A 225,261-nucleotide genomic window follows, 5' to 3' on the forward strand; every position below is an offset into this window, starting at 1 on the left:
TGACGACCATAGCGAGTGGGAACCACCTGATCCCTTGCCGAACTCAGAAGTGAAACCGCTCAGCGCCGATGGTAGTGTGGGGTCTCCCCATGCGAGAGTAGGTCATCGTCAGGCATTTATTCAGAAGAACCCCGATTATCGAGAGATGGTCGGGGTTTTTCGTATGCATGGGCTCTTGATACGTTCAGCCGCTCTTTATTTGTGGGGCCGCGCCGATAACCCCCTCGGCGCGGTCCGGCCTGGCCCTTTTCAAGGGTGGGCTCATGGCGTTCGCCACCCCTTGCAGCTTCGCTGCAGCCCTTGCAAAGAGCTCCAGGGTGGCTCACCCCCATGCGACTCCCCTGTAGGGAACAGGGGAGAACCGCCGCAGGCGGGCCCTGAGGAACGAAGGGCGAGTCTCAGGGATGAGGCGAGTAGAGACATTGATATCTAAGCGTCATCGTCAGGCATTTATTCAGAAGAACCCCGATTATCGAGAGATGGTCGGGGTTTCTTAATTTAAAAAGCCGCATGCATGGGCTCTTGATACGTTCAGCCGCTCTTTATTTGTGGGGCCGCGCCGATAACCCCCTCGGCGCGGTCCAGCCTGGCTCTTCTCAGGAGCGGGCTCGTGGCGTTCGCCACCCCTTGCAGCTTCGCTGCAGCCCTTGCAAAGAGCTCCAGGGTGGCTCACCCCCATGCGACTCCCCTGTAGGGAACAGGGGAGAACCGCCGCAGGCGGGCCCTGAGGAACGAAGGGCGAGTCTCAGGGAGGAGGCGAGTAGAGACATTGATATCTAAGCGTCATCGTCAGGCATTTATTCAGAAGAACCCCGATTATCGAGAGATGACCGGGCTTCTTTATTAACAGGCAGACCGCGCTATAGGAGAGAACGTTCTGGCGGCAGCTGGCCTCGCTCGAAGGCGTTCAGGCTTTCCATGGTCGTGGAAGCAATCTCGGCAAGGGCTTCCTGGGTGAAAAAACCTTGGTGCCCGGTAACGACGACATTCGGGAAGCTGATCAGCCGGGCAAAGATATCGTCCAGTGGTATATCGTCGCTATGATCCTCAAAGAACATACCTGCCTCTTGCTCGTAGACGTCGAGCCCCAGGTAACCAAGCTTGCGCGTCTTCAAGGCATCGATACAGGCACGGCTATCGATCAGGGCACCGCGACTGGTGTTGATCAACATGACGCCATCCTTCATGGCGGTGAACGCCGCCGCATCGATCAGGTGATGTGTCTCTGGCAACAAGGGGCAATGCAGGGAGACGATATCGCTCTCCTTCAGTAGTCGCTCCAGTGCCACCCGTTCGATGCCTGCGGGTACTGGATGTGCATCTGTCACCAACACACGGCAGCCGAAGCCTCTCAGGATGCGATCCAGTGCCTGTCCGATCTGGCCGTAGCCGACGATGCCGACTGTCTTGCCCGACAGGTTGAAGCCGAGCAGGCCATTGAGGTCGAAGTTATCTTCCCTGACTCGATTGTAGGCCTTGTGAATCTTTCGGCTTAGCGAAAGCATCAGTGCCACACAGTGCTCTGCTACCGCTTCAGGACTGTAGGCGGGGACGCGACACACCTGAATATTGAGACGTTTCGCTGCCTCGAGGTCGATGTTGTTGAAGCCTGCACAGCGCAACGCCACAAGCCGAACGCCAACCACGGCGAGACGCTCCAGCACCGTGCGGCTCAGATCATCATTGACGAACACGCAAACAGCGTCGAGTCCCTGGCAGAGGGTGACCGTGCGAGCGCTGAGGCGCTGTTCGAAATGAACGAGCTCGACGGATGATGAAGGTGAGTCAGGAAAGAACGGTCGCTCATAAGGCTGTGAACTGAAGAAACCTACCTTGATCATGCAGCGTCTACTCCCAGCGTTGGGTCATGAGTGTCGGTCAGGCGGTGGTCTCATAAAGCTCTATCGGTGTGCCGTCTGGGTCGCTCAGAAAGGTGAAGCGTGCGCCTGTAAACTCGTCGACTCTTACCGGTTCGGGAGTGGCCCCCCGTTCTTTCAGGATCTCAACGCAGGTATCCAGGTCATCCGTCGCAAAGGCTATGTGCCTCAGGCCACAGGCTTCAGGGTAACTTGGACGGGCCGGGGGAGAGGGAAAGGAGAAAAGCTCGAGTTGAATGTTGCCAGGCAACAGAAGATCCAGCTTGTAGCTATCGCGGTCACTGCGATATGCCTCATTCAAGACGTGTGCGTCGAGTACCTCGATATAGAAACGCTTGGCACATTCATAGTGGGCAGTGATCAGTGCCACATGGTGAAGACGACTCAAGGGTAGACGAGCGGTCATGGACAACCTCGGAACGGTGGGCGCCGTGACGGCGCCCTGTTCAACTCAGCGGCACAGAATTTCCAGCACTTCGACCAGGGAGTCCATCTCATCGTCGGTGCCGATGGAAATGCGCAGGTAATGGCGAAGGGCTTCGGTATTGAAGTGACGCACCAGCACGCCGCGCTCACGCAGGCCCAGAAAGAGCTGCGCTGCATCGTGCTCCGGGTGTGTGGCGAGGACAAAGTTGGTCTGTGAAGGCAGCACCTCGAAACCAAGCTGCGCCAGGCGCTGACGGGTGCGTTCCCGCGTGGTGATGACGGCTTGCCGAGTGGCTTCGAAATAGTCGGTATCTTCCAGTGCGGCGATCCCGACCGCGCTTGCCAGCGCGTCGACCGGATAGGAATTGAAAGAGTCCTTCACGCGAATCAGGCCTTCGATCAGTTCCGGGGAACCGACGGCGTAGCCAAGCCTCAGTCCCGCTAGGCTGCGCGACTTGGAGAAGGTGCCTGTTACCAGCAAGTTGGGGTAGCGCTCCACGAGGGGCACCGCACTTTCTCCACCAAAGTCGACGTAGGCCTCGTCCACCAGCACGACCCGGTCCGTCACCTTTTCGAGCAAGGCGGCAATGGCCTCACGTCCGTGGCCATGTCCGGTGGGAGCGTTGGGGTTGGCGAAAATGACGCCACCGCTATCGCTGGCCAGCGCGTCCAGGTCAACGCTCCAGTCATCGTTCAGGGGAAAGGTGCAGCTATCGATGCCGTACATGCGGCAATAGACAGGATAAAAACTGTAGGAAATGTCCGGCATGGCCAGTGGCCGCTCTTGCCGGAAAAACGCCTGGAAGGCCAGCGCCAGTACTTCATCTGAACCATTGCCGGCGAACACGTGGTCGGCCGTGGTACCGAGCGCATGGGCCAGGGAGTTCCGCAAGGCACTCGACGTAGGATCCGGGTAGCGCCTCAAGTGGTCTGGCGAAAACTCACGCAGCGCACGCTCCACCCCAGGTGCGGGAGGATAGGGGTTCTCGTTGGTGTTGAGCTTGATCAGCTTCTCGCGGGGCTGCTCACCCGGTACGTAGGGGGTTAGCTCCCTGACGCTTGGACTCCACAACTTGCTCATGGTCTCTCGCTTGGCAGAGGTAGAAGGCGTGTTTACCACTTTGGTCATGGTGACCGCTGCCACCGCCCTGCGCAAGTCGCCGGCATGATACGCTGCGCCTGCTGAGCCATTCGCCGCCTAAGGGATTCCATGACTGCCCAGATCCTTGCCACTTTGCTGCCGGTCTTTTTGATATCTGGCGCCGGGACCCTCTATGGGCGCCTGCGTTCCCCCGATATTCGGAGCCTCAACACCCTTAACATGGAGCTTTTCGTTCCCATGCTGGTGTTTGTGGTGCTGGCGGATCGAAAGGCGCCGCTGGAAGAGTATGCGTGGCTGGCTCTGGCGGGCGCCATCATTGTGTTGGGGTCTGGCTTGCTGGTCTGGCCGATCGTCAAGTGGCTGAAACTCGACGCCAAGACGGTCGTGCCCCCGATGATGTTCAACAACTCGGGCAACATGGGCATACCTTTGCTCATTTTGGCATTTGGCGAGGAGGCGCTGCCGGCCGCGGTGGTGTTGTTTATCGTCGAGATGGTGCTGCATTTTTCACTGGGGCTGAAGATGCTCAGCCCGCATACGCCGCTCTGGCGTCTGATGAGAATGCCCATCGTGCTGGCCAGCCTGGCCGGGCTTGCGGTCAACCTGTCTGGCCTGGCGCTGCCAAGCTGGTTGCTGGAAGCCATGCACATGCTGGGCGGCGTCTGTATTCCGCTGCTGCTGTTCGCCTTGGGTGTGCGTATGCTGGATATCGACTTTGGAGACTGGAAAATCGGGCTGTTGGGCGCGCTGCTGTGCCCACTGTCAGGACTTTTGCTGGCATGGCCATTGATCGCACTGTTCGAGCTGGAAGGACTCAAGGCAGCGTCACTGTGGGTCTTTGCAGCACTACCGCCGGCGGTGCTCAATTATCTGGTGGCCGAGCAGTACCGCCAGCAGCCACATACCGTGGCGTCGCTGGTGCTGATCGGCAATCTGGGTAGCCTGATCGTCATGCCGATCGTACTGGGACTGATCTTTGCCCATGTGATGCCCCCAGTGTCCTAAGTGCAGGACAACACAGGGCTGTGCGCAGGGAAGCAGGGAGGTTATGCTGTCGTCAGGCTGCCGATTCGTCGGTTCCATGCTCAATGGTTAGGAGGACTTATATGCAACTCAGGACTTTGCTGGCGGGATCCGCCATGCTCGCCCTTTTGGCCGGCTGTGCGAGTGGCCCCAGCGATGACACTGCCGGTGGTGAAGCCATCCAGGCAACGTCTGCGACCTATCAGGGTACCCTGCCGTGCCGCAACTGCGACGGCATCGCCCTGACTGTCACCATGGACGGTGAAGAGCAAGGTGCTCCGGCACAGCGCACCTTCGATCTGACCGCTGCCTACCAGAACCACCCCCAGAATCCGCCGAACGAGAACTACTCCGGCAACTGGGATGTGTTGACCGGTACCGCAGACAACCCGGAAGCCACCGTTTACGAGCTGGTGCCTAACGGAGAAGGTCAGACCTACTACTTCATGCGTGTCAATCCGCAGACGCTGGAGCTGATCGATCCGCAGCGTCGTCGTTTCCAGAACAATGACATGCTGCAGCTGACTCGCCAGCAGTAAGCGCGACGGCCAGTGACAAAAGGGCAGCCTTCGGCTGCCCTTTTGCGTGGTACGGTGCGGTTAAGCCAGCGCTGTCGCTTGAGAGTCGCCCTTGCGCTGATCACCTAGGCGGCGTCGCAAGCATCGGTCGGTCCCCTCGGCTCCCTATTACGACCTGTTTGGCAGGCCGTTGACCGTTGACCGTTGACGGCGAGCCCGCCAGAGAATGAGAGAGAACGTTTATGGCCAAGGCCAAGAGCGCCTTTGTATGCACTGAATGCGGTGCCGAGTATCGCAAGTGGCAGGGCCAATGTTCCGCGTGTCAGGAGTGGAACACCCTGAGCGAGGTGCGCTTGTCGTCACCGGCCCGCAGCGGAACAAGCGCTGGTACAAGTGGCCGAGGCGGATATAGCGGTAGCCTGTCGACGGAGGTGATCGATCTTGCCAACGTCGACCTGTCCGAAGTGCCAAGGCTGTCGTCCACCTTTGCCGAATTTGACCGGGTGCTGGGTGGCGGTCTGGTGCCCGGATCGGCCGTGCTGCTGGGCGGACACCCGGGGGCCGGCAAGTCGACGCTGCTACTGCAGACCGCCTGCAAGTTGGCCCAGCAGCGCAGCGTGCTGTATGTGACCGGCGAGGAATCGCTATCTCAGGTCGCCATGCGCGCCCACCGGCTGCAGCTGCCAACCCAAGGGCTCAAGATGCTGGCGGAGACCAGTATCGAGACCATTCTGGCGGTGGCAGAGCGTGAGCGTCCCGAGGTGCTGGTGATCGACTCTATCCAGACCATGCACCTTGAGGACATTTCGTCTGCGCCTGGTGGCGTTGCCCAGGTACGTGAGTCCGCGGCGGCGCTGACGCGTTTTGCCAAGCAGTCGAACACGGTGCTGCTGCTGGTGGGGCACGTCACCAAGGATGGCACCCTGGCGGGCCCGAAGGTGCTTGAGCACATGATCGATGCCTCATTGTTGCTCGAAGGTGGCGCCGACTCGCGCTTTCGTACCTTGCGCGGGCAGAAGAACCGCTTTGGCGCGGTCAACGAGCTGGGCGTCTTTGCGATGCTGGAACATGGCATGAAAGAGGTGAAGAACCCCAGCGCCATCTTTCTGTCGCGTCAGCAGGAGCAGGCGGCGGGCAGTCTGGTCATGGTGGTATGGGAGGGTACCCGGCCCATCCTGGTGGAAGTACAGGCCTTGCTGGACGAGTCGGCACTGGGCAACCCGCGCCGCGTTGCGGTCGGGCTCGACGCCAACCGCCTGTCGATGTTGCTGGCGGTGCTGCACCGTCACGGCGGCCTGTTCACCGGGGATCAGGACGTGTTTCTCAATGTGGTCGGAGGCGTCAAGGTGCTGGAAACCAGCGCCGACCTGGCCGTCCTGCTGGCGGTGGTGTCCAGCCTGCAAGGTCGCGCGCTACCGCGGGAGCTGGTGGTGTTCGGCGAGGTGGGGCTGTCTGGGGAGATTCGTCCGGTGCCAAGTGGCCAGGAACGCATTGTCGAAGCCGCCAAGCATGGTTTTACCCGCGCCATCGTGCCGCGAGGAAACGCGCCCAAGACCTCTCCCCAGGGCATGGAAGTGGTGCCCGTGGACAAGCTATCCGACGCGCTGGAAGTGCTGTAGCCCGGCGGCTTGCACGAAAGATCGCTCGAATGCATCGCACCGAGGCGCCGCACCAGCACGTTCCCGCAGCGCCGCAAGGCAGGCCCTGAACCCGTGGCAGGCTTCCTCGTGGCGCAGATGACATGTCAGGGGCCAGCCACACGCCGGGCCGCGTTGTGCGGTTCGGCTGGTGTAGAATGGGCCTATCACTGCCAAGGAGGTTTACATGAGCGCCATCCGCTTGACCCAATACAGTCACGGTGCAGGCTGTGGCTGCAAGATCGCCCCTGACGTGCTCGATGGCATCCTGGCCAAGGCAGGCCCGGGGGCGAGTCACTCGCAGATGATCGTGGGCAATCAGGGGCGTGAGGATGCCGCTGTCTTCGACCTGGGGGATGGGCGTGGCATGATCAGTACCACCGACTTCTTCATGCCGATTGTCGATGACCCCTTCGATTTCGGGCGTATCGCCGCCACCAATGCCATCAGTGACGTCTACGCCATGGGCGGCGACCCGGTGATGGCGCTGGGCATCCTGGGCTGGCCGCTGGACAAGCTTGGGCCGGATATTGCCGGTGATGTCGTGGCAGGTGCTCAAGCCGTGTGTCGGGAGCTGGGCCTGGCCCTTGCCGGAGGGCATTCCATTGATGCGCCTGAGCCCATCTTTGGCCTCTCCGTCAACGGGTTGGTAGATCTCAAGCACCTCAAGCTCAACAAGGGAGCCAAGCCGGGGGACCTGCTGTTTCTGACCAAGCCGCTGGGGGTTGGCATGCTGACCACCGCCGAGAAACAGGGCCTGTTGCAAAGCGGTCATCATGGCCTGGCGCGCGAGACCATGCTGGTCAGCAACAAGATTGGGGCGTCGCTGGCGCGTATCGAGGGCGTCAATGCGATGACGGATGTCACCGGCTTCGGCTTGGCAGGCCATCTCTCTGAGGTATGCGCGGCCAGTGGCGTAGCGGCTCGCATTGATTTCCGGCGGCTGCCTCGTCTGGCCGAGGCCGAAGCTTATCGCCGCCAAGGGGCCGTGCCCGGCGGCACCCGCCGCAACCGCGAAGCCCTGGGCGCCAGCTTGCCCGCGATGGACGAGGCACACTGGCAATGGTTGTGCGATCCGCAGACCTCCGGTGGCCTGTTGATCTCCGTACACCCCTCCTGGGAAGACGACGTGGAGCGCGTGGGTCGCGAGTTCGGCATCGAACTGGCCCCCTTCGGTGAGGTGGTCGAGGCCCGTGGCGACGCCTTGATCGAGGTGCGCGGATGACACTGCCGCTGGTACCGGCAGATCTCGGACTGCTGGTCGAGGGAAGAACCTTGATCGACGTGCGGGCGCCGGTCGAGTTTGCCCAGGGTAGCCTGCCTGGCGCGGTCAACCTGCCGTTGATGAATAACGACGAGCGCCACCGGGTCGGAATTGCCTACAAGGAATCTGGCCAGGATGTGGCCATCGCGTTGGGTGAGCGCCTGGTGTCCGGCGAGGTCAAGCAAGCCCGCGTCGATGCCTGGCGGAACCAGCTGGCGTCCACGCCGGACGCCATCATCTATTGCTTTCGCGGTGGGCTTCGCTCCCAGATCGCGCAGCGCTGGCTGATGGAGTCAGGGATTGAGCGCCCGCGCATTGAAGGCGGTTGGAAGGCCATGCGCCAGGGACTGTGCGCGCGTATCGACGAGGCTGCCCGTCAACCGATGCTGGTCGTGGGCGGGCTGACCGGGTGTGCCAAGACCGCCCTCGTCCAGGCGCTGGACAATGGGCTGGACCTGGAAGGGTGTGCCCGCCACAAGGGCTCTGCGTTTGGCCGGCATCCCTTGATCGCACCCAGCCAGATCGACTTCGAACATGACATGGGGCGGCGCCTTCTCTCGTTGCACGGCCCTATGGTGCTGGAAGATGAGTCGCGCCACATCGGTGCCGCCAACATACCCTTGGCGTTCTGGCGAGGCATGGAAGTGGCGCCGCGGATCCGGGTGGAGATGCCCCTGGACTGGCGGCTGAATCAGATCCACAAGGACTATATCGACGACCTGTGGACGGTTTACCGCCAGCAGTTCGGCGAAGTGCTGGGCTGGAAACTGATGCGCAAGCAGCTGTCTTCGGCCCTCGGGCGGCTCAAGAAACGCCTGGGAAGCGCCCGCCTGGCCAGGCTCGAGCGCTTGCAGGCGCTGGCGTTTCGCGAGCACCAAGCCGGCAATCGCCAGGCCCATGAGGCCTGGCTGGCGCCCCTGCTGACCGAGTACTACGATCCGATGTACCGCTACCAGCTTGAAAAGCACGGGGAGCGAGAGTTCCTGCACGTTGGCGATTGGGACAGTTGCCTCGACTTCGCCCGCCACTGGAGCCAGCAGCGGGCAGCGGCAAGCTGAAGGTGCTTCAACCGGCCGGCGCGCTGCGCAACCACTGGCTGAGCAGGCGATCCAGCAGCGGTGCCAGTGTATCGAGCCGCTGGGTGGCGTCCACGATATCCTGGCCTGAGGGTGACGCGGGAGGTGGCTCAGCCCCTTCCGGCGGTGGAATCTGGGACAGCAGCGCCTGCAGGCTCTCGCTATGGTGATGCAGATGGCAGGCGAGTCCTACGACGCGGCCCGAGTCCCAGGAAAATCCCAGCACGGGGCTCGACGCCGTGCCGCCTAGGGGCAAGGCATCGTCGGGTAGGCCAAAGACTTGGCGGTGCCATAGCAGAGCGGAAAAATCGTCGGGTAGGTCGAAGGGGCTGTCATCGGCGAGGTGAACGACGTGCCAGCCGATCTCGGCACGGGTGCCCCGGCCCACCGGTGCGCCCAGTGCCGCAGCGATACGCCGGGCCCCGCTACCCAGGCCAAGCAAGGGTTTCTGGCCGTCCAGCGCCTGGTCGATCAGCTTGCGTTCAGCCTTGAGCCATGGCGCAGAGGTCCGCTCCTCCAGGTCATCGAGAATGATCAGGGCATCGCAATCGCCGGGGCGTGGGACCAGTTCACCGTCGTAGAGATGGAAGATGGTGAAGCTGTGTCCCATGCTGGTCAGCCAGTCGCCGATGCGTGCGGGGCCCAGGTGTGGATGGTGCTGCAGCAGATGAAGGTGCATGGGGCCTCGCTCCAGTGCCGGGCCGAATCCTTCGGCCCTCGATGAAAATGCAACCAGAACCAAAGGTTACATGAATCCGAACGTTCGAGAACAGATCCTCACGATCATCAGTGAGATTCCCCCTGGTCGGGTGACCAGTTACGGTCGGATTGCTGCCATGACCGATGGCGCGACCGCCCGCATGGTGGCGAGGGCGCTGCGCGACCTGCCTTCCGGGCATGGCTTGCCCTGGTTCAGGGTCGTCACCGCGTCGCGTAAGCTGGCAGACCATGGGGGTGCAGACGAGCAACGCAATCGATTAATGGACGAAGGGGTGGCGTTTGATGCCCGCGGACGCATTGCCCAGGATCGGTTCTGGCCATAGCCTGGAGCCGCAAGCCCCAGCAGTGAGCCCCAGCGATAAACCAGCGTCAACATTCCCAGGCCATGACGTCGAGACGCGACGTCAGCCGTCGAACTCTCGAGATTGAGGCCATACAGGAGCCGTCATGGCGAAACCAGGATTTCACCAGCGCTTGCAAGCGCTGTCCCTCCGACAGCAGCAGGGCTTCATGGCCGCGCTGACCGAGCGCATGTTGCCCAACTATGCGCTCTATGCCGATACCAGTGGCCACGGAGATATTTCCGGCATGCGCGTGATTCTGGACCTGGTCTGGGAGCAGCTGACCGTCAAGGACGCGCGGATCGACTTCGACCGTCAGGCCGAAAAGCTGGCGGAGCTTGAACCGCCGGCGGATGACGACAGCTTTGGTGCGCGGCGTGCACTGGATGCCGTGGTGGCACTGTCGGCGATACTCGACACCATGCGGGGTGACGCTCCGGACGCCGTGCTTGAGGTGAGCCGGGTGTCGCGCGCCGCGGTGCGTGGGTTTATCGAGCTGACGGAAGGCGAAGATGATGCCGAGCGCTTGGCGCAGGTGGTCAAGACGCACCCGCTGATGGAAGACGAAAACGATTTTCAGGATGCAGCGTTGGAGGAGGCCGAAGCAGAGCCCTCCAAGAAACAGATGAAAGTATTGAAGAAGCTGGGCCGCAATGGCGGTGTCAGCAATCTCGGGCTGACGCTGGACTGAGCCTGTCGGCGGTCCAGGCAGACCGCCTCTTGCATGTCGCCCCCGCCAGGGACTACCTGACGGGGGCGACATGCTTAGGGCACCTTGTAGCACTTATCTTGCCGTGCCCCTTAGAGGCTATCTCGCGGGCCGGCTGTTCAGGCAGGCCACGCCAGGCCTGTACCGGGCGAGGATGCACCTAGAGGCGCATGGTGATGCCTCTGTCGGCCATGTAGCGCTTTGCCTCAGGGATAGTGTACTCGGCAAAGTGGAAGATACTGGCGGCGAGCACAGCGTCGGCATGACCTTCGCTGACGCCCTCGACCAGGTGATCCAGATTGCCGACGCCGCCGGAAGCGATGACTGGCACGGCCACGGCGTCGCTGATCGCGCGGGTCACGCCCAGGTCGAAGCCAGCCTTGGTGCCATCCCGGTCCATGCTGGTAAGCAGCAGTTCACCGGCGCCGTACTCCACCATCTTCTTTGCCCACTCGACCGCATCCAGACCTGTCGGCCGGCGACCGCCGTGGGTGAAGATCTCCCAACGGGCGGGTTCGCCGTCGGCGCTGACCCGCTTGGCATCGATGGCCACGACGATGCACTGGCTGCCGAAGCGCTCTGCGGCTTCCCTCACGAAGTCGGGATTGGTCACCGCCGCAGTATTGATCGAGACCTTGTCGGCACCGGCGTTGAGCATGGTGCGGATATCGTCACAGGTGCGAATGCCACCACCCACGGTAAGTGGGATAAAGACTTCGCCAGCGATGCGCTCGACCATGTCGACGGTGGTATCGCGATCCTCGTGGCTGGCGGTGATGTCGAGGAAGGTGATCTCGTCGGCGCCCTGCTGGTTGTAGCGCTGGGCCACTTCCACCGGGTCGCCGGCGTCACGAATGCCGACAAAGTTGACGCCCTTGACCACGCGTCCGGCATCAACGTCGAGACACGGAATGATGCGCTTGGAAAGTGCCATGGAGCCTCCTCAGACCTGGGTCAGTTCGTCGCACAGGCGCTGGCCTTCAGCCACATCCAGACTGCCTTCGTAGATGGCGCGGCCGGTAATGGCACCAAGGATACCTGGCTCGCCTGCCGCGATCAGGGCACGCAGGTCATCCAGGTTGGTGACACCGCCCGAGGCGATGACCGGGATACCACCATCTCGCGCCAGGGCGGCGGTGGCTTCCACGTTGACGCCATTCATCATGCCGTCGCGCGCAATATCGGTGTACACAATGCTGGAGACGCCGTCGTCGGCAAAGCGCTTGGCCAGGTCCACGGCCAGCACTTCCGATACCTCAGCCCAGCCATCGGTCGCCACGCGTCCATCATGGGCGTCGAGGCCGACGATGATGTGGCCAGGGAAGGCGCGGCACATCTGCGTGACGAAGTCCGGTTCCTTGACCGCCTTGGTGCCGATGATGACCTGGGAAACGCCGGCGGTCAGATAATGCTCGATGGTCTCCGCACTGCGGATACCCCCACCGATCTGGATAGGCAGGTCGGGATAGCGCCGCGCAATGGCGGTGACGGCTTCGCCGTTGACCGGATGTCCCTCGAAGGCGCCATTGAGATCGACCAGATGCAGACGGCGCGCGCCAGCCTCGACCCAACGGGCGGCCATGGCGACCGGATCGTCACCGTAGGTGGTGGCCTCATCCATACGGCCTTGCTTGAGACGGACGCACTGCCCATCCTTGAGATCGATGGCGGGAATTACCAGCATGTTGTGTCCTCGGGGGGGTGCCTAGAGTGTGCCTAGAGTGTGCCTGTAGAGCTGCGTGAGACGATAATCAGGGGAACGCGTGCCGCCATGCCACCGCAAACGCTGTGGGCGGGGTGGCTGGGCGGTGTCGAATCGCGACCCGGTCAGGGCGTCCATTGCACAAAGTTCTCGAGCAGCCTCAGGCCGTCACGAGCGCTCTTTTCGGGATGGAATTGCACCGCAAAGGTAGCGTCACGGCCGACGGCCACGTGCGCGCTGACGTTGCCGTACTCCGTAGTACCGAATACCTGCTCGTCCTGCTCTGCGGCGACATAGTAGCTATGCACGAAGTAAAAGTGTGCGCCGGGCTCGATACCGTTCCACAGCGGGTGAGCGTTAGGCTGCTGGACCAGGTTCCATCCCATGTGCGGCACCTTGAGGCGAGCCCCTTGAGTGTCCTGCATGTCCAGCGGGAACTTGCGGACCTGACCGGACAGAAAGCCCAGGCAGTCGATGCCACCATTCTCGTCGCTGTGGTCCATCAGCATCTGCTGGCCCACACAGATACCCAGCAGAGGCTTCGACTGGCTAGCCAACAGCTCCCGTACCAGTCCGCTCAGCTCGGTCCGTTCAAGCTCTCCCATGCAGTCGCGGATGGCGCCTTGGCCTGGCAGTACGACGCGAGTCGCCCCCTGGATCGAGCGGGCATCGCGGGTCACCAGCACATTTTCGTGGGTGACGTGTTCCAGTGCCTTGGCGACAGAATGGAGATTGCCCATCCCGTAGTCGATGACGGCAATGGTCATGAAGCGCTCCTTGATGGTTGGCCCCGAGGCGCCTCCGTCGGAGATCACCTCAGATGTTGTGATTCTGGCGGAGTTGGCCGCAGGCGACCGAGTTACAGGCTACCCTTGGTAGAAGGCATCTTGCCCGCCATGCGAGGGTCTTCGGCAGCGGCCATGCGCAGCGCTCTACCAAACGCCTTGAAGATGGTCTCGGCCTGGTGATGGGCATTGAAGCCTTTCAGGTTGTCGATGTGCAGGGTGACCTGGGCATGGTTGACGAAGCCCTGGAAGAATTCCCAGAACAGCTGGGTGTCGAAGCGACCAATGGTGGCGCGGGTGAAGTCGACATTCATGAACAGGCCTGAGCGGCCGGAGAAGTCGATGACCACGCGAGACAGGGCTTCATCCAGAGGCACATAAGCGTGGCCGTAACGGTAGATACCGCGCTTGTCGCCGATGGCCTTGGCGAATGCCTGTCCCAGTGTGATGCCAAGATCCTCGACGGTATGGTGGTCGTCGATGTGCAGGTCACCGGTGACGTCGATGTCCAGGTCGACCATGCCGTGGCGAGCCACCTGGTCGAGCATGTGATCGAGGAAGGGAACGCCGCTTTCACCCTTGAGGTTGCCTTCGCCATCCAGGTTGAGGGTGACGCTGATCTGGGTTTCCTTGGTGTCACGGCTGACCGTGGCAATACGCTCGGACATGTCGTCTCCTGCGCTCGCGCGCATGTCGAATATGAGGCCTTGATTCAGGGCGGGCCGCTCGCGGTGCGAGGCGCACAAGGCTGCCATTATAGTGAATCCGCGCCCCCATCCGCTACAATGCCACCATTCCAGTGGCGGCTTGCGCCGCCCTCCGGCCAAGGGAGACAGCTTATGCCGGTGACTCTCTATCGCGTCGACCGGGATGTCTGGGACGCCGATGAACAGGTGAGGATCGACCTGACTCGAATTTATGCCGATGCGCCAGAAGACCGCATCCAGCTACCCCCGGGGACTTACGTTACCGGTCAGCTTGAGCGAGGCTTCTTCTGGACGGCTCGTTTCAACGAGCGGCTGCTGGGGGCAGTGGCCGTCAGCCAAGGCGATGACCGCTGGCATATGCGTGACCTGTGTGTGCGCAAGACGACGCGTCGGCGTGGCGTGGGCTCGCGATTGCTGGCTTTGATCAGCGCAGCCGCCAACCAAGAAGGCATGAAGCTCAGCGTGGCGGCGTCCCAATTGACGCTGGCCGACCAGATGCTGCTCAAGCGCCTGGGGTATCAACTGACGCGTAGCGGTGATGATTTTCAACTCGACCTGCCCACGGGAGAAAGCGGCACATGAAACGTCTTGTAAGAACCCTTCTGGCGGTCGTCGGCGTCCTTGCGCTGGTGACGGTGGGAGCGGTGGTTTACGTCACCACCTTCTTCAATCCGGAAGACATGAAGCCGCGGCTGGTGGCGGTGGTGCAGGAGCATACCGGGCTGGATCTGTCGCTCGAAGGCCCGCTGGAGTGGTCCTTCTATCCACGTATCGGCGTCAGTGTGGCTCAGGCCGAGGCGCGCCTGGCCGACCAGCCTGATGATGCGCCGGCCTTCGCCGCGTTTTCTCGGGCATCGGTCAGCCTGGCGTTTACCCCTTTGCTGCGTGGCGAAATCGCCATAGATGGTCTGACGCTGGATGGCCTGACGCTGAACCTTGAACGTGATGCCGAAGGCACGGGCAACTGGGAAGCATTGCTTGAGCGCCTGGAAGACAAGGGACAGGACGCCGAAAAGGCGCTCGCCCCGGCCAGCGCGGGTCCCAATCCCAGCGACGATGGAGGGTTGTCCGTTGCCCTTAACATCGCCAGTGTCGAAGTCACCAATGGTCAGCTGTCCCTGGTGGATCAGCTGGCGCAGCGTGAATGGCAGGCCGACAAGCTCACCATCAATGGCAGCAACGTCAATCCTGATACTGCCTTCCCCCTCAGTTCGACCTTCCAGCTGCGCGTCTACGACCTGGTTGACGGCCAGCACAATGAAGAGGGTGACGCCATCGCCAGTCTGCAGAGTGACGTCTCGCTCGACGCTGACGTCAACCTGGGACTGGCCGACAGTCGCCATGTGCTGACCGATCTTACCCTGGAGACCAGCACGCTGGTGGAAGGAGCAGCGGAACCCCAGGAAGCCACCCTGAGCAGTGAGGAGCTGGTGCTCAACCTGAGCGAACAGCGCGTTCACATGGCACCTAGCCAGCTCGATGCCAGCCTGCTGACTCCCTCCTTGGGGGAAAAACGTGTCGCGCTGGCGCTGGCCTTTCAGCTCGAATCTGATCTCGCTGCAGGGACGGCGCAAGTCAGGGACATTGCCCTGACCGGGCCTGACAGTCTATCGATCAAGGGCAATCTCAACGTGACTGGCCTGAATGACGCTCCGCGCTATGACGGTCAGGTCCGTCTCGCGCCGCTGTCGCTGCATCCCTGGCTGGCCCGGATGGGCGCCATGCCGCGCATGACCAGTGACGAGGCGCTCACCGAAGTCGCCTTGACCAGCCCGGTGGAAGGCACTCTGGAAGGTCTATCCCTTAGCGGACTGACGCTGGTGCTGGATGACAACACCTACTCAGGCAGTCTGTCAGCCGACTTCGACGGGGCACGCCTTGAGGCCGATCTGGATGGCGATCGACTGAACGCCGACAACTACCTGCCCCCACCGCAGCAGGACACGGCGGCTAGTGGTCTGCCGGGCATCAGCGCAGCGCTGGCGCAGGAGGAAGCGCCTGCCATTGTGCCCGCCAGCTTCCTGGCGCAGTTGGACGAGCGCATTTCCCTGTCGTTGGGTCAGCTTGTGCTTGGTGGACAGCAATATCAGGACGTTAGCCTGGAAATGGAAGGGGAAGGCGGCGTTCATCGGCTCACCGAGTTTGCGGCAGGCTTTCATGAAGGCCGCCTGAAGGCGACCGGGTCGCTGGATGCCAGCGGCGACACCCTTGCCTGGCAGCTGGCGCCGGTCATCGAGAGCGTGCGTCTGGAATCGTTGTTGACCTCGCTCGGCCAGCAGCCGGCGCCGGTCAGTGGCTCCCTGGTCGCCAGCGGTGAGCTGACCACCCGGGGGAATGCGCGCCATGAGCTGACCCGCCACCTCAACGGCACGCTGGATACGCGGATCAACGACGGCAGCATTCCACGCGCCAATGTGTCGCGTCAGCTGTGTACCGCAGTGGCCCGTCTCGAGGGTGAGCAGACCACCCGTGAATGGAGTGAAAACACCCGCTTCGACAACATCAGCGCGCGCTTTGTCATTCGTGATGGCGTCGCCCACAACGATGACCTGCTGATTACCCTGCCGGGCATCGAAGTCGCGGGTGGCGGACGCCTGGACCTCGGCGCGCAAACCTTTGACGCCGACGGCGCGGCACGTTTCGTAGATACCGCTGACGCCGCCTGCAGCGTGAATCGGCGTCTCGAGAAGGTGCCCTTTCCGGTGCACTGTGAAGGCTCACTGGAAGGCGACAGCAGCCAATGGTGCCGCTTTGACATGGCGGCATTCCAGAGCAACCTGGGCAACCTGGTCGCTGACGAAGCCAAGGCTCGCCTGAATGAAGAAGTCGAGGATCGGGTGGGCAAGGAGCTCGAGCGACTCGATGAGCGCATCGGTGAAAAAGCTGGCCAGGAACTTCGTGACGCAGTCCGTGGTCTATTTAATTGAGCATCAAGCAAGCCAGTCTCTGCGCCGACCACCGTGTCGGCGCTTTTTTTCGTGTGTATCCTGGTTTGTGATCACTAACTATCTGGTTTTATGAAATATTATACAGAAGCCCCCGGGCGCCCCGATGATCGACAGCAGCATCAGGAGGCCGCGGTGGCGCAACCAGTGCTGACCGGAACGGCCTTTGCTGAACGCCTGCTGGCATGGTTTGACCGGCATGGACGGCATGATCTGCCATGGCAGAAGAATCGCACGGCATATTCCGTGTGGGTCTCGGAAATCATGCTGCAGCAGACCCAGGTGGCCACTGTTATTCCCTATTTCGAGCGCTTCATGCAGCGGTTTCCTGATGTGCAGTCGTTGGCAGAGGCCTCTCAGGATGAGGTGCTCCACCTGTGGACCGGGCTTGGATATTACGCACGAGGCCGGAATCTGCATAAAGCTGCCAGAGAGGTGGTGGAGCAGCATGGCGGAGAGTTTCCGGTCGACAGTGTCGACGCCATGGCAGCACTGCCCGGCATAGGACGATCGACGGCTGGCGCGGTCATCGCTCAGAGCACCGGACGGCGTGCGGTCATTCTGGACGGTAACGTCAAACGCGTGCTGACCCGCCTGCATGCGTTGGAAGGTTGGCCTGGTCGACCTGCCGTGGAGCGACAGCTGTGGACGCTGGCCGACCACTACACACCAACCGAGCGGGTGGTGGACTTTACCCAGGGCATGATGGACCTGGGCGCGACGCTGTGTCGTCGCGGCCAGCCTGAGTGTGAGCGCTGCCCTTTCAACGATGTCTGTGTGGCGCGAGCGCGCAACGAGCAAAAGCGTTTCCCCGAGTCCAAGCCGAAGAAGCGTGTTCCGCTGCGTCAGACCCGAATGCTGGTATTGCGTGACCGGCGTGGTCGTATTCTGTTGGAGCAGCGACCTTCCCAGGGGCTGTGGGGCGGGCTGTGGAGCTTGCCGCAGTTCGACAGCGATGACGAGATCGATACATGGCTCGCCCTGCAGATGGGGCATGCACAAAGGCAGGCGCCGTGGCAGAGCTTTGTACATGTGTTTAGCCACTTCCGGCTCGAGATCACGCCTGTACCAGCGCAAGTAGAGGCGGCGGATCAGGTCGCCGAGGGGCGCATGTGGTACGACCCGGAGGCGCCGGAGTCAGTTGGACTGGCGGCGCCGGTGAAAAAGCTGCTGGAAACGCTGGCGCCCTTTACTCTGCGCCCACCAGGGCCGGAGAGGGCTTAAGCGAGGCCGGCCTGGGCTGCTATGCTCGGGCCAGCTAGCGACCGCTACATCTATTTGGCGCTTCAGCAGACGCTGCATCCACAGGAGAGAGTCATGAGCCAGACCGTATTCTGCCGCAAGTATCAGAAAGAACTCGACGCCCTGCCGTTTCCGCCCTTGCCGGGCAAGAAGGGCCAGGAGATCCAGGCCAGCATTTCGCGTCAGGCCTGGGAGGAGTGGCAGGCGCTGCAGACCCGCCTGATCAACGAGAAGCACCTCAACATGATGGAGCCCAGCAGCCGCGAGTACCTGATGGAGCAGATGGAACGCTTCTTCGACAATCAGGAAACCGACCGCGCAGAGGGCTACGTCCCGCGTGATATCTAGGCTTCAGCCTGCTTCGGTCGTGGTCGCCATCATTTTGAAAGAAAAGGGGTTGACGGAAAACGGAGGAATTGGTTTAATACGTCGCGTTGGCAAGGGGCCAGATAGCTCAGTTGGTAGAGCAGGGGATTGAAAATCCCCGTGTCGGCGGTTCGATTCCGTCTCTGGCCACCAACTCTGCTGGGGTATCGCCAAGTGGTAAGGCACCGGTTTTTGGTATCGGCATGCGCAGGTTCGAATCCTGCTACCCCAGCCACGCCAACCCCGTTTCGGGTGAAGCGCTTAAAGGCGAATCATCAGAGCAGCAAGCGACCGTTAGGTCGACCCGAGCCGGCATAGCTCAGTTGGTAGAGCAACTGACTTGTAATCAGTAGGTCCCGGGTTCGACTCCTGGTGCCGGCACCATCTAAAAGATGGTTGGAAATCAAAAGCTTGTTGCAACATCAAAACCGCCCCTCGAGGCGGTTTTTTTGTGTCTCAAAGAAATCCGACCCTCTATCTCCGGTTAACCTTGAGCGCGTTGTCGTGTAGCTCCCACAACGTGGCGACTGCTGCGGGTAGCGCGATTGGTAAGTGCACTGGGAGGCCGCTTATCGACCCTGCATACCCGTCGCTGACGCCACCGGCATGCAGGGTGCTGTGACCCGTCCACTGCGCACATTCAGTCCCGTGTCAGTGGGTGGTGGGGGCGTCAGCGGGTGGCGACCACGATTCTTCCTTTGATCTGGCCGTCGGTGAGCCGTTCTGCCGCGTCAATCGCCTGTGACAGGGGGATTTCGGTGGCGATCTGCTCGAGGCTGTCATTGGACAGCAGTTCGGCGAGACGCTGCCAGGCGGCCATGCGTATCTCCTTGGGCTGCATCACGCTGTCGATGCCGGCCAGGGTGACGCCGCGCAGAATGAAGGGCATGACCGTACCGGGCAGGTCCATGCCCTGGGCCAGGCCGCAGCAGGTGACGGTGCCGCCATAGCGGGTGGAGGCCACAACATTGCTCAGGGTGTGGCTGCCAACGCTATCGATGGCGCCCGCCCAGCGTTCCTTCTGCAAGGGCTTGCCTGGTTGCACGAGCTCCTGGCGATCGATAATCGTACGGGCCCCGAGGGACTTGAGGTATTCCGCCTCATTGATCTTGCCGGTGGCGGCGACCACCTGGTAGCCCAGCTTGGCCAGCAGAGACACCGCAAAACTGCCGACGCCACCGCTGGCGCCCGTCACCAGGACCTCGCCCTGGTCGGGGGTGACGCCATGACGCTCCAACGCCATGACCGACAACATGGCGGTGTAACCCGCGGTGCCGATCGCCATCGCACTCTTGGTCGAGAAGGCCGTGGGAAGTGGAATCAGCCAGTCACCGTTCAGACGAGCCTTCTCCGCCAGCCCGCCCCAGTGAGTTTCGCCGACTCCCCAGCCGTTCAGCACTACCTGGTCCCCCACCGCAAACTCCCCATGGGACGATGATGTCACCGTGCCGGCCAGGTCGATCCCCGGCACCATGGGAAAGCTGCGCACGACCGGGCCCTTGCCGGTAATGGCCAGGCCGTCCTTGTAGTTCAGCGTGCTGTAGTCCACCGCGACGGTAACATCGCCTTCAGGCAGGTCCTGTTCGTGGATGGATTCGATGGCAACCTGCTGGTGGTCGTCTTCCTTGCGGATCACGATGGCCTTGAACATGGCTGTCTCCTTTTTAGACTGACTGTCTATGAAGTGTCGCGGGAAGGTCCCGCAGGATGCATGGCAGCGGCTTCAGGATGCCGCTCATGAGCGTCAGGGTGCTGGCGAAGTGGGCTGCAGCCCGGCGAGGAAGTGTGACGTGAAGACGTCGATGGGGCGTGGGCCGCGCTCGAGTCTTGCGCGCATGATGGCACCCTCCCACCCAATCCAGAAAGCTTCGGCGAGCAGCATGCAGTTGCTGTCGCCGGCGATATCACCGCGTTGGCGGGCCTCCTCCAGGCACGCGGCAAGGCGCTGCTGCCAGTCTGCCAGGGTCTCGATCAGCCTCTCGCGATAGTGGCTGGGCAGCCCGGCCGCCTCCTGGCCGAGGTTGCCGACCAGGCAGCCGCGACGATACCCATGGCGCGCCATGCCGGCCTTGGCGTCCTCGGCAAAGGCCAGCAGTCGGGTAAGGGGGGGCTGGGAAGCATCCTCCAGGTGGCGCTCGAGCTTGCCCGCAAAGTAGCTGGCATAGCGCTCCATGACCGCCTGGCCGAAGGCTTCCTTGCTGGCGAAGTAGTGGTAGAAGGACCCCTTCGGCACGCCGGCGCGCTTGAGTATTCCCTCCAGGCCAGCACCCAGGTAGCCATGTTCCGTCAGCGTCTCGAGGCCGCTGGCGATCAGGGCGGCCCGGGCATCGCCTTCCTGGGTGCCGATGCGGTAGTCGGTCTTGGGGGGACGCCCTCGGCGCTTGGTGTTTGCGTGAGTCATGGAGAGATTTTAGACCAGGCGTCTATAAAATCAATTGCCACCAAGGTCGAGACCTCCCTGACGGCATGTCTGACGTCGGCAGGCGATGCAGGTCGACAGCGTTGGATACGGGGGGCAGCAGGACGCCTAGAGACGTGATGCGTGGGGGATAGCGCAACATACGAATGGCCAGCGCCCGGAGGGGACGCTGGCCATGGGGATATCGCCTATGTCAGGCGTTGGTTCAGGCCTGGGCTGACAGACTCTCCACGGGGGCACGAGACTCGCTGGATTTACGCATCAAGCTGATGACCACGAAGATGGCCGAGTTGATGACCAACCCACAGAATCCCGGATGCCAGCCGAATGGCGCGTCCACGCCAAATTGCAGCAGCAGGGTGATCACTGCGCCGACACTGAGCCCGATAAAGGCCGCTGTCTGGGACGCACGCCGCCAGAAAAGAGCCCCCAGCAGCATCGGCAGTAGCTGCACAATGATGCCGTAGGCGCCAAGCAGCAGGCTCACCAGTGAGCCAGGATTGGCCAGCGCCAGGAGATAGGCCAGCAGTGAGATCACGATGACGCCATAGCGGGTCATCGACAGCGCCTGTTGCTCGGGCAGGGCGCGCATGCGTGGTGCGAACTGGACGACGTCTCTGACTAGAATGGTGGCGGAGGTATGAGCCAGGTTGGCCGCCGTGGACATGGCGGCGGCCAGCGCGCCGGACAGCGCCAGTCCGATGACCCAGGCCGGCAGGTCAGCCAGCTCCACGACGATGGTCAACAGCACCTGGTCTGGGGATTCCAGCGGCGTATCCGCCAGCAGCACGATACCGGCAAAGCCAATGATCAGCAGCGGCACCAGCAGATAGCTGTAAAGCGGATACAGCACGAACACCCGCTTGAGCGTCCTGACGTCCCGCGCGCTGTAAAACTTCATGAAGATGTGTGGCCACATCACGCAGCCCAGCGCGCTGACCAGTACAGCGGTCGAGAAGGCACCCCAGCCCATTCCGGTAGCGCCCGGCATGGTCAGATACTCCGGTGCCTGATCCTTGATCTGTTGGAACATCTCGCCGACGCCGCCGAAGAACTGCTCGGCTGTCGTCAGTCCGAGGGCCCAGGCGATGACGACCATCATCAAGCCTTGCATCAGGTTGGTCCAGCCGATGCCCTGAAGGCCGCTGGCGTAGACATAGGCGGCCACCACCCCGCATGCCAGCAGGCTGCCGAGCCAGAAGGGGATGGTGCCCGAGGTCGCGGCCTCGAACAGCAGGCCAGCACCGGCGATTTGAATCGTCAGATAGGGAATCATCGCCAGCACACTGACCACACCAATGACCAGTCCCAGCAGGTTTTTCGGCGTGGGGTAGCAGGCAGACAGGAACTCGGCCTGAGTCAGGAACCCGTGGCGCCGACCCAGTCGAGAGATATGCGGTGCAATCAGCCACCAGACAATGACCGCCAGGGTCAGGTAGGCGATGATATAGAACGCCGGAGCGCCCTTGCTGTAGGCCCAGCCGGGAGCGCCGAGAAAGGCAAAGGCAGAGAAGATCTCTGCGCCGAGGATGAAGAACAGCACCAGTAGGCCCATATGTCGCCCGCCCGCCACATATCCTTCCAGCGATGAGGTCTGACCGCGACGGGCGCGCAGGCCGACCAGCAGGACCACCACCAGGTAGCCCACCGTCATCGCGGTGATCAGCATCGAATCACTCATGATCCACCTCCTTCTCGGCGTCCTTGCGATAGGCGATCACCAGGCCGACGAAGAGTGCGAAGACCCAGGCGACGTACCAGAACATGAAGAAGGGCATGCCAAGGATGATGGGGTCGATGCGATTGGCGATAAGAGCCCCTGGCCAGACCATGGCCAGGGTGCAAAGCACGAAGTAGAGCAGCAGGCCTTTCGACGGCATGCCAGTGGAGTGTTTCATGAGAGACCTCTTGTTGTGGATTGTGGTCGTGGACGCTGTTGCCAGCTGATATCCCTGCGGGCGTCAGCTGTGATCGGCCAGCTGTGACCGGCCAGCGGCGATCGGGTCAGGAGGCCTTGGTCAGTCCTTCTAGCGCGATGGCGACCAGCAGTTGGCTGCCGGTAGGAATGATGGCGTCGTTGAAGTCGTAGCGAGCGTTGTGCAACGGCGGAGTGTCCGGCGTGTCGGCGCTGCCCAGGAAGAAGTAGGCACCAGGGCACTGCTCCAGCATGAAGGCGAAATCCTCACCCCCCAGGCTTGGGGCTACCTCTTGCTCCAGCGCCGATTCACCGAGCACCTCGCGGGCCGTATCGATGACATGCTGAGTGGCCTCGGGGTGATTGATGGTGGCGGGGAAAATGCGCTGATGGTCGACCTCGATCTGGCCCCCGTAGGTGGCTGCGACACCGTCGCAGGTACGGGCGATGGCGTCGGCAATGCGGTCCTGTGTGGCCAGGTCGAGGGTGCGGACGGTGCCGCTCAGGCGAACCTCATCGGGAATGATGGCGAAGCCATCGAGTTCTCCGCCCTTGATCCCGCACAGGCTAAGGGCGGCAGGCGACAGCGGGTCGGCATCTCGCGATACCACACTGTGCAATGCCTGAATGAGGGCTCCGGCCATGCGCACCGGGTCGATGGAGAGATGAGGGTTCACGCCACCATGGCCGCCCTTGCCACGGACGCAAATGTCGAGGCGGTCGGTCGCAGCCATGATCGGGCCGGGGCGGATCGCGACTTGGCCCCTGGGCAGGGCGGGCCAGTTGTGCAGGCCGTAGATAGCGTCCATGGGGTAGCGCTCGAACAGGCCGTCCTTGACCATTTCGCGTCCGCCACCCAGGCCCTCTTCTGCCGGCTGAAAGACCAGGTAGACGATGCCGGAAAAGTCGCGGTGGCGAGCCAGGTAACGCGCGGCACCAATCAGCATGGTGGTATGACCATCATGCCCACAGGCGTGCATGATGCCGGGTACTTCGGAGGCATGAGCGTGGTCGCTGGCCTCCTGGATCGGCAGCGCATCCATGTCCGCACGCAGCCCGATGCGACGCCCGTTGTCCGCCGCCAGGCCCTTGATGGTGGCGACCACACCCGTACCGCCCAGACCCTTTTCGTAGGGAATATCCAGGCGTTCAAGCTCTTCACAGACCCGCGCCGAGGTGGCGTGCTCCTTGAACCCGAGTTCGGGGTGGCGGTGAAAATGATGGCGTAGTTCCGTCAGGCTTTGCAGTTGATCGTCGAAGAACGAGGTGTCGATAGTCAGGGTCATGGGATGCCGAAGATGTGTGAATGATGTTCACCATCATGGTCGGCGGCTTTTTATAGATAAAATATTATTATTTTTCTATTACCATGCTTTTATTGTATGGATGTCGGGTGTCTGGCATGCCCCTGGGGGCGTCGGCGCCGGTGGCTGGACCACGAGGAGGCGAGCATGGACTTCAAGCAATTGCGCTATTTCCTGGCGGTGGTCGAGGAGGGCTCGATCTCCCGCGCTGCCCGGGAGATTCCGCTGGCCCAGCCCGCCCTGACGCGGCAACTCAGGCTGCTGGAGGAGTCGGTAGGGGCAACGTTGCTGGAGCGTTCGCGTCACGGTGTCAGCCTCACGGCAGCCGGCAGTGCATTTCACCGAGAGGCGAGGCGGCTACTACGGGAGTTCGAGACGGCCAAGCACGATGCGCGGCGTATCGCCGATGGCCAGCTTGGTCAGCTGCGCTTGGGCGTGACGGTCATGCACCTGTGGGTGCCGCAGATTGTCAGGCTGCTCAATCAGTTTCGTCAAAGCTACCCAGATGTCAGCCTGAAGGTGCAGTCACTGCTGTCTGCCCCACAGGTGGAGGCGCTTCGGCATCATCAGCTGGATGCAGGCATGCTGTTCTTCCCCCCACAGGACGATGATCAGCTCGACAGCCACTGCCTGTATGAAGATCGACTGGTGCTGGTCGTGAGCAAAGGTTCCCGGCTGGCGCGGCACCCGCCGAAGACACTGGCTGAACTGACCGGCGAGGATTTCATCTGGTTCGAGCGAAGCGCGACGCCGGTCTACCACGACAAACTCATCCATGCGTTTCAGCGGCGCGGCTTTACCCCGCATGTGGTTCAGGAAGGGACCGACAATGCGACCATGCTATGCCTGGTGGCGGCGGGTATGGGCTGTACCATCATGCCGGAGATGACCATGACGGGGGCGCCGGAGGGCGTCGTCAGCATCGCGCTGGATGACCTCGACATGGTCTTGCCATTGATGCTGGTGTGGCGGCGAGACGCCAGCCTGCCGGCGGTGCGTCGGCTGATCGACGTTGCCGAATCCCTGGCACTGAGTCGTTGATTACCGCTCAGCTCCTTCCTCTGCCGGCGGGAACGTTGGCGCATAACAGCAGGCCTGGGATCTGCAGCAGACGGCGTCCGCGTCACGGGGACGCCGTCCTATCCCGCTGGGTCGCTGCCCGGTGAGCGTCAGAGCACCATCGCCGCGATCCAGGCAAAGACCAGCATACCGAGGTTGCAGTGCAGGAAGGTGGGGATGACGCTGTCCCGAATATGGTCGTGCTGGCCGTCGGCGTTCAAGCCGGCCGTGGCCCCAAGGGTAATGGTCGACGCAGGCGAGCCGGCATCGCCGAGGGCGGCAGAAGCGCCCAGCAGGGCAATGGCCGCTAGCGGGTCAAAGCCCAGCGTCAGCGCCAGCGGCAGATAGATCGGGGCCAGAATGGGCACGCTGGCAAAGGAATCGCCAAAGCCGATGGTAATGAACAGACCGACGATCAGCATGACCGCTGCGCCCACCGCCATGTTGCCGCCAATCAACGCTGCCGAGGCGCTGACCAGGGCGTCGATTTCCCCCGTCGCGGTCAGTACGCCGGCGAAGCCTGAGGCGATGGTGATGATGACGGCGATCTGAGCCATCATTCGCAGCCCATCGGTGAACACGTCGTCCTGCTCCTGCCAGCGGAAGATGCCGCCAAGGGTCAGAATCAGGAAGCCCACCATGGCTCCGATCAGCAGTGAATCAAAGCTAAGCTGAAAGACCAGCGCCACGGCCAGCGCCGCCAGCGTGATAATGAGCTGAAGGGGCTTCAGCCGCGAGGGGGCGGTCGGCCGGGTGATCGCGACGGAGGCGTCAGGAGTGGCGTAGTCCCGCGGCCTGCGGTAGCTGATAAAGACTGCCACCAGCAGCCCTGCGACCAGTCCCAGCACGGGTAAGGCCATGGCCTTGGGCGCCATGTCGGCAGTCGCTGTCAGGCCGTGTGCAGCGCCCACGCTGTTGACGTTGGCCAGCAGGATCTCGTTGAGGAAAATGGCGCCAAATCCGGTGGGTAGCAGCAGGTAGCTGGCGCTGATAGAGCACGCCAGAATGCAGGCTACGGCGCGGCGGTCGACCTTGAGACGGTCCAGCACACCAAGCAGCGGTGGGATCAAGATCGGGATAAAGGCGATATGCACCGGCACCAGATTCTGGGACATCAGCGAGGCCACGATGAATAGCCCGAACAGCGTCCATTTGACGCTGCGCCGAGTGCCTTCCTCGTGACTGCCAAGTCGCGATGAAATGGCATCGGCCAGCAGCTCCAGCAGGCCACTGCGGGACAGCGCAACGGCGAAGGCGCCGATCATCACATAGGTCAGACCCACCTGAGCGCCTACCAGCAGATTGTCGTTGAACGCGCCGATGGCGTCGGTCATCGGCATCCCAGCATGCAGTGCGCCGAGCATGGCCGCACTGATCAAGGCAATGGCCACGGGAATCCTCAGCAGGCAAAGGATGATCATGCTGAGAATGGTCAGCACTACCGCGTTGATGTGATAGCCGGCTGCCAGGCTGATGCCGTACAGCGCGGCGCACACCACGAGGATAGGAAGCGCCTGGGCGCGGCTGTCTTGACGGCGCGCTGAGGCCGCCGGAATTGCATTGTCGGGCATGGTGTCTCCGGCTCAATCTGAGCCATGTGTCCAGGTGGTTACGGGGCGGCCAGTGAGGGGTGTGACGCGGGTTTGACGCTGCTCACCTCTCAGTGTGCTGGCAGCGGCAAACGTCACTGGCGCCAAGATCATACCTCAAGACACCGCTCGCCAGGCGTCTAACCCTGCAAGCCTCCTGTCATATCAGGTGCTATTTCAGGTGCTTGCCAGACCGGTGATTCACCATGCCAATAAAAAGCGCCGCCCTGATGGGGCGGCGCAACATCGCCAGGACGCGGTGGCGTGTCAGTGTCTCAGGCCATGGCCGCCGCTGGGCTGGGCATGGGCTGAGGGGGAGGTGGTGTCGTCGCCATGAGCGCCCGCTCCAGGTCCATGGCCTTGCACTTGTAGGCGGTACAGTTGGCGCAGTGCACGCTGTCACCGTCGTCGCGACCAACAGGAATAGTGAAGCGGCTGTGACCGCAGATGCTGCAGTTGAGGTCTAGAGCAACGGTAATCATACGCTGCACTCCTGTGCGACAGCACTGCGGTGTTGGCCATGTTGCTCTCTGCGGATGGCCATCATCAGGCTGCGAGACTTGTTGAGAAATCGCAGATAGTCCGGTGTCTGACGCTGCTCCCAATCGGCAACGGTGGCGTGGAATTCGTCACACTCGACGCAGCGGAGTTCATCCCAGTCATTGTGCTGCGAAGCGGATGCCGGAATAAGGGTGGCCTGGTCATGGCCGCACAGTGTGCATGTGATGGGGTAGTACATCTGGCGCCCTCCTTGGCGCGTCATCTTTCATCGCTCCTTGCGAGGTTACGCTGCAAGCGGTGGCTCGCTGCCTTGCTGGCCTACCCCTTGCAGCGTCATGTAAAAGGTTGTCATGTATTTCTATTTTGTGCAAGTTGTGTATAGCTTGTGCGGGGTGCGCTTGCGCTGTGGCGTCGCCGACGTTTCTTTCGACGCAGCATGATGACGCCTCTTTGTGACGTTTTGATGGATAGGGTGAGGGGAAAGCGTCGGGTAGAAAAATACTTGTACGATATATTTATCTGGTCTAGTTTTTGTACATGATGTTGTTACATACCGCCTCGGTGTTCTGAGTGGTGCAGATGGCCTTGGTTCACAGGGCTCTGGTTCACAGGGCTCTGGTTTACGGGGACTTGGTTTACTGGCCCTTGGTTTAAGGAGCCAGGTTTCAGGAGCTCCGGTTTAAGGGGCCGGGTTTATGGAACGCAGGTTGAGAAGCCCTGGTGGGTGGGGCTCCGGTGCCACGAGCCGACAGGTCCACCGAAGGCATGATGTCAGGAGGAAGGAGCATGAAGGCAAAGGGACTTTTGGCCGCCGGGTTGCTGTTCAGCGCCTCGGCAGTGTGCACCAGCGCAGCTGCGGCTGAGGGCGACACGCTGTGGCAGGTGATTCAGGACGATGAGCGCCTGACGACCTTTGCTACTGCGGTGGAGGCGTCCGACCTGGACGAGCGCATGAGCGAGGAAGGGGAGATGACGGTCTTCGCGGCGACCCAGGAAGCCTTCGACGCGCTGCCCGAAGGCCGTCTCGACGATTGGCTGAGCGACGACAAGACTCAGCATCGGCGTCTGGTCGAGGTGGTTTCCTATCATCTTGTGGATGGCGCGTGGCAGCCGGGCGACAGTGATGTTGTCACCACCCTGCAGGGCACCGAAATGTCGGTCGAGGAGCAGGATGGTGATTGGCAAGTAGGCAACGCGACGCTGGTAGAGCGTGACATTCAGGCAAGCAATGGCGTCATCCACATCATTGACGCCGTGCTGATTCCGGAGTGAGTTCTGGACTGACTAATAGGTTTCGATCGAATCCTGTCCCGTCTTGCCGCCCTTCAGGGCGGCTTTTTTTGTCATGAACAGGCGTAGGGGAACACTGCATGAATTCCGCCGCTTCGCTGCGTTACGCGCTGCTCAATTTCCTCACCTATACCGCATAGGCTCCGGGGGCAGCGCTGCGTGGGCCTTGCGCCGCTAGGCTGATGACTTCCGCGCTTCCTTAGCGAGGGCTGTCTGTGCGCCAGTAACGGCGTGTCAGGCGTACCAGCAGGGCCAGAGTCAGGGCCGCATAGACGGCGGCCATGACATCATCCGCGACAATGCCCAGGCCGCCGCCGATGCCTTCGATCTCCCGCACGGGGGATAGCTTGGAAATATCGAACAGACGAAACAGCAGGTATCCGAGCGGCAGCATGATCCGTCGGCGGTGGCGCGAGAAGGCCAGAACTACCAGCGGCAGGGCTACCCACTCATCCAGCACGATCTGGGAGAGATCGCCGCCTCCCAGCCACTGCGAGGCAAAGTGGCAGATGGGAACGGCGGTCAGGATCAGCAGCAGCGCGATCGCAAGCCGTCGTGCCGGCGGCAGCCGCAGCAAGTACCAGGCCACGGGAATGCCGATCAAGGTTCCGACGGTTCCGGGGGCCCAGGGCGAGTGGCCTAGCCCGAAGCCTGTGGCGATCCAGATCAGCAGGTCCTGCATGACACCTCTCCAGCAGTGCGCCCCAGGGAATCGTCAGGCGCCAAGACGCCGATAGTGGCGATTGGCGAGCAGGAACGCAATGCGAACATCCCCGTGTGGTGTAACGCTCAGGCTCCAAGTGCTAGCGGCTCGGGCCGTGCCGTTTCAGCTGGCCAGCGGCTCGTCCATGCTGTCGCTGTTGTCTCCATGACCCTCGGCGCTGGCGTCTGGGTCGCTGGCGATGGGCAGGACATCGACTTCGACCTCAAGCTGTTGCCGGCCGCCACCGGTCACGACGCCCTTGATCGGCGCTACGTCGTCATAGTCTCGGCCCCAACCCAGCAGCAAGTGACGCTCGCCAACGCGCACGCCGTTGGTGGGGTCGAGGTCCAGCCAGCCCCACCCTGGTATCAGCACCGCGAACCAGGCATGTGAGGCGTCTGCCCCTAGCAAGCGAGGCTGCCCAGGAGGCGGACTGGTCTCCAGGTAGCCGCTGACGTAACGAGCGGCCAGGCCGATAGAGCGCAAGGCGGCGATCGCAAGATGGGCAAAATCCTGGCAGACCCCGCGACGCTCTACCAATACCTGCGACGGCGTGGTTTCCAGGTTGCTGAACTGACTGTCGTAGTAGAACTCGTCATAGATACGGCGATTAAGGGCATCCACACACTCCACCAGGTCGCCGCCAGGGGGAAAGCAGGCCTCCACCCACGCCGCCAGCAGTGGACGACGCTCGATATAGGCCGAGTTTTCGAGAAATGGCTGAGCTTCCCAGTAGCTCGTGGTGCCAGGTGTTGCCAACAGGTCGCGGCAGGTTTCCCAGGACATGGCATTGGCAGGGGGCTGGGGCCGTGGGGAGGTGGTGATCCGCGCTTCCAGGGTTACTTCCAGCACCTGGTGCGGCGTGTCGATGGCAAACAGGTTGATACGGTTGCCAAAGGCATCGCAGCGTTGCTGGTGCAGCGGAGTCATGGGCGATGTGGACAGGCGCGCGAAGGCCACCTGTTGCCAGCCCAGCACGCGAGGGGACAGACAGGCTTCGTTCTCGCTGAGCGTCACGATCTCGCTATAGCGATAGCGGGTGGTATGGCGCAGGTAATAGTTCATCTTGCAGTGCCCGAGCGAGGGCCTGATACCCGCATGACGCAGCGCCGGCTGGCAGGCACGTCATGGTCAAGGATGGACCGTCCTGCGGTCCCGGCATACGAGGACATGATGAGTGCGATGTGGCTCCTGATGACGAAGGGATACAGCACCTGTGGCGCTGTGATCAAGATGTACCCCAGGCTGGGCATCGGCTCAAGTCCGCCGTATGCCCGTTGAGCTGCACTGTAACCTTATACCCTCTGGACCTCATCCCTCAGGACCCCTGGCAAATATCCGCAGGTGGGTCCATGAGCTTGGCTCGCTTTCCTGACCAAGCTCTCCAGACCAAACTCTCGTGGCCAAACCATCCACACCCCTTTGGCGGCGACAAAGCATCCACATCCTGTTGAGGTTGGGGAGGCCGGTTTCAGCCCGTCGTGACGCACTGTCCTGGTGCGCGCGTCGGCAGAACTGCCCCGAGGACGAGCCAGCAGCCTGCCAGGGGCGTGACGCATTCACCGCCATGTGCCCGTTGCGGTGCCGATTGTCCCGGCGGCTAACTTACCTGTGTCCGATACGGCAGATTTTCTGTGTTCTGGTACAGACCTTGCTATACAGCAGGTAGGGGACCCCGATATGTCGATGGGATGTACGCCAGTCTGGTGCATCACGATCCGGTGCAGGATGCCTCGGTGGACGAAGGCATAGCAGGGTAGACCGCTGTTGATAACAAGAGGGTGTGCCGATGAGCCATGTGGATTGGCAGCAGTACAACTGCGCTGGGTTCTACGATGAACTGGTGGCCATGCCCGGGATGCCGCGGGACGCGGCCAAGATGCTGTGCGACGTGCTGGAGGGATTTGCGCCGGATGAGCTGGCTGAGCGCAAGACGGCGGCAGAGATTGCCATCAGAACCATGGGCATCACCTTCACGGTGTATTCGGAAGGCAGCATGATCGATCGGGCCTGGCCCTTCGATATCGTACCCAGGATCATTCCCGCCGATGAATGGCGGCGTACCGAAGCCGGCCTGAAGCAGCGCGTCGAGGCGCTCAACCTGTTTATCGACGACCTCTACCACGACCAGAAGGTCATCAAGGATGGGGTCTTGCCCGCCGATGTGCTGGCGCAGTCGGTCAACTTTCGTCCCCAGTGTGTCGGTATCGACCCGCCCCACGGCGTCTGGGCACACATTTGTGGGTCCGACCTGGTGCGCGGTGGGGACGGCACGATCTACGTGCTGGAAGATAACCTGCGAATCCCCTCCGGCGTCTCGTACATGCTCGAGAACCGCAACGTGACCAAGCGCGTGCTGCCGGAGCTGTTTGCCTCGGGCAAGATCCTGCCCGTGGACGATTATGTGCCCCAGCTTTACGACATGCTGGCCGGCATGTCGCCTCGTCCCTGGGACGACCCGCAAGTGGTGGTGCTGACGCCGGGGATCTACAACTCGGCCTACTACGAGCATGCCTATCTGGCGCAGCAGATGGGGGTGCAGGTGGTCCAGGGCTCTGACCTTGTCGTCGATGATGACGATGTGGTCTACATGCGCACGGTACAGGGGCTGACCCGGGTGGACGTCATCTATCGGCGTATCGATGATGCCTTCCTCGACCCGGAGGCCTTCCGTGCCGACTCCGTATTGGGGGTGCCGGGACTGATGCGGGCCTGGCGCAGCGGCAAGGTGGCACTGGCCAATGCCCCCGGGGCCGGGGTGGCCGATGACAAGGTCGTCTATGCCTTCGTGCCGCAGCTGATCAAGTACTACCTGGACCAGGATGCCTTGCTGCCGAACGTACCGAGCTACCTCTGCATGCTTGAGGAGGATCGGCGCTACGTGCTGGAGCACCTGCATGAACTGGTGGTAAAGCCGGCCAACGAGTCAGGCGGCTACGGCATGCTGATGGGCCCTCAGGCCTCCCAGGCGGAACGCGACGCCTTCGCCAAGTTGATCCAGCAGGACCCGCGCAACTACATGGCCCAGCCCATGCTCAACCTGTCGACCACGCCGACCCTGTTCGACGGTCGGCCTGAGCCTCGCCACGTCGATCTTCGGCCCTTCATCCTGTCTGGCCAGGATGGTGCCTATGTCACCACCGGCGGCTTGACCCGTGTTGCGCTGGTAAAGGGGTCGCTGGTGGTCAACTCGTCCCAGGGCGGGGGCAGCAAGGACACCTGGATCGTCGAGACGGGGGAGGACTGAGACCATGCTGATGCTTTCAAGAGTCGCCGAGAACCTGTACTGGATGGCCCGCTATATCGAACGGGCCGAGGACACCGCGCGCCTGATCAACGTCTCCAGCCACCTGATGCTCGACATGCCCTATCGACAGCCGCTGGGATGGGCGGCGATGGTCGATATCACCGGAGGCGGGGAGCTTTTTGCCACCCTTTACGATGAGCCCAATGACCGCAACGTCATCCAGTTTCTGTGTGCTGACCGGCGCTACTCCGGGTCGATTCTGTCCGCCCTGGCTCAGGCCCGGGAAAACCTGAGGACTACCCGGGACGTGGTGCCCCGGGAAGTCTGGGAAGAGATCAACCAGCTCTACATGAATGCCAGCGCCCAGGCTGATGCCGGGTTGGGACCTGGCCGTCGCGAGGTCTTTCTCAAACTGGTGATTCGTGGCTGCCAGACGCTGATTGGCCTGATCGAAGGGACCCTGAGCTACGGCGGTCCACGGACCTTCATGATGTTGGGGCGCCAGCTGGAGCGTGCCGACATGATCACCCGCATCATTGATGTGCGTTCGGCCAACCTGCTGCAGCGAGACAGTGATGAGATTCGGCCCTTCGAGCACCTGCAGTGGATGAGTGTGCTGAAGTCACTGACCGCCTACCAGATGTATCGCCAGCACGTGCGTTGTCGAGTAAGAGCCACTGACGTACTGCGTTTTCTGGTGCAGGACGGCAAGTTTCCACGCTCGGTGTCGCGCAGTCTGAAGGACAGCATGCGTGCGCTGCGCTCGCTGCCGCGGCATGACAGGGCATTGGCCACCGCGACGCTGGTTCACGCCGATGTGGCCGAGGCCGACGTGCTGGCGCTGGTTCGTTCTCCCGAGGCGCTGCACGAGTTCATCGACACCCTGCAGCAGGGCGTTGCAGAGCTGCATGCCGCCATTGCCCGCACGTACTTTCCGACGCTGGATGACCTGGAGGAAGTGGCGCTGGCGACGGTGGCCAACGAGGAATAGCGGGACGTCGCGAACGGTAGCTACGCCATGCGCCGACTCGCTGTCGGCGCTATGGCGGTCGCTCGCTACCGGCTCTGATCGATATGTTCCCCATCAGCAATGTTGGTCTTCATGGCCTTACAATGGCCATTTCATGTGGTGCTGATCGATGACGAAGACGTGCCGATGCCGACCTCCAAGATGGTCGTGAGGATGGCGATGGGGCTCCGGCCCCTCCCAGCCCTCATGCTCATGCTGATGGTGCTCATCATGGTAATGCAGATGGGTATGCGCCACCGGGTCGTGGTCATGCTCGAGGATCTGCGGGTCCCGTGCCGACCAGGCTCGGGTCGCGAGCGTCGTCGATAGCAGCGCGATTACCCCCAGTAAGGCGAAGGTCTCGGTCAGCCCCACCTTGGCCCCGACCCAGCCGGCCAGCGGATAGGCCACGAGCCAGCAGCCATGTGATAGCGAGAACTGTGCGGCGAATAGCGCCGGACGGTCCTCTGGATGGCACGACTGCTTGAGCAGGCGCCCAGTGGGGGTCATTACCAAAGAGGCGCCGGCGCCCAGTAGGAACCATAGCGCCACAAGGCCGACGAAGTCGGGAGCGAGCAGACCGAGGAACAGGCTCACCGTCATCATTACAGCGCCCGTGAGCATGATCGGCCGCTCCCTCATGCGTTCTAGCACCTTTGGCAGCAGCAGAGCCGCCAGAATTGAACCACCTCCCACCGCCGCGAAGGCCATAGCCACCGCTTGCTCGCCCAGGCCCAGAGAGGAGCGGACGTAGACCACTGTATTGACGACCTGCATGGCTCCAGCGGCCGATACCACCATATTCAGGGCCAGCACCCCGCGCAGCCGAGGCGTCTTTAGATAAAGCCGCATACCATGGGAGACCTTGCGCCAAACGCTCGGCGTCTCTTCCTCCACCACCTGGGGCGACGGCAGTACTACCGAGATGACTAGGCCGGCCGAGACCAGGAAGGCCAGACCGTTGAGCAAGAACAACACATCGAAGCCCATGACCATCAGCAGCGCTGCGGCTGCCATGGGGCTGAGCAGGTTCTCTAGGTCGTAGGAGAGTCGCGACAGTGATAGCGCTTGGGTGTATTCCCCCTCGTCTTCGAGGAGATCTGGGATCGTTGCCTGGAAGACCGGAGTAAAGCCCGCGGAGGCGCCATTGAGCAGGAAAATCAGTACGTAGATCTGCCAGATCTCGGTGACGAAGGGCAGCGTACAGACCACTGAGGCTCTCAATAGGTCCAGGCATACTAGCAAGGCACGGCGCGGTAGACGCGAAGCATAGGCCCCAACTAGGGGCGCAATGCCCACGTAAGCCACCATCTTGATCGCTAGCGCTGTACCCAGCACGGTCCCAGCCTGCCCCGCGGCCAGTTCATAGGCCAACAGCGCCAAGGCCACCGTCGTCAGTCCGGTACCGGCAAGGGCGGTAATCTGGGCCAGGAACAGGTGACGGTAACGGCGGTGACTCAGCACCTTGATCATGCAGTTCTCCTGGTGATGAGAGAGACGTTACAGATAGCGCACAATCGTCTTGAAGTCGTCGACTCGGGCCCGCTCCCCCGGTGCCTGGGGGGCAATCGCTTCATCCAAACAGTGGTCAATATGATCCTGAATGAGGGTCCGCTTAGCCTGTTGGATCGCCTTCTCCACGGCATGTAGCTGCTGGGCCACTTCCAGGCAAGAGCGCTCTTCCTCGATCATGCGGGTCACGCTCTCCAAGTGCCCGCCCGCTCGCTTCAGGCGTTTGATGATGTCGGGATGTGACTGGTGGGTATGCGATGTCATGATCCGTTCCTCGTTGGTATTTATATCCCCCTGGGGGGGATGTTAGACTCCTGAACGCTGTCGTGACAATGTCCCATGAAGACAAGGTCACATGGTGCATCATCTCGGCTTTCGCCTTGGAGCTAGTCTGCCTCTATGTTCAACCGCCTGTGCCAACACCTCGGTCATCTGTTCCTGTTGCTGCTGATCGCGCAGGGGCTGGTTATGTCCGGCATCGGCGAAACTCGCGCACACGGACCGGTCGACGCAGTGGCCGTCGAGCACAACCTCCAGGAAGAACTCCAGATAATGCATGGGCATGCGCACCGCCACGTGCATGCGTCGACCGACCGACAGCCGCTGTCCCATGACGGTGGAAGCCACTTCCATGAGACGGCGGATAGGATCATGGACAGGATTGTCATGGCACTCCTGCCCCCCAGCACCATCCGGCAGCAACAGCGGGATGGCAGCCCGCTTCGTCGAGCCTTCAGGCTCGAGCGCCCTCCACGGCCGGTCATGGCGGCATGACCTTGGTCGCCTGTCAGGCGACCTTAATTCGATACCTAAACCGTGGAGAGTTTCATGTTCCCCTCATTGATGAGGGGCGAGTGCGGTGTGCCTGATAAGGCCCGACACTACGCCCTGACCCTGTTCGCCCTGCTGGTATTGCTCCTAGGAGCCAGCGGCGATGCCCTCGCCCATGCCGTCGCGGAAGGCGACAAGGGCTATATCCAAGAGATCTACGGCATCCACCTGATGTCGTTCATCTACCTCGGCGCCAAGCACATGGTGACGGGGTATGACCACATTCTGTTTCTGCTAGGGGTGATCTTTTTCCTCTACCGGATGCAGCACATCGCCATCTACGTCAGCCTATTCGCGCTGGGGCATTCCACGACGATGCTCCTCGGGGTGTATTTCAACATCGGCCTCAACAGCTATCTGATCGATGCCATCATCGGGCTCTCCGTCGTCTACAAGACGTTGGACAATCTCGGCGCCTACCAGCGCTGGTTCGGTTTCCAGCCCAACACTAAGGCGGCGACGCTGGTCTTCGGCTTCTTCCACGGCTTCGGCCTTTCGACCAAGATCATCGAGTACGAAATCTCGCCGAACGGCCTAGTCCCCAACCTGCTGGCGTTCAACGTCGGCGTGGAAATCGGCCAGCTGCTGGCCCTTGGGGCCATCCTTATCGTGATGGGGTTCTGGCGACGCACCCCGGGCTTCCTGAGCCATGCCTACACCGCCAATGTCGCCATGATGTGCGCCGGTTTTGTACTGATCGGCTATCAGCTCACCGGCCTGTTCGCCACCTGATTTCAAGGAGTTCGAGATGTACAACACCGATATGCCTAACCGCGCCGAACTGCCCTCTACCGGAAAGTTGATTCGCTCAACCCTGTTGGCCGCCGTGGTCGCCACCGTGCTACTGGTCACCGTCGTGCTGCCTGCGGAGTACGCCATCGACCCGACCGGCACGGGACGCCTACTGGGGCTGACCGACATGGGGGAAATCAAGCAGCAGCTGGCCGAGGAGGCCGAACTGGACCGGATAAATGCCACGGCGGCACCTCAACCAGAGGCCCCGGCCGCAGCCATGCCGAAGCAGGAGGCCCAGGAGGCCGTCGCCGAGACTGCGCCTGCCGCAGCTGAGGCGCAAGCCCCGGCACCCGAGCCGGCCGTTACTTGGCGCGATGAGGTGCAGTTCACCCTGACACCGGGCGAAGGGACGGAATACAAACTGACCATGGAGAAAGGTGCCGTAGCCCGCTTTGTCTGGGAATCCGAGGGTGGCCCGATCAACTTCGATACTCATGGCGACGGTAGCGGCAATGCCATCAGCTATGAGAAAGGGCGCGGTGTGGCAAAGGATGAGGGGAGTCTAGAAGCCGCCTTCACGGGTAACCATGGCTGGTTTTTTCGCAACCGCAATGACAATGAAGTGACCATCGAGCTTCGCCTGGACGGAGATTACGGTGAGTTAAAGCGGATGCTCTGATAGTTGGGTTCTTCCTTCGCCATCCTGACCCTCTCTGAATGAGGGTCAGGAATCGAGCCACTTATCCTCTTTCTGCTTAACGCAGACTGTCATCGGCTATACTAGTGCAAGGGCTAGACAGCTCGTCCAAAGGGTTCTGCGTCTGCATGGCGGGCAGACAGCACCATCTCGTGGACGTAGCGCAGCTTGGCGGCAATGGTTGGTGTAATCACTTCCGGGACCAGGTCGAGCAGCCCCATCTCGCGGTTCATTTCATTGAAGCCCAGGCTCAAGCGACCAAAGGTGTAGAGCATGGCGTCCAGGTCCTCGTCAAAGCCGGTGGGGGTGATGCCGAAGTGTCCGGCGGTATCGAGGATCGCCACCATGTCGAGGTAGAAGCCGAAGGTCTCGGCGAAATCCTCCCAGGGGTGCATGGTGGCGTAGGCGGACAGATGGTGCTCTCGCCAGTCTGCAGGTGGGCCCTGCTGGTAGTGGCGCTCGAGGGCGTCGCTGTAGCTGGGGTGGCGATGGTCACCAAAGACGGCGATGCAGGCGTCTTCGTCTCTCCCCTTGATCAACAGCTCCCAATAGTAGTGACCGATCTCGTGTCGGAAATGCCCGATCAGCGTCCGATGAGCCTCATTGAAGTCGGTGCGCAGGCGTTCGCGTTCGACATCATCGGCCTCCTTGACGTTGATGGTGATGTGACCGCCGGCGTGCCCGGTAAACACCGGCATGCCTTCTTCGCTGCTGTGCCATCCTCCTTCCACCGGTACTTCGTCCGCCAGGAACGAAAAGGATAATGGCGGGTCTGCCTTGTCTGGGCTGACCTCATGGGGAAGCCCCAGCAGATCAAGGGTATAGAACAGGCGTCGCTTGGCACTCTCGAGCTTGGCCCAGCGCTCGCGATGGCCTTCGATGGACAGGTCCGGAATGGCCCGGTTGTGGCGGCAGCAGTCACACAGGGTTATCCCCTGATCGGCCTCCTGGGCTGTGAGCATGCGATTGCAAACCCCTTCCACCGCATAGTTATGACACTTGACCAGCAGGGTGCCACAGCCGTCGTCGACACAGCGGTAGCGCCCGTCAGCTTGCCGTTCCATGGCGACCAGGGCATTGCATCCCGGACACCAGCCCACCTCCGTCGCGCAGACCAGGCATTGGGTGTTATCGAAGAACAGCCGATTGTCGCAGCGGTGACAGGGGTAGTGGCGCATTGAGGCGTCCTCGATCAACGGCAATACATCAGTTGCCGCTAGTATAGCCAGCCTAGTGGTCAGCGCTGTGTTGAGTGTGCTCAACGGATGGGCAGACCTGCCCCGCTGCGCCAGGCTGGCTCGCTCACCGGCATCAGCCGAAGCGTTGAGACGGCCCTTGGCATAAATGCGCCAGGAAGTTTGCCTGGTCCTCGGCGAGGCGGGGTTGCCAGGGGGCCTCGTAGATCGCGAAGTGGCCGGTGTCGTAGGTCTTGAGGGTGACCCGGTCCTTGAGGATGTCGGCCAGTCGGTAGCCGGGGGCAATCGGCGTCACGCTATCGCGGAGGCAAAGTTGCAGCAGCAGCGGACAGGACAGCCGGTGGGCGACCTTGACGGGCCGATAGAGTCCCAGCGCCAGCAGCGCACGCGGGGCAATGCGGTTGTCGAAGTCGTCACCGGCGAAGCGCTGAATGCCTTCCAGCGCATCGGGTGCGGTGAGTGCGGCCAGCGTGCCCGACTCACCTGCCAGCGGGATATAGTGTGGGGACCGCCCGAGGCTGCCGCGTATCAAGTCGGCAAGGCCCGCGCCGGTCATGCGCAGGAAGGTCCCTAACCCTTCGTCCTTCAGCTTCACCAGTGATGAGGCCTGGCCGTCCAGCATGGGATTCATGGCAATGACGGCGGCGATATCCCGACGCCGTGCCGCCAGCTGGAGGACATGGGCGGAGGAAAAGGACGTCCCCCATAGCACCAGCGGACGGAGCGATTCGAGGCTGCGGGCGTGATCGATGGCAGCCAGGTAATCCTGCTGCTGGCGGCAAATGCCGAGCAGCTGGCGCGGCTCCCCAGCGGAGCGTCCGAAATGGCGATAGTCGAAGGCGAGCACGCTGTGGCCCGCCTGCTGGAGTGCCTTGGCGTAGGGCATCAAGCCGCCCTCGACGGTGCCGCCAAGGCCATGGGCCATGATCACCAGGGCACCGCTGTCCGGCGTCGCTGACGCCGACGGTAGCCACCAGCCGTGGCAACGGGTGCCTTGACTAGGAAATTCCACCTGGCGAATGGGCTCTGGGTGTCTGTTGCTATCGCTCATGGCGTGGCCTTGTCTCTCACCGCGTGGCCCGGTATCCCGGGGTGGTGGGGAGCGAGCTCCAGGGTCATGTAGACGCTGTTCGGGTCCACCACATAGTCGGCGAAGGGCGCGCAGATGACGAAACCATGCTGTGCATAGAAGCGCCGGGCCGGGGCAAACCCTGGCTGGGAGCCCGTCTCAAGGCTCAAGCGTCGGTAGCCGCGCTGACGAGCTGCCGCTATCAGGTGTTCGAGCATCCGCGTGGCGATGCCACGTCTCAGTTGATCCGCAGCAGTGCGCATTGACTTGATCTCGCCATGATCGTGGCCAATCGCCTTCAGCGCCACGCAGCCGACAAGTCGATCCTGCTCCCACAGCCCCCACAGGGTGACGTCATTGCCCTTCAATTCGTCCAGGCTAAGTGCGTGCCGGCTCTCCGGAGGAGAGTCTGGCGCCAGCCGCTTGAGGTCTCGCCGGTGGGCGCGAATCATGGCCACCATATCGGGGTGAGTCAGATCATCTTGCTTGAACTGAAACATAAGGATCCTCGAGAACGCTGGCGCCTGGCTGGGCCAGTCACAGGGGCATGGACCGCAGTCTACAGGGCTGGCCATTGTCCGGCGAGACGGACACCTCTGTTGGTGCGACTGGGCAATCGAGTCAGGCGTGTCAGGGCATCGTGGCAGGAGACGTCCACTGGCGCGACGACCACTTTTTGTCAAAACCGTGGCGTAACAACGCTGTGTTAGGGGGTAGTGTCCCCGGAAAATGGCGTGGGTCAACGGAGTATATATATGCGTTATGTAATCTTATGTCGCGATGAATTAAGGCCTGCTTAAGGTTGGCGGCCCATGCTGTCTCTCCTGTACTTGCTGATGGAGAGGCCAAGATGGCGCCCGTTACCTTGTCGGTACTGATCCCCGCCCACAATGAGTCGGCCAATCTGCACGGTCTGCTCGATGAAATTGCACATGCCCTGGCGGGCCATGACCACGAAGTGATTGTGGTGGATGATGGTTCAGATGATGACAGTTGGTCGGTACTGGTCAGCCGGGCCAATCGACAGCCAACGTTGCGACCGCTGCATCATCGTAGCAGTGCGGGTCAGAGCACGGCGCTGTGGCAAGCAGCCCGACATGCGCGGGGGCAGTGGTTGGCCACGCTGGATGGCGATGGGCAGAACGACCCCGCAGATATTCCAGCGTTACTTCAGGTGGCCATCGCCGAACGTGCCGACCTTGTCGGCGGCCATCGAGTAAGCCGCCAGGATAGCTCCCTGAAGCGGTTTTCCTCAAAGGTGGCCAATGCGGTTCGTGCTCGTCTGCTGGGTGACGGCTATCCCGATAGCGGCTGTGGCATCAAGGTCATCCGTCGAGCAGCATTCGCCTCCTTGCCCTACTTCGATCATATGCACCGCTTCCTTCCTGCCTTGATCACCAGCCAGGGCGGTCGCTGCCTGGCTCGGCCGGTCCATCACCGGCCCCGTGGTCAGGGAGCTTCCCACTACGGTCTCGGCAATCGGCTATGGGTAGGCATCGTCGATATGCTCGGGGTCATGTGGCTTCAGCGACGCAGTCGCCTGCCGGTGGACTGCCGCTGCGTGGACAATGCCCTGGACCTGCCTCGGGTCAGCGATAGTACAGCGCTTCCACCTCACTTCATCGCGACTCAAGCGACCAATGACCAGTCAGTACCTGCGGTGTCGACGCTGGAGCAGGTGTGATGACCTGGAACACATGGTTGCTTGTCGGATTTTTGGGTCAGGCGTTGTTCTCCGCTCGGTTTATCGTGCAGTGGATCGCCAGCGAGAAGGCGCGGCGCAGTGTCGTGCCAGTGGCTTTCTGGTTCTTAAGCCTGGGGGGCGGTGCCACGTTGCTGGCTTATGCGATCCATCGTCGCGACCCGGTGTTCATCATGGGGCAGGGTGCGGGCCTGTTCATCTATCTGCGCAATCTAATGCTGATGCGCAAGGCGTCCCAGCGTGACCGTAACGTTCGCCAGGCGGCGTAGACGCCGAGCGGGCCCTGGTGGAGTGTCTGTGCTCTGCTCGAGGCCAGCGTGCCTGTTCAGAACCCTGTTGAGGAAAGCAGCATGTTCGTAGTGGGATTACCCCGACGCCCCGGCTGGGGCTGGTGGCTGGGCCTTGTCGTCTTTGCCGTGGTGCTGTTGGCCCTGGGCCTTGGTTGGCGGGATCCGTGGCCCGCCGATGAACCACGTTTTGCGCTTAACGCGGTGGAAATGCTGGTCACCGGTGAGTTCTGGATTCCTCATCGGGGCGGAGAGCTGTATGCCGACAAACCCCCGATCTTCATGTGGGCCAGTGCCTTCTTCATCTGGCTGACCGGATCCATGCGTATCGGCTTCATGCTGCCCTCGCTGTTGGCGGGGCTCGGCACCCTGGGCCTGATCGTGGATCTGTGTCGTCGCCTGCATGGCCCCCGGGTGGGTCTGCTGGCGGGTATCGCGACGCTGGCCACGTTGCAGTTCGTGCTGCAAGCCAAGACCGCTCAGATCGACATGCTGCTGACATTTTTCACCACGCTTGGTACCTACGGCGTGTTGCGTCACGCATTGCTCGGACCCGCCCGGGGCTGGTGGCGGGCAGGCTTCGTCGCCATGGGGGCCGGCATCCTGACCAAAGGCGTGGGCTTTCTGCCGCTGGCGCTGTTGCCCGTCTGGGGCGTGATCAGTTGGCGCGGTCGTCACCAGGGACAGGCCAGGGTCACGCCACTGCGCCTGCGCGACCTGGTGGAAGGCCTGGCGTGCCTGCTGGCGGTGGTGCTGGCCTGGGGGCTGCCGATGATCCTTATCACGTCGTTGTCTGATGATCCGGCGCTGGCGGCCTACCGCGACAACATCCTGTTCAAGCAGACCGGCGAGCGCTATGCCGATGCCTGGGCCCACCTGCGGCCCTGCTACTACTACATCGTGCAGGTGCTGCCCTGGGCCTGGATGCCATTGGTGCTGACCTTGCCCTGGGCGCTGCCGAACTGGTGGCGCCGGGTGAAGCGCGGCGATGCCAAGGTACTGCTGCCACTGACCGCCGTCATCCTGATCGTGGTGTTCTTCTCGCTTTCACCGGGCAAGCGAGGCGTCTATATGCTGCCGACGCTGCCGTTGATGGTCATGGCATTGGCCCCGTTGCTGCCGGCCCTGGTCCGGCGAAAGGGACCTAATCGAGCCGGCTTCGGTGGCCTGGTGTTTTTCGCCCTCTTGCTGGCGACGGCGGGCGTCCTGGGATTGGTGGGCTTCGCTCCCCTGGAACGCCTGGCCCATCGCTACGGTGTGACACCGTGGTGGGAGTGGCTGGCGCTGGGCGCTATCGCTCTTGCTCTGGCGCTGGCCCTGAAGCCACGCCGTGGAATGACGGCCATCACGCTGTTCTTCTTCTGCCTGTGGGGGTGGTGGAGCACCTTTGGCTATGCCTGGATGGATCCGGAGCGCTCTCCCCGTGACATGATGGCTCGCGTCTCTCAGGAGGTGGGGCCCAACGGTGAAGTCGCGCTGTTGAACTTTGATGAAGAAATCCTGCTGCATGCGCGGTCTCGCAGCGTGCATTTCGGTGACATGACGCCGCTGGAGAAAGAAGTGCCGACAGCCATGGCCTGGTTGGCCGAGGCCCCCGAACAACGCTGGATGCTGGTGGTGGACAAGGATCTGGAGGCGCTGAGCTGTGGGGATCTTGGCCAGGCCGTCGAACTGGGCCACCAGAATCGTCATGACTGGCTGCTGTTGCCGGGGGCTGCCTTTGCTGGCTGCCCAGCGGATCGCTTCGCTGCTCCCATCTACCTGGCGCCGACCTCGGTGCCTGCCAATGGCGCCGGCAGATATTTCGGTGACGCCAGCCGCTAGGCAAGCACTGTGCGGGTGGCTGAACGGTCGAGCTGCACCGGACGCACAAGACTTAAACCAACCTTGTGCAAAAGTTGCATTTAGAGGGTTGCATGCCGAGCGATGGGTGGGTAGCTTGTGGCAGGGGGCAGACGGCCCCCTGCAAGCGGCGCAGACCCGATGAGGTGGGCTTCTCATTGTCATGCCTCGCTGGCTGCGTCGCTGGTACGAGTTCGAATCTGAAAGCTGATCAATACCAATGGAGGGTGATCGGATGGAAGTGCAGACGTCGTCCAATCCGCAAACAGTTAACCGTCGTGGCGGCATGGCGCATCGCGCGCGTCAGAGCCAACATGACGGACAGCGTCACGCTCGCCGTGGCGCCCATCTCAAGCAGCAGCAGACACAGAGCGCCAACCAGGCCTCTTATCAGACGCTCGACCGGAGTGGTGAAGGCTATCCGACCCGGCTCCCTCAGCCGATGCAGAGCCTCTGGGTGGACCGTCGCGGTCCTGTGATCAAGGGAAGCGCCGAGCAAGGGCCTCTGAGCCAGCAGCAGTTGGATGAGTTCGAGAACAAGGGATTTCTGTTCGAGCCGAATTTCATTTCCGGTGATGAGCTCGCCTTGCTGCGCGAGGAATTGAAGGTGCTGCTCGAAAACGATGCGTTCCGTGGCAAGGATTACAGCGTCGTGGAGCCGAGCGGCAAGGAAATCCGCTCGCTGTTTGCCGTGCATTACCTGTCCGAGGTGTTTGCGCGGCTGGCCAATAATGAGCGCCTGGTCGGCCGGGCTCGTCAGATTCTGGGTGGCGAGACCTATGTGCACCAGTCGCGGATCAACTACAAGCCAGGGTTTGAAGGCAAGGGCTTCAACTGGCACTCGGACTTCGAGACCTGGCACGCCGAGGACGGCATGCCCGAGATGAATGCGGTCAGCGCCTCGATCGTGTTGACCGACAATCACGAGTTCAATGGGCCCTTGATGCTGATTCCCGGCTCGCATCGTGTGTTTGTTCCGTGCATCGGCGAGACGCCGGACAACAATCACGAGACATCGTTGAAGAAGCAGGAGGTGGGTGTCCCCAGCCAGGAGGCGTTGCGGCAGCTGATCGAGCGCAACGGCATCGAAGCACCCAAGGGCTGCGCCGGCGGCCTGTTGCTGTTCGATTGCAATACCCTGCACGGCTCCAACGCCAATATGTCGCCGGATCCCCGCAGCAACGCGTTCTTCGTCTACAACCGAGTGGACAATCGCTGCGGCGAGCCCTTTGCCGCCAAAGGCCGTCGTCCTGACTTCCTGGCCCACGAGCCGGAGGGTCGATTCGAGCCCTGAGGTTCTGCCGCCTCAGCCACCTTGGCATCCTTGAGTGGGACGGGTGACAGTGGTCGCGGGAGTAGCAAAAGCTGGGATAGACTCGAGAGGCGCGCCAATGGCGCGCCTTTTTTGCGAGTGTCGCGGCAGGTTGCCGCCTGCTCGTGACCTCTCTACTGATCTCAGGAGCCTGTCATGTCTCTCGTCCCGAGCTTTGTCGATGGCGACACCTTTTCACAGCCGCTTGGCAAGGTGGTTTGCGTCGGTCGTAACTACGCAGAACACGCCAGGGAGCTCGATAATCCTGTGCCCGACGCCCCGATATTGTTCATCAAGCCGGCGACCAGTGTCGTACCGCTTGAGGATGACGTGAAGGGGCCGTTCGAGCGCAGCGATGTGCACTTCGAGACGGAGCTGGCGCTGCTGATTGGCGAGACGCTGCGTGACGCCACCCCGGAGCAGGCAGAAGCTGCGGTGGTGGGCGTGGGTCTGGCGTTGGACCTGACGCTGCGTGACGTGCAGTCCGCACTGAAGAAAAAGGGGCATCCATGGGAGATCGCCAAGGGCTTTGACGGCGCTTGCCCGCTGTCACGCTTTATTCCGGTCGAGGCGCCGATGGATTGGTCTGCCATCGAATTCAGCCTGGACATGAACGGCGAACGTCGCCAGCACGGCATGGCGAGCCAGATGCTGTTCCCGATTCCCGCGCTATTGGCCGAAATGAGCCAGCACTTTACCCTGGCCCCCGGTGACGTGGTGCTGACCGGCACCCCCGCTGGCGTCGGCAAGCTGGAAAAGGGGGCCTCTCTGGCCTTTGAACTGTCTCTGCCCAACGGCCAGAGCCACCAGCTCCAGACCAAGGTGGTGGGCTAGGCGGCACAGGCTCGCCCAAGGCTGATAAGAGCTAAGTAGCGCTGATCAGCGCGAGCTCAGACCGGCGACGCCCAGCCCTGCAGACCCGACGGTGGGCCTTGTCCGCAGGTAGCGGGTTCAATCCAGCGGGGGTGGTATCAGGACCAGGTTGCCGACGTGGTGTTTTTCGAGGAAGCTCTTCTGGGCCTCGACGATGTCCTGCAAAGGAAAGATACCGGCCAGCAGCGGACGAATCTCGCCGCGCTCGATGTAGCCGATCAGGTTGGGGAAGACGGGCTCATCCCAGGCGGTGGAACCGATCAAGCGGATATCCTTGAGATACAACTTGCGCATGTCGAGTTCCACCACTGGCCCGGCGATGGCCCCGGAAGACACATAGCGTCCACCTCGATCAAGCACCTCCAGAACGCCGCCAAAGCCTTGGCCCGCCACATTGTCCACCGCTACGTCGATGGCGGATTCTCCCAGCGCCGATACCAGGTCATCATGACGATCAAGCAGGCGATCGGCCCCCAAGGCCTGGATCGCCGGATGCTTGGCCTGGCTGGCCACCGCAGTGACGTGGGCGCCACGACGCTTGGCCAACTGCACGACCGCTGAGCCAACGCCTCCGGAGGCACCGGTCACCAGCAGCCTGTCGCCTGTCGTGACCCCTGCACGATGCAGCATGTTTTCGGCGGTGCCATAGGCACAGGGGATGGTGGCAAGCTCTGCATCGCGCCAATCGCAGTCGACGGCAAACACCTCACTGGCGGGCACCTTGACGAACTGTGCAAACGCGCCATCGAAGTCCGATGCCATCCACACCGAATCCCAGTGCTCGAAGCCCTTAGTGCGCATGCAGGCTCGCACCAGCACGCGCCTGCCGATCAGCGCGGTGGCGTCGACGTCTTCTCCCAGGGCGACCACCTCGCCGCAGCAATCGGTACCCTGAATCAATGGGAAGGGCGTTGCTCCATTCCAGCCGCCGTCGTCACTGTTGCCTGCATCGTCGCCCTGGGCGCTGTCCGAGGACGCCTGGGTATCGCTCGTGACGCTGGACGAATACCAACCCAGGCGGGTATTGATCTCGGTATTGTTGATGCCGGCGGCCAGGACCCGCAGCAGCACCTCTCCAGGCCCCGGCTCCGGGGTGGCCACGCGCTGGTAGCTCAGCTTGTCGTAGCCGCCATTGCCCAGGGTGACGACGGCCAGCATGGTCGGCGGTGGAGTGAAGGAAGAGGAAGGGGAGCTGGAATCGGTAGGGCGTGAGGTATCGATGACGGCATCCTCCTGGTGGCTTGTGGCACGGCGCATACGACCTATCTCGCCATGGCTGACGGCTGGGTGCAAGTGCTACGCAAGGTAGCGCGCCCGCAGACACGAGGAGTGTCGGCGGGCGCGGCAACAGGCGGTGGGCGCGGGGCTTGTCTGGTCTGGACTGGCTGGCACCCAGTGGCAAGGGAAGGCTTACTCCAGATAGGTGTAGCCGTCGAGCCCCTCCGACAGGTCATCCAGGAAGTGACGCTGCTCGCGTGGATCCAGATTACTGCGGGTGAGCTGCACGCGCAGGCGTTCGCGCAGCACGTCAGCGTTGAAGTTGACGTAGCCCAGCACGTCGGACACCCGGTCACCCCACTGCAGGTTGGTCAAGCGCCAGCCGCCGTCGCGATCCAGTGAGGCATCCACCGCATCGGTATCACCGAACAGGTTATGCAGATCGCCCAGAATTTCCTGGTAGGCGCCCACCATGAAGAAGCCGAGCAAGCGCTCATCCCCCTCATGCCACTCGGGCAAGGGCAGGGTGGTCTCTACCCCCTGGCCATCCACGTAACTGTCGATACGTCCGTCACTGTCACAGGTGATGTCCTGAATGACGCCGCGACGGCTGGGTTCGCGGTCCAGTCCGCACAGCGGCAGCACCGGGAAGATCTGCTTGATGCCCCAGACATCGGGCATCGACTGAAACAGCGAGAAGTTGACGAACAGCTTGTCCGCGAGCTTCTCGGCGAGTTCATCAAGGATCTCGCGATGGGCGCGATTGCGGGGGTCCAGCTGTGAGCGAAGGGCGGCACAGGCGGCAAAGTAGACGCCCTCGCCTTCGGCCCGTGCTGCCAGGTCGGCGGCTCCCAGCACGAAACGATCATGCAGATCGCCCATGTCCTGAATCAGGTCGTGCCAGGCTTCCATCAGGCCGCGCGGCTCGGGCTCACGCTGCAGAAAGTCCAGCGTACGCCAGAGCGCTTCCACTTCGGGGTCGTCGCTCCGGCGCTCGCTGGGCGGCTGGGTATCCACGCTCTCTTCGCCGATCACGTTGGTGATCAGGACGGCGTGGTGCGCGGTCAGCGCTCGGCCCGACTCGCTGATCAGGTGCGGCTGAGGCAGGTCCTCTGCGCTACATACCTGATTGAAGGCATAGACCACGTTGCGGGCGTACTCGAGCATGGAGTAGTTGATCGAGCAGAAATTGCGCGAGTGGGTGCCTTCGTAGTCGACACCCAGTCCGCCGCCCACGTCCACCGTGTCTACCGGGGCACCCAGCTGGTGCAGGTACTGATAGAAACGGGCACATTCACGCAGGCCGCGCTGAATATCACCGATATTGGCGATCTGGGACCCCAGGTGGAAGTGCACCAGCTGCAGGCTGTCGAGGCGGCCTGCCTCGCTCAGGCGCTCGACCACCGCCAGGATCTGGCCAGCGGTCAGGCCGAACTTGGACTTCTCTCCGCCGGTATCCTGCCACTTGCCACGTCCCACGGATGACAGCCGAGCACGCAGCCCGATGCGTGGCGTCACGCCCAGGCGTTCTGCCTCTTCCAGAATCATCGGTAGCTCGGACAACTTTTCCACAACCAGGTAGACCCGGTGGCCGAGCTTCTCGCCCATCAACGCCAGACGAATGTACTCGCGGTCCTTGTAGCCATTGCACACGATCAGCGACGGGCCATCCCCTGACAGGGCCAGCACCGCCAAGAGCTCTGGCTTGCTGCCTGCTTCCAGACCCACGCGATCGCGCCCGCGCTCGTTGGTGGCGAGAATTTCCTCGACCACGCGACGCTGCTGATTGACCTTGATCGGGTAGACCGCGGTGTAGCCGCTGGTGAAGTTTTCCTCTGCCATGGCCTGGTCAAAGGCCGCGCACAGCTGCTCGACCCGGTCATGCAGAATATCGGTAAAGCGGATCAGCACCGGCAGGCGCAGACCGGCCTTGCGTACCTGCTCGACCAGGCCGATCAGGGGCAGGCTGGGGCCCGGCTCGACCTCGCCGAGGGGCCGCACCAGCGCTTGTCCGGCCTCATCCACGTCGAAGTAGCCACTGCCCCACTGGTCGATGTTCCAGGTACGGCGGGCGCGTTGCACGGCTGCATCAGGTTGCGGCTTCTGGCTCACAAGCGAACCTCGGTGTCGGGCAGGGGAAGAGCGCCATGCTCCAGGCGCGAGCGCAGGATGCGCCGGAACTGCTCTGGGTCATGGGGCGTCAGGTCATGGGCCGGCGGGTCCACGTACACCACCAGCAGGCGCGACAGCCAATAGCGCAACGCCGTCAGGCGCAGCATCAGCGGCCATAGCGCGCGCTCCTGGGCGGTCAAGGGGCGCTCGGCGAGGTAGGCCTCCAGCAGCGCATCGTGGCGCTGCTGGTCGAGATGGCCATCGCCATCGGTGGCCCAGTCATTGATGACAATGGCCAGGTCGAACAGCAGGTCACCGGTGCAACCATTGTAGAAGTCGATGATGCCGCCCAGCTGCTCGCCGTCGAACAGCGTGTTATCGCGGAACAGGTCACCGTGCAGCGCGCCCTGGGGCAAAGGCTGCTCGAGGGTTTCCAGGGCCGCCTGGTAGGCATCCACTTCATCTTGCATCAGCGCCTGGTCTGCGGGTGACAGGTAGACCAGCACCTTGTGATGCATGGCGCTCAGCCAGTGAATGTCACGAGGGTTGGGGCGGTGTCCGCTGAAATGACGCGAGACGCGGTGCATTTCGCCCAGGGCCTGTCCCAGCGCCCGGCATTGAGCGGTATTGGGGGCCTTGGGGTGGCTGCCCGGCAGGCGCGGGAAAAGCAGCGCAGGGCGACCCGCCAACTCGTGCAATGCGACGCCGTCGCGGTCGTGAATAGGGCCAGCGACGGGGATGCGATGCTCGTCGAGGAAGTCCAGCAGCTCGACGAAGAATGGCAGTTCTTCGTGTTCACCCTGCTCGAACAGAGTTAGCACCAGTTCTCGCCTGTCGGTGGTGACAAAGAAGGTGCTGTTTTCGGTGCCTGCGGGCACCCCTTGCAGCCTTGTCAGTTCGCCGACGTCAAAACGGCTGAGAAAGCCTGAGACCTGTGAGTCTTCAAGCGGAGTGAATACGGCCATGGATCGTCTCGCCCGGGGTTGCCAAGGCGCCTATTGTAGCGACTTGGCAACGAGTTGCACGTGATCGAGAAACGTAATCTCAGCGGAATGACAGTGCCCCTTGGGGCAAGTGCCCGGCAGCGGGCCTGGTGCGCGCAGGGCGCGGACAGCAAACGTGCAAGGTGAGCACAACGGGCGGGCAGCGAAGGCGGAGCGACGACGCTCGTCGATTCGCCCCGGCCAGGCTATTGGACCCTGCTTGGCTATTGGACCCAGCCTGGCACGTCGACGCTATCGCTGGTCTGGCGCTGGAAGTTGCCGTCGCCATTGCGGTCCACCAGGAAGTAGGTGCTGCCACCCTTGGGCTCCACCTTGATGGCATACAGCTTGCCGTTGACTCGGTACTCGCTCAGGGTCTGGCCGGCTTCCTGGCGTACGCTGACATCCGGTTGCACCTGCGCCACAGCGGGTGCCGCTGTCGCCAGTAGCGTCAGGGCCAGCAGGCTAGCGCTGGTGAGGCGTTGAATCATCATGGTAAGCCTCCTGATGACAGTTCATCGTCAAACGGTTTGGTAGAACGGTGTTCGATAAGACCATGATACGTGTCGCAGGGTTCCCCGGCAAAGGCGTTGTGGTCGCGCCGCAGCGGGCAGACGCTGGTGCCAGGGTAGAGCGACGCTCTGGGCTTCACTCGGCGAAAAGCGACCGGCAAAAGACGCACGGGATGCGTATCATGTGTGGCAACGTAGACATTCTTTCTTACAGGGACGCCGATCCATGGCCTCTAGCCCCATCGTTCTCGTCGACGGTTCCTCCTATCTTTACCGTGCCTTTCACGCCCTGCCGCCGCTGACCACCTCCGAAGGTCAGCCTACCGGTGCCATCAAGGGCGTGATCAACATGCTCAAGCGCCTGATCAAGGACTATCCGGACAGTCCCATGGCGGTGGTCTTCGATGCGCCCGGCAAGACCTTTCGTGATGAGCTGTACGATCAGTACAAGGCGCAGCGGCCGCCGATGCCGGATGACCTGCGCGCTCAGGTCGAGCCGCTGCACGACTGCGTCAGGGCGCTGGGCTTGCCGCTGCTGTGCATCAAGGGGGTCGAGGCAGATGATGTCATTGGCACCCTGGCGCGGATGGCGACGGACGCCGGCCGCGACGCCGTGATCTCTACCGGCGACAAGGACATGGCGCAGCTGGTCAATGGCCATATCACGCTGGTCAATACCATGAAGGACGAAACCCTGGATGTGACCGGGGTGAAAGACAAGTTTGGCCTGCCGCCGGAGTTGATCATCGACTACCTGGCATTGATGGGCGACAAGGTCGACAACATCCCCGGTGTGCCGGGGGTTGGCGAAAAGACCGCTATCGGCCTGCTGCAGGGCATGGAAGGCGGGCTGGATGTGATCTATGGCGACCTCGACAAGGTCAAGACCCTGTCATTTCGTGGCGCCAAGACGTTGCCCAAGAAGCTCGAGGAACATCGCGATCAGGCCTACCTGTCGTACACGCTGGCCACGATCAAGACCGACTGCGAGCTTGAGCTCGGCCTCGATGACCTGGCCATCGCTGCGCCGGACCGTGAGGCGCTGAAGACGCTTTACCAGCGCCTGGAGTTCAAGAACTGGCTGGCGGAGTTGCTGGCCGGTCAGGACGAGGGCGTTGACGACGTGGCGGGTGGCACGGCCACCCCGGCGGGGAGCGATGACGCCGAGGGTGGCCAGATCGCCGCGGGGGACACGCGGGAGGATCACGTGATTCTCGAGCAGGCCGAGCTGGACGCCTGGCTCCAGCGGCTGGCCGACGCCGAGGCCTTCTGTTTCGATCTGGAAACCACCAGCCTCAACTATATGGAGGCCGAGATCGTCGGTATTGGCCTTGCCCTGGCCCCGGGCGAGGCCGCCTACATCCCGCTGGCCCATGACTACCTGGATGCCCCTGCCCAGCTCGATCGCAAGCAGGTGTTGGCGTCGCTTGCTCCGATACTGGCCGATGAGCGCATCGTCAAGATTGGCCAGAACCTGAAATACGACATCTCGGTACTGGCACGCTACGAGATGGCGGTCGCCGGGCCTCTGATCGATACCATGCTCGAGTCCTACGTGCTGGACTCCACCGCCACCCGGCATGACATGGACTCCCTGGCGCTGAAGTACCTGGGCGAGGGCACGGTCAAGTTCGAGGATATTGCCGGCAAGGGTGCCAAGCAGCTGACGTTCAATCAGATTGCCCTGGAACAGGCGGCTCCCTACGCCTGCGAGGACGTCGATATCACCCTGCGCCTTCACCACGAATTGCGCCCCCGCCTCGAGCAGACGGGGCGATTGGCCGAGGTGCTCGACAGGCTTGAACGGCCGCTGGTTCGGGTGCTGTCGCGGATGGAGCGCAACGGGGTAGCGTTGAACGTCGAACTGCTGCACAGCCAGAGCCAGGAGCTGGCCGAGCGCATCCGTGAGCTCGAGGCCAGGGCGTTCGAGCTGGCCGGACGAGAGTTCAACCTGGGTTCGCCCAAGCAGCTGGGACAGATCCTGTTCGAAGAGCAGGGCATTCCCGTGATCAAGAAGACCCCCAAGGGCGCGCCGTCCACCGCCGAGGCGGTGCTTGAGGAGCTTGCACTGGATTATCCTCTGCCCAAGCTGATCATGGAGCATCGTGGCCTTTCGAAGCTGCGCTCCACCTATACCGACAAGCTGCCCAGGCTGGTCAACCCGTCCACCGGTCGTCTGCACACTAGCTATCACCAGGCGGTGACGGCCACCGGTCGTCTGTCGTCGTCAGATCCCAATCTGCAGAATATCCCGATTCGTACCGACGAAGGACGCCGCATCCGTCAGGCCTTTGTGGCACGGCCTGGCTATCGCATCGTGGCGGCGGACTATTCTCAGATCGAGCTGCGCATCATGGCGCACCTGTCCGGCGACAAGGGCCTGCTGTCGGCCTTTGCCGATGACAAGGACATTCACGCCGCCACTGCGGCTGAGGTGTTCGGTGTCGGCCTGGACAAGGTGTCCAGTGATCAGCGCCGCAGTGCCAAGGCGATCAACTTCGGGCTGATCTACGGCATGAGCGCCTGGGGGCTGGGTCGCCAGCTGCACATCGAGCAGAGCCAGGCCAAGACCTACATCGATCGCTACTTCGATCGCTATCCCGGGGTGGCCCGCTATATGGAGCGTATCCGTGCTCAGGCGGCCGAGGATGGCTATGTCGAGACAGTGGCCGGGCGCAGGCTCTATCTGCCGGAAATTCACTCTCAGAACCGCGCTCGTCGCCAGGGTGCCGAGCGCACCGCCATCAACGCGCCCATGCAGGGGACGGCGGCAGACATCATCAAGCAGGCCATGATCGATATGGACGATTGGCTGACCGACCAGGCGGGCAGCAATGGCTTCGATGCCTGGATGGTGATGCAGGTCCACGATGAGCTGGTGTTCGAGGTCAAGGAAGACCAGGTGGACGCCTTCATGGCCGAGGTCAAGACGCGCATGCAGAATGCTGCCAGCCTCGATGTGCCCCTGATTGTCGAAGCCGAGAGCGGTGCCAACTGGGACGAGGCCCACTGATAGCGCCAGCCATGGTCTATGCTGTTGTCCCAATGGAGGTGCTGGCAAGGCACCGTACGCGGCCGACAAGGAGAGCAACAGCATGGCGACGCCCTGGCAACGACCCAAGATACTGGCCTTCGATATCTTCGGCACCGTGGTGGATTGGCACGGCAGTATCGTGCGCGAGGTCGAGGCCCTGGGCCTGCTTGACGGTCCCGGCTGTGCGCTGACGCCAGCTGACTTTGCCCGAGCCTGGCGGGCGGGCTACAAGCCTGCGATGGCTCGGGTGATGTCAGGCGAGCTGGGCTGGACGCGCATCGACGACTTGCACCGGATGATTCTGGACGAGCTGCTCGATCAGTATCACTTGGCGCTGGACGAGCCGGGGCGGAGGCAGCTCAACCTTGCCTGGCACCGGTTGGCGCCTTGGCCCGACAGCGTCGAGGGGCTTACGCGACTCAAGCAACGCCATGTGATCTGCACCCTGTCCAACGGCAATCTGGGGCTGCTGGCCGATATGGCCAAGCTAGGAGGACTGCCCTGGGACCTGATTCTGTCAGCAGAGGTCTTCCGCGCTTACAAGCCCCATCCGGACACCTACCTAGGCGTCGCCGAGGTGTTCGAGGTGGACCCATCGGAGGTCATGCTGGTGGCCGCCCACCAGGATGATCTCGACGCCGCTCGCGGCTGTGGACTCAAGACCGCTTACATCGAGCGCCCCCACGAGTTTGGCGCCGACGCCCCCAAGTCGGTGGAGGGATCCTCCGCCAACGACCTTCACGCCAGCTCGCTGACGGACCTGGCCCGCGCACTGCAGTGCTAGTGGGCCAGTCGCTGGAGGCTAAGGATAATGACCATCGAACCTGGTGATGCCTGGGGGCTGGCTTTGCCCGCCAGGTAGTCCGCCTCGACAAGTGGTCATTCACCACTGCCGAGATCGTGTTGCGGGTGCTATGGTGTCGGTCATGGAATGCCAACTTGGTCGTGGATGCCACGGCCCCATTGCCGGAGACAAGGATATGACACGGGTAAAGATGGGATGGGCAGCGCTTGCCATGGTGACGCTGGCAGGCTGTGCGTCGACCTCGCAGCCACAGACCGCCGCGGAAATGTTTGACTGTAGTGCGCTTAATCAGGCGGTGGCGAGTGCCGAAGGAGGCTTTGCTGGCATCAAGGGGCGTTTCGAAGACAACCGTCTGACCCGCACCTGGGAAACCGACGTTCAGGCGTTTCATGAGTCCTGCCTGATCACCTCATCCCAGCGTCCCGATCATTATTCCTGTTTCGGCCGCATGGACAGCGATGATCCGCGCGGGGCGCTCACGGTCGGTGGAGAGGCGCTGGGGCAATGTCTCGGTGCGGACTGGTCCTCGACCCGTGAGGAAGGCAGCGACCGCTTGATCTTCTCCAAGGCAGGCACCGACACCACCGTGTCACTGGAAACCTTCCTGAATGATCGCGGGCGCCGCATGGCCAGCCTGGATGTCTGGCAGCATCCGGATGATCTGCGACTGGAGTCTACCGGCCGCTAAGCGCCATCTCGACGTTGCGGACGAACACGCCGCGATCCAAGACGCTGCGAAGGAAAAAGCCCCGAGCCATCGACTGGCTCGGGGCTTTTTTTGCGTCAGGCTTGCAACTTGGCAGTCGCTGGCCTCAGCGACGGATCAACGCCAGCCAACGCGGTCGAAGATCTTGATCGCTTCCGGGTTGTTTTCACCCAGCACGCTGACGTTGACGTCGTCCTTCTTGAACTCGCCCCAGGAAGACAGCACCTCATCGAGGGCGACGCCTTCCACCACCGGGAACTCGTGATTGCCCACCGCAAACAGCTCCTGGGCCTTGTCGGATGCCAGGAACTCAAGGAAGGCCACCGCGTTATCGTGGTTCGGCGCACCCTTGACCAGGCCAGCGCCGCCGACGTTGACGTGGGCACCACGGTCATCCTGATTGGGGAACAGGATCTGGACGCTCTCGGCAGCTTCGCGCTCGTCGTCGTTGTCGGACGTCAGCAGGCGCACGTAGTAGTAGTGGTTGGCGACGGCCACATCGCACTCACCGCTGGCCACGCCCTTGATCTGGTCACGATCACCGCCTTCCGGGTCCCGCGCCATGTTATCGACGACGCCCTGGGCCCACTCCTCAGCCCCTTCCTCGCCGTGGTGCTCGATCATCGATGCCAGCAGTGACTGGTTGTAGATGTTGTTGGACGAGCGAATGCAGATCTTGCCCTTGAGGCTCGGGTCGGCAAGCTTCTCGTAGGTGTCGACCTGTTCAGGATCGATAGTCTCCGGGTTGTAGAAGATCGCACGCACACGCTGGCTGAAGCCGAACCAGTCACCTTCAGGGTGGCGCATGCTGGCGGGCAGGCGATCATTGAGCACCTCGGAGTCCACCGCCGCGAAGATGCCTTCTTCCTCGGCACGCCACAGACGGCCAGCGTCCACGGTCATCATGATGTCTGCCGGGCTGGCTTCGCCTTCGCGCTTGATGCGCTGAATCAACTGATCGGAATCGCCCTGCAGCACATTGACCTCGATGCCGGTCTCCTCGGTAAAGGCATCGTACATGGCCTGGTCTGAGTCATAGTGACGAGCGGAGTACACGTTGACGCTGCCGTCGGCGTAGGCAAGGCCGGAAGCGCTTGCCAGGGCAATGGCGGCGGCGAGGCGAGTGGCGTTTGACATCGGAGACCTCTTGTAGTGGGGAATGATAATACGTGTCATTCTGCGATGATATTGAACGGCTTGTTACCGGCGGCGTCAATCATTGTGCCTCCACGGAGCGATGGCGGTGGCTTCACTCGGCATAGTCGGCACGGCTCATTCGAGGTAAGCCCGCTACCATAGGGGCAGTTACCTCAATAGGGGCAGTAACCTCGACGAGGATTGCGCCTGCCAGGGGTGTGACAGGCGGTGCGGGGCACGCACCGGCGCTTGCCAGCGTCTGGTGAAGGGAACTGGCCGGTCTGCTGAGGGGGAGCTGGCCGGCGTCTGGTAATGGAAAAAGGGGGAAGGCGTGTTGGAAGGATTCGCGTTACCATGGCCTGCCCAGCGGCGCTGGTGGGCGTCCCGAGGCCGCAGGGCCTGACACCCGCCACTCTTGTTTTCGGCTCTTCAGGTGCGATGACCGTCATGCCCCCACACTCTGCCTCCGCTGCTGCCGAGCAGCTAGCACTCGAACAGACACCGTTGATGACCATGCACAAGGTCCAGCATCGCTACGCTGATGCGCTGGCGGTGCGTGATGTGTCCTTTTCGATAGCGCCAGGGGAAGTGGTGTGCCTGCTCGGGCCCTCCGGCTGTGGCAAGACGACCTTGCTGCGCATTGTGGCGGGGCTTGAGGCGCTGCAAAGCGGGGAGCTGGTGTTCGATGGGGAGCGCCTTGCGGCCCCCGGGCTGGCCCATGTCCCCCCCGAAAAGCGCAGCGTCGGCCTGGCATTTCAGGAGTCGGCGCTGTTTCCTCACCTTAGCGTGCTCGACAACGTCAGTTTCGGGCTTAAGGGACTGCCGTCAGCCAAGCGCCGACAGCGGGCGCTGGAACTGCTTGCCCAGCTTGGCATGGACGGTTATGCCGAGGCATTTCCTCATACCCTGTCGGGAGGTCAGCAGCAGCGCGTGGCCCTGGCCCGAGCCCTGGCGCCTTCGCCCAAGTTGATGTTGCTTGATGAGCCCTTTTCCAGCCTCGACGCACGACTGCGGGACCGGATTCGGGACGATACCCTGCACGTGCTGAAGCAGCTGGGCGCTGGCACCCTGCTGGTGACCCATGACCCGGAAGAGGCCATGTTCATGGCCGATCGTATCGTCTTGATGCGAGAAGGCAGGGTGGTGCAGGCAGGCACCCCGGAAGAGCTCTACTGTGCGCCCGCGACGCCCTTCGTGGTGACCTTCTTTGGGGACGTCAATCGTCTCGAAGGGACGGTGCAGCGGGGCTATGTGCGCACGGCCGTGGGACCGGTGGCAAGTGACCTGGCCGAGGGTTCGCGTGCGCAGGTGCTGGTGCGACCGGAAGCGCTGCGGGTGGTGGAGATCGACAGTCCCAAGGCGCACGAACATCACAGCCACGTGCTGATGGCACGCCTACTGGGACGCAGCAGCCTGTTGCACCTCTGCGTGCATGGCAGTGATGGCCAGGAAGCCCACATGCACGCCCGCGTACCCGGCGTCTTTCTTCCCCGCGAAGGCCAGGCCGTTCAGGTCAGTCTCGATCCGGCCCAGGCCTTTGTCTATCCGGCCGACATGGTGTGATATCCGCTGATATCAGCTGACATGAGCTGGCCCGGCTGACGCTCAGTCTGATCAGGCGCCTCTGTGGCCAGGGCGCGAGCGGCGCATGGCCAGACTCAGCAGAACCACCGGAATGATTCCCACCGCCACGATCGCCAGCGAGGACGTGGACGCCTCGGCGAGCCGCTCGTCGGCGGCCAGGTTGTGGGCCCTGACCGCCAGGGTGTCGAAGTTGAACGGACGCAAAATGATCGTGGCCGGCAATTCCTTCATGACATCCACAAAGACCAGGATGCCGGCGGCCAGCAGACTGCCTCGCATGATCGGCGTGTGCACCTTGCGCAGCGTGCCGGTAGCGGTCTCCCCCAGGGTGCGTGCAGCGGCATCCATCGACGGTGTGACCTTGCCCAGGCTGGCTTCCACCGCGTTGAAGGACACCGCCAGGAAGCGCACTACGTAGGCGTAGATAAGGATGAAGGCGGTGCCGCTGAGAATGAGCCCGATCACCTCCCCGGTGGCGGCCTTGTAGAGCTGATTGACATGGTCGTCGACCCAGGCAAAGGGAATCAGGATGCCGACGGCCACGACGGACCCCGGGATGGCGTAGCCAAGGGAGGCAATTCGCGTTGCCGTGCGGGTCACCGCGCTGGCTTCCAGTCTGGCGCCGTAGCTCAGGATGACCGCCAGACCCACCGCCACCAGCGAGGCGCTGATGGCCAGCAGCAGGCTGTTGCCGGCGTACTCCAGAAAGGCGCCTCCCAGCACGCTGTCGCCAGCCTTCAGGGCCATGCTGCCCAGCAACAGGCAGGGCAGCACGAAGCCCACGGTCACCGGCACGGCGCAAGCCAGTGTCGCCCCCCAGGCACGGGCACCGCTAAGTCGATACTCCGGCAGCTGCTGATAGCGGTGCGAGGTGTGATGAAAGCGGCGCTTGCCCCGTGACCAGCGCTCGAGCAGCACGAACAGGATGACGAAGGCCAGCAGGCAGGCGGCCAGCTGGGCGGCGGCGACCTGCTCGCCCAGGCCGAACCAGGTGCGGTAGATGCCCGTGGTGAAGGTATCGACCCCGAAGTACTGCACGGCGCCAAACTCATTGAGGGTCTCCATCAGCGCCAGCGATACCCCGCCCACCAGAGCCGGACGCGCCAACGGCATCGCTACCTGGGTGAACATCTGCCAGGGCGTGCGACCCAGCGTTCGTCCCACATCCAGCATGCACACCGACTGCTCCAGAAAGGCGGCTCGCGCCAGCATGTAGACGTAGGGGTAGAGCACCAGGGTGATCAGGGTGGCCGCCCCAGGCAGGGAGCGAATGTCGGGGAACCAGTAGTCACCGCGCGACCACTCGAAGGTCTCCCGCAGCAGGCTCTGCAGTGGGCCTGCGTACTGCAGAAAGTCCGTATAGGCATAGGCGATGACATAGGTAGGCACCGCCAGTGGCAGCAGCATGGCCCACTCGAACAGGCGCTTGCCCGGGAAGCGGCACATGACCACCAGCCAGGCGCAGCCGGTACCGATCGCCAGCGTGCCAAGGCCGACGCTCAGGACCAGCAGCAGGGTGTTGACCAGGTAGCGACTCAGCACAGTGTCGGCAAGGTGGCGCCAGATATCGCCAGCAGGCACAAGAATGTGGCCAAGAATGACCAGCACCGGCAAGGCGACCACGGCGGCAACACCCAGAGTGAGCCAGCCCCAGCGAGATAGCCGTCGTGATGGAGCGTTGGCCATTGAGGAAGAACTGCTGGACAAGGGGATACTCCTGGTCGGACACCGCAGGTCGGGCGGGACGCAAGATGATACCAGCCCGTCGCGGATGCTGCAGTCAGTGGAAAGGGGCAGGGGCGCGGTATCGCTCAGGTATTCCTGCCAGGCAGCCACAGGATGGCTTTGAAAGTGAATGAGTATTCATTTATTTTAAAAGGCATCTGACAGGAGGCTTTTGCATCGTGCGACCCCGTGATGACAGCAAGCGAGTGGGACTGCTCGAAGCCACTCTGGTCGAAGTGACAGAGCACGGCTTTCAGGTCGCCTCGGTCGCGCGTATTGCGCGTCGCGCCAAGGTCTCGCCGGCGACGGTCTACATCCACTTCACCGACAAGACTGCGCTGCTCGAAGCGACCTTTGTGCACGTGTGTGATCGCTTGATCGATACCGCGCTGGAAGCCTTCGATGACGAAGTCGACTTGCGTGCAGGGCTCAAGGCGATCTGGCGGGCGTTGTTCGGCTTGGCGCTGGAGCAGCCGCGGCTGTTTCGCTTTCACGATGCCTTTAGTCACTCGGTATGGATGACCGAGGCACTGCGTGAGCGCAACGACCGCCGACTGTCGCCGCTGCTTGACGTGGTGGACCAGGGCCAGCGCAGCGGTGTGCTCAAGCCCGCCGGTCGCGCCCTGGTGCACTGCTTTCTGTTTTTGCCGATCTATCAGCTGGTGCACGGCCAGCAGTGCCACCCCTTCGACCCCAGTGACGCCAATATCGAGCTGGCCTTTGCCATGGCCTGGGATGCGATAGCCGCCAGTCCGGAGGCGGCTACGCAAGGCTGTCGTTGAATACGTCCTGTTGGCGCAACAGCCTGAACCAAGAGCCTGGCGCAAGACATTGAAGCAAAACTGAAGACTGACCCCCTGTAGCCCCTGACCCAAGACCCTTGGATGCATTGGAGCCCCCATGATCCCTTTCCGCCAGCGCCTGATTCTTCGTCGACGAAGCCTTGTTGCCACGCTGCTTGCCGTCATTGTGATAGCCGGCTGTGAGGCCGACCAGCCGCCACTGACGCAGCAACAGGTGCATCCGGTGAAGCTGGTAGCGCTGGATGCCAAGCGCCAAGGCATGCTGATGCGCTATCCCGGTCAGGTTCAGGCGTCTGAGCGTTCGGAGCTCTCCTTTCGCGTTGGCGGAGAGCTGCGCGAGCTTGCCGTACAGCCAGGCGATGAGGTCGAAGCCGGCGACTTGATCGCTCGGCTGGATGACCGCGACGCCGAGAGTCAACTGGCCAGCGCTCGCTCCAGTTACAGCCTGGCGGAGGCGACCTACGAGCGCATGCGTATCTCGCTGGAGCGCGGCGCCATCAGCCGCTCACGCTTCGACGAGGCCAGGGCCGAATACCTCTCGGCCCAGGCCCAGCTCAAGCAAGCACAGGACCAGGTCAGCTACACCGAGCTGACGGCGCCGTTCAGCGGTGTGATTGCCTCGGTGCCTGTCGATAACTACCAAGTGGTCACCGCCCAGCAGACCATCGCCGAGCTGCAGCAGCCAGGTTCCATCGATGTCACCTTTCAGCTGCCGGAACAGCAGGTGCGCCGGATCAACGACGAGCGTGCTCAGGCGGTGCAGGACGGTGATGAGGCCGTGGTGTGGGTCACCTTCGCCGAAAATCAGCAGCAGCGGTACCCGGCCCGCTACAAGGAGCACGACAGCAGCGTGAGCCAGGGCTCACTGAGCTATGAGGTGACCCTGACCCTGCCTGAGCCGGATGACATCACCGTGCTGTCAGGCATGAGTGCGACCGTGCTGCTCGACATGAGTGCGCTCACCGGTGACAGCCGAGACCCCTGGCGCGTGCCGGTGGCCGCGGTGACCACTCGCGAGTCAGCCCCTGAGCAGCCAGTGGTATGGCGCTTTGTGCCGGATGATCCCGCCGCCGCTGAAGGCCCCGGCAAGGTCGAGGCCGTGCCGGTGACGCCGGGGCCGATTACCACCCGCGGGATGTTGATCGAAGGCGAGCTTGAGGCCGGTGATCGGCTGGTGGCTGCCGGTGCAGAGCGGATGCAGGAAGGGCGACAGGTGCGCCCGTGGATCAAGGAAGAGGGGCTCTGATCAATGGTCGATTTTTTCCTGCGCCAGAAGGTGATCAGCTGGATGATCACCCTGCTGCTGGCCATCGGCGGCGTCGTCTCCTTCTTCGGCCTGGGCCAGCTCGAGTTCCCCGAATTCACCATTCGTAACGCCATCATTTCGACCCAGTACCCTGGCGCGACGCCTGAGCAGGTCGAAGAAGAAGTCACGCTGCGTCTGGAGAAGGCCATCCAGCAGATGCCTGACCTCAAGCGTGTCAGCTCGGTCAATGCCGACGGGCTGTCGCAGATCACCGTGGAGCTGGAGAACACGGTGCGCGAGAACGAGCTGGATCAGTACTGGGACCTGCTGCGCCGCAAGATCAATGATGCCCAGGTTCAGCTGCCTCCTGGAGCGGGCACGTCGATCGTCAATGATGACTTCGGTGACGTTTTCGGCTTGCTGCTGACCTTGACGGGGCCGGACTACGGTCAGCAGGACCTGGAAGATCATGCCGACCTGCTGCAACGCGAACTGCGCCTGGTCGAGGGGGTCAAGAAGGTGGCCATCGCCGGCACGGTGCAGGAGCAGGTGGTAGTGTCTCTCGATCGTGACCGCATGAAGGCGCTGGGAATTTCGCCGCAACAGCTCAGCGACCTGCTCAATGCGCAGAACGTGGTCGGCGATTCCGGTCACATCAAGCTGGATGGCCTGTCCCTGTCGCTGCAGCCGACCGGCGAGTTCGACAGCGTCGAAGCGCTTGAGCAGCTGGTGGTAGGGCGGCCGGGTAACGGCCTGATTCGGCTGGGGGATATCGCCGAGGTGTCGCGTGAGCTCAGCGACACGCCCCAGTTGTTGTATCACGCGGGCGGCCAGCCGGCGCTGTCCATCGGGATTTCCTTCGCCTCCGGGGTCAATGTGGTGGAGGTCGGCGAGCGGGTAGAGGCCCGACTCGCTGAGCTGTCCCAGCGCATGCCGCTAGGGATGGAGCTGGAGACCGTGTATCACCAGCCCCACGTCGTGGAAGACGCGGTCAACGGGTTTTTGATCAACCTGGCGGAAGCCGTTGGCATCGTCATCCTGGTACTGCTGCTGTTCATGGGCGTGCGCAGCGGACTGCTGATGGGCTTGATTCTGCTGCTGACCATTCTCGGCACCTTCATCATGATGTCGATCCATGGGATTCAGCTGCAGAAGATATCGCTGGGCGCCTTGATCATCGCCCTGGGCATGCTGGTGGACAACGCTATCGTTGTCACCGAAGGCATGCTGATCGGCATGGCCAGAGGCAAGACCAAGCGCCAGGCGGCGCTCGAAGTGGTTGGACAGAACCGGCTGCCCTTGCTGGGGGCCACGGTGATCGCCATCACCGCCTTTGCTCCGATAGGGCTGTCTCCTGATGCCACCGGTGAGTTCGTCGGGTCGCTGTTCTGGGTGCTGTGCTATTCGCTGTTTCTCAGTTGGATCACCGCCCTGACCCTGACACCGTTCTTCTTTGATCTGTTCTTCAAGGATCGCGTCGCGGGCGATGACCAGAGTGACGACGTGGACCCCTACCGCGGGCTTTTGTTTCGGGTCTTCCGGCGCATGCTTGTCCTGGGTATACGGTTTCGCTACCTGACGCTGTTGCTGGCGGTCGCCCTGCTGGCCGGCGCTCTGTCGGTATCCGGTCAGGTCAAGAACGCCTTTTTCCCGGATGCCACCACCCCGCTGTTCTTTGCCGACGTGTGGCTGCCGGAAGGGACCGATATTCTCGATACCGAGCGCACCGTCGAGCGGCTGGAGCAGAAGGTCCTCGAGATGGAGGGCGTGACCCAGGTGACCAGTGTGATCGGTGGCGGCGCCCAGCGCTTTACCCTGACCTATGCCCCGGAAGACCGCTACGCGAGCTTTGGCCAGTTGATCGTCGAGACTCGTGATCGCGACAGCCGAGAGGCGCGCATGCGCGACGTGATCGAGACGCTGCGACAAGACTTCCCGCGGGTTCAGTACAAGGTGCAGGCGCTGCAGGTAGGCCCATCGGCCAAGGCCAGCATCGAGGCGCGTATCTACGGTGATGACCCCGAGACCCTGCGTGAACTGGGGGCTCAGGTGCGCGGCATCTTTCAGGATGAACCCATGGCGGACAGCATTCGCCTGTCATGGAGCAACCGCGAGAGCGTCATTGTCCCCGAGTTCCTGGATGAGCAGGCACGCCGGGTGGGGGTGACCCGCGATGGTCTGCAGCAGGCCTTCCGTCTCAACAACGATGGCGAGCAGGTCGGCGTCTATCGGGAAGGCAGTGAGCTGATCCCGATCGTGATGCGCTCCCAGGAGGGGCAGCGTCACGACATCGATAACCTGGGCGCCATCAACGTCTGGAGTGAAGAGCAAGGGCGCTACCTGAGTGCGGGCAACGTGCTGGGTGAGCTGCGTACCGAGCTGCGGGACCCCTTGATCAAGCGCCGCGACAGGCGGCGGATGTTGGCCGTCTACGCAGAGCCCATGCCGCTCTCCGGTGAGACCGCTGCCAGCGTGCTGGGACGGCTGCGGCCCCAGGTGGAGGCCATCGAGCTGCCGCCAGGCTACGCCATCGAGTGGGGCGGTGAGTACGAGACCGCCAGCGAAGCTCAGCAGGCGCTGCTGTCGTCGCTGCCGATGGGCTTGCTTGGCATGTTCATCATCACGGTGCTGCTGTTCGGGCGCCTACGACAGTCGCTGGCCATCTGGTCCATCGTGCCATTGATGATGATCGGCATCATTGGGGGCCTGGCCCTGTTGGGAGCACCCTTCACCTTCATGGCGCTGCTCGGCACCCTGAGCCTGATCGGCATGGTGCTGAAAAATGCCATCGTCCTCATGGAAGAGATCAACGTCCAGCGCAAGATCCAGGACGATGCCCATGATGCGGTGGTCCAGGCCGCTGTCAGTCGTGTACGCCCGGTCACCATGGCGGCGATCACTACCATGTTGGGCATGTTGCCCCTGTTCACCGATGCGTTCTTTGCCTCCATGGCCGTGGTGATCGTGTTCGGCCTGGGGGTGGCGACGCTGCTGACGCTGGTGATGGTGCCGGTGGTGTACTGCACGCTGATGCGCATTCGCGCGAGCTGAGAGTGGGCCGTGATAGCTCCCGGCGACGTCAGCCGCCGGGGGCATAGAGTTCGCGATTCGGTGTGACGGCAGAGGCGTCCTGCGTGCTCTGTGCCTGCGGGTCAGCGGACGCCAAGTGCTGCTCCAGCCACCCCGTCAGCAGAGGCCACAAGGTCTCCCGGTGGCGTCGGCGGAAGCCGTCCAGGTGTCCCAGTGCGCCACTGCCCAGCGTCTCAGGAGTGAGCTGCAGACGCGTCACCGGGGCCTGGGTGAAATAGGACGCCAGCAGGTCAATGCTGTCGCGGCTGGCGTAGGGGTCGTCATCGAAACCGACCACCAGCAGCGGTATGGTCAGCCTGGCGAAACGGGCCTCCGCGGCAAGCTCAGGATCATCGAAGAAATAGCGCGGCAGACTGATCCAGTGGCTGCACTGGCGGGCAACGCCGCAGGGGACGTCTTCACTGACCCCCAAGCGCCGACAGGGGACATAGCCGGCGACGCGGGACAGCAAAGGAAACAGGATCTTAAGCAGCACATAGGCCCGCAGGCGAAGCCACGGTGACGTGATGAAGCGCAGGCAACTGGCGTTGCAGGCGATCAGCACCGCGGCGCTCAGCAGTCGACTGGCCTCGCCCAAGCCAATGGCATGCCCGCCAAAGCTGTGTCCCACCGCCAGCATCGGGAGCGTCGGCCAGCGCTGGTGCGCCCAGCGCGTCACGCTGTCGGCGTCCAGTTCTGCCCAATCCTGCATGCTCACCTGTAGCTGGTCGAGGTGTTCCGGTCGCGACCGGCCTATCCCGCGGTAGTCATAGCAGATCACTGTCAGCCCTCGTTCACACAGGGCATTGGCAAACCCCTGATAGAGACGCTGGGAGACAGCGGAGGCGGGATGGATGATCACCACTCCTCGCGGGTCCTGGTCGGGTTCGAAGAGGCTGGCGCCGAGCGGATAGGCGTCGGCGGCAGGTAGGGTAAAGCGAGAGACATTGGCCATCGGTTGGGCCCTGCACGGTAGGTGGATCGAGAGGTCGGGATCTCTCGATAAGTAATACGGCGCAGGAACTAGGTCGAGGCTTTACCAAAACGGTAGCGCGGGAGGGTGAAAAGCCGAAGAGTATGCTCTCTCGGTACTGGAAATCTCGTCGCTGCAAAGTAAAAAAGCCCCCGCCGAAGCGGAGGCTCACTCGTACCGTCGCGGTGATCTTGCGTGTACTTATCCGAGCAGCTTGGAGGGCAGGCCGGTGACCAGCCAGGGGAAGTACGACATCAGCACGCAGGCCAGCAGGATCAGCGCGCAGAAGGGAATGACCGCCTTGTACAGATCCAGCGTCTCGACCTCGGGCGGGGCCACGCCCTTGAGGTAGAACAGCGCGTAGCCGAAGGGCGGGGTCAGGAAGGAGGTCTGCAGCACCACGGCGACCATGACCACGAACCACAGCATGTCGACACCCATGGTCTCCACGATGGGGAGCATGATCGGGAAGCTCAACAGTACGATGCCGGTCCAGTCGAGGAACATCCCCAGGACGAATACCAGCAGGAACATCAGGATCAGCGCACCCGTGGTGCCGCCCGGCATGGCCAGAACCAGCTCGCTGATCACATCCATGCCCCCGCCAATCGAGAACACTCCGGTGAAGGCGGTGGCGCCGACCAGCACGAACATCACCATGGTCGTCGTCTTGCCGGCCTCGATGAAGGTGGTATAGCAGGTCGACAGCTTGCGGTCGCCGAAGATCAAGAACAGGCAGAACGCCAGCGTCACGCCAATGGCAGAGGCTTCCGTGGCCGTGGCAATACCGGTGAACAGGGCTCCCAGCACGCCAAGGATCAGGCTCATGGGCGGCAGCACATACTTGCACAAGCGTACGATCAGCTCGCCGGTACTGGTTTCGGCGCGTTCCTCGACACCTACCGGGGGACCGAAGTCAGGTTTGATCAGGCAGACGATGAGCACATACAGCGCATACATGCCCCCCAGCAGCAGGCCAGGCACCAGGGCGCCGGCAAACAGTGCGCCGACCGACACGGGAGAGTAGCTGGCCATCAGGATCAGCATGATGCTCGGCGGGATCAGAATGCCGAGACAGCCGCTTGCCATGATCACCCCGGCGGACAGCCCCTTGTGGTAGCCGTACTTGAGCATCGGCGCGAGAGCGATCAGTCCCATGACGGCGATGGAGGCACCGACGATGCCGGTAGTGGCCGCCAGCAGTACCGAGACGATGACCACCGTCAGCGCCAGGCCGCCGCGCACACGTCCGAGCAACAGTCGCATGCTCTCGAACATCTTCTCGGTGACGCCGGAGTCGTTGAGAAAGCGTGCCATCAGAATAAACAGCGGGATCGCCACCAGAACATAGTTGTCCATGGCGCGCCCGTAGATGTTGTTGATGATGATGCCCAGCACCTGTGGGCCGGGGCCCAACCAGGCACCCAGCACCGCCATGCCACCCAGCACGAAGGCCAGCGGGTGGCCCATGAAGAGCCCCAGCATCAGTCCGGAGAACATGAAGATGGTAAGAAGTTCGGCACTCATCGGGCCTCCTCCCTGTCGTGGGTAGTCAGCTCCGTGATAGCGCGGATGACGATGGCGACGGCCTGCAGCAGGATCAGGACACCGGCGATGACCAACACGGCCTTCACCGGGTACACCGGAATGGAGACGATGCCGTAGGTGGATTCAGCGCGGCTCCATGAGCGTTCGAAGAAGCGCCAGCTATAAGTGATGAACATGATGATGAAGGGGGTAAAGAACAGCAGGTAACCCAGCAGGTCGATCAGCGCCCGGCCACGGCGGGACAACAGCTGCTTGACGATATCCACCTCCACGTGGGCGTGATGACGCAGCCCATAGGCGGCCATCAGCATGAAGTGGGTACCGAACAGCATGGTGGTGATGTCGAAGGCCCAGTCACTGGGGCGTCCGAAAAAGAAGCGCATCGCGATGTCGTAGACCACCACGAGGGTGATGATCGCGATCAGCGGAGCGATCAAACGGCCGAACCACTCGTTCAAGCAGTCAATGGCCTTGGCAATGGCGTTCATGGTGGAAGTCTCGTCGATATCCAACGATGACCGGCGGCCTGATCAAGGCCGCCGGCCGGTGAAGGCAAGCGTGTTGCCTAGTTCATGCAGGCTTCGATGTCGTCGAGCGACGGGATGTTGTCGGTGACGCGGCTCATGTTGAAGGGCACTGAGACGTCACGCCACTGGGCGTAGTCCTGCAGGTAGCTGATCATCGACTGATAGACCTTGGCATGCATCGGGTCCTCGCAGGCACCCTGCACGATCACCTCGTTGGTGATGTCCTGGATCTTGGCCAGATCCTCTTCGGACAGCTGGTTGATGGTGGTGCCATCCTCGATGAACTTGGCGGTGCCTTCTGTCGACTGCTTCTCGGACCAGGCCAGTGACCAGGCCATGGTGGCTTCAGAGGCGATCTTCAGCTTGGCCTGAGTTTCCTCGGACAGTGCGTCCCAGGCATCCTTGTTGATCATGACGCCGAACACACTGGCGGACTGGTGCCAGCCAGGGGTCATCCAGTAGTCAGCCACCTCTGAGAAGCCGGCCTTGTAGTCCACCCCAGGGGTGGAGAATTCGGCGCCATCCACCACGCCACGTTCGATGGCCTGATAGATTTCACCGCCAGCCAGAGTGACCTGAGAGCCGCCGAGTTGCTCGAGGACGCGGCCTTGGTCGCGACCGGACAGGCGCAGGCGCTTGCCTTCGATATCGGCGATGGACTCGATCGGCGTGCCACCACGGAAACCCGATTCATTGTTGGTGATACCGTAGGGCAGGTAGACCATGTTGTACTGGCCGTAGATCTCCTGGTAGAGCTCGAAGCCCCCCCATTGGGTAATCCAGTTCAGGTAGTCGACGCCGTTGAACAGGCTGGTGGTCGTTGCCAGCGGCGAAAATGCCGGGCTGCGACCGGCCCAGTAGCCAGGCCAGTCGCCGGCGGCCTGGATGCTGCCGGTTTCGGTGGCATCGAAGACTTCGGTGCCAGGCATCAGGGTGCCGCCGGCGTAGAACTCGATCTGGACTTCGTCACCGGCCAGCTGGTTGACCAGCTCAGCCCAATGCTTGTCGATGGCGATCAGGTCGAGGTTCTCTGGCCAGGTGGTGGTCATGGTCCACTTTTCCTGGGCCATCGCCGAGCTGGACATGGTGGCCAGGGCGATACCAGCCACCAGGCCGGTAAGCGTGAATGTGGTGGTGTGCTTCATGCAGGTGCTCCCCGTGGGTTGTTGTGATTCTGCAAAGGAGGCGGTCGCTGCCTCTCCAGGTTGGCGTTTGGCATCCATGGTGGCGGTGCCTGGGAGTAGTGGCCGAACAGCGGGGGGACCCTCGCTGTCGCCTCGGCTTCATCAAGCTAGCACGGTCCACAAGCGTTGTTCGATGCGACACATGTCGATGAATCACCACGCTTTTTTGGCATATGCACAGCTCTTGAAGCGATAAAAAGTATCGACAATTCAAGAAAATGAATAAGTTAGAAGCGGATCTATGCTGCACCGCCATAGATCGCACGAGCGTTTAATCGGTGCTTTCATTAGACCAAAGTTGATTTATCCTGGAGCCGCCATGCATAGCCTCGTCACCCATGCCGATCTCGAGCGCCTACGCGACTATCGTGCGCGTCTGGCCCAGCAGCGTCAGCGCGGGATGGTGTGGATGACGGGGTCGCCGGAACAGGTCCGTCGTCGAGCCCTGGAGTGTCTCGCACAAGGGGGCTGGGAGGCGCCGCTGTGGGCGGGCATGGACCTCGAGGTCGTGGCAGAACCCGCACGGGACGAGGTGGAGATGGTGGCGCTCGGCAAGGCCAGGATGCGCCTGGGGCATGAACACGATCTGCTGATCGTCGATGCCCTGTCACCCGCCTCGGGGCTCGACCCCGATGCGCTGGGCGCGCTGTCCGGCACCCTGGTCGCCGGCGGTCTGCTGTTGCTGCTGATGCCAGACGACGGCGGCCGTCAGCCTGATCGGGACTACCGCCGTATCGCCGCTCATCCCTGGGCGCCGGCGTCGCTGACCAGTCACTATCTTAGGCGCCTGCACCGCTTGCTGGGCGAGCTGGATGGCGTCATGCACTGGCATGGCGATGCCGGCCTGTCGCCAGCACGCTCTTTAGATGGGGCCCCGGCCCAGGCTTCAGACCTCGCTTCAGCTCGGGCTCCGGCGTCCTTATCGCCGACTCAATCCGAAACGGTGTCACCGTCCCCGGATGCTGACTGCCTCACCGTGGACCAGGCCGAGGCGGTGCGCCGGTTGTCTCGCCTCAAGCGCCGCCGTCCGCTGGTGATCACCGCAGACCGTGGTCGCGGCAAGTCCGCGGCGCTGGGCATCGCCTGCGCACGAATGCTGGAGCACGCCTCCGCCGATTCGCCGGTCGAGATCCTGCTGACCGCCCCCAGGGTGTCATCCGTGGAGGCGGTGTTCGCCCGTCTGGCGGCGCTGTTGCCGGAGGGCGTGCGTGACGGCAATGACTACTGCCTGGCTGCCGGGCGGCTGCGCTTCATGGCCCCAGATGGGCTTTGCGATGCCGTGACCACGGGCGAAGCCGGAGGCGCTGGCAGCGTCCTGCTGGTGGATGAGGCTGCGGCGATTCCGGCAGCGCTGCTGGGTCAGTGGCTGAAGGCATTTCCGCGTGTCGCCTTCGCTACCACCGTGCACGGCTATGAAGGCTCTGGTCGAGGCTTTGCGCTGCGCTTCAGACGTCAGCTTGACGCTATCACACCGCAGTGGCAGGCCATGGAGCTGACCGCGCCGATACGCTGGGCGGCCGGTGATCCCCTGGAAGCGGCGATATCGGCTCTGCTGTGTCTGGACGCGGAGATGCCCGACGTACCGGTGGCTGCTGGCGACCTGGCGTCCAAGGTCGCGGCGCTGCCGTCGTCAGTCCTCGATCGGGCGGACCTGGCGCAAGATGAGGATGCCCTGCGCGGGATGTTCGGGCTGCTGGTGCAGGCCCATTATCGCACTACCCCCAGTGACCTGCGGGCGCTGCTGGATGGTCCTGACACCCGCCTGTGGGTGCTGGGCCCGCCGGCCCATCCGGTGGCGGTCTGCGTGACCATCGATGAAGGCCGCTTTGACGACGACCTGGCAGAGCAGGTGCTGCTGGGGCAGCGGCGTCCACGGGGACACCTGATGGCCCAGTCCCTGGCCGCACACGCCGGCGAGCGAGGTGCCTTGACCGGGTCGTTGCGCCGGGTGTCCAGAATTGCCGTGCATCCTGACTGGCGACGTTGCGGATGCGGGGCGCGCCTGCTCGATGATGTCGCCGATCAAGCGTCGCTAGATGGCTGCATGCTGCTTGGGACCAGCTTCGGTGCAGATCCCGAGTTGCTGAGCTTCTGGTACAGCCGGGACTATCGTCCGGTGCGCCTCGGCCTGACCCGGGAAGCGGCCACCGGCGAGCACGCGGTCATGCTGGCCCGGAGCCTGACAGATGACGGGCAGCGGATCCTTGAGCGCCTGACCCAGCGCTTCCAGCGACAGCTCCCAGGGCTTCTGGCGTTCGAGCTGCCGCTGCTGCCGCCGCAGGTGGTGATGGCGTTATTGGCCCATTCCACGCTGGCGCCGCCGGATGATCATGACCTGGGAGAGCTGACGGATCTGGCGCGGGGCCTGCGTGAACCCGCCTTGTCGCGACCGGCGATCCAGGCCCTGGTCGTTGCCCTGGCCCGGCTGTCTCACCAGGCCATCACCTGTGGCGATCAGGGGGGGAATGGCGATCAGGGGGGGAATGGCGACCTGGCGTGGCTCGCGGCCTGGGCGTTTCAAGGCCGCTCGGAAAGTTCCCTGGCCGCGGCGCTTTCGCTCAGCGGCAAGGCACAGGTCAAACAATGGCTTCGGGACGCAGTGGGACATGGCCTGGACGTGATCGGTCACCTTTCCAAGCCGGCGGAGCAGGGGTAGAGTGCCTGCATCTGCAAAACCTGGGCATCACCTGCATGAACCAACATCTCGACACCCTCGCGCCTGCCATTGTCTGGCGCCACTTCCGTACCTTGTGCAACACACCGCGCCCGTCGGGCCATGAAGCCGCCCTGGTGGCCGCTATCGAGGCCTGGGCCGAGCAGCAAGGGGTCGCTCACGACCGTGATGCCTACGGCAACCTGCGCCTGTCCAAGGCCGCAAGCCCAGGCCACGAACAGGCCCCCGGCGTCATTCTCCAGGGCCATCTCGACATGGTGGCCCAGGCCAATGCCGACATGCCCCACGACTTCACTCGTGACCCCATCGTGACCCGGGTCGAAGAGGGCTGGCTCAAGGCCGATCGCACTACCCTGGGCGCCGATAATGGACTGGGCGTTGCCGCTGCGCTGGCCATTCTCGAGGAGCCGGAGCTGGTCCACGGACCCCTTGAGGCCATCTTTACCCTGGAAGAAGAGACCTCCATGGGGGGCGCTCTCAACCTGGCCAAGGACTGGCTGACCGGCAGCATACTGCTCAATCTGGATTCCGAGGAGCCCGGTCAGGTCTACATTGGCTGTGCCGGCGGTGCTGATGTGGTGGTCGAGGCCCAGCTACCGATGGAGTCGACCAGCGAGGACGAGCAGGCGCTGACGCTCAGCCTCAAAGGCCTGCGGGGTGGGCATTCCGGGATCGACATCGACAAGGGGCTGGGCAACGCCAACCGGCTGCTGGTGCGGGTGCTGCGCGCCCTTGATGGCGGAGAAGTGCGCCTGGTGGAATACCAGGGCGGCACCCTGCGCAATGCCATCCCGCGGGAGGCACAGGCGGTGATCATGGTGCCCCGGGACGAGGTCGAGCACGTGCGCGGTCGTGTCACCCAGCTGGAGGAGGAGCTGCGTCAGGAGCTGAGCGGCGTGGATGAGGGCCTGCGCCTGACCCTGGAGCCCTGCCCAGAGCCTCGTCAGGAGGCGCTGACCTGTCACGCCAGCCGGCTGCTGGTGGCGGCCTTGCATGCTGCCCCCTGCGGCGTCGAGCGCATGAGCGTCGATGTTCCGGGCGTGGTCGAGACCTCCAACAATCTTGGCGTGATCCGCCTGGAAGAAGGCCGCTTTCACCTGTGTGCGTTGGTGCGCTCGCTGCGTGACAGTGCCACCGCCGACCTGGCCGAACGGTTCAGCGCCCTGTTTGAGCTGATCGGGGCTCGGACCCGCATTGAGAACGGCTATCCTGGCTGGACGCCACAGCCTGACAGCAGCGTGCTCGAGCGCTTCTGCACGCTGCATCGGCAGCAGTTGGGTGTGGCGCCGGAGATCAAGGTCATCCACGCCGGGCTCGAGTGCGGTATTCTCGGTGGCAAGTATCCACACCTGGAGATGATTTCCTTCGGCCCGCTGATTCGTGGTGCTCACTCCCCCGATGAGCGTGTCGAGATCTCCACGGTGGAAGCATTCTATGACCTGCTGAAGGCCGTGATCAGTGACCTGGCAAGGACCCCTGACTGAGATGAAAGAGGCGTTGCTTACGACCCCGATGACGCCGGCCTTTGCCGGCGTCTCGCTGTTGGCCCTGGTGGCGCTGTGGCTGGTCTGGCGTGGTCGCCAGCATCGCCGCCGCCAGGATCAAGCGCTGGAGCAGCTGACACAGCGTCTGGAAGAGCGTCAGCAGGCCTCTCGTCAGCTGGAGCAGGAGCTGGCGATCAGCGATGCCCAGCTGGATGCCAGTCGAGAGCAACTGGAGACCCTGCGGCGCGAACGGGACAGCCTGCGTGAGCATATGGCCGAGGTGCGCGAGCACAATGCCCGGCTGGAAACCGAACGCGAGCAGATGACAGCACGCCACCGTGAGCAGATGGCGCTGGTGGAGCAGGCGCGGGACAACCTCAAGCAGGAGTTCCACCAGCTGGCCGGCCAGGTCTTCGAGGAGCGCCAGCAAGCGTATCAGGCGCAGAGTCGAGAAGGCATGGAGTCATTGCTCAAGCCTTTCCGTGAGCAGGTCGATCAGTTCCGGCGACGGGTCGAGGAACTGACGGGACAGCACAGTCGTGAGGCGGTGTCGCTGAAGTCCCAGATCGAGCAACTGGCCAGCTTGAACGCGCGACTGGGAGAAGAAGCCGCTGGCCTGGCCCGGGCGCTCAAGGGTGATCAGAAGGCCCAGGGTGGCTGGGGCGAGCTGATGCTCGAAACGGTGCTGGAACGCAGCGGCTTGAGGCGCGACATCGAGTACCGGCGAGAGGTCTCGATGAATGGTGAACAGGGGCGCCAGAGGCCCGACGCCATCATCTATCTCCCCGAGGATCGCCACCTGATCATCGATGCCAAGGTCTCGCTGACCGCCTGGACGAGGGTGGTCAATGCTGACGATGAGGCAGAGCGAGAAGCGGCCATGAGTGCTCACCTGACCTCCCTGCGTAGCCACATACGTGGGCTCGCCGCCAAGGATTACCCGGCGTTGCCGGGGCTGCATTCACCGGATTTCGTGTTTCTGTTCGTGCCGGTGGAACCGGCCTTCGCCGCGGCGTTTGAGCGGGACCCCTCGCTGTTTCAGGAAGCCTTCGATCGCCAGGTGGTGGTGGTCACGCCGACCACCTTGCTGGCCAGTCTCCGCACCGTGGCGGGACTGTGGAGCATGGAGCGCCAGAATGAGAACGCGCGCATCATCGTGTCCCGGGCGGAGCGTCTGCTGGGCAAGTTCTCTGGCTTCGTCGAGAGTCTCGACGATGTGGGCAAGCACCTGGAACGGGCCAGTAGCAGCCATCAGCAAGCGATGAACCGGCTGTCTCGCGGGCAGGGGAGCCTGGTGGCCCAGGCCGTGGAGCTCGAGCGTCTTGGCGCGCGCATGAAAAAGCCGCTGCCTCAGGAGTTGAAGCGTGCGGCGGAGGCTTCCAGCACGCTGACCGGCACTGATGAGGCCGGCAGCCATGAAGGCCACGGCAGGTCGTCCTGACGGCTGCCCCGGAATCCGCCTTGAACGTCGCCCGGGAACCCGCTCCGACGTCAGAGGACTCGCGCAGGCAGCGCGGTGGTGACGGTCGGGTGGTTGGAAGCAAAACGCCCCGCGCGCCAGTGGCTGGCGCGCGGGGCGAGATCATTCAGGCCGGTGTGGCGGTGTGGTCAGCCCAGGTAGGCGCCCAGCATCCACACGGTCTTCTCCTGCTCACGGATGTAGTCCCCGACCTGAGAGGCGGTGCCCTCATCGTCGGCATCCGAGGCCACCGACAGGATTTCGCGCTGTAGTTCGATCAGCTGCTGATATCCTTGGAGCACGCCGCGCACGCAGGCCTCACCGTCGTGCACGTCCTTGTCTTCGCCGATCCGCGACAGGGTGGTGTAGTCACTGTAAGCGTGGACGGGCTTGTGCCCCAGCGTAAGGATGCGTTCTGCGACCTCATCTACCTTGACCAGCAGGTCGGTGTAGAACTCCTCGAATTTTTCGTGCAGCTCAAAGAAGTTGGGGCCCTTCACGTTCCAGTGATAGCCACGCACGTTCATGTAGAAGATCTGGTAGTTGGCCAGCAGTTCGTTGAGCTTGTTAGCCAGGTCGCTGGCGCTGCCTTGGTGCAGGCCGATGGCGTTGGTGTCGCTCATGCAATACCTCCTTGATCGCTGTGGTCCTGTATATCCCGACAGGATATCGATACCGGTGGGCGGGAGTGAAACCAATTACCTCCATCGCCGCGATAGGGCCCATTGATGACCGCTCCTAATGACATAGTGATGAACCCATGCATTTTCAAGGGGCGTGTCCAAGGCGGCGTGTTCCACCAGCCCCAGCAAGAGCGCTTGTCGACAGACCTTAGCGGGCTGACGTAGCGAGCATGGCACGCAGCAGATTTTCCGTGCGATCGGACAGCAGTTCGGCACAGCGAGCCAAGGCTTCATCGAGGTCCATGGGCCCATCTGCCAGTGCAAAGGCGGCGCTGACGCCCTCGTCCAGGGCGGCCTGCCAGCCGGGTGCCATGCGTCCTGCCAGCACGATGACCGGTACGCCTCTGGCCCGTGCCGCACGGGAAATACCTATCGGCGTCTTGCCCGACAGGCTCTGGCCATCGAGCTGGCCCTCGCCGGTGATCACCAGGTCGGCATTGGCCAGCCGCTGCTCCATCCCGGCCTGCTCCATGATCATCTCGATACCCGGGCGCAGCTGCCCCCCGAGGAAGGCCTTTACCGCGAAGCCCATGCCACCAGCGGCGCCGGTGCCTGGCGCATCTCTCCAATCCTGGCCCAGCTGCTCCGCGGCCTTGTCGGCCCAGCGTGATAGCGCGGCATCCAGGCGCTCGACGTCCTCCGGGGAGGCGCCCTTCTGAGGGCCAAAGATGGCACTGGCGCCACGCTCGCCCAGCAGCGGATTGTCCACATCCACGGCAGCCTCGACCACGACCGAGTCGAGGCGCCGGTCTAACCCGGAAAGGTCGACCCTGGACAAGTGCTCGAGGCCGGCGCCAGTGGGGGAAATCGGCTGATCATCGGCATCCAGCAGCCGTGCCCCCAGCGCTGCCAGCATGCCGGCTCCGCCATCATTGGTGGCACTCCCGCCCAGAGTGATCAGCATGCGCTGGGCGCCGGCGTCGAGGGCCGCCAGGACCAGCTCCCCGACGCCGTGGGTGGTGCTGTGAAGCGCCGTGCGCTCTTCGGGGCCCAATGGCTGCAGTCCGCTGGCCTCTGCCAGTTCGATATAGGCCGTCTGGCTGGCGGCATGCCATCCCCAGGCAGCCTCGCCTGGTCTGCCCAGAGCATCCTGCACGGTGGCGGTACGGCGCTCGGCGCCGGTGGCGCTGAGCAGGGCCTCAAGGCTGCCTTCTCCCCCGTCTGCCATCGGACATTCATCCACGGTCAGGGTGGGGTCGGCGCGGCGCGCGCCCTCGGCGATGGCGCGGGCAGCATCGGTGGCGCTCAGCGCATCCTTGTAGCTGTCGGGGCAGATCAACACATTCATGGGTGGCCTCTCCGGTTCGAAGAAATGAGCGGGTGACATGAGCTGGTGACATGAACTGGTGATAGGGGGGACGACATGGACAGCCCCCTGGCCGGAATGTCCTGCTGGACCAGCGTTTGCCCCTGACTCGGGACAGCGTAGACTCTCGGAAGTATTTCACGTCATCGGCAGGAGGTCCTGATGCAAGTGTCCAAAAAATGGCGTCCTTCAAGCCGCCCCGATTGGGCGAAATGCTCAGGCGTGGCGGCGTTGTGTCTGTTGCCGTGGCTCAGCGCCTGTCAGACCACGCCTCAGCAGATGCCAGTGGCGGAGCCAGCCCCGTCGCAAGCCTGCCAGTGGCCCGTCGTCGACGGGGCAGTGAGTCTTGCGGATGTGGTGGCCGTGCTCGAAGGCCGTGACTTTCTTGTGCGCGATACCGATACCGCGCTGGGGGTGGTCAGTGCCGAGAAGACCGAGCGCACGACCTACCATAATGCCGATGCGGTCAGGCCACGCCTTGGTGGCTTCGTGCTGGGGGGTAGCGGTGGGCATGTCGGCGCCGGAGTTGGCGTAGGGTTCGGTTCCTGGGGCTGGGGCGGCAGCGATGATGCCACCCGAGTGGAGCGCGTGTCCGTGGCACTGACCGACCAGCAGGTTCAGCTGACGCGGGACATTCGTCTGTTTGACTGGACCGGCCAGCTACGGGAGTCGCGTACCGCCAGCGATGCCTCGTTCTGCACCTCGATTCGCCAGCAGCTGGCATCCCAGGCGGGCGTCTCGGGAGGCATCGAATGAGCCGTTGCTGGGGAGTGCTCGTGCTGCTGTTGCTCAGCGGCTGTGCCGGCCCATCGGTCACTACGGAAGCGCCGCGGCAGATGCAGGTGGCCGTGAGCGCAGAGCAGACCCTGGACGAGGCGCTCGCCCTGTTGATGGAGCAAGGCTACGTCATCACCCAGGCAGATGGTGCACTTGGACGCATCGATGCCTCCTTGGCGCGGCCGCCTGGCTATCGTCTCGAGGTGCGGGTCGAGGACGTTGGAGACACCCAGGCCAGTGTCAGCCTGCAGGGATTTCGTGGCGGCCGCACGCTGCCCGCTGACGTCGTAGAACCGCTGTTTGTTCAACTACAGGGAAGACTTGCCCGTTGATGTACGCACTACAACCCGTCCTGGCCGCGGCTGTCTCGCCCAGGCGCCGTGCCACCTGTGGCGATCGCCATTCGCTGTCGCCACGCGTTCGCCGCTTGATGACGATGGCCAGTCTCGTGCTTGTCCTGGTGGGGCCCTGGGCAAGCCAGGTAGCGCTGTCACACCCCCATAGCTGGGTCGATCTGTCGGTCCAGCTCGAGACCGATAGCGAAGGCCGGGTGGCGGCATTACGCCAGATCTGGCGTCTTGATCCGTTCTACAGTCTGGTGCTGCTGGAAGAGATCGATGCCGACGAGGAAGGGCGTGATGCGGCCCTCGACCGCCTGGGAGGGGACATGCTGACCAGTCTGGCTCCCCGGGACTTTTTCACCGAAGCCGAGATCGACGGCGAAAAAGTGGTTTTTCAGGGCGTCAGCGATGCCACCGTGATGGAGCGCGATGAGCGTATCGTGCTGCACTTTCGCCTGCCCCTGGCCGAACCCAGGGAACTTGCCGGCAGCACCCTCGAGTACCGGGTATATGACCCCTCCTACTACGTGGAGGTGGTCCACGAGGCCGATGCGGATGGTCCGTTGGACCAAGCGCTGACAGCGCCCGACGGCTGTCAGGCATCGGTCATCATTGCCGAACCCGATCCGGACAAGGTGATGGCGGCCGCCCAGCTGGATGTCGACGACAGCGCGCCGGAAGGGTTAGGACGCTTCTTTGCCGAGACGGGGCGTGTGTCGTGCTGAAGCTTCAACAACCTTGGGTTCAGGTGTCTCTCGCGGTGGGCGCCGTCGCGGGCGTCCTGCTGTTGCTGGCGGTGACCGGCGCGCTGGATACGCTCGGCCACTGGGTGCTCGCCATGCAGGCCGACCTGCATCGTCGCTTGACTCAGGCGGTCACACTGATCGACCAGACGCCGTCCGCTGCCGCCTGGGCCACCTTGATAGGCCTGAGCCTGTTTTACGGCGTTTTCCACGCGGCAGGACCAGGGCATGGCAAGGCCGTGATCAGCGCCTACCTGGTCTCCCAGGGAGGCGCCTGGCGTCGCGCCCTGGCTCTGTCGGTGGGAGCCGCGCTGATGCAGGGAGCGGTCGCCATCCTGCTGATACTGGCGCTGGTGCAGGGGCTGGGCTGGCTGACCCGCGAGGCACTGGGCAGTGTGGTGTGGGTCGAGCGGTTGAGCTTCGCCCTGGTCGCACTGCTGGGGCTGTGGCTGAGCGGACGCGCGCTGAGGCGGCTGGTGTCGCTGTCGCGCCCAGCGCAGCAGTCTGCTGGGTCTGAGCACCATGGGGCACACCAGCACGAGCCGCACCATCATGAGCCGCACCATCACGAGGCGCACCACCACGAACATCCGTCCCACGGGCATCATGCTCATGGTTCGCACCATGATCATCACGAGTGTTGTGGCGGTCATCACCATGTATCGCCGGATGGCAGTGGTCGCGAGGCCTGGCTGGCCGTGCTGGCGATCGGTGCCAGGCCATGTTCGGGGGCCGTGCTGTTGATGGGCGTGACCAGCCTGCTGGGCCAGCCATGGATGGGGGTGGCAGCGGTGCTGGCAATGTCGCTGGGTACCGCCATGACGGTCTCCACCCTGGGCATCGCCAGCGTGCTGGCGCGGGACTGGGTGTCCGCTCGCGTGGCGCGGACATCCGCCACGCGAAGTCGTGCCGTGGCACGCCTGGCCGCCATGGTAGCACTGACCGGTGGCGTGCTGATCATCGGACTGGGCGTTCTGCTGATGCTGCAGGTTGGCGCATCGGATCCTGGCTTGCCACTGATGGCGCCAGGTAGTCGCAGTAGTGGCCTCGGCGTGTGACAGCCCTTCAGGCGCGCAAGGACAGCCCGCCGGCCAGCGCCAGCACACGGTCCTTGGTGGCGGCCAAGCTGTCCTTGTCGTAGGCGATGGCCTGGCTGTGGCCCCACACCGGCCCTGGCCAGGCCGTGTCGCCTTCTCGCCGCACGATCACATGCACGTGCAGCTGCGCCACCATGTTGCCGAGGCTGGCAATATTGAGCTTGTCACCCCCTGCGTGGGTCTTCAGCGCCTGGCCCAGGCGAGTGGCTTCTCGCCACAGCTGCTGCTGGTCGGCTTCCGACAGGTCGAACACCTCGGTGACGTTGGCCCGCCTGGGAATCAGTACCAGCCAGGGGTAGCGGGCATCATCCATCAGGCGCAGCTGACACAACGGCAGTTCGGTGACGGGATAGGTGTCGGCGACAAGGCGTGGGTCGATGACGAAATCGCTCATGGCGGGCTCCTGAATGGCGTTTCAGGCAGGGTACATCAGGCGGCCACGACAGGGGCATCTATTCGACGAAGTTCCTGTTCGACGTCGCCCCTGCTCGATACACCCCCAGTTCGATACACCCCCTATTCGAGACAAGCGAGAGAGGAAAGACGATGACCCTGGTCGAGGGAGCGGCCCTGCTGACGGCAGGTATCGTGGCAGGTTTTATCAATGTGCTGGCGGCGGGCGGTTCGATGCTGACGCTACCGCTGTTGATGTTTCTCGGGCTTCCCCCTCAGGTGGCCAACGGCACCAATCGGGTGTCGATCACGCTGCAGAGCGTGTCAGCGGTGGCCAACTTCTTTCGTGCAGGAGCCCGTCATATCGGGCTCAGCCTGCGCCTGTCGGTGCCTGCTGTACTGGGCTCGATGCTGGGCGTGTGGCTGGCGCTTCAGGTCAGCGATGCGTTGTTCGAGACGATCCTGATGGTGGTGATGGTCGCCGCGGCAGTGATCATGCTGCTGCCACAACCGAAGATCGACACTCGGCCCCTGACGGTGGAACGGCTGACCCCTGGCATCTATCTGGCGATGTTCGTGATCGGTATCTACGGCGGCTTCCTGCAGGTCGGGGTCGGGATTCTGTTCATGATCGTGCTGTATCGCATGCTCAAGATCGATCTTGGCCAGGTCAATGCCTTCAAGGTGCTGATCATCCTTGTCTACACCCTGCCTGCCCTGGGCATCTTTCTGTGGCATGACCAGGTGCGCTGGAGCTACGGCCTGGTGCTGGCCGCCGGCAGCATGACCGGTGCCTGGCTGGCGGTGAAGGTCAACATGAGTTCCCGGGGCGCCATGGTGGTCAAATGGCTGACGGTGGCGGTGATTGCCGTGATCATTTTGCGCCTGGCCCTCTACTGAGTGCTGTGCAGACCCTCGAAAAGCGCGACACAAAGCCTAGCGAATGAACGTCATCGTGCTAGATTATCTGAGGATGATGTATTTTGCTTACCCACCTGGCTGCAAGGAGAAGGGACAATGAAAAGGACTCTGGCATTGATTCTGGTATCGATGTTTACCCTGGCGCTGTTGAGTGGCTGCAACACGGTGCGGGGTGTCGGCCAGGACATCGAGAAGGGTGGTGAAGCCATCCAGAACAGCACCGCCTGATCGCTGGCCACAAACCTGCACTCCGCCTGGCTTTCTCAAAGGCCTTGGCAGCAAGGTCCTGGCAGTAAGGCCTTGGCAGCAAGGCCCGGGCAGAGAGCCACGGCAACGCAGGGATGCTGATCCAGCGACAGGAATAGGAATACGCAAGGTAAAAGAAACAGAAACACAAACGGCGGTGATGTCACTCAGGTGCATCACCGCTTTTTTGTGGACAGGGCAGGCGCCTAGCCAGTGATGAAAAAATAAGGAACATGAGGCAAGTCAGGAGGGGATGCCAAGCATGGCGCAAGGCATCTGCTATGCTGGCCCCTTGTCATGTGCAGGGCCGCCTGGCGCCAGCGTTCAGGCAGCAAGTGACCCCTTGCCATGGGCCAGACGAAAGGACATTCAGGCACTGGAGGCCGATGATGAAAGCACTTCTTCCGTTATTCATGGTTGCTGCGCTGGCAGGGTGCAGCGCGTCGTCGGGCGGGACCGGTGAGCCCGCTCCGTTGCCACCCAAGCGGGCTCCCTTGGCCGAAGCCTGTGACGCGGCGGCTGTTCAGAACTGGGTGGGGCAGCATTACCAGGAGGCTCAGGACGAACGCCTGAAAGCCGAAAGTGGTGCCAAGACCCTGCGCGTGCTGAGACCGGGCGGAGTGGCGACCATGGACCTGCGCCTGGACCGCTTGAACGTGCGCCTGGATGACGCCGATACGATTGTCGAGCTGGGCTGTGGTTGATCCCACGTGCTGGCCGGCATTGTGATGGTGCGGGCCAGCAACCAGGAACCGTAACAGGAACCAGCAGCGTAACCGCAGGCTGCGACAGGCCGCCTAGCGGCTGGCCTGTCGGGTCATCCGTCGGATACGGCTTCGGGTGTCTCAGCGTTGGCCCAGCTCCTGCTGGGTGCGCTGCTCCTCTTCTTCTGCCTGCTTGCGCAGCTTCTTGCGCAGGGTGGCTTTTTCATAGCGCAGCTTGCGTATCGGCGTGTCCAGCGTCAGCGGCGGCACCGTGGCGGGGCGTCCGTCCGAGTCCACCGCGACCATGGTCAGGTAGCAGCTGTTGGTATGGCGAATGATCTTCTGGCGAATGTCTTCCGCCACCACCTTGATGCCAATTTCCATTGACGAGCGGCCGACGTGATTGACGCTGGCCAGGAAGGTCACTAGCTCACCCACATGGATGGGCTGCTTGAAGCGCACCTGGTCGACCGACAGGGTGACCACATAGTGACCTGAGTAGCGACTGGCGCAGGCATAGGCCACCTCATCGAGTTTCTTGAGGATGGCGCCACCGTGCACCTTGCCACTGAAATTGGCCATGTCGGGTGTCATCAGCACGGTCATGGTCAGTTCGTGCTGACCCGGGAGGCTCTGTTCTAGCATGGATGGCTCCTCAAGCATGCAGTTCGGTCTGTGATGCACATAGCATAACGCCTTGCCTCCGCGAGCGGAGACAAGGCGCACGTTGAAACTCAGTTGTTGCCGGCACTGTACAGCGAGGCGGTGACCGCTCGGTCAGCCTTTGCCGTCATGTCGCCCGGCTCGGGCGGCTCATAGCCAGGTCAGACACACCGAGATGATGATGCCGGTGATAAACAGCTGAACCAGGCAGAAGCCCATGATGTCCTTGGCCTTCAGTCCTGCAATTCCCAGCACCGGCAGCGCCCAGAAAGGCTGCAGCAGGTTGGTCCAGGCATCGCCCCAGGCGACCGCCATGGCAGCACGCGGGATGTCCACGCCAAGCGCCTGAGCGGCAGGAATGACGACAGGTGCCTGGACGGCCCACTGGCCTCCGCCCGAAGGCACGAACATGTTGACGATGCCGGCGCTGATGAAGGTCCAGAACGGCAGGGTGGTCTCGGTAGCGAAGGACACCATGGCCTGCGACATGGTCTCGGCGAGTCCTGACTGCACCATGATGGCCATGATGCCGGCGTAGAAGGGGAACTGGATGACGATGCCAGCCCCGCCCTTGATCCCCTCGTTCAGGCTGTTCAGCAGGCTCTGAGGGGTGCGATGCAGCACGATGGCCAGAAACAGGAACATGAAGTTGACCACGTTCAGGTTCAGGCCACCGCCACCGACGAAGTAGCTGATCAGGTAGATCAGACCTGGCATACCCACCAGCAGCGCCAGCGTCATGCTGTTTTCCAGGCGCTCGGCCGGGCGGCTGATGCGTACGCGGCGGTCTTCTTCCTCACCCAGCAGGGCCGGATCGACGTACACGCTTTCCTTTTCCCCCGGCAGCATCATGCGGTTGACCAGCGGCACCGCGATGAACAGAGCCAGCACAATCAGCAGATTGAAATAGGAAAAGATGGTTTCGCCGGTGCCGATCACGCCGATCTGCTCTGCCCAGGGGTTCCCTTCCGTGGCAATCGTCAGGGGGACCGAGCCGGCCAGGCCGCCATGCCAGACCACGAAGCCGGAGTAGGCACTGGCGACCAGCAGGCGATAGTCGACGCGCACGACGCGGGCCAGCTCCTTGGCGAACAGCGCGCCCACCACCAGGCCGAAGCCCCAATTGATCCAACTGGCGGCCAGCGACACCAGGGTGACCAGCAGGATGGCGGCACCCGCGTTATTGGCGATGCGGGCCAGACTTGCCAGCAGGCGCTTGACCGGTGGCGAGCTGGCCAGCATGAAGCCGGTGACCAGTACCAGCAGCATCTGCATGGAGAAGGACAGCAGGTTCCAGAAACCGTCGCCCCAGTACGTCAGCACCGCCATGGGCGACTGACGCTCCACCGCGATGGCCGCTGCCGCAGCGATGATGGTCAGGAGCAGGACGAAGACATAGGGATCTGGTAGATAGCGCTCCACCAGTTTCACGGCGGGTCGTGACAGAGCTCTCAACATGGCGTATTTCGCTTCTTCTGGTTGTGAAAATGGCCTTCCCGGCCACCTGGCGTCAACGGTGCCGCAGTCCGCCGCCGGGCGTCAAAGTCACCTTTCAAGCGATGACGTTTGGGCATACACCGGCATCTGTGCTGACAGCAGGGGCATCGACCGGGAGAAGGCCTTAACCCGTGCTGCTCCAGCGCGTGCTGCGATAGCGAAGATAGTAGGCCACAAGGACCCCGGAACGCACTGCGGTAAAAGTCGTAAAGGCTAACCAAAGTCCATGATTTCCCATGCCTTGGGTCAGCCACCACAGGGGCAGATAGGCGGCCAGTGCAATAAAGATCGAGTTGCGCATTTCGGCAATGGCGGTGGCGCCGATGAAGACCCCATCGAGCAGGTAGCTCCATACCGCCACCAAGGGCATCAGGATCACCCAGGGCATGAAATCCGCGGCGCTGGCGCGTACCTCGGGAAGCCCGGTCAGCAGGGCGATCAAGGCGTTACCGCCGAGGGCAAAGGCGAGGCTTGCCAGGGCGGCGGTCGCCAGCGAACACAGGGCAGCCGCTCGCACCGACAGGGCGAAGTCATCGAAGCGCCGGCGGCCAATGGCATGGCCGGTCAGCGCTTCTGCGGCATTGGCGAATCCGTCCAGGCCATAGGAGGTGAGCATGATGAACTGCAGCAGCACCGCATTCGCCGCCAATACCGTGTCCCCCTGGGCGGCCCCCTGGGCGGTGAAGAATGCCTGGGCAAACAGCAGCCCCAGCGTGCGCACGAACAGGTTGGCATTGACCGAGAACAGCTCGCGATAGGCGCCCACGGTAAACAGCCGGGCCCGCTCGAAGTGGCCGCCCAAGCGGCCGAGGCGGTGCCGGCACCACCACAGCCCCAGCGCCACCGTGCAGTAGTCCGCGATCACCGTAGCCCAGGCGACGCCGTCACTGGTCATGTCCAGGCCCACCACGAACAGCAGGTCGAGGACGATGTTGACGCCGTTATTGGTCAGCAGTAGTGCCAGCGTCACACGACTGTTCTGCTGCCCCAGGAACCAGCCAAGGATGGCGTAGTTGGCCAGTACCGCAGGGGCCGACAGCAGCCTGATCTCGGCGTAGCTGGCGGCCAGTTCACTGGCTTGCGGGCTGCCATCGAGCAGCCATAGCCCCAGCGCAATCAGCGGGCGCCCCAGCAGGATCAACAGCACGCCGATGGCGCCGGCCAGCAGCAGTGACTGGCCGAGCAGATGACGGACCTGGTCATCTCGACTGCGCCCCATGGCCTGGGAAGTGAGGCCGGTGGTGCCCATGCGCAGAAAGCCGAAACCCCAGTAGAGAAAGCCGAACAGCGTGGCCCCCAGGGTCACACCGGCGAGGTAGCGTGAGTCAGGCAGGTGGCCGACCACGGCAGTATCCACGAGCCCCAGCAGGGGCACGGTGATATTGGACAGGATGATCGGCCAGGCCAGCGCAGCGATGCGCGGCAGTCGACCAAGGGTGTCGGCTAGGCCGCAGGGGGAAGAGGGTGGAAGACTGGCCACGGTTGCACGTCTGCTCGGCTGATGAAGATTCGGGTGAGGAGCGCAGTGTCCCGGCGCCGACCTCACGGGTCAAGCGGGACGCCTTGGCGGTCATGACGCAGTGGCGTCATCCGGATCGTCATGGTGCGATGGATGGCCACGGAATGGCCGTTGGTCCGTTGGTTGCGTCTTTTATAACGGCACAGCGTGTGCAATGTCAGACATATTGAATGCTGGTTCATTGATATCCGAATGAAATGTTTAGTATCAGTTACTACCAAAAAATTACATTCCGTTGCCATCTCTAAGGTGACAGAAATACCTCTACTGGCTACTAATAAGATAATCCCCTGAATTAATAAAAAAGGACTAGCAAGAAGGAGAAAGAAGGAGCAAGCAGGAGCAAGAAGCAGCCAGTAGACATCACGGGTGAGAAGGAACAGCCCCATGAAGGCTGGCGATCTTGGTGACCGTGTGACGAACAATGACGAATCGGTAATTAAGATATAGCGTATATAAAAATATCGATTTTACGCAGGAGTATCCACAATGAAAAAGTTTCCTCTCTTTTTCGCAAAACCCCTTTGCCCCAAGGCCGTCAAGGTCGCTGCCAGGCACCCCCAGCACCGCCGTCAGCGCGGGGCAAGTGCGATTGAGTATGCAATTATTCTCGCCGTCATAACCGTAGTGATCATCGGTGTACTGCAAACAGATTCTTTCACAGAAGGACTTTCTGGGTTGGCTGCCGATATCGGAAACCTTTTCCCTGGTGACGACAGTAGTGGTTAAGAACTAGCCTGATGTTGAGGTCGTGCAATGTCCCAATTTACGTTGAGGTTGGTTGCGGGCTTGTTGGTGTTCATCGCGCTAGTTATGGCCTTTTTAGGTTGGTCATTGAGCCGCCAGGCACTCCCCCCTGAAAGTGCACAAGTGGTTGCGCCGGAGGCGCCCGAACCCCTGGGCTATCCGGTGCTGGTGGCCGCTCGGGAGCTGAGTGCGGGGGAGCGCCCCTCTGACCTGCCCGATGCGTTGCGGCTGGCCTATTTTCCTACCCCGCTGGATGGCAGCTTTGCTGAGCTGGCCCAGGTGCCGGATGCGCGCCTGGCGCGGCCCCTCGGTGAGGGCGATGTACTGAGGCCGGGTGGATTCGTTGGCGGTGGTGCCCTGGCCGATGTGGTGCCCCCAGGCTTTCGTGCCGTCGGGGTGGGTATCGACGCGGTCATCGGCGGCGGTGGTTTCGTGGCGCCGGGGGACCGGGTCGACGTGTTGTTCTTTGCCGAGACGGATGACGGCAACGGTCAGCGCCATCGGCTGGCACGGCGGTTGTTTTCCGATGTCAGCGTGCTGGGGGTAGGCGAGCGCCTGATAGGTGGCGACCGCCAGGAAGACAGTGGTTCTGAGCGCACGGCCGTGCTGGCCATGCCGGAAACCCAGACCGCGCGGCTGCTGCTGGCCGAGGCGACGGGGCGGCTGCGACTGGCAGTGGTGGGCAACCAGGAAGCGGCTCTGGGCGAATCCTTCGATGACGGTCTGCGCTTCGCGCTGGGGCAGAGCGTCCTGCCGGTATCGCTGGGCCAGAGCCTGAGCCAGCCCGGCAATAGCGTCAGCTTCGATGAGCTTACCGGTATCGAGCGAGAACCGCCCAGACCGGCGGCGCAGGCGTCACGCGCCCAGGGATACCAGGTGGTGCAACACGTCGGAGCCAGCAGTCGAGTGGTCTCACTGCCGTGATCGCGGGCAGCCAGCGGTAGGAAAGCTGGAAACGGGCGGTCAACAGACTGACATCATAATGAGAGGTTCGGCAGCGGTGGTGGCAGTCGCCATGGCTAGCGGAACCCGCGCAGGGAACAGGACCAAGCATGCAGTTAGATGGCGAGATCGCCCGACCGAGGTCGGTGTGCTGGAGAGTGTGTGCCCGCGGGACATGGCGCGGGCTGGCGCCAGGCAAACGCCTGGCGGCCGCGCTGCTGCTGGCAGTGGCGTTGATCCCCGCTGTGGGGCTGGCGCAGTCACCCGAGTCACGGCTGAGCCTGGCCGTCGGTGATCAGCAGTGGCTGGGCCAGCCAGGACGTATCACCCGCACCGCGGTGGGGCGGGGGGACATCATTGACGCCCAGGTGCTGGACCCGCGGTCGCTGCTGGTGACCGCCGTCGGCCCCGGAAGCACCAGCCTCAAGGTATGGATCGACGGTGCCAGCCAACCCCGGGAAACGTTAATACAGGTGCGCCCTGCCGGTGGCGAGGGGCTCGAGTCGGAGTACTCACTGGCCCCCGGCACCTCGCGTCCTGACGTGCGTGGCGTGACGCGCTCCCTCGAACGCCATGATCAGGCGATCTCTCGCTTTGCCAGCGATCCCATCGATGGGACCACCCAGGCCGGGCCGGTGCAGGTCCAGACCGACATTCGCGTGGTAGAGGTCAACCGCAGCCGCATGGCCTCCGCGGGCTTCTTCATCGGGCGCAACCAGGCAGGCTCGACCCGCTTTGCCCTGGGCCGCAGCGATGAGACGCTCGACTTCCTGGCGGGCGGTGCGGTGGCCCCCAATGCGGGTGACGGTGGCTTCTCGATCATTCAGGTCAATACCAGTGGCGTGCTCTCGGCACTCAGCGCCCTGAGCGCCAATGGTTTCGCCTATACCCTGGCAGAGCCCAGCCTGGTCAGCCTGTCTGGCCAGAGCGCCAGCTTTCTTGCCGGTGGCGAATTTCCCTTTCCCGTGCAAAGCGGTGACGACCAGATCAGCGTCGACTTCAAGGAGTTCGGTATCCGTCTGCAGTTGACGCCGACGGTGCTGGACGAGCGTCGCATCATGCTCAAGGTGGCGCCCGAAGTGTCGGAGCTGGACTTCTCCCGCGGGGTGCAGACAGCCGGTATCGCGGTGCCGGCGCTGAATGTGCGCCGCACCGATACCACGGTGCAGCTGGGCAACGGCGAGAGCTTCATCATCAGTGGTCTGGTCAGCCGCAACATCATTCAAAGCGTCGACAAGATCCCTGGGCTTGGTGATATCCCGGTCATCGGCGCGTTCTTCCGCTCGACACGCCTGGATCGTGACGAGAAGGAACTGGTCATGATCGTGACGCCGCACCTCGTCAGGCCGCTGGCCGCCGGGGTGGATCTGGGGCCGATGCCTGGCGCCGCGTTCGAGAGCTATGACCCGAACTTCCTGGAACTGATGTTCGATCCACAGGATGCGCAAGCCATAGAGCGCGTGTCCGAGGTGGGCTTCAGTCGCTGATCGATGGTTGCGGGTGGGGTGAGAGGAGAGCGCCATGCCATTTCGTCAAAAGCGTGCCGAGGTCAGTCAGCGGAAGGCAGCGCCGGGGGCTGAGCCTGCCTTGATCAGCGAGCTTCACCAGCTGGTGGTCGAGCGCCTGGAGGATGACGTCAGGGGCATCGCCGATGAGCCCATGCAGCTGCGTCAGCAGGTGCGCGAGCTGGTGACAGAGGCGCTTAGCCTGCGGGGCTACGCCACGCCGACCGACAGTGTCGACGCTGTGGTCGAGGATGTCTGTCGCGAGCTCAATGGCTTCGGGCCCCTGGAGCCATTGCTGGCCGATGACACCATCTCCGACATCCTGATCAATGGTCATCGCCAGGTCTACGTCGAACGCCGTGGCCGGCTGGAGCCGTGTCAGCTCGCCTTCCTCGATGATGATCACATTCTCAGGGTCGTGCGACGCATGCTGGCGCCCCTCGGCAAGCGTCTGGATGAATCCAGTCCCATGGTGGATGCCCGCCTGGTCGATGGCTCCCGGGTCAACGCCATCATTGCGCCGCTGTCGCTGAACGGGCCCAGCGTCTCGATCCGCAAGTTTCGGCGGGAGGCGCTGACCGGGCAGGAGCTGGTGGCCATGGGCAGCGTGCCGGCCAACCTCATGACCTTTTTGCGCCGAGCGGTGGAAGAGCGCTGCAATCTGCTGGTCAGCGGTGGCACCGGAGCCGGCAAGACGACGCTGCTGAACGTGCTGAGCGCAGCGATTCCACCTCAGCAGAGGGTGGTCACCATCGAGGACAGTGCCGAGCTGCAGCTGGCCAGCCACCACGTGGTGCGGCTGGAAACCCGAGCGCCCAACATCGAAGGAGAAGGCGAGGTCGGCGCCAGTGCACTGGTCAAGAATGCCCTGCGCATGCGCCCCGACAGGATCCTGCTGGGGGAAAGTCGGGGCGACGAAGTGCTGGACATGCTGCAGGCGATGAACACGGGACATCAGGGCTCGATGAGTACCGTTCACGCCAATTCGGCCGCCGATGCCGTGGTACGGCTGGAGATGATGGTGCGCATGTCGCGCTTTCAGGGGACCGATGCGCTGGTGCGTCAAATCATCACCACTGCGCTCGACCTGATCGTACATGTCGCTCGCGACAGCAGCGGCCAGCGTCGCGTAGCAGAGGTGCTGCGTGTGGTCGGGTTACGCCAGGGCGAGGTGGTCCTGGAGCCGCTCTACCGAGAGGGGCAACCGGTGACTGACCACCTCACGGCCCGGCCTGAAGACCAGGCGTCTGCGGTCTGCTGGCCGCGGCTGCTGGCGGCGCTGGTGGATGGCGCTGAGGAGGCGCAGCCATGAATGTCTGGGTGGTCTTTTCGCTGGTGGCGGCATGCCTTGCCACGGCTGCATGGCTGCTGATGAAGAGTGCGCGTGCCCACACCGAGCGCGCGGCTGGCGGTCAGCGCACCGCGCGACGCCGCTCGCTGGTTACCCATGACTCGCTGATGGAATGGCTGGTCGAGCGCCTGACGGCGGCAGGGTTGCCCGCCTCGCCGCTGAGTGTCGCTGTGGCCGGTGGCAGTCTGCTGGTGCTGGCGATGTTGCTGCTGTCACGCCTGGGGGCCGTCTGGGGCCCGGCGACCGTGGTGCTGGTGGTGGTGCTGGCCAATGCGCTGATTCGTGTGCGTGCCGCGCGCACCCGGCGCCGTGCACGCCGCCAGCTGGCGCCATTTCTCAGTCAGGTCAGCCGTGGCCTGGTGGCCGGTCAAGGGCTGGAAGCCGCCTTCGTGCACGCGACACGGCGGGTACGTCCTCCACTGTCGGATGCGCTGTCTCGCGTGATGTTGAGGCGTCAGCTCGGTCAGGAACTGGACGAAGGGTTGGCCCGTGAGGGGCAGATACTGCGGCTCGACGAGTTGGGGCTGCTGGCTACCGCCATGCGCATCAACCAACGCCATGGCGGCAGCCTGTCCGACATGCTCGATGCCTTTGCCGCCGCCTTGCACCAGCGCGAGCAAAGCGGTCGTGAGTTGGCGGCCATGACCGGAGAAACCCGCATCAGTGCTCTGGTACTGGGGCTGTCCCCTCTGCTGTTGACGCTGTTTATCCAGCTGACGCAGCCGGCGTTTCTGCTGCCCATGCTGGAGAGCAGCGGAGGTCGCCAGGCCCTGGCGCTGGCCGTGGTCCTGCAGCTGAGCGGGGGATGGTTGCTGTGGCGCATGCTCAAGTCGGTATGACCCCCTCGCTGCAACGAACGTCTGCCGGCGCTGCAGCGCGGGTAGGCCAGACAAGGAGAACAGGCGGCTGATGTGGAATCTTTGGTGGAGCGGGTCCGTCGTGGCCTTGGCCCTGGCAGCAGCAGCCTTGCTGATCAGTACGCGGCTGCCCGTGGGCGAGGAAGGACAGCGCCGGCGGGAGGAGTCGCGGCTACTGCGGGAAGGGCGCGGTCTATGGCGCAGTCGCGCCAGCCGCCCTGGTCTGGCGGGACGGCTGTCCTTGCGTCTTCGGCAGTCCGGGCATGTGGGGGCCAAGGCTCAGCTGGCGGTGCTGCTGGCGTGGGCCGTGGTCATGGTCGGCGCCGCCATGCTGGGCGGGCTGCTGGCGATCATGGGCGGCAGGCCTGTGGCGGGTATCGTGGTCATGTCTGCCCTGTGGGGGGGCTTCGCAGCGGGACTGGGGTGGCTCGCGCTGGAGCGCAAGCGTCGTCGTCGAACGCTGCGGCTCGATGAAGATATCGAACTGGTGCTGCAGGTGACGCGGATGCTGTGGGACACCGGCATGACCCTGGAAAGCCTGCTGCATCGACTGATTCAACAGCTGGGTGCGACGACCCCGGACATGGTGCTGGAACTGCGGATCGCCGCCAACCGCATCGACAGCGGCCAGGATCGCGAGAAGGTGCTGGAAGAGCTGGCCGCGGTGCAGGCCAGCGAAGGCGTCGAGCAGTTCTTCCTGATGTTTGCCCAGATGGCCAGAACGGGAGGCCGCGCCAGGGATAGCCTGACCACCCTGGTGGAACGCCTTGGGGCCCAGCGCCGCACACGCCTGCAACAGCGTGTCAGTCAGCTGTCCGGAACCATGTCGCTGGTGATGATGCTGTGTCTGTTCCCCGCCCTGTTGATCGTCATGGCCGGCCCCGCCTTGGTCAACCTGAGTGGACTGATGGGATCCCTGGGAGGGCCGTGATGCCGAGTCCTTTGCTTCACTACCGGTGGGAGACGCCGATGACATCGAGAGATCGCCACGCCACCCTCGCCGCTTCCGGCCAACCACCAGCTGGCATGCCACGGCACCCCAGAATGGGGGGCGCGTGGTGCGTCCTGGCCGCGCTGCTGGGAGTCTCGCTGCTGAGTGGATGTACCAGCGCGTCTTCACAGCCCATGCCCATGACGGCGTTCGCGCCGGCCGTCGAGGTGGTGGGCGACGCCCAGCAGCAGAGCAGCGGGCCCTGTGGACGCCGCTATGCTGCCGATATCGGTGTCGAGCTGTCGTTGATCGAGCGCATGCTGGACGACGGCAAGCCGCGCTCCGCCGCCGCTCACCTGGAGGCAGGTGCCTATGGGCTGCCCCTTGCCTGGCGTCTTGAAGGCGATGCACGACGCGCCATCGGCGATGTCGAGGGCAGTAACCGCGCCTACGAGGCCCTGCTGGGCACCTGCCTGGTGGCAGATGGCTATCGCGGGCTGGCACGCAATGCCTTTCGCGCTGGCCGTCACGACCAGGCCATGACCCTGATGCGGCAGGCCCGGGAGTCCCGGCCGATTGATCCACGCATCCGCAATGATCTCGGCTACCTGCTGTTGCTGGCAGGCGAATCGCAGCAGGCGGCGGAGGAATTTCGCACCGCGCTGGAGCTCGACCCCAGCCACCAGCAGGCGGCCGCCAACCTGGTGCTGGCCCTGCGGCTGAGCGGGCAAGCCGCTCAGGCCGAACGCACCGCACGACGCCTGGGCGTCGACGCCCGACTGCTGGCGGCGCCGCCGCGTACGATCTCCCCGGCGGCATCTCCCGCTGAGAGGACGGAATCATGATGAGCCGACGCAGGATGCGCTCCTGCAAGGAGCGATGGACCGTGATGTGCAAGGACATTGTCACCCAGCCCAAGACCCTCATTGTGGCGGCGATGGTCTGTCTGCTGCTGAGCCTGGCGCTGATGCTATGGCCGGATCGCGCGGAAGCGCAGCAGAGCGCTACCAGCCATCCCGGCATCGTGCGACTTCCCGCCAGTCGCGACCCCTTCGGCGAACGTACCCGAGCAATGCTGGCCGCACAGCGTGAGGGACGCGTGGCATCGCCCTCCGTCCAGGTGCTGTCGGGCAAGGTCCAGAGCCAGATCTATCAGCGCTATGTGGACAGCTTCGGCCACCCGATTCCAGAGCGCTATATCGAGACCGGCTTTGGCGAGGATTGAGGCTGACACACCGCGACGGCGACCGATGACATCGGCTGGCAGGCTGCAGCGACAGCGAGGCGCCATCGGCGTGATGACCGCCTTCCTGCTGGTCTGGCTGGTCGCCCTGGTGACCCTGGCCCTGGATGCCGGGCGCCTGTATCTGGAGCAGCGTCGACTGCAGCAGGCGGCGGACCTGGCGGCAGTATCCGCGGCGGCAAGTTGCCAGGCGCTGTTTCAGGGGGATGCCTGTGGCCATGCCAGCCTGCGCCTGTGGGCCATCGATGCCGTGCAGGAAAATGGCATCGATGTGGACGCGGGGGACGCCACCCTGACCCTGACCCAGGGCGCGGTTGACGACGGTGGCAGGTTCCTCACGGAGTCAGGGCTCGCCAACAGCGTCGAGGTCAGACTTCAGCGTGAGGTGCCCAGCAGCCTGCTGGCCAACCTGGGTGAGCTGATCGGCGGCGAGGTGGACGACAACACCCGGCTGACCGCTACCGGGGTGGCAAGGCGCGCCTCGATGGTAACGCTGAGCGCCGGGACCAGCCTGCTTGAGGTCGATACCAGCGAATCGGCAGTCCTGGCGCTGCTGCTCGATCGGCTGATCGGTGCTCGGCTCGACCTGACGGTGCTGGGGGCGTATGACGGCGTTGGGCTCGAGCTCAGCCTGGGTGAACTGCTGGGGGTCGAGTCGCTGGACGTGGACCTTGAAGAGCAACTCGCCCAATCGCTGGATCTCGAGGCACTGGGCCAGCGTATCCGTGAGGCACTGGACTCGGTAAGCGCCAATCCGGTGCGTCCGGGGGCGCCTGGCGAGCGCTTCACCCTGGCCGAGCTGCTGGCGATCGACCCACAGGGAGAGGTCGCGGTGCGCGATATTCTCACCGCTCGAGTGCCGGTTCGCGAGCTGCTGGAAGGCGCGCTGTTGCTCGACGCCAGCAAGCAGGGCGGAGTCCGTCTCGGGCTGGCAGACCTTTCCTCGATCGCCGTCGGGCTGGGGTTGGCCGACCTGTCGCTGGCACTCGAGGTCATCTCTCCTCCGACCATCGCCGTGGGAGCTCCGGGCCCCGCTGGTGCAAGTCTGGTCAGCGACTGTTCATCGTCCTGCTATCGCAGCGTCGCCCGCAATGCTCAGCTCGAGCTGTCGTTGGAGCTTGGGCTTGGCGTGGCCGGACTGCTGAATGTGGAGGTGAGCACCCGGGTGACCGGGGCTGAAGGGCGCGCGGCGGTCGACGCCATGGCGGCGCTGGATGACGGGCTCGAGCTTAGCGTCGTGGCCCAGCGTTCGCTGGTGCAGATCGAGCAGGAGGTCAGGTTGCTGGGGCTTTTCTCCAATGACGAAGAGGCCACCGCGGGCAGCGCCCAAGGCGCCAAGGAGCAGCGACGACTGGTCTGGCCAGGCCAGTCCCGGGCGGTCTTTGATGGCCAAGGTGGGGCCCAGGTGACCCAGGTGCTGGATGGACTGGTCACGAGTGTGGTCAACCAGCTGGGCTTGCTTGGTGGGCTGGTCTCCACTCTTGGTGTGCCCTCCCTGCTGTCGGCGACGCTGTCTGACGTCAACGCGACCTTGCTGGAGCCGGCGCTCGAGGGCTTGGGCATCGGCGTCAACACCTTGGATGTACGGGTGCTGGCGGTGGATGCAGGGGGCGTTGAGTCGCTGACGGGCTGCGCCACCAGCTGGGCGGGCTGTCAGGACGGCGAGTCGCCCTGATACGACAACCGAATGACTCGGTGGAGGAGCGATGAACAGACACCGCAGGGGAGTGCAGGGCCAGCGAGGGGCGGTGGCTATCGAGTTCGCCGTCGTGCTGCCGATTTTCCTGCTGCTGCTGTACGCCTTGATCAGCTACTCGGTGGCCATGATGCAGCAGCACCAGTTGACCCAGGTGGCCAGCGAAGCGGCGAGGTCTGCCGCGGTGGTCGCCAGTGCCCCGTGGCTCGCCGAGGAAGACGTCGAGTCTGACGCCGCGCAGCGGGTACTCGACAGTATCAGCGCCATGGGCTGGAGCGCCGAGCAGACTCCAGGATGCGCCGATGGTGCCAGAGTGCGGCTTGAGGGCGACAGCCTGATCGTGTGCCTTGAGCGCCGGCCCGCGATCACGCCGCTCACCCTGCTGGGGATCAGCGTGCCTGACCTACCGGAGGCCCTGAGTGGGCGTGCAGTGGTCAAGCTGTAAACGCCAGGAGCCGCCCTGGGGCGGCTCCTTCTAGCATGCACGGTCAGCATGAACTGTCAGCATAGACATGCTGGCCTCAGCACGTCAGCGTCAGCATGGGCGGCAATGGCCGGAGGTGATCAGGCCGCCGTGATGATGTGGTACTTCTCCATCAACGTCTCGTGGCTTTCGACACGCTCGGGGTCCAGCGGTATGCAGTCCACCGGACACACCTGCTGACATTGAGGCTCGTCGTAGTGACCGACGCACTCCGTGCACAGGTTGGGGTCGATGACGTAGATCTCCTCGCCGGGAGAAATGGCGCCATTGGGGCATTCCGGTTCGCAGACGTCGCAGTTGATGCACTCGTCGGTGATCATCAGTGACATTGAGGGTCCTCACGCAGAGTCGCGGCCCTGGGGCCGGGGCTTCCGGTCAGGCACGTCGCACAGCGACGGGGGTTGGCCTGGCGGGCAGCCCGGGGAAACGGCATTGCCGGTCCCGGTGTTCGGGATCAACGGGATTGGTCCTGCAGCGCAAGAGGCATCCGCAGCGTCAAATCCCAGTGTGATGGTCAGGTATTGTAATGGCTACGCAGGGTTTGTGCGACCTTGGGGTGCACGTGCTTGCTGATGTCTCCACCGAGGCGAGAAATCTCTCGCACCAGGGTGGAAGAGATGTAGGAATTCTCGACCTCTGGCGTCAGAAAGACGGTTTCCAGATCAGGCATCTGCGCGCGATTCATGTTGGCGAGCTGAAGCTCGTACTCGAAGTCGGATACCGCCCGCAACCCTCGCAGCAGTACCCGCGCATTCTGGGCTTGCATGAAGTCGGTCATCAGCCCGCTGAAGCCGACAACCTCGACGTTGCCCAGGGGGGCGACCACGTCTCGGGTCAACTCGAGTCGGGTATCCAGGTCCAGCGCGGGCCCTTTGCCGGGGCTCGCCGCGATGGCGACCACGACTTTCTCGAACAGGCGTGACGCCCGTTCGATCAGGTCGTAGTGACCGTTGGTGATCGGATCGAAGGTGCCGGGATAGACGGCCGTCGTCATCACCTTTGCTCCTGTCTCTCGTCGTCGTTGTCGGCAAGCTGGCCAAAGGGGTTGTCCACCGCCAGCGATACCGGCTGGGCGTAGCCCGGGATATGGATGCTGTCGTGCTGCACCTCGAGCTCCGGTCCTTCGAGCACGCCTTCACCGAAACGATAGCGCACGGCGAAGTGCCCCGCATCCGCCTGCTGATGATAGGCACGGGCCTGGGCCCGTGTGGCCTCGCGGCGCTCACGCCAGGCATCCATCGCCTGGGCCCCGTGGCGCTGGGTCAGCAGCCGCTCGGTGGCATTCGGCGAAATCAGCACGCCGGTGGCATTGTTGCCGCCAAAGCCTTTGGCATTGATCAGGCTGGCATCTGCGACGAAGGATTGGGTCTCACGGAAGAACCGAAGGCGCTCGGCGTGGACATCGTCTGCGACCTTGTCCAGGGTGCAGATCCCCGGCAGCAGGCCATGGGCGAAGCTGCCCAGGGCGCTGGTGAGCTGATCACCGGCGGCGCTGCCCTGGGAATGTCCCAGGAAGGCCTTGATGGCCACCACTGGCCACTCGGTGATGCCGTTGGCCTTGGCCACCGCGTCAAAGACGTGGGACTCGGTGGTGCGGTTCTTCGGTGTCGAGGTACCGTGGGCATGCAGGAAGGAGCGCTCGCGCAGGCTCTTTTCTCCAAGCATGTCGCGGATCAAGGCGCAGGCCTTGCCCAGGGTTACGTAGTTGCCGATACCGGGCGCCGAGATCGAGCGCTTCCAGCCGTCGGCGTTGACGAAGACCTCCGGTGCAGCAGCCAGGATATCCGCGCCTGTTTCCAACGCCAGGGTGTCGTCCATCAGCATCACGAATTGGCTGGACTCGCCCATGGTAAAGCCGCAGTTGCGGGCGAAGGGGCGGCTGGCACGCTGGTAGTCGGCGTCGGTCAGCAGCTCCAGGGCGTCCAGGGCCTTCAGGCTATCATCGTCGGCAAGGGCCCCCATGGTGCGGAAGCCCTCGATGATCTCGGGAGTGATGGGCGCATCGGCGGTGCCCACCATGACGATTCTGCGACGGCCGCTGCGGATGTCGTCGATCCCCAGGCGCAGGTTGTACAGAAAGCTGGCGCAGGCCCCCAGCGCCGCGCCCGTGGCGCCGACGCTGCCCAGTACATAGGCGTTGAGGAAGTCGGCAGGCATCTGCCCGTAGCCCAGCGGCATCTGCTTTGAGGTGGCGCGTTTGCCGGACACAAAGCTCTTGAGCAGACCGCCCCAGCCTTCGTCATCCAGCTGGCCGATCGAGTTGCCGGCGTAGACGGCGATCGCATCCGGGTCGAGCCGGTCGCGCAGCGTGTCCCAGTCGAGGCCGCTGTCGCCCAGGCAATCGCTGGCAGCGAACACCGCCATGGAAAGACCGCGGGGGTGGTGCACGCTGCGATACAGCTGGCTGGGATCAAAGCCGCTGGGTAGCTGGCCGGCGGCGCGCACCTGAGCAGGGCGTGTCTCGGGCAGCATGACGTCCATCTGCCCCGCTGGCACGGTAACTTCCAGGTGATGCCGGTCGACCTCACGCACCTGCCAGGTAGGCGGCAGGTCGTCGGGTAGCTGGCGTCGACGCAGGCGGAAGGTGATCGGCGATTCCAGTGCCAGGTTGGCGCGACGATTGGCCGGCAGGCCTTCGTCGTTGAAACGCGGATCTTCGATGCGACGAATCAGGGTATGGCTAAGTACCTGGTCACGGGTTTCGAGCGCCAGTTGGGCGGCATCGAGCTCCTGGCCCTGGGCATTGTGCCAGTGCTGGTCAGCATCGCAGTGGGCCAGGCGCATCATGGCGGCCAGACCGAGCAGGGTGGAGGTCTGCTCGTCGTCGGAAAGGGCGTCGAGCACGGTGCGACGGAAGGCCTGATGGCCCGAGGTACGGCCGGCCGGGTTGACGCCGCCCATGCCCACGATCACCGGTAAGTGTGACAAGCCGGAGTCCTCGTATTGAAGCGGGTGAAAGGCTCGCTCTGGGAGCGCAGAAAACGGCGCTGATGAAGACCCGGGCAGATCAGCACGTCAGTGCTGCCCTTGGTCGAGGTGACGCCAACAGGCCAGAAGCGGGAATCCGTGGATTCGGCGGTCTGGCTTCAGTGCTGCTGGTGTTTATGCCTCGATGCCAAGGTGGCGAGGAGTCGTGCCTCGCGCGATGCTGCCCGTGTCCCAAGCAAAACGCCGTTCGATATTGCCACGGGATAGGATTTCAGGCCAGCGATGTTAGCACCTGGTCGGTCCTTCGTCATGCGCGAGCAGGGCGACAGTGCTGCTGCGACAGCGTGCACCAGGTGTGTTGCAAAGTGTTGCACATGGTGAGAGTGGCGCCGTTGCCCTTGCGCTGGCGAGCATTGGGCTGAGGCGTCTGTACCTGCTCACTTACCGGGGCTTTGGTACACTGGCTGTGCTATTCACGGCAGCATGTCGCTGTTGCCGCTTTCCCCGCTCGAGACCGCATATGTCTGATGTTCCCCGTATCGTGACCTCCGCCCAGACCGGCCCTCACGAGGACCTGCTGCGCAGGGTCACTCGTGGCCTGTCCCATGTCTGGCGCAAGCCTTTGGCTCAGCACACCCGAGACGCCTTTGACGATGCCGAGGCCTGGCGTCGCTCCCAGGGTGAGCGAGGGCTTATTCTCGATGCCTGCTGTGGTGTCGGTCTGTCGACACGCAGGCTGGCCGAGCAGTTTCCCGAGCACAGCGTAATCGGCGTCGACCGCAGCGCCGACCGCCTGTCCAGGGACCATGGGCCGCTGCCGGACAATGCCTTGCTGGTGCGTGCTGACCTGGTGGATTTCTGGCGCCTGGCCCTGGCGACGGGCTGGCAGCCCGAGCGGCACTATCTGCTGTACCCCAATCCCTACCCGAAGTCGGTCCAGCTGAAGCATCGCTGGCACGGGCACCCGGTGTTCCCGGCCATTGTGGGGTTGGGCGGGAGGCTTGAGGTGCGCTCCAACTGGCGGGTCTACGTCGAGGAGTTTGCCGCCGCGGTGGCTCTGGCCACTGGAGTGTCGGCGCCGGTCGAGGCCCACGACCCCGGCGCAGCACCGATGACCCATTTCGAGCGCAAGTACCACGAGCACCACCAACCTCTGTGGCGCCTGGTCGCCACGCTCGATCATCGCCCCCAGCTGATGCCAACCCCCTAGCGGACGGGGTCAGCGGGCGCTGTCAGGCTATGGCTGACGGCGCGGAAGTTCTCGCCCAGGGTGGCGACCAGCCAGCGGGCGATAGGGCCCTTGGCGGCATCGCGGCGAATGACCGTTTCGACCTCGATGCTCGGGGGCTCGCCAAGGCCAGGTCCTGTCAGCGTCTGCAGCTTGTCGCGAAAAGGCGGATAGTCTGCCACGTGCTCCGGTACCAGCGACCAGCCGAGTCCGCGGGCCGTCAGCTCCGCCATGGAGTAGAAGCTATTGAGGCGCCAGTGCATGGGGCTCAGGCAAGGCTCGACGTGGGGTGGTGCCGTCGCCTCGCTATGGCGTGACGCCATCATCAGCTGTCGATAGCTGGCCAAGGCCGACGGCGTAACCGCTGCCTGCTGGGCCAGGGGGTGAGTGCTTCCTACCACCCAACGCTGCTTCAAATGGGCGATGCGACTGCCCTCGAGGGGGCCTGCCGCATGCACCTGACTGAGCAGAATGCCCAGGTGGGCGGTGCCCTGCTCAACCCATTCGGCGACGTCCCCCTGGGCGCCGTAAAGCAGGGTCAGCGACAGTGCGGGGTAATGCTCGGCAAGGGCCTCCAGCGTCGCGTCCACCGGGGGCATCTCGATCAAGGCTTCATGCATGGCCACCACCAGCTGGGCCTCTTCGCCCTGTGCCAGGGTCGCCGCACGGGCGTTGAGTCGCTCGCACTGAGCTTGTACGGCTCTGGCTTCCGGCAGTAGCGCATGGCCCGCTGCGGTCAGGGTGGGGGAGCGCGAACGGCGATCGAACAGCTCGCAGTCAAGGTCCAGCTCAAGATGGGAAATGCCGGTACTTACCGCCGATTGCGCACGCCCGAGGTGACGCGCGGCGGCCGAGAACGAGCCCTGTTCGGCGCAGGCGATGAACAGCTGAATCTGGTCCAGGGTCCAATGCATGGTGGAAGGCCTACCTATCTGTTTACCTGATAGTAGCTAGCTGGAATCCATCGGCCAAGTTCCTAGAATAGGCGGCATCGTCAAGCGACAACGCCCTCGGGCGGGAGTGAACGTGATGCGGTCCTTGAAGGAACGTCTGGTACATATGGTGTCATTTGAGCTGGGTGGGCTGGTGATCGTCACGCCGCTGGCCAGCATGCTCAGCGGTCACGGCCTCGCCGAAATGGGAGTGCTGGCGGCCGGGCTCGCCACCGCCGCCATGCTGTGGAATCTGGTGTGGAACTGGATGTTCGATCGCTGGGTCCCCAGTCGCCGGCGCACCTTGCAGCAGCGTCTGGCCCAGGCCTTTGGTTTCGAGCTTGGGCTTCTGGTCATGACGCTTCCTGCGGTGGCCTGGTGGATGAACATCGGTCTGGTGGAAGCGTTCTGGCTGGACGCCGGCTTTATGCTGTTCTTCCTGATCTATGCCATGGTTTTCAATTCGCTGTTCGACCGGATCGTTGAACGTCGTCTTCAGGGAGCAAGCGGATGAGTTATCTGTATCTGGCACTGGCCATCATCGCCGAGGTCATTGCCACCTCGGCGCTCAAGGCCTCCAATGAATTCACCCGGCTGTGGCCCAGTGTAGTGGTGGTGGTGGGTTACCTGGCGGCCTTCTACCTGCTGTCGCTGGTACTGCGCAGCGTACCGGTGGGGATCGCCTACGCCTTCTGGGCGGGTCTGGGCATTGTGCTGGTGACCCTGGTCGGCATCATCGTCTACGGCGAGAAGCCCGACCTGCCCGCCCTGGTGGGGCTCGCCATGATCATTGGCGGGGTCTGCGTGATCCAGCTGTTTTCTTCTACGGCGTCCCACTGACGGTTCTCGGCGTCCCTGTGACGGGGTCTCGGCGTCCCTGTGACGGATTCTCGGCGTCCCTAGGAGCGTGGCGGGTAGCAATAAGCGCTGCGGCGTGGTCATGTCATCGACCCGCAGTCGAATCCTGTCGCGCCAGGCGGTAGACTCGGCCCTCGTTGCGTCGAAACGGCGTGACGTCCGTCCACCCCAGGGAAGTCTTCATGTCGTCGCGCTCTTCATCCGCCATATCCGCCTTGATGACCACAGCGTTGCTGACGCTGGCTACCGTCGTGGTGCCTGCCGCCAGCGTGCAGGCGGCGGGCTTCTCGAATCTTGCCGAATTGACGAATCAGGGCTTCCAGGTCAGTGCCGAGGCACGCTTGCTCGAAATGGGCGCCGCGCCAGCAGAAACCCTGGGTAGCTTGGAACCGGGCCGCTTGTTGACGCCGGCATCGGTCACCAAGGTCTACACCGCCGCAGCGTCGTTGGATGCCTGGGGGCCACAGCATCGCTTTACCACCGATGTGGTCAGCACCGCTCGTCCGGATGCCGGCGGGACCGTGGCGGGCGACCTGGTGCTGGTGGGCGGCGGCGACCCCAGTTTGACCAGCGAAGACCTGTGGCGCCTGGGTCAGCGGCTGCACCAGGCGGGCGTACGGCGTGTCTCCGGCAGGCTGGTCGTCAGTCAGTGGCGCTTTGGTCCGGTGACCTGCCGTACCATCGACCGCTGCACCGCCCGTGAGCGTTCCGACAATGCCTACAGTGCGCTTTTGACCTCGGCCGGCGTCAACTACGGCAGCTGGTGCGTGCAGGTGGCCCCTGGCGCCGTGGGTGGCCCTGCGCGGATCACCGGCTGCAACAGCCAGGCGCCGCTGTTCGCGGTCAACAATCAGGTCACCACTCAGGGCGCCAATGCCGGTACCAGCCTGCAGGCCACCCGAGTCACTGGCAGCACCGGCGAGACCTTGACCGTCAGTGGACAGATTTCCTCCAACGCCTTGCCCCGTGAGGTCTACCGTGCCAGCGCTGATCCCGCGGCGCAGACGGCTGCCACCCTCCAGGCCATGCTGGCGAGCATGGGAATCACGGTGGAAGGGGGCGTGGCCACGACCAGCGAGCCGCCGCCGGCCTCCGCACGGCGCCTGGCAGCGGTGGATGGCAAGCCGCTGCAGGAAATTCTGCTGCGTATGCTCAACTACTCCAACAACTACATGGCCGACGTGCTGGCGCTGAATCTGGTCGATCAGCCGAGGGCGGAGCTCGACCAGGCCGGGACGGCACTGGAAACCTTTATTGCCCAGGTGCCAGGTCATGGCGCAGCGACCATGGAAAGCGGCAGTGGCCTGACCACGGGCAACAAGATATCCGCCATGGGGGGTAACGCCCTGCTGGAGTACATGTTCCAGCGAGCCGACCTGTTCCCGGTGTTCAATGCAGGACTGCAGGCGCCCACCAATGGCCCGATGCGCTTCATTCGACGGGGGTCGTCGACCTTCCAGAGCCACGTCACGGTGAAGACCGGCACGCTTAACCAGCCGGTGGCGGTGCGTGCCGTGACCGGTTACTTCCGTACCGCAAGCCATCGCTTCGGGGTGTTCACGGTGCTGGTCAACGGCACCTCCTCCACGCCCTATATCAGCTGGTCCAGGGTGCTTGACCTGGTATCTCTCGATCTGGATCGCATGATTGCCAACCACTGAGGGACGCAGGAACGCGTCCCGCTGCACGAGGAAGTCTCATGAAGCCCGGACACACCGGCTGGCGCCACCTGATTCACTCGACGCGTTACTCATTGAAGGGATTGCGAGCGGCCTTTCGTCATGAATCGGCCTTCCGCCAGGAGCTGGGGCTGTGCATGGTGCTGGTACCGCTGGCCTGGTGGATTGGCGATACCCCGGTGGAGTGGATTCTGCTGGTGGGCAGCTGCTTCATGGTGCTGATCGTGGAGCTGGTCAACAGCGCCATCGAAAGCGTGGTCGATCGCATCGGGCCCGAGCGCCATGTGCTGTCCGGGCGAGCCAAGGATATTGGTTCCGCCGCAGTGATGCTGGCGCTGTTCATGGCGGGATTGACCTGGGCGTTGCTGGCCGCCGAGAAGTTCTTGATGGGCTGACGGCCATCTTGCGCCAGCGGAGGGTGTCGGGACCGCCGCGCTTGTTTATGCTCAGGGTATGAACCGAGGCATACACCGCCGGCTGAAGCGCACGGCGACGATGACGAACAAGGAGAGCCGCCATGGAACAGAGCCCGGACTTTCTTCCCCGCGATGATATTCCGGCTGCCTTGCACGGTGCTCTGGACAAGGCATGGGGACGCCTGGCCGCGCGTATCGATCAGGCGGACAACATCGCCGAGATGAGCGGCAGCGAGCCCCCCGGTGAGCTGTATCAGGCGCTCGAAACCCATCGACGGGTCGAACTCGCCCGAGTGCTGGCGATCTCCGAGTTTGCCGCCGAGACGCTGGTGCGCTATCCCCAGTGGCTGGGCTGGTTGGACTCCAGCGGCGAGCTGGATCGTGCGCTGAGCCTTGCAGAGCTCCAGGAGCTGTTGGATGAGGTCCTGGCGTCGGCCGACGACGAGGCTGCCATGCAGGCGGCGATTCGGCGCTTTCGTGCCGCGCGCATGCTGGCGATCGTGTGGCGTGATATCAATCGCCCTGAGGGCATCGATGCCTGGGCCACTGGTGCCGCGGTGTCGCGCCTGGCCGAGGTCTGCCTGGAAGGGGCGCTTGGCTGGCTCGAGCGCTTTGTCGAGGCCCGCTGGGGACGCCCCGCGCCCCGCGGGGACGGCAGCGAGCAGCGCCTGGTGGTGCTCGGCATGGGCAAGCTGGGCGCCGGTGAGCTGAACCTGTCGTCGGACATCGACCTGATCTTCGCCTATCCCGAGAAGGGCGAGACCCAAGGCGGGCGCAAGGCGCTGGACCACGTCGAGTACTTCACCAAGCTCGGGCAGAAGCTCATCTCGGCCCTGGACCCGGTGACCGCCGACGGCTTCGTCTTTCGCGTCGATATGCGCCTGCGCCCGCTGGGGGACGGCGGGCCACTGGTCGGCAGCTTTGCCTCACTGGCGGGCTACTACCAGGATCAGGGCCGCGAGTGGGAGCGCTATGCCATGCTCAAGGCGCGCCCGGTGGCCGGCGATATCGACGCCGGCTACGAGCTGTTGTCGAGCATTCGCCCCTTCGTCTATCGCAAGTACCTGGACTTCGGTGCCATCGAGTCGCTGCGGGAGCTCAAGGCGATGATCAATCGCGAGGTCCGGCGCAAGGGCATGCAGGGCAACATCAAGCTGGGCCCCGGCGGCATCCGCGAGGTCGAGTTTATCGTTCAGGCCTTTCAGCTGATTCGCGGTGGGCGTGATACCGAGCTTCAGGTCACCTCATTGAAGACCGCCATGCAGCGTCTGCCGGAGCTCGGCCTGTTGCCCCAGGGCGTGGTCGACGAGCTGCTGCCGGATTACGCCTTCCTGCGTGATCTGGAGCACGCCATCCAGGCGCTGGAGGATCGCCAGACCCAGGCCCTGCCCGATGACGAGCTCGACCGCGAGCGTGTGGCGCTGGCCATGGACGCCAAGGACTGGCCGGCGCTGATGGCGCAGCTGGATGAGGTGCGCGCACGGGTCCGCCAGCACTTCGATGCGGTGATCAGCGATCCCGAAGACGAGGTCGAAGAGGACACGGAGGAGGGCGCCAACCTCGAAACCTGGCGCCAGCTGTGGCGCGGCGAGCCGGACGACGAGGAGGCCGAGGCCACGCTGACGCGGGCTGGCTTCGAAGACGCCACCACCGCGCTCAAGCGGATCAAGGGCCTGGCGGGGTCGCGTCAGGTTCAGACCATGCAGCGGGTGGGCTTTGAGCGCCTCGACGCGCTGATGCCGATGCTGCTGGACGCGCTGGCCGACAGCGAAGCACCCGATGCGTCACTCGAGCGAGTGCTGCCGCTGATCGAGGCAGTGCTCAGGCGCACCGCCTACCTGGCGCTGCTGCGGGAGAACCCGGACGCCCTGGGCCACCTGATGAAGCTGTGCGGCGCGAGTCCCTGGATCGCCGAGCAGATCGCCCGTTATCCGATCCTGTTGGATGAGCTGCTGACGCCTGACACCCTCTATACCCCGGCCGACAAGCAGCGTCTGGCCGATGAGCTGCGCCAGACCCTGGCGCGGATCCCCGAGGATGATGAAGAGGCCCAGCTGGAAGCCCTGCGGGTGTTCAAGCACGCCCAGGTGCTGCATGTGGCGGCCTCTGACATCGCCGGCACCCGTCACCTGATGAAGGTCAGCGATTATCTCACCTACATCGCCGAGGTGATTCTCGACGCGGTGCTGGTGATGGCCTGGAAGACCCTGACCCGCAAGCATGGCTTTCCGCTTGGCAAGGATGGCGAGCGGGTGGGCGAGACCCCGGCGTTTCTGGTCGTCGGCTACGGCAAGCTCGGCGGCATTGAGCTGGGCTATGGCTCGGACCTCGACCTGGTGTTTCTGCATGACTGCGCGTCCCAGGGCGAGACCGACGGCAAGCGCCCGATCGACAACACCGTCTTTTTCACCCGCCTGGGACAGCGCATCATCCACCTGCTGTCGGCGGTGACGCCAGCCGGGTCGCTCTACGAGGTCGATATGCGCCTGCGCCCATCGGGCAATGCCGGTCTGCTGGTCAGTCCCCTGAGCGCCTTTGCCGACTATCAGCGCGAGCAGGCCTGGACCTGGGAGCACCAGGCGCTGGTGCGCTCCCGGGTGGTGGCCGGCAGTGCCGAGCTGACCGAGGCCTTCGAGCAGGTACGCCGCGATATCCTCGGCAGCGAGCGGGAGCAAGACGCCCTGCGCGATGAAGTGGTCAAGATGCGCCACAAGATGCGTGACCACCTGGGGTCAAAGGGCAGTGACGACACCTTCGACCTCAAGCACGACCCCGGTGGCATGGTCGATATCGAGTTCCTGTGTCAGTACGCGGTGCTGGCACTGTCCCATCAGACGCCGGAGCTCATGCGCTTCAGCGACAACATGCGGATTCTCGAGACCCTGGAAGAGACCGGTCACCTGGCCCCCGACGAGGCCCAGGCCCTGCGTGATGCCTACCTGGCCGCGCGCAGCGCCAACCACCGTGCAGCGCTGACCCGGGAGACCGCCCGCGGCGATGTGGTCGAGTTCAAGGCCCATCGGCAGGTGGTCATCGACGCCTGGCGGCGCTGGCTGGAGCCAGAGGCCTAGGGCCTTTAGCGAGGCTCTCGGAGCGCTGATGCCAGGCCGGATCAGGCCACCTGGCGCTCCGGGAACTGCGCGGTAAACCAGCGCTTGAATCTCTCGAATGCCTCGTCGTTCTCGCACTCTTCCCGGTAGAGCAGGTAGTGGTGAGTGTCGTTCAGCACGATCTGCTCGTTGACCGGGCGCACCAACCGCCCCTGGCGCAGCAGATGCTCCACCAGATGGCCCCAGCCCAGCGCCACCCCCTGGTCGCTCAACACCATCTCGATCAACAGGTTGTAGTCATTGGCATTGAACACGTGGGGAGCGTCTGCCGGGCGCTGATCCAGCGACATGCCGTGCATCGACAGCCATACGCTCCAGTCCACGTGCTCGGCAACCTGGGAACGACCGTAGGGCGTCAGGTTCAGCAAAGTGCCGTCCCGCATGGTGTCCAGCGACGCCACCTCCGGATGGTCGCGTAGATAGCGCGGCGTGCAGATAGGGAAGATCTCATCGTGAAACAGCGCGACGCTCAGATAGCCCTCCCGCAACCGTGACATCTTGGTGATGAAGACATCTGGCTTCAGCCCCGGGTCCAGTGACAGGAAGTTCTGGGTAGTGACCAGGTTGAGGTCGATGTCCGGATTGGCACTGAAGAAGCTGGGCAGGCGGCTGGCCATCCATAGCGCCGAAAATGCCGGCGAACAGCACACCGTCAACTGTCGTCGCGCCGGGCGCGCCTGCTCACGCCGAATGCGATCTGCCGCCTGGGCAATGTTCAGAAACGACAGCTGTGCCGCGTCGAAGAAGATCGAGCCGGCCGGGGTTAATTCCACCGAGCGGCCAGTACGGGTGAACAGTGGTGTTCCAAGATGATCTTCGAGCTCGCGAATCTGGCGGCTGATGGCAGCCTGCGTCACACAGAGCGACTCGGCGGCTCGGGTAAAGTTCAAGTACTTGGCCGCTGCCACGAAGGATCTGACCGCGCGCAGGGAAGGCATCCTGATGAGCGTCTGGTCCGGGGCAGTGGGAATCGTCATGGGCACGGCTCGCTTTGGTGTTGAGGGGGCGGCGACCCCTCCAGCATATGCGATCTGCCGGCCGCTGACATGTCACGCAAGCGCCGTCCTGTTGCGCTTGCTCAACCATGACCTGAGGTCATGGCTTCTCGGCAGTAAAGGTTGATTCCGCCCCGCCAGCACCCTTCATAAGCTGATCCTTGGCAGCGAGCCATTCCCCGGCTCACTGTCGGCTCGTCTCCTGCTGGTGCTGGCCGAAGCGCCGTCGCGGGACACCGTAACCACACAACAACGAGGACCTGGCATGAATTTCGATGGTATCTGGGTGCCCATCGTCACCCCTTTCGATGACGCCAACCGTATCGATTATCCGGCGCTGACAGGGCTGGTCGACCTGCTGGTGGAGCAAGGGGTGCATGGCCTGATCGTGGGCGGCACCACCGGTGAATACTATGCGCTGGATCATGCCGAGCGGCTGGCCACTATCTCTGCCGTGGTCGACCATCTGGCCACCTTGGGGCAGCGTTCCATCCCGGTCATTGCCGGCATCAACAGCACGACCACCGACGAGAGCCTGGCGCTGGGCAAGGCTGCCAGGGACGCAGGCGTCGATGGCATCCTGGTGGCGGCACCCTTCTACAGTCACCCGACCCAGGATGAGTTGCGCGCCCACATCGAGCGCATCGATGACGCCGTCGACCTGCCGATCATGCTCTACAACTTTCCCGACCGCACCGGCGTGCCCATGAGCCTTGAGCTGCTCGATGCGCTGCGCGCGCGTCCCAATGTCCAGGCGATCAAGGAGAGCACCGGTTCCATCGAGCGCCTGCACGCGTTGGCCACCGAGCATGCCGACCATCTGCAGCTGTGCTGCGGCATGGACGATCAGGTGCTGGAGTTCTTTGTCTGGGGCGCGCGCAGCTGGGTCTGCGGTGCCGGCAATTTTCTGGCTCCCGAGCACGTGGCGCTGTATCGCAGCTGCGTGGAGGAGAAGAACTTCATCGCCGGTCGTGAACTGGCGACCCGGCTGCTGCCGATGCTCAATCTGCTGGAGCAGGGCGGCAAGTTCTGTCAGTCCATCAAGGCGGGGTGTGAGCTGGTCGGGCATCCGGTGGGCCCCACGCGGGCGCCGTTGCTCGCGCTTGCCGAGGACGAACGTCGTGAACTGGCGGCCATCATCGAGGTGCTGAGGCGCCACGATCGCTAGGGCTCAGCCACCAAGGTGACGACTTCAACGACTTGCCAATGACGACTTGCCAATGACGACTGTGATGTCTTTTGAGCGTGACCCATTGAGTCACGCAGGTGCCGTCGGGAGGCGGCAGCTGGGTCTGCCGAGCCCGCACTCCGATGGCCGCAATGCCTGGTACGAGATGCTGCCTTTACCCCCGGCAAGCACTGTCTTGATGGGACAGCAGTGTGCCGACTGGGTCGTGCTGGGCGCGGGGCTCGCTGGCCTGGCCGCCGCCCGGCGGCTGGCCGAGTTGCATCCGCAGTCTTCCATCGCCCTGGTCGAGGCCTCGCGGGTCGGCTTCGGGACGGCCGGCCGCAACTCTGGCTTCATGATCGACCTGCCCCATGACCTGAGGTCGCACAGCTATACCGGTGACTGCCAGGTGGATCGAGATCAGATTCGCCTGAATCGCGTCGCCATCGACTGGCTGCGCCAGATCGTCAGGAAGCATGACATCGCCTGCGATTGGCAGGAGCGAGGCAAGCTCCACGGTGCTGCCGAGCCACAGGGACTCGCGGATCTTGAGGATTTCGCCCGGGGGCTCGACGCCCTGGGCGAACCCTACACCGCCCTCGATGGTCGTGATATGGCTCGAATCACCGGCAGCCCCTTCTACTGCGGCGGTTTGCATGCGCCTGGTTGTGTGCTGGTGCAGCCCGCCGCGCTGGTACGCGGGCTAGGGGCGAGCCTGCCGGAGAACGTCAGGCTGTTCGAGGACAGTCCGATCCAGACCCTGGAGATCGGATCGCCCCATCGATTGATCACACGCCAGGGGGCGCTGACCACGCCACGCTTGATCCTGGCGACCAACGCCTACGCGTCCAGGCTGCCTGGGCTCGGGCTCAGTGGACGGATGCTGCCGATCTACACCTTCGCCAGCATGACGCGTCCACTGGACGCTGGCGAAGCCACCCGGCTAGGCGGTGATCCCTGCTGGGGGCTGGTCCCGGCGGACCCCATGGGTACCACCGTCAGGCGCCTGGGCAATGGCCGGATCTGCATTCGCAACTCTTTCCGCTATCGGCCCTCGCTCAAGGCCGATGCGGCGGTACTGAGGCGTGTCCGTGAGATCCACCAGCGATCGTTCCGGCGACGCTTCCCGATGCTCGATAACGTCGAGATGACCCATACCTGGGGAGGCGCACTGTGTCTGTCGCGCAATGGCGGCGCGCCTTTCGGCGAGCTGGCACCGGGACTCTACAGCGCGCTGTGTCAGAACGGTCTTGGCCTGACCAGGGGCACCCTGGCCGGCAAGTCCATCGCCGAGTTTGCCAGTGGCGTCGACAGCGACGTGCTGGCGCTCTTGTTGAAGCAGCCCAGGCCCTGTCGCAATCCGCCCGAGCCGTGGCTGGGTCTGGGCGTGCGCTCGACCTTGGCGTGGAAGGAGTGGCAGGCCGGCATCGAGCGCTGAGCCGAGCCAGCCTGCTGCCCATGATCGGGATACCAAGAGGATAATCACAATGACCGATAGTCTGGATCGCGGCGCCATTGAGGCCGCCATCGCTACCCTGAAGCTCCCGCACCAGGCCTTTATCGACGGCCGCTTTGTCGATGCCTTGAGTGGTGAAACCTTTACCACCCTCAACCCCGCCACCGGCGAGGCGCTGACCCAGGTGGCCGCCTGTGACGAGGCCGACGTGGACGCTGCCGTGACGGCAGCGCGGCGGGTCTTCGATGCCGGAGACTGGTCGCGGCGCCCACCGGCGGAGCGCAAGGCGGTGCTCTTGCGGTTTGCCGGCCTGATAGAAGACCACTGCCTGGAGCTTGCGCTGCTCGAGAGCCTGGAAGCAGGCAAGCCCATCGGCGAGTGCTACAACGTCGATATCCCCGACACCGCCAACACGCTGCGCTGGCACGCCGAGGCCATCGACAAGATCTACGATGCCCTGTCGCCGGCAGGGGAGGGTGTGGTATCGATGATCACGCGGGAGCCGATTGGCGTGGTGGGTGCGGTATTGCCCTGGAACTTTCCGGCCATGATGGCTGGCTGGAAGCTGGGTCCGGCGCTGGCCGCGGGTAACAGCGTCGTGCTCAAGCCGGCGGAGCTGACCTCGCTGAGTACGCTGCGCCTGGCAGAGCTGGGGCGTGAGGCGGGCCTGCCCGATGGCGTGCTCAATGTCGTGACGGGGCTTGGTCATGTGACCGGCAAGGCCATTGGCCTGCATCCGGATATCGACCTGGCCGCCTTTACCGGCTCCACCGAGATCGGACGCCGCTTCCTCGAGTATTCGGCGGCCAGCAATCTCAAGCGCGTCGTGCTCGAATGTGGCGGCAAGAACCCTCAGATCGTGATGGACGATGCCGGGGACCTGGCCTCGGTGGCGAGCAACGTGCTGGCCTCGGCGTTCTGGAACATGGGGGAAAACTGCTCGGCGGGCTCGCGGCTGATCGTTCAGCGTGGCGTCAAGGACGCCCTGCTAGAAGAGCTTACCACCCAGCTCGAGCGTGACTGGCGGCTCGGCGACCCCCTCGATCCTGAGGTGCAGTTGGGGGCGCTGATCGAGCGAGATCACCTGGACAAGGTGCTGTCTCACATCGAGGCGGGGCGCCGCGAGGGGCTCAAGCTGGTCACCGGAGGGGAGCGCCTCGGCGAGCGTGGCTACTTTGTCGCGCCCACCATCTTCGATGAGGTGCCGCCGACGTCGTCATTGGCGGTGGACGAGATCTTCGGGCCGGTATTGGCGATTATCGTGGTGGACAGTGAAGACGAGGCCGTGGCGGTGGCCAATGATACCTGCTACGGCCTGGCCGCCTCGCTGTATACCGAGAACCTGAGCCGAGCACACCGCATGGCGAGAGCGATCCGCGCAGGGACCGTCTCGGTCAACTGCTTCTCGGAAGGGGATATCACCACTCCCTTTGGTGGCTTCAAGCAGTCTGGCTTCGGCGGGCGTGACAAGTCGATCTATGCCCACGACCAGTACTGCGAAATGAAGACGACCTGGATCCAGCTTGCCGGACAGCAGTGATGCATCTTCGCGTCATCCTCTGGCGCTGAGGCTGATGCCGCTGGCGCTGAGATCGAGAGAGGGGCGAAGGCCATTGGCCCGTCCCTCTGGATGAGCCTCTCTCACCTCTCTCTCATCTTTCTCTCACCTCTCTCTCACCTCTCTTCCGTCTGTATCCCTACTGTCTTTCCGCCACGGCCCCGGTCCTGGCGGTTTTTTTTGGCTGGTGTGGTCGCTGGCGGCCGTGCTTCTCGCCGCGCACCGCTCGGCCCTCCGTGTATCGGTAGTGCAATCCTCTCCAGGCAGGTCTCTTGCACAAGCGCAGACCCTGCGACGGTGGCGGAGCAAGATATGGGGGGGATGTCCGCCGGGAGGCACGCAGGTCACGCTGAGAAGTGACCGCTGGGTCCTGGCCGATGTCGCCTGAAGAAGGTGAGTAAAGAAAGCGCTGGAGGGGGCGTCCAGAAAAACGCAGGCACCAGGCGATGAGGATATCGTCTGGCGCCTGCGTCAGGACTTGGCTGGTGTGTAGAGCTCGCCGATCAGTTGATGTAGCCCAGCAGGCGAGGCAGGAACAGCGACAGCGACGGCCAGTAGGTGGTGACCAGCATGACCGGCAGGGCGGCGGTGGCCATGAAGAACAGCGCTGGTCGCATCACCTGAGACATCCCGACCTCGCCGATTCGACAGCTCATGAACAATATCGGTGCCATGGGTGGGCTGTTGCAGCCAATGACCACGCTGGTGCCGACAATGGCAGCGAAGTGCACCGGATGGATGCCGATGCTTTCCATCACCGGCAGCAGCAGCGGGCTGAGAATCGCGACGACGCTGACGTCATCCATGATCATGCCCATCAGGATCAGGAAGACGTTGACCATCAGCAGGATCAGCAGCTTGTTCTCGAAGACTTCCAGCAACACCGTGGTCAGCTGCTGCGGCACTCTTTCATAGGTGAAGATACGACTGGCGACGAACGAGAAGACCAGGATGATCATGATGACGCCAGTGGTGGAGGCGGCCCTGATCAGGCAGCGCCCGAGCTCTTTCACATCCAGCTGACGATAGACGAAGAAGCCAACCGGAATCGCATACACCAGCGCCACTGCAGCGGCTTCTGTGGGCGTGAAGATGCCGCCATAGATGCCACCCAGGATGATCACCGGCAGCATCAGCGCGGGGAACGCCTGCCAGCCGGAACGACCGATCTCGGCAAAGCGCTGACCCCATTCGGTCCGCGTCGAGGTATAGCGAGGGTGCTTGTGGGTGCGCAGGGCATTGATGATGCACAGCAGGATCATCAGCAGGATGCCAGGACCGATGGTGGCCAGAAATACCGCAGCGACCGACTGGCGCGTCACCACCGCGTACAGAATCATGGTGATACTGGGGGGGATCAACAGCCCGAGCAACGACGAGATACCCACCAGGGCGGTGGAGTACTGGCGACGATAGCCGTGCTTCTCCATGGGACCGATCATGATGGTGCCGATGGAGGCCACGGCGGCAGAGGCGGTGCCGGAAATCGCTCCGAAGATGCCGCAGGAGACCACCATGGCCGAGCCCATGCCGCTGCGAGACTTGCCCACCACCGACTCGGCGAAGGTGATAAGGCGGGCGGCGATGCCGCCGGATTGCATCAGGTAGCCGGTCATGATGAATAGCGGCAAGGCCAGCAGAATGATCGAATTGATGGACCAGTAGCCGGTGGTCATGAGCGCCGAGATGTCGATGTCGTAGAGAAATGACAGGATCAAGGTCATGGCGGCGAAGGAAAAGACCACCGGAACGCCGATGATCATCAGTATGATGACGGCAATGATGGCAATGATGGCTCCCATGGCGAGCCCTCCTGTTGATAGGGTGTCTTATGGGTTGTTGTGAGACGGCTGTTCGGGACGGGGACTGACCGGTTGACGGAAGGCGTCAATATCCAGCACCAGGTCGCGGACCAGGTACACCAGCATCAGCAGACTGGCGACCACAAAGCTGGCCTGCGGCACGTAGAGCGGGATGCCGAAGACCGGGGTGATCTGTCCCCGCTCAATGGCCCACAGCACCAGGCTCATGCTCCAGGTGAAGAAGCAGGCACAGATCCCGAGTGAGATGGCGGTGCTCAAGATCTTCACGCCGCGCCGAAAACGCCGATTCTTGGCAAATGCCTTCACGAAGTCGGCGCTGAGGTGAGAACGCTCGTGGGAGGCCAGGACCGCGCCCAGCATGTAGAACCACATGGCCGCCATCAGTACCAGCTCTTCCAGGCCGAACAGAGGGGCATCGAAGAGCACTCGAAAGGCAATGCCGAGGGCCATGCTGACGGCGAGAAAGAGCCCAAGAATGATGACCAGTACGTTGAGGCAGGACACCACCATTCGGTCGACGGCGTGTGCGGGTCGGGAGGTGGCCGCGGAGGAAGTGTCTTGAGGTGGTGTGGTGCTGCTGCTGTTGTTCATGTCCAATCTCCTGTCGCTGGAGGCCGCGAGGGCATCACAAGCCGGGCTCTTGGGTGGCAAGCCCCTGCCGGTGGGCGGTCATGGCCGCCTCATCGGAGGTGCCGACCGGCGTCACACGAGACCTGACTTCCTGCATGACCTGCTCGCCGAGAATGTCCTCGGCCTCATCCCAGACGCTGTCTCTGACACGTTCGACCCAGTTGGCCAGCTCTTCATCGCTGGGCTGGATGTACTCCATGCCATCGGCCTGGGCCGCAGCAATCCACTTCTCATCCTCTGCCCTGGCGCTGGCAAACTGTTCTTCCACCACGGTATCGACGGCGCTGGAGATGATCTTGCGATCCTCGGCGTCCATCTCATCCCATTCCTGCTGATTGATCAGGAACGTATAGAAAGAAAAGTTGTGCCGGGTGTGGACGAAGTAGTCCAGAAGCTCGCCGAAGTAGACATAGTCCCAGTAGATGACGTTGCTGGAGTCGCCATCGACCACACCGGTCTGGATCGAGGTGTAGACCTCGGACCAGTCAATCGGCACCGCCTGGAAACCTAGCGCCTGTATGGTCTGCGGCAGCGGGAATATCGGCTGGGAGCGGACCTTGATCTTGCGTGCCTGCTCATAGGTGGTGGCATAGCTGCCGCGGGTGGCAACGCCGCCGAAACCCTCGGGGAAGGGGCCGAGATAGTGCAGACCCATGTCGGAAAAGATGGGATCGGCGACCTGGGTCAGCCAGCCATCACGGCCATAGGTGGAGAGCGCTTCTTCCCAGCTGGTGCTGAGGTAGGGCAGGTGCAGAACGCTGAGCCGCTCATCGTAGGAGGTGTGCGGCCAGGTCAGCATCATGTCGACATTGCCTCGCAGCAGCTGGTCAAACAGCTCCTGGGGCCCGCCAATCTCACCTTGGTAAAACTCGTTGACCCGGATTCTGCCGCCGCTGGCGTCTTCCACCAGTGCCGCCACCCGGTGTATGGCCTTGCCGTGGGGAGATTCTCGGTCACCTGATTCGGTGGCCAGGATGAGCCTGAAGGCCCTGTCACTGGCATCGGCACTATCAGATGCTGTCAGCAAGGGCACCGACAGGACCGCGGCCGCCATGACCATCGAAGATAGAGTTGGATTCATAGTGTGTTGCCATTTGTCCTTGTTATGACGTGCGTGATCGGCCCCTTGTGGGCGATGTATCACGCCGTGTCTTGCCCAGGCATGGGTGCTCGCGATGGTGCTCGAGATGATGCTCGCGATGAGCACAATGCCATGCATGACACGCTATGAAATGGCGGGGGAACGGGGAAATGACATTTACTGACCCTAAGCCCGCACTTTTCGTCATGGTTGACCGGTGGCGGACAATAACGTCTTTTGCATCAATGAGTTGCTGTGTATCTTGCGGTGACTTCCGAGCCGTGTAGCGGACGTCTTCGGGAATGAACGTGGTGCGAATGGGCGATTGGCGGTAGTGGGCGGGGCGAGAAAAAGCGAGCGCTCTACACAGCAAAGAGCGTTTGAAGGGCCTGGTCCAACCCGCGCAGATCGTCGATCAACGGGGTATCCGAGGGAAAGGGAGATGGCTCGTCCCTGGTTCCCACTCCGATAAAGGCGGTGGCATTGGAGCGAGCGGCGCGATAGTCATTGTAGGAGTCGCCGACCATCACGGTGGTGCTGGCTGACCAGCCGCGCCTGAGCAGCAGGCCAGCGAGGGCGGTGACCTTGTCCGGCGGTGCACCGATGACCTCGTCGAACTGGGCGGCCAGCCCTCGCCGCACAACCACGTCCTCGAGCTCGCGCTGTGGCGTGGCGGACAGCAGGACCAGCGGGCAGCGGCCCCGCCACTGGGTCAGGGCCTGCATGGCCCCGGCAATCATCGGCGCACTGTCCATCAAGGCCTGCATGCGCAGACGAAACTGCTCGCACAGCGCATCGATACGGGCCTGGCTGGGTGTGCGTCCCAGGATCTGTCCCTCGATGTGTCGGAACTTCACTTCCCGCGGCTGTCCGCCTCGTCGTCCCAGGTAGGCCGCCACCGCGGCGCGAACCGCCGCAGGATGGTCGTCGTAGAGTGCGGCAAAGGCCTCGCGCTTGAGGCGGGCCGAGTCGAGAATCACACCATCGCAGTCGAACACCAGGGCGGTCGGAATCATCCGGAAACTTCCTTGTGAATGGCGCTCGCGCGGCCTGCTGGCCGCGCGAGCGAACGCAGATCACCACTCACGGCTCAGGACTGACGCTTGAGCTTGCCGTGGACCCATGCCTTGGCCGGGGTCTGCCCCAGCAGCACCAGTGCGATGACCGTAGTCAGCACCAGCGACAGCGGGTTGGTCAAAAGCGCCAGCAGGAACTGACCGCCGCTGTCGCCCACCGAGGCCATGGCCTGACGATAGGTTTCATCCAGCAGCGGCCCGAGGATGACGCCGAGAATGATCGGGCCCATCTGGAAGTTGAAGACCTTGAGCCAGTACCCGAGGATGCCGAAGCCGAGCATCCAGTACACCTCGGTCATATTGCTGTTGATGGAGTAGGTGCCGACCACGCAGAGCACCAGAATCAGCGGGATCAGGATGGCCTTGGGAACCTCGACCACCTTGGAGAAGATCTTGATGCCGGTGAGGCCGAAGATCAGCAGGAAGATATTGGCCAGGGCCAGATTGCCCACGGTGAACCAGAAGATGTGCGGCGTTTCGATCATCAGCATGGGGCCGGGATTGAGGCCGTGGATCACCAGCGCGCCGATGATCACCGCGGTGACCGCGTCGCCGGGCATGCCCAGAGTCAGCATTGGCACGTAGGCCCCACCGACTGCCGCGTTGTTGGCGGTCTCCGGCGCCACCAGGCCCTCGTAGGCGCCTTCGCCGAAGGGTACCTTGGGGTTCTTGACGGTGCGCTTGGCATGGTCGTAGGCAAACAGCGAGGCGATGTCGCCACCGGTGCCGGGCAGCGCGCCGACCACCACTCCGATGATCGCTGTGCGCACCGAGAGCGGCAGAAACTTCAGCACCATGTTGAGGGGCGGAACGATCTTGTCGACCTTCTGCTTGATCGGCACCTTCTTCAGGTTGTGGAGCTGGTAGAACGCTTCGGCCACGCCGAACAGGCCGATCATCACCACCACGTAGTGAATGCCCCCCATCAGCTGCATGTTGCCCATGGTCAGGCGTGGCGTGGCGGTGACCATGTCCAGGCCGACCAGGCCGATGGCGGCGCCGAGTGCGACCGAGAAGATGCCCCGGGCCAGGGACTTGCCCGACAGCGTGCTGACCAAGAGCAGGCCCAGCACGGCGATCAGAAAGTAATCCCTGGGGGCGAACTGCAGTGCCATGTCGGCCAGGTAAGGGGCCGTGCCAGCCAGCACCAGGGTGCCGAGCAGGCCGCCGATAACCGACATGACGGTGCTCAGGCCGATGGCACGTCCTGCCTCGCCCTTCTGGGCCAGAGGATAGCCATCGAAGGCGGTGGTGACCGCCGAGGGAGCGCCGGGGATGTTCAGCAGAATGGCCGTGCGTGAGCCGCCGTAGACGCCGCCGACATAGATGCCGACCATCAGCGCCAGGGCATTGTTGATGTCCCAGGTAAAGGTGAAGGAGATCAGGATGGACACGGCCATGGTCACCGACAGGCCGGGAATGGCGCCGATGTAGATGCCACCCAGGGTGCCGAGCGCGGTCAGCAGCAGCAGGGACGGGTCAAACCAGGCCATGGTGAAGTAGGCGAAGGTATCGTTCATGTGTCCTCCGGACTCACGGCAGGTAGACGCGGAACACCAGGGTGAACAGCGCGTAGATGATGGCGATGGAAACGCCTGCGATGACCAGCGAGCTCACCACCTTGCCGCCGCGGTAATAGATGAACATCGCGGACAGAAACAGGAAGGTGCTGATATAGAAGTGGATACCGTCGATCGCTATCAGGTAGACGACCGAGATGACCGAGAAGACCACGATGTGAGGCTTGAAGTGCTCAGCGAGAAAGGCCTTGAACTCCTGGAGGCTGCTGGTCAGCTCAGGGGCGCGGCGCTTGCGTCGATGGCTGATCAGGATCACCACCGACGAGGCCAGCATGATCAGGCCCAGACCGACAGGGAAGGAGCCGGGTGAGTTCAGCGACGGAATGCCGTCGATCTGATAGGCCTCATAGAGAAAGGCCAGGCTGAAGATCAGCAGCAGCCAGTCGAAGCATTTTTCGCCGGGCTTGACGATCTCGACGGGGGATTCGTCAGCAGAAGGCTTGTCATTCATGGCAGGACTCCATCAGACCGCCGCTACGACAGCAGCGTAGGGTCTGGACACCTGTATGGCAGTCGCCGTGCACCGGTCAGCGTACGGCAACGCAAGCGAGTTGAGGCGCCGCAGGTGCGGCGCCCGATGTCACCGAAGCGCAGTGCGCCACTATTGGGTGGCGGCCTGACCACCGGGACGGGCGATGCCCAGCTCCTCAGGCGAGGTCTCGACGCTGCCTGCCTCGAACATTGACCAGGCGGTGACTGACTGCCAGTTGCTCAGGTACTGTTCGGCCTCGTCGCCGGTGAGGTTCAGAGGTTCGGCACCGAAGTTCGCCAGAAAGGTCTGGAAATCGTCATTGGCCACGGCCTGCTGGTAAGCGTCCTCGAGGATGGCCTTCACATCGTCCGGGGTTTCTTCGCGCACAAATACCCCCCAGAACGGTCCCCAGGGCAGGAAGCTGTCGATCTCGGGGAGGGCATTGGTGATCGGCGGTACGCCAGGCAGCGAATCGATTTCCTCGCTGGTCACGACGGCCAGTCCCTTCAGCTTGCCACTGCGAATCTGTTCGCCAGCGGCGGCCAGACTCAGGGGCATGAAGTCGATATGGTCGCCGAGCATGGCGGTGATGCCAGGGCCGTCGCCACCGAAGGTCACGGTGCGCACATCCAGCTCATCCACCGCATTGATCATGGCGTAGACCGTGCTGGGCAGGCCGCCGGCACCGGTACCGCCCATGCGCAGCTCACCCGGATGCTCCTTGGCATGGGTCATCAAGTCGGCGAAGGTATCGAAGGGGCTGTCGGCCGGCGCTGCAATCACCACCAGTCCCTGACCGATGATGTTGACGGTATGCATATCGGCGTAGCTGAAGTCGGCCAGACCCATCAGCGGATAAAGCTGCGGATTCTCGGCACCGTAGAGCAGGTTGTAGCCGTCCGGGCGCTGGGTCATGACGTAATTCATGCCAATGACTCCGGTACCGCCAGGACGATTGGTCAGCACCACGCTGGCGTCCAGCACTTCCTCTACATGGGGGGTCAGGCTGCGTGCCACGTTGTCGGTGGCGCCACCGGCTCCCCACTGGATGGTGCCGGTCAGGTTGCGCTCCGGGTAGTCCGCCTGGGCACCGCTGGTGGCGGCAAGGGTGCCAAGGGTGATGGCGAGTGTCAGGGTCTTCAGTGCAGGGGTAGGCATGGTGTCCTCCAGTCTTGTTTGTTGGCGGCGTGCTATCGCCCGAGCTATGACATTCGAGCGACGGCATTCCGCCTGGCCCTGTCGGCGCTTGCTGCTTCTGGTTGTCTTACTTGGGCCCAGGGTAAATGTGAGTCATGGTGCTCGATGATGCGCGGCGTTTCGTACCGTGATTTCATACTGTTCGTTCGCATCACGAACCAAAGTCCTTTATGCGAACACTAGGAGCAGTCTCGAAGAGAGTCAATGCACCTGGCGCGCATCTACGACCATGGTGGAAGGAGTGGAACGGTGGAATGGTGTCTGAAGCAAGGGGAGGCCGACCAAAGCATAAGACGCCAGTACGTCGCTGAGGTTGACCAAACGCTGGCAGAAACGGCTAGTGCGTCCCCAGGAGCAGGCGGCATGACGGAAATGGTGGGCCTCTCGACAGCGGCGGACGGGGCTGGGGCTTGAAAGGGGAAAGGGGGTTGCAACTTAGACCTTTGATGTAGTCGATAGGCTTGCCAAAGGGGAGTCGCCTTCGTGCATAATGCGAACACAAGATCGCTATGCGAACTTTTCGCGAGATTAAGGCGTTGCTCATCACCCTGGGTGTCAGAAGTGTCGGACGTCTGGATAGCCCGTCATTCGGGAAAGCCAGCGTCTCGAGCAGGTCGGTCTCACGGAGAAGTTCCTGGTGAACCCCGAGATTTGTCAACGCGCCGTCTTGGTCTAAGGGGGCGCCCCGGAGGACAGCATGCGTGCCATTGCCACGGTATGTCTCAGCGGTGACCTTCGCTCCAAGCTGGAAGCCATTGCCCGTGCCGGTTTCGCCGGCGTCGAGATTTTCGAGAACGATCTGATTTCCTTCGATGGCTCGCCGGCCGAGGTGCGCCAGCTATGCCAGCGCCTGGGGCTTACCATCGTGGCGTTCCAGCCATTCCGTGACTTTGAAGGCATGCCGGAGCCCGCGCGCTCGCGCAATCTGCAGCGGGCTGAACGCAAGTTTGATGTGATGGAGGAGCTGGGCACCGACTTCATGCTGGTGTGCTCCAACGTCTCGCCCCAGTCGCTGCCTGACCACGAGCGTATCGTCGCTGACCTGCGGGAGCTGGCGGATCGCGCCGAGGCAAGAGGATTACGCATCGGCTACGAGGCGCTGGCCTGGGGCCGCCACGTGTCCGACTATCGCGATGCCTGGGAGCTGGTGCGCCAGGCCGACCATCCGGCGCTGGGCATCGTGCTGGACAGCTTTCATATCCTGTCGCGGGGCCATGATCCCGCCGATATCGCCAATATTCCGCGGGACAAGATCTTCTTTGTGCAGGTGGCGGACGCACCCTTGCTGGACATGGATGTGCTGCAGTGGAGCCGGCATTTTCGCTGCTTTCCGGGCCAAGGACGTCTACCCCTGGCGGCCTTTATGCAGGCGCTGGCCAAGACCGGCTACGACGGGCCGCTGTCTCACGAGATCTTCTCGGATGCTTTCCGTGCCGCGCCCACCGATGTCACCGCCATGGATGGCATGCGCTCGCTGATCTACCTGGAGAACCTGGTGCCAGAGGGCCCCTGGGCGAGCGATATTCCTGCGTCCAGCGGCTATCAGGGGGTGCACTTCATCGAATTTACCCTGGACGAGGATAGCGCCGCGCCATTGGGCGAGTTCATCGGTGCCCTGGGGTTTCGCCACGTGGGTCGCCATCGCTCCAAGAATGTCGAGCTGTGGAAGCAAGGTGACATCCATCTGGTGCTGAATTTCGAGACGGACAGTTTTGCTCATACGTTCCGCCTGCTGCATGGCACCTCGGTCTGCGCTGTGGGTTTTCGTGTGGCGGACGTGGGGCAGGCGCTGGATCGGGCCAAGGCGTTCAAGGCGCCGCTGTATCGCGGCCAGGTCGGAGAAGGGGAGATGGAAATACCGGCCCTGCGCGGCGTCGAGGGTAGCCTGATCTATCTGGTGGATGAGCAGGCCGCGCTGGACCGTCAATGGCAGACGGACTTTGAGTTGTTCGATCAGGACAGCCGGGACGAGGCGGGGCTTGTGCGCATCGATCACCTCTCCTACGTCTTGCCAGCCCCGCAATTGCTGGGATGGCAGCTCTATTACCACACCGTGCTCGGGTTCGAGGCCGATACCGAGAACGAGATTGTCGACCCCCACGGCATGATGGTCTCTCAAGCCGTCAACAGCCCGGATGGCAGCATTCGTGTGCCACTGACGGTATCCCAGGCCCAGGGCACTCTGCCGGGGCGTTTTTTGAGCGAGTTTCGTGGCGGCGTGCAGCAGATCGCCTTCGCCAGTCACGACATTCTGGCAAGTGTCGATGAACTCAAGGCGCGGGGGCTGCCGCTGTTGCGCATTCCCCCCAACTACTACGACGACCTGGAAACCCGCTTCGACCTGGAGCCTGAGTTTGTCGAGGCGCTGCGTAGCCGCAATATCCTGTTCGATCGCAACGACGGCGGCGACTTCCTCCACGCCTATACCGACACCTTTGCCGGCCGCTTCTTCTTCGAGATTGTCGAGCGTCGCGATGACTACCAGCGCTACGGTGAGGCCAACGCCGGAGTGCGGTTGGCGGCGCAGTCTGCCCAGGCATAAGCCAGGGCGAATTGTCAGCAGCCCAGCTCAGCCCAAACCAGCTCATCGCGCTTGATGTGCTACCCACGTGTCACGTACCCGCTATCGGCTCTCCGCCCCTGAGGAGTGAATATCATGAAGTTAGGCCTTATCGGCAAGGGTATCGCCAACTCCAGTTCGCCGGACCTGCATGCCCGGCTGGGGTCGCTGGCCGGTATCGACTTAAGCTACGACCTGTTTGATGTTGATGCGCGGCCGATCACCTCCCTGGAGGACAAGGTAAGGGCGCTGATCGACGAAGGATATCGGGGCGTCAACGTGACCTACCCGTTCAAGGAACAGGCGTTGGCGCTGGCCGATGACGTAAGCGTTGGCGCTCGCCGCGTCGGGGCGACCAACACCCTGGTTTTCGAAGGCGGTCGTATCGTTGCCGACAACACCGACTTTTCGGGTTTCATGAGCGGCTATCGGGCGACCCTGGGGGAGCGCCCTCCTGGGCGGGTGCTGCTGGTCGGTACCGGAGGCGTCGGCAAGGCCGCGGCCTTTGCGGTGGCCGAGCTCGGCGCAACGGAAGTGTGGCTGGCTGATCTGGACGCCGCCCGTGCCGAGGCGTTGGCCGGCGAACTTCGCCATGCTGGCTTCACCGCGCAGGCGGTAGAAGCAGCGACGCTAGGCGAGCAGGCGCCGCAGTGTGATGGCTTGATCAACTGCACCCCCATCGGCCACGAGAAGAGTCCGGGCTGTCCGCTGGACCCTTCAGTGCTGCGCCCCCACCACTGGATCTTTGATGCCGTCTACGTGCCGGCAGTCACCGAGTTTGTCGCCGCTGCCAGGCAGGCCGGTGCCGGAGTGATGAGTGGCGTCAGCCTGTTCGTGTTCCAGGGCGTGGACGCCTTCAAGCGGTTCTGTGAGGATGAGCATCAGCGTGCTGCCGCCGATGAGCAAGCCGCATCCCTGTTCGCCCACTACCGGCGAGAACTGTTGAAGGAGAATCTCTAATGAGTGGCAAGGTGCTGGTTCTGCATGGTCCCAATCTCAACCTGTTGGGCACCCGTGAGCCCGATATCTATGGTCACGAAACCCTGGCGGACATCGACAATGGGCTGCGCGAGCATGCGCTGCTCGCGGGATGGGAGCTGAGTAGCCGGCAGAGCAATCATGAAGGCGAGCTGATCGACGCCATTCATGCCGCTCGCGTGGATGGCACGGTGGCCATCATCATCAATCCTGCCGCCTTCACCCACACCTCGGTGGCCATCCTGGATGCACTGAACGCCTTCGACGGCAGCGTGATCGAGGTCCACCTGTCCAACGTGCATAAGCGCGAGAGCTTCCGTCACCACTCCTACGTGTCGTTGCGGGCCGACGGCGTTATCGCGGGGCTCGGCAGCCAAGGCTATCACGCCGCCCTGGAGGCGCTGATCAAGAAGGGCTGATCAAGAAGGGCTGATCAAGAAGGGCTGACGTGTCTCCAGGTCATGGCGAATGACCACCCGTAAAAAACAGGAATGGCGTTCCAAAATTTCTGGCGTTTGACTATCCTCCTGGCGAATGGGCCTTTTACGCGGGTGTGCTGTCCCGTGGTCATGAAAGGCGTTGCAGATAACGTTGGCAGAGAGGAAACGGTGATGGCCGGTGTCATGGAACGCACCCTGGGAATACTGGAGTTGCTTGCCAAGGAGGCCGCAGGGCTTCCCCTGGCAGCCATAGCCGAACGCCTTGGTATGCCCAAGAGCGCAGCACACCGCCTGCTGCACGACCTCATGCGCTATGGCTATGTGCGTCAGGCCAGGGAGCAGGGTGACTATCTGCTGACCACTCGGCTGACCTCATTGGGCCTCGGCTTTCTCAGCGCGTCGGGTATTGTCGATGCCGCCCAGCCATTGCTCGATCGTCTGGCACACAGCAGTGGCGAACTGGTGCGTCTTTCGGTGGTGGATGGCAACAGCTTGACCTGGGTCGCCAAGGCCCAGGGCGCGCGGGGAGGCCTGCGCTATGACCCGGACATGGGCGCGGTGGCTCGGCTGTCCTGCAGCGCCTCGGGGCTTGCCTGGCTCAGCACGCTGAGTGATGAGCAGGCGCTGGGCCTGGTGGAGGAACAGGGCTTCGGTCAGCCAGAGGACTACGGTCCCAATGCCGTGACCACCGCCCAGGGCCTGCTCGAGGCCCTGGCACTGACCCGGCAGCAAGGCATCGCCACGGTCATGGAGACCTTTGCGCCCGGCATGCACGCCATGGCAGCCCCGATCCTGCGCAGTGGACGTTGTGCCAGCGGTGTCATCAGTATCGCGGGTCCCGGCTTCCGCTTGACCCAGGAGCACATGCACTCCCTCCGCGAGCCGCTGCTGGACGTGGCGGAGGAGCTGGCAGCGTCGACGGCGGCATCAGGCATCCTCCGCGGAGCGAGCTGCTGACGCTCAACGACGGCCGCGATAGCGACGCCATCATGAACCGGATAGCGTGCCACCCAGCGACTCGATAGCGACCCGAGCACCTCCCACAACAACACCCTGACACTCACAAGGATAATGATATGGAGAATGGCAAGGAGAACAGCATGCGACCTCTACGTATCGGTGTGATGGGGGCCGGCATCATCGGCCGTGAACACGTGGCGTTGGTACAGGCGTCGGCAGACGCTACCTTGGCGGCTATCGCCGATGTGACGGACGCTGGTCGTGCCTTCGCCGACGGATTGGGCGTGCCCTGCTTTACCGACTACCTCCAGATGCTCGATCAGGTCGAGCTCGATGCGGTGATTGTGGCGCTGCCCAATGCCCTGCACGTGGAGGCCGGCCTGGCCTGTATCGAGCGGGGGCTGCCGACGCTGATGGAGAAGCCGATTGCCGACTCTCTGGCGGGAGGGCTGCGGCTGGCCGACGCCAGCGAGGCGGCGGGGGTGCCCATGCTGGTGGGCCATCACCGTCGCCACAGTCCCGACATGGTCGAATCGTTACGGGCCATCCAGGCGGGAGAACTGGGTCAGCTGGTCACCGTCAGCGGGATGTGGCTGTGCCGCAAGGACGAGCCCTATTTCGATCAGGCATGGCGGCGGGAAGCGGGTGGCGGTCCCATCCTGATCAACCTGATTCATGAGATCGACTGCCTGCGTTTTCTGTGCGGTGAGATCGAGAGCGTGCAGGCGGTGACCGCCAACAAGGCGCGGGGCTTCGAGGTGGAAGACAGCTTTGCGCTCATCCTGTCATTTGCCAACGGCATGATTGGCTCCTTTGTCGGCAGTGACGCGGTGCCCTCACCCTATATCTGGGACGTCGCTTCTGGTCAGTCCCCCAACTTTCTGCATGAGCCGGGTGATTGCTACGTGATTGGCGGCACCCGCGGTAGCCTCAGCGTGCCGGGCATGGCGCTGTGGCGTCATGCCGGCCAAGGTCACTGGCGTGAGCCGCTGATGCGAGAGCGTCTGCAGCCTCCGCGCAGCCACTGCTATCCCGAGCAGCTGCGTCACTTCATCGCCGTGGTGAGAAAAGAGGCCGAGCCGCGTGTCAGCGCAAGGGAAGGGGCGATGACCCTGGCCGCGACTCTGGCGGTGGACAAGGCCGCTCGCCAGGGCGGCCGGGTGCTGGTCAGCGAGATGCTGACGTCGTGACGCCGCTGTCGTGACGTGGATCGCGACATGAATGGCGGCGCACTGGCTCAGCTACTTTTCCTCCGACTGGTGGCCAGGACGATGCCGCCAACGGTAATCAGGGCAGCGCCGATCCAGGTTTCGGGGCGGGGAACATCGCCAAAGAAGACGAAGCCGAACAGCGCCGCCCAGATGATCTGCAGATAGAGAAAGGGCGACACCAGCGAGGCGGGCGCGTAGCGCATGGCCAGGATCAGACTGAGCTGGCTGGCCGCCCCCATCAGTCCGACAAACACAAACAGCGGCAGGTGGACAGGATCCACCGGTGACCAGAAGCCGGGGACCACCAGCGAGCTGACCACCGCCCCGGCCAGGCCCGCGTAGAACAGCGATGTCAGCGGATGATCGGCTCGCCCGAAGCGCCGAGTCGTCAGCTGGTACAGGGCGAAGCACAGAGTCATGCCGAAGGGCAGCATGATGGCGGGGTTGGCTCTCCAGTCCAGCGGCCCCACGCAGATCACTACCCCGATGAAGCCGATGATGATGGCCAGCCACTGGGGACCGCTGACGCGTTCCTTGAGCAGCGGAATCGCCATCAGCGTGACCAGCAGCGGAGAGCTGAAGTTCACCACATAGACCTGCAGCAGCGGCAGGCTGCGAAAGGCCAGGTAGGCGAAGGTGCTGGCGCCCAGCAGCAACAGCCCCCGCAGGCACTGACCGCGCAGCGAGGTCGTCTTGAGCATGGCCATGCCTGGCCCACGTCCCAGCCACAGGAAGTAGCCCACCAGTACCAGCACATGGCCAACGTAGCGCGCCCACACCACCTGCACCGGTGAATAGTCCTGAGCCAGGGTTTTTACTCCGGTATCCAGCATCGTGAACAGCAGGCCCGCCGCCAGCATGAAGCCTATTCCCTTCAACGGCCGGTCCCGGTTGAGCGCCTCTGGCGGTGTCAGTACAGCGGTGTCTGGGGCAGCAACGGCGTCCTGGCCGTCCGACCTCGGCGCAGCAGGTGAAGACGACGAAGGTGAAGAGGATGAGGGAGACGAAGGAGAAGAAGGCGGTGTCGGAGAGGGCGGCATAGGACTCCAAAAGAGTGTTGGTCAACGAAATGCGGGCCGCGTGGCCTCGGAAAACACTGCATACATGCCTGCGCCCTCGATTCGCTGCGTTGCGCGCTGCTCGAACGCCTCACCTATACCGCATAGGCTCCGGGTTCTGTGCGGCGCGCGCCTTGCTCCTCATGCCGCTCGGCTGATGCCTTCAGCGCTTCCCTGATGGTGGATGAAATATAGCAGGCTAAGCGACCGCCTGCGTCGTCCAGCTCACATCATGTTTCCTCTGACTGTCCCTGTGACCGTGCCAGGACCGCCATCGCCGTGTCATGGGCCCTGCGGGCGCGCTCGAGTGCTGGTACTCCTTGGCGCTGCAGGGCTGGCGTTGGCACTTCGATGCTAAGCGGAAGGTCATCTGCCAGCTGGCGTAACAGCCCCGACAGATTGGCCTGGCCCTCGCCGGGAAAGGCGCGCTCCTCCCTTGCCTGGCGAAGGATGTCCTGCATGCACTCATGGACTGGCCCTGGCACATCACAGAGCTGGGCATAGCGCATCCAGTCAGGTGGGACCGTGGCCAGCTGCTCAAGCGTGCTGCGGGATCGGTCGAAGTGAAAGGCATCCACCAACAGGCAGGCATTGGCATGCTGTCGGCGGACCTGGGCCACGATATGACGGGCTTCTGTCAGGTTCCTGACCGCCGTCCATGGCATGAACTCCAGGTGCGGGAACATTCCTGCCGGAGCGGCCAGCTCACACAGCTCGGCAAAGTTGTCGATCAGTCGATCCGGTGTATCGTCATTGCCGGCCACGAGAATATCGCTGGCACCGAGTTCTGCTGCCACCTCGATAAAGCGCTCGACGTCCTGTTTCACTCGCGTTGTCGGCGTCAGCCGCAGGATCTCGACATCGCCAACCTGAATACCGGTCTCCTTGAGCCGCTGCTTGGTGGCTCGCAGCAGCCCTGGGTCCGTGAGAATGGGGTGGCTGAGCTCTTCCGGCGTGGCCGGAATCAAGCGCAGTCCTGCTCGGTCAAAGCCCGCACGAGCCGCTGTTTCCACCATCTCGGGAGGCGACAGGTCGAGTACGGTCAACGCCGCCAGCGACAGCGGGCGGCGATGGTTCGGTGAAGAGATCTCTTTGTGCATGTGGGGCCTCAACATGTGGACTGGCAAGACGGGAAGGAAAGCGAGGGGCTGACGACAAGGAAGCGACCATAGACGGGGCGAAGGAAGGCGTGGCGACAACCGGTCAGCATCAGAGTCACTGACGCGCGGCGTGACGACCGGCGATATAGCCAAAGGTCATGGCCGGACCAAGGTTGATGCCTCCGGCCGGGTAGAAGCCTCCCATGATGCTGGCCATATCGGTGCCCGCCACGTACAGCCCCGGGATGGGCTGGTTGTCGCGATCAAGGACGCGAGCATGCGGGTCGGCCTTGAGCCCTGCGAAGGTGCCGAAGCAGCCGGGGAGCACCTTGACCGCGTAGTAGGGACCTCGCTCGATAGGGGCAACGCAGGGGTTGGGGGTGACCGCAGGATCGCCCTGCTTGCGATTGTAGGGCGTGGTGCCGCGCTGGAAGCCTGGATCCTCACCCCGTCGTGCGGCCGCGTTGTAGCGGGCCAAGGTGTCGACCAGGCCATCGCTGTCGATCCCGCAGGCCTGGGCCAGGGCCTGCGGGGTGTCGCCGCAGGCGAGATAGCCCCTGGAGATCCAGTGGCGCATCGGTAGCGGGAAGGGGCGGCTGATACCCAGCCCGTAGCGTCGTTGAAAGCGATGATCGCAGATCAGCCACGAGCATACCTCTTCACCTTCCGGCACCGACTTGAGCATGGCATCGACGTAGTCGTAGTAGCCCCCCGCCTCATTGACGAAACGCTGGCCATTGGCCAGGACGCCGATGACGCCTGGCTTGCCGCGATCGATGATATGAGGGAAGTGGCCGGTACTGCCATCCGGCCAGGGCACCAGTGATACCGGAGCCCAGGCCACAGGGCTGTGCAGGCTGGTGTCCACCTGCCCGCCCATGGATTCACCCAGCGACAGGCCATCACCGCTGGCACTTGTCGGAGGCAGCGGCCAGTGTTCCCTGCCGCTGGGAGTGCGCGGAAACAGCGCCTTGCGCCGCTCGGTGTGCCAGGCAAATCCGCCTGCCGCCAACACAATGCCGCGGCGAGCCTGGAGCGTCACCAGGCCATCCGGTGTATCGATCTCGACAGCGGCCACTCTGTCATTGTGTCGCAGCAGGCGGCGAGCCGCTGAAGACGTCCAGCACTCCACGCCCAGATCGTCGGCGGACTTGACCAGGCGTGCGATCAGGGCGACGCCGTTGACCAGTTGCATGGCCCGGCCATGGCGAGCGAGATCCATGCCGTGGCGCACCAGGCGTTTGGCCACGTGAACAAATGCCGTCAACGAGCAGGTGGCTGACAAGAACGCGGACAGGTCTGAGCCGGCCTGAATGGGCATACCGGCAAGGGCGGTTTCGCGCATGGTGGTGCGCAGCTTCGCCAGGGTGGCCGGCGCCAGCTGTCTGGCGTCAAAAGGGGCGGCGATGAGCGAGCGACCGCCGGTGCCCGCACCAGGTGACGCAGCGTGAATGTCGGGAATCGTGTTACCCGCTTCGAAGGTCAGCGCGGTCTGCTCGTGAAAGAACCTGGCCATCTCGGGGGCTGCGTCGAGAAAGGCGTCGATGCGGGCTCCGTCGAAGTGGTCACCCAGTTCATGCTCCAGATAGCGTCTTACCGTCTCACGGGATTCGTTGATGCCCGCCGCCTGGGCCAGATGATGGCGGGGCACCCACATCCAGCCCCCTGACCAGGCGCTGGCTCCACCCATGACGGCGGATTTTTCCAGCACCACCACAGACAGGCCCTCGTGGGCTGCGGTGACGGCCGCGCTGAGTCCGGCGGCACCAGAGCCGATGACAACAAGATCCACCTGTCGTGTAAGGGAGGCGTTGGGCATAAGAGGACCTGTAGGGAAGAGATTCGGGCGTGAATACTGGCGTCGTCAGTAGCGAAGCCAGTGGTGAAGGTAAGTGACGCAGGTAAGTGGCTTAGATAAGTGGCTTAGATAAGTGACGTAGAGAGAAAGCGTGAAAACCTGAACAGCGTTCCACAAATAAAATAGAACGTCGTTCAAGTTTTTTCAATGGGTCGGTTGCCCGCTCGATAGGTGGCACTAGTCAGCGCATACGACGAGAGCAGGCAAGGACAGCAGGCAAGAGCGGCAGAAAGGCGGGACAGCACAGCAGCCGTGAGCCGGATAAGGTGGCGGCTCCCGAAATGACCCTAGAAGGTCATCATTCCGCTGTGCCCCAGTCCCCAGATCACCAGGCTCAGGGTAACGAAACTGGCCACGGTACTGGCCATCAGGGCGGCCGCCCCGACCCCTTCCATGCCAAAGCGCTGGGCGATCAAGGGATAGATGCTGATCATCGGGCAGGCGGCGAAGATCATGGCGCCGGCAAACAGGTGGGGTGGCAGCGGTCCCGTCACCGTCTCCAGGGCCAGCAGCAGGCCCAGCACCAGCAGCGGGTGCAGCAACAGCTTGCCTGCCATGATCTGCCCCATGTCCTTGAGCATGCCGCGAATCTTCAAGCCATACAGGGTGCCGCCGATGACGAACAGCGCGGCGGGCCCGGCGGCCCCTGCCAGCAGCTCGATGGTCCGTGTGAGGGTGTCGGGCAGGCGAAACCCGCTGGCCGCGATGGCAAGGCCTGCCGTCAGCGAGATCAGGATCGGATTGCGGGTAAGGCGCTGACAGGTCTGACGCAAGGCAGCGCCCGCCTTGGCATCCGCCTGCTGGCCGATTTCCGCCAGTACCAGCGCGCCGGGGATGACCAGCAGCACCTCGACCATCATGGTATGCACCAGGATGACACCCGCCGCCGCCTGGCCCAGCGCCAGAGCCGCGATGGGGTAAGCGATAAAGCCACTGTTGGAGGCCGACATGCCCAGCGCCTGGATGGCACGCTCCGTGGAGGTCTTGCGGCGGCGATTGCGCGGCAGCCACAGGCACGCCACAAAGGTGGCTACCGAGCCCAGTGCGTAGGCAAGCAGCAGCGGCAGGCTGATGACCTCTCCCAGGGAATTGCGTGTGAGCGCGCCGACAATCAGCGCCGGCAGCGCGGCGTACAGCACAAAGTTGGCGACGCCGGACAGCTGGACCGGCGATACCAGGTTCCAGCGCCTGGCCAAGAAGCCCACGCCAATCAGCAGAAAGATCGGCGTGGTAATGGAGAGTATGGCGAGCATTCAGGCCTCCCTGCCGGCGTCAGCTCAAGCGTGGTCGAACAGGTGGCGAGATCAGCTGACGTTGGCGCGGATCTGGCGTGCCTTCTCCTGCAGTAGCGGAAGGTAGCGCTCAAGCAGCGTGTCATGGTCGACCCGAGCGGCATTGGTGCTGATGTTGATGGCGCCGATCAGCTCACCGTGGGCATCGTAGGCGGGCACTGCCAGGGAGCGCAGGCCGGAATCGAGCTCCTGGTCCACGATCGCATAGCCCAGCTCGCGGGCGCTTAGGATGGCTGCCTTCAACGCGCTGCGGTCGGTGATGGTCGTGTCGGTGAAGGGTTCCAGGGTGACGCGCTCGACAAAGGCGTCCAGCGCCTGGTCATCGAGTTGGGCCAGCAGCATCCGCCCCATCGAGGTGTAGGCGGCCGGCAGCCGAGTGCCCACGGCCAGCGTAATCGCCATCAGTCGCTGGCGCGAGGCCGAGCGGGCGACATAGGTGACCTCGTCGCCGTCCAGTACGCCAAGCGATGAGGATTCACCGCTCTCGGCGGTGATGTCCTCGAGCACCTGTTGAATCAGGTGACGATAATTGTTGGCGGACAGGAAGGCATAGCCAAGCTGCAGCACCCTGGGGGCCAGTTCAAAATGGCGCTGGTCCTTGCGCACATAGCCGAGTGCATGCAACGTCAGCAGGAAGCGTCGGGCACGGGCGCGGTTCATGCTGGTACGTGCAGCCACCTCGCTCAGCGTCATGCGTGGGTGGGCCTCATCAAAGGCCAGAATGACATCGAGGCCGCTGGCGAGAGCGGTGACAAAGTCGCGATCGTCCGGGCTCAGGGCGGCGTCCGTCGGTGCCGTATCCATCGAGGTGTCCTTTCGGAAAGATAAAGCGTGGATGATACCAGTGCGGCAATGGTCTGAGGGCGTGTCGACACACCGCTTAGCGAGTGTCGGACCTCCCGTCCATGTGGTTAACCTAGCATATATGTTCGACTTGCGAACACTTGTACGACTATTGGCGAGGCGGCATGATTCAGATATCCCCGTTCACCCGCCTAGCACCGCAAGAGGAAACGCCATGACTTCCGCCCTGCTAAGCCACCCCTGCATGAGCCAAGAGGCGCTCAAGAACTGTCGTGATGCGGACTTTATCGCCTCAATGCTGGCCTTCGAGCTGGCCCTGGTGCGCGCACAGGAGCGTATCGGGGCAGTGCCGCCCGGTACCGCCGCAGACATGGCCGAGCGGCTGGAGCATCACGCGTTCGATGTGGCCGAACTGGCCCGTGGTGTTGCCAGTGGCGGTAATCCGGCCATTCCCTTCGTCAAGGCAGGCCGTGGCGCGCTGCCGGTTCATCTCAAGCGTTACTGGCACCAGGGGGCCACCAGTCAGGATGTGGTGGACTCGGCCTTGATGTATCTGCTGACACCTCGTCTGGGGGCCATCGATGGACTGCTTGAGCGATGCCGGACCGCAGGCATGGCGTTGATGCAGGCACATGCCGATACGCCCATGGTCGGTCGTACGCTGATGCAGCAAGCCTTGCCGATCACCTTTGGCGCCAAGGTAGCCCAGTGGACGGTGGGGCTCGAACAAGCCAGGCGACGGCTGGGTGAGGTGGCGGATCAAGGGCTGCCGGTACAGTTTGGCGGTGCGGTAGGCGTGCACTCGGGATGGGGCGATGAAGGCATGGCCCTGATGCAGGCGATAGCCGAGGAGCTGGGGCTGAGCTGCCCGATATTGCCCTGGCACACCAATCGCCAGCCGATCCATGCCCTGCAGACGGCCCTGGACGCCGTGGCCGGGGCGGTGGAGAACCTGGCGCTCGACGTCTCCCTGCTGACCCAGACCGAGGTTGGTGAAGTCAGTGAACCCAGCGCCCCCGGCATGGGTGAGTCTTCGTCGATGCCGCACAAGCGTAACCCGGTGCGCTGTGCGCTGATACGCTCGGCGGCTCGTCGGCTGCATGGACACACCAGCGTGGTGCTGGGCGCCGTGGCGCAGCCGCTGGAGCGTGGACTGGGAGAGTGGCATGCCGAGTGGGTGCCCCTGACGGAATCGGTGCTGCTGGTGGAGGGCGCCCTGGAGCAGGCGGCGGTGCTGCTCGAAGGCCTGGAGGTCCACCCCGAGCGCATGGCGGCCAACCTGGCGGTGACCGGGGGCGCAATCATGGCCGAGCCGGTGGCGCGTCTGCTGACCCCGTCCCTGGGGCCTGAGCGCGCCAAGGCGCTGGCGGCAGACGCCGCCGAACAGGCCAGGCAGCAGGGGCGCCGTTACGCTGACGTGCTGGTGTCGCTGGTGCAGGAAGGTGGTGACGCGGTAAACAGCGACGCTGGCGCCAGCACCGCTGCCAGCAGCCATGCCAGCCCTCATGACAGCACACTGCCCAGTGCCGAAGCGATACGAGCAGCCACCGATCCTGCCTTATACATTGGTAGCAGCAAACACCAGGTCCGTGCCGCGCTTGAGTGGCTGCAGCGCTGATAACCCTCTGAAGCAAAAGACAACCCCCAGTAAAGGCGAGCGCAGAGTCGATCTGCGCTCGCCTTTTTTGCATTTGACGATCGAGGGATTCGACAGTAGGTTTGTTCGTATAACAAACCTACGTTCACATAGCGAACAAAAAGGATGCGTGGTCCAGGCAACAGCGTCCTGGGCTATTCATCAAGAGCTCAGCATCAAGAGCTCAACATCAAGAGCACAGCATTCAGCACACCCCTCCAGAACACACATGAGGCAATCCACATGGCCGAGATCTTGAGCCTGAGTGATGCGGTGAAGCGCTACGTCGAGGATGGCGCCACCGTTGCCATGGAAGGCTTTACCCATCTGATCCCGTTTGCCGCCGGGCATGAAGTCATTCGCCAGCGCAAGCGTGATCTCACCTTGATCCGCATGACTCCGGACCTGGTCTACGATCAGCTGATCGGTGCGGGTTGCGTCAAGAAGGTGATCTTTTCCTGGGGGGGCAACCCCGGCGTGGGGTCGCTGCACCGACTGCGCGATGCGGTGGAAAAGGGCTGGCCCCATCAGATCGAGATTCTCGAGCATAGCCATGCGGCCATGGCCTGCGCCTTCGAAGCAGGGGCCGCAGGACTGCCGCTGGCGGTGTTGCGAGGCTATGTGGGCAGCGAGCTGCCCAACGTCAACGAGCAGATCAAGTTTATCGAGTGTCCCTTTACCGGTGAGCGCCTGGCCGCCGTTCCGTCGGTACGCCCGGATGTGTCCATCGTGCATGCCCAGAAGGCGGATCGGGCCGGCAATGTGCTGGTCGAGGGCATCATCGGCGTGCAGAAGGAAGCGGTACTGGCGGCCAAGCACGCCATCGTCACCGTCGAGGAGATCGTCGACGACCTGGGGGCGCACCCCAATGCCTGCGTGATCCCTGGCTGGGCCATCGACGCCATCGCCGTGGCGGAAAAGGGCTCGCTGCCGTCCTACGCCCACGGTTACTACCCCCGGGACAACCGCTTCTACAAGGAGTGGGACGCCATTGCACGGGACCGGGATGCCTTTACCCGGTGGATCGACGACAACATCATCCAGACAGGGGGGCACGCCTGATGAACACCGCTACCGACTACACCTCCGCCGAGATGATGACGGTCACCGCCGCCCGCGCGCTGGAGAACGGCATGACCTGCTTTGTCGGCATTGGTCTGCCCTCCGAAGCCGCCAATCTGGCGCGCCTGACCCACGCTCCCGAGGTAGTGCTGATCTACGAATCCGGCACCCTGCAGACCAAGCCCGATGTGCTGCCGCTGTCGATTGGCGATGGTGAGCTGTGTGAGTCGGCGCTGACCACCGTGTCCGTGCCCGAGATGTTTCGCTACTGGCTGCAGGGCGGCAAGGTCAGCGTCGGCTTTCTGGGGACGGCGCAGATCGATCGCTACGCCAACCTCAATACCACGCTGATCGGTGACTACACCGCGCCCAAGGTACGCCTGCCGGGCGGTGGCGGGGCGCCGGAAATCGCCACCAACGCCGGTGAGGTGTTCATCACCTTGAAGCATTCGCCACGCGCCTTCGTGCGCGATGTGGACTTCATCACCACCCTGGGCTTCGGCCGTGACGGCAAGGGACGCGATGGCGTGCCCAACATCGGCAAGGGGCCGACTCGGGTGATTACCGACCTGTGCGTGATGAAGCCCGATCCCGTGGATCGCGAGCTTACCGTCGTCTCGCTGCACCCTGGGGTGAGCCGCGAGCAGGTGCAGGAAGCGACGGGCTGGGATATCCGCTTTGCCCCCGAGCTTGCCGCGACGCCCGAGCCCAGCGACCACGAACTGGCGGTGCTGCGCGAACTGAAGGCCCGCACCGAGCGCGCCCATAGCGGCCAGTAAGGGCCCCGGTTTTCCCCTGTTTACGACACGCCCCGCGCCGATGCGTGGGGACAGCAAGGAGTCCGCCATGAGCGACGTCTATCTCTGCCATCCTCGCCGCAGTGCCATTGGCCGCTTCGGCGGCACCCTGTCCAGCGTGCGCCCCGATGATCTGGCGGCCGATATCTTCAAGGCAGTGCTGGCTCAGGCGCCCGATCTTGACCCTGCGGCCATCGAAGAAGTCTTCATGGGCTGCGCCAATCAGGCCGGTGAGGACAATCGCAACGTGGCGCGCATGTCGTCGCTGCTGGCGGGGCTGCCTACCTCGGTACCGGGCACTACCATGAACCGGCTGTGTGGTTCCGGCATGGATGCGGTGGGGACCGCCATGCGTGCGATCAAGGCCGGCGAGATGGACCTGGCCCTGGCCGGTGGCGTCGAGTCCATGTCGCGGGCGCCTTACGTCATGGGCAAGGCGGAAGGGGCGTTCTCCCGCGGACAGACGATCGAGGACACCACCATCGGCTGGCGCTTCATCAATCCACTGATGAAGAAGGTCTACGAGACCCACTCGATGCCGGAAACTGCCGAGAACGTGGCCGAGCAGTTCGCTATCTCGCGGGCCGACCAGGATGCCTTCGCCGTGCGCTCCCAGGAGAAGACCGCACGGGCTCAGCAGCAAGGGCGTTTTGCCCTGGAAATCACGCCTATCGAGATTCCCCGGCGCAAGCAGCCGCCGCTGGTCTTCGACAGCGATGAGCATCCGCGCTCCGGCACCACCCTGGACAAGCTGGCGAGCTTGCCGACACCCTTCAAGCAGGATGGCAGCGTCACCGCCGGCAATGCGTCCGGGGTCAACGATGGCGCCTGTGCCATGCTGGTGGCCAGTCAGGCCGCGGTGGAGCGCCACGGCCTGACGCCCATGGCGCGCATCCTAGGGATGGCCACCGGCGGGGTCGAGCCGCGTATCATGGGCTACGGCCCGGTGCCCGCGGTACGCCGCCTGCTGGCGCGCACCGGGGTAAGTATCGATGAGATCGACGTGATCGAGCTCAACGAAGCCTTCGCCGCTCAGGCGCTGGCCTGCATGCGGGACCTGGGCATTGCCGACGATGACCCCCGGGTCAATCCCAATGGCGGCGCCATCGCCCTGGGACACCCCCTGGGGATGTCCGGTGCGCGGCTATTGATGACCGCCGCCCACGAACTGCATCAGCAGCAAAAGCGCTATGCCCTGTGCACCATGTGTGTCGGTGTGGGGCAGGGGATCGCCACCTTGATCGAGCGCGTTTGATCCCGCCAACGGAGACCGTCATGAGCTTTGCCAAGATCCACCACCGCACCCTGAGCTATCGCCTGCTGGGCAGTGAGGCGCTGCCGTTACTGGTGCTGGCCCATCCGCTGGGCATGAATCAGTCGGTCTGGGATGAGTTGCTGCCGCGCCTGATCTCTCGCTATCGGGTGCTGACCTGGGACCTGCCGGGTCACGGGGCCAGCGGCCCATTGGAGCCCGGCGGCGCGATCACCCCGCAGGACCTGGCGGATGAGCTGCTGGCGCTGCTGGCCGCGGTGGGAATTGCTGACACCACGCGCCTGCATTTCGTCGGCACCTCCATCGGTGGTGTCATTGGCCAGGCGTTGATCGCGCATCATCCCGAGCGACTGGCCTCGGCCAGCCTGACCAATACCGGGGCGCAGATCGGCAATCTCGAACTGTGGTCGACCCGCGCTGGGCGCGTGCGCGCTGAGGGTCTCGCCGCCATGTCCGGCGAGATCGTACCGCGCTGGTTCGCCGCCAGGGCGTTTGAGGCCAACCCGGCGCTGGCGCCAGGCTGGCAGCTGGCCATGGGCCGTGGCGACGATGAGTCCTACGCCCAGCTGTGCGAGATGCTGGGGCAGGCGGATTTCCGGGGCCGCCTCGGTGACGCTGGCCATCGCCATCCAGCGCTAAGGGTCAACCTGCTGGCGGGCAGTGAGGATCTGGCGACGCCTCCCGCCTCGCTGGAGGCCTTGGCCGAACACATCCCCGGTGCTGAGCTGACGTTATTCGATGGCGTCGGCCATGTGCCCTCGGTGGAGGCACCCCAGCGCTTGTGCGACTGGCTGCTCGATGCGCTGGCGCCGGAGCTGGGCGATGTGGCCGAGCACGGTGTTGCCTATTCGGTCGGGATAGAGACACGCAAGCAGGTGCTGGGGGAGGCGCATGTGGCGCGCTCCACCGCCAAGGCCACGTCGCTGGACGCGCCGTTTCAGGAGATGATCACCCGGCTGGCCTGGGGCGAGCTGTGGTCCAATGATGACCTGACGAGGCGCGAGCGCAGCATGATCACCACCGGCATTCTCGCCGCCCTGGGGCGCGAGGAGCTGACCCTGCACTTGAACACCGCCAAGCGCATCGGGCTGAGTGAGGCGGAGTTGCGTCAGGTACTGATGCATGTCGCCATCTACGCTGGCGTACCGGCGGCCAATCACGCCTTTGCCCTGGCCAAGGAACTGGGCTGGGGCGCCTCCGAACGTGAGGACTAGGTACGCAGGGAGGGTATGGCAGGGAGGGTATGGCAGAGAGGGTATGACAGGGATAATCCGCATCTGGGGCACGGTTGTCGCCGCAGGGGAAGAGTGATACATAGCTGTCACACAATGGCAGCGCTGAATGTTCCTGTAGGGAGTGCCGAGTCCTTGCTGTCTGCTTCCCTCTATTCCGTCGTTCACTACATGGCCGAGTGCCCGTGATAGTGGCCTAACGTTTCGGGCCGTTGCTAGACTGGAACGGGGACGGATGCTGGGCAGGAGGGCGCGGCCCGGTGCATGCCCTTATTTGGCGGCAAGAGGTAACTCCTAGATGCGGTTCATGACGTGTGTGGCAGCGTTGCTCGGTGGGCTGATGGCCCACTCGGCGGCGGCCGATTGGCGTTTCACCCAGGCCCACCAGATGTTTGGCGATGCGCCAGCGGCCAAGGTAGAAGATGGCGACGGTCATTCGTTGGCGCTGGTGTGCTTCAATGGGGTGCCCATGGTGTCGGTAGCGGGTTACGCCTCCGGCATGGGTGCAGACCGGCGCAAGCCTCTGGATGTGCTGGTGGATGGCATCGGCTATCGTCTGGAGTCCCGTCATTCGCCCAAGGATGGCGTCTGGTTCGCGCCTTCGCCGGCTCGCCTGACGCGCACTCTGCAGTCAGGCAACGTCGCCGTGATCACTCCCCAGGACACGCTTCCAGCGCGCTTTTCGCTGATGGGGTCTGGCGAGCCCATCGAACGCGTGCTCGCCGCTTGCCAGTGAGTCCTGTCATCCCTCGTCGTTGAGATGGCCAGCGCCCTGATGCCCAAAGTCCTGACGTTTTATGCTCAATCACCGTATCAAACTGCGTCATCTCAACGCCTTTCTTGAGGTCTCTCGGCGCCGCAGCTTTGCGCGGGCTGCCGACTCCCTGGCGATCACCCAGCCGGGCATTTCCAAGGCCATTCGTGAACTCGAGGACATCGTCGGTGCCACGCTGTTCGAGCGTGGCGCCCAGGGCGTCACCCTGACCCAGGCCGGGCTCACCCTGTTAAGGCACGCCGGCCCTGCGCTGAAGGCCCTCGAGGAGGGTGTGGGTGCCCTGGCGGATGCCCATGGTGGCCATGCCTGGTTGAGGATCGGCGCGCTATCCACGGTGGAGTCACGGCTGATGCCCGCGGCTCTCGGCCGTTTCCAGACATCGCCTCACGGCCCCACTACCAGCGTCACGGTGGTCACGGGCGCCAGCGCCTATCTGCTGTCTCGATTGTCACTTGGCGAGCTGGACATGGTGGTCGGACGGATGACAGAAGCCCGCGAGATCCGTGATCTGGCCTTTGAGCATCTCTACTACGAGTCCTTGCGGTTGGTGGTGCGTCCCGGCCATGGGTTGGCCGGACACGCGCTTGAGGATACCGCCCCCCTCGGGGAGTGCCGCTGGGTACTGCCGCCCCAGCAGACGACCCTGCGACAGCAGGTCGACAGCTTCTGTGTGCGTCACGCCATCAGCCTGTCGTTGCCCTGTCTCGAGACCCTGTCGCTGACGCTCAGCCGCCGTTACACCCTGGAGAACGACGCCATCTGGGTGGCGCCCTTCGATGCCGTGGATGACGACCTGCAGGCAGGCCGTCTGGTGGAACTGTCGCTGGCCTTCGAGCATCAGGGGGGATCGGTGGGGCTCTGTACCAACGCGTCAGTGGACACCAGCCTGGCGCTGGATGATTTCGCCGAGTCACTGCGCCAGGCCGCCGCCGAGCGCCAGCACTGAACGATATGTTTGCTAGGTCCTGAGGGCGGTGACTGCACCGCGATCACTGGCCTGATGGCGCCAGCCCGAAGCGCTGATAGAGCTCCTGGGGGGCCTCATGTCGATGCATCTCCGCGATCATCAGCTGGCGCAGGTGTGACTCGATGGTCGGGTCACGAAAGGGTGTGGTCTGACCGGGGTCGCTGGCCAGGTCGTACAGGCAGGTATAGGTCTGGGCAAAGCCTCCGCCCTGCAGCGGTGGGCGCTTGGCATCATCCTTGGCCGTCATCCGCAGCACGGGGGCGCCCTTGGTGAAGTCGAAGCCTCGATACAGCTCGGCGTCGGCCACCTCTGACGGAGTGAACAGGCTGGCGGTGTGCATCGGCATCAAGGTGTATTCGTAAAGAGGCCAGCGTTCCATGTCCCGCGGATACAGGAAGTAGCTGTAGTGGCCATCGGTGGCGTTAAGCGCTCCGCCAAAGATGCCGTACAGGGCCAGCTCGCGCACCTGGTCGGCGCTACCGTCGATCAGTGGCAGCAGTGATTGACCACAGCCATGGGCCGGCGCAGGTAGTTCGAACAGGTCCAGTAGCGTGGCCGACAGGTCAGTGGTCTGGGTCAGCGAGGTGCAATGTGTGCCCCAGCTGTCGGGATGACGAGGATCGTGGATCAGCAAGGGAATGTTGGCGATCTCATTGAAGAAGGGCATCCGGTTCTTGCCCCACCAGCCATGCTCGCCGAGCATGAATCCGTGGTCGGTCGTCAGCACCACGGCGGTGTCCTGCCACATCTCCTGGGCGTCCAGAACATCCAGTAGGCGACCCAGCTCATCGTCGCAAAAGCTCACCAGAGCGCCATAGTTGGCGCGTATTTCCTCGATTTCTTCCGTGGTGGCCTGCTCGGTCGTGCGGTACTGCGGCCAGGTATAGATCGGCCCCTGATAGCGCGTGGGAAAGTGCTCGCGATAGCTGGCTGGCGCGCTGAACGGCTCATGGGGGTCAAAGCATTCCAGGTGAAGAAACCAGTGGTCTTCAGCGCCGTTGGTGGCCAGAAAGGAGAGCGCCGAGTCGACGCACTTGACCACCGGATAATCCTCGCGGGAGCGCAGGGCGGTCTCATTGAGCATGCCCTGGACGCGATGACGGATGCGCTCACCGCCAAACTGTTCGGGGTGGTACTGCTCGCGGAAGCGCTCCAGCGGTGGCTTGACCATGGCGACCCAGGGGTCGCTTTCCTGCCCGCGAATGAAGTCGAAGCTCGAATAGCGATTGTGGTAGGTCGAGCCACCATCTTCGAAGTAGTGATTGTGATCGGTGACCAGGTGGCTATAGACCCCAGCCTGGCCCATGCTGACCGCAAAGGAGTCGTCGAAGATCTCCAGCGGGCCCCAGCTGCGATGCAGGAAATTCAGCCGGCCGGTGTGCATGTCGCGTCGAGCAGGCATGCACGGCATGCTGCCGATGTAGTGGCGATCAAACCGCGTGGATCGTGCTGCCAGACGGTCAAAGTTGGGGGTGGCGATGGCGCCCCCGTAGCAGCCGAGGGCGGAGCGATTGAGAGAGTCAAACAGGACATAGATGACGCGCATGCACGTTTCCTTTGCGGAGACCGGAGTGGGCCCTTGGCCGCTGACGGCTTCAGGCCCGCCCGGTGTCGAGGTAGGTCGTCAAGGTTGGTCGGCAAAGTCGAGAACGCTCTGGGCAAAGCCTTCGGGCCAGTCGCGGCCGTCGAAATCCTCGAGCACCTGGGTACGCACGCTGGCGGCAAAGGCGTCTCGTTCAGCGTCGCTCAGCTCGACGACGGTCAGCCCCTCTTCACGTAGGGCTTCGACGATCTGGGCTTCCTGCTCCTGTGCCAGTTGCGTGGCGTACGCCATGGCCTCCTGGGCGGCTTGCTCCATGGCCTGCTGATCTGCTGGCGACAAGGCCTGGAAGCTGTCGTCATTGATCACCAGGGCCTGCCCGACCAGCTGGTGGTGGGTCAGGATGACGCTGTCCTGCACCTCGTAGAGGCGATTGGCATAGATGGTGGGCAGCGGGTTTTCCTGGCCGTCGGCGACCCCCTGATTGAGCGCCTGAAAAAGCTCCGGAAACGGGATGGGCGTGGGACTGGCACCCAGTCCACGGATCACCGACAGCGACATCGGGTTGGTTACGGCACGCAGTTTCACACCCTGAAACTCCTCCGGAGTACGGGGTATCTGGTCGGCCATGGTTACTTCGCGTGTGCCGAAGTAGTAGTAGGCCAGAATGCGCAGGCCGGCGTCCTCCAGCAGCCGTTGTCGCCACTGCTGGCCGAACTCGGGGGCGTTGAGCAGGGCCTCGAGTCTTTCCCAGTCGTCAAAGAAGTAGCCCGCCATGGTCACCGAGTATTCGGGCACCACATCGGCAAGGATCGGAAACGATGGTTTGCCCAGGTCGATGGCACCGCTGTAGAGCTGGTTGAACAGCTCACGATCATTGCCGAGGTGGCCGCCATCGCTGACCTGGATGGTGACGTTTCCCTCTGAATACTGTTCGGTGAGCTCGGCAAACCGGTGCATTGCCTGGGTCACGGGTTCATCGGGCATGTTGACCAGGGCCAGGCGAAGCTCGCTGCTGGCGCCGGCCGACAGGCTGGCGATGAGACAGCTGGCACCGACAGTGGCGGCCAGGCGGTGTGACCAGGGATGGCGACGAGGCGAAGGTGTCATGGTGAAGTGCTCCCGGTGTCGTTGTTGTCTGGGTGATGGCGACTCGATGATGACGCTCTGGCAATGGCGTGTTGCTGATGGCGTCGCGCTGGCGGTGCCGCGCGACGGCTCACATGCCCAGGGCCCTGGGGATGGCCAGCACCAGCGAAGGCACTGCGGCCATGATGGCGAGGCTCAGAATCAGCGGGATAAGGAAGGGCGCCACCGCCAGGGACACCCTGGCCAGGCTGAAGCGAGTGATGCCCCGCATCACGAACAGCGATAGCCCGATGGGCGGAGTGAATTGCCCCAGCATGATGGCGAACACCGAGCACACGCCGAAGTGAATCGGATCGATGCCGAACTGCTGGGCGGCGATGGGCGTCAGCATGGGCGCCAGGATCAGCATCAGAATGGCATTTTCGATGACCGCCCCCAGAATCAGGAAGGTCAGCATGGCGGCGAACATGAAGCCACCCGCGCTGTCGATGTGGCCACTGGCGATGCCAGCGATGGCCTGAGGCAGCTCCGCATCGGTCAGCACCCAGCCCAGCAGCAGGGCGGTGGCGATCAGGAAGAGCAGCCGCGACGACTCGATGACGGTGTCGTAGAGCACGTTGTAGAGCGTCCGCCAGGTGAGGTCGCGATAGACCAGGGTGGTGATCAACAGGACGTAGATGACCGCGGCAGCGGCTGCCTCGGTGGCACTGAAGACCCCCAGAGTCATGCCGCCCACGATGATCACTGGCGTCGCCAGCGCCGGCAGGGCACCGATGAAGGCGCTGGCAAGCCTGAGCCAGCCATCCCAGCTATGGTCAACGTAGCCGTTGCGCCAACCGATCAGGAACACGTAGATCATCAACGCCAGGGCAATCAGAAAGGCAGGCAGGATGCCGCCGAGAAACAGACCGGTGATGGAGACACCTGAGGCCGCGCCGAACAGCACCATGGGCAGGCTCGGGGGCAGAATCGGGCCAAGTGCCGATGAGGCCAGGGTGATCCCCGCAGAAAAGTCCGGGTCGTAGCCCTTGCGGGTCATCGCCTTGTATTCGATCTCGCCCAGGCCCGCCACATCGGCCAGGGCCGAGCCCGACATGCCGGAGAAGATCAGGCTTGAGCCCACATTGACGTGGCCCAGGCCGCCGGGAATACGGCCAACCAGACGCACGGCAAAGTCGAAGATGCGATCGGAGATCCCCGAGGCCGTGGTGATCTTGCCGGCGAACATGAATAGCGGAATCGCCAGCAGCGTGAAGCTGGCCAGCGAGAACGATACCTTCTGTGCCACCAGCGACAGCGGCAGTCCCTCGATCAGAATGTAGGCCACGGAGACCAGAATCGCCGAGAACGCGATGGGGAATCCGGCGAGCAGCAGCACCATCTTGAGCAGCAGCAGGTAAAGGATGAGATCAGTCATGGTGGCTGCCCTCTGAAGGCTCAGGCTGCCCGTGTCGGGCCAGCAGATGCAGTCGGCGGCGGATATGGCCAAGGGTGAACACCGCCATCAATAGACTGGCGATGGGGACGATGACCATGACATCACGCAAGCGCCAGCGCAGGGCCGGTAGCTTGTCGAACACCAGGCTCTGGTAGAGCAGGTAGCCGCCCCAGGTCAGGGCCAGCAGGGTGAGCAGGGCCAGCACATCGAAGCCCAGGCGCAACAAGTTAGTGAGGCGTGGCGACAGCCATTCATCGAGCATTTCGACGCGCAGGTGCGAGTCTTCGCGCTGCACGCCGATGGCCCCGATGAACACCAGCCACACCAGCAGATGTGCGGCCAGCTCTTCGCTCCAGTCCAGCGGACTGTTGAAGACGTAGCGCGTCACCACCTGGAGAGCGGCCAGCGCGATAAAGGCCACCAAGGCCAGACTGCCGATGATGTACTCGGGAGCGCGACGGGGTGTGGTGTCGGCTGGACGCGCGTGATGGTCAGCGGGCTCTGTCGTGTCCGCGCCAGGTGCCGGCGGGTGTGGGTGGTCGGCCATGGGCTGTCCTCGTCGGGTTCTTGTTGTCGCCACAGGTCAGCAAGCGAGACGCTGGGGCGCAGGGACATGCTGAGAGCCTAGGAGAACCAAATGGCCACGAAAAGCGACACTTCTTCCCGCTTTGGTGAACTATATGGTTAAGTTATAGACCTTGGTCGTGGCATTTCTCCACGCCACGGCTCACCGAGTGCCCTTGCGGCATCTCGACGTGTCCATCATCAGGAGGCGCCATGGCCACCAGCGGACGTAACGTCACCCTGCGACATCTGCGGGTACTGATGGAAATCGTGCGTCAGGGCTCCTTGTTGCGTGCCGCCGAGGCACTACACATCACGCAATCGGCGGTGTCCAAGTCGCTGCGCGAAATGGAAGAGGAGCTTGGCGTCAGCCTGCTCGAACGGGGGCGCAAGGGGGTAAGACTGACGCCAGCGGGTGAGGCCTTTCACCAGCACGCAGGCGATAGCCTGGCGAGCTTTTCGCGCGCGATTCGTGCCGCCCGGGAGCCCGGAGAAGAGCGCCAGGCCCTGCGTATCGGCGCCTTGCCGACGGTAGCGGGTTCCATCGTGCCGGCGGCGGTGGTCGCGCTCAAGGCGCGCCGGCGGGATGCCGCGGTGAGTGTCATGACAGGCCCCTATGAGTTTCTCGCGGAGCGCCTGCGCGGCGGTGAGCAGGACTTCATCGTCGGCGGGATGATCAAGCGCGACAACGTTGGCCTGTCGTTCGAGCCTCTATACGAGGAAGAAATCGTCGCGGTCGTGCATGCCAGCCACCCACTCGTGCAGGACAGTGTAGTGACGGCCCTGGCCCTGTCGCGCTATTCCATCCTGGTCCCTCCACAGGGGACCACCGTGCGCGGCCTGGTCGATGACTTCTTCCTGGCCTCGGGTGTGGGCGGCGGACTCGACCTGACCGAGGCACTGAGCGATCTGTTCGGGCGCGTCTACACCCGTGATGCCGACGCTGTCTGGCTGGTACCCCGGGGCACGGTCGCGTACGACCTCGCTCAAGGCACGCTGGTTCGCCTGCCGCTGTATAGTCGCCTGCTACGGGTGCCGGTGGGTATCACCTCGCGAACGGATCTTGCCTTTTCGAGCCTTGGGCTGACGTTCCTTGAGTTGTTGCGTGCCGAAGTCAGCCGCCGGAAGGGGGCGGACGACCCACCATAACCTCTGGGTTATGGACGCTCGTCAAGGTCTCAATTGGCAGTCCGCGAGGGCCTGGTCACACTGGCGTCATCGCCTTGCCGGCGAGACGTGTCTGAACAACCAATAATCATCCCTTACGTCAGGATCTGGCCCTATGACTCTTCGTCGTCGTTTTGTCGAGCGCGATCGCCAATCGCATCCGCCTGCCTATGCTCCCGGTTACAAGACCACGGTGCCGCGCTCTCCTTCCCAGGCCTTGGTCAGCCTGCAGACTCCCAGCGTATCGGAATTGACCGGCCCGGACTTTCAAAAGCTGCGCATGGGACCCCATGACAACGACCTGTTGCTCAACTTCCGCGATGGCACCGCCCCCGGCCTGCCGGTGGGAGAGCGGGTCATCATGTTCGGGCGGGTCATCGACCAGTTCGGCAAGCCCGTGCCCCACACCCTGGTGGAAATGTGGCAGGCCAACGCGGGCGGCCGTTACCGCCACAAGAAAGATAGCTACCTGGCCCCGCTGGACCCCAACTTCGGCGGGGTGGGGCGCTGCCTGACCGATGAGGACGGCTGGTATCACTTCCGCACCATCAAGCCAGGCCCTTACCCCTGGCCCAACGGCATCAACACCTGGCGTCCGGCGCATATCCACGTCAGCGTCATGGGGCCTGCCATCTCCACTCGCTTGATCACCCAGATGTACTTCGAGGGCGATCCACTGATTCCGATCTGTCCGATCGTGCAGACACTCAACGACAAGGAAGCCGTCGGCACCATGATCGGACGTCTCGACATGGCGCGCTCGCGTCCGATGGACGCGCTGGCCTATCGCTTTGACCTGGTCGTACGCGGCGAGCTGCAGACCTATTTCGAGAATCAGTGACACGCTCGGCAGCAATGCTTCCGGCAACCAACAGTGATATGCCCTGCGGACGTGTGGCTATGGCGTCCGACGGCAAGGAGATTCCATGCAACAGCCCAATTTCACCCCCACCGCGAACCTGATGCTGCGCGAGACGGCGTCCCAGACAGCGGGCCCCTACGTGCATATCGGTCTGGCACTGGCCGTCGCCGGCCTGCCCGAGCGCGACGAAGAAATCTGGAACGAACTGGCCAAGGACAGTGCCAGCGGCGAGCGCATCGAAGTGGTAGGACGGGTCATCGACGGCAACGGCGACCTGGTCCGCGATGCCCTGCTGGAGGCCTGGCAGGCCGACAGCAGCGGCCACTATCAACCCGCCTTTGACCTCAAGGCGCCGTTCAACAGTTTCGGGCGCACCGCGACCACCGCCGAAGGTGACAGCGAATGGCGTTTTGTGACCGTCAAGCCCGGTGCCATCGCCCGTCCCGACGGCCGCACCATGGCCCCTCACATCAACCTGGCGATCTTTGCCCGGGGCGTGAATATCCATCTGCAGACCCGCCTGTACTTTGACGACGAAAGCGAGGCCAATGCCGACTGCCCAGTGCTGGGCGCGATTGAGTCACCCAACCGTCGTCAGACCCTGATCGCTCGTCGTGAAGACAGTGAAGGCGGACTGCCGCGCTATCGCCTGGATATCGTGCTGCAGGGGGAGGGGGAAACGGTGTTCTTCGACTTCTGATCGTGTCCGCTTGACCACACGAACGTCGCGGCCTGAACCGCGACGTTCGTGTCGCTATTTGCCCGCGTTTGCAGCGACGCTTCCATGGCCTATGCTAGCGATCCTTTCCTCCCAGGCATCGAGGCTTCTCCATGGATATCCATCGCATCAACCCCACTCCCCGCTGGTCCGACATCACCGTTTTCAACGGCATGGCCCACTTCGTCGAAGTCGCCGAAGCGGACACCAGCGCCGATATCACCGGCCAGGTCGAGCAGATCTTCGCGCAGGCCGAGGAGTCGCTGGCCAAGGTGGCCAGTGACAAGACTCGGATCATCTCGGTGACCATCTACCTGACCGACTTCGCCAACTTCGATGCGCTGAATGTCGCCTGGGAGCGCTGGTTCGAGCCCGGCACCGCCCCTAGTCGTGCCTGCGTCAAGGCCGAGCTGGCCAACCCCGAGCTGCTGGTCGAAATGGCCTTCGTGGCAGCGGCGGGGGATGATTTTCGGTAACACCTAAGCGTTAGCCACCCGCCACAGGCAGGGCCTTGGCCCTGCCGCCCCGCGACGTTTTTCACGGATACTTCCCCGTTCTGCGATTCTCCACCAGTACCTCGAGGATGGCGTTGGCCGCCTGCATCGTCTCGCTGGGCGCTTCGCCACGTCGGCGGCTGCACACGATCGGTGAAGTGATGTGCTTTTCGGCCAGGTAGAGGTAGCGGATACCGTCGCGGTTCTGTCGCTTGACCTGTTCCGGTACCAGGGTGATACCGAAGTCCGATACCACCAGGCCCAGCGCCGTCTGCATCTCGTTGGCCTCCTGGGCCACCGTGACCTTGAGGCCGCGCCGGCGAAACAGCCCCAGCACGATATCGGCAAGGCTGGGGCGTGGGCTTGCCGGGTACAGCACCAGCGGATAACTCGCCAGCTCGGCCATGGTCGGGGTGGTGCCCACCAGCGGGTGTCCTTCCGGCACCGCCGCCATCATCGGCTCCTCGAACAGGACCTCCTGTTCCACATCCGGGTCGTCGAGACGCAGACGCCCAAAGCCGATGTCGATCCTGCCTGCCTTCAGCGCCTGCACCTGCTCCACCGTGGTCAGTTCGGCCAGGGTCAGCTCTACCTCGTCCTTTTGTCGCAACTCCCTCACCAGCAGCGGCAGCTGTCCATAGAACAGCGATGGCACGAAGCCGATACCGAATAACTCCTTGTGGCTGCGGGACATGCGGCGCACGGCGGCCACGGTGGTGTCCAGCTTCTCAAGCATCTGCAGGGCATGCTCATGGAAGAACTTGCCGGTGGGCGTCAGGGCCAGGCCTCGGGGTCCACGGATGAACAGCTGGGCCCCCAGCTCTTCTTCCAACTGATTGATCTGGCGCGTCAATGGGGGCTGCGCCATATGCAGTCGAGCGGCGGCCCGGGTGATGTTCAGCTCTTCTGCTGCAGCGCAGAAATAGCGTAGGTGTCGAAGCTCCATGATACCTCCAGGGTATGCCTGATTACCCAGACCATATTGGTTCCGCGGTCCGTAGACAACCAGAATTCGTGAAGACGCCGTAAACAGGGGGTTTCGCATCATGGGCCATAAGAGATGGCGTGTGAGAGAAGTCGCCTCTAAGTAAGAAAAATCTTACTCAGGTATGGCTTGTTCACCTGTTCCCGTTCTGTCACGTGCCGGAGTTCCTATGAGCATCACCATTGCATCCATCGAGACGTTGCTGGTCGATCTTCCGACCATCCGGCCGCACAAGCTGTCGATGGCCACCATGGCCACCCAGACCCTGGTGATTGTGCGACTGCGATGCTCCGACGGTATCGAGGGGCTGGGTGAAGCCACCACCATCGGTGGTCTGGCCTATGGCCCGGAAAGCCCCGAGAGCATGAAGGTCAACATCGATACCTATCTGGCACCGGCACTCGAGGGCCTGCCTGCAGACAACATCAATCTGGCCATGGCGCGTCTGGACAAGCTGGCCAAGGGCAACGTCATCGCCAAGTCGGCGCTGGAGACCGCGTTGCTGGACGCCAAGGGCAAGCGCCTCGGGGTGTCGCTGGCATCGCTGCTGGGCGGCCCTCGCCATGACCACCTGCCGGTGCTGTGGACGCTGGCCAGCGGTGACACCGATAAGGACATCGAGGAGGCCGAGCGGCGCCTGGAGCAGCGTCGCCATCGCGACTTCAAGCTCAAGATCGGCGCCAACCCGGTGGCGCGTGACGTCAAGCACGTGGCCGCGATCAAGGCCGCGCTGGGGGATCGCGCCAGTGTCAGGGTCGACGTCAACCAGGCCTGGGATGAAGCCACCGCGGTGCGGGCGATTGCCGAGCTCGAGGCCGCCGGCGTCGAGCTGATCGAGCAACCCATTCCCGCCCATGAACGGGCCGGACTGGCGCGCCTGTCCAGCCGTTTCGAGGTGACCATGCTGGCCGATGAAGGCGTTCAGGACCTGCGCTGTGGCCTGGCGCTGATCGACTCCGGCTTCAGCGGTGCCTTTGCCCTGAAGATTGCCAAGAGCGCCGGGCCCCGGGGGGCGCTGCGTCTGGCCCACCTGGCCGAAGCGGGCGGCATCGGGCTTTACGGCGGCACCATGCTCGAAGGCACCATCGGCACCGCCGCCTCGCTGCATGCCTGGGCCACCCTGCCCGAGATGGCCTGGGGCACCGAGATGTTCGGCCCCTTGCTGCTGACCGACGACATCGTCACCCGACCGCTGCACTACACCGACTTTGGCGTTGCCTTGCCGGATTGCCCCGGCCTTGGCCTTGAGCTGGACGAAGACAAGCTGCGCGAGTACGCCCGCCGGTAAGGGCGCCTTACCCCACGATCACCAGGAGACACGCCGTGCTATTTCACGTCGAAATGACCGTCAAGCTGCCGCCGGACATGGACCCCAGCCGGGCCGCCGAGATCAAGGCCACCGAGAAGGCCTATTCCCAGGAACTGCAGCGCGCCGGCAAGTGGCGCCACCTGTGGCGAGTGGCGGGCAGCTACTCCAACGTCAGCATCTTCGATGTGGAGGACAACGCCGAACTGCAGGAGCTGGTCGCGAATCTGCCGCTGTTTCCCTACATGGAGATCCGCGTCAAACCGCTGTGCCGCCACCCGTCCTCGGTACGCGAGGACGATCGCTGAATCACGTCGGGAAGGGCGTAACGCTCCCTTCCTGGTCATCCCCGAGCCCGGCCGGTCCCCTGACGAGCCTACGGCAGATGCCGTCCCGGCCAGCTCACCCCGCGCCAATGTCAACGAAGACGTCAATAACAACGATAACAGCGCCATCCCGTGAGGAGTGTGAGATGAACAAGCTAACCACCACCACGCCAGTCCGTATCTTTGACACCCCGGAGGTCCAGGACTTCCTTAACACCGTTGCCGGCTTCGACAAGAACGGCGGCGACGAGCGCGCCAAGGAGATTCTGCATCGCCTGCTGTCGGACCTGTACAAACTGATCGACGACTATGACGTCACCCCGGAGGAGTTCTGGGCGGGTATCAGCGTGCTCAACGCACTGGGTGCCGGCACCCAGTTCGGCCTGCTGGCGCCGGGTCTTGGCTTCGACCATTACCTGGATATGCGCATGGACGCCGAGGACGCGGCCCGTGGCCTTCAGGGCGGCACCCCTCGCACCATCGAAGGGCCGCTGTATGTGGCTGGCGCACCCGAGTCCGAGGGCCAGGCGCGCATGGACGATGGTTCCGACACCCAGGCCGAGGTGATGTGGCTGACCGGCCAGGTCCGTGACACCAGCGGCCAGCCCATCGCCGGGGCCAAGGTCGAGATCTGGCACGCCGACAGCAAGGGCAACTACAGCTTCTTCGACCCTTCCCAGTCGGACTATCACCTGAGGCGCAGCATCTTCACCGACGCCGATGGCCGCTATCGTGCCCGCAGCATCATTCCCTCCGGTTACGGCTGCCCCCCCGACAGCCCGACCCAGCAGGTGCTCGACCTGCTCGGCCGCCACGGCCAGCGCCCGGCGCATATCCACTTCTTTATCTCGGCGCCAGGCCACAAGCATCTGACCACCCAGATCAACCTGGCCGGTGACCCCTACACCTTTGACGACTTCGCCTTCGCCACCCGCGAGGAACTGGTGGTGGACGCCAGTCGCATCGACGACCAGGCCGAGGCCAGTGCCCGTGGCATTGAAGGACCCTTCACCGAGGTGGTGTTCGACATCGAGCTTGCCGCTACCAGTGATGAGACCCTGCAGGCGCGCCACAGGCGCCCGCGTGCCCTCGAAGACGTCTAAGACGCGCACCCACTGCCCGATCGCCGGACCCGTGCCGGCCCCTGACTCACACAGGAGCGTCTCGTTCGCGGACTGTGCCTTGCCCCTGACCGGCCCGACAGGCCGACAAGCGACGGGCGGGGCGAGGACGAGATAAAGGACGAGATAGAGGACGAGAGAGGAGAACAACGATGAGCAATAAACTCGATCAGATCGAAGCCCGCGTGCGCGGTGCCGTCGAAGACAACCCAGAGAAGGGCGTCTTCCGCTGCCATCGCAGCATGTTCACCGACCCCGAGTTCTTCGAACTCGAAATGAAACACATCTTCGAGGGCAACTGGCTGTTCATGGCCCACGAGAGTCAGGTCGCCGAGCCCGGCGACTACTTTACCCTGAACATGGGGCGCCAGCCGGTGGTGATCACCCGCGACAAGGACGGGGAGCTGCACGCGCTGATCAACGCCTGCGCCCACCGCGGCGCCACCATCTGCCGCCGCAAGCAGGGCAACAAGGGCACCTTTACCTGTCCGTTCCACGGCTGGACCTTCAAGAACGATGGTCGCCTGCTCAAGGCCAAGAACGAGAAGGTCGGTGCCTACCCGGATGCGTTCAAGCAGGACGGCTCCCATGATCTCAAGCGACTGCCGAAGTTTGCGAACTACAAGGGCTTTCTGTTCGGCAGCCTGAGCGCCGACGTCATGCCCATCGAGGACTACCTGGGCGAGACCATGAAGGTCATCGACAACATCGTCGACCAGGCTCCCGAAGGCCTCGAGATCCTGCGGGGAACTTCCTCCTACACCTACACCGGCAACTGGAAGCTGCAGGCCGAGAATGGGGCCGACGGCTACCACGTCAGTACCGTGCACTGGAACTACGCCTCCACCATGGATCGCCGCAACTATGACGAGGGCGGCACCAAGGCGGTGGACGCTGACGGCTGGTCCAAGTCGAAGGGCGGTTTCTACTCCTACGAGAACGGCCACATGATGCTGTGGACCCGGCTGCTCAACCCTGAGGTGCGCCCGGTGTACGAGCACAAGGAGCGCATCGAGCAGGAGCTGGGCGAGGCCCGCGCCGACAACATCGTCAACCAGACCCGCAACCTGTGCCTGTACCCCAACGTCTACCTGATGGACCAGTTCTCGACCCAGATTCGGGTGCTGCGGCCGCTGGCGGTGGACCGCACCGAGGTCACCATCTACTGCTTTGCGCCCAAGGGCGAGTCGGCGGAGAACCGCCGGGTGCGCATTCGCCAGTACGAGGACTTCTTCAACGTCAGCGGTATGGGCACGCCGGACGACCTGGAGGAATTCCGCGGCTGCCAGAACGGCTACAACGGCGCCCTGGCCGAGTGGAATGACCTGTCTCGCGGCGCCAAGCAGTGGATCGATGGCCCGGATGAAGACGCCGCCGCCATCGACATGAAGCCGCTCAAGAGTGGTGCCTCGCCAGAGGATGAAGGGCTCTACGTGCTGCATCACCAGCACTGGGTCGAGGAGATGCTGCGCGCCATCGACAAGGAACGCAGCCAGTTCATCGCGACCACCACGGCCACCGCCTGAGCGCCACACAGAGGAGCATGATCATGAGCATCAGCTATCACGATATCCAGGCCTTTGTGTACCGCGAGGCGCGGCTGCTGGACGACCGCCAGTGGGACGAATGGCTGACCCTGTATGCCAAGAAGGCCGAGTTCTGGATGCCCTGCTGGGACGATGACGACACCTTGACCCAAGATCCCCACAGCGAGATCTCGCTGATCTACTACCCCAACCGGGAGGGGCTCGAAGATCGCGTCTATCGGATCAAGACCGAGCGCAGCGGCGCCAGTACCCCTGAGCCTCGTACCACCCATCAGATCACCAATATCGAGGTGCTGAAGGAAGAGGGCGATGTGGTCGAGGTGCGCTTCAACTGGCATACCCTGAGCCACCGTTACAAGCAGACCGACAGCTACTTCGGGGTGTCGTACTACACCCTCGACACCTCCGGTGACGCTCCACTCATCACCCGCAAGAAGGTGCAGCTCAACAACGATTACATCCACCAGGTGATTGACGTGTACCACGTCTAGCGCGTCGCAGGAGAACGGCCATGAGCTACACCATTGCGCTCAACTTCGAAGATGGAGTGTCGCGCTTCATTGACTGTAACGAGGGCGAGACCGTCCTCGATGCGGCCTACCGCAACAAGGTCAATCTGCCGATGGACTGCTCCGATGGCGTCTGCGGCACCTGCAAGTGCCACTGCGACCAGGGCGAGTTCGAGCTGGGTGACGAGTACATCGACGAGGCATTGTCCGACGAGGAACTGCACGAAGGCCAGGTGTTGACCTGCCAGATGGTGCCGTCATCGGACTGCGTGCTGTCGGTGCCGGTGGCCTCGACCCTGTGCAAGACCGCGGTGGACACCCGCAGCGCCTCGGTGGTGCACGTCGAGTCGCTGTCCGAGGACTCCATTGAGCTTGCCATCGACATCGAGGGCGAACCGCTGCAGTTCCTGCCCGGTCAGTACGTGCACCTGGAGGTGCCGGGAGCCGAGCAGCATCGCAGCTACTCGTTCAGCTCACTGCCAGGGGAGAGCCGCGCCAGCTTTCTGATTCGCAATGTGCCTGACGGCCTGATGAGCGGCTATCTCAGCGAGCGCGCCAAGGGCGGTGACGCCATGGCGGTGACCGGCCCCATGGGCAGCTTCTATCTGCGCGCCATCCAGCGCCCGATCCTGATGCTGGCGGGCGGTACCGGACTTGCGCCCTTCCTGTCGATGCTCAAGCAACTGGCGTTGCTGGAAGCGCGGGGCGAGGGCGCAGGCCAGCCGATCCACATGATCTACGGGGTGACCAAGGACGATCACCTGGTCAAGTGCGAGGAGCTGGATGCCGCCGTCGAGGCGCTGCCCGACTTTGACTATCTGACGGTGGTCGCCGACGAGGGCAGCAGCCACGAGCGCAAGGGCTACGTCACCCATCACATGGACGAGAGCAAGCTGCATGGTGGTGATGTCGATGTCTACCTGTGCGGCCCGCCGCCGATGGTGGACGCGGTGCTCAAGCATTTCGACCAGCAGGGCATCAAGCCCGCCAGCTTCCACTACGAGAAGTTCACCCCCAACTGAGTGAATCGCCAGCCAGGCCAGGGACCCACGCCGATGGTGTCCCTGGAGACATAACGACAATCACAACCTGACGAGAATCGACCATGACAACCAGTACAAAGCGCTCCGGCGCACGTTCTCTCTTCGCTCGTCGAGCCGCGCTCGGCGCTCTGATCCTGACGCCGGCCCTGGGCCTCACCCTGGGGGCCTCCAGCCCGGCCCAGGCCGACCATGACGTCAAGCTGGGCCTGATGCTGCCCTATTCCGGTACCTACGCGGCCCTTGGTGAATCCATCACCAATGGGCTCAAGCTTGCCATCGAGCAGGAGGGCGGAAGCCTCGGTGGCCACGGCGTCGAATACGTGGCCCTGGATTCCGAAGCCAACCCCTCCAAGGCGCCCCAGAACATGAGTCGCCTGGTCAAGGGCGACGGTGTCGATGTGGTCATCGGTCCGGTCCACTCAGGCGTTGCCATGGGCATGCTGCGGGTGGCCAAGCAGACCGGTGCGATCACCATCATTCCCAACGCCGGGCTCGAGGCCGCCACCAACCAGCTGTGCATGCCCAACGTCTTTCGTACCTCGTTCAGCATGTGGCAGAACAGCTACCCCATGGGCCAGGTGGCCTATGACCAGGGCCATCGCCGGATCGTCACCATCACCTGGGACTATGCCGGCGGCAAGGAAGACCTGGCCGGTTTCGAGCAGGCCTTCACCGAGGCCGGCGGCGAGATCGTCGAGCAGATCCTGGTGCCCTTCCCGAGCACCGAGTTCCAGACCTACCTGGCCCAGATCGCCAGCATCGCCCCGGATGCGGTCTACACCTTCTTCGCCGGTGGCGGCGGGGTTGGCTTCGTGCGCGACTACGCCGCGGCCGGACTCAACGACAGCATTCCGCTGTACGGTTCGGGCTTCTTGACCGACGGCAACCTGGTGGCCCTGGGCGACGCCGCCGACGGCGTGCAGACCACCATGCACTACGCCGAGACCCTGGATACCCCGCAGAACCAGGCCTTCGTCGCCGCCTATCAGGAGGCTTACGGCGAGATCCCCGACACCTACGCGGTGCAGGGCTATGACGCCGGCAAGATGCTGGCCCAGGCCTATGGCGCGATCGACGGTGAGCCGACCCGGGAGGCGCTGATCGCCGCGCTCGGCTCGGTGCAGCTCGACAGCCCGCGCGGGCCGGTGAGCTTCTCCGAGTCCCATCACCCGATCCAGAACGTCTACCTGCGCGAGGTAAGGGACGGTGAGCACCACGTCACCGCCATCGCAAGCCCGCAGCTGGAAGTTCCCGACAGCGCCTGCCCGATGAAGAGCTGAGCCCAGCAGGCGGCCGCGCGACAGCGCTTGCCGCCGCCTGCCTGCCTTCATCCAGACGAGGAGAACGACGATGGATCTTGCCTTCTTCGGGGTACAGCTGCTCAACGGCCTGCAATACGGCCTGCTGCTGTTCCTTATTGCCAGTGGCCTGACGCTGATCTTCGGCATCATGGGCATCATCAACCTGGCCCATGGCGCCATGTACATGATCGGCGCCTACCTGGCCTTCGACCTGACCCAGCGGCTCGGCAATTTCTGGCTGGCCATCCTGATCGCGGTACCCATCGCGGTGCTGCTCGGTCTGGTCATCGAGCGACTGTTTCTGGACACCCTGTACAAGCGTGACCACCTCTACCAGGTGCTGCTGACCTTCGGCTTGATCCTGGTGCTCAACGAGGCCCAGCGCATCATCTGGGGCGGCGACGTGCACTCGGTGGCGCTGCCGGCGCCGTTCGACGGCTCCATCGCGCTGACCGACAACCTGCAGTACCCGGTCTATCGGCTGTTCGTCGCGGCGGTATGCCTGGCGCTGGCTGGCGCCATCTACTGGGTCATTCGCCACACTCGGCTGGGCATTGTCATCCGCGCCGGTGCCGTCAACCGCGAGATGGTCGAGGGCCTTGGCATCAATATCCGCACCCTGTTCACCCTGATCTTCAGCGTCGGCGTGGCGCTGTCGGCCTTCGCCGGGATGATGGCGGCGCCGCTGTCGTCGATCACCCCGGGGATGGGGGATTCCATCCTGATCACCTGCTTCGTGGTGGTGGTCATCGGCGGCATCGGCTCGATCAAGGGGGCCTTCTTCGGTGCCCTGTTGATCGGCATGGCCGAGACCTTCGGTCCGGTGCTGATTCCTAGCCTCGCCAGCATGCTGATCTACCTGATCATGGCGCTGGTGCTGTTGATCAAGCCGCGCGGGCTGTTCGCCTGATGCAGGCCTCACCCTGACACGACCTTGACGGGCGAGTATCCGCCCGGAGGAGAGGGACCATGTTGCACCGTTATCCCAAGCGCGTGACGTTTCTGCTGCTGGCAGGTCTTGCGCTGTTGATCGCCTATCCGGCCTGGGGGCCGGCCCTGTTCGGGGAGTCCAGCGCCTTCTTCATGGAGAAGCTGACTCTGATGCTGATCTTTGCCCTGTTCGCCGTCAGCCTCGATCTGCTGGTCGGCATTCTTGGCCTGGTGAGCCTGGGCCATGCGCTGTTCTTCGGCCTTGGCGCCTATACCCTGGCCATGGCCAGCCCTGACTTCAGCCCGGCCTCGCTGTGGTGGATGCTGCCGCTGGTGATGCTGGTCACCGGAGCGGTGGCGGCCATCGTCGGCGTGCTGGTGCTGCGCACCAAGGGCATCTTCTTCATCATGACCACCCTGGCCTTCGGCCAGATGCTCTTCTACACCGTCAGCACATCCAGCATGACCGGCGGTACCGATGGGGTCTTCATCATGTTCCGCCCGAGCCTCGCCATGGGTGAGACGCCCCTTGTCGATCTCGACAATCCGCTGACCTTCTTCTACTTCTGCCTGGCGCTATTGGTGGCGGTCTATCTTATCCTGCGCGCCCTGACCCGTTCCCACTTTGGCCAGGTGCTCGATGGCATCCACGACAACGAGCACCGCATGCAGGCGCTGGGCTACGCCACCACCGGCTACAAGCTGATCGCCTTCGTGGTGTCGGCGATGATCGCCGGTGTCGCCGGCATGCTGGCGGCGATGCAGTACGGCTTCGCCAATCCCGCGCAACTTGGCTGGCACCACTCCGGCGAGGTGCTGATGATGGTGATCCTTGGCGGCATGGGCACCATCTTCGGGCCGATCCTCGGCGCTTTCGCCTATGAACTGCTGCTGTACTTCTATGAGCACCTGACCAACCACTGGCCGATCCTGATGGGGATGACCATCATCGTCGCGGTGCTGGTGCTGCCCCGGGGCATCGCCGGGCTACTGCTCGATCCGCCAGGACGCAAGACGTCGCTGTTCGGGCGCTGGAGCGCGGCCAGAGATGCCCAGCAGGCAGAGCGTGTGGCCTCGGCGTCGCAGGCGTCGGCGGGCAAGTCCGCCGGGGAGGTGTCGTCATGAGCAGCATGCTGTCGACCCGCGGCTTGACCCGCAGCTTCGGAGGCCTGCTGGCGGTCAATGATGTGGACTTTCAGGTCGAGCGTGGCGAGATTCACGCCATCCTGGGACCCAATGGCGCCGGCAAGAGCACCCTGATCAATCTGCTGTCCGGGGAGATTCCCCCCACTCGTGGCGAGATCGTCTATCGCGGCAGCGCCATCCAGGGCAAGAAAGCCCACCAGGTCGCGCGACTGGGAATCGGGCGCAGTCACCAGAAGACCAATATCTTTCCGCGCCTGACCTGCCTGCAGAACTGCCAGCTGGCGGCGCGCATTCACCATGGTGGGGTCATCGGCAGCTGGCGCTCGCGCAAGCGCGCCAAGGAAGTGGACGAGCGGGCGCTGGCAGCGCTGGACACCTGTGGCTTGGTGCCCCGCGCCCACACGCTGTCCTCCGGCATGAGCTACGGCGAGCAGCGTCAGCTGCAGATCGCCATGGTGTTGGCCACCCAGCCGCAGCTGATGCTGCTGGATGAACCCATGGCCGGCATGGGCCGCGAGGAAACCGACCAGGTCGCCGATCTGCTCAAGCGGTTGTCCAGCGACTACACCATCGTGCTGATCGAGCACGACATGGACTCGGTGTTCCGCCTGGCCGATCGCATTACCGTGATGGTCGACGGCTGCGTGCTGGAAAGCGGCAGCACCGACAGCATTCGTGCAAGCGACAGCGTGCGCGACGTCTACCTGGGTCGCCATGACTCGGGCCAGGACGACGCCTCTGACGATATCGATGACCGCCCCCACCGCCGCGAGGTAGCGCCATGAACGCCCGTCTTGATCGCACCATGAATGACGCTGGCAGCGGAAGTGGCGCGGACACGATCGACACCAGCGCGCCGTTGATCGATGCCCGTGGCCTGCACACCTTCTATGGCGAGAGTCACGTGCTGCACGGCGTGGACCTCAGCCTGAAGGCCGGCGAGACGCTGAGCCTGCTCGGCCGCAACGGCATGGGCAAGACCACCACCCTGAAGTCGATCCTCGGCTTTGTGCCACCGCGCCATGGCGAGGTGCGGATCATGGGCGTGGATACCCGCAAGCGGCGGCCTTGGCAGGTGATTCGCCAGGGGATCGGCTATGTGCCGGAGGGACGGGGCATCTTCCCTGGCCTCAGCGTGCGAGAACATCTGGTGATGGCCGCCCGCACCGGCGTCGATGGCCGCAGCGACTGGGACATCGAGCGGGTGCTGGACACCTTTCCCCGGCTCAAGGAGCGGATCAGCCACGATGGCTCGCTGCTGTCCGGCGGCGAGCAGCAGATGCTGTCGATCGGTCGGGCGCTGATGCTCAATCCCCGGCTGGTGATCCTTGACGAGGCCACCGAAGGGCTGGCGCCGCTGATCCGTGACGAGATCTGGTCGATCATCCGCACCATCAAGGCCTCGGGCATCGCCAGCATCATCGTCGACAAGAACATCGACAACCTGCTCGAGGTGGGCGACCGCCACCTGTTGATCGTCAAGGGCAAGGTGGTGTTCGACGGCAGCAGTCAGGCGCTCAGGGATGACCCCTCGATTCTTGATACCCACCTTGGCGTGGGGTGAGTCGTGCCCATCGCTGGACCATAGGCATAGGACTGTAAGCACAGGACCGTAAAAACAGGATCGTGAGATGAAACGATTTGAACAGAAAGTGATGCTGATCACCGGCGCCGCCCAGGGCATTGGGCGGCGGCTGGCGGAGAGGGCCGCAAAAGAGGGCGCCCGCCTGGTGCTGGTGGACCGCGCCGAGCACGTGCATGACGTGGCGGGTGCGCTGGCCGACCAGGGCGCCGAGGCGCTGGCGCTGACGGCCGATCTGGAAACCTGGGACGGTGCCGAGGCTGCCATGGGTGGTGCCATCGAGCGCTTTGGACGCATCGACGTGCTGGTCAACAACGTCGGTGGCACCATCTGGGCCAAGCCCTACACCCACTACGCGCCGGATCAGATCGAGGCCGAGGTGCGCCGCTCGCTGTTCCCGACCCTGTGGTGCTGCCGTGCGGCCTTGCCTTTTCTGATCGAGAGTGGCGGCAATATCGTCAACGTATCGTCGGTGGCGACGCGGGGCGTCAACCGAGTGCCCTACGCCTCGGCCAAGGGTGGGGTGAACGCCCTGACCGTGGCGCTGGCCATCGATATGGCCGAGCACGGGGTACGGGTCAATGCTACCGCGCCGGGTGGCACCGAGGCGCCACCGCGGCTGACGCCGCGCAACGCCGAGCCCCAGAGCGAACAGGACGCGCTGTGGTACCAGCAGCTGATCGACCAGACCAAGGCATCCAGCCTGATGCATCGCTACGGCACTCTGGATGAACAGGTGGGGCCGATCCTGTTTCTGGCATCCGATGACGCCAGCTACATTACCGGTAGCGTGCTGCCGGTGGCTGGCGGTGACCCAGGCTGATCAAGGAGCCCAACCATGCGCCATCCCTCTGCTGATACCGGGAACGACCGGGCCAGCGCTTCCTGGCTAGGTTCCCTGGCCCGGGATCTGTCGCTGTCGGCGGTGACGGCGGGCTTCGTGGCGGTACTGATTTCCTATTCAGGGCCGCTGGCGATCTTCTTTCAGGCCGGAGCGGCGGCGGACATTTCACCCGCCATGATGACCTCCTGGGTGTGGGCCATCTCCCTGGGGGCGGCGGTCTCCGGCATCGTACTGAGCCTGTGGCTCAGGGTGCCGGTGGTGACCGCCTGGTCGGCGCCGGGCACGGCGTTGCTGGTCAGCCTGTTTCCCGAATTGTCCCTGGGCGAGGCGGTGGGGGCCTACCTGAGCGCGGCGGTGCTGATGCTGGTCATCGGCATCAGTGGAAGCTTCGACCGGCTGATGGTGCTGATTCCCAAGGGCGTGGCCGCCGGAATGATGGCCGGTATCCTGTTCCAGTTCGGGCTGGACGCCTTTGCGGCCATCGAGACCTCGCCGTCGCTTGCCCTCGGCATGCTGGCGGCCTATCTGCTGTTCAAGCGCGTGGCGCCACGCTACTGCCTGATCCTGCTGCTGGTCACCGGTATTGTGCTGGCCGTGCTGCTGGAGGATGCCAGCCTGGCTGGCGTCGGCCTGCACCTGGCGGTGCCGGTGTGGATCACCCCGGAATGGAGCCTCGCCAGCACCCTGAGCCTGGCGCTGCCGCTGGTGGTGGTCAGCCTGACCGGCCAGTTTTTGCCAGGCATGGCGATCCTGCAGGGGGCGGGCTATGACACCGAGGCCAGACCAATACTGACGGTGGCGGGCGTGACGTCTCTGGCGACCGCCTGCTTTGGCGGTATTTCCACCGTGGTCGCCGCCATCACCGCCGCGCTGTGCACCGGCAAGGAGGCCCACGAGGACCCGGGACGGCGCTATGTGGCGGGGGTCGCCAACGGCGTCTTCTACCTGGTCGGCGGGCTGTTCGCCGGTACCATTGTGGCGCTGTTCAGCTCGCTGCCGGGGGCCTTCGTGGCAGTGCTGGCAGGGCTTGCACTGATCGCTGCGATCGTCAGCAATCTGGCTGCCATGATCGCCGCCGATGACCACCGCGAGGCCTCGGTGATCGCCTTTATGGTCACCGCCTCAGGCATGAGCCTGTTCGGACTGGGCGCGGCCTTCTGGGGCGTGGTGATCGGCGGCGTTGCGGTGAAGCTGTTGCATGGCAAGACGGCGCGCTCAGGATGATGCTGTTCCGGGCCCTCTTGCCGGTTCTCGTGCCGGCTCTCGTGCCGATTCCGTTTTATAGGGGCGGTCGGCGTCGCTGTCGGCACTCAGGCGTTCCTGCATAAAGCGGATGAAGGCGCTGCTCTTGGCGGGCAGATGCCGGGTCGGCGGATATAGGATCCAGGCGTCTCCGCTGTAGTTGGTAACGAAGCGCCACTGTGGCAGCAGCGGCACTATCTTGCCCTGGTCCAGGGCGTGGCTGGCGGTGAACAAGGGCAGGCTGCCGATGCCGAGATGACGTAAAACGGCGTCGAGACGAGCGCCAGTGTGATTGACCGCGTAGCGTCCGTTGACGTCGACGCTGACTCGCTTGTTGCCCCGCCGAAATTTCCAGCGGGAATCGCCGGGCTCCTCGCCCAGAAAAATGCAGTTGTGCGCTGTCAGGTCGCGGGGGTGAGTCGGCTCTCCGTAAGACGCAAGATATTCCGGTGTGGCGCAGAGCAGATGGTCGATGTGGGTGAGTCGGCGCCCCATCAGCCCCGGCGAGGGATGGTCGGTTATGCGAATGGCGAGATCGACCTGCTCGTCGATCAGATCCACGTAGCGATCATCCAGCCTTAAATGCACATCGATCTTGGGATAGCGGGCGAGGAAATCGGGGATATGGGGGTGAATGAGAAATCGCCCCACTGCCTTTGGCACGCTAACCCTGAGTACACCCTGTGGCTCAGAACTGAGTTGCCCCGTGACGTCCACCACCGCCTGCGCTGCCTGCACCAGGTCCACGCAGCGCAGGTAGACCGCTTGACCACTTTCGCTCAACCGTAACTTACGCGTTGTGCGCTGTAGCAGGCGGGTTCCCAGCGCCTTCTCCAGGCGTGAGACCGAGCGGCTGACCGCGGAAGGTGTGGCGCCTAGCTGACGGGCTGCCGCAGAGAAGCTACCGCAATCTACCACCCTGACGAAGACGGCCATCTCTGCCATCAGTGTGACGCTGTTATTTGTGCTCATGAAGCAAAGGTTAGTTGATATTTTCCAGGATTATCTTGCTCCATGGCGATGATTACAATGACACACATTGTTCCGAGGCCTGCCAAGACAACGCGGATGCCCGGACAAACGCAGGCCAGGCACTGAAGATGACTGGCCTTTGCTGAAGGTGATGGGTCGGCGCTGGGTCAAGGTGGCCGGCGTGACAGCGAGGATCGGGCTGATGGCATCTGACTATCTAGGGGAGTTTTTGACGCTGGCTGCGGTGCACCTGCTGGCGGTGATAGCCCCAGGTCCCGATTTCGCCGTCACGATCAGGCAGAGCGTGCTCTTGGGGCGACGCGCCGGCGTGGGCGCGGCGATCGGCATTGGCGCCGGCATTTCGGTGCATGTTGGCTATACCTTGCTGGGGGCGGGGGCATTGATGCATGCCGCTCCTTGGCTTTTGCATGTGGCCGGTGTTATCGGAGCGTCGTACCTTTTGTATCTCGGTACCTCTTTTATTCGTCAAGCCAGTATCGACACCGCTGAACTCGAGCTTGCGCAACAGGGTCAGCGGACAGAGACCCTGCGCCAGTCCTTCTGGCGGGGATTTCTAACCAATGCTACCAACCCCAAGGCGACACTTTTTTTTCTTGCGGTGTTCACCACTATCGTCAGTGCATCCACCCCGCTGTCTATTCAGATGCTGTACGGCGGTTGGATGTGCCTGGTCAACGCGGGATGGTTCGTACTGGTTAGTCTGGTCTTCACGCATCGGTCCTTGCGCCAGCGCTTTCTCATGTCGCGTGGCTGGATTGAGCGGGGGATGGGACTGCTGCTGATCGGCCTGGCGAGCACACTGCTTTGGGATATAGCGATGGGAGAACTAGCGACTTGAGTGTGGATGCTAGTGCCGGCATCCGGGCGTTGCGGTGAAGTTGTTGCATGGCGCAGGTAGCAAGAGCAGAGACCTGTCCGCAAAGGTCAGAGTCAGATGTCTGGTACCTCTGGCCGGGGGTGCCAGCCCGCGCATGCAGCTAGGGTTGTTGTACGGGGCAGCCAAGTGGCCGACTCTCACCGGTGTGGCGGGCAACGATTCCCCGCTGCGTTTGTGTTCGCAGCACCAGGATGACGTCATGCAGCGCTATTCACGATGTTCCCTCGCCTGCCATTCTCTGGCGGCGTTGATCCTTGTCGCATTCGGCGTCGTCTATCTTTCGCGCAGTGAATTTATGCCTTACCACGCGGCGGCCATGGGGTCGGATTGGGCGTCGGTGGACGCCGGGACCCAGCAGGTGCTGCTGGCGTTGATGCGCGCCCTTGGCGGTGCTTGCCTTGGCGTGGCGGCGTTGGTGGGCACCCTGTTGTGGGGGCCCTTCCGCCGGGGAGAACGCTGGGCAACCCTGACGATACCCATGGCAGGGCTGCTGCTGTGCGCCACTTCGCTGTATGCCCAGCTTGGGGTGGCTCTGAAGACCGCCGCCTCGCCGCCGATGTTGCCGGTGCTGGTCGCCGGGGCGCTTCTGCTGGTGGGGCTGCTGATGTCACTGCGACATGGCGGAACCCAACCTGCACCCAAACCCAGACCCGATGAATAGCGCCAGATGCTCTAGCGGTGAAGGAGACCGCCTGCTCGAGCAGGGCGAATGTGGCTGGCGATGACGTCCTCGCGTACCGGAGCCTGAGGGTCCTCGATGGCCGCGAACAGCAGTTCCATCGCGCGGCGCCCGGCCAGGGATGGGTCGGTGGCGGTGGTGGTGATCTCGATGTCGAAGATCTCGCTATAGGGGAGGGTATCGATGCCGAGGACCTTGGTGTCACGGTACGACCAACCGGCGTCGTGGAGCGCGCTGAGCGCCCCCAGGGTCATCAATTGGTTGAGCCCTATCAATGCCTCCGGGAGGCCGTGGTCGGCCAGGTGTTCGGCGACCGCACGATAGGCGGGTTCGGCGGTGTAGTCTCCCTCACGGGGATCCAGTGACAGCGGCCGCCCGGCCTGACGGTAGGCCTGCTGGATGCCGTCCAGACGCTGCTGGGTGATACGCGAATTGAACGGTCCGGTCACCACCAGCGCCCGCTGGATATCAAGGTCCAGCATGGCCGATCCGATCAGTCGCCCTGAGGTGGGGTTGTCGAGCACCACTCGGGAAAAATCCTCCACCGGCAGCACGCGATCCAGCATGACCACGGGCAGACCGGTGTCACGCAGGCTATCGATGTAGACGGGCCGGTAGTCGATGGCGTCCGATACCGGAGACAGAATGATGCCGGCCACCTGATAGCTCAGCAGGGTCGCGATGGCGGAGGCTTCTACCTCGGCGGAGCCGTCGGTATCCATCAGCAGGATGTCATAGCCCTGGCGCTTGGCATCGCGAGAGATGGCCTTGATCGCTTCACTGTAGAAGGGATTGTCGATACTGGCCGCGACAACGCCGATCAGCCGGCTTTGACTGCTCCTGAGCTGGCTGGCGAAGGCGTTGGGCACATAGCCCAGTTGACGAGCCGCCTGCAGGATGCGCTCGCGAGTTTCGGGCTTGACCTTGTCAGGCTGGTTGAAGGCCCGGGACACGGTGATGTGGGTCAACCCGACCTGCCGAGCGATGTCGGTGATGGTGATATTGCCTTTACGCTTCATGATGGCGCCAATGGTCTCCAGGCACAGGGTGGGCTACATGAGCCGGTGTCTTCAGGGACAGGGCTGGCTAACGGTACCACACCCCTGTCCTGGGCCCTGCCTGTCGGTCGAAGGCGTCTCGCCTGACACGTCGGTCGAGGTTAATGGCAGGTGTAGCCTCCGTCGATGGGCAGACTGATGCCAGAGATCATCGCGGCTGCGTCAGACAGCAGAAAGGCCACCGGCAAGGCGACCTCGCGCGGGGTGGCGAAACGCCGAAGTGGAATGGCAGCGAGCATCGGGTCGCGCTTCTCCGGGGCCGACCACGCCATCTCCGCCATGGGGGTCAGGGTCACGGTGGGGTTGACGCTGTTGACGCGAATGCCCTGGGGTCCCCATTCGAGGCAGAGCACGCGGGTCATCGCGTCCATGGCGGCCTTGGACGCGCAGTATCCCAGGTGTTCACTGAGGGCGACGCTGGCTGCCTGGCTCGAGACATTGACAATGCTGCCCGCGGTGGCGTCGGCGATCATGCGCTTGGCGCACTCTCTGGTTACCACGGCGCAGGCGGTGACATTGGTGGCGAGGATGCGCTGGATGTCGTCGGCCTTGGCCTCCAGCGCCGTGTCCAGTATCGATATTCCCGCACAGTTGACCAGGCCATCGAGTGGCGGCAGACCCGCTATCGCTGCGCTGACGGCGTCTTCGTCGGTGATGTCCACGGGCACGGCGGTGGCATTGAGCTCGCAGGCCAGTGCCGTCAGGCGTGTCTGGTCGCGGCCGATCAATATCGGCTGGCCACCCAACTCGTGAATGACGCGAGCGATATCGACACCAATGCCACTGCTGGCGCCGGTCACGACGATACGACGATGATCCAGACGAAAGGGCAGGCGATCAGCTGTCATCGAGAGGGCTCCTCCAGAGATGAAGAACGTAGGGCATCGAGTCGGTGCATCAAGGGGGCGAGGCTCGGATAGAGGTCGCGGTAGATGCCGTAGAGCACGTCGTAGCGTGACATGGCCTGGGCGTCGGGCTGCGCGCGGGGGACAAGCGTCGGTCGGTGGCAGGATGGCTCCAATGACAGGATGTCCACGTGTTGCCCCGCCAGCAGGGCGGCCCCGAACGCGGCTTCAACATCGTCACGATAGGTGAAGACCTCGCGTCCGGTGATGTCGGCGATGATCTGCATCCACAGATCGGAGTGCGTGACACCCCCCACCACGATCAGTCCGGGGGCCAGCGACGCATCCATGGTCGCGGCGGCTTCCATATTGTGGCGCAGGGCAAAGGCCACCCCCTCGAGTACCGCGCGGTAGAGGTGCTGGCGGCGATGGGTCAGGTTGAGCCCGAAAAAGGCGGCGCTGGCCCGCGCATCCCACAGCGGGCTGCGCTCCCCCATGAGGTAGGGCAGAAAGACCAGACCATCCGCGCCTGGAGATAGCGCAGCGGCGGCCGGTTCCAGCATGGTATAGGCGGCATCCGGGTCGTGATCCTCGCCAAACAGGACGTCCAGGCACCAGCTGAGCGAAGCGCCAGCGGTCAGCGCGCCACCGAAGGTGTAGATGTCGCGACTGGCATTGTGCACGTGGGGCATGCTGACCAGCCCCCGCGTCGGCTCGAGCTGCTGGCGGATGAAGCCCCAGCACATGCTGGTGCCGATCATCGCCACATGGTGGCCGGTGCTGGTGGCGCCCGCGGCCAGGGTGGCCATGGCGGCATCGACGCCGCCTGCCACCACGGGGATGCCCGGCAGCAGTCCAAGCCAGCGGGCGGCGGCCTCTGTCAGTGTTCCGATCGAGGCATCCGAGTCCACCAGCCGCTCAGGCAACTTGTCCCGCTCGATACCCAGAGCCGTGGTCATCTCCTCTGACCAGCAGCGGTTCGCCAGGTCGTAGATGCCGCCAATGTTGCCGGCAGAGCTATGGTCGACGGCGATTTCCCCCGTCATCAGGTACGCCATATAGCTGTTGGGCGGCAGCAGGTAGCGGGTGTTCGCCCATACCTCGGGGCGATGGCGTTTCAGCCACAGCATCTTGGTGAAGCCGTAGTAGCTGTCGACACCATTGCCGGTGATGGCTTCCAGTCGTTCAAGGTCGATATGCTGCCTGACCCATTGCACCTCGGCCTCGGCGCGTCGGTCCATCCAGATCAGGCAAGGGTGTAGCGGCGTCATGTCGGCGTTGACGGCAATACCGGAGCCCCCGTACAGGCTGCTGATACACAGTGCCTTGACCGAGTCTGGGTCAATGCCCGGCGCCTTCAGACAATCCCGGATGCCGTCGACGATGGCCTGCCACCAGACCTCCGGCCATTGTTCCGCCCAGCGCGGGTGGGGCGTGTCCACGCGATAGCCGTGCTGGCGGGAAGCAAGAATTCGTCCACCTGCATCGATGATCAGTACCTTGGCGCTCTGGGTACCGATATCGATGCCGATCACTGTCTCCATGTCAGCTCCTTGAGAATCTCGAACGTTGTCCCTGGGCCTTGCCGATGAATGGCTGCCACGAGAGCTCGGCGGCAGGGTTCAGGGAGCAAGTAGGACCTTGATCGAGTCGGTGGAGTCAGCGAGCTCAAAGCCCTGTTCAAAGTCATCGAGGGAAAGTCGGTGGGTGACGATGCCCTTTGAGGTGATCCGCCCACGGGCGAACAGGTCAATGGCGATGGGATAGGTGTAGGGCGCCAGGTGTGCTCCGCGCACGTCCAGCTCCTTGCGGTCGCCGATGATCGACCAGTCGACGCTGGTTTCCTTGCCGAACACGCTGAATTCGACAAAGCGGCCGAGCTTGCGAATGAGGTTAAGGCCCTGGGTAACGCCGGCGGGGACGCCGGTGGCCTCGATGTAGACATCGCAGCCGTAGCCGTCGGTGGCGGCCTTGACCGTGGCCTCGACATCGTCCCGAGCAGGGTTGAGCACGATGTCGGCACCGAACTGCCTGGCCAGTTCAAGCCGCTCATCGACCATGTCGATGACGATCAGCTTGCGCGGTGTCTTCAGGTGGGCGATCTGGACCATACCCAGGCCAATGGCGCCGGCGCCGGCTATGACCACCACGTCGTCGAGCTGAATGTCACCGCGGTTGACCGCATGGATGGCGCAGGACATCGGTTCGATAAAGGCGGCATCATCGTCATCCACCTCATCGGGAATACGGTGGACTCGACCAGTGGCGCCGATCTTCAGGTACTCCGCCATGCCACCCTCGGCCACGACACGCTGAAAACCGTGAATGTTGTGGACTTCGCACATCCAGTAGTGCCCTGTCTGGCAGTAGCGGCAGGTGTTGCAGGGTACGATCTGTTCAGCGATGGCGCGGTCGCCCAAGGTCAGCCCAAAGTGCTCCGCAGCGCCGTCGCCCAGCTCCACGACTTCGCCGAAGAACTCATGGCCCGCGGCTACCGGTGCCTTGACCCAGGGATCATCGCCCTCCCAGAACATGGCGGCGCCGGAGCGGCACTTGCAGTCGCTGGCACAGATGCCACAGGCCACGATTTTCAGGATCAATTCGTTGGGGCCCGCCCTTGGCGTATCGCGGGTTTCCAGGCGGTAGTCGTAAGGGGCGTGGCAGACCACCGCCTGCATGGTGGCTTTCATTGGCGTGTCATTGGCGGACATGGGCACTCTCCGAAACAGGTGAACGAGGTAGACCGTAGCGGCGCTGGGCAGCGTCAGGGCGTTCGCTTGCGGCTGATGTAGATGGCGAGCAGGATGATCCCGCCCTTGATGACGTTCTGCAGGTAGGGGGATACCCCCATCAGATTGAGGCCGTTGTTGAGGACCCCCAGCAGCATGGCGCCGACCAGGGTGCCGAGAATCATGCCCCGCCCTCCGGTGATGGCCGCACCCCCAAGTACCACCGCGGCGATGGCGTCCAGTTCGAAGCCGACGCCGGCATTGGGCTGCCCGCTCATCAGGCGCGAGGTAAGAATCAGTCCGGCGATGGCGGCGGTGGTGCCGCTCAGGGTGTACACCAGCAACTTGTAGCGTGAGACGCGGATACCGGACAGGCGGGCGGCTTCCTCGTTACCACCGATGGCATAGAGGTAGCGCCCGGTGGCGGTGTGGGACAGCAGCACATAGCCGATGGCGAAGACGACGAGCATGACCAGAATGGGCATCTCCAGTCCTGCGACGGCGCCCCGGCCGAAGAAGGCAAATTCCTGGGGCAGCCCGGAGATCGGATAGCCCCCGGTGTAGATCAGGGCCAGACCCCGGGCGATGCCCATGGTGGCGAGGGTGACGATGATCGGCGGCATGCCGGCAAAGGCCACGAACAGCCCGTTGATGGCACCAAAGGCGGCGCCGATCAGCAGGCCGAGAAGAATGGCCAGACTGGGCGGTACGCCTGCCACCATCAGACCCGCCATGAGGGTGCCGGACAGCGCCATCACCGGGCCCACCGACAGGTCGATGCCGCCGGTCAGGATGGCGAGGCTCATGCCAGCCGCCAGAATGGCAATGATCGAGGCCTGACGCGCCAGGTTGAACAGGTTGTTGGAGGTCAGAAAGTTGTCATTGATGACGGCCATGGCGATGAAGACCACGGCAAAGCCGATCAAGGGGTAGAACACGGGAGTACGACGTAGACGGGAGTACCAGCTGGGCGTTGCTGCCGTCGGCATGTCGTGAGAGGAGACGGGCTGGCTCATGCGCTGAGTCCTCCGGTGGCATGGTGCATGATGGTGGGCGCATCGAGCTGCGCTCCGCTCAGGACGGTGGAAATGGCGCCCTGGTAAAACACGGCAGCGCGGTCGCACAAGCCGAGAATTTCGGGCAGTTCAGAGGAAATCATGATGATCGAGACCCCCTCGGCGGTGAGCGCCTTCATCAGGGCGTAGATCTCGGACTTGGCGCCCACATCGATACCGCGGGTGGGCTCGTCGAAGATCAGCACCTTGCACTGATGGCCCAGCCAGCGGGCGATGACCACCTTCTGCTGGTTGCCGCCACTAAGGTGGCCGGTCTCGGTCTCGATGCTGGGCGCCTTGACCTTGACGCTTTGCATCAGTCGGGAGGCTGTACTGGCCTCATCGCGGTGGCGCAGCAGGCGGGTAGCGCCGCGAAACCGCGCCAGGTTATTGAGGCTGATATTGTCGCGACAGGAGAACGGCAGTATGAGTCCCTGGGTCTTGCGGCTCTCCGGCAACAGCCCGATACCATGCTCAAGAGCCGTGGCCGGATGGTCGAAGGTGACCTGTCGTCCCTCCAGCATGATGGCGGCATGGGCTGGGCGGGTTGCTCCCAGCAAGCCTAGGGCGAACTCCGTGCGACCAGAGCCAACGAGCCCGGCGAAGCCCAGGATTTCGCCCCGGTGAAGCTGGAGTCGGTGGTCGGGGCCGTCCGGCGTCAGCTTCAGCGACTGCACATCCAGCACGACCTTTGCAAACTCCGCATCGCAGCGTGGGGCGGGAAAAATGTTCTCGACCCGACGGCCGACCATCAATTCGATCAGGTCGTCCACGCTTGTGTCGGCCACCGTCACATCGTCGATCTTCTGCCCATCCCGGAGCACGGTGACCCGGTCGCAGATGGCGAAGATTTCCTCCATGTGGTGGGAAATAAAGGCCATTCCCACCCCCTGGGCGCGAAGCTCTCGCATGATGTCGAAGAGGTGGTCTGCCTCGCTGGGGGTCAGGGTGGCGGTGGGCTCGTCGAGGACCAGTATTCGCGCATCCAGCGACAGTGCCTTGGCAATTTCGATAAATTGCTGATCGGCAATGCTGAGCTCGGAAATCGGGCAGTCCAGGGGGATGGATACCTTGAGGCGACGAAACAACGCGCCAGCCTTCTCCACCATGGCATGGCGATCTCTCAGACCAAGCCGATTCTTGAGTTCGCGACCGAGAAAGATGTTATCGACAGCATCGAGGTCCGGAATCAGGCTGAATTCCTGGAAGATGATCCCGACCCCTGCATTCAGTGCATCCTGATAGCCTGAAAAGTGTCGCACGCTGCCGTCGATGACGATGTCACCCTGATCCGGCTGGTGAATGCCACACAGGATCTTCATCAAGGTCGACTTTCCCGCACCGTTTTCGCCAAGCAAGGCCAGGACTTCACCGGCATGGATGTCGAGTGACACGTCGTCCAGGGCACGGACCCCGGGAAAGGATTTCGAAATATGTCGCAGTGACAAAAGTGACGTCATGAGGCTATCCCGGTGATGCCGAGGGCGGACGCCCTGGCATGCACCTGTGCTCGATGAGAAGACGATGGGAGCAGGAGCGAGCGGCTTGGATCGATCCTGCACGCCAGTTACGGCAGCGCCGCCGGGGCGCTGCGCCGGGGGTTACCAGTGGAAGTCGCCCGCCAGGCTGCGGTCGATCAGCTCGACATCGATCGGGATTTCTTCGGGGGCGGTGCTGGCTCCCCAGTGCTTGGCGAGACCCAGTCCAAGGCCGAGGCGGACCATGTCACGGGGATACTGGGCAGAGGTGGCAATAAAGGAGGAATCCGCTTTCTGGATTTCGGCAACCGCTTCGGGATGGCCGTCGACGCTGACGAGCTTGATATCGTTGCCGCTCGAGTCAATGGCGATCAGCGCGCCCAGTGCTCCGATATCATTGACGCTGAAGATACCGTCGAGGTCGGGGTGTGCCTGGATCAGGTTTTCGGTGACCGTCATGGCATGGGTGCGCTCCTGACGGCCATTCTGCTTGTCGATGATCTCGATCCCCGGGTGTTCACCCAAGGCTGCGGTGCACCCTTCGATGCGCTGCAGGATGGGGACCACGGGAATGCCGTCCAGCAGCGCCACCTGGCCTTCACCGCCGAGTTCTGTTGCCAGGTAGTCACACGCCTTGTAACCCGCGTCGTAGTTCTTGGAGCCGACAAAACCATCGATGGGGCCATTGGCCTGGGCATCAATGGCGACGACGGTGACGCCCGCCTGCTGTGCGGAAATCACCGCGGTTTCGACGCCCACGGAGTCGGTGGGGTTGAGCAGCAGAATATCTATCCCTCGCTGCACCATATCCTCGACGTCGTTCACCTGCTTGGCCACATCATGGCGGGCATCGGTGATGATCAGTTCCGCGCCCATGCTCGAGGCAGCCTGCTCCAGGGATTCCTGCATCGTCACAAAGTACTGATTGTTCAATTCTTGAAAGGACATGCCGATCTTCAGCGGCTCCTGCGCCAGGGCAGAGCCCGAAACAACAAGGGTCGTGAGTGCAGCTGACAGCGTGAGGCAGCGGGTGTGGAGAGTGGCGGCCATGGTGAGATCCTGTGTTGTTATTTGCGTGGCTAGGTGCACGAATCATCACGACGTTTCCCATGCTGTGAGGTCATGATGAGGCGGTCATTAGCGCTGGTCGGACTTTCATTGCGATCTTTGATGTTCACGTGAACATAATCGCAAGCTAGTAGAGGCTGTGTAGGCGGTCAATGGGGATTCGACTAAGGTTTATACGCTGTCGATTCAGCCATTGATCATGGGCTAAAGGGCGCTAATTCAAGGGGATATACAAGAGTGGTTGACGATATACGAGGCGGAGTCAGACGTGTGTAGATGCTGATTTGGCACATAATTAGGAAAGTACTGCCGTCATGTCTGCGCGCTAGATTCGTTGCGTTGCGCGCTTCCCGAATGCCTCACCTATGCCGCTTAGGCACCGGCTTCCACGCTTCTCTCGCCTGGCGTCTCATTGCGCTCTGCTGATGTCTTCAGCGCTTGCTCAGATCATCAATGACATCGAGAAAGCGGGGCATGGAACCTTCGCGCCGCCGCCGATGGCGCGCTGGACTCCTGTGTCATTCTTTAGTCGACGAGGGCGAAGAGGGTATTGCCCGGCTTGATGACACCGACTAGTTTTATCATATGTATGATGTATTGCACCGGTGGTCTTAGCGTCCTTCAATGTGGGCATCGCCGATGCATCGTGGCACTCCCCTGCGGTGACCGCTGTGCTCCTGCCGCAGGGCTCTTTTCGTGCAGGAGGCACAAGATGTCTGTTATTACGTCGGTGGTCGTGACCCCTATCGCCTTTCGCGATCCACCCTTGCTGAATGCCAGCGGTATTCATGAACCCTGGGCGCTCAGGTCCATCATCGAGGTGGTGACGGAGAGTGGTGTGTGTGGCATCTCCGAGTCGTATGGAGACGAGCAGACGCTGTCACAGCTCAACAAGGTCGCCCCGCTGTTGGTAGGGCTCGATGTCTTTCACTGCAACAGACTGCTGGAGACGGTCCGCCAGACCGTCGGTGAGACGGTGACGGAAGGAGGGATCGAGCTGGCGCCAGGGACTAACCAGTCCACCACTGTGCCACGGGTCTTTGCTGCCTTTGAGGTGGCCTTTCTGGATGCTGTCGGCAAGCTGACGGGACGCAGTGTCTGTGACCTGCTCGGCGGTAAGGTGCGCGATGCGGTGCCCTTCAGTGCGTATCTTTTCTACAAGTACGAACGGCATGGCTTCACCGAGGACCCCTGGCAAGACCGCTGGGGAGAAGTGCTGACGCCGGCAGATGTGGTCCGCTGCGCGCGGCAGATGATCGACCAGTACGGTTTTCAGTCGATCAAGCTGAAGGCTGGCGTCTTTGAACCGCAGCAGGAACTTGAGGCGATGAGGGCTCTGGCGGAGGCGTTCCCCGGCTATCCGCTGCGTATCGACCCTAATGGTAACTGGTCAGCAGAGACCACAAAGCGTTGGCTTCCGGAAATGACAGGGCTACTTCAGTATCTGGAAGACCCCGCACCGGGCAAGGATGCCATGGCGGAGGTCAACCAGGTGTCGGACATTCCGCTGGCCACCAACATGTGCGTTATCGGTTTCTTTGATCTGCCCGAGGCGCTGCGCAAGGGAGCGGTGGATGTGATTCTCTCGGATCATCACTACTGGGGTGGGCTGCAGGCCACTCGAGATCTGGCCAGGATCTGCGAGACCTGGGGGTTGGGCCTGTCGATGCATTCGAATTCGCATCTTGGCATCAGCCTGATGGCCATGGCCCATGCCGCTGCCGCGATCGATAACCTGTCCTATGCCTGTGATACCCACTACCCGTGGCAGGAAGAAGAAGTGATCGTCGGAGGCAAGATCGCCTTTGATCGCGGTAGTGTGGCGATACCAGATGCTCCTGGGCTGGGGGTGGAGCTGGACCGGGAGGCATTGGCGCGACTGGCGGATAACTATCGTCATTGTGGCATTCGTTCACGCAACGACGTGGCGGAGATGCAGAAGTACGATCCTCGATGGACGGGCGCCACACCCCGCTTTTGATGCGGCCCTGGGGGGCCACACGACATGAGCGCGCCCCGCGAGACGGCTCTCGCGGGGCGCGCTGGTAGCCGGCGCTCGACGACGCCTTGTCGTCGAGCGTGGTTGCCGTCCTCAGGGAAACACTGCATAAATTACTGCGCTCGACATCTCGGCTGCTGGCGGTACTCAAGATCCTCATTTAACCACTTGTAAACTCAGGTCTTTCCGTTCCGGCAGTCGCAGATCTGCCATCGCTCGCTTCGTTTACTCAGCGCTTCCTCAGGCGTCGGCCTTGGCCTTTCTCGCCTTGCGTGCCGGTGCCTTGGCTGCCTGATTCTTGGAGGCAGGTGCACTGGGGACCTCTGCGTCGGTCTTGGGCTCCTCGCGCTTCTTGATCACGGTGGTGCCGGCGAAGGTCTCACCCTCCACGTAGACCTCACCGTAGTAGGAGGCCCGCAGCACTTCCTTGAGTTCGCTGATCAAGGGGTAGCGCGGGTTGGCGCCGGTGCACTGGTCATCGAAGGCTTCTTCCGCGACTTCATCGAGCTTGGCCAGGAAATCCGCTTCGGCTATCCCTGCGTCCTTGATCGAGGCGGGGATATCCAGGTCGCGCTTGAGCTCGTCGAGCCAGTTGATCAGCCGTTCGACCTTCTGGGCGGTGCGGTCTCCGGCCTGTGACAGTCCCAGGTGATCGGCGACCTCGGCATAGCGACAGCGCGCCTTGGGCCGGTCGTACTGTGAGAACGCCGTCTGCTTGGTCGGGTTGTCGTTGGCGTTGAAGCGCACCACGTTGGTGATCAGCAGGGCGTTGGCCAGACCATGAGGCAGGTGGAACACCGCGCCGAGCTTGTGGGCCATGGAGTGACATACGCCCAGGAAGGCGTTGGCGAAGGCCATGCCGGCGATGCTGGCGGCGCTATGCACCTTCTCTCGGGCCACGGCGTTGCGCTCGCCTTCACGGTAGCTGACCGGCAGGTACTGCTTGAGCAGCTTCAGCGCCTGCAGGGCCTGGCCATCGGAGAATTCATTGGCCAGCACCGAGACGTAGGCCTCCAGCGCGTGGGTCACCGCGTCGTAGCCGCCGAAGGCGGTCAGCGACTTGGGCATCTTCATCACCAGGTTGGCGTCGACGATGGCCATGTTCGGGGTCAGCTGATAGTCCGCCAGCGGGTACTTGATGCCGGTCTTGTCGTCGGTGACCACGGCGAAGGGGGTCACCTCTGAGCCGGTACCCGAGGTGGTGGGAATGCACACCAGGCTGGCCTTTTCGCCCATGGTGGGGAACTGGTAGATGCGCTTTCTGATATCCATGAAGCGCATGGCCAGCTCCTCGAAGTGTACCTCCGGGTGCTCGTACTTGACCCACATGATCTTGGCGGCGTCCATCGGCGAGCCGCCACCGAGGGCCAGGATCACGTCCGGCTGGAAGCTGGCCATGGCCTCGGCGCCCTTGTCGACGATGGACAGGGTGGGGTCGGCCTCGACGTCATAGAAGGTATGCACCTCCATGCCCTGGGCCTTGAGCAGCGCGGTCAGTTCATCGACGTAGCCGTTGTTGAACAGGAAACGGTCGGTGACGATAAAGGCTCGCTGCTTGTCCTTGAGGTCGGTCAGGGCCACCGACAGGCTGCCGCGACGGAAGTAGATCGACTCGGGGAGCTTGTGCCACAGCATGTTTTCCGCCCGGTTGGCCACCGTCTTGGTGTTGATCAGGTGCTTGGGACCGACGTTCTCCGAGATGGAGTTGCCACCCCAGGAGCCGCAGCCCAGCGTCAGCGACGGTGCCATGTCGAAGTTGTACATGTCACCGATGCCACCGTGGGAGGTGGGGATGTTGATCAGGATGCGCGCGGTCTTGAGGCGGTCGCCAAAGTAGCGAATGCGCTCCTTTTGGGTGTCCTGGTCGGTGTACAGACCCGAGGTGTGGCCGATGCCGCCGAACTCGACCATGGTACAGGCCTGGTCCACGGCGTCCTCGAAGGAGCTGGCACGGTACATGCCAAGGGTCGGCGACAGCTTCTCGTGGGCGAAGGCGTCGTCGATATCGACCCGCGGGCCCTCACCGATCAGGATCTTGGTATCGGCGGGCACCTGGATGCCGGCAAGCCCGGCAATGGTGACCGCCGACTGGCCAACGATGGCAGCGTTGAGGTGGCCATTCTTCAACAGGATCTGGCGCACCTGGTCGGCTTCGGCGGGAGACAGCAGGTAGGCGTTGTGGGAGGCAAAGCGCTCACGTACCTCGCTGTAGACCTCGTCCAGCACGATCACCGCCTGCTCCGAGGCACACACCACGCCATTGTCGAAGGTCTTCGACATCAGCACCGAGGCCACCGCCCGCTTGATGTCGGCGGTCTCGTCGATGATTACCGGCACGTTGCCGGCGCCCACGCCAATGGCCGGCTTGCCGGAGGAGTAGGCCGCCTTGACCATGCCGGGTCCACCGGTGGCCAGGATCAGGTTGATGCCTTCGTGCTGCATCAGGGCTTCCGAGAGTTCCACCGAGGGCTGGTCGATCCAGCCGATGATGTCCTTGGGCGCCCCTGCCGCCACCGCTGCCTCCAGCACCAGCCTGGCCGCCGCATTGGTGCAGTGACAGGCCCTGGGGTGGGGCGAGAAGATGATGCCGTTGCGGGTCTTCAGCGAAATCAGCGCCTTGAAGATGGCGGTGGAGGTCGGGTTGGTGGTGGGCACGATGCCGCAGATTAGGCCCACCGGCTCGGCGATGGTCATGGTGCCGGCCTCGTCGTGGGTCGCGATCACACCGCAGGTCTTGTCGTCCTTGTACTTGTTGTAGATGAACTCCGAGGCAAAGTGGTTCTTGATCACCTTGTCTTCGAGCACGCCCATGGCGGTCTCTTCCACCGCCTGGCGGGCCAGCGGAATTCGAGCGTGGTTGGCAGCAAGCGACGCCGCTCGAAAGATCGTGTCGACCTGCTCCTGGGAGAAGCTGGCAAAGACGCGCTGCGCGGCCTTGACCCGTTCCACCAGGGCATCGAGTTCAGCAAGATTGGTAACCGCCATCAGAGGCCTCCAGACAAGAGATAGAAAGACAAAAAGCAACCTGCGAAACCTCCTCCAGCTCCCTGGTTAGGCGTGCCACGGAGGAGGCTTGAAAAGCGGCTTTGTACGTACCTGTCCCCGTCAGTCTATGGCTGTCACGATTCAGCGCTGCTGATAGAGGTCAGCTTTTTCGCCGCTTATATACCGTTTCGAACATCATGATGATCGCAAGCATGGGGTCGGCCTATCCGCGGACCGGGGTATGAGACGTGCGTTTGGCGAGATTCAGTGGTGGCCGCGAGAGGTAGTCATCGAGGCTGGCATGACCCACCTGAGGCACTGAAGAGACGGCGGAGCGGTACAAAATGTCACTGTTCGCCCCCTTGCGAGGGATCGGCGAGCTGTCTAGGATTCTGTGACGATAGTTGTACGAAAGTTGTTCGCAACGAAAGCTTTGCGACATAAAGCTGTGCGACGCAAGAGCTGCGCGACGCATGAGCTGCGTGACCCAAGAGCTGCGCGAAACGGACGTTGTGCAAAACGGAGGGAGTCGGTATGTGGAGCCTCAAGGATTTGCAGTTGCAGCCCATCGCCGGGGAATGGCGAGACGGGGGATCTGGAAAGACACTGGAAGTGTACGATCCCTATCATCAGACGTCGTTGATCAAGATCGTCCAGGCGGACCGTCATGATGTGGATCGGGCGTTCGAAGCCGCGCAACAGGCCCAGCAGCAATGGTCTGCCACCAGTGCCATCGAGCGGGCAGCCGTACTGAGAAAGGTGGCCGAGCGTCTCGAGGCGCGTAAGGACGAGTTGATCGAATGGTTGGTTCGCGAGTCCGGGAGTACCCGTATCAAGGCGGAACTTGAATGGAACAATGCCCGGGAAATGTCGCTGGAAGCTGCCGCCATGGCGACCCGCGTGCAAGGATCGATGGCCGCGTCCAGCGTGCCGGGCAAGGAACATCGCGTTTATCGCAAGCCACTGGGCGTCATCGGCGTTATCAGTCCCTGGAACTTTCCCTTTCACTTGACCCAGCGCACCATCGGGCCGGCGTTGGCCTTGGGTAATGCCGTGGTTCTGAAGCCTGCCAGCGACACGCCGTTGACCGGCGGACTGTTATTGGCTCGGCTGTATGAAGAGGCAGGCCTGCCGGCCGGGCTGCTCAGTGTTGTGGTGGGCTCCGGCAGTGAGTTGGGGACGCCCATCGTCGAGCATCGGTTGGCCAAGCTCATTTCCTTTACGGGTTCAACGGAAGTCGGACGGCAGATTGCCAAGGGCGCTGTGGGCGGTCGCTTCATCAAGCCGGTGGCGCTGGAGCTGGGCGGTAATAGCCCCTTCGTTGTGCTCGACGATGCAGATATTGACCAGGCGGTCAGAGCCGCCGTGGTGGGCAAGTTCATGCACCAGGGGCAGATCTGCATTGCGATCAATCGGCTGATTGTCGATGCCACCATCTACGATGAGTTTGTCGAGCGCTTTGTCGAGCGGGTCAAGGGGCTCAAGGTCGGTGACCCTGCTGAAGCCGACACGGTCATTGGTCCGATCATCAATGAGCAACAGCTCGAGGGCTTGAAAGAGGTCGTGCACAAGGCTCGGCAGTCGGGGGCCAAGGTTGCCCTTGAGGGTTCTCTGGAAGGGCCCTGTCTACGGCCTTGGGTATTTCGCGACGTCAGTGAACAGATGGATATGGCCTGCAATGAGATCTTCGGGCCGGTCGCCGGAATCATCATGGCCCATGGTGAAGACGACGCCGTACGTATCGCCAATGCGACCGAGTACGGCCTTTCCGCAGCCGTCTTCAGCGGCTCCCTGGAGCGCGGCGAACGCGTCGCTCGGCAGATCGACTCCGGCATGGTGCATGTCAACGACATGCCGGTGAATGACGAGCCTCATATGCCCTTCGGTGGCGAGAAGAACTCGGGCATCGGCCGCTTCAATGGTGACTGGGTGCTGGAGGAGATGACCACCGTGCAATGGGTCAGCGTTCAGCGTGAGCCCCGACAGTATCCGTTCTGATGTGGCTGACGAAATGAAGCCACGCAGTGTCAATTTTACTTAGTTCCCGAGCAACTGCTCCGTCGGTGGGGCGCTCGCCCCCTAGCCAGTGTCACATTGGCACGCTAGGGTGATAGTGAACTTCGACCAATGTTGTACAAGGAGATGTCATGAAGAACAGCATGATGCGTCGTTTTGGTATGGCTTTCGTGATCGCCATGATGGCCGGTGGCCTGGCAGCCTGCGAAGAGGAAGGACCCGCGGAGCAGGCCGGTGAAGAGATGGATCAGGCGGTGGAAGATGCCGGCGAATCCATGGAAGAGATGGGCGAGGAGATGGAAGAGTCTGCCGAGGACGCGACCAACTAAGCCTGTCGATACATCGTTTTAGGTAAGAGCCTTGTCTCAGGCGAGCCGGCATTGATGCCAGTGCTCGCCGACCAGCCGGCCGAGCTGGCGATCGATTGAGCAGTCTTTGCTTTAGCGATATACAGCTAACGCTGATATGCCAATCGGTCACATGAGACCTTCAACGATCAGTAGGATAAAGAGCCTGCCCTATGGGGCAGGCTCTTTTCTTTTTTGTTGGACAAGGATGACGAAAATGACTCTGTTGAAGGTCACCAGCTTTCTTAGCTGCGCACTTTTCACCTGCAGCGCGCTGGCAGCCACCGAAGCGCCTCACTGGTCCTACCAGGGTGAGACCGGACCGGCTCATTGGGCGGAACTTAGTAACAGTTACGAGATGTGTGGGCTGGGCCATAACCAATCGCCGGTGGATATCGCCTATGGTGTTGATGCGGCGCTGGCACCGCTTGAGCTCTCCTATGGCCAGCCTGGGGCTGCGGTGGTCAACAATGGCCACACGGTTCAGGTGGCCTCTTCTCAGGATAATACCCTGACGCTGGATGGTGAGGTCTATACCTTGTTGCAGATGCATTTCCATGCTCCGTCTGAGCACACGGTAGACGGACGTCAATTCCCATTGGAAGCGCACCTGGTACATGCCAACAAGGAGGGAGATCTGGCAGTCGTGTCCGTGATGTTCGAAGAAGGCGAGCAAAATGCCGTGTTTGACGGGCTTGTGGCGAGTTTGCCCAGTAGTGCCGGAGATACGGCGGAAATAGATGGCGGCATTGACTTCGCCCAGGTGCTACCGGAAGACCAGGAATATTTTCGTCTGAATGGTTCGCTGACCACCCCTCCTTGTACCGAAGGTGTTCGCTGGTTGGTGATGAAAGCGCCGCAGTCGCTGTCCTCTGACCAGATGACTGCCTTTGCTCAGGCCATCGGCGATGACAACAATCGCCCGATTCAGCCGCGTAATGCGCGGGTGGTGATCGAGTAACCTGAGGGTTGGCGGGTGCATGCTGGCATGTGCCCGCCTGTCGCTGCAGTGCCGTCGTTTCCTTGGAAACTGCACGGTCTTTGCGGAATACGCGTAAGGAGAGGGCTAGCCAAGACGCGCCCAGGCTTCTAATGTAAATGGGGAGTTCATACTCATCATTCCCTGGAGGTGTTACATGAAGCAAGGAACGTTTCGTCGCCTGGCCCTGGCCGCTGCTATTTCGTCGTTGATGTTGGCCATGGCCGGTTGCGAGGATGATGCAGCCGAGGAAGCCGGCGCCAAGGTGGATGACACTCGCGAAGCCGTCGAGGAGCAGGCTCAGGAGCTTGCAGCGGATGCCGAGCAGGCCATGGATGAGGCCGCAGAGGGCATGGCGGAAACCGCTGACGACGCGGAACAAGCCATGGATAACGCCGCCGCCGAAGCCGAGCAGGAAGCCGACGAGGCCGCCGCCAGTATGGCGGAAACCGCTGACGACGCGGAACAGGCCATGGATAACGCCGCCGCCGAGGCCGAGCAGGAAGCCGACGAGGCCGCTGCCAGCATGGCTGACGCTGCTGACGATGCGGATCAGGCCATGGATGAGGCTGCCGCAGAGGCCGAGCAAGAGGCCGACCAGATGGCGGACAGCGCCGGTGAGGCGGTCGAAGAGGCCGGCGATGAAGTTGAGCAGGCCACCGACAAGGCTGCGCAGTAATCTGTCTGACGCCGCTGCGCTGTCGCCTGGGGGCCCTGTCTCGGCTAGGCACCAAGTGCCGACTCACGCCGCCAGCCTCCAGCTGAATAGTGCGGGGTTGCTCGAACCGCTCTATCGCTCACGCGGCAAATGAAGAAAAGGGGCCGAGATCCTAGGATCTCGGCCCCTTTTGCGTTCGCTGCCGATAAGCGTCGACCGCTTGCCGGCAGCGGGTAGCACAGACTGCCCCGTCAGGCGTTTTGTTCGATGCCCTGCACGTACCAGGGGGCATCGTCACGCATTTCGCGCACCAGATGCCAGGTTTCGTTGAACTCTGTTTCGGTGCCGTTTTCGTTGAGCACTCCATGGAACAGCACGCGGGCTTCGGCCTGGGTGCCCAGTTCCTGCACCCCACCGAGTTCCGCAAACAGACGCACGATCTCGGTCTGGTTGTTGGCCGGCTCGCTGGCGCGCTGCTCGCGCAGCAGGTTGTAGAGCTCCGGTGTCACGTACTCCTGGATGCGCGGGAGGTCGTTGTTGTCCCAGGCCCGCTGCAGGGTCATGAAGTGCTCCTTGGCACCACCGAGGAAGCGCTCACGGTCGAACCACTCAGGGTCGCCCTGCGGACCGCCGAAGGCGGCACCGGAAGTACCGGAGCTGCCGGGCATCTGGAACGGAGAAGAGGGGGCCTGCTCGCGCTGCATGCCATGTCCGCCACCTCCGGCCGATGCCGTTGCCGAACGACGCCGGGCCAGCAACTTGAACGCCAGGAAGGCGAGGCCCGCCATCAGCAGGATATCGACCATGCCAAGCCCATCGAAGGCACCGCCGAAGAACAGTGCGCCGAGCAGGCTGCCGGCCAGCAGGCCGCCTAGCATGCCTCCCATCAGACCGCTCTTCTTGCCCGCGGTGGGTGCCGCGTTCGGACGCGCCGTGTTTTGCGTCTGCGTGGCGCTGGGGCTGGCCTGACGCGAGAAGGAGCCGACACTCTTGCCGCCGCCCAGGCGACGGGCATCGGCGCTGTCGACGGCGAGGCCGAAGCCCATCACGCCGACAAGAATCATCACGAGAAGGTGACGCATCTAGACATCTCCATAATTCGGCCTGCGTTGGCCTGTCTTTACCGGTGTCCCTGGTGGTCACCGGTGAGTCGCTCGTCCATTCTAGCGATAACGAGCGTCGCGGGAAGCCGTGTACAACGAAAAGGCGAGGAGAGAGTATGCTGATCGAGCGTAGCGACAGTCTACTGTTGGTGGTCGACGTACAGACGGCCTTGATGCCGGTGGTGGCGAGGGGGGACCAGGCGATCACCGAAATTGGCTGGCTAGCAGCCGTGGCGGAGCGCCTGGAGGTTCCGGTGTGGGTGACCGAGCAATATCCCCAGGGGCTGGGGACGACGGAGCCGCGCCTGACGTGCGCCCTGCCACAGAGCGCGCGCTGGTTTACCAAGAGTCACTTCAACGCCTGTCGAGAACGCGAGGTGGCGCAAGCCCTTGAGGCGGCAACGCCGCGTCAGGTGGTGATCGCCGGAGCCGAGGCCCATATCTGCGTGCTGCAAACGGCGCTCGGACTGTTGAAGCAGGGGGTCGAGGTATTCTGGCTGGTCGAGGGTTGCGTCAGCCGACGCGGGGAGGAGGCCAGACTCGCCGGCGAGCGGGCCCGTCAGGCCGGCGCCCAGTTGGTCAGCGCTGACATGGTCGCCTACGAATGGCTCGAGCGCTGCGATGACCAGGCCTTTCGTGAGGTGCATCGTGAATTGCTGCGGCCCAGGGCGTCGCGGCCGCTGCGACTCGGGACCTGAGGATCCGGAGCTGAGGACCTTGAACCGAGGATGGTGACTAGAGTCTCTTGAAGACAGGGTTTTGAAGACAGTGTCTTGGAAAGAGGGGGAAAACAGCCCCTGAAACTGGGCCCCTGAAAAAAGATCCGGGAAGCCCTCCCGGAAGAGGGCTTGTCATGCCGGGCCCCGGCGCTTCGGCCGCTGCCTCAGGCGGGGGTGTCGCGGGTGAACACCAGGGTGCTGCCCTCGGATTCGGCGGCGCTGAAACGGTAGCCGGCCACGTTGAAGTCCTTGAGGCCTTCCTTGTCATCCAGGCGCTGCTGAATCATCCAGGCGGCCATCAAGCCACGTGCCTTCTTGGCGTAGAAGCTGATGATCTTGTACCGATCGTTTTTCCAGTCCTTGAACACCGGTGTGACCACGTCTGCGTTGAGGTTCTTGGCGTCGATGGCCTTGAAGTACTCGTTGGAGGCCAGGTTGACCAGCACCGGGGAGCCACTGCGCGTGACTGCGGCATCCAGCTCGGCGGTCAGCAGCGGCTTCCAGAACGCATAGAGGTCCTTGCCCCGCTCGTTGGCAAGCCGAGTGCCCATTTCCAGTCGATAGGGTTGGATCAGGTCGAGTGGGCGCAACAGGCCATATAGACCAGACAGAATCCGCAGATGGTCCTGAGCGAAGGCATTGTCGTCATCGCTGAAGGTGTCTGCCTGCAAGCCGACATAAACGTCGCCCTGAAAGGCTTGGGCCGCGACCTTGGCGTTGTCCGGCGTGAAGGGTGTCTGCCACTGACCAAAGCGCGCTGCATTGAGGCCAGCGATCTTGTCACTGACCCCCATCAGCTCCGAGATCCTGGCCGGGCTGTAGCCCCTCAGGATGTCGATCAATTCGCGAGAATGCTCGAGATAGTCGGGCTCCGTCCAGGTGGCGGTGGTGGCCGGGGTCTCGAAATCCAGCGTTTTGGCAGGTGAGATCACGCTCAGCATGGGCGGGCTCCTGGGGTCGTTATAGGCCGTCAATCAAAGAGGGGTAGTGTATCAAGCCCCGGCGAAGGCCGGGGCTATGATGCAGATAAGGCCAGAGTATCAGGCTAGCTGGCTCACGCCCTTATGCCTGGGACGTCATGGCAAGGGCGTGCGCCAATGGTGTGTCGAAGGAAAGTCGCAGCTCACGACAAAGCCTAGGCCTTGATCAGGGGCTAGGGTTCGGGATCCGCTGGTGGATCGCCTCGATGCCCTCCAGCACCTCTTCCGACAGTGTCAGTGCCTCCGAGGCCAGGTTGCTCTCCAGCTGATCCATGGTGGTGGCGCCGATGATGTTGCTGGTCAGGAAGGAGCGGGAGTTGACGTAGGCCAGTGCCATCTGGCCCGGGTCGAGGCCGTGCTCGCGTGCCAGCGCCACGTAGGCTTCGGTGGCGGCCGTGGCCTGTTCGGAGCTGTAGCGGCTGAAACGGTCCCACAGCGTCAGGCGTGCGCCCTCTGGGCGAGCGCCGTTCAAGTACTTGCCCGTCAGCACGCCGAAGGCCAAGGGAGAGTAAGCCAGCAGGCCCACTTGCTCGCGCTGGGCAATCTCCGCCAGCCCGACTTCGAAGGTGCGGTTGAGCAGGCTGTAGGGGTTCTGGATCGATGCCACCCTGGGTACGCCGAGAGTGTCAGCCAGCTTAAGACAGCGCATCACCCCCCAGGGCGTCTCGTTGGACACGCCAATGGCACGTACCTTGCCCGCGTCGACCAGTTCTTTCAGGGCCGACAGCGTTTCCTCTAAAGCGGTAGCCTGCTCGTCCTCGTCGTGGGTGTATCCCAGGCGGCCGAAGAAGTTGGTGGAGCGATCAGGCCAGTGCAGCTGGTAGAGATCGACGTAGTCCGTGTTCAGCCGCGACAGGCTGCCATCGATCGCATCGTGCAGGTGCTGGCGGTCCAGGCGAGGGCCGCCGCGGATATGGCTGATACCGGGGCCTGCGGCCTTGGTGGCAATCACCACGTCATCGCGGCTCTGGCGGCCCTTCAACCAGGAGCCGATGTAGGACTCGGTCAGCCCCTGGGTCTCGGCCTTGGGTGGCACCGGGTACATCTCGGCGGCGTCGATGAAATTGACCCCAAAGGCCACGGCTCGGTCGAGCTGGGCGTGGGCTTCTGCTTCCGAGTTCTGTTCGCCGAAGGTCATGGTGCCAAGACAAATGCGGCTGACGTCGATACCGGTAGTGCCGAGAGGGCGGGTCTGCATGGGAGCTCCTTGTGTCGGTGCGTGCACAATGGCACGACCGAACGGTGAATGCTGCATAGCACCGAAATGTTACCTTTGCCCGATATACGTCGCCACCCTCAGGGGTTGAGTCCTCTTCGGGCCAGGCGTATGCTTGCCAACCCGTTGCCCCGGAGGAGTCCGTGGCACCGCAGATTGAACCAGAAGAGCGCCCGTGACACAGGAGGTGTCCGGTCCGACTTCCACGCTTTGGATTCAAGGTTGTTGCCATGCAGCAGGCATCGTCACTGAAGACGCGGCTCGAGTATCGTCTGGCCCAGCAGTTGTTTCATACCCGCTGGCTGCCCCGCTCGCCGCGAACCCAGAGGCTGACCATGCGTCTGTTTCAGCGTTGTGCGGACGCCGGTCATCCGGCGGCTCTATCCCTTTATGGGCACATGCTGTTTCACCGGTCACGGGCTCCCCAAGACAAGGCACGTGGCGCCCGCTACGTGCTTCAGGCCGCTCACGGCGGAGACGCTCGCGCCCAGTATCAGGCCGGGCAAATCCATGAGAATGGGTGCGCCCTGTATCCCGCCCGTCACGACCATGCCGTCACCTGGTACGCCAGAGCCGGCGAGGCCGGTCATGCGCTGGCCGCCGCGCGTCTTGAGCGGGCCTACCGCCATGGAGAGCTGTCGCTGCCCGTTGATCGGGAGCGCGCTGACTACTGGGCATCCTTGGCCCGTCCCGGCCAGGCGCCGGCGACAAGCGACGGTGGAGACGATGTCGCTACCGCTTCGCTGGACAAAGCAGAAGGCCAGCAGCGACACTAGGGTGATCTAGCGCGACCACGGGTTGCGCGCGGGTCCCGGTAAGGCCGATGCGAGCGGCGGTTCAGGCTACCCTGACCGCCGCTGACAGTTTGGGCGTCGGGAAGGGTTTTCGTTGTCGGATAACGTCGAGTCGGCGTTTCGGCCGGCAGTCACTTCGAGGTTCTCAGCCTGTGGCGTTACCGACTCTGCTCGATATCGAGGCGTCTGGTTTCGGGCGCGGTAGTTATCCCATCGAGGTTGGGCTGGCCCGCCCTGATGGCAGTTGCTGTGCCTTTCTCATTCAGCCGCTTGATGAGTGGACCCATTGGGATCCCAAGGCCGAGCTGTTGCATGGCATCTCCCGCGCACGCTTGCAGCGGGAAGGCTACCCCGTGCGGCACGTGGCGCGCTGGCTGAATGATGAGCTGCATCAGGTGGGTATCGCCTATAGCGACAGCTGGGGCTATGACAACACCTGGCTGTCACTCCTCTTTCATCATGCCGGAATGATCCCCGCTTTCCGTCTGGAAGCCTTGAGGCGTTTGCTGGACGAGGCCCAGATGGCCATGTGGAGCGACGTCAAGGAAGCGATGATTGCCGAGCAGGGTATTCAGCGTCACCGAGCCGGTGACGACGCCAAGCTGCTGCAGATGACCTTTGCACGGACCCAGGCGCTCAGTGCGCGACGCTGAGCGCTGGCGTCAGTCAGACAGCTTGTCCACAGTGGCCAGTCAGTGACTGTCTGTGGACAAGTCGTGTTTCAGAGCTCGGCCACCTGGAGCAGCACCTTGCCGGTGTTGGCGTTGGCGTCGACGTGGCGATGGGCGGCCTCGACTTCCTGAATGGGCCATTGGGCATCAATCTGCGGTGTCAGATCCCCGCGCTCTATCCTGGGCCATACGTGGCGTGCCAGCTGATCCAGTATCTTGCCTTTGGCCTGGGGGGATTTGGCGCGCAGGGTGGAGCCGATCAGGCGCTGGCGTTTCATCAGCATTCGCCCTAGATCCAGCTCGGCGTGGCGCCCTCCCATCAGGCCGATGAGCACCAGTCGGCCATCGGCGGCGAGCACGCGCTGGTTGTCTGCCAGATAGCTCGCGCCTACTGGGTCGAGAATCACATTGATCTCGCCAAACGCCTTCACCGCTTCGACAAAACTTCCGTGATGACGATTGACCCCGGACTTGGCACCCAACGCGAGGCAGTGCGCCAGCTTGTCGTCGCTGCCCACGGTGACAAAGCAGGGGTGGTCGAACTCTCGGCATAGCTGAATGGCGGCAGTACCGACGCCGCTGGCGGCCGCGTGGATCAGCACGCGCTCCCCCGGCTCCAGCGCCCCCTCCATGAACAGGTTCAGCCAGGCGGTGGCATAGACCTCCGGCAAGGCAGCGGCCTCGCGCAGGTCCACACCGGCCGGAACGGGCAGGACCTGGCGCTCGTCGACGCACACGCGCTCGGCATAGCCACCGCCGGCCAGCAGGGCACATACGGGCTGTCCACGTCTGAGCTGCTCGACGTCGGGACCGACGGCTGCCACGCGGCCACTGACTTCCAGCCCCAGCACGCTTGAGGCCCCCTCAGGGGGAGGATAGTGCCCGGCGCGTTGCATCAGGTCGGCGCGGTTGACGCCGGCCCAGGCCACCTCGATATGCACCTCTCGACCCTGCGGTGGAGCGAGATCCTGGCTGCGTTGCCACCGTAGCTGGTCGCCGTCTGGTTGAATGGCGTACATGTGACATCCTCCTTGTCGGTGTTCAGTGGTGGCGCAAGGCGCCGAGTCGACGGCTCCGTGGTCAGCCCGGCAGATGGGCCAGCCGTTGCTCCAGTTGGTCCAGTAACTCGTCCGGGGTAGCGGCCGTGACCAGCGTCTGCAAGGTACGGGCATCCAGGAAGCCCTGGGCAACGCCGGCTTCCAGAAAGTCCAGCAGCGGACGGTAGAACTGGCAGCTATCCAGGATGCCGATCGGCTTGGCGTGCAGTCCCAGGTAGTGCCAGGTCCAGGTCTCGAAGAATTCTTCCAGCGTGCCGATGCCACCAGGCAGCATGACGAAGGCGTCGGCACTGGCTGCCATCTGGGCCTTGCGCTCGTGCATGTCGGCGACCCTGATCAGCTCGCTGAGACCCGTGTGGGCCAACTCCCGATCCACCAGATGATGGGGCATGACGCCAACGACCTGGCCACCGGCGTCCAGCGCTGCATTCGCCAGCGCCCCCATCAGGCCGACGCTGGCGCCCCCGTAGACGAGTCCATGTCCGCGCTCGGCCAGGCGACGGCCAAACATGCGTGTGTCGTCGATAAAGCGTGGATCTTCTCCCTGGCGCGAGCCGAGATAGACGCAGATCTGGGCCATTTGAGGCCTCCCTGAGGTAATGATGGGGTCGCGAGGAAGGCCCGAGATGAGGCACGGGCCAGGGGATTACGGCAGCAGGTCGATGATGCCGTAGTGCTCGTCGACCCATTGTCCGATCACATTGTGGCCGCACAGGTGGTGGGCGTACTGCGTGTGCAGGCAGCGAACCTGGTCGTGGTTGGCGATGCCGCCGATTCCTCGCTCGCGCAGCACCCGGTCATAGCCCAGGCGCTCGACCTCGGCGCGCTGGGCGTCGCTCATCAGCGCCCAGCGGGTGTCGATGTAGTCCTGGTGGCTGGCGTGATAGGCCGCGCGAAATTCCTCGTCTTCCTGCAGGCGCGCTTCCAGCGACTTGATCACGCCGGCGGCTTCGATTCTCGACAGCTCGACCTTGAGCAGGTCGGAGCTCAGCCAGAACAGGGTCGGGAAGGGCTTGCCATCGACGATGGGAGCCATGCGCAGGACCAGAGGAGTGCCTTTGCCGTCGGTGGCCGCCAGGGCCTCGATGCCGCGAGGCTCGCGTCCCAGCTGCTCGGCGATGATGGCCATCTGGGCAGCGTCGGGGGTCGTGTCAGGATGGATCACCATCGGGGTTGTCTCTTACAAATTTGGTGGAGCGGCCCACGGCACGGAAGAACGCGCGATTGAGCTGTTCCGGGGTGGGGACATAGGCATGTTCGCGCTCGAGGTACTCGCTGCCTCGTGCGATCAGAACGTCGTAGAGTCGATTGAAGGGCGCATCATAGTCGTAGGGATCAGCACCGAACAAGCGGATGTGCGGGTAGTCCGCGAAGCGCTCGAGAAAGAAGGTCTCGAGGCTGGCCTCAGCCGCGCGGTGGCGCACCTTATCGTCCGGATCGAGCCAGAGGGTATAGCGGATCGCCATGCAGTGCATCCTTGTTGACGTTGCGCCAACCTAGCATTTTTTGCGCCTTAGACCCAGCGTATCAGGACCGCCGCCATCGCCTGGCCGTCGCGCCAGACCCCGTGGCTGCGGGTAGCGCACTAGTGGCAGCGGACTAGCGCACTAGTGGCAACGGACTAGCGCAAGAGCGGAGCCACGGTTGCCCGCGTCAACACCACCAAGTCCTCCGGGGCCAGGCAGATTTCAAGGCCCCTACGTCCTCCGCTGACGTGCATCTGGGGCAGCCTCTGGCAGCTGTCGTCGATGAAGGTAGCCAGGCGCTTCTTCTGCCCAAGGGGACTGATTCCCCCGACGATATAGCCCGTGGCGCGCTCGGCGTCGGCGGGGTCAGCCATGCTGGCCTTGCGGGCGCCCGCCGCGCGGGCCAGCGCCTTGAGGTCGAGCTTGGCAGAGACCGGGACGATGGCCACTACCAGTCGATGGCCGTCCAGATTCGCCAGCAAGGTCTTGAACACACTCTCGGCGTCTAGCCCAAGCTGTTCGGCGGCCTCTTCGCCGTAAGCCGCCGAGCGGGCATCGTGTTCATAGCTCAGTACGCTGAAGTTGACCTTGGCCCTTTCCAGGGCCTTGATGGCGGGGGTCATGGCGATGAAGGTTCCTTGGGGTGGGGCAGGCAGGCCATTATCCGCGAGGCCAGGCGAACGGCCAACCGTACCCTTATCGGATGATCTGGCCTGCCATAGGGGCAACGTGCTCAGGCTTCGGTCATTTCCGCCTCGTGCAGGTGTTCCATCAGCGCCTCACGCAGCGCGCCGGTAATCGGTACCGACGCCTTGGTGTGATGGTCGAAATGCACCAGCACGGTATGGCCGATGTTGGTCATGACCCCTTGCTGGTGCGCTTCCTGGGTCACGGTAAAGGAACTCTTGCCGAGTCGCGACAGATAGGTGCGGATCTCGATGTCGTGACCGTAATGAAGCTCAGCCCGGTAGTCGATCTCCATGCGCGCCATGATCAGCCGCCACTTGGCGGGATCCAGGTCTGGAGTGAACAGCCGGAACAGCTCGTTGCGGGCCAGCTCGAACCAGGCCGGCAGGCGTGTGTTGTTAATGTGGCCGAGGGCATCAGTGTCGTAGAAAGCGGGCTCGATGGTGCGGGTCAGCATGGACATTCTCACGTGCAGGAAGGTGTGCTTCAGGATTGACCCAAGCAAGCGCTAGGTCAAGCCCGCTTCCAGGTCACGACGTGCGCTGCTGGCGCCGACGATGGCGGCGAGCTGCCCACCACTGTTGCAGTCGCATCCAGCCCAGCAGCCACAGCGTGGCGGCGACGAAGCCCAGCAGCGTGCCCTGCCAAAGTCCCATCGTCGCGTAGGTCAGCGATACCACCAGGGCATAGCACAGCAGTGAGCCAAGACCGGCAGGGTAGTGCTTGATGACCGTGGCCACTGGAGCGGTACCCTGGGTCAGGTGCAGAATCACTAGAAAGGGGTACATGGTCACCGGGAAGGCGGCCATGACCCCGGCCCAGGCGCTGGGAACTGCGTGGGCAAGACCGGTGATCAGGAAAATGATGGCGGCAGCGAGCCCAGCCCGGAGTGCCAAGGCAGGCCAGGAAAAGCCACCCTTGGGACTGGCCTTGATGTCCGGGACCCCGCGATAGAGCCAAGTGAAGAGCGCAATGGCGACGAGGGTGATCAGGGTTCCGCTGATGCGATTGAGGTCGAGCTGGGTCAACAGACTGCTGGCGGCCAGCCAGGCAACGAGCCCTCCCGCAGTGCCCGTCAGGACTCCTTTGAGGCCATCCCCACGGGCCGCGAGCAGGTAGCCGCCGCCCAGCGCCAGGGTGGCCGTGAAGCCTGCCAGGGTATGCACGGCGCTATCAGCGGCAAACTGGGGGGAAAGCTCCAGCCCGATAAAGAACAGGGCGATGGCCGTGCCCAGGGGATAGCCGGAGAGCAGTCCAGCGACGCGAGTGCTGACTCTTTCGGCGATGACTGACAGGCCGAGCACGACGCCGATGGAAATGAGCAACTTGGCCAGCTGCCAATGGAAGGGAACGTCCATAAGAAAAATGCGATCCTTAAGCTATCGTTAAAGCATGATGCCGATCCGGGAGGTCGACATGACAGAGCTGTCGCCGCCGCCGCGCCCCGAATGTTGCGAGCTGTGTGAGCGAGCCGCGCCCTTGACCAAGCACCATTTGATCCCGAGGTCACTACACGGCAAGGCGCGCTATCGACGGCGGCACGACCGCGTCGAGCGACTGACGGCCATCCTGTGGGTATGTCATGGTTGCCATCGCCACTTGCATGCGGTGCTCAGCGAGAGGGAGCTGGCGGACCATTATCGCAGTCGAGACGCGCTGCTGGCACACCCTGATATTCGTTCCTTCGTCGAATGGCTGGCGACCAAGCCCGCTGGATTTCGGCCGAAGCGACCGACCCGGCGGCGGCAATGATCTGGTCGCGACGGCGACGCGGCGGGGTTATACCAGGCGCAATCCCTGACGGTCCGTCCAGGCTGCTGTCAGGGCCGGTGCCAGGGATTCCCGGAGGTGCTCCGGCAACGCATCCAGTGCCTGGTCGCGGCTGGTGAATTCACGATTGCGCAGCCAGCAGTAAGCCCATGCGCAGGCCTCGTCTTCATCTCCTGGCGTCGGGCGAGCGGGCATCTGGACCAGCAGGAACAGAGCGGTGCGCACCGCCCAGTGAGGGGGTAGGTCCTCGTCCTGGCGGTCTGCCCACAGAGCAAGCGTCGCGCCGTCGGGAGTTTCGCCCGGCTCGCCGAGTCCCGCCACCCTGGCCGTTTCGGCCAGGATCAATGCCAGTCGATCGGGATCACCGCGACCCAAGGCCAGCCATTGGCCAATCAGCGCCGGCATTCCGCGACACACCTTGGCGAAGAATCCGTGATGCGGCATGGTGCTTGTCATGGAAAATGCGTCCTTCAAATACTTGGCCAGGGTAACCTGGTAATCGAACAGCCATCGTCAGGGAGATGACCATGAACTTCGATTTTGCCACGCCGATTGATCGACGGCAGCCCCGGGATGCCGATCAGTGCCCGCCGTGGCCGTCACAGAAGTGGCATCGCTACGCCGATGACGTGCTGCCGCTGTGGGTGGCCGATATGGATTTTCGTTCACCCCCTGCGGTGATTGATGCCCTGTCAGAGCGCGTCGGTCACGGGGTCTACGGCTACGGCAAGGTGCCAGAAAGCCTCGAGCAGGCGCTGGTCGACTGGAGTCGCGAGCACTACGGCTGGGAAATCTCCCCCCGCTGGCAGCACTGGTTGCCGGGGGTGGTGCCTGCCCTTCATCTGGCGAGCTTGGCATTTACCGAGCCAGGCGATGGGGTGCTGACGATTACCCCGATCTATCCTCCTTTCCTGCAGGTGGCCGAACGAACCGGTCGCCTGGCGCAGCAGGCCGAGATGACGCCGCCGGGGTCACCAGGAGAGTCCTGGACGCTGGACCTGGATGCCATCGAGGAGGCCATCACCGAGCGCACACGACTGCTGTTATGGTGCCATCCCCATAACCCCACCGGGCGCCAGTGGCGACGGGACGAGCTCGAAGGCCTGGCAGCGCTGGTCGAGCGCCATCAACTGATCGTGGTGTCCGACGAGCTGCATTGCGATCTGCTGCTTGAAGACGGGGCGCGACACGAGCCACTGGCGGCCGCACTGCCGCAGCTTGCCGAGCGCACCGTGACGCTGTGGGCACCGTCCAAGACCTTCAATCTGGCGGGACTCACCGCTGCCTGCGCGGTGATACCCGATGGGCGATTGAGGCAGCGTTTTCGTGACCGGGCAAAAGGGCTGATGCCGGACGCCAATGTGTTGGGACTGGTAGCGGCAGAGGCCGCCTATCGTCACGGCGAGCCCTGGCGCCAGGCGCTGCTGGAAGTGCTTCGAGAAAATCGCCAGCAATTGGCCGAGCATGTGGCCGACTGGCCGGGTGTGGTCTGTGCGGCTCCGGAATCTACCTATCTGGCGTGGCTGGACCTGCGGCAGTCGGCGCTGTCGGGCCAGGAGTCACCCGCCAAGGTGCTGCTCGAACGCGCTGGCGTGGCGTTGTCAGACGGGGCCGACTTTGGCTGGCCGGGCTTTGTCAGGCTCAACTTTGGTACCACCGCCGCCCAGCTGGGTGAGGCCTTGGCGCGGATGGATCGTGTGCTCGCTGGCTGACCATGTCGGCAGCCGTGCACCCGCTAGACACCAGCAGGGCCCATCAAGGGCCCTGCTGGTGGTTGCTGGCAGACGCTGCCGGGTGAGGGGGGGCGGTATTCCGCCTTCAGTACAGCAGGGCGAACAGCTTGCGCCGGTAGCTGACGGTCAGCGGATGGTCTGCCCCCAGGGCGTCGAACACCCGTAGCAGGGTCTTGCGAGCCAAGTCATCGCCGTAACTACGATCACGCTTCATGACCGTGAGCAGTCCTTCCAGGCCGTTCTCATAGTCACCGTCGGCGACCTGGCGCAGGGCCCTCTGGTAGTGGGCTTCACTGTCATCGCGCCCTTCCAGAGACGCGAGTGTGGCCGCATCGGGGGCTTCCTCGCTGAACTCGATGCTGGCACGAACGCCTCGGGCCTCGGGGCCGTCGCGATCCTCTGGCGCTAGGGCGTCGAGCAGCTGGCGTGCCTCGTCATTACTGCCCTCTGCGACCAGAACCTTGGCCAGCTGGATACGATAGGCCACATGGTCAGGATATTGCTCGCTCAGCCCCTGGTAGATGCCGCGCGCCGTCGCGGTATCGCCGGACGCCAGGGCCTGCTCTGCCTGTTCCTCGGGACTTGCGGGGGCATCTTCGGGAGCCGGAAAGTAGCGTGCGAGCCACTCACGGATGTCCTTTTCAGGCAGCGCACCCTGGAAGTGGTCGACCAGGCCGCCCTGGCTGATCAACTTGACGTCGGGCACCGAGCGCACGCCCAGCTGGCCTGCGATGTCCTGGTTGTCGTCGATGTTGAGCTTGGCCAACAGAAAGGTGCCGCGATACTCGCGCGTCAGCTTTTCCAGCACCGGCATCAGGTTCTTGCAGGGTTCGCACCAGGGGGCCCAGCAGTCGAGGAGGATCGGCACGCGCATGGACAGTTCCAGCACCTGCTGAATATTGCTGCGATCAACGTCGAAGATCAGTTCGCTGTCGGCCGGCCCCTGGGTAGCGGCCTCTGCTTGGCCAGCGCTGTGCTGGGCGGGTTCGGTGCTCAACGGCTCGCCGGTGCGCGGGTCGACGATTGGCATGGGGACGCAACCTTGTCTGATAAGTGGATAGAGCTAAGAGATGCGGTCGCTGGTCGCCGACTTCAAGGCCTGTCGCAAGGCCGTTGATGAGCGCTATGCGACTAAAGATGGAGGTTAAATGGGACTTAGTCTTCTGCTAAATAGACCCATGTTTCGCGTGGGGCGGCATAACACTCGTAGCCGAGTGAACGTGCGTGTCGAAGGATGGGGCTGCGCCGGCCCGGCGTCCGATCAGCAAGGCGTCGAGATAGCAGTGGCGCACAAGAAAACGGGGCAATCTCAAGAGATTGCCCCGTTTCATGATGTTTGGTAGCGGGGACCGGATTTGAACCGATGACCTTCGGGTTATGAGCCCGACGAGCTACCAGACTGCTCCACCCCGCATCAACGAGGACGAAGTATACGGATTTTTTGGCCCACGTCAACCCTGTGCGAATTCGCGTGAGATGGCTCGTACCGGTTGAGCGCAGTGGTCCATACTGGGGGGGCTGTCATGGAAATGTCAGTGGCGGACGCTAGCCTGAAGATGACCTTCGGCTTGCCCCGAAGCGTGTGACGTCCACGACGTGTTGCGCGTCATTCGTGACAGGGCTGTCGTCAGGTGTCAGGTTGGTGGCAGGTGGGCGCAACGTGGCAGGAGGCCACGCGCGATGCCTTGACACACTGTGATGAGGATCGTCTCCCGCCGATCCGTCCCAACGTGCTTGCTACAACGTGCTTGTTACAACAAGGTCCGTCGGCAAACGGCGGAAGCATAGACAATCAGGGAGGTCGTCAATGACTCAGCAAAAGCCCGTCGCATGGGTCACCGGTGGCACAGGTGGTATTGGAAGTGCCATCTGTCGCGAACTGGCGGATGCCGGTTATCAGGTGCTGGCCGGTTACAACAACCCCGAGAAGGCCAAGTCCTGGTTGGAGGCTCAGAAGTCTGATGGTTACGACAATATCGACGTTGCCGGTATTGACCTGACCGATTTCGAGGCGTGCCAGAACGGTGTAAAGAAGATCGAGGAACAGTATGGTCCGATCGCGGTGCTGGTGAACTGCGCTGGCATCACCAAGGACGGCACCATGAAGAAGATGTCGCCCGATCAGTGGAACCTGGTCATCGACACCAATCTGAATAGCGTCTTCAACACCTGCCGTAGCGTCATCGAGAGCATGCTCGAGCAGAATTACGGCCGCATCATCAACATTTCGTCCATCAATGGGCGCAAGGGGCAGTTTGGACAGGTCAACTACTCCGCCGCCAAGGCGGGTATGCACGGTCTGACCATGGCGCTGGCTCAGGAAACCGCCACCAAGGGGATTACCGTCAACACCGTCTCTCCTGGCTATATCGCCACCGACATGATCATGAAGATTCCGGAGAAGGTGCGTGAGGCGATTCGCGAGACGATCCCGATGAAGCGCTACGGCACGCCGGAAGAGATCGGGCGCCTGGTCAGCTTCCTCGCCAGCAAGGACAACGGCTTTATCACCGGTGCCAACATCGACATCAATGGTGGCCAGTTCATGGGCTGAACCCTCTCGTGTCGGAGCTTGGCAGGCTCCGACGTCATTTGGTCGGTCGGCCATGTCGTCGACGACAACCCGCGAACGCCAATGACAGAGCGGCAACAACAGAAAAGCGAGGCGCAAGCCTCGCTTTTCTGTTGTTGGGCTCTGGAGGGGGGCTGCGACGTCGCCTTGTCTCCCCCGAACTTACCGCAGCGCTATCACGGCGGCGGCAGCTGGCGCAGTCCATCAAGCAGCGCGTCCAACTCCTGAACCTCCTTGTCCCACAGCTGGCGGGATACCGGCCCGGTGGCCAGCAACCCACACAGTACCGACAACAGTTCTTCCTCCCGTGTGGGCATCTGGCCAAGACTGTCGTTGAGACGGTCTACCTGGATGGCCAGGCGCAGGGGTTCGTCATGCTGGCCTATAGGTTGGCCCGCCAACAGTGCCAGGTGCACGCGCAACCGCGCCAGCCGCTCGGCGACGCTGTCCAGAGAGTCCGGGGAGCGGCGTGCGGCATTGCGTTCGGCGTGTGCGGTGGCCAGTTCATTGGGGAGCGTCAGCGTGTCGGGAATCAACACATCCCCGCACTGCTGTCCGGCGAGACAGGCATCGTCGGCTTTCAGGTGCTCCAGAATTAGCGGCTTGAGCTGGTGCCAGCGGCTGACCGTTTCTGCTACCGCGATACGTTCAAGCCGCTCGCGGCGAGCGCGGACGATGCCCGTCCAACGTTTACGCATTCCCTCGCTGCGTCGTCCCGAGGGCAGCGGTTCCAACGCGTTGGCTTCGTCGACGGCCTTATCGAGCCAGTCCGCCTCCTCACTGGTGGTCGGTTGCCAGGCGTCGACGCGATCGATCAGCGCCTGCATGCGATCCAGTCGATCTTTTGCTCGCTGAGCCCGGTCGTCTCGTTCCGCATCGCGCTGGGCAAAGATCTGATCACACAGCTGGCGGAATTCGCGCCACAGGGTCTGCTCTTCACCCTTGGGTGCGCGCCCGAGTTCGCGCCAGCGCTGTTGCAATGCCTTGGCCTGTTCGCCCCGTTGGCGGGCGGCCAGTGACGTCTCCAGCAGCGACCTGGCCTGGTCGATAAGCGCGCGCTTGGATTCGGCAATCTCGTTGGCACGACGATCGATCAGCGCCTGCAGCTGATGACGGATGCGGCCAAACCGCCGGCCGATAGCCTCGGCTTGATCCCGGGGCACCGGGGCAGTGCGTCGCCATTGATCGCGGGCGTGTTCGCGAATGTCCCGCAGGGCATCTGGGTCGGCGTGGTGAGAGGGCTGCGCCAGCAATGCTTCGAGCTGATCGCACAGGGCGATGCGCTCAGCCAGGTTGGCCTCCCTCAACTGCTGCTGCTGTTGGCGCCAGCCAGCCAGGGACTCGCGAATGCGGTCAGAGGCGGCACGAAAGCGCTCTGACTGCTCCTTGTTGGCTGCGGCATCGGCCAGGGCTTTCCATTCCTTGACCAGCTGGCGGTGTCGGCGGTCCCGATCCCGATCGCTCAGGGTGCTGTCCTGCTCCAGAGCCTCGATGGCCTGGCACAGTTGCTCACGTTTGGGGCCTGCGACGAAACCGCGCCAGTCGCGTAGTTCTGCCAGCCTGGCACCCAGGCGCTTGAGCCGGCTTCGTTCCGACTCGGCTGAGGCGGGCAGGGCCTCGGCCAGGTGACGCAGGCGTTGATGCAGTCGGCTGGCCCCCTTGAAGGAGCCCTCATCCAGCAGCGCGTCAAGGCGGTCGAGTTCTTCAGCGAAACGTGCCAGCTGCTCTGCCGACGGCGCCGGGGCGGCCAGGTCGCGCTCCAGCCGCAGGTAGTGACGAGCCCGTGCGAGCCGCGGCTCTGGCGGCAGGTTATCAGGCCAGCGGCAGGCCTCCACGAGCTGTCTGAGGGTGGCTTCGTCGCCGCTCTTGATGGCCTCTTCCATTGCCGGAGAGCGCTCCACCAGGCGCTGATACGCCTGGTTGATGTTGTCAAAGGTCTTCAGGGCGGCGTCGTAGCGCTGGCGCAGCGCGTCGTCGGCCAGGTGAATCTCCGATAGCGCCTGCCAGCGGCTGGCCAGCAGCTGCTTCTGTGCTCGCAGGCTGGCTAGATCCTGCTCGCCCACATGGTCGCCCTGATACAGCGCGGACAAACTCTCTTCCAGCGCCATGACCAGCGCTTCGCGATCGTGGTCGGCCTGCTCGCGGCGCTGTCGATCGGCACGCAGCGCATGCTCCTGGGCTTCGTGATCGTGGATGACCTTGCGACAGCGTAGACAGGCTTCCTGATAGCGCCTTTCCTGCTGGTCCTCGGGCAGATCGGGCAATTTGAGCCACTCGCGCTCCAGATGGCGGAAGCGACCTGCATATAGCGGCTCCCAGGCGGCCCGAGCATGCTGTTCCAGACTCTGCAATAGCTGCTCGCGTCGCTCCTTCGCCTCGGCCACGGCGTCAGCGTCGGCGCGCAGGCGTCCTAGCCGTTCCTTGGCATTGCGGGCGACATGGCGATCACGGCGAGCTGCCTGCACCAGCTGCTTGAGACCCTCTTCGGACGTCACTCGCTCGGCGGCAGCGTGGCGCACGGCGGCGATGCCGTTGTCGCAGGCCTGGCGAATCAAGGCCTGTTCGTCATCGAGTCGAGCCAGGGCACTGAGCCGAAGCTGCTGGTTATCACCCTGGAGGGCAATTTGCTCAAGCAGCTGGGGATCGTCCAGGCCGTCTACCAGGCGCTGGCGCTGGCTGAGTTCGATACCGCCCTGGCGACCGATCAGCAGGCTGATCAGCTGGCGGTCGAGTTCGCGGGAGCCATGACGCGCTCTCAGTGCCAGCAACTGCTGGGGGTCTTCCAGGCGTGCCACGGCTGCCTGCCGAACCTCGGGTTCCGGGTCCTGCACAAGGGTTTCGAGCGCATCGCGCTGGCCATGGGGGTCGAGCCGCTCGGCAGCATCGCGTCTTACCTTGGGATCGGGGTGTCGCCAGCGAGGCGAAAAGAGTCGGCGGAGGAGTCCAGACATGGGGCTTCCTGAAGAAAAATAGACGGTGACGAGACTGCCTCATCATCTTGTTGTAGCGACCGGCTTGTCATGGCAGCCCTGGGTGCCAGGCGTGGAAGACGGTAGAGATCAATCTAAGCATGCGCGCCAGCATCAGAAAAGGTCTCTGCCGAGGCGTGTGGCTGATTGGAGACACTGACAAGGACCCGTTAGAGGCTTATGATCGGTTGCAGGACCGGGTGCTCTGGCATAGCTTGAGAGCAATCCCCGACCAACACCCGACGTGGAGTTCGGCAATGAGCCTCAAAGTGGACAGGGACAGCATGGCGTTTACGTTCAAGGGCGGGATGCTGCCCATGACGGTGATGGAGCTTTCCAGCGCCGATCCCGAGGAAATTCGTGATCAGCTGGCGGGCAAGCTATCGCAGTCGCCTGCTTTCTTTCAGCATACGCCGGTAGTGCTCAGTGTCGAGAAGCTCGACGAGCCGCACCTGGCACTGGAGCGCATCTGCGCCGTGTGTCGCGCGCACAAGCTGCTGCCGGTGGCGGTACGTGGGGGCACTGACCCGGTCAAGCAGTCGGCATGGGCACTAGGCCTTGGCTGGTTTCCTCCCCAGGACGCGGCGCGGGCACGCACGCTGGAAAGCGTGCCCACCCAGGATGACGAGCCCGAGGTGGCGGATAGCGAGGTCGCTGACATCGGGGCCGAGGACGTCACGACGGCGTTGCCCCGTGGCGGACGCGTGTTTCGTGGCACCGTGCGTTCCGGCCAGCAGATCACTGCTCCCGATGGCGACCTGACCGTGATTGGCGCCGTCAACGCCGGTGCCGAAGTGCTGGCGGCGGGCAATGTTCACGTTTATGGCGCGCTGCGGGGACGGGCGCTGGCGGGCATCCATGGGGACCATCAGGCAGGCATCTTCTGCCGTGAACTGCACGCTGAATTATTGTCCGTCGCGGGCAACTACAAGCGTCTTGAGGACATTGATCCTCAGCTGCTGGGGTCATCGGTGCAGGTAGTGCTGAGTGACGACCAGCTAGGGATTACCGCGCTCAAGTAGGCCCACGATGGCATGAACCGTTAATGGCCTGGCCACCCGAGTGGCCACACAGGACCAACAACATTACGACGACAGGATGCGACACTTGGCCAAGATCATCGTTGTGACCTCCGGAAAAGGTGGGGTCGGCAAGACAACCAGTGCGGCAGCCATAGCGACTGGCTTGGCGCTGCGAGGCAACAAGACCGTGGTGATCGACTTCGATGTCGGTCTCCGAAATCTGGACCTGATCATGGGCTGCGAGCGCCGTGTGGTCTATGACCTGGTCAACGTCATTCAGGGCGAGGCAGGACTCAATCAGGCGCTGATCCGCGACAAGCGGGTCGACAACCTGCACATCCTGCCGGCCTCACAGACCCGGGACAAGGACGCTCTGACCCAGGAAGGGGTCGAGAAGGTGCTCGAGACCCTGACCAAGGATTTCGATTACATCCTGTGCGATTCGCCTGCCGGGATCGAGCGCGGTGCTCAGCTGGCCATGTACTTCGCCGATGAGGCGATCGTGGTCACCAACCCGGAAGTCTCGTCGGTACGGGACTCCGATCGTATTCTCGGCCTGCTGTCGTCGAAGACGCGGCGCGCGGAGCAGGGCAAGGACCCGATCAAGGAACACCTGCTGATCACCCGCTACAACCCGGGTCGTGTCGATCAGGGGGACATGCTCAATCTTGATGATATTCGCGAGATCCTTGCCATCGATCTGGTCGGGCTGATTCCCGAGTCCGAGGCCGTGCTGCGGGCGTCTAACCAGGGCGTTCCTGTGACCCATGACGATAGCAGCGATGCTGGCCAGGCCTACATGGACACGGTCAGCCGCTTGATTGGCGAAGACGTGCCGCTGCGCTTCCACGAATACCAGAAGAAGGGGCTGCTGAGCCGTATGTTCGGAGGGGGAGGTCGCCGGTGAAACTACTCGATTTCCTGAAGCGAGAACGCAAGAAGTCCGCGTCTGTCGCCAAGGAGCGGCTGCAAATCATCGTCGCCCACCAGCGTAGCCAACGGGGCCAGCCCGATTTCCTGCCGATGCTGGAAAAAGAGCTGCTGGAAGTCATCCGGCGCTACGTTGAAGTGGATGACGATGCGATCAATATGTCGCTGGACAGCGAAGACAACTGCTCTGTGCTTGAGCTTAACGTGACGCTGCCCCGCAGCTGAGCCTGCGGAGCCCGCCATCGGCGGGCAAGCGGTTGCGGCGAGTCGCTCTGGCGAGCGGCTCGCCGTTTGCGTTTGATGGCGCCGACAACCGCCCCGAGCTTGGGCGACTCTGTGGCGACGCGTGGTGATGGGGGGTTATCTGGCTGAGTCAGGCGCCTGCCTGTGCTAGGCTGGCGGGCTCAAGCAGCCCGCGTGGAGACACTATCGCCATGGCGCAGCCGAAAGCCGCTCCGCTCACTTTTCTGTGGCACGACTACGAGACCTTTGGTGCCGATCCTCGGCGTGATCGCCCCTCGCAGTTCGCTGCTATCCGTACCGACGCCGAGTTCAATGAAATAGGTGAACCGGTGGAGCTGTTCTGCAAGCCTGCCGATGACGCTCTTCCGCATCCGATGGCGTGCCTGATTACCGGAATCACGCCTCAGCAGGCCCGGCGCCAGGGCCTGCCGGAGGGCGAGTTCGCGGGTGCCATTCAAGATGAGATGAGCGTGGCTGGCACCTGCGCGGTGGGCTACAACAGCCTGCGCTTCGATGATGAAGTCAGTCGGCATCTGTTCTACCGCAACCTGCTGGACCCCTATGCCCGAGAGTGGCAGAACGGTAACTCACGCTGGGATCTGATCGATGTCGTAAGGGCGTTTCACGCGTTGAGACCTGAAGGTATCGAATGGCCGACCCGGGAAGATGGCAGTCCCAGCTTTCGCCTCGAGGACCTGACCGCCGCCAATGGTATCGAGCATGTAGGCGCCCATGATGCTCTGGCCGATGTGCGCGCCACCATTGCCCTGGCGAGACTGCTGCGCAACGCCAATGCCAACCTGTTCGACTACCTGCTGTCATTGCGGGCCAAGCGCGAAGTGCGCAAGCGCCTGGATGCGACCCAGCGCAAGCCGATCGTGCATATTTCACGTCGCTACCCGGCCAGCCGCGCCTGCGGGGCTCTGGTGCTGCCTCTGGCTGAACATCCGACCAACCCCAACGGGATCATCGTCTACGATCTGTCGTTGGATCCAGAGGATCTTCTGCGGCTATCACCCCAGGAGATTCGTGCCAGAGTGTTTGTCAGCAACGACGACCTGGCGGAAGGAGAAAGCCGTATCCCGCTGAAGGTGGTGCACATCAACAAGTGTCCGGTGATCTTCCCTCCCAGCGCGCTCAAGGACGTGTCGGGTCCTCAGCAGGGAGAATACGGCGATATCGTGGCACGTATGGGCTTGGACATGGAGGCCTGTCGTGGTCACTATCAACGTCTTTCCCGCGATCCGGATATCGCCGCCAAGGTCCAGGAGGTGTTTGCCGAAGGACCGCCGGAGCCGCCGCGCGATCCTGATCTAATGTTGTATTCCGGTGGTTTTTTCTCACCGGCAGATCGACAGCAGATGGAGCGGGTGAGGGCAGCTGATCCTTGGGATCTGGTCGATGCCCATTTTGCCTTCCAGGATCCACGTCTGGAGGAAATGCTGTTTCGCTACCGTGCGCGCAGCTACCCCGACACCCTGACGGGGGAGGAGCAGGCGCGCTGGGAGAGTTTCCGCTGGGAACGCATGAACGATGCCGCGCTGTCGAGCCTGACTCTGAAGGACTTTGCGCGGGAGATCGAGCGTCTCAATCAGACCTCGCTGAGTGATCGTGAGCGTCAGGTCCTGGAGGAAATGGTGATGTTTGTGGAGTCCATTATGCCGGCACAGGCGTTCGGATAACGGCGACGTCGCAACCGGCGACATCACGCGACCGGTGGAGCTATCTGTGCCATCAAAACGCCCGGCCTGGACGTCATCGTCCGAGCCGGGCGTTGTCGTGTCTGACGGTGACGCTGGGCGCGCCACCGCCATGTCAGCGGCCTGTCAGGTCAGGGGGTGTCGACCTTGACCGCCTGGGCGGACTCCTCTTCGCCGCGCGGCGATAGCGGTGCCTCTTCGTTCCCCGGCAGCACCTCCAGCTCGCCCTTGAGCGCCATGATATCGCTGGGAGTGGCGCCCGGATCGAAGGCGACGTCCACCACCGCGTTGTCGCGCAGTGCCTGCCAGCTAGGCAGCAGGTCGGCAAGCGTCACGTCCAGCACCGCTGCTGCCAGGCGCTCACGGCGGTCGAAGTGGGTATCGCCGAAGGATAGTGCACGCCACAGCCGATTGGTGCGCTCTTCCAGCCCGGCATCGCGCTGGGTAATTTCGTCATGGACCGCTTGACGGTAGGTGGCCAGGGTCGCTTCGTCGAGTCCCTCAAGCTGGGCGGGAACCTGGTCAAGAAAGTCATCGACGTGGGTTTTCAGCTCCTCGCTGGGGGTCGAGGGTGACTGCACCAGCAAGCTGATGCCAGGTGCATGCAGAAGCGGGGAATAGCCCGCATTGACGATATAGCCGAGCTGCTGCTCGGTGCGCAGTCGCTGGTAGAACGGGGTTTCCAAGAGCTTGCCGAGCACCGCAATGCGAGCCTGGGTAGGCAGGCTTTGATCCGGTCCTTGCAGGTAGCGCAGCAGCAACGATTCCTCGCGCTCCGAGTCGGGCGTCAGGCTAGGCAGGTCGGTGGCCTTGAGCACTTCTAGATCGGCGATGGCGTCAGCATCAAGGCCGGGTTCGAGGGCTTCGATGGCCAGCGAGGCTTCTTCTTCTGCGAGGCCGCGAGAGAGGTTGCCGACAGCGAGAAGCTGCAGGTGGAGCTCGCTCAAGAAGAGATCGCGATAGTCGCGCAGGTCCTGTGGTGTAACCTCGGCCAGCGACTCGAGTAACACCTGTGGCGACCACTGCGGGCGGATCAGCGCCTCGGACAGGGTGCGTTGGCCCTGGTGGTAGAGGGGATCGCGAGGGGCGTTGCGCCATTCACGCTCCAGCCCGAAGCGGACCCGCGCGACGCTGTCATCTTCGATGCTGCCTTGCTTGAGCTGGTCGATGACCTCTGCCATGACCCGATCCTGCCGGTCGCGCCAGCCGGTAAAGGACAGGGTCATTCCGCGAGAGTGGGCGTAGGCTTCATACTTCTGCCCGGCCAGCCGCGCCGCGTAGAGGCGTTCATTGAGGCTGTCATTCAGCCAGCCCGCCAGCAGTTGCGTCAGCACCGCCTGGCGTGGCGTCTGGCTGGCGCCGGGATGCTGAAGGCTAAAGCGCCAGGACGCCTTTGGCGTGTCGAACTCGGCGTCCGCCTTGTACCACGCATCCGCCTGATCGGTGTCGGTGATGAGAGTGGGTCGTTCGGCGTGATCTTCCAACAGGGCAAGATCTTCGGCGATGAACGGGTTAGGAGCGGGCAGCGCCAGGCCGTCCAGCGGCTCCGCCGTCGACGTCGGCAGCGCTACCTGTTGCCAGCGGGTGTTGTAGTAGGTGGTGCGCTGGTCGCCCTCCACCTCTGGGCCGCTGTACAGCCGAATCATGTTGTCAGGACGCAGGGCGCCGAGCCATTGTCGAACCTCTTCGACGTCCAGCCCATCCATGCGGTAGCCGGCGCGATTGACGTCTTCCAGCGGGTAGTGCGTCAAGCTGATGGACAGGCGCATGGCCTCATCCAGCGCATCGCCGTGCTGCTGGAACTGGAACGCTTGTTCCGAAAGACTGGCCTGTTCGTCATAGCGATCATCGCTGACGCCCTCTTCGCGAATGCGCTCGATGGCGGCAAACAGGCTGGCCTGAATGCGCTCGAGCTGCTGGCGGCCTTCCGGTGTCAGGCTGATATCCACCGCCAGCAAGGCATGCTGGCCATCACCGCGGGTCACTCCCGCTGACAGGCCATCGGCCCAGCCAGCATCACGCAGTCGACTCAGCAGGCTGCCGGGCCCCTCGTGGCCGATCAGGTTGGCAATGTAGCTGGCGGGCTTGCGCTGGTAGCTGAGGACCGGGTCGGGGACCGGAAACAAGAAGCTGACGCGACGGGCGTCACGCAACGAGTGGGCCTCTGCCGCCAGCGGCAGTTTGGCCGTATCCACCAGCGGTGTGGTGATCTCGGGCGCCGTCAGGCCGCGATTTGGCACCTCAGCGAAGCGCTCTGCCACCATCCCCTGCAATTGATCGAGGGGCATCGGCGCGACCACCGCCAAATGCATGACGTTGGCGCCGTAGTGGTTCTGGTAGAAGCTCATGACCCGCTCTCGCAGGCTTGGCTCGCCCTCGGGGCGCTCTGCCAAGGTGTCCTTGCTGCCGACGGAGAAGCCAACGGTCGGGTTTGCCGGGTTAAGCAAGCCGTCGAGTACCTCGTTCTCACGACGGGCATCGTCGCGCAGCCGTGCCTGGTACTCGGAGTGGACGACATTGCGCTCACTGCCTAGCTGGTCTGCATTGAACAGCGGGTCGACGAAGAATCGGCTGAAGCGGTCCAGGGCGCCCTCAAAGGCGTCCGCTTCCACATCAAAGAAGTAGTTGGTGTTGAGCGACGCAGTGAAGGCGTTATGACGGCCACCGTGGCGACTGATGTAGCCCTGGTAGGCGTCTGCTTCAGGATACGCCTCGGTGCCGAGAAACAGCATGTGCTCCAGCAGGTGAGCCAGTCCCTGCAGGTCGTCTGGATCCTGGGCACTGCCGACGGAGACGTTCAGCGACGCTGCTGCCTTGTCGGCCTCCGGGTCACTGACCAACAGCACTTCGAGTCCGTTGTCGAGGGTCAGGACGCGATAGTCCCGGTCGTCGTGAGGGCTGACGATGGGCGAGGTGGCCGCCGCAATGGACGTGGTGGCGGTAGCTGTCTCGGCGCTGCTGGACGGGGAAGCCTGATCCCCCGGAGCAGCCTGTGCCATGGGTAGCCAAATGCACGCCAGGGCGGTGGCGAGGCAGGGGGCGCCTCGCCTGATACGGATCGAAGCCATCACGTCTCCTAAAGTGTCTGTCGCCACATCTGCCCGATGGGGTGGGCGCAGGACGGATCCTGTTCCAATGGATTGTTCACTCGTCTTGATACCGGAAAAGCGCCCAACAGTTCCCCGGGAGGCGTGCGCAGCATCTGTTCCAGCGGCTCGCTGTCGCTGGCCGGGTCGAGCCAGGCCCGCGCCTGGTGCCGTTCGATGATGGCCGGCACGCGGTCGGTCAGCGGAGTCAGCAGCTCGGGGCTGGGAACGGTGATCAAGGCGAACGAATCTGTATAGTCGGTCAAGGTAGTGTGAAACCTACACCAAAGCCCCGCCAATAGCAGTGGTCCCCGGTCCGCCCGGGTGATCAGAAAAGGCTGCTTGTAGTGGGGGCGGGGTTGCCAGGCATAGGCGCCGGACGCGGGCACCAGGCAGCGCCGTGCCCGGAAGGCGTCGCGAAACATCGGCCGGGACTCGAGGCTTTCGGCGCGGGCGCAGTGCGGCGCGTGGTCGAGGACCTTGAGCCATGGCGGTGTCAGGCCCCAGAAGCCGGTGCCCAAGGTAAAGCGCCCTGCCTCCAGGCGGATGATCGACAAGGGGCGCCTTGGTGCCATGTTGACGCCGCTGATGGCCTGCACCGGTGCATCGAGGTCATCGAGCGCATGTTCGATGGCGCGAGCGGGGATATAGAGGCGGCCGGTCATGAGGACTCCTGCGATCTGGACGGTCAGCCTACCCAAGAGCTAGACGCCGCGAAAGTCTCGTTGATTGTGGTGAGCCGTGCATAGCGCAACGTTCTGTCGAAAACAGTGTTCGATTAATGTATGCTCAGGAAAACGCCGCTTACCCAAGGTCGCCGATGCTCGGCGCGAGTGATACAGCGAGGAAGAGCAATGGCTCGTCCCAGACAGCACGCCCCCGAGGAGCTCCATGCCCAGGTGATGGCCGCCTGTGATGCCTGGCTGGCAGATCAGCCCGTGCATGCGCTGTCGCTGCGCTCGCTGGCACGCGAGGTAGGCTGTGCACCAAGCACCTTGCTCAAGCTTTACGGCAGCTTCAACAACCTGTTGCAACACGTCAATGTCGAGAGTCTTGCTCGACTGCGCACGGTGATGGAGCCGCTGCTGGTCGATACCACCGAGCCGGAGGCGCGCCTGCGCGCCCTCGCCCAGGGGTATTGGACCTTCGCTCGGGAGGACGCGCATCGCTGGCAGCTGATGTTCGACTATCCCCTAGCCCAGGAAGGTGAGCTGGATCAGCGTCAGACGGACATGATCGGCGCGCTCTTTGCGCGGGTCGAGGACACCTTGACCGAATATCAGCCGGGTCTTCAGACCATCGAGGCCCAGCGCCTGGCCCGTACCCTGTGGGGCAGCGTGCATGGACTGGTTCAGCTGGGATTGAATGATCGACTCGGCTATTCCCAGGGCGGCGCCTTTGAAGTCGAGGAGCTGCTGGATCAGCTGCTATCCACCACCCTGGCGGGCCTTACGCAGACGAACAGGGTGTCGTGATCGAAATCTTCCTTTGGGGCCTGGTTGGCCTTATTGCCTGTCTCGCCGTCTGGCGCTTCTCTCGGACCCCCGCCGTCTACATCCGACGCCTGGTCTTTGCTCTCATCCACCTACTGTATCGGCTTCGCTTCCAGGGGCGACGTTTCGTTCCTCCCCGTGGACCCGCCTTGGTAGTGTGCAATCACGTCAGTTTCATGGATGCCCTGGTGATGGGAGGCGGGAGCCCGCGGCCCCTGCGCTTCTTGATGGACCGGCCGATCTACGAGTCGATCTGGCTCAACTGGCTTTTCCGCATGGTGGGTGCCATTCCGGTGGAGTCGGATCGTCGCGACCCCGGCAACGTGCGGCGCGCGCTTGATGAAGTCAGTCGCGCGCTGCGCAATGGCGATGTGGTGATGCTGTTTCCAGAGGGGCGGCTTACCTCTGACGGCGAGATTCGGACCTTTCGTCGAGGATTGGATCTCATTCTGGCCAAGGATCCGGTGCCGGTGATACCGGCGGCCCTGTCCGGCCTGTGGGGGTCATGGACCTCCAATCGTCACGGCAAGGCGCTGGCCCATCTGCCCAGGCGCTGCCGCGCCCGCGTCGCGCTGTACTTCGGAGAGCCCGTGCCTCCGGGGCAGGCCAGTCGCCAGCTGCTGGAAGCCCAGGTGCGTGAGTTGAAGGCCGAGGCCGATCGTTGGGTCGAGACAGGCAAGCCATAGAGCGGCCGCCCACCATCAGCGCTGAGCGGTAGCTAGCGCAGCTGGGGTCCGCTGGCAAAGGCGCTGATAGACACGCAAAGGGACGGCCATGGCCGTCCCTTTCTGGCTGCGCTGTTGTCGCGGGCCTGTCTCAGGCGTCGGTATCGCTAAGCACGCGGCGGGTGCTGGGCCAGCAGCAGACCGAGGTGATCAGGTTGTCGCGCATCTCGAGAATTTCCATGCGGATATTGCCGATCTGCAGACAAGCAGGGCCGTCGGGGAAGGATTCCAGGTGCTCAAGGATGACGCCGTTGAGCGTTTTCGGGCCATCCGTGGGCAGATGCCACCCCAGCGACTTGTTGATATCGCGAATGTTGGCGGTGCCGTCGATCACATGGCTGCCGTCACTCTGGGGCAGCATGTCCTGCTCCTGGCCGGCCACGTCAGTGGTGAACTCCCCGACGATCTCCTCGAGGATATCTTCCAGCGTTACCAGCCCCTCCACGTCACCGTACTCGTCCACGACGATGCCGATGCGGCGTTTCTGCTTCTGGAAGTTCAGCAGCTGCGTGTGCAGCGGCGTTGATTCGGGGATGAAGTAGGGCTCCCGCGCCTCTTGAACGATGGCCGCCTTGGTCACTTCGGGCCGGGACAGAAAACGTGCGGCATTGCGCAGGTGCAGCATGCCGATGATGTTATTGATGTCGCCCTTGAATACCGGCAGTCGCGTATGCTGGCTGGTGCGGATCTGGGTCAGGATATCTTCCAGACTGTCGTCCAGATCGATGCCCACCACCTCATGACGCGGGACCATGATGTCGTTCACCGTGACATTCTCAAGGTCCAGAATGGACAGCAGCATGGCCTGGTGGCGGTGGGGGATCAGGGTGCCTGCTTCGTGCACGACCGTGCGCAGCTCGTCGCGGGTCAAGTGGTCGCCGCTGCCGTCAATGCTCTTGACGCCAAGGAGCCTGAGCAGTCCATTGGAGATCACGTTGACCACCCATACCAGCGGGTACAGGAGCTTGAGCAGGGGCTCGAGGATCATCGACGCCGGGTAGGCAATGCGCTCGGGTTTGACGGCGGCAAAGGTCTTGGGCGTGACCTCGGCGAAGATCAGCACCACGATGGTGAGGATGGCCGTTGAAATGGCCGGGCCGCTGACATCGCCGAAGAAGTGAATGGCGATGATGGTGGCAATCGACGCCGCCAGGTTGTTGACGAAGTTGTTACCGATCAGGATGACGCCAATCAGCCTGTCTGGCCGTGCCAGCAGGCGCAGGACGCGCTTGGCGTTGCGTTGTCCGCTGTTGGCCTGGTGGCTTAGCCGGTAGCGGTTGATCGACATCATTCCCGTCTCGGAGCTGGAGAAGAAGCCCGACAGGGTGATCAGCAGAAAGAGCAGGCCGAACAGCAGGCCTACCGGAAAGTCGTCGTTCAAGACGTTGGATCCTTGGTCGCGGGTAAGGGACGAGTTGTAGGGGGTCGCTCAGGGAGTGTCAAGGTCGCCCCCGTCACGGCAAGGGCGGGTGCGTCACCCTCGCAGGCCTTGTCAGGCCGTACCAAGGCCCTGGCAGGATGCCGGATGTTTAGGCCTAACCCCATGTTTGTAGCACTCTTTATTCTTGGTGGTCAGCGTCGGGGTGATCGTCCTGCCATCAACTGTGCGCGAGCAGGATTTCCAGCACAAACTTGCTTCCGAAATAGGCGAGCAACAGGGCCAGGTAGCCCCCTAGGGTCCAGCGAACCGCACGCATGCCCCGCCACCCCAGACGATAGTGGCACAGCAGCAGGACCGCGAACACCAGCCACGCCAGCAGAGACAGGACCGTCTTGTGGACCAGGTGTTGGGCAAACATGTTGTCGAGGAACACGAAGCCGCTGGCGATGGCCAGGGTCAGCAGGGCCTGGCCAACCCAGATCATCTCGAACAGTACCCGCTCCATGGTGGTGAGGGGCGGCAGCGCCTGCACCACTCCGCGTATCTTGTGGTGTTTCAGCGCCTTGTTCTGAATACCCACCAAAATCGCCTGCAAGGCAGCGATGGCCAGTACGGCAAAGGCGAGGGCGGAGCTGACAGCGTGAAAGGCGATACCCGGCGTCATGCCGTTCTGCCCGGTGGGTGTCGGGAGCTCGATGCCCAGCAGCAACACGATGCCGGCAAAGGGGAACAGCACCGCGGCGATATTGAGCACCGGCTTGAACAGGCTGGCGCCGAGCAGGACGACGACGGCCAGCGCTGTCACCAGCACGGCGCTGGTGGACAGGCCAGGCAGCATCGAGCTTTCCAGCCCGATAAGGCCTCCCGCCACGACCAGGTGCAAGGCGGCAGCCAGGGTGCCAAAGCTGCGCACCAGAAGATCGCGAGGGGGAACTCGGCGAATCAGCGTCAAGCCTTGCCAGGAAGCGGCTGCCAGATAAAAGACAAAGGCCAGTAGGGCCAGAGGTAACGCCTGCATGCTGTGCTGTCCGTGCGCCACGCTGGCGCCAATGGGTAAGAAGTGAACCGTCGGGGCAGGGCGCTCTCCCTGTCCCCTGGCAATGACTATACCGGATCGTACCTCTTCTGACAGCCAGGGTCCGAGCACCACGGCCTGGTGGCCAAGACCGGGCCGCCAATGTCAGTCGACAGAGTCCGGGCATCAGAGCCCGTCAGCAGAGGAGATGCGAACCCGGTCACGAGTCAGCGCATGGAGAGTCGGCGCCACAAGGCGTATAATTTGCCCCAACGTCAAGGCCGCGCAGGCATGCGGCCGCCTCGGAGGAAAGTTTGCGAGGCGCGTAAGGCGGGTCGCACCAGCCGTATCGCACCAGCCGTATCGCGTCGTGCACGAGGCCAACGCATTCCGCGTATTTTGGAGAGTTCCATGTTTCAGAACTTGAGCGAGCGTCTTTCCCAGACGCTGAAGTCGATCAAGGGCCAGGCCCGCCTGACCGACGATAACATCAAGGACACCCTGCGCGAGGTGCGCAAGGCGCTGCTCGAGGCCGATGTCGCGCTGCCCGTGGTCAAGGCGTTCATCGAGCGCGTGCGTGAGCGCGCTGTCGGCCAGGAAGTGTCGCGCAGCCTGTCGCCGGGCCAGCAATTCATCAAGATCGTCCAGCAAGAGCTCGAAGTCACCATGGGGGAGGCCAATGAAGGGCTTTCTCTCAAGGGGACGCCCGCTGTCGTGCTGATGGCGGGTCTGCAGGGGGCGGGTAAGACCACCTCCGTGGCCAAGCTCGGCAAGTACCTGCGCGAGCGTGAGAAGAAAAAGGTGCTGGTGGTATCCACCGACGTCTATCGTCCGGCGGCCATCGACCAGCTCGAGACATTGGCCAAGGAAGTCGACGTCGACTTCTTTCCGTCTCGCTCGGACCAGGCGCCGGTGGACATCGCCAACGCCGCCCTGAAGCACGCCAAGATCCAGTTCCACGACGTCGTGCTGGTCGATACCGCCGGCCGTCTGGCCATCGACGAAGCCATGATGGAGGAGATCAAGGGTCTCCATCAGGCCATCGAGCCGTCAGAGACGCTGTTCGTGGTCGACTCCATGACCGGTCAGGATGCTGCCAATACGGCCCGTGCCTTTGCCGACGCCCTGCCGCTTACCGGCGTGGTGTTGACCAAGGCCGACGGTGATGCCCGTGGCGGTGCGGCGCTGTCGGTGCGCCACGTGACGGGGCGCCCGATCAAGTTCATGGGGGTGGGCGAAAAGGTCGATGCCCTCGAGCCGTTCCATCCGGACCGGGTGGCCTCGCGCATCCTCGGCATGGGGGATGTGCTGTCCCTCATCGAGGAAGCCGAGCGTACCGTCGACAAGGGCAAGGCCGAACAGCTCGCCAAGAAGGTCAAGAAAGGCCAGGGCTTTGACCTTGAGGACTTTCGTGAACAGCTGCAGCAGCTCAAGAAGATGGGCGGCATGAGCGGACTGCTGGGCAAGTTGCCGGGCATGGGGCAGATGGCCGATATGGCTCAGGGCCCTGGACCCGAGAAGGAGCTGGGCAAGCTCGAGGCCCTGATCAACTCGATGACCCCCAAGGAGCGCCGTAACCCTGACATCATCAACGGATCGCGCAAGCGCCGTATCGCTGCCGGTGCGGGCTTGCAGGTGCCCGACCTCAACCGCTTGCTGAAGCAGCACAAGCAGATGCAGAAGATGATGAAGAAGGCAGGCAAGAAGGGCGGCATGCAGAAAATGATGAGAGGCATGTCCGGAATGATGGGTGGCGGTGGCCCAGGCGGTCCCGGTGGTATGGGCGGAATGGGCGGCCCCGGCGGCATGCCCTGGCGCTGAGACCGCATTGATACCTGCTCCTGCCGGTGCCGGCCGTCAAGGCCGGTGAGGCAAAAAAGGTTCCCAAGGGGGGCGGTTTTCCGTAGAATACTGCCTCTTCGTTCGAGGACCGTGCATTGGCGCGGCCCTCGTCGTGAGCAAAACACCGGTGGCAGACCCGTCCGTCGCCGTTATCCGTAAAATCCCAACCGAAGGACAGTCAACGTATGGTTACCATTCGTCTGGCACGTGGTGGCGCCAAGAAGCGTCCCTTCTACCACCTCGCCGTGACCGACTCCCGCAATGCCCGTGATGGCCGTTTCATCGAGCGTCTGGGCTTCTTCAACCCGGTAGCACGTGGTCAGGAAGAGCGTCTGCGCATCGACCTGGATCGCATTGCTCACTGGCAGTCTCAGGGCGCGCAGCTGTCTGATCGCGTTGCCGAGCTGGTCAAGGAAGCACGCAAGCAGGCCTGAGGCGAACGCCTTGCCTGTGACAGTCCCGGTGTGAATGAGGTTTGACCCAGATGGCATCGCCCCAAGGCAACAACGCATCGCCAGCGGCGCAAGACGATCGCCACAGCGATGATTACGTCGTGCTGGGCAAGCTGACCAGTCCTTACGGCATCAAGGGCTGGATGAAGGTGTATTCGTACACCTCGCCCATGGAAGGCATTCTTGATTATGCCGAGTGGGTGGTCCGTCATGACGGACAGCTTTCACGCCACCGCCTCAAGCAGGGGCGCAAGCAGGGACAAGGGCTGGTCGCCCAGCTGGAAGGCATCGATGACCGTGACCGGGCCGAAGTGATGGCCGGGGCGGACATTCTGCTGGCCAAGCAGGACCTGCCCGAGCTCGACAGTGAAGAGTACTACTGGCACCAGCTGGAAGGCCTGCGGGTCGTGACCCTCGAGGGGGTTGTGCTGGGCAAGGTGGCTTATCTGTTCGAGACCGGTGCCAATGACGTGATGGTCGTGAAGGGTAGCGATGCCCCGGACGACCGTGAACGTCTTCTCCCCTATCTGCCCGATGACGTGATCAAGCGCGTTGACCTGGGTGCGGGGGACATACTGGTCGACTGGGACCCGGAGTTTTGATCGCCTGGCGATCAAGCAGCGCGTTGACGGGAGATCAGTGAGATGTGGATTGGGGTGGTGTCACTCTTTCCGGACATGTTCGAGGCGATCACTCGCCACGGTGTGACCGGCAGGGCTGTAGACAAAGGCCAGGTGACGCTGGAGTTCTGGAATCCCCGGGACTACGCCACCGACCGCCATCGTACCGTGGACGACCGCCCTTACGGCGGAGGTCCGGGGATGCTGATGAAGGTCGACACCCTGCGTTGTGCAATCCACGCTGCTCGCGACCGGGCGCACGTCGCGACCGGGCAGCGACCCCGAGTGATCTATCTGTCGCCCCAGGGCCGCAGGCTGGATCAACAGGGCGCGCGTGAGTTGGCGTCAGGCCCGCCCCTGGTGGTAGTGGCAGGACGCTATGAAGGCATCGATGAGCGCGTGGTCGAAGCGGACATCGATGAGGAGTGGTCCATTGGCGACTATGTGCTGAGTGGAGGTGAACTCCCGGCCATGGTGCTGATCGACACAGCGGCAAGGCTGGTGCCGGGTGTACTGGGGCATCAGGACTCCGCGGTCGAGGACTCCTTCAATGACGGTCTGCTGGACTGTCCGCACTATACCCGTCCGGAGGAAATCGACGGACGCAAGGTGCCGGATGTGCTGCTCAGCGGTCACCATGGACAGATTCGCCAGTGGCGAATGAAGCAGTCCCTGGGGCGTACCTGGTTGAGACGGCCTGACCTGCTCGAGGGCAGGGCTCTGTCAAAGGAGCAGCAGCGTCTGTTGAACGAGTTCATCGACGAATACGCCGACAAGGCGGAGGTGCAGGACGACGGTCACGAGGTCGACCGGGCGGCCAATCGCCGCTGACGGACCTGCGTCATCAACGACCCGAGCGCTCGAGCTTCGAGTGCCGGGATCACGATCCATCGGCATCCACGACCGATCGATGGATCACAACGATTTCAGGAGCAAGTGAAATGAGCAGCAAGAACAAGGTGATCCAGGCGCTCGAAGCCGAGCAGATGAGCAAGCAGGTGCCGGACTTCGCCCCGGGCGACACTATCGTCGTTCAGGTCAAGGTCAAGGAAGGTAACCGCGAGCGTCTGCAGGCGTTCGAGGGCGTTGTCATTGGCAAGCGTAACCGCGGTCTGAACTCCGCTTTCACCGTGCGCAAGATTTCCCACGGTGTTGGCGTCGAGCGTACTTTCCAGACCTACAGCCCGCTGGTTGACTCCATCAGCGTCAAGCGTCGCGGTGACGTGCGTCAGGCCAAGCTGTACTACCTCCGTGAGCGTAGCGGCAAGTCTGCACGTATCAAGGAAAAGCTGGCCTAAGACGCCTGAGGAAGCGCTGAATACATCAGCCGAGCGGATTGAGGCGCCAGGCGCCCGCAGCGCAGAACCCGGAGCCTATGCGGTATAGGTGAGGAGTTCGAGCAGCGCGCAACGCAGCGATTCGTCCGCGCAGGCATTTATGCAGTGTTTCCCCTAAGCGTCAGTCAGTCCGAGGGAGGACCTTCCTCCCTCTCCCGACACCCCGTCACCACCTCTGTGGGGCGGGGTGTTTGTGCATTGAGGCCCTGGCATTCGTCCGGTCGCCCAGGCAGCGAGGCAGGCAATGAGCGCAGGCCACGGTCAGATCATCGACACCTTTCTCGACACCCTGTGGCTGGAACAAGGGGTGAGCGACCATACCCTGAGTGCCTATCGTCATGACCTCGAGGCCTGGCAGGCTTGGTTGGACGAGGCCGCTCTGACGCTGCTGGCACCGGGGGCAGAGAGTCTGCCGGCCTGGTTGGATCAGCGTCGCGAGGGAGGCTATCAGCTCAGCAGCAATGCCAGGCTGTTGTCGAGTCTCCGGCGGTTCTACCGCTGGGCCCTGGCGGAAGGCCTGATCGACGAGGACCCGTTGGTCAAGGTGCGTCTGCCCCGGGTGCGTCCCGCGTTGCCGGATACCCTGGATGAGGACGAGGTCGAGCGCCTGCTGCAGGCGCCAGATGTGACCGCCGCCCTGGGGTTACGCGACCGGGCCATGCTCGAGGTGCTGTACGGTGCTGGGCTCAGGGTCAGCGAGCTGATCGGCCTGACCACAGATGCCATCAACCTGCGGCAAGGCGTGGTGCGCGTGCGCGGAAAGGGCCAGAAGGACAGGCTGGTGCCGTTGGGCGAAGAGGCGTGCGACTGGCTGGAACGCTATCTGCGCCAGGGCAGATCAGAGCTGATGAGCGATATCCAGAAGCCAGCGCTGTTTCCCGGAAGGCGGGACAACGCCATGACGCGCCAGACCTTTTGGCACCGAATCAAGCATTACGCCAGTGTTGCGGGTATCGACCGCCCCCTCTCTCCCCATACACTGAGGCATGCCTTTGCCACCCATCTTTTGAATCATGGGGCAAACTTGCGTGTCGTACAGATGCTGCTGGGGCACTCGGACCTGTCGACGACCCAGATATACACCCATGTGGCGCAGGCGCGACTGGAAGCCCTGCATGCCGATCATCATCCTCGAGGCTGACTCATGAATCGCCCCACCTTCGCGACCCTGCTGACCAGCGTGCTTCCCGCCACGCTGCTCGCCACGTCCCTGGCCGCCGGCAGTGCCGTTGCCGCGCCGCCCGCTGCGCTCAACGAGCTGTCCGTGAATGGCCAGAAGATGCCGGTGAGCCAAGTGCTCGATACCCCGATGAGCGGGATCTACGAGGTTCGTCTGGAAACCGGTGAAACGTTCTACACCAACGCCAGCGGTAGCCATTTTCTGGTGGGCGATCTCTACGAGAATGCCGAGGACGGCCTGGTCAACTTGTCCGAGCAGAGCCGCAACGCCAGCCGCGCCGAGCGTCTGGCCGCCGTCGCCGAGTCCGACCAGATCGTCTACCGTGGGGTGGACGAGCCGAAGGCCACCATCCACGTCTTTACCGATTCGACCTGTCCCTATTGCCGCAAGCTGCACGAAGAGGTGCCGCGCTTGAACGAGCTGGGGATTCAGGTCAACTATCTGGCCTTCCCGCGCGGGGGCATGCAGAGCGAGGGTGCGCGTCAGCTCACTCAGGTGTGGTGTAGCGACAATCGCTCTGAAGCCATGACCGCGGCCAAAGAGGGAGAGGTTCCGAGCGACGCTGCAAGCTGCGACAATCCGGTCGAGCAGCAGTATCATCTGGGGCTCGAGCTCGGGGTCCAGGGGACGCCTGCCATCGTGTTGCCGGACGGCACCATGGTGCCTGGCTACGTTCCGGCGGAGCGCCTGGCCGAACGCCTGGGCATCGACGGCTGATCGCCAGCTGTCTGCAAGACGGACCAATAATGAGCGGGAGCGCTGGCGCGGCCGGTGCCTCCCGCATCGACAAGGCTCGACGCAGATTCGGGCCACCACGCATCGCTGACACAACTGCCGCCCGTGGCGGCAGCGAGTAAGGGAGAATGACATTGAAACCGGTAAGAGTGGGAATCTGTGGGCTAGGTACCGTCGGCGGCGGTACCTTCAACGTACTGACACGAAACGCCGATGAAATTGCCCGCAGGGCAGGGCGTCCGCTTGTCATTGAGCAGGTCGCCCATCGCAGCATCAACCCCGACTGTGATCTTACCGGTATCCGTACCACCAAGGATGTCTTCGAAGTCGCGACCAACCCGAACGTGGACGTGGTGGTCGAGCTGATCGGTGGCTACGAGGTGGCGCGTGACCTGGTCATGACGGCGATCGACAATGGCAAGCACGTGGTGACGGCCAACAAGGCGCTGATCGCCGTGCACGGCAACGAGATCTTCAAGGCCGCCCACGACAAGGGCGTGATTGTGGCGTTCGAAGCGGCGGTGGCCGGCGGCATCCCGGTCATCAAGTCCCTGCGTGAAGGTCTTGGGGCCAACCGCATCAGCTGGGTGGCTGGCATCATCAACGGTACCGGCAACTACATCCTGACCCACATGCGCGACGAAGGCCGTGCCTTCGAAGATGTGCTGGCCGAGGCCCAGGCGCTTGGCTATGCCGAGGCGGACCCGACCTTCGACGTCGAGGGCATCGATGCCGCGCACAAGCTGACCATTCTGGCGTCGATCGCCTACGGCGTGCCGCTGCAGTTCGAGAAGGCCTACACCGAAGGTATCTCGCGGATCACCGCAGAGGACGTCGAGCAGGCCGATAACCTGGGCTACATCATCAAGCACCTGGGGATTTCCAAGCGCACCGGCTGTGGCCTTGAGCTGCGGGTGCATCCGACCCTGATCCCCAAGGAGCGCCTGCTGGCCAGCGTGCACGGCGTGAAGAACGCCATCGCGGTGATGGGGGATGCGGTAGGCCCGACCCTGTATTACGGCGCCGGTGCCGGCGACGAACCGACCGCCTCTGCCGTGGTCGCGGACTTGCTGGACGTTGCCCGCGATATCTCCACCGAGCACCGCTACCGGACCCCGTACCTGGCCTTCAGCGGCGTCAGCGACGATTGTGACGAGCTGCCGATCATGCCGATGGAGGAGATCACCACCGCCTACTATCTGCGTCTGCTGGCGGTTGATCGTCCCGGGGTGCTGGCTCGGGTGGCCACCATCCTGTCCGAGGAAGGCATCTCCATCGAGGCGCTGATCCAGAAGGAAGCGACCGAAGGTGAGCTGGTGCCGATTATCCTGATGACGCACCGCACCCTCGAGAAGCAGATGAACGAGGCCATCCGCCGGATCGAGGCCCTGGCCGACATCGCGGGTTCGGTGACCCGAATCCGTGTCGAGAGCCTCGACGAGCAGGATTGACGATGTCCATGGGGCGGCCGCGGCCATGCCCCATGGCGCTTCGCTGGACCCCTCAGGCCGCGCTGCAGCGGCGGCAAGGAATCACAAGATGCGCTATATCAGCACCCGTGGGCAGGCGCCCGCGCTGTCCTTTGAAGATGTCGTTCTCACCGGCATGGCCACCGATGGCGGCCTTTACGTGCCCGAGGACTTTCCCCAACTCAGCGCGGATGATCTGGCCGACATGGCCGGTCTCTCCTATGCCGAGATCGCCTTTCGTGTGATGAAGCCGTTTGTCGGCGGTGAGATCGACGACGACACCTTCCGCGGCCTGGTCCGGGACGCCTACGCCACCTTCAGCCACGATGCGGTCGTCCCGCTCAACCAGCTGGATGCCAACCACTTCCTGCTGGAGTTGTTCCACGGGCCGACGCTGGCGTTCAAGGACGTGGCACTGCAGCTGTTGGGCCGCATTCTCGATCACTTCCTGCAGAAGCGCGGCGAGCGCGCGGTGATCATGGGCGCCACGTCCGGGGATACCGGCTCTGCGGCCATTGAAGGCTGCCGCCACTGTGACAACCTGGATATCTTCATTCTTCACCCCCACAACCGGGTGTCGGAGGTGCAGCGCCGCCAGATGACCACGGTGCTGGCCGACAACGTCTTCAATGTCGCTATCGAAGGCAACTTCGATGACGCCCAGGCCATGGTCAAGGCGAGCTTCGCTGACCAGAGCTTCCTCGAGGGGACGCGGCTGGTAGCCGTCAACTCGATCAACTGGGCGCGTATCATGGCCCAGGTGGTGTATTACGTGGCGTCGGCAGTGGCCGTCGGGGCGCCCCAGCGCCAGGTCAGCTTCTGCGTGCCCTCGGCCAACTTCGGCAATGTCTTTGCCGGCTATGTGGCCTATCGCATGGGACTGCCGGTCAAGCAGTTCATCATCGCGACCAACGCCAACGACATTCTTCACCGCACCCTGGCCGACAATGACTTCTCCAAGAAGGACCTGCTGGCCACCCTGGCACCGTCCATGGACATCGTGGTGTCGTCCAACTTCGAGCGTCTGCTGTTTGAAGCCTACGAGCGGGATGGCGCAGCCGTCGATGCGCTGCTCACACGCTTTCAGCAGGAGCCGACCGCGTTGGCCGATGCCCCCCTGGGCCGACTGCGCGACATCTTCGCCAGCCACAGCGTCGATGACGCTACCATTCTGGAGGTGATCCGCGAGGCTCATCACCGGACCCAGGAAATTCTCGACCCGCATACCGCTACCGGCTACCGTGCCGCCGAGCGCGAGCGCAGGGATGCCGCCACGCCGATGATTACCCTGGCGACGGCCCATCCGGCCAAGTTCGCCGAGGCAGTGGTCAAGGCGGGCTTCCCTGGTGTGCCGCTTCCGCCACATATGGAAGACCTGCTGGAGCGTGAGGAACGCTACGAGGTGCTTCCCGCTAGACTCGAAGCGGTACAGGCCTTCGTGGCCGAGCATCGCCGCCGCTAGGCTTGCCCGTTCCGGTCGAGGCGAGGACCTCGCTTCGACCGTTCCGTTTCGCCAGGGAGACAATCATGAAGCTTTGGGGACGCAGCAATTCGGTCAACGTGAAGAAGCCCATGTGGTGTGCCGCCGAGCTCGGTATCACGCTCGAACGGATCGACGTGGGAGGGCCTTTCGGAGGGCTGGATACGCCGGACTATCTGGCCAAGAATCCAAACGGGCTGATTCCCTGCCTTGAAGACGGCGACCTCGTCCTGTGGGAATCCAATGCCATCGTGCGCTACCTGGCGGATGCCTACGGTAACGCTCAGCTGAACACGGCGACCCCCGCCGAGCGCGGTCGCTCGGGCATGTGGATGGACTGGGCCCTGGCCAGCCTGGCGGGGCCCTATCGTGACCTCATCATGAATCTGGTGCGGGGAACGCCCGAGACCTGCGATGATGCCGCGATCGAGCGCGGGCTGTCGGGGTTCGAAAAAGCACTGCGCCTGGCGGACGGGGTGCTGGCCAAGCAACCCTGGCTATCGGGTGATGCCTTTGGCCTGGCCGATATTCCGTTGGGGGCCTATGTCTATCTGTGGTTTGAGCTGGACATCGAACGCCCCACGCTTCCCCACCTGGAGGCCTGGTACGGCAAGCTGACCCAGCGCAGCGCCTACCGCGAACATGTGATGCTGCCGATCAGCTGATGCCAAGGGCGCCTATCGCGTCCGAACGTCGGCACCACCATCGGGATACCCGGTGGTGGTGCCGACGTCGCCTGCTGAGGGAGTGGCTGACCTGCCGAGGGGCCGACGTGCCCCGCTGACCCCGGAGCGACGCCGGAACGTCACCTACCCCCATATCCCGAGAGTCCGATGTCTGAGTCTTCTGTGATCGACAGTGCCCCGCGCCCCTTTGTCGAGCCACGTCCGAGAATACAGCGCCGTCAGCGCAATGAATCCCTCTACCGTCAGGGCCTGGACGCCGGCCTGTCCGAGCTGCAGGCACGCCTGCTGGCTGGCCGCCTGGTGGACTACGAAGGTGAGCTCGAGCCCCTGGTCGATCCCAGTCTGCGCTACCTGGTTCACCCTGAACGCCTGGCCGATGCTCCGCGTGCCGCCGAGCGCATCGCCAGGGCGGTGGCCGAAGGGGAGCATATCGGTATTCTTACCGACTACGATGTCGACGGCATCACGTCCCACGTGGTGATCCGGCGCACCTTGAACGAGCTGTTTGGCGTACCGGCATCACGACTGCACAGCCTGATTGGTCACCGCATTCATGATGGGTATGGCATCAGCCTGCCGCTGGTGGAGCGCACCCTGCGGCTCAGTCCCCGCCCAAGCCTGGTGATCACCGCCGATTGCGGCAGTAGTGATGAAGCGCGTATTGCGCGGCTGAAGCAGGCCGGCATTGACGTGGTGGTGAGCGACCACCACGCATTGCCCGTGGAGGGTCCGCCGCCGTCGGCCTATGCCACGGTCAACCCGACCCGACAGGACTGTGACTATCCCGATGCCACCATCGCCGGCTGCATGGTGGCGTGGCTGTTGATGTCGCTGACGCGCCAGACATTGATCGAGCAGGCGGTGCTGTCACCGTCGACGCCCAAGCTGTCGCCCTGGCTGTCCTATGTGGCCTTGGGCACGGTGGCCGATTGTGTCTCCCTGGGCGCAAGCGCCATCAATCGTGCCGTGGTTCGTCACGGTCTGGCCGTGATCAATCGCATGGGCGAGCCGTGCTGGCGAGTGATGGCCGAGCGGCTGGGAGCGGATAGCGTGCCCTTCGATGCCGAGACTCTAGGCTTCCAGATGGGGCCCCGCATCAACGCACGCTCGCGCCTGGATGATCCTTACGCCGCGTTGCATTTCATGTTGGCCAGCGATGACAGCGTGGCGCGGCGCCATCTTGAGACGCTGGATGCCGACAACCAGTCACGCAAGGCCATCGAGGCGGAGATGGTGGCTGATGCCAAGGCACTGGCCAGAGTGGCGCTGGAGGCCGATGACCCGATGATCATCGTGCATCTGGAGGAGGGGCATCCTGGCGTTCAGGGGATTGTCGCATCGCGCCTGGTGCAGGCCTATGGTCGTCCCACGCTGGTGCTCACTCCTGCGGCAGAAGCCGGTATGCTGACAGGTTCCGGGCGTTCAGTAGACGCCTTGCATCTGCGTGATGCGCTGCAACGTGCCCATCAGCTTGCCCCCGATGCTCTGGTCCGTTTTGGCGGCCATCGCGGTGCGGCTGGGGTCGGTGTGGTGCAGTCGCGTCTCGACGCTTTCCGAGGTGCGATGCTGACCGCGGTACGCGAACAGTTGGGCGAGCGGGAATTGGTACCCTGTATCGACACCGACGGGGAGCTCTCTGAACAGCAGTTACGTCTCGAGACCCTGGTCGAGATCGAGGGGCTCGGTCCCTTCGGTCGCGAGTTCGAGGCCCCCCTGTTCGAGGGACGCTTTGTGGTGGAGCGGCTCAAGCCGGTAGGGGATGGCAGTCACCTGTCACTCGAACTGTCGTGTCAGGGCCTGACGCTGAAAGCCATCTGGTTTCGCTGTCTGACCCCCGGCCAACTGCCCGACTTTGATGTGGGGTCGACGTTGCACTGTGCCTACAAGCTCAATCGCAATCGCTACCGTGGGCGCGAAACCCTGCAGCTGATGGTCGAACACGCAGACCCCGTCGATTGATACCTTCCAAGCACAGGCCAGCGTCGAGCCCTGAACCGCGCCAGCTAAGTGAAACGGCTGTGATTGAGGTGGAACGGCCGTGATTGAGGTGGAACGGTCGTTCCCTGAGGGACAGTGACGGGACAGTGACGGGACAGTGACGGGACAGTGAGGGGCTCGCCCCCTGTGCCCAACGATGTCGCCGTCAGTAATGGGGCCAGACTCCCGGGGTCGCCAGTTCCAGCAGATGGCCATCCGGGTCTCGGAAGTAGAGGCTTTCTCCGCCACGCGACCAGCGCGTTCGGCCTTCGATCTCGACACCATGGGCATGGAGTCGGGACTCCCATGCCGCCAACTCTGCGTGGCGAATGGCAAAGGCCATATGGACCCAGCCGCGACCGTCGTGGGGCGGAATGGTGCCCCCGTTGTCCGGCAGTACGACGGTTTCCAGGGTTCCCCCTTCCAGAAACAGCAACAGTACCGAGGGCCCCACCTGATAGGCGGTAAAGCGATGGTCTGCGGTAAAGGGGGACAGGCCCAGTGCCGACTCGAAGAACTGTCGTGCCTTGGCCATGTCGGCCACATACAGCGCCGTTTCCAGCACTCGATCGAGGGTGGGGCCCGTGGGCGATTCCGCTTGGCTCATGGTCTTGCCTCCTTTTCCCGTCTTCACGCCTGTATGGCCCAGCGATGTGGTCCTTACGCTGGGAGTGCTCTTTCAGGATAGCCAGAACCACCAGATGATCAGCGCGATGAGCCCCAGCCCCGCCAATGTCACGATGATACTCATGAAGAGACTCCTGACGCTGTAGAAGAGTCAGCGTCTGCCGAGGGCTGCGTCACAGCACCCTGCAGCCGTTTAAGACGCAGTCGGTTGGCGTTGGCGACCACGGTGATGGAGGAAGCGGACATTGCCGCGCCGGCGATCATCGGTGACAGCAGGGTGCCTGTCAGCGGATACAGCAGACCTGCAGCGATGGGGATACACAGGACGTTGTAGCCGAGGGCGCCCCACAGGTTCTGGCGAATGTTGCTCAAGGTTGCCTGGCTGATCTCGATGGCCGCTGCGATCCCGTGGAGAGAAGGCCGCATCAGCGTGATGCCGGCGCTTTCAATGGCCACGTCGGTGCCCTGGCCCATGGCAAAGCCCACGTTGGCGCGGGCCAGCGCTGGCGCGTCGTTGATGCCGTCACCTGCCATGCCGACGATCTCCCCTTGGGCCTGGCGTCGTTCGATGTCGGCATGCTTGTCACTGGGCGACAGCTCCGCATGGACCTCGTCGATGCCGACGGCTTCGCCGATGGCTGTTGCGGTGGCGGCGTTGTCGCCGGTCAGCATGACCACCTTGATGCCATCGGCCTGGAGGCGAGCGATGGCGTCTCGGCTGTCCTGGCGCAGCGGATCCTCGATCGCGAAGGCTGCTGTCAGTTGATCGTCTAGCGCAGCATAGACCAGGGTGCGTGCCTGCTGTTGCCAGTCAGGTAGCGTGTCAACAACGGCGTGCAGATCGACGCCTTGTGCCTCCATCAATGCCCCGTTACCGATCGCCAGCGTAGGTCCTTGCGCTGTTCGGGCCTTGACCCCCTGACCGGTGATGCTCTCGAAGTCGTCGACGGAGACGTCGCCGTGGTGGGCGGAGGCGGCTTGCTGCTCGGCGAAACGCGCCAGCGCTTCCCCCACCGGGTGTTCGGACCGGCTCTCGACCTCCGCGACGAGTGCCAGCAGCGATGAGCGTTCGAGCCCACGCGAATCGAACCAGTGCACGTCGGTCACTCTGGGACGTCCCTCGGTCAGTGTACCGGTCTTGTCGACCACCAGGGTGGTCAGCGTACTGGCCGTCTGCAGCGCCTCGCCCGAGCGGATCAGTACGCCGTGGTCGGCCGCCTTGCCTACCCCGATCATGGTCGACAGCGGCGTGGCCAGCCCAAGGGCGCAGGGACAGGCGATGATCAGCACCGTGGTGGCAGTGACCAGCATGTGAATCACCGCTGGCTCGGGGCCCAGGTGGTACCAGGCCAGGGCGGTCAACACCGCGATAATCATGACGCTGGGCACGAAGACCGCAGATACCCGGTCCGCGAGATTGCCGATGGGCGGCTTCGACCCCTGGGCCGTCGTCACCTGTTCGGTGATCCGCCCCAGCCGCGTGTCCGCGCCAATGCGGGTGGCGCGGAATACCAGTGAGCCGCGTCCGTTGACGGTGCCGGCGCTGACCTCGTCCCCTGGCCCGCGGGCGACGGGGGCGGGCTCCCCTGACAGCATCGATTCGTCGATGTAGCTGCTGCCTTCGGTCACCTGGCCGTCCACCGGCAGGCGTTCGCCGGGTCGTACCCGGATCAGGTCGCCCTCGGTGACGTCGTCGATGGCGACTTCTTGATCACCATGCTGGGTCACCAGGCGGGCGGTTTGACTCTGCAGATCGAGCAACCGATGCAGCGCCTCGGAGGTATGCCCCTGGGCGCGCAGCTCCAGCGCCTTGCCCAGCAGCACCAGACCGATGACCATGGCGGACGCCTCGAAATAGAGGCCTCGGGCGGCCTCGGGTAGCCAGGGCGCTGCCAGCACCACCACCATGGAATACAGCCAGGCGGTACCGGTGCCCAGGGCAATCAGGGTGTCCATATTGGCCTGATGATGACGCAGGGCTTTCCAGGCGCCACGGAAGAACTGGCGCCCCGGGCCGATCAGCACTGCCAGGGTCGCCAGACCGACCAGTCCCCAGCCAAGACGCGCCACGCCGGTTGGGGCCGGGTGATGGATCAGCATCATGATCATCAGGGGGACGGCGAGCCCCAGGGAGGCGACGCTGCCCTTGAGCATGCGCCGGTAGTCCCGTTGGTTGCGCTGTGCTCGCTGCTTTTCCGCCTCGCGCAGATCGACAATGGGCGTGGCGCCATATCCCACCGACTCGACCGCTTGCACCAGTGCCTGGGGATCGACGCTGCCCCGCACCCGTGCCGTATGAGAGGCAAAGTTGACGTCTGCCTGTTCGACACCGGGGGTATGCGCCAGAGCCTTTTGAACGCTAGCGACACAGCCTGCGCAGGTCATTCCGTGAATGGCCAGGCGAGAGGCCTTGCTCGCACCAGCGTCCGAGGACGCCGCCTGAGAAGAGGCGGATGGCTCGGGCGCGACTGTTGACGTTTCGCCATGGGATGACGCGGAGGCCTCTGACGGGTTCGTCTCTGTGCTTTTTGTCTCCTTGCTGCCGGTCTCTGTGCTACCGGTCTCGGTGCTTTCTGACTCTGCCCCGGTGGATGCGGTCGGCATTGGCTGTGCGGGATAACCGGCCTCGTCCAGTCGCTGCAGGATGTCGTCGAGCGGCAGCCGGGAGGTCACCGTCAGTATCGCACTGGCAGGGTCGCCGGAGACCTCGGCCCCCTCATCGCCTGCCACGACGGCGCGACGCATGCGTCCGACGCAGCCCTGGCACGACATGCCGCTGACCTGAAGCTGTCTGGTCTCTGCACGGTTTCCCGCGGGATCCCTGCTGGCTGCGCTGTCCATGTCAGTGGAGC

At 63.2% G+C, this 225,261-nt stretch carries 207 protein-coding genes, 4 tRNA genes and 1 rRNA gene; 122 read left to right on the top strand and 90 right to left on the bottom strand.

What is annotated here, in order from left to right; all coding sequences use genetic code 11:
* Window positions 1-114, top strand: a 5S ribosomal RNA gene (gene rrf / locus KUV72_RS13555); the annotation flags it as partial.
* A gap of 746 nt (window positions 115-860) precedes the next feature.
* Here rrf and KUV72_RS13560 read toward each other — a convergent pair.
* From KUV72_RS13560 to hisC, 3 genes are read right to left on the bottom strand one after another with little or no spacing between them, the layout of a single operon-like run.
* Window positions 861-1,841, bottom strand: a complete 981-nt coding sequence (locus KUV72_RS13560) for a 2-hydroxyacid dehydrogenase (RefSeq protein ID WP_261317501.1) — start codon at window positions 1,839-1,841, stop codon at window positions 861-863.
* 37 nt (window positions 1,842-1,878) lie between these two features.
* Window positions 1,879-2,283 (bottom strand): VOC family protein, encoded by a 405-nt coding sequence (locus KUV72_RS13565; RefSeq protein ID WP_206940775.1) that lies wholly within the window; start codon window positions 2,281-2,283, stop codon window positions 1,879-1,881.
* Between the two features lie 45 nt (window positions 2,284-2,328).
* On the bottom strand, window positions 2,329-3,384 hold the full coding sequence (gene hisC, locus KUV72_RS13570; protein WP_222238774.1) for a histidinol-phosphate transaminase: 1,056 nt from the start codon (window positions 3,382-3,384) through the stop codon (window positions 2,329-2,331).
* A 129-nt stretch (window positions 3,385-3,513) separates the two neighbouring features.
* Between hisC and KUV72_RS13575 the strand changes: the two genes are divergently transcribed.
* From KUV72_RS13575 to mnmH, 5 genes are all read left to right on the top strand, one after another.
* Complete coding sequence (locus KUV72_RS13575) at window positions 3,514-4,410, top strand: AEC family transporter (protein ID WP_222238775.1); 897 nt, start codon at window positions 3,514-3,516, stop codon at window positions 4,408-4,410.
* Between the two features lie 101 nt (window positions 4,411-4,511).
* Window positions 4,512-4,967 carry a copper resistance protein NlpE N-terminal domain-containing protein gene (locus tag KUV72_RS13580; protein WP_206940769.1) on the top strand — a complete coding sequence of 152 codons (456 nt, stop codon included), beginning with the start codon at window positions 4,512-4,514 and terminating at the stop codon, window positions 4,965-4,967.
* Between the two features lie 221 nt (window positions 4,968-5,188).
* Window positions 5,189-6,565, top strand: a complete 1,377-nt coding sequence (radA, locus tag KUV72_RS13585) for a DNA repair protein RadA (protein WP_206940767.1) — start codon at window positions 5,189-5,191, stop codon at window positions 6,563-6,565.
* Between the two features lie 205 nt (window positions 6,566-6,770).
* A complete protein-coding gene (gene selD, locus KUV72_RS13590; RefSeq protein ID WP_206940765.1) occupies window positions 6,771-7,808 on the top strand; it encodes a selenide, water dikinase SelD in 1,038 nt (345 codons plus the stop codon).
* Entirely contained in the window at window positions 7,805-8,905 is a 1,101-nt protein-coding gene (mnmH, locus tag KUV72_RS13595; RefSeq protein ID WP_222238776.1) for a tRNA 2-selenouridine(34) synthase MnmH, read from the top strand. Before selD ends, mnmH begins: the two co-directional genes overlap by 4 nt.
* A 7-nt stretch (window positions 8,906-8,912) precedes the next feature.
* On the opposite strand, the gene KUV72_RS13600 is transcribed toward mnmH, so the two are convergent.
* Entirely contained in the window at window positions 8,913-9,602 is a 690-nt protein-coding gene (locus KUV72_RS13600) for a type 1 glutamine amidotransferase (RefSeq protein ID WP_222238777.1), read from the bottom strand.
* A 70-nt stretch (window positions 9,603-9,672) separates the two neighbouring features.
* Here KUV72_RS13600 and KUV72_RS13605 point away from each other — a divergent pair, with 70 nt between their 5' ends.
* Together KUV72_RS13605 and KUV72_RS13610 are read left to right on the top strand one after the other, a co-directional pair.
* Window positions 9,673-9,966, top strand: a complete 294-nt coding sequence (locus tag KUV72_RS13605; protein ID WP_206940759.1) for an MGMT family protein — start codon at window positions 9,673-9,675, stop codon at window positions 9,964-9,966.
* A 124-nt stretch (window positions 9,967-10,090) separates the two neighbouring features.
* Entirely contained in the window at window positions 10,091-10,675 is a 585-nt protein-coding gene (locus KUV72_RS13610) for a YjaG family protein (protein WP_222163903.1), read from the top strand.
* Between the two features lie 178 nt (window positions 10,676-10,853).
* On the opposite strand, the gene hisF is transcribed toward KUV72_RS13610, so the two are convergent.
* The 4 genes from hisF to hisB form a co-directional block, all read right to left on the bottom strand.
* Window positions 10,854-11,627 (bottom strand): imidazole glycerol phosphate synthase subunit HisF, encoded by a 774-nt coding sequence (hisF, locus tag KUV72_RS13615; RefSeq protein ID WP_222163904.1) that lies wholly within the window; start codon window positions 11,625-11,627, stop codon window positions 10,854-10,856.
* A 9-nt stretch (window positions 11,628-11,636) separates the two neighbouring features.
* Window positions 11,637-12,377 carry a 1-(5-phosphoribosyl)-5-[(5-phosphoribosylamino)methylideneamino]imidazole-4-carboxamide isomerase gene (hisA, locus tag KUV72_RS13620; RefSeq protein WP_222238778.1) on the bottom strand — a complete coding sequence of 247 codons (741 nt, stop codon included), beginning with the start codon at window positions 12,375-12,377 and terminating at the stop codon, window positions 11,637-11,639.
* Between the two features lie 143 nt (window positions 12,378-12,520).
* The gene (gene hisH / locus KUV72_RS13625) at window positions 12,521-13,162 is read right to left on the bottom strand and encodes an imidazole glycerol phosphate synthase subunit HisH (RefSeq protein ID WP_222238779.1); all 642 of its coding nucleotides are present in this window, start codon (window positions 13,160-13,162) and stop codon (window positions 12,521-12,523) included.
* A gap of 92 nt (window positions 13,163-13,254) precedes the next feature.
* Window positions 13,255-13,848 carry an imidazoleglycerol-phosphate dehydratase HisB gene (gene hisB / locus KUV72_RS13630; RefSeq protein WP_206940750.1) on the bottom strand — a complete coding sequence of 198 codons (594 nt, stop codon included), beginning with the start codon at window positions 13,846-13,848 and terminating at the stop codon, window positions 13,255-13,257.
* Window positions 13,849-14,019: 171 nt separating this feature from the next.
* On the opposite strand from hisB, the gene KUV72_RS13635 reads away from it, so the two are divergent.
* The 7 genes from KUV72_RS13635 (at window position 14,020) to KUV72_RS13665 (ending at window position 18,824) form a co-directional block, all read left to right on the top strand.
* Window positions 14,020-14,469, top strand: a complete 450-nt coding sequence (locus KUV72_RS13635) for an acetyl-CoA sensor PanZ family protein (protein WP_206940748.1) — start codon at window positions 14,020-14,022, stop codon at window positions 14,467-14,469.
* Entirely contained in the window at window positions 14,466-16,814 is a 2,349-nt protein-coding gene (locus KUV72_RS13640) for an AsmA family protein (protein WP_222238780.1), read from the top strand. Before KUV72_RS13635 ends, KUV72_RS13640 begins: the two co-directional genes overlap by 4 nt.
* Before the next feature lie 153 nt (window positions 16,815-16,967).
* A complete protein-coding gene (mutY, locus tag KUV72_RS13645) occupies window positions 16,968-18,056 on the top strand; it encodes an A/G-specific adenine glycosylase (protein ID WP_315857901.1) in 1,089 nt (362 codons plus the stop codon).
* Between the two features lie 93 nt (window positions 18,057-18,149).
* Window positions 18,150-18,422 (top strand): oxidative damage protection protein, encoded by a 273-nt coding sequence (locus KUV72_RS13650; RefSeq protein WP_206940742.1) that lies wholly within the window; start codon window positions 18,150-18,152, stop codon window positions 18,420-18,422.
* A 95-nt stretch (window positions 18,423-18,517) separates the two neighbouring features.
* Window positions 18,518-18,593, top strand: a tRNA-Phe gene (locus KUV72_RS13655).
* A 7-nt stretch (window positions 18,594-18,600) separates the two neighbouring features.
* A tRNA-Gln gene (locus KUV72_RS13660) sits at window positions 18,601-18,675 on the top strand.
* A 73-nt stretch (window positions 18,676-18,748) separates the two neighbouring features.
* Window positions 18,749-18,824 (top strand) — tRNA-Thr (locus KUV72_RS13665).
* A 286-nt stretch (window positions 18,825-19,110) separates the two neighbouring features.
* Here KUV72_RS13665 and KUV72_RS13670 read toward each other — a convergent pair.
* The 5 genes from KUV72_RS13670 to KUV72_RS13690 all read right to left on the bottom strand — a co-directional run bounded on the left by KUV72_RS13670 (window position 19,111) and on the right by KUV72_RS13690 (window position 24,060).
* Window positions 19,111-20,091, bottom strand: coding sequence for an MDR family oxidoreductase (locus KUV72_RS13670; protein ID WP_222238782.1), 981 nt, complete (start codon window positions 20,089-20,091; stop codon window positions 19,111-19,113).
* Window positions 20,092-20,184: 93 nt separating this feature from the next.
* Window positions 20,185-20,841, bottom strand: coding sequence for a TetR/AcrR family transcriptional regulator (locus KUV72_RS13675; protein ID WP_222238783.1), 657 nt, complete (start codon window positions 20,839-20,841; stop codon window positions 20,185-20,187).
* Between the two features lie 223 nt (window positions 20,842-21,064).
* A complete protein-coding gene (locus KUV72_RS13680) occupies window positions 21,065-22,540 on the bottom strand; it encodes a sodium:solute symporter (protein ID WP_242520714.1) in 1,476 nt (491 codons plus the stop codon).
* The gene (locus tag KUV72_RS13685) at window positions 22,533-22,757 is read right to left on the bottom strand and encodes a DUF3311 domain-containing protein (protein ID WP_224852136.1); all 225 of its coding nucleotides are present in this window, start codon (window positions 22,755-22,757) and stop codon (window positions 22,533-22,535) included. The genes KUV72_RS13680 and KUV72_RS13685 overlap by 8 nt, the downstream gene beginning before the upstream one ends.
* A 106-nt stretch (window positions 22,758-22,863) precedes the next feature.
* Window positions 22,864-24,060, bottom strand: coding sequence for a M20 aminoacylase family protein (locus tag KUV72_RS13690; protein ID WP_222238784.1), 1,197 nt, complete (start codon window positions 24,058-24,060; stop codon window positions 22,864-22,866).
* Between the two features lie 165 nt (window positions 24,061-24,225).
* Between KUV72_RS13690 and KUV72_RS13695 the strand changes: the two genes are divergently transcribed.
* Window positions 24,226-25,119, top strand: coding sequence for a LysR family transcriptional regulator (locus KUV72_RS13695; RefSeq protein WP_206940734.1), 894 nt, complete (start codon window positions 24,226-24,228; stop codon window positions 25,117-25,119).
* 128 nt (window positions 25,120-25,247) lie between these two features.
* Here KUV72_RS13695 and KUV72_RS13700 read toward each other — a convergent pair whose 3' ends face one another.
* The 3 genes from KUV72_RS13700 to KUV72_RS13710 all read right to left on the bottom strand — a co-directional run bounded on the left by KUV72_RS13700 (window position 25,248) and on the right by KUV72_RS13710 (window position 27,489).
* Window positions 25,248-26,708 carry a Na+/H+ antiporter family protein gene (locus KUV72_RS13700; protein WP_261317502.1) on the bottom strand — a complete coding sequence of 487 codons (1,461 nt, stop codon included), beginning with the start codon at window positions 26,706-26,708 and terminating at the stop codon, window positions 25,248-25,250.
* A 293-nt stretch (window positions 26,709-27,001) separates the two neighbouring features.
* Window positions 27,002-27,208 carry a hypothetical protein gene (locus KUV72_RS13705; protein WP_222238785.1) on the bottom strand — a complete coding sequence of 69 codons (207 nt, stop codon included), beginning with the start codon at window positions 27,206-27,208 and terminating at the stop codon, window positions 27,002-27,004.
* Window positions 27,205-27,489: a hypothetical protein gene (locus KUV72_RS13710; protein WP_222238786.1), complete on the bottom strand. Its 285-nt coding sequence runs from the start codon at window positions 27,487-27,489 to the stop codon at window positions 27,205-27,207. The genes KUV72_RS13705 and KUV72_RS13710 overlap by 4 nt, the downstream gene beginning before the upstream one ends.
* Before the next feature lie 524 nt (window positions 27,490-28,013).
* Here KUV72_RS13710 and KUV72_RS13715 point away from each other — a divergent pair.
* Window positions 28,014-28,499 (top strand): fasciclin domain-containing protein, encoded by a 486-nt coding sequence (locus KUV72_RS13715; RefSeq protein WP_222238787.1) that lies wholly within the window; start codon window positions 28,014-28,016, stop codon window positions 28,497-28,499.
* A gap of 217 nt (window positions 28,500-28,716) precedes the next feature.
* Here KUV72_RS13715 and KUV72_RS13720 read toward each other — a convergent pair whose 3' ends face one another.
* Both KUV72_RS13720 and KUV72_RS13725 read right to left on the bottom strand, forming a co-directional pair.
* Window positions 28,717-29,199: a phosphatidylglycerophosphatase A gene (locus KUV72_RS13720; protein WP_222238788.1), complete on the bottom strand. Its 483-nt coding sequence runs from the start codon at window positions 29,197-29,199 to the stop codon at window positions 28,717-28,719.
* 144 nt (window positions 29,200-29,343) lie between these two features.
* Window positions 29,344-30,285 (bottom strand): transglutaminase domain-containing protein, encoded by a 942-nt coding sequence (locus KUV72_RS13725; protein WP_222238789.1) that lies wholly within the window; start codon window positions 30,283-30,285, stop codon window positions 29,344-29,346.
* Window positions 30,286-31,009: 724 nt separating this feature from the next.
* Between KUV72_RS13725 and KUV72_RS13730 the strand changes: the two genes are divergently transcribed.
* Together KUV72_RS13730 and KUV72_RS13735 are read left to right on the top strand one after the other, a co-directional pair.
* Window positions 31,010-32,467: a circularly permuted type 2 ATP-grasp protein gene (locus KUV72_RS13730; RefSeq protein WP_222238790.1), complete on the top strand. Its 1,458-nt coding sequence runs from the start codon at window positions 31,010-31,012 to the stop codon at window positions 32,465-32,467.
* 4 nt (window positions 32,468-32,471) lie between these two features.
* A complete protein-coding gene (locus KUV72_RS13735) occupies window positions 32,472-33,458 on the top strand; it encodes an alpha-E domain-containing protein (protein WP_224852135.1) in 987 nt (328 codons plus the stop codon).
* Window positions 33,459-33,575: 117 nt separating this feature from the next.
* Here the strand turns inward: KUV72_RS13735 and KUV72_RS13740 are convergent, their stop codons facing one another.
* The gene (locus tag KUV72_RS13740) at window positions 33,576-34,949 is read right to left on the bottom strand and encodes an MFS transporter (protein ID WP_222238791.1); all 1,374 of its coding nucleotides are present in this window, start codon (window positions 34,947-34,949) and stop codon (window positions 33,576-33,578) included.
* 27 nt (window positions 34,950-34,976) lie between these two features.
* Complete coding sequence (locus KUV72_RS13745) at window positions 34,977-35,252, bottom strand: metal-sensing transcriptional repressor (protein WP_222163921.1); 276 nt, start codon at window positions 35,250-35,252, stop codon at window positions 34,977-34,979.
* A 135-nt stretch (window positions 35,253-35,387) separates the two neighbouring features.
* On the opposite strand from KUV72_RS13745, the gene KUV72_RS13750 reads away from it, so the two are divergent.
* From KUV72_RS13750 to KUV72_RS13760, 3 genes are read left to right on the top strand one after another with little or no spacing between them, the layout of a single operon-like run.
* Window positions 35,388-35,762 (top strand): hypothetical protein, encoded by a 375-nt coding sequence (locus KUV72_RS13750; protein ID WP_222163922.1) that lies wholly within the window; start codon window positions 35,388-35,390, stop codon window positions 35,760-35,762.
* 54 nt (window positions 35,763-35,816) lie between these two features.
* Window positions 35,817-36,551, top strand: a complete 735-nt coding sequence (locus tag KUV72_RS13755; RefSeq protein ID WP_222163923.1) for a HupE/UreJ family protein — start codon at window positions 35,817-35,819, stop codon at window positions 36,549-36,551.
* Between the two features lie 16 nt (window positions 36,552-36,567).
* Window positions 36,568-37,233 (top strand): hypothetical protein, encoded by a 666-nt coding sequence (locus KUV72_RS13760; RefSeq protein WP_222238792.1) that lies wholly within the window; start codon window positions 36,568-36,570, stop codon window positions 37,231-37,233.
* A gap of 113 nt (window positions 37,234-37,346) precedes the next feature.
* Here the strand turns inward: KUV72_RS13760 and KUV72_RS13765 are convergent, their stop codons facing one another.
* The 3 genes from KUV72_RS13765 to KUV72_RS13775 form a co-directional block, all read right to left on the bottom strand.
* Window positions 37,347-38,429, bottom strand: coding sequence for a putative zinc-binding metallopeptidase (locus KUV72_RS13765; RefSeq protein ID WP_222238793.1), 1,083 nt, complete (start codon window positions 38,427-38,429; stop codon window positions 37,347-37,349).
* A gap of 133 nt (window positions 38,430-38,562) precedes the next feature.
* Window positions 38,563-39,498: an alpha/beta hydrolase gene (locus tag KUV72_RS13770; protein ID WP_222238794.1), complete on the bottom strand. Its 936-nt coding sequence runs from the start codon at window positions 39,496-39,498 to the stop codon at window positions 38,563-38,565.
* A complete protein-coding gene (locus tag KUV72_RS13775; protein ID WP_222238795.1) occupies window positions 39,495-40,016 on the bottom strand; it encodes a GNAT family N-acetyltransferase in 522 nt (173 codons plus the stop codon). Before KUV72_RS13775 ends, KUV72_RS13770 begins: the two co-directional genes overlap by 4 nt.
* A gap of 350 nt (window positions 40,017-40,366) precedes the next feature.
* Between KUV72_RS13775 and KUV72_RS13780 the strand changes: the two genes are divergently transcribed.
* The 5 genes from KUV72_RS13780 (at window position 40,367) to KUV72_RS13800 (ending at window position 45,493) form a co-directional block, all read left to right on the top strand.
* Window positions 40,367-41,200: a glycosyltransferase gene (locus KUV72_RS13780; protein WP_222238796.1), complete on the top strand. Its 834-nt coding sequence runs from the start codon at window positions 40,367-40,369 to the stop codon at window positions 41,198-41,200.
* Window positions 41,200-41,487: a lipid-A-disaccharide synthase N-terminal domain-containing protein gene (locus KUV72_RS13785; protein WP_222238797.1), complete on the top strand. Its 288-nt coding sequence runs from the start codon at window positions 41,200-41,202 to the stop codon at window positions 41,485-41,487. Before KUV72_RS13780 ends, KUV72_RS13785 begins: the two co-directional genes overlap by 1 nt.
* Window positions 41,488-41,568: 81 nt before the next feature.
* Complete coding sequence (locus KUV72_RS13790) at window positions 41,569-43,329, top strand: ArnT family glycosyltransferase (RefSeq protein WP_222238798.1); 1,761 nt, start codon at window positions 41,569-41,571, stop codon at window positions 43,327-43,329.
* A gap of 460 nt (window positions 43,330-43,789) precedes the next feature.
* Window positions 43,790-44,641: an ectoine hydroxylase gene (gene thpD, locus KUV72_RS13795; RefSeq protein ID WP_222238914.1), complete on the top strand. Its 852-nt coding sequence runs from the start codon at window positions 43,790-43,792 to the stop codon at window positions 44,639-44,641.
* Between the two features lie 174 nt (window positions 44,642-44,815).
* Window positions 44,816-45,493, top strand: coding sequence for a fumarylacetoacetate hydrolase family protein (locus KUV72_RS13800; RefSeq protein WP_222238799.1), 678 nt, complete (start codon window positions 44,816-44,818; stop codon window positions 45,491-45,493).
* A 117-nt stretch (window positions 45,494-45,610) separates the two neighbouring features.
* Here the strand turns inward: KUV72_RS13800 and KUV72_RS13805 are convergent, their stop codons facing one another.
* From KUV72_RS13805 to KUV72_RS13820, 4 genes are all read right to left on the bottom strand, one after another.
* Complete coding sequence (locus tag KUV72_RS13805) at window positions 45,611-46,789, bottom strand: alcohol dehydrogenase family protein (RefSeq protein ID WP_261317504.1); 1,179 nt, start codon at window positions 46,787-46,789, stop codon at window positions 45,611-45,613.
* Window positions 46,790-46,942: 153 nt separating this feature from the next.
* Window positions 46,943-48,862: a biosynthetic arginine decarboxylase gene (gene speA / locus KUV72_RS13810; RefSeq protein ID WP_206940708.1), complete on the bottom strand. Its 1,920-nt coding sequence runs from the start codon at window positions 48,860-48,862 to the stop codon at window positions 46,943-46,945.
* On the bottom strand, window positions 48,859-49,827 hold the full coding sequence (locus tag KUV72_RS13815; protein ID WP_206940706.1) for a homoserine kinase: 969 nt from the start codon (window positions 49,825-49,827) through the stop codon (window positions 48,859-48,861). The genes speA and KUV72_RS13815 overlap by 4 nt, the downstream gene beginning before the upstream one ends.
* Window positions 49,828-50,069: 242 nt before the next feature.
* Window positions 50,070-50,339: a DUF2782 domain-containing protein gene (locus tag KUV72_RS13820; RefSeq protein WP_206940704.1), complete on the bottom strand. Its 270-nt coding sequence runs from the start codon at window positions 50,337-50,339 to the stop codon at window positions 50,070-50,072.
* Between the two features lie 244 nt (window positions 50,340-50,583).
* Here KUV72_RS13820 and polA point away from each other — a divergent pair, with 244 nt between their 5' ends.
* From polA to KUV72_RS13835, 3 genes are all read left to right on the top strand, one after another.
* Entirely contained in the window at window positions 50,584-53,370 is a 2,787-nt protein-coding gene (polA, locus tag KUV72_RS13825; RefSeq protein WP_222238800.1) for a DNA polymerase I, read from the top strand.
* 82 nt (window positions 53,371-53,452) lie between these two features.
* On the top strand, window positions 53,453-54,175 hold the full coding sequence (locus KUV72_RS13830) for a haloacid dehalogenase type II (RefSeq protein ID WP_222238801.1): 723 nt from the start codon (window positions 53,453-53,455) through the stop codon (window positions 54,173-54,175).
* A 196-nt stretch (window positions 54,176-54,371) separates the two neighbouring features.
* Entirely contained in the window at window positions 54,372-54,884 is a 513-nt protein-coding gene (locus KUV72_RS13835; RefSeq protein WP_222238802.1) for a hypothetical protein, read from the top strand.
* A 135-nt stretch (window positions 54,885-55,019) separates the two neighbouring features.
* Here KUV72_RS13835 and KUV72_RS13840 read toward each other — a convergent pair whose 3' ends face one another.
* Complete coding sequence (locus KUV72_RS13840; RefSeq protein ID WP_222238803.1) at window positions 55,020-56,039, bottom strand: Fe(3+) ABC transporter substrate-binding protein; 1,020 nt, start codon at window positions 56,037-56,039, stop codon at window positions 55,020-55,022.
* A 447-nt stretch (window positions 56,040-56,486) separates the two neighbouring features.
* Between KUV72_RS13840 and KUV72_RS13845 the strand changes: the two genes are divergently transcribed.
* The gene (locus KUV72_RS13845; RefSeq protein WP_206940681.1) at window positions 56,487-57,602 is read left to right on the top strand and encodes an ABC transporter ATP-binding protein; all 1,116 of its coding nucleotides are present in this window, start codon (window positions 56,487-56,489) and stop codon (window positions 57,600-57,602) included.
* Between the two features lie 51 nt (window positions 57,603-57,653).
* Here the strand turns inward: KUV72_RS13845 and KUV72_RS13850 are convergent, their stop codons facing one another.
* Window positions 57,654-59,309, bottom strand: coding sequence for an ABC transporter permease (locus KUV72_RS13850; protein ID WP_222164041.1), 1,656 nt, complete (start codon window positions 59,307-59,309; stop codon window positions 57,654-57,656).
* Window positions 59,310-59,527: 218 nt separating this feature from the next.
* Here KUV72_RS13850 and KUV72_RS13855 point away from each other — a divergent pair, with 218 nt between their 5' ends.
* From KUV72_RS13855 to KUV72_RS13865, 3 genes are all read left to right on the top strand, one after another.
* A complete protein-coding gene (locus tag KUV72_RS13855; RefSeq protein WP_222163937.1) occupies window positions 59,528-60,130 on the top strand; it encodes a TetR/AcrR family transcriptional regulator in 603 nt (200 codons plus the stop codon).
* Between the two features lie 118 nt (window positions 60,131-60,248).
* Window positions 60,249-61,397 carry an efflux RND transporter periplasmic adaptor subunit gene (locus KUV72_RS13860; protein ID WP_222238804.1) on the top strand — a complete coding sequence of 383 codons (1,149 nt, stop codon included), beginning with the start codon at window positions 60,249-60,251 and terminating at the stop codon, window positions 61,395-61,397.
* A gap of 3 nt (window positions 61,398-61,400) precedes the next feature.
* The gene (locus KUV72_RS13865; RefSeq protein WP_222238805.1) at window positions 61,401-64,448 is read left to right on the top strand and encodes an efflux RND transporter permease subunit; all 3,048 of its coding nucleotides are present in this window, start codon (window positions 61,401-61,403) and stop codon (window positions 64,446-64,448) included.
* A 28-nt stretch (window positions 64,449-64,476) separates the two neighbouring features.
* Here KUV72_RS13865 and KUV72_RS13870 read toward each other — a convergent pair whose 3' ends face one another.
* The 4 genes from KUV72_RS13870 to dctP (KUV72_RS13885) form a co-directional block, all read right to left on the bottom strand.
* Window positions 64,477-65,421 carry an alpha/beta fold hydrolase gene (locus KUV72_RS13870; protein ID WP_222238806.1) on the bottom strand — a complete coding sequence of 315 codons (945 nt, stop codon included), beginning with the start codon at window positions 65,419-65,421 and terminating at the stop codon, window positions 64,477-64,479.
* A gap of 219 nt (window positions 65,422-65,640) precedes the next feature.
* Complete coding sequence (locus KUV72_RS13875) at window positions 65,641-66,966, bottom strand: TRAP transporter large permease subunit (protein WP_206940669.1); 1,326 nt, start codon at window positions 66,964-66,966, stop codon at window positions 65,641-65,643.
* The gene (locus tag KUV72_RS13880; protein ID WP_206940667.1) at window positions 66,963-67,475 is read right to left on the bottom strand and encodes a TRAP transporter small permease subunit; all 513 of its coding nucleotides are present in this window, start codon (window positions 67,473-67,475) and stop codon (window positions 66,963-66,965) included. Before KUV72_RS13880 ends, KUV72_RS13875 begins: the two co-directional genes overlap by 4 nt.
* A 77-nt stretch (window positions 67,476-67,552) precedes the next feature.
* Window positions 67,553-68,659, bottom strand: a complete 1,107-nt coding sequence (gene dctP, locus KUV72_RS13885) for a TRAP transporter substrate-binding protein DctP (protein WP_206940665.1) — start codon at window positions 68,657-68,659, stop codon at window positions 67,553-67,555.
* A gap of 358 nt (window positions 68,660-69,017) precedes the next feature.
* On the opposite strand from dctP (KUV72_RS13885), the gene KUV72_RS13890 reads away from it, so the two are divergent.
* From KUV72_RS13890 to rmuC, 3 genes are read left to right on the top strand one after another with little or no spacing between them, the layout of a single operon-like run.
* Window positions 69,018-71,354 (top strand): tRNA(Met) cytidine acetyltransferase TmcA, encoded by a 2,337-nt coding sequence (locus tag KUV72_RS13890; protein WP_222238807.1) that lies wholly within the window; start codon window positions 69,018-69,020, stop codon window positions 71,352-71,354.
* A gap of 35 nt (window positions 71,355-71,389) precedes the next feature.
* A complete protein-coding gene (locus KUV72_RS13895) occupies window positions 71,390-72,856 on the top strand; it encodes an aminoacyl-histidine dipeptidase (protein WP_222238808.1) in 1,467 nt (488 codons plus the stop codon).
* Window position 72,857: 1 nt separating this feature from the next.
* Window positions 72,858-74,297 carry a DNA recombination protein RmuC gene (rmuC, locus tag KUV72_RS13900; RefSeq protein ID WP_261317505.1) on the top strand — a complete coding sequence of 480 codons (1,440 nt, stop codon included), beginning with the start codon at window positions 72,858-72,860 and terminating at the stop codon, window positions 74,295-74,297.
* A gap of 167 nt (window positions 74,298-74,464) precedes the next feature.
* On the opposite strand, the gene KUV72_RS13905 is transcribed toward rmuC, so the two are convergent.
* A complete protein-coding gene (locus tag KUV72_RS13905) occupies window positions 74,465-74,938 on the bottom strand; it encodes a Dps family protein (RefSeq protein ID WP_222163943.1) in 474 nt (157 codons plus the stop codon).
* A 208-nt stretch (window positions 74,939-75,146) separates the two neighbouring features.
* The gene (locus KUV72_RS13910) at window positions 75,147-76,286 is read right to left on the bottom strand and encodes a glycerate kinase (RefSeq protein ID WP_222238809.1); all 1,140 of its coding nucleotides are present in this window, start codon (window positions 76,284-76,286) and stop codon (window positions 75,147-75,149) included.
* Between the two features lie 180 nt (window positions 76,287-76,466).
* On the opposite strand from KUV72_RS13910, the gene KUV72_RS13915 reads away from it, so the two are divergent.
* Genes KUV72_RS13915 through KUV72_RS13930 form a run of 4 tightly spaced genes read left to right on the top strand, consistent with a single transcriptional unit; the run spans window position 76,467 to window position 79,223 of the window.
* Window positions 76,467-77,060: a hypothetical protein gene (locus KUV72_RS13915; protein WP_206940654.1), complete on the top strand. Its 594-nt coding sequence runs from the start codon at window positions 76,467-76,469 to the stop codon at window positions 77,058-77,060.
* Entirely contained in the window at window positions 77,057-77,413 is a 357-nt protein-coding gene (locus KUV72_RS13920; RefSeq protein ID WP_222238810.1) for a hypothetical protein, read from the top strand. Before KUV72_RS13915 ends, KUV72_RS13920 begins: the two co-directional genes overlap by 4 nt.
* On the top strand, window positions 77,413-78,147 hold the full coding sequence (locus tag KUV72_RS13925; protein ID WP_261317506.1) for a DUF1007 family protein: 735 nt from the start codon (window positions 77,413-77,415) through the stop codon (window positions 78,145-78,147). Before KUV72_RS13920 ends, KUV72_RS13925 begins: the two co-directional genes overlap by 1 nt.
* Window positions 78,141-79,223 carry a nickel/cobalt transporter gene (locus KUV72_RS13930; RefSeq protein ID WP_222238811.1) on the top strand — a complete coding sequence of 361 codons (1,083 nt, stop codon included), beginning with the start codon at window positions 78,141-78,143 and terminating at the stop codon, window positions 79,221-79,223. The genes KUV72_RS13925 and KUV72_RS13930 overlap by 7 nt, the downstream gene beginning before the upstream one ends.
* Before the next feature lie 7 nt (window positions 79,224-79,230).
* Here the strand turns inward: KUV72_RS13930 and KUV72_RS13935 are convergent, their stop codons facing one another.
* A complete protein-coding gene (locus KUV72_RS13935; protein ID WP_222238812.1) occupies window positions 79,231-79,656 on the bottom strand; it encodes an HIT family protein in 426 nt (141 codons plus the stop codon).
* A gap of 152 nt (window positions 79,657-79,808) precedes the next feature.
* Here KUV72_RS13935 and KUV72_RS13940 point away from each other — a divergent pair, with 152 nt between their 5' ends.
* The 3 genes from KUV72_RS13940 to KUV72_RS13950 all read left to right on the top strand — a co-directional run bounded on the left by KUV72_RS13940 (window position 79,809) and on the right by KUV72_RS13950 (window position 81,526).
* Window positions 79,809-80,555, top strand: a complete 747-nt coding sequence (locus tag KUV72_RS13940; RefSeq protein WP_222238813.1) for a sulfite exporter TauE/SafE family protein — start codon at window positions 79,809-79,811, stop codon at window positions 80,553-80,555.
* 117 nt (window positions 80,556-80,672) lie between these two features.
* A complete protein-coding gene (locus KUV72_RS13945) occupies window positions 80,673-80,804 on the top strand; it encodes an entericidin A/B family lipoprotein (RefSeq protein WP_206940644.1) in 132 nt (43 codons plus the stop codon).
* Between the two features lie 407 nt (window positions 80,805-81,211).
* Window positions 81,212-81,526, top strand: a complete 315-nt coding sequence (locus KUV72_RS13950) for an I78 family peptidase inhibitor (RefSeq protein ID WP_224852130.1) — start codon at window positions 81,212-81,214, stop codon at window positions 81,524-81,526.
* Between the two features lie 141 nt (window positions 81,527-81,667).
* Here KUV72_RS13950 and KUV72_RS13955 read toward each other — a convergent pair whose 3' ends face one another.
* The 3 genes from KUV72_RS13955 to KUV72_RS13965 form a co-directional block, all read right to left on the bottom strand.
* Window positions 81,668-82,171 (bottom strand): acyl-CoA thioesterase, encoded by a 504-nt coding sequence (locus tag KUV72_RS13955; protein ID WP_206940639.1) that lies wholly within the window; start codon window positions 82,169-82,171, stop codon window positions 81,668-81,670.
* 168 nt (window positions 82,172-82,339) lie between these two features.
* A complete protein-coding gene (locus KUV72_RS13960; protein WP_206940637.1) occupies window positions 82,340-83,647 on the bottom strand; it encodes a short-chain fatty acid transporter in 1,308 nt (435 codons plus the stop codon).
* 163 nt (window positions 83,648-83,810) lie between these two features.
* Window positions 83,811-85,166: an MATE family efflux transporter gene (locus tag KUV72_RS13965; protein WP_315857902.1), complete on the bottom strand. Its 1,356-nt coding sequence runs from the start codon at window positions 85,164-85,166 to the stop codon at window positions 83,811-83,813.
* Window positions 85,167-85,694: 528 nt separating this feature from the next.
* Between KUV72_RS13965 and KUV72_RS13970 the strand changes: the two genes are divergently transcribed.
* The 10 genes from KUV72_RS13970 (at window position 85,695) to KUV72_RS14015 (ending at window position 94,922) form a co-directional block, all read left to right on the top strand.
* Complete coding sequence (locus KUV72_RS13970; RefSeq protein ID WP_222238814.1) at window positions 85,695-85,934, top strand: Flp family type IVb pilin; 240 nt, start codon at window positions 85,695-85,697, stop codon at window positions 85,932-85,934.
* A 27-nt stretch (window positions 85,935-85,961) separates the two neighbouring features.
* Window positions 85,962-86,876: a Flp pilus assembly protein CpaB gene (gene cpaB, locus KUV72_RS13975; RefSeq protein ID WP_261317507.1), complete on the top strand. Its 915-nt coding sequence runs from the start codon at window positions 85,962-85,964 to the stop codon at window positions 86,874-86,876.
* 128 nt (window positions 86,877-87,004) lie between these two features.
* The gene (locus KUV72_RS13980; RefSeq protein WP_222238816.1) at window positions 87,005-88,381 is read left to right on the top strand and encodes a type II and III secretion system protein family protein; all 1,377 of its coding nucleotides are present in this window, start codon (window positions 87,005-87,007) and stop codon (window positions 88,379-88,381) included.
* A gap of 34 nt (window positions 88,382-88,415) precedes the next feature.
* Complete coding sequence (locus KUV72_RS13985) at window positions 88,416-89,711, top strand: CpaF family protein (protein WP_222238817.1); 1,296 nt, start codon at window positions 88,416-88,418, stop codon at window positions 89,709-89,711.
* Window positions 89,708-90,589, top strand: a complete 882-nt coding sequence (locus tag KUV72_RS13990) for a type II secretion system F family protein (protein WP_222238818.1) — start codon at window positions 89,708-89,710, stop codon at window positions 90,587-90,589. The genes KUV72_RS13985 and KUV72_RS13990 overlap by 4 nt, the downstream gene beginning before the upstream one ends.
* A 70-nt stretch (window positions 90,590-90,659) precedes the next feature.
* Complete coding sequence (locus tag KUV72_RS13995; protein WP_206940619.1) at window positions 90,660-91,538, top strand: type II secretion system F family protein; 879 nt, start codon at window positions 90,660-90,662, stop codon at window positions 91,536-91,538.
* Window positions 91,539-91,576: 38 nt separating this feature from the next.
* On the top strand, window positions 91,577-92,383 hold the full coding sequence (locus KUV72_RS14000; RefSeq protein ID WP_222238819.1) for a tetratricopeptide repeat protein: 807 nt from the start codon (window positions 91,577-91,579) through the stop codon (window positions 92,381-92,383).
* A complete protein-coding gene (locus KUV72_RS14005) occupies window positions 92,380-92,763 on the top strand; it encodes a DUF3613 domain-containing protein (RefSeq protein WP_222238820.1) in 384 nt (127 codons plus the stop codon). Before KUV72_RS14000 ends, KUV72_RS14005 begins: the two co-directional genes overlap by 4 nt.
* A 25-nt stretch (window positions 92,764-92,788) precedes the next feature.
* Window positions 92,789-94,456 (top strand): pilus assembly protein TadG-related protein, encoded by a 1,668-nt coding sequence (locus KUV72_RS14010; protein ID WP_222238821.1) that lies wholly within the window; start codon window positions 92,789-92,791, stop codon window positions 94,454-94,456.
* A 31-nt stretch (window positions 94,457-94,487) separates the two neighbouring features.
* The gene (locus KUV72_RS14015; RefSeq protein WP_222238822.1) at window positions 94,488-94,922 is read left to right on the top strand and encodes a TadE/TadG family type IV pilus assembly protein; all 435 of its coding nucleotides are present in this window, start codon (window positions 94,488-94,490) and stop codon (window positions 94,920-94,922) included.
* 119 nt (window positions 94,923-95,041) lie between these two features.
* Here KUV72_RS14015 and KUV72_RS14020 read toward each other — a convergent pair whose 3' ends face one another.
* From KUV72_RS14020 to KUV72_RS14030, 3 genes are all read right to left on the bottom strand, one after another.
* Window positions 95,042-95,290 carry a YfhL family 4Fe-4S dicluster ferredoxin gene (locus tag KUV72_RS14020; protein ID WP_206940609.1) on the bottom strand — a complete coding sequence of 83 codons (249 nt, stop codon included), beginning with the start codon at window positions 95,288-95,290 and terminating at the stop codon, window positions 95,042-95,044.
* Window positions 95,291-95,475: 185 nt separating this feature from the next.
* Entirely contained in the window at window positions 95,476-95,955 is a 480-nt protein-coding gene (gene coaD, locus KUV72_RS14025) for a pantetheine-phosphate adenylyltransferase (protein WP_206940607.1), read from the bottom strand.
* Window positions 95,955-97,862 (bottom strand): beta-ketoacyl synthase, encoded by a 1,908-nt coding sequence (locus KUV72_RS14030; RefSeq protein WP_222238918.1) that lies wholly within the window; start codon window positions 97,860-97,862, stop codon window positions 95,955-95,957. The genes coaD and KUV72_RS14030 overlap by 1 nt, the downstream gene beginning before the upstream one ends.
* A gap of 547 nt (window positions 97,863-98,409) precedes the next feature.
* Here KUV72_RS14030 and KUV72_RS14035 point away from each other — a divergent pair.
* Window positions 98,410-99,099 carry a tRNA (guanine(46)-N(7))-methyltransferase TrmB gene (locus KUV72_RS14035; protein WP_206940605.1) on the top strand — a complete coding sequence of 230 codons (690 nt, stop codon included), beginning with the start codon at window positions 98,410-98,412 and terminating at the stop codon, window positions 99,097-99,099.
* Here the strand turns inward: KUV72_RS14035 and KUV72_RS14040 are convergent.
* Window positions 99,096-100,031, bottom strand: a complete 936-nt coding sequence (locus KUV72_RS14040; protein WP_222238823.1) for a LysR family transcriptional regulator — start codon at window positions 100,029-100,031, stop codon at window positions 99,096-99,098. The genes KUV72_RS14035 and KUV72_RS14040 overlap by 4 nt on opposite strands.
* 115 nt (window positions 100,032-100,146) lie before the next feature.
* Between KUV72_RS14040 and KUV72_RS14045 the strand changes: the two genes are divergently transcribed.
* The 5 genes from KUV72_RS14045 to glnE all read left to right on the top strand — a co-directional run bounded on the left by KUV72_RS14045 (window position 100,147) and on the right by glnE (window position 106,073).
* Window positions 100,147-100,563 (top strand): PACE efflux transporter, encoded by a 417-nt coding sequence (locus tag KUV72_RS14045; RefSeq protein ID WP_222163957.1) that lies wholly within the window; start codon window positions 100,147-100,149, stop codon window positions 100,561-100,563.
* Complete coding sequence (locus KUV72_RS14050) at window positions 100,560-100,889, top strand: DMT family transporter (RefSeq protein ID WP_222238824.1); 330 nt, start codon at window positions 100,560-100,562, stop codon at window positions 100,887-100,889. Before KUV72_RS14045 ends, KUV72_RS14050 begins: the two co-directional genes overlap by 4 nt.
* A 200-nt stretch (window positions 100,890-101,089) precedes the next feature.
* Window positions 101,090-102,568: a D-alanyl-D-alanine carboxypeptidase/D-alanyl-D-alanine-endopeptidase gene (gene dacB / locus KUV72_RS14055; RefSeq protein WP_261317508.1), complete on the top strand. Its 1,479-nt coding sequence runs from the start codon at window positions 101,090-101,092 to the stop codon at window positions 102,566-102,568.
* 38 nt (window positions 102,569-102,606) lie between these two features.
* The gene (locus KUV72_RS14060) at window positions 102,607-102,981 is read left to right on the top strand and encodes a diacylglycerol kinase (protein WP_206940597.1); all 375 of its coding nucleotides are present in this window, start codon (window positions 102,607-102,609) and stop codon (window positions 102,979-102,981) included.
* Window positions 102,982-103,103: 122 nt separating this feature from the next.
* The gene (gene glnE / locus KUV72_RS14065; RefSeq protein WP_222238825.1) at window positions 103,104-106,073 is read left to right on the top strand and encodes a bifunctional [glutamate--ammonia ligase]-adenylyl-L-tyrosine phosphorylase/[glutamate--ammonia-ligase] adenylyltransferase; all 2,970 of its coding nucleotides are present in this window, start codon (window positions 103,104-103,106) and stop codon (window positions 106,071-106,073) included.
* A 41-nt stretch (window positions 106,074-106,114) separates the two neighbouring features.
* Here glnE and KUV72_RS14070 read toward each other — a convergent pair whose 3' ends face one another.
* Entirely contained in the window at window positions 106,115-107,089 is a 975-nt protein-coding gene (locus KUV72_RS14070) for a LysR family transcriptional regulator (protein WP_222238826.1), read from the bottom strand.
* Window positions 107,090-107,372: 283 nt separating this feature from the next.
* On the opposite strand from KUV72_RS14070, the gene KUV72_RS14075 reads away from it, so the two are divergent.
* The 3 genes from KUV72_RS14075 (at window position 107,373) to KUV72_RS14085 (ending at window position 111,271) form a co-directional block, all read left to right on the top strand.
* Window positions 107,373-108,275: a dihydrodipicolinate synthase family protein gene (locus KUV72_RS14075; protein WP_222238827.1), complete on the top strand. Its 903-nt coding sequence runs from the start codon at window positions 107,373-107,375 to the stop codon at window positions 108,273-108,275.
* A 64-nt stretch (window positions 108,276-108,339) separates the two neighbouring features.
* Window positions 108,340-109,713: an NAD(P)/FAD-dependent oxidoreductase gene (locus KUV72_RS14080; protein ID WP_222238828.1), complete on the top strand. Its 1,374-nt coding sequence runs from the start codon at window positions 108,340-108,342 to the stop codon at window positions 109,711-109,713.
* A gap of 49 nt (window positions 109,714-109,762) precedes the next feature.
* The gene (locus KUV72_RS14085; protein WP_222238829.1) at window positions 109,763-111,271 is read left to right on the top strand and encodes an aldehyde dehydrogenase; all 1,509 of its coding nucleotides are present in this window, start codon (window positions 109,763-109,765) and stop codon (window positions 111,269-111,271) included.
* A 521-nt stretch (window positions 111,272-111,792) separates the two neighbouring features.
* Here the strand turns inward: KUV72_RS14085 and KUV72_RS14090 are convergent.
* From KUV72_RS14090 to KUV72_RS14120, 7 genes are all read right to left on the bottom strand, one after another.
* Entirely contained in the window at window positions 111,793-113,091 is a 1,299-nt protein-coding gene (locus tag KUV72_RS14090) for a TRAP transporter large permease (protein WP_222238830.1), read from the bottom strand.
* 27 nt (window positions 113,092-113,118) lie between these two features.
* Window positions 113,119-113,703 carry a TRAP transporter small permease gene (locus KUV72_RS14095; protein ID WP_222238831.1) on the bottom strand — a complete coding sequence of 195 codons (585 nt, stop codon included), beginning with the start codon at window positions 113,701-113,703 and terminating at the stop codon, window positions 113,119-113,121.
* 34 nt (window positions 113,704-113,737) lie between these two features.
* Complete coding sequence (dctP, locus tag KUV72_RS14100; protein WP_261317509.1) at window positions 113,738-114,823, bottom strand: TRAP transporter substrate-binding protein DctP; 1,086 nt, start codon at window positions 114,821-114,823, stop codon at window positions 113,738-113,740.
* 362 nt (window positions 114,824-115,185) lie between these two features.
* Window positions 115,186-115,839, bottom strand: coding sequence for an HAD family hydrolase (locus KUV72_RS14105; protein ID WP_222238832.1), 654 nt, complete (start codon window positions 115,837-115,839; stop codon window positions 115,186-115,188).
* A gap of 74 nt (window positions 115,840-115,913) precedes the next feature.
* Window positions 115,914-117,419: a tripartite tricarboxylate transporter permease gene (locus KUV72_RS14110; protein ID WP_222163961.1), complete on the bottom strand. Its 1,506-nt coding sequence runs from the start codon at window positions 117,417-117,419 to the stop codon at window positions 115,914-115,916.
* Between the two features lie 13 nt (window positions 117,420-117,432).
* Window positions 117,433-117,930 carry a tripartite tricarboxylate transporter TctB family protein gene (locus KUV72_RS14115; RefSeq protein ID WP_222238833.1) on the bottom strand — a complete coding sequence of 166 codons (498 nt, stop codon included), beginning with the start codon at window positions 117,928-117,930 and terminating at the stop codon, window positions 117,433-117,435.
* Window positions 117,931-118,080: 150 nt separating this feature from the next.
* Window positions 118,081-119,109 carry a tripartite tricarboxylate transporter substrate binding protein gene (locus KUV72_RS14120; protein ID WP_222238834.1) on the bottom strand — a complete coding sequence of 343 codons (1,029 nt, stop codon included), beginning with the start codon at window positions 119,107-119,109 and terminating at the stop codon, window positions 118,081-118,083.
* A 736-nt stretch (window positions 119,110-119,845) separates the two neighbouring features.
* Between KUV72_RS14120 and KUV72_RS14125 the strand changes: the two genes are divergently transcribed.
* The 5 genes from KUV72_RS14125 to KUV72_RS14145 all read left to right on the top strand — a co-directional run bounded on the left by KUV72_RS14125 (window position 119,846) and on the right by KUV72_RS14145 (window position 125,276).
* Window positions 119,846-121,690 carry a bifunctional sugar phosphate isomerase/epimerase/4-hydroxyphenylpyruvate dioxygenase family protein gene (locus KUV72_RS14125; protein WP_222238835.1) on the top strand — a complete coding sequence of 615 codons (1,845 nt, stop codon included), beginning with the start codon at window positions 119,846-119,848 and terminating at the stop codon, window positions 121,688-121,690.
* Between the two features lie 114 nt (window positions 121,691-121,804).
* Complete coding sequence (locus KUV72_RS14130; protein ID WP_222238836.1) at window positions 121,805-122,668, top strand: shikimate dehydrogenase family protein; 864 nt, start codon at window positions 121,805-121,807, stop codon at window positions 122,666-122,668.
* On the top strand, window positions 122,668-123,105 hold the full coding sequence (gene aroQ, locus KUV72_RS14135; protein ID WP_222238837.1) for a type II 3-dehydroquinate dehydratase: 438 nt from the start codon (window positions 122,668-122,670) through the stop codon (window positions 123,103-123,105). Before KUV72_RS14130 ends, aroQ begins: the two co-directional genes overlap by 1 nt.
* A 192-nt stretch (window positions 123,106-123,297) precedes the next feature.
* Window positions 123,298-124,083, top strand: coding sequence for an IclR family transcriptional regulator (locus KUV72_RS14140; RefSeq protein ID WP_222238838.1), 786 nt, complete (start codon window positions 123,298-123,300; stop codon window positions 124,081-124,083).
* A 143-nt stretch (window positions 124,084-124,226) separates the two neighbouring features.
* Complete coding sequence (locus tag KUV72_RS14145) at window positions 124,227-125,276, top strand: Gfo/Idh/MocA family protein (RefSeq protein WP_222238839.1); 1,050 nt, start codon at window positions 124,227-124,229, stop codon at window positions 125,274-125,276.
* Window positions 125,277-125,323: 47 nt separating this feature from the next.
* Here the strand turns inward: KUV72_RS14145 and KUV72_RS14150 are convergent, their stop codons facing one another.
* From KUV72_RS14150 to KUV72_RS14170, 5 genes are all read right to left on the bottom strand, one after another.
* The gene (locus tag KUV72_RS14150) at window positions 125,324-126,337 is read right to left on the bottom strand and encodes a DMT family transporter (RefSeq protein WP_222238840.1); all 1,014 of its coding nucleotides are present in this window, start codon (window positions 126,335-126,337) and stop codon (window positions 125,324-125,326) included.
* A gap of 248 nt (window positions 126,338-126,585) precedes the next feature.
* The gene (locus KUV72_RS14155; protein WP_222238841.1) at window positions 126,586-127,455 is read right to left on the bottom strand and encodes a sugar phosphate isomerase/epimerase family protein; all 870 of its coding nucleotides are present in this window, start codon (window positions 127,453-127,455) and stop codon (window positions 126,586-126,588) included.
* 115 nt (window positions 127,456-127,570) lie between these two features.
* Window positions 127,571-129,274 carry an FAD-dependent oxidoreductase gene (locus KUV72_RS14160; protein ID WP_222238842.1) on the bottom strand — a complete coding sequence of 568 codons (1,704 nt, stop codon included), beginning with the start codon at window positions 129,272-129,274 and terminating at the stop codon, window positions 127,571-127,573.
* A gap of 326 nt (window positions 129,275-129,600) precedes the next feature.
* Window positions 129,601-130,566 carry an AEC family transporter gene (locus KUV72_RS14165; RefSeq protein WP_222238843.1) on the bottom strand — a complete coding sequence of 322 codons (966 nt, stop codon included), beginning with the start codon at window positions 130,564-130,566 and terminating at the stop codon, window positions 129,601-129,603.
* A gap of 51 nt (window positions 130,567-130,617) precedes the next feature.
* Window positions 130,618-131,409, bottom strand: a complete 792-nt coding sequence (locus tag KUV72_RS14170) for an IclR family transcriptional regulator C-terminal domain-containing protein (protein WP_222163972.1) — start codon at window positions 131,407-131,409, stop codon at window positions 130,618-130,620.
* 214 nt (window positions 131,410-131,623) lie between these two features.
* On the opposite strand from KUV72_RS14170, the gene KUV72_RS14175 reads away from it, so the two are divergent.
* The 7 genes from KUV72_RS14175 (at window position 131,624) to pcaQ (ending at window position 139,130) form a co-directional block, all read left to right on the top strand.
* Complete coding sequence (locus KUV72_RS14175) at window positions 131,624-133,027, top strand: adenylosuccinate lyase family protein (protein ID WP_222238844.1); 1,404 nt, start codon at window positions 131,624-131,626, stop codon at window positions 133,025-133,027.
* A gap of 261 nt (window positions 133,028-133,288) precedes the next feature.
* On the top strand, window positions 133,289-134,107 hold the full coding sequence (locus KUV72_RS14180; RefSeq protein WP_206940583.1) for a CoA transferase subunit A: 819 nt from the start codon (window positions 133,289-133,291) through the stop codon (window positions 134,105-134,107).
* Window positions 134,107-134,886, top strand: a complete 780-nt coding sequence (locus KUV72_RS14185) for a CoA-transferase subunit beta (protein ID WP_206940581.1) — start codon at window positions 134,107-134,109, stop codon at window positions 134,884-134,886. The genes KUV72_RS14180 and KUV72_RS14185 overlap by 1 nt, the downstream gene beginning before the upstream one ends.
* A gap of 67 nt (window positions 134,887-134,953) precedes the next feature.
* Entirely contained in the window at window positions 134,954-136,159 is a 1,206-nt protein-coding gene (pcaF, locus tag KUV72_RS14190; protein WP_222238845.1) for a 3-oxoadipyl-CoA thiolase, read from the top strand.
* A gap of 20 nt (window positions 136,160-136,179) precedes the next feature.
* Entirely contained in the window at window positions 136,180-137,391 is a 1,212-nt protein-coding gene (locus tag KUV72_RS14195) for an alpha/beta fold hydrolase (protein WP_222238846.1), read from the top strand.
* A gap of 316 nt (window positions 137,392-137,707) precedes the next feature.
* A complete protein-coding gene (locus KUV72_RS14200) occupies window positions 137,708-138,145 on the top strand; it encodes a hypothetical protein (RefSeq protein ID WP_222163977.1) in 438 nt (145 codons plus the stop codon).
* Window positions 138,146-138,206: 61 nt separating this feature from the next.
* On the top strand, window positions 138,207-139,130 hold the full coding sequence (gene pcaQ / locus KUV72_RS14205; protein ID WP_222238847.1) for a pca operon transcription factor PcaQ: 924 nt from the start codon (window positions 138,207-138,209) through the stop codon (window positions 139,128-139,130).
* Window positions 139,131-139,173: 43 nt separating this feature from the next.
* On the opposite strand, the gene KUV72_RS14210 is transcribed toward pcaQ, so the two are convergent.
* The 4 genes from KUV72_RS14210 to KUV72_RS14225 all read right to left on the bottom strand — a co-directional run bounded on the left by KUV72_RS14210 (window position 139,174) and on the right by KUV72_RS14225 (window position 143,765).
* Window positions 139,174-140,697, bottom strand: a complete 1,524-nt coding sequence (locus tag KUV72_RS14210) for a sulfatase-like hydrolase/transferase (RefSeq protein WP_222238848.1) — start codon at window positions 140,695-140,697, stop codon at window positions 139,174-139,176.
* 78 nt (window positions 140,698-140,775) lie between these two features.
* Complete coding sequence (locus KUV72_RS14215; RefSeq protein WP_222238849.1) at window positions 140,776-141,801, bottom strand: TRAP transporter substrate-binding protein; 1,026 nt, start codon at window positions 141,799-141,801, stop codon at window positions 140,776-140,778.
* A 109-nt stretch (window positions 141,802-141,910) separates the two neighbouring features.
* Window positions 141,911-143,197, bottom strand: a complete 1,287-nt coding sequence (locus tag KUV72_RS14220) for a TRAP transporter large permease (RefSeq protein WP_222238850.1) — start codon at window positions 143,195-143,197, stop codon at window positions 141,911-141,913.
* The gene (locus tag KUV72_RS14225) at window positions 143,190-143,765 is read right to left on the bottom strand and encodes a TRAP transporter small permease (protein WP_222238851.1); all 576 of its coding nucleotides are present in this window, start codon (window positions 143,763-143,765) and stop codon (window positions 143,190-143,192) included. Before KUV72_RS14225 ends, KUV72_RS14220 begins: the two co-directional genes overlap by 8 nt.
* A gap of 230 nt (window positions 143,766-143,995) precedes the next feature.
* Between KUV72_RS14225 and KUV72_RS14230 the strand changes: the two genes are divergently transcribed.
* The 4 genes from KUV72_RS14230 (at window position 143,996) to KUV72_RS14245 (ending at window position 147,005) form a co-directional block, all read left to right on the top strand.
* Window positions 143,996-144,931 carry a LysR substrate-binding domain-containing protein gene (locus KUV72_RS14230; protein ID WP_222238852.1) on the top strand — a complete coding sequence of 312 codons (936 nt, stop codon included), beginning with the start codon at window positions 143,996-143,998 and terminating at the stop codon, window positions 144,929-144,931.
* Window positions 144,932-145,064: 133 nt separating this feature from the next.
* Window positions 145,065-145,790 carry a protocatechuate 3,4-dioxygenase subunit beta gene (gene pcaH, locus KUV72_RS14235; protein ID WP_206940569.1) on the top strand — a complete coding sequence of 242 codons (726 nt, stop codon included), beginning with the start codon at window positions 145,065-145,067 and terminating at the stop codon, window positions 145,788-145,790.
* A gap of 85 nt (window positions 145,791-145,875) precedes the next feature.
* Window positions 145,876-146,511: a protocatechuate 3,4-dioxygenase subunit alpha gene (gene pcaG / locus KUV72_RS14240; protein ID WP_222163979.1), complete on the top strand. Its 636-nt coding sequence runs from the start codon at window positions 145,876-145,878 to the stop codon at window positions 146,509-146,511.
* Between the two features lie 131 nt (window positions 146,512-146,642).
* The gene (locus KUV72_RS14245; RefSeq protein ID WP_222238853.1) at window positions 146,643-147,005 is read left to right on the top strand and encodes a RidA family protein; all 363 of its coding nucleotides are present in this window, start codon (window positions 146,643-146,645) and stop codon (window positions 147,003-147,005) included.
* Between the two features lie 61 nt (window positions 147,006-147,066).
* Here the strand turns inward: KUV72_RS14245 and KUV72_RS14250 are convergent, their stop codons facing one another.
* Window positions 147,067-147,969 (bottom strand): LysR family transcriptional regulator, encoded by a 903-nt coding sequence (locus KUV72_RS14250; protein WP_222238854.1) that lies wholly within the window; start codon window positions 147,967-147,969, stop codon window positions 147,067-147,069.
* Between the two features lie 208 nt (window positions 147,970-148,177).
* On the opposite strand from KUV72_RS14250, the gene KUV72_RS14255 reads away from it, so the two are divergent.
* The 13 genes from KUV72_RS14255 to KUV72_RS14315 all read left to right on the top strand — a co-directional run bounded on the left by KUV72_RS14255 (window position 148,178) and on the right by KUV72_RS14315 (window position 160,887).
* On the top strand, window positions 148,178-149,296 hold the full coding sequence (locus KUV72_RS14255) for a muconate cycloisomerase family protein (RefSeq protein WP_222238855.1): 1,119 nt from the start codon (window positions 148,178-148,180) through the stop codon (window positions 149,294-149,296).
* 35 nt (window positions 149,297-149,331) lie between these two features.
* On the top strand, window positions 149,332-149,622 hold the full coding sequence (gene catC, locus KUV72_RS14260) for a muconolactone Delta-isomerase (RefSeq protein WP_206940560.1): 291 nt from the start codon (window positions 149,332-149,334) through the stop codon (window positions 149,620-149,622).
* 164 nt (window positions 149,623-149,786) lie between these two features.
* Window positions 149,787-150,743, top strand: a complete 957-nt coding sequence (gene catA / locus KUV72_RS14265; RefSeq protein ID WP_222238856.1) for a catechol 1,2-dioxygenase — start codon at window positions 149,787-149,789, stop codon at window positions 150,741-150,743.
* A gap of 170 nt (window positions 150,744-150,913) precedes the next feature.
* Window positions 150,914-152,287, top strand: a complete 1,374-nt coding sequence (locus tag KUV72_RS14270; protein WP_222238857.1) for a Rieske 2Fe-2S domain-containing protein — start codon at window positions 150,914-150,916, stop codon at window positions 152,285-152,287.
* A 23-nt stretch (window positions 152,288-152,310) separates the two neighbouring features.
* Window positions 152,311-152,799 carry a benzoate 1,2-dioxygenase small subunit gene (gene benB / locus KUV72_RS14275; protein ID WP_315857904.1) on the top strand — a complete coding sequence of 163 codons (489 nt, stop codon included), beginning with the start codon at window positions 152,311-152,313 and terminating at the stop codon, window positions 152,797-152,799.
* A 20-nt stretch (window positions 152,800-152,819) separates the two neighbouring features.
* Window positions 152,820-153,839, top strand: coding sequence for a benzoate 1,2-dioxygenase electron transfer component BenC (gene benC, locus KUV72_RS14280; RefSeq protein ID WP_222238858.1), 1,020 nt, complete (start codon window positions 152,820-152,822; stop codon window positions 153,837-153,839).
* 83 nt (window positions 153,840-153,922) lie between these two features.
* On the top strand, window positions 153,923-155,140 hold the full coding sequence (locus tag KUV72_RS14285; protein WP_222238859.1) for an ABC transporter substrate-binding protein: 1,218 nt from the start codon (window positions 153,923-153,925) through the stop codon (window positions 155,138-155,140).
* Between the two features lie 70 nt (window positions 155,141-155,210).
* Window positions 155,211-156,071: a branched-chain amino acid ABC transporter permease gene (locus KUV72_RS14290; RefSeq protein WP_222238860.1), complete on the top strand. Its 861-nt coding sequence runs from the start codon at window positions 155,211-155,213 to the stop codon at window positions 156,069-156,071.
* A 59-nt stretch (window positions 156,072-156,130) separates the two neighbouring features.
* Complete coding sequence (locus tag KUV72_RS14295) at window positions 156,131-157,216, top strand: branched-chain amino acid ABC transporter permease (protein ID WP_222238861.1); 1,086 nt, start codon at window positions 156,131-156,133, stop codon at window positions 157,214-157,216.
* A complete protein-coding gene (locus KUV72_RS14300) occupies window positions 157,213-158,022 on the top strand; it encodes an ABC transporter ATP-binding protein (RefSeq protein WP_222238862.1) in 810 nt (269 codons plus the stop codon). The genes KUV72_RS14295 and KUV72_RS14300 overlap by 4 nt, the downstream gene beginning before the upstream one ends.
* Window positions 158,019-158,801 carry an ABC transporter ATP-binding protein gene (locus KUV72_RS14305; protein ID WP_261317510.1) on the top strand — a complete coding sequence of 261 codons (783 nt, stop codon included), beginning with the start codon at window positions 158,019-158,021 and terminating at the stop codon, window positions 158,799-158,801. The genes KUV72_RS14300 and KUV72_RS14305 overlap by 4 nt, the downstream gene beginning before the upstream one ends.
* 67 nt (window positions 158,802-158,868) lie before the next feature.
* A complete protein-coding gene (gene benD / locus KUV72_RS14310; protein WP_222238863.1) occupies window positions 158,869-159,642 on the top strand; it encodes a benzoate diol dehydrogenase BenD in 774 nt (257 codons plus the stop codon).
* Between the two features lie 15 nt (window positions 159,643-159,657).
* Window positions 159,658-160,887 (top strand): benzoate/H(+) symporter BenE family transporter, encoded by a 1,230-nt coding sequence (locus tag KUV72_RS14315; protein ID WP_222238864.1) that lies wholly within the window; start codon window positions 159,658-159,660, stop codon window positions 160,885-160,887.
* Here the strand turns inward: KUV72_RS14315 and KUV72_RS14320 are convergent.
* Window positions 160,879-161,877: a LysR family transcriptional regulator gene (locus KUV72_RS14320; RefSeq protein WP_222238865.1), complete on the bottom strand. Its 999-nt coding sequence runs from the start codon at window positions 161,875-161,877 to the stop codon at window positions 160,879-160,881. The genes KUV72_RS14315 and KUV72_RS14320 overlap by 9 nt on opposite strands.
* Window positions 161,878-162,079: 202 nt before the next feature.
* On the opposite strand from KUV72_RS14320, the gene KUV72_RS14325 reads away from it, so the two are divergent.
* A complete protein-coding gene (locus tag KUV72_RS14325) occupies window positions 162,080-162,736 on the top strand; it encodes a LysE family translocator (RefSeq protein ID WP_222238866.1) in 657 nt (218 codons plus the stop codon).
* Window positions 162,737-162,974: 238 nt separating this feature from the next.
* Window positions 162,975-163,436: a hypothetical protein gene (locus tag KUV72_RS14330; protein ID WP_222238867.1), complete on the top strand. Its 462-nt coding sequence runs from the start codon at window positions 162,975-162,977 to the stop codon at window positions 163,434-163,436.
* 11 nt (window positions 163,437-163,447) lie between these two features.
* Here KUV72_RS14330 and KUV72_RS14335 read toward each other — a convergent pair whose 3' ends face one another.
* The 7 genes from KUV72_RS14335 to KUV72_RS14365 form a co-directional block, all read right to left on the bottom strand.
* Window positions 163,448-164,473: a LacI family DNA-binding transcriptional regulator gene (locus KUV72_RS14335; RefSeq protein WP_222238868.1), complete on the bottom strand. Its 1,026-nt coding sequence runs from the start codon at window positions 164,471-164,473 to the stop codon at window positions 163,448-163,450.
* Between the two features lie 140 nt (window positions 164,474-164,613).
* Complete coding sequence (locus tag KUV72_RS14340; protein ID WP_222238869.1) at window positions 164,614-165,360, bottom strand: SDR family oxidoreductase; 747 nt, start codon at window positions 165,358-165,360, stop codon at window positions 164,614-164,616.
* The gene (locus KUV72_RS14345) at window positions 165,357-166,901 is read right to left on the bottom strand and encodes an FGGY-family carbohydrate kinase (protein WP_222238870.1); all 1,545 of its coding nucleotides are present in this window, start codon (window positions 166,899-166,901) and stop codon (window positions 165,357-165,359) included. Before KUV72_RS14345 ends, KUV72_RS14340 begins: the two co-directional genes overlap by 4 nt.
* A 78-nt stretch (window positions 166,902-166,979) precedes the next feature.
* Window positions 166,980-168,068 carry a zinc-binding dehydrogenase gene (locus KUV72_RS14350; protein WP_261317511.1) on the bottom strand — a complete coding sequence of 363 codons (1,089 nt, stop codon included), beginning with the start codon at window positions 168,066-168,068 and terminating at the stop codon, window positions 166,980-166,982.
* Between the two features lie 53 nt (window positions 168,069-168,121).
* Window positions 168,122-169,102 carry an ABC transporter permease gene (locus tag KUV72_RS14355; protein WP_222238871.1) on the bottom strand — a complete coding sequence of 327 codons (981 nt, stop codon included), beginning with the start codon at window positions 169,100-169,102 and terminating at the stop codon, window positions 168,122-168,124.
* The gene (locus tag KUV72_RS14360; protein WP_222238872.1) at window positions 169,099-170,601 is read right to left on the bottom strand and encodes a sugar ABC transporter ATP-binding protein; all 1,503 of its coding nucleotides are present in this window, start codon (window positions 170,599-170,601) and stop codon (window positions 169,099-169,101) included. The genes KUV72_RS14355 and KUV72_RS14360 overlap by 4 nt, the downstream gene beginning before the upstream one ends.
* Before the next feature lie 141 nt (window positions 170,602-170,742).
* Window positions 170,743-171,669: an ABC transporter substrate-binding protein gene (locus KUV72_RS14365; protein WP_222238873.1), complete on the bottom strand. Its 927-nt coding sequence runs from the start codon at window positions 171,667-171,669 to the stop codon at window positions 170,743-170,745.
* A 730-nt stretch (window positions 171,670-172,399) separates the two neighbouring features.
* On the opposite strand from KUV72_RS14365, the gene KUV72_RS14370 reads away from it, so the two are divergent.
* Window positions 172,400-173,668 carry a glucarate dehydratase family protein gene (locus tag KUV72_RS14370; RefSeq protein ID WP_222238874.1) on the top strand — a complete coding sequence of 423 codons (1,269 nt, stop codon included), beginning with the start codon at window positions 172,400-172,402 and terminating at the stop codon, window positions 173,666-173,668.
* A 258-nt stretch (window positions 173,669-173,926) separates the two neighbouring features.
* Here the strand turns inward: KUV72_RS14370 and adhE are convergent, their stop codons facing one another.
* Window positions 173,927-176,671 (bottom strand): bifunctional acetaldehyde-CoA/alcohol dehydrogenase, encoded by a 2,745-nt coding sequence (gene adhE, locus KUV72_RS14375; RefSeq protein WP_222238875.1) that lies wholly within the window; start codon window positions 176,669-176,671, stop codon window positions 173,927-173,929.
* A gap of 534 nt (window positions 176,672-177,205) precedes the next feature.
* On the opposite strand from adhE, the gene KUV72_RS14380 reads away from it, so the two are divergent.
* The 4 genes from KUV72_RS14380 (at window position 177,206) to KUV72_RS14395 (ending at window position 180,692) form a co-directional block, all read left to right on the top strand.
* Entirely contained in the window at window positions 177,206-178,669 is a 1,464-nt protein-coding gene (locus KUV72_RS14380; protein WP_222238876.1) for an aldehyde dehydrogenase family protein, read from the top strand.
* 149 nt (window positions 178,670-178,818) lie between these two features.
* Window positions 178,819-179,016, top strand: coding sequence for a hypothetical protein (locus KUV72_RS14385; protein WP_206940522.1), 198 nt, complete (start codon window positions 178,819-178,821; stop codon window positions 179,014-179,016).
* A 235-nt stretch (window positions 179,017-179,251) separates the two neighbouring features.
* Entirely contained in the window at window positions 179,252-179,995 is a 744-nt protein-coding gene (locus KUV72_RS14390; RefSeq protein WP_222238877.1) for a carbonic anhydrase, read from the top strand.
* A 175-nt stretch (window positions 179,996-180,170) separates the two neighbouring features.
* Window positions 180,171-180,692 (top strand): hypothetical protein, encoded by a 522-nt coding sequence (locus KUV72_RS14395; RefSeq protein ID WP_222238878.1) that lies wholly within the window; start codon window positions 180,171-180,173, stop codon window positions 180,690-180,692.
* 230 nt (window positions 180,693-180,922) lie between these two features.
* Here KUV72_RS14395 and KUV72_RS14400 read toward each other — a convergent pair whose 3' ends face one another.
* Complete coding sequence (locus KUV72_RS14400; protein ID WP_222164003.1) at window positions 180,923-181,753, bottom strand: Tim44 domain-containing protein; 831 nt, start codon at window positions 181,751-181,753, stop codon at window positions 180,923-180,925.
* Between the two features lie 137 nt (window positions 181,754-181,890).
* On the opposite strand from KUV72_RS14400, the gene KUV72_RS14405 reads away from it, so the two are divergent.
* Window positions 181,891-182,472, top strand: a complete 582-nt coding sequence (locus KUV72_RS14405) for an isochorismatase family protein (RefSeq protein ID WP_222238879.1) — start codon at window positions 181,891-181,893, stop codon at window positions 182,470-182,472.
* A 185-nt stretch (window positions 182,473-182,657) separates the two neighbouring features.
* Here the strand turns inward: KUV72_RS14405 and yaaA are convergent, their stop codons facing one another.
* Both yaaA and KUV72_RS14415 read right to left on the bottom strand, forming a co-directional pair.
* Window positions 182,658-183,434, bottom strand: a complete 777-nt coding sequence (gene yaaA / locus KUV72_RS14410; RefSeq protein WP_222238880.1) for a peroxide stress protein YaaA — start codon at window positions 183,432-183,434, stop codon at window positions 182,658-182,660.
* Between the two features lie 205 nt (window positions 183,435-183,639).
* On the bottom strand, window positions 183,640-184,671 hold the full coding sequence (locus KUV72_RS14415; protein WP_222238881.1) for an NADP(H)-dependent aldo-keto reductase: 1,032 nt from the start codon (window positions 184,669-184,671) through the stop codon (window positions 183,640-183,642).
* Between the two features lie 248 nt (window positions 184,672-184,919).
* On the opposite strand from KUV72_RS14415, the gene KUV72_RS14420 reads away from it, so the two are divergent.
* Window positions 184,920-185,465: a tetratricopeptide repeat protein gene (locus tag KUV72_RS14420; RefSeq protein ID WP_224852123.1), complete on the top strand. Its 546-nt coding sequence runs from the start codon at window positions 184,920-184,922 to the stop codon at window positions 185,463-185,465.
* 170 nt (window positions 185,466-185,635) lie between these two features.
* Entirely contained in the window at window positions 185,636-186,136 is a 501-nt protein-coding gene (locus KUV72_RS14425) for a hypothetical protein (protein WP_206940507.1), read from the top strand.
* A gap of 68 nt (window positions 186,137-186,204) precedes the next feature.
* Here the strand turns inward: KUV72_RS14425 and KUV72_RS14430 are convergent, their stop codons facing one another.
* From KUV72_RS14430 to KUV72_RS14460, 7 genes are all read right to left on the bottom strand, one after another.
* Window positions 186,205-187,173 (bottom strand): NAD(P)H-quinone oxidoreductase, encoded by a 969-nt coding sequence (locus KUV72_RS14430; RefSeq protein ID WP_206940505.1) that lies wholly within the window; start codon window positions 187,171-187,173, stop codon window positions 186,205-186,207.
* A 61-nt stretch (window positions 187,174-187,234) separates the two neighbouring features.
* Entirely contained in the window at window positions 187,235-187,792 is a 558-nt protein-coding gene (locus tag KUV72_RS14435) for a TIGR00730 family Rossman fold protein (protein ID WP_222238882.1), read from the bottom strand.
* Window positions 187,793-187,858: 66 nt separating this feature from the next.
* Complete coding sequence (locus KUV72_RS14440; RefSeq protein ID WP_206940501.1) at window positions 187,859-188,380, bottom strand: DUF501 domain-containing protein; 522 nt, start codon at window positions 188,378-188,380, stop codon at window positions 187,859-187,861.
* The gene (locus KUV72_RS14445; RefSeq protein ID WP_222238883.1) at window positions 188,364-188,678 is read right to left on the bottom strand and encodes a hypothetical protein; all 315 of its coding nucleotides are present in this window, start codon (window positions 188,676-188,678) and stop codon (window positions 188,364-188,366) included. Before KUV72_RS14445 ends, KUV72_RS14440 begins: the two co-directional genes overlap by 17 nt.
* Before the next feature lie 155 nt (window positions 188,679-188,833).
* Window positions 188,834-189,301: a Cys-tRNA(Pro) deacylase gene (ybaK, locus tag KUV72_RS14450; protein WP_206940497.1), complete on the bottom strand. Its 468-nt coding sequence runs from the start codon at window positions 189,299-189,301 to the stop codon at window positions 188,834-188,836.
* Between the two features lie 110 nt (window positions 189,302-189,411).
* Complete coding sequence (locus KUV72_RS14455) at window positions 189,412-189,822, bottom strand: acyl-CoA thioesterase (protein WP_206940486.1); 411 nt, start codon at window positions 189,820-189,822, stop codon at window positions 189,412-189,414.
* A gap of 73 nt (window positions 189,823-189,895) precedes the next feature.
* Window positions 189,896-190,723, bottom strand: coding sequence for a hypothetical protein (locus KUV72_RS14460; RefSeq protein ID WP_222164008.1), 828 nt, complete (start codon window positions 190,721-190,723; stop codon window positions 189,896-189,898).
* Between the two features lie 58 nt (window positions 190,724-190,781).
* Between KUV72_RS14460 and KUV72_RS14465 the strand changes: the two genes are divergently transcribed.
* Window positions 190,782-191,117 carry a hypothetical protein gene (locus KUV72_RS14465; protein ID WP_206940481.1) on the top strand — a complete coding sequence of 112 codons (336 nt, stop codon included), beginning with the start codon at window positions 190,782-190,784 and terminating at the stop codon, window positions 191,115-191,117.
* 27 nt (window positions 191,118-191,144) lie between these two features.
* Here the strand turns inward: KUV72_RS14465 and KUV72_RS14470 are convergent, their stop codons facing one another.
* Complete coding sequence (locus tag KUV72_RS14470; RefSeq protein ID WP_206940852.1) at window positions 191,145-191,579, bottom strand: hypothetical protein; 435 nt, start codon at window positions 191,577-191,579, stop codon at window positions 191,145-191,147.
* Window positions 191,580-191,662: 83 nt separating this feature from the next.
* Between KUV72_RS14470 and KUV72_RS14475 the strand changes: the two genes are divergently transcribed.
* Window positions 191,663-192,847, top strand: a complete 1,185-nt coding sequence (locus tag KUV72_RS14475; RefSeq protein ID WP_222238884.1) for a MalY/PatB family protein — start codon at window positions 191,663-191,665, stop codon at window positions 192,845-192,847.
* A gap of 106 nt (window positions 192,848-192,953) precedes the next feature.
* Here the strand turns inward: KUV72_RS14475 and KUV72_RS14480 are convergent, their stop codons facing one another.
* Window positions 192,954-193,898 carry a thioredoxin family protein gene (locus KUV72_RS14480; RefSeq protein ID WP_222238885.1) on the bottom strand — a complete coding sequence of 315 codons (945 nt, stop codon included), beginning with the start codon at window positions 193,896-193,898 and terminating at the stop codon, window positions 192,954-192,956.
* A gap of 307 nt (window positions 193,899-194,205) precedes the next feature.
* A tRNA-Met gene (locus tag KUV72_RS14485) sits at window positions 194,206-194,282 on the bottom strand.
* Window positions 194,283-194,675: 393 nt separating this feature from the next.
* On the opposite strand from KUV72_RS14485, the gene phbB reads away from it, so the two are divergent.
* The gene (gene phbB / locus KUV72_RS14490) at window positions 194,676-195,422 is read left to right on the top strand and encodes an acetoacetyl-CoA reductase (protein WP_206940469.1); all 747 of its coding nucleotides are present in this window, start codon (window positions 194,676-194,678) and stop codon (window positions 195,420-195,422) included.
* A 194-nt stretch (window positions 195,423-195,616) separates the two neighbouring features.
* Here phbB and KUV72_RS14495 read toward each other — a convergent pair whose 3' ends face one another.
* The gene (locus tag KUV72_RS14495) at window positions 195,617-198,391 is read right to left on the bottom strand and encodes a DUF349 domain-containing protein (RefSeq protein ID WP_222238886.1); all 2,775 of its coding nucleotides are present in this window, start codon (window positions 198,389-198,391) and stop codon (window positions 195,617-195,619) included.
* A gap of 275 nt (window positions 198,392-198,666) precedes the next feature.
* Here KUV72_RS14495 and minC point away from each other — a divergent pair, with 275 nt between their 5' ends.
* The 4 genes from minC (at window position 198,667) to sbcB (ending at window position 202,286) form a co-directional block, all read left to right on the top strand.
* Window positions 198,667-199,431, top strand: a complete 765-nt coding sequence (gene minC, locus KUV72_RS14500) for a septum site-determining protein MinC (RefSeq protein ID WP_222238887.1) — start codon at window positions 198,667-198,669, stop codon at window positions 199,429-199,431.
* 85 nt (window positions 199,432-199,516) lie between these two features.
* The gene (gene minD / locus KUV72_RS14505) at window positions 199,517-200,338 is read left to right on the top strand and encodes a septum site-determining protein MinD (RefSeq protein WP_206940463.1); all 822 of its coding nucleotides are present in this window, start codon (window positions 199,517-199,519) and stop codon (window positions 200,336-200,338) included.
* A complete protein-coding gene (gene minE, locus KUV72_RS14510; RefSeq protein WP_206940461.1) occupies window positions 200,335-200,586 on the top strand; it encodes a cell division topological specificity factor MinE in 252 nt (83 codons plus the stop codon). The genes minD and minE overlap by 4 nt, the downstream gene beginning before the upstream one ends.
* A 209-nt stretch (window positions 200,587-200,795) precedes the next feature.
* Window positions 200,796-202,286, top strand: a complete 1,491-nt coding sequence (gene sbcB, locus KUV72_RS14515) for an exodeoxyribonuclease I (protein WP_222238888.1) — start codon at window positions 200,796-200,798, stop codon at window positions 202,284-202,286.
* Between the two features lie 149 nt (window positions 202,287-202,435).
* Here sbcB and KUV72_RS14520 read toward each other — a convergent pair whose 3' ends face one another.
* A complete protein-coding gene (locus tag KUV72_RS14520; RefSeq protein ID WP_261317512.1) occupies window positions 202,436-205,372 on the bottom strand; it encodes an insulinase family protein in 2,937 nt (978 codons plus the stop codon).
* Window positions 205,373-205,380: 8 nt separating this feature from the next.
* Entirely contained in the window at window positions 205,381-206,055 is a 675-nt protein-coding gene (locus KUV72_RS14525) for an SOS response-associated peptidase (RefSeq protein WP_206940457.1), read from the bottom strand.
* Between the two features lie 189 nt (window positions 206,056-206,244).
* On the opposite strand from KUV72_RS14525, the gene KUV72_RS14530 reads away from it, so the two are divergent.
* The gene (locus tag KUV72_RS14530; RefSeq protein WP_206940455.1) at window positions 206,245-206,865 is read left to right on the top strand and encodes a TetR/AcrR family transcriptional regulator; all 621 of its coding nucleotides are present in this window, start codon (window positions 206,245-206,247) and stop codon (window positions 206,863-206,865) included.
* Window positions 206,862-207,569: a 1-acyl-sn-glycerol-3-phosphate acyltransferase gene (locus KUV72_RS14535; protein ID WP_315857905.1), complete on the top strand. Its 708-nt coding sequence runs from the start codon at window positions 206,862-206,864 to the stop codon at window positions 207,567-207,569. Before KUV72_RS14530 ends, KUV72_RS14535 begins: the two co-directional genes overlap by 4 nt.
* 130 nt (window positions 207,570-207,699) lie before the next feature.
* Here the strand turns inward: KUV72_RS14535 and KUV72_RS14540 are convergent, their stop codons facing one another.
* Together KUV72_RS14540 and KUV72_RS14545 are read right to left on the bottom strand one after the other, a co-directional pair.
* A complete protein-coding gene (locus tag KUV72_RS14540) occupies window positions 207,700-208,989 on the bottom strand; it encodes an HlyC/CorC family transporter (protein WP_206940453.1) in 1,290 nt (429 codons plus the stop codon).
* 217 nt (window positions 208,990-209,206) lie between these two features.
* Complete coding sequence (locus KUV72_RS14545; RefSeq protein ID WP_222238889.1) at window positions 209,207-210,007, bottom strand: inner membrane protein YpjD; 801 nt, start codon at window positions 210,005-210,007, stop codon at window positions 209,207-209,209.
* Between the two features lie 408 nt (window positions 210,008-210,415).
* Between KUV72_RS14545 and ffh the strand changes: the two genes are divergently transcribed.
* From ffh to recJ, 11 genes are all read left to right on the top strand, one after another.
* Window positions 210,416-211,825, top strand: a complete 1,410-nt coding sequence (gene ffh / locus KUV72_RS14550; RefSeq protein WP_206940442.1) for a signal recognition particle protein — start codon at window positions 210,416-210,418, stop codon at window positions 211,823-211,825.
* A 206-nt stretch (window positions 211,826-212,031) separates the two neighbouring features.
* A complete protein-coding gene (rpsP, locus tag KUV72_RS14555) occupies window positions 212,032-212,280 on the top strand; it encodes a 30S ribosomal protein S16 (protein ID WP_206940440.1) in 249 nt (82 codons plus the stop codon).
* Window positions 212,281-212,330: 50 nt separating this feature from the next.
* The gene (gene rimM, locus KUV72_RS14560; RefSeq protein WP_206940438.1) at window positions 212,331-212,900 is read left to right on the top strand and encodes a ribosome maturation factor RimM; all 570 of its coding nucleotides are present in this window, start codon (window positions 212,331-212,333) and stop codon (window positions 212,898-212,900) included.
* Window positions 212,901-212,942: 42 nt separating this feature from the next.
* Window positions 212,943-213,749 carry a tRNA (guanosine(37)-N1)-methyltransferase TrmD gene (trmD, locus tag KUV72_RS14565; protein ID WP_206940436.1) on the top strand — a complete coding sequence of 269 codons (807 nt, stop codon included), beginning with the start codon at window positions 212,943-212,945 and terminating at the stop codon, window positions 213,747-213,749.
* Between the two features lie 110 nt (window positions 213,750-213,859).
* Window positions 213,860-214,216: a 50S ribosomal protein L19 gene (gene rplS / locus KUV72_RS14570; protein WP_045991330.1), complete on the top strand. Its 357-nt coding sequence runs from the start codon at window positions 213,860-213,862 to the stop codon at window positions 214,214-214,216.
* Between the two features lie 283 nt (window positions 214,217-214,499).
* Entirely contained in the window at window positions 214,500-215,396 is an 897-nt protein-coding gene (gene xerD / locus KUV72_RS14575; RefSeq protein WP_206940434.1) for a site-specific tyrosine recombinase XerD, read from the top strand.
* Window positions 215,397-215,399: 3 nt separating this feature from the next.
* Window positions 215,400-216,152: a DsbC family protein gene (locus KUV72_RS14580; protein WP_222238890.1), complete on the top strand. Its 753-nt coding sequence runs from the start codon at window positions 215,400-215,402 to the stop codon at window positions 216,150-216,152.
* Between the two features lie 152 nt (window positions 216,153-216,304).
* Complete coding sequence (locus KUV72_RS14585; RefSeq protein ID WP_206940846.1) at window positions 216,305-217,621, top strand: homoserine dehydrogenase; 1,317 nt, start codon at window positions 216,305-216,307, stop codon at window positions 217,619-217,621.
* Window positions 217,622-217,709: 88 nt separating this feature from the next.
* The gene (gene thrC / locus KUV72_RS14590) at window positions 217,710-219,101 is read left to right on the top strand and encodes a threonine synthase (RefSeq protein ID WP_206940429.1); all 1,392 of its coding nucleotides are present in this window, start codon (window positions 217,710-217,712) and stop codon (window positions 219,099-219,101) included.
* A gap of 65 nt (window positions 219,102-219,166) precedes the next feature.
* On the top strand, window positions 219,167-219,784 hold the full coding sequence (locus tag KUV72_RS14595; protein ID WP_222238891.1) for a glutathione S-transferase family protein: 618 nt from the start codon (window positions 219,167-219,169) through the stop codon (window positions 219,782-219,784).
* A 168-nt stretch (window positions 219,785-219,952) separates the two neighbouring features.
* Entirely contained in the window at window positions 219,953-221,764 is a 1,812-nt protein-coding gene (gene recJ, locus KUV72_RS14600) for a single-stranded-DNA-specific exonuclease RecJ (RefSeq protein ID WP_222238892.1), read from the top strand.
* Between the two features lie 184 nt (window positions 221,765-221,948).
* Here the strand turns inward: recJ and KUV72_RS14605 are convergent, their stop codons facing one another.
* Together KUV72_RS14605 and KUV72_RS14610 are read right to left on the bottom strand one after the other, a co-directional pair.
* Window positions 221,949-222,389, bottom strand: coding sequence for a VOC family protein (locus tag KUV72_RS14605; RefSeq protein ID WP_206940423.1), 441 nt, complete (start codon window positions 222,387-222,389; stop codon window positions 221,949-221,951).
* 140 nt (window positions 222,390-222,529) lie between these two features.
* Complete coding sequence (locus KUV72_RS14610; protein ID WP_222238925.1) at window positions 222,530-225,181, bottom strand: heavy metal translocating P-type ATPase; 2,652 nt, start codon at window positions 225,179-225,181, stop codon at window positions 222,530-222,532.
* Window positions 225,182-225,261: the final 80 nt, after the last annotated feature.

It is taken from the genome of Halomonas sp. DP4Y7-1 (genome assembly GCF_019800705.1).
Taxonomy (GTDB): Bacteria; Pseudomonadota; Gammaproteobacteria; order Pseudomonadales; family Halomonadaceae; genus Halomonas; species Halomonas litopenaei_A.

Coding starts and splice junctions, on each gene's coding strand:
- KUV72_RS13560 (WP_261317501.1), bottom strand. CDS start 1,841: ATGATCAAGGTAGGTTTCTTCAGTTCACAGCCTTATGAGCGACCGTTC.
- KUV72_RS13565 (WP_206940775.1), bottom strand. CDS start 2,283: ATGACCGCTCGTCTACCCTTGAGTCGTCTTCACCATGTGGCACTGATC.
- hisC (WP_222238774.1), bottom strand. CDS start 3,384: ATGAGCAAGTTGTGGAGTCCAAGCGTCAGGGAGCTAACCCCCTACGTA.
- KUV72_RS13575 (WP_222238775.1), top strand. CDS start 3,514: ATGACTGCCCAGATCCTTGCCACTTTGCTGCCGGTCTTTTTGATATCT.
- KUV72_RS13580 (WP_206940769.1), top strand. CDS start 4,512: ATGCAACTCAGGACTTTGCTGGCGGGATCCGCCATGCTCGCCCTTTTG.
- radA (WP_206940767.1), top strand. CDS start 5,189: ATGGCCAAGGCCAAGAGCGCCTTTGTATGCACTGAATGCGGTGCCGAG.
- selD (WP_206940765.1), top strand. CDS start 6,771: ATGAGCGCCATCCGCTTGACCCAATACAGTCACGGTGCAGGCTGTGGC.
- mnmH (WP_222238776.1), top strand. CDS start 7,805: ATGACACTGCCGCTGGTACCGGCAGATCTCGGACTGCTGGTCGAGGGA.
- KUV72_RS13600 (WP_222238777.1), bottom strand. CDS start 9,602: ATGCACCTTCATCTGCTGCAGCACCATCCACACCTGGGCCCCGCACGC.
- KUV72_RS13605 (WP_206940759.1), top strand. CDS start 9,673: ATGAATCCGAACGTTCGAGAACAGATCCTCACGATCATCAGTGAGATT.
- KUV72_RS13610 (WP_222163903.1), top strand. CDS start 10,091: ATGGCGAAACCAGGATTTCACCAGCGCTTGCAAGCGCTGTCCCTCCGA.
- hisF (WP_222163904.1), bottom strand. CDS start 11,627: ATGGCACTTTCCAAGCGCATCATTCCGTGTCTCGACGTTGATGCCGGA.
- hisA (WP_222238778.1), bottom strand. CDS start 12,377: ATGCTGGTAATTCCCGCCATCGATCTCAAGGATGGGCAGTGCGTCCGT.
- hisH (WP_222238779.1), bottom strand. CDS start 13,162: ATGACCATTGCCGTCATCGACTACGGGATGGGCAATCTCCATTCTGTC.
- hisB (WP_206940750.1), bottom strand. CDS start 13,848: ATGTCCGAGCGTATTGCCACGGTCAGCCGTGACACCAAGGAAACCCAG.
- KUV72_RS13635 (WP_206940748.1), top strand. CDS start 14,020: ATGCCGGTGACTCTCTATCGCGTCGACCGGGATGTCTGGGACGCCGAT.
- KUV72_RS13640 (WP_222238780.1), top strand. CDS start 14,466: ATGAAACGTCTTGTAAGAACCCTTCTGGCGGTCGTCGGCGTCCTTGCG.
- KUV72_RS13650 (WP_206940742.1), top strand. CDS start 18,150: ATGAGCCAGACCGTATTCTGCCGCAAGTATCAGAAAGAACTCGACGCC.
- KUV72_RS13670 (WP_222238782.1), bottom strand. CDS start 20,091: ATGTTCAAGGCCATCGTGATCCGCAAGGAAGACGACCACCAGCAGGTT.
- KUV72_RS13675 (WP_222238783.1), bottom strand. CDS start 20,841: ATGACTCACGCAAACACCAAGCGCCGAGGGCGTCCCCCCAAGACCGAC.
- KUV72_RS13680 (WP_242520714.1), bottom strand. CDS start 22,540: ATGAGTGATTCGATGCTGATCACCGCGATGACGGTGGGCTACCTGGTG.
- KUV72_RS13685 (WP_224852136.1), bottom strand. CDS start 22,757: ATGAAACACTCCACTGGCATGCCGTCGAAAGGCCTGCTGCTCTACTTC.
- KUV72_RS13690 (WP_222238784.1), bottom strand. CDS start 24,060: ATGACCCTGACTATCGACACCTCGTTCTTCGACGATCAACTGCAAAGC.
- KUV72_RS13695 (WP_206940734.1), top strand. CDS start 24,226: ATGGACTTCAAGCAATTGCGCTATTTCCTGGCGGTGGTCGAGGAGGGC.
- KUV72_RS13700 (WP_261317502.1), bottom strand. CDS start 26,708: ATGCCCGACAATGCAATTCCGGCGGCCTCAGCGCGCCGTCAAGACAGC.
- KUV72_RS13705 (WP_222238785.1), bottom strand. CDS start 27,208: ATGATTACCGTTGCTCTAGACCTCAACTGCAGCATCTGCGGTCACAGC.
- KUV72_RS13710 (WP_222238786.1), bottom strand. CDS start 27,489: ATGACGCGCCAAGGAGGGCGCCAGATGTACTACCCCATCACATGCACA.
- KUV72_RS13715 (WP_222238787.1), top strand. CDS start 28,014: ATGAAGGCAAAGGGACTTTTGGCCGCCGGGTTGCTGTTCAGCGCCTCG.
- KUV72_RS13720 (WP_222238788.1), bottom strand. CDS start 29,199: ATGCAGGACCTGCTGATCTGGATCGCCACAGGCTTCGGGCTAGGCCAC.
- KUV72_RS13725 (WP_222238789.1), bottom strand. CDS start 30,285: ATGAACTATTACCTGCGCCATACCACCCGCTATCGCTATAGCGAGATC.
- KUV72_RS13730 (WP_222238790.1), top strand. CDS start 31,010: ATGAGCCATGTGGATTGGCAGCAGTACAACTGCGCTGGGTTCTACGAT.
- KUV72_RS13735 (WP_224852135.1), top strand. CDS start 32,472: ATGCTGATGCTTTCAAGAGTCGCCGAGAACCTGTACTGGATGGCCCGC.
- KUV72_RS13740 (WP_222238791.1), bottom strand. CDS start 34,949: ATGATCAAGGTGCTGAGTCACCGCCGTTACCGTCACCTGTTCCTGGCC.
- KUV72_RS13745 (WP_222163921.1), bottom strand. CDS start 35,252: ATGACATCGCATACCCACCAGTCACATCCCGACATCATCAAACGCCTG.
- KUV72_RS13750 (WP_222163922.1), top strand. CDS start 35,388: ATGTTCAACCGCCTGTGCCAACACCTCGGTCATCTGTTCCTGTTGCTG.
- KUV72_RS13755 (WP_222163923.1), top strand. CDS start 35,817: ATGTTCCCCTCATTGATGAGGGGCGAGTGCGGTGTGCCTGATAAGGCC.
- KUV72_RS13760 (WP_222238792.1), top strand. CDS start 36,568: ATGTACAACACCGATATGCCTAACCGCGCCGAACTGCCCTCTACCGGA.
- KUV72_RS13765 (WP_222238793.1), bottom strand. CDS start 38,429: ATGCGCCACTACCCCTGTCACCGCTGCGACAATCGGCTGTTCTTCGAT.
- KUV72_RS13770 (WP_222238794.1), bottom strand. CDS start 39,498: ATGAGCGATAGCAACAGACACCCAGAGCCCATTCGCCAGGTGGAATTT.
- KUV72_RS13775 (WP_222238795.1), bottom strand. CDS start 40,016: ATGTTTCAGTTCAAGCAAGATGATCTGACTCACCCCGATATGGTGGCC.
- KUV72_RS13780 (WP_222238796.1), top strand. CDS start 40,367: ATGGCGCCCGTTACCTTGTCGGTACTGATCCCCGCCCACAATGAGTCG.
- KUV72_RS13785 (WP_222238797.1), top strand. CDS start 41,200: ATGACCTGGAACACATGGTTGCTTGTCGGATTTTTGGGTCAGGCGTTG.
- KUV72_RS13790 (WP_222238798.1), top strand. CDS start 41,569: ATGTTCGTAGTGGGATTACCCCGACGCCCCGGCTGGGGCTGGTGGCTG.
- thpD (WP_222238914.1), top strand. CDS start 43,790: ATGCAGAGCCTCTGGGTGGACCGTCGCGGTCCTGTGATCAAGGGAAGC.
- KUV72_RS13800 (WP_222238799.1), top strand. CDS start 44,816: ATGTCTCTCGTCCCGAGCTTTGTCGATGGCGACACCTTTTCACAGCCG.
- KUV72_RS13805 (WP_261317504.1), bottom strand. CDS start 46,789: ATGCGCCGTGCCACAAGCCACCAGGAGGATGCCGTCATCGATACCTCA.
- KUV72_RS13815 (WP_206940706.1), bottom strand. CDS start 49,827: ATGGCCGTATTCACTCCGCTTGAAGACTCACAGGTCTCAGGCTTTCTC.
- KUV72_RS13820 (WP_206940704.1), bottom strand. CDS start 50,339: ATGATGATTCAACGCCTCACCAGCGCTAGCCTGCTGGCCCTGACGCTA.
- polA (WP_222238800.1), top strand. CDS start 50,584: ATGGCCTCTAGCCCCATCGTTCTCGTCGACGGTTCCTCCTATCTTTAC.
- KUV72_RS13830 (WP_222238801.1), top strand. CDS start 53,453: ATGGCGACGCCCTGGCAACGACCCAAGATACTGGCCTTCGATATCTTC.
- KUV72_RS13835 (WP_222238802.1), top strand. CDS start 54,372: ATGACACGGGTAAAGATGGGATGGGCAGCGCTTGCCATGGTGACGCTG.
- KUV72_RS13840 (WP_222238803.1), bottom strand. CDS start 56,039: ATGTCAAACGCCACTCGCCTCGCCGCCGCCATTGCCCTGGCAAGCGCT.
- KUV72_RS13845 (WP_206940681.1), top strand. CDS start 56,487: ATGCCCCCACACTCTGCCTCCGCTGCTGCCGAGCAGCTAGCACTCGAA.
- KUV72_RS13850 (WP_222164041.1), bottom strand. CDS start 59,309: ATGGCCAACGCTCCATCACGACGGCTATCTCGCTGGGGCTGGCTCACT.
- KUV72_RS13860 (WP_222238804.1), top strand. CDS start 60,249: ATGATCCCTTTCCGCCAGCGCCTGATTCTTCGTCGACGAAGCCTTGTT.
- KUV72_RS13865 (WP_222238805.1), top strand. CDS start 61,401: ATGGTCGATTTTTTCCTGCGCCAGAAGGTGATCAGCTGGATGATCACC.
- KUV72_RS13870 (WP_222238806.1), bottom strand. CDS start 65,421: ATGGCCAATGTCTCTCGCTTTACCCTACCTGCCGCCGACGCCTATCCG.
- KUV72_RS13875 (WP_206940669.1), bottom strand. CDS start 66,966: ATGAGTGCCGAACTTCTTACCATCTTCATGTTCTCCGGACTGATGCTG.
- KUV72_RS13880 (WP_206940667.1), bottom strand. CDS start 67,475: ATGAACGCCATTGCCAAGGCCATTGACTGCTTGAACGAGTGGTTCGGC.
- dctP (WP_206940665.1), bottom strand. CDS start 68,659: ATGAAGCACACCACCACATTCACGCTTACCGGCCTGGTGGCTGGTATC.
- KUV72_RS13890 (WP_222238807.1), top strand. CDS start 69,018: ATGCATAGCCTCGTCACCCATGCCGATCTCGAGCGCCTACGCGACTAT.
- KUV72_RS13895 (WP_222238808.1), top strand. CDS start 71,390: ATGAACCAACATCTCGACACCCTCGCGCCTGCCATTGTCTGGCGCCAC.
- rmuC (WP_261317505.1), top strand. CDS start 72,858: ATGAAAGAGGCGTTGCTTACGACCCCGATGACGCCGGCCTTTGCCGGC.
- KUV72_RS13905 (WP_222163943.1), bottom strand. CDS start 74,938: ATGAGCGACACCAACGCCATCGGCCTGCACCAAGGCAGCGCCAGCGAC.
- KUV72_RS13910 (WP_222238809.1), bottom strand. CDS start 76,286: ATGAATGTGTTGATCTGCCCCGACAGCTACAAGGATGCGCTGAGCGCC.
- KUV72_RS13915 (WP_206940654.1), top strand. CDS start 76,467: ATGCAAGTGTCCAAAAAATGGCGTCCTTCAAGCCGCCCCGATTGGGCG.
- KUV72_RS13920 (WP_222238810.1), top strand. CDS start 77,057: ATGAGCCGTTGCTGGGGAGTGCTCGTGCTGCTGTTGCTCAGCGGCTGT.
- KUV72_RS13925 (WP_261317506.1), top strand. CDS start 77,413: ATGTACGCACTACAACCCGTCCTGGCCGCGGCTGTCTCGCCCAGGCGC.
- KUV72_RS13935 (WP_222238812.1), bottom strand. CDS start 79,656: ATGAGCGATTTCGTCATCGACCCACGCCTTGTCGCCGACACCTATCCC.
- KUV72_RS13940 (WP_222238813.1), top strand. CDS start 79,809: ATGACCCTGGTCGAGGGAGCGGCCCTGCTGACGGCAGGTATCGTGGCA.
- KUV72_RS13945 (WP_206940644.1), top strand. CDS start 80,673: ATGAAAAGGACTCTGGCATTGATTCTGGTATCGATGTTTACCCTGGCG.
- KUV72_RS13950 (WP_224852130.1), top strand. CDS start 81,212: ATGAAAGCACTTCTTCCGTTATTCATGGTTGCTGCGCTGGCAGGGTGC.
- KUV72_RS13955 (WP_206940639.1), bottom strand. CDS start 82,171: ATGCTAGAACAGAGCCTCCCGGGTCAGCACGAACTGACCATGACCGTG.
- KUV72_RS13960 (WP_206940637.1), bottom strand. CDS start 83,647: ATGTTGAGAGCTCTGTCACGACCCGCCGTGAAACTGGTGGAGCGCTAT.
- KUV72_RS13970 (WP_222238814.1), top strand. CDS start 85,695: ATGAAAAAGTTTCCTCTCTTTTTCGCAAAACCCCTTTGCCCCAAGGCC.
- cpaB (WP_261317507.1), top strand. CDS start 85,962: ATGTCCCAATTTACGTTGAGGTTGGTTGCGGGCTTGTTGGTGTTCATC.
- KUV72_RS13980 (WP_222238816.1), top strand. CDS start 87,005: ATGCAGTTAGATGGCGAGATCGCCCGACCGAGGTCGGTGTGCTGGAGA.
- KUV72_RS13985 (WP_222238817.1), top strand. CDS start 88,416: ATGCCATTTCGTCAAAAGCGTGCCGAGGTCAGTCAGCGGAAGGCAGCG.
- KUV72_RS13990 (WP_222238818.1), top strand. CDS start 89,708: ATGAATGTCTGGGTGGTCTTTTCGCTGGTGGCGGCATGCCTTGCCACG.
- KUV72_RS13995 (WP_206940619.1), top strand. CDS start 90,660: ATGTGGAATCTTTGGTGGAGCGGGTCCGTCGTGGCCTTGGCCCTGGCA.
- KUV72_RS14000 (WP_222238819.1), top strand. CDS start 91,577: ATGACATCGAGAGATCGCCACGCCACCCTCGCCGCTTCCGGCCAACCA.
- KUV72_RS14005 (WP_222238820.1), top strand. CDS start 92,380: ATGATGAGCCGACGCAGGATGCGCTCCTGCAAGGAGCGATGGACCGTG.
- KUV72_RS14010 (WP_222238821.1), top strand. CDS start 92,789: ATGACATCGGCTGGCAGGCTGCAGCGACAGCGAGGCGCCATCGGCGTG.
- KUV72_RS14015 (WP_222238822.1), top strand. CDS start 94,488: ATGAACAGACACCGCAGGGGAGTGCAGGGCCAGCGAGGGGCGGTGGCT.
- KUV72_RS14020 (WP_206940609.1), bottom strand. CDS start 95,290: ATGTCACTGATGATCACCGACGAGTGCATCAACTGCGACGTCTGCGAA.
- coaD (WP_206940607.1), bottom strand. CDS start 95,955: ATGACGACGGCCGTCTATCCCGGCACCTTCGATCCGATCACCAACGGT.
- KUV72_RS14030 (WP_222238918.1), bottom strand. CDS start 97,862: ATGGGCGGCGTCAACCCGGCCGGCCGTACCTCGGGCCATCAGGCCTTC.
- KUV72_RS14035 (WP_206940605.1), top strand. CDS start 98,410: ATGTCTGATGTTCCCCGTATCGTGACCTCCGCCCAGACCGGCCCTCAC.
- KUV72_RS14040 (WP_222238823.1), bottom strand. CDS start 100,031: ATGCATTGGACCCTGGACCAGATTCAGCTGTTCATCGCCTGCGCCGAA.
- KUV72_RS14045 (WP_222163957.1), top strand. CDS start 100,147: ATGCGGTCCTTGAAGGAACGTCTGGTACATATGGTGTCATTTGAGCTG.
- KUV72_RS14050 (WP_222238824.1), top strand. CDS start 100,560: ATGAGTTATCTGTATCTGGCACTGGCCATCATCGCCGAGGTCATTGCC.
- dacB (WP_261317508.1), top strand. CDS start 101,090: ATGTCGTCGCGCTCTTCATCCGCCATATCCGCCTTGATGACCACAGCG.
- KUV72_RS14060 (WP_206940597.1), top strand. CDS start 102,607: ATGAAGCCCGGACACACCGGCTGGCGCCACCTGATTCACTCGACGCGT.
- glnE (WP_222238825.1), top strand. CDS start 103,104: ATGGAACAGAGCCCGGACTTTCTTCCCCGCGATGATATTCCGGCTGCC.
- KUV72_RS14070 (WP_222238826.1), bottom strand. CDS start 107,089: ATGACGATTCCCACTGCCCCGGACCAGACGCTCATCAGGATGCCTTCC.
- KUV72_RS14075 (WP_222238827.1), top strand. CDS start 107,373: ATGAATTTCGATGGTATCTGGGTGCCCATCGTCACCCCTTTCGATGAC.
- KUV72_RS14080 (WP_222238828.1), top strand. CDS start 108,340: ATGTCTTTTGAGCGTGACCCATTGAGTCACGCAGGTGCCGTCGGGAGG.
- KUV72_RS14085 (WP_222238829.1), top strand. CDS start 109,763: ATGACCGATAGTCTGGATCGCGGCGCCATTGAGGCCGCCATCGCTACC.
- KUV72_RS14090 (WP_222238830.1), bottom strand. CDS start 113,091: ATGGGAGCCATCATTGCCATCATTGCCGTCATCATACTGATGATCATC.
- KUV72_RS14095 (WP_222238831.1), bottom strand. CDS start 113,703: ATGAACAACAGCAGCAGCACCACACCACCTCAAGACACTTCCTCCGCG.
- dctP (WP_261317509.1), bottom strand. CDS start 114,823: ATGAATCCAACTCTATCTTCGATGGTCATGGCGGCCGCGGTCCTGTCG.
- KUV72_RS14105 (WP_222238832.1), bottom strand. CDS start 115,839: ATGATTCCGACCGCCCTGGTGTTCGACTGCGATGGTGTGATTCTCGAC.
- KUV72_RS14110 (WP_222163961.1), bottom strand. CDS start 117,419: ATGAACGATACCTTCGCCTACTTCACCATGGCCTGGTTTGACCCGTCC.
- KUV72_RS14115 (WP_222238833.1), bottom strand. CDS start 117,930: ATGAATGACAAGCCTTCTGCTGACGAATCCCCCGTCGAGATCGTCAAG.
- KUV72_RS14120 (WP_222238834.1), bottom strand. CDS start 119,109: ATGCCTACCCCTGCACTGAAGACCCTGACACTCGCCATCACCCTTGGC.
- KUV72_RS14125 (WP_222238835.1), top strand. CDS start 119,846: ATGCGTGCCATTGCCACGGTATGTCTCAGCGGTGACCTTCGCTCCAAG.
- KUV72_RS14130 (WP_222238836.1), top strand. CDS start 121,805: ATGAAGTTAGGCCTTATCGGCAAGGGTATCGCCAACTCCAGTTCGCCG.
- aroQ (WP_222238837.1), top strand. CDS start 122,668: ATGAGTGGCAAGGTGCTGGTTCTGCATGGTCCCAATCTCAACCTGTTG.
- KUV72_RS14140 (WP_222238838.1), top strand. CDS start 123,298: ATGGCCGGTGTCATGGAACGCACCCTGGGAATACTGGAGTTGCTTGCC.
- KUV72_RS14145 (WP_222238839.1), top strand. CDS start 124,227: ATGCGACCTCTACGTATCGGTGTGATGGGGGCCGGCATCATCGGCCGT.
- KUV72_RS14150 (WP_222238840.1), bottom strand. CDS start 126,337: ATGCCGCCCTCTCCGACACCGCCTTCTTCTCCTTCGTCTCCCTCATCC.
- KUV72_RS14155 (WP_222238841.1), bottom strand. CDS start 127,455: ATGCACAAAGAGATCTCTTCACCGAACCATCGCCGCCCGCTGTCGCTG.
- KUV72_RS14160 (WP_222238842.1), bottom strand. CDS start 129,274: ATGCCCAACGCCTCCCTTACACGACAGGTGGATCTTGTTGTCATCGGC.
- KUV72_RS14165 (WP_222238843.1), bottom strand. CDS start 130,566: ATGCTCGCCATACTCTCCATTACCACGCCGATCTTTCTGCTGATTGGC.
- KUV72_RS14170 (WP_222163972.1), bottom strand. CDS start 131,409: ATGGATACGGCACCGACGGACGCCGCCCTGAGCCCGGACGATCGCGAC.
- KUV72_RS14175 (WP_222238844.1), top strand. CDS start 131,624: ATGACTTCCGCCCTGCTAAGCCACCCCTGCATGAGCCAAGAGGCGCTC.
- KUV72_RS14180 (WP_206940583.1), top strand. CDS start 133,289: ATGGCCGAGATCTTGAGCCTGAGTGATGCGGTGAAGCGCTACGTCGAG.
- KUV72_RS14185 (WP_206940581.1), top strand. CDS start 134,107: ATGAACACCGCTACCGACTACACCTCCGCCGAGATGATGACGGTCACC.
- pcaF (WP_222238845.1), top strand. CDS start 134,954: ATGAGCGACGTCTATCTCTGCCATCCTCGCCGCAGTGCCATTGGCCGC.
- KUV72_RS14195 (WP_222238846.1), top strand. CDS start 136,180: ATGAGCTTTGCCAAGATCCACCACCGCACCCTGAGCTATCGCCTGCTG.
- KUV72_RS14200 (WP_222163977.1), top strand. CDS start 137,708: ATGCGGTTCATGACGTGTGTGGCAGCGTTGCTCGGTGGGCTGATGGCC.
- pcaQ (WP_222238847.1), top strand. CDS start 138,207: ATGCTCAATCACCGTATCAAACTGCGTCATCTCAACGCCTTTCTTGAG.
- KUV72_RS14210 (WP_222238848.1), bottom strand. CDS start 140,697: ATGCGCGTCATCTATGTCCTGTTTGACTCTCTCAATCGCTCCGCCCTC.
- KUV72_RS14215 (WP_222238849.1), bottom strand. CDS start 141,801: ATGACACCTTCGCCTCGTCGCCATCCCTGGTCACACCGCCTGGCCGCC.
- KUV72_RS14220 (WP_222238850.1), bottom strand. CDS start 143,197: ATGACTGATCTCATCCTTTACCTGCTGCTGCTCAAGATGGTGCTGCTG.
- KUV72_RS14225 (WP_222238851.1), bottom strand. CDS start 143,765: ATGGCCGACCACCCACACCCGCCGGCACCTGGCGCGGACACGACAGAG.
- KUV72_RS14230 (WP_222238852.1), top strand. CDS start 143,996: ATGGCCACCAGCGGACGTAACGTCACCCTGCGACATCTGCGGGTACTG.
- pcaH (WP_206940569.1), top strand. CDS start 145,065: ATGACTCTTCGTCGTCGTTTTGTCGAGCGCGATCGCCAATCGCATCCG.
- pcaG (WP_222163979.1), top strand. CDS start 145,876: ATGCAACAGCCCAATTTCACCCCCACCGCGAACCTGATGCTGCGCGAG.
- KUV72_RS14245 (WP_222238853.1), top strand. CDS start 146,643: ATGGATATCCATCGCATCAACCCCACTCCCCGCTGGTCCGACATCACC.
- KUV72_RS14250 (WP_222238854.1), bottom strand. CDS start 147,969: ATGGAGCTTCGACACCTACGCTATTTCTGCGCTGCAGCAGAAGAGCTG.
- KUV72_RS14255 (WP_222238855.1), top strand. CDS start 148,178: ATGAGCATCACCATTGCATCCATCGAGACGTTGCTGGTCGATCTTCCG.
- catA (WP_222238856.1), top strand. CDS start 149,787: ATGAACAAGCTAACCACCACCACGCCAGTCCGTATCTTTGACACCCCG.
- KUV72_RS14270 (WP_222238857.1), top strand. CDS start 150,914: ATGAGCAATAAACTCGATCAGATCGAAGCCCGCGTGCGCGGTGCCGTC.
- benB (WP_315857904.1), top strand. CDS start 152,311: ATGAGCATCAGCTATCACGATATCCAGGCCTTTGTGTACCGCGAGGCG.
- benC (WP_222238858.1), top strand. CDS start 152,820: ATGAGCTACACCATTGCGCTCAACTTCGAAGATGGAGTGTCGCGCTTC.
- KUV72_RS14285 (WP_222238859.1), top strand. CDS start 153,923: ATGACAACCAGTACAAAGCGCTCCGGCGCACGTTCTCTCTTCGCTCGT.
- KUV72_RS14290 (WP_222238860.1), top strand. CDS start 155,211: ATGGATCTTGCCTTCTTCGGGGTACAGCTGCTCAACGGCCTGCAATAC.
- KUV72_RS14295 (WP_222238861.1), top strand. CDS start 156,131: ATGTTGCACCGTTATCCCAAGCGCGTGACGTTTCTGCTGCTGGCAGGT.
- KUV72_RS14300 (WP_222238862.1), top strand. CDS start 157,213: ATGAGCAGCATGCTGTCGACCCGCGGCTTGACCCGCAGCTTCGGAGGC.
- KUV72_RS14305 (WP_261317510.1), top strand. CDS start 158,019: ATGAACGCCCGTCTTGATCGCACCATGAATGACGCTGGCAGCGGAAGT.
- benD (WP_222238863.1), top strand. CDS start 158,869: ATGAAACGATTTGAACAGAAAGTGATGCTGATCACCGGCGCCGCCCAG.
- KUV72_RS14315 (WP_222238864.1), top strand. CDS start 159,658: ATGCGCCATCCCTCTGCTGATACCGGGAACGACCGGGCCAGCGCTTCC.
- KUV72_RS14320 (WP_222238865.1), bottom strand. CDS start 161,877: ATGAGCACAAATAACAGCGTCACACTGATGGCAGAGATGGCCGTCTTC.
- KUV72_RS14325 (WP_222238866.1), top strand. CDS start 162,080: ATGGCATCTGACTATCTAGGGGAGTTTTTGACGCTGGCTGCGGTGCAC.
- KUV72_RS14330 (WP_222238867.1), top strand. CDS start 162,975: ATGCAGCGCTATTCACGATGTTCCCTCGCCTGCCATTCTCTGGCGGCG.
- KUV72_RS14335 (WP_222238868.1), bottom strand. CDS start 164,473: ATGAAGCGTAAAGGCAATATCACCATCACCGACATCGCTCGGCAGGTC.
- KUV72_RS14340 (WP_222238869.1), bottom strand. CDS start 165,360: ATGACAGCTGATCGCCTGCCCTTTCGTCTGGATCATCGTCGTATCGTC.
- KUV72_RS14345 (WP_222238870.1), bottom strand. CDS start 166,901: ATGGAGACAGTGATCGGCATCGATATCGGTACCCAGAGCGCCAAGGTA.
- KUV72_RS14350 (WP_261317511.1), bottom strand. CDS start 168,068: ATGTCCGCCAATGACACGCCAATGAAAGCCACCATGCAGGCGGTGGTC.
- KUV72_RS14355 (WP_222238871.1), bottom strand. CDS start 169,102: ATGAGCCAGCCCGTCTCCTCTCACGACATGCCGACGGCAGCAACGCCC.
- KUV72_RS14360 (WP_222238872.1), bottom strand. CDS start 170,601: ATGACGTCACTTTTGTCACTGCGACATATTTCGAAATCCTTTCCCGGG.
- KUV72_RS14365 (WP_222238873.1), bottom strand. CDS start 171,669: ATGGCCGCCACTCTCCACACCCGCTGCCTCACGCTGTCAGCTGCACTC.
- KUV72_RS14370 (WP_222238874.1), top strand. CDS start 172,400: ATGTCTGTTATTACGTCGGTGGTCGTGACCCCTATCGCCTTTCGCGAT.
- adhE (WP_222238875.1), bottom strand. CDS start 176,671: ATGGCGGTTACCAATCTTGCTGAACTCGATGCCCTGGTGGAACGGGTC.
- KUV72_RS14380 (WP_222238876.1), top strand. CDS start 177,206: ATGTGGAGCCTCAAGGATTTGCAGTTGCAGCCCATCGCCGGGGAATGG.
- KUV72_RS14385 (WP_206940522.1), top strand. CDS start 178,819: ATGAAGAACAGCATGATGCGTCGTTTTGGTATGGCTTTCGTGATCGCC.
- KUV72_RS14390 (WP_222238877.1), top strand. CDS start 179,252: ATGACTCTGTTGAAGGTCACCAGCTTTCTTAGCTGCGCACTTTTCACC.
- KUV72_RS14395 (WP_222238878.1), top strand. CDS start 180,171: ATGAAGCAAGGAACGTTTCGTCGCCTGGCCCTGGCCGCTGCTATTTCG.
- KUV72_RS14400 (WP_222164003.1), bottom strand. CDS start 181,753: ATGCGTCACCTTCTCGTGATGATTCTTGTCGGCGTGATGGGCTTCGGC.
- KUV72_RS14405 (WP_222238879.1), top strand. CDS start 181,891: ATGCTGATCGAGCGTAGCGACAGTCTACTGTTGGTGGTCGACGTACAG.
- yaaA (WP_222238880.1), bottom strand. CDS start 183,434: ATGCTGAGCGTGATCTCACCTGCCAAAACGCTGGATTTCGAGACCCCG.
- KUV72_RS14415 (WP_222238881.1), bottom strand. CDS start 184,671: ATGCAGACCCGCCCTCTCGGCACTACCGGTATCGACGTCAGCCGCATT.
- KUV72_RS14420 (WP_224852123.1), top strand. CDS start 184,920: ATGCAGCAGGCATCGTCACTGAAGACGCGGCTCGAGTATCGTCTGGCC.
- KUV72_RS14430 (WP_206940505.1), bottom strand. CDS start 187,173: ATGTACGCCATTCAACCAGACGGCGACCAGCTACGGTGGCAACGCAGC.
- KUV72_RS14435 (WP_222238882.1), bottom strand. CDS start 187,792: ATGGCCCAGATCTGCGTCTATCTCGGCTCGCGCCAGGGAGAAGATCCA.
- KUV72_RS14440 (WP_206940501.1), bottom strand. CDS start 188,380: ATGGTGATCCATCCTGACACGACCCCCGACGCTGCCCAGATGGCCATC.
- KUV72_RS14445 (WP_222238883.1), bottom strand. CDS start 188,678: ATGGCGATCCGCTATACCCTCTGGCTCGATCCGGACGATAAGGTGCGC.
- ybaK (WP_206940497.1), bottom strand. CDS start 189,301: ATGACCCCCGCCATCAAGGCCCTGGAAAGGGCCAAGGTCAACTTCAGC.
- KUV72_RS14455 (WP_206940486.1), bottom strand. CDS start 189,822: ATGCTGACCCGCACCATCGAGCCCGCTTTCTACGACACTGATGCCCTC.
- KUV72_RS14460 (WP_222164008.1), bottom strand. CDS start 190,723: ATGGACGTTCCCTTCCATTGGCAGCTGGCCAAGTTGCTCATTTCCATC.
- KUV72_RS14465 (WP_206940481.1), top strand. CDS start 190,782: ATGACAGAGCTGTCGCCGCCGCCGCGCCCCGAATGTTGCGAGCTGTGT.
- KUV72_RS14470 (WP_206940852.1), bottom strand. CDS start 191,579: ATGCCGCATCACGGATTCTTCGCCAAGGTGTGTCGCGGAATGCCGGCG.
- KUV72_RS14475 (WP_222238884.1), top strand. CDS start 191,663: ATGAACTTCGATTTTGCCACGCCGATTGATCGACGGCAGCCCCGGGAT.
- KUV72_RS14480 (WP_222238885.1), bottom strand. CDS start 193,898: ATGCCAATCGTCGACCCGCGCACCGGCGAGCCGTTGAGCACCGAACCC.
- phbB (WP_206940469.1), top strand. CDS start 194,676: ATGACTCAGCAAAAGCCCGTCGCATGGGTCACCGGTGGCACAGGTGGT.
- KUV72_RS14495 (WP_222238886.1), bottom strand. CDS start 198,391: ATGTCTGGACTCCTCCGCCGACTCTTTTCGCCTCGCTGGCGACACCCC.
- minC (WP_222238887.1), top strand. CDS start 198,667: ATGAGCCTCAAAGTGGACAGGGACAGCATGGCGTTTACGTTCAAGGGC.
- sbcB (WP_222238888.1), top strand. CDS start 200,796: ATGGCGCAGCCGAAAGCCGCTCCGCTCACTTTTCTGTGGCACGACTAC.
- KUV72_RS14520 (WP_261317512.1), bottom strand. CDS start 205,372: ATGGCTTCGATCCGTATCAGGCGAGGCGCCCCCTGCCTCGCCACCGCC.
- KUV72_RS14525 (WP_206940457.1), bottom strand. CDS start 206,055: ATGACCGGCCGCCTCTATATCCCCGCTCGCGCCATCGAACATGCGCTC.
- KUV72_RS14530 (WP_206940455.1), top strand. CDS start 206,245: ATGGCTCGTCCCAGACAGCACGCCCCCGAGGAGCTCCATGCCCAGGTG.
- KUV72_RS14545 (WP_222238889.1), bottom strand. CDS start 210,007: ATGCAGGCGTTACCTCTGGCCCTACTGGCCTTTGTCTTTTATCTGGCA.
- ffh (WP_206940442.1), top strand. CDS start 210,416: ATGTTTCAGAACTTGAGCGAGCGTCTTTCCCAGACGCTGAAGTCGATC.
- rpsP (WP_206940440.1), top strand. CDS start 212,032: ATGGTTACCATTCGTCTGGCACGTGGTGGCGCCAAGAAGCGTCCCTTC.
- rimM (WP_206940438.1), top strand. CDS start 212,331: ATGGCATCGCCCCAAGGCAACAACGCATCGCCAGCGGCGCAAGACGAT.
- trmD (WP_206940436.1), top strand. CDS start 212,943: ATGTGGATTGGGGTGGTGTCACTCTTTCCGGACATGTTCGAGGCGATC.
- rplS (WP_045991330.1), top strand. CDS start 213,860: ATGAGCAGCAAGAACAAGGTGATCCAGGCGCTCGAAGCCGAGCAGATG.
- xerD (WP_206940434.1), top strand. CDS start 214,500: ATGAGCGCAGGCCACGGTCAGATCATCGACACCTTTCTCGACACCCTG.
- KUV72_RS14580 (WP_222238890.1), top strand. CDS start 215,400: ATGAATCGCCCCACCTTCGCGACCCTGCTGACCAGCGTGCTTCCCGCC.
- thrC (WP_206940429.1), top strand. CDS start 217,710: ATGCGCTATATCAGCACCCGTGGGCAGGCGCCCGCGCTGTCCTTTGAA.
- KUV72_RS14595 (WP_222238891.1), top strand. CDS start 219,167: ATGAAGCTTTGGGGACGCAGCAATTCGGTCAACGTGAAGAAGCCCATG.
- recJ (WP_222238892.1), top strand. CDS start 219,953: ATGTCTGAGTCTTCTGTGATCGACAGTGCCCCGCGCCCCTTTGTCGAG.
- KUV72_RS14605 (WP_206940423.1), bottom strand. CDS start 222,389: ATGAGCCAAGCGGAATCGCCCACGGGCCCCACCCTCGATCGAGTGCTG.
- KUV72_RS14610 (WP_222238925.1), bottom strand. CDS start 225,181: ATGTCGTGCCAGGGCTGCGTCGGACGCATGCGTCGCGCCGTCGTGGCA.